This is a genomic window from Marinobacter sp. EVN1 (assembly GCF_000475375.1).
Lineage (GTDB): Bacteria > Pseudomonadota > Gammaproteobacteria > Pseudomonadales > Oleiphilaceae > Marinobacter > Marinobacter nauticus.
This window is the reverse complement of record NZ_AXCB01000016.1, coordinates 1-227,096: the sequence shown is the minus strand read 5'-3', so window position 1 is coordinate 227,096 and position 227,096 is coordinate 1. Positions and strand designations below refer to the sequence as shown.

The 227,096-nt window shown below is 57.2% G+C and carries 219 protein-coding genes and 1 tRNA gene (1 of these 220 running past the window's edge); 115 read left to right on the top strand and 105 right to left on the bottom strand.

Features of this window, described 5'->3' with window-relative positions:
- The 4 genes in view from Q674_RS0120710 to Q674_RS28845 are tightly spaced (at most 48 nt apart) and all read left to right on the top strand, a layout consistent with a single transcriptional unit that may run on beyond the window.
- Positions 1-127 carry the final stretch of a type I secretion system permease/ATPase gene (locus Q674_RS0120710; RefSeq protein ID WP_152526062.1) on the top strand. It extends 2,129 nt beyond the left edge of the window, so 127 of the gene's 2,256 nt are visible here — the last part of the coding sequence; its start codon lies off the left edge, out of view; its stop codon occupies positions 125-127.
- Positions 124-1,497, top strand: coding sequence for an HlyD family type I secretion periplasmic adaptor subunit (locus Q674_RS28855; RefSeq protein WP_031210039.1), 1,374 nt, complete (start codon positions 124-126; stop codon positions 1,495-1,497). Before Q674_RS0120710 ends, Q674_RS28855 begins: the two co-directional genes overlap by 4 nt.
- Positions 1,498-1,545: 48 nt before the next feature.
- A complete protein-coding gene (locus tag Q674_RS28850; protein ID WP_023008645.1) occupies positions 1,546-2,208 on the top strand; it encodes an ankyrin repeat domain-containing protein in 663 nt (220 codons plus the stop codon).
- Between the two features lie 13 nt (positions 2,209-2,221).
- Positions 2,222-9,889: a putative Ig domain-containing protein gene (locus Q674_RS28845; RefSeq protein ID WP_152526061.1), complete on the top strand. Its 7,668-nt coding sequence runs from the start codon at positions 2,222-2,224 to the stop codon at positions 9,887-9,889.
- Positions 9,890-10,479: 590 nt separating this feature from the next.
- Here Q674_RS28845 and Q674_RS28840 read toward each other — a convergent pair.
- The 6 genes from Q674_RS28840 to Q674_RS28815 all read right to left on the bottom strand — a co-directional run bounded on the left by Q674_RS28840 (position 10,480) and on the right by Q674_RS28815 (position 17,784).
- The gene (locus Q674_RS28840; RefSeq protein WP_023008641.1) at positions 10,480-12,651 is read right to left on the bottom strand and encodes a S8 family peptidase; all 2,172 of its coding nucleotides are present in this window, start codon (positions 12,649-12,651) and stop codon (positions 10,480-10,482) included.
- A complete protein-coding gene (locus tag Q674_RS28835) occupies positions 12,644-13,741 on the bottom strand; it encodes an AAA family ATPase (protein ID WP_023008640.1) in 1,098 nt (365 codons plus the stop codon). The genes Q674_RS28840 and Q674_RS28835 overlap by 8 nt, the downstream gene beginning before the upstream one ends.
- 221 nt (positions 13,742-13,962) lie before the next feature.
- Positions 13,963-14,038, bottom strand: a tRNA-Phe gene (locus Q674_RS28830).
- A gap of 110 nt (positions 14,039-14,148) precedes the next feature.
- A complete protein-coding gene (locus Q674_RS28825; RefSeq protein WP_023008639.1) occupies positions 14,149-14,430 on the bottom strand; it encodes an oxidative damage protection protein in 282 nt (93 codons plus the stop codon).
- 64 nt (positions 14,431-14,494) lie between these two features.
- Positions 14,495-15,559 carry an A/G-specific adenine glycosylase gene (mutY, locus tag Q674_RS28820; RefSeq protein WP_023008638.1) on the bottom strand — a complete coding sequence of 355 codons (1,065 nt, stop codon included), beginning with the start codon at positions 15,557-15,559 and terminating at the stop codon, positions 14,495-14,497.
- Complete coding sequence (locus tag Q674_RS28815; protein WP_023008637.1) at positions 15,559-17,784, bottom strand: AsmA family protein; 2,226 nt, start codon at positions 17,782-17,784, stop codon at positions 15,559-15,561. The genes mutY and Q674_RS28815 overlap by 1 nt, the downstream gene beginning before the upstream one ends.
- A 196-nt stretch (positions 17,785-17,980) precedes the next feature.
- Here Q674_RS28815 and Q674_RS28810 point away from each other — a divergent pair, with 196 nt between their 5' ends.
- From Q674_RS28810 to hisF, 5 genes are all read left to right on the top strand, one after another.
- Complete coding sequence (locus Q674_RS28810) at positions 17,981-18,442, top strand: SRPBCC family protein (RefSeq protein ID WP_011786616.1); 462 nt, start codon at positions 17,981-17,983, stop codon at positions 18,440-18,442.
- 102 nt (positions 18,443-18,544) lie between these two features.
- Positions 18,545-19,138 carry an imidazoleglycerol-phosphate dehydratase HisB gene (hisB, locus tag Q674_RS28805; RefSeq protein ID WP_011786615.1) on the top strand — a complete coding sequence of 198 codons (594 nt, stop codon included), beginning with the start codon at positions 18,545-18,547 and terminating at the stop codon, positions 19,136-19,138.
- Positions 19,139-19,165: 27 nt separating this feature from the next.
- A complete protein-coding gene (hisH, locus tag Q674_RS28800; protein ID WP_023008636.1) occupies positions 19,166-19,807 on the top strand; it encodes an imidazole glycerol phosphate synthase subunit HisH in 642 nt (213 codons plus the stop codon).
- Positions 19,801-20,538, top strand: coding sequence for a 1-(5-phosphoribosyl)-5-[(5-phosphoribosylamino)methylideneamino]imidazole-4-carboxamide isomerase (hisA, locus tag Q674_RS28795; RefSeq protein WP_023008635.1), 738 nt, complete (start codon positions 19,801-19,803; stop codon positions 20,536-20,538). Before hisH ends, hisA begins: the two co-directional genes overlap by 7 nt.
- 9 nt (positions 20,539-20,547) lie before the next feature.
- A complete protein-coding gene (gene hisF / locus Q674_RS28790) occupies positions 20,548-21,321 on the top strand; it encodes an imidazole glycerol phosphate synthase subunit HisF (RefSeq protein ID WP_023008634.1) in 774 nt (257 codons plus the stop codon).
- Here hisF and Q674_RS28785 read toward each other — a convergent pair.
- The 4 genes from Q674_RS28785 to gpmM form a co-directional block, all read right to left on the bottom strand.
- Positions 21,318-22,136 (bottom strand): divergent polysaccharide deacetylase family protein, encoded by an 819-nt coding sequence (locus tag Q674_RS28785; protein WP_014422528.1) that lies wholly within the window; start codon positions 22,134-22,136, stop codon positions 21,318-21,320. The genes hisF and Q674_RS28785 overlap by 4 nt on opposite strands.
- Complete coding sequence (locus Q674_RS28780) at positions 22,133-23,539, bottom strand: S41 family peptidase (protein ID WP_014422527.1); 1,407 nt, start codon at positions 23,537-23,539, stop codon at positions 22,133-22,135. Before Q674_RS28780 ends, Q674_RS28785 begins: the two co-directional genes overlap by 4 nt.
- Positions 23,540-23,623: 84 nt before the next feature.
- Positions 23,624-24,724, bottom strand: a complete 1,101-nt coding sequence (locus Q674_RS28775) for a murein hydrolase activator EnvC family protein (RefSeq protein WP_081698931.1) — start codon at positions 24,722-24,724, stop codon at positions 23,624-23,626.
- Between the two features lie 56 nt (positions 24,725-24,780).
- The gene (gene gpmM / locus Q674_RS28770; protein ID WP_023008632.1) at positions 24,781-26,328 is read right to left on the bottom strand and encodes a 2,3-bisphosphoglycerate-independent phosphoglycerate mutase; all 1,548 of its coding nucleotides are present in this window, start codon (positions 26,326-26,328) and stop codon (positions 24,781-24,783) included.
- 200 nt (positions 26,329-26,528) lie between these two features.
- Here gpmM and Q674_RS28765 point away from each other — a divergent pair, with 200 nt between their 5' ends.
- Together Q674_RS28765 and secB are read left to right on the top strand one after the other, a co-directional pair.
- The gene (locus Q674_RS28765; protein ID WP_023008631.1) at positions 26,529-26,945 is read left to right on the top strand and encodes a rhodanese-like domain-containing protein; all 417 of its coding nucleotides are present in this window, start codon (positions 26,529-26,531) and stop codon (positions 26,943-26,945) included.
- 132 nt (positions 26,946-27,077) lie between these two features.
- The gene (gene secB / locus Q674_RS28760; RefSeq protein ID WP_014422523.1) at positions 27,078-27,575 is read left to right on the top strand and encodes a protein-export chaperone SecB; all 498 of its coding nucleotides are present in this window, start codon (positions 27,078-27,080) and stop codon (positions 27,573-27,575) included.
- 66 nt (positions 27,576-27,641) lie between these two features.
- Here the strand turns inward: secB and trmL are convergent, their stop codons facing one another.
- The 5 genes from trmL to traF form a co-directional block, all read right to left on the bottom strand.
- Positions 27,642-28,106, bottom strand: a complete 465-nt coding sequence (gene trmL / locus Q674_RS28755; protein ID WP_022990802.1) for a tRNA (uridine(34)/cytosine(34)/5-carboxymethylaminomethyluridine(34)-2'-O)-methyltransferase TrmL — start codon at positions 28,104-28,106, stop codon at positions 27,642-27,644.
- Positions 28,106-29,284, bottom strand: coding sequence for an acetyl-CoA C-acetyltransferase (locus Q674_RS28750; protein WP_023008630.1), 1,179 nt, complete (start codon positions 29,282-29,284; stop codon positions 28,106-28,108). Before Q674_RS28750 ends, trmL begins: the two co-directional genes overlap by 1 nt.
- Positions 29,285-29,409: 125 nt before the next feature.
- Positions 29,410-30,150 (bottom strand): pteridine reductase, encoded by a 741-nt coding sequence (locus Q674_RS28745; RefSeq protein WP_023008629.1) that lies wholly within the window; start codon positions 30,148-30,150, stop codon positions 29,410-29,412.
- A 13-nt stretch (positions 30,151-30,163) separates the two neighbouring features.
- Positions 30,164-31,285 carry a CCA tRNA nucleotidyltransferase gene (locus tag Q674_RS28740; protein ID WP_023008628.1) on the bottom strand — a complete coding sequence of 374 codons (1,122 nt, stop codon included), beginning with the start codon at positions 31,283-31,285 and terminating at the stop codon, positions 30,164-30,166.
- Positions 31,286-31,426: 141 nt separating this feature from the next.
- The gene (gene traF, locus Q674_RS28735) at positions 31,427-32,680 is read right to left on the bottom strand and encodes a conjugal transfer protein TraF (RefSeq protein WP_023008627.1); all 1,254 of its coding nucleotides are present in this window, start codon (positions 32,678-32,680) and stop codon (positions 31,427-31,429) included.
- 251 nt (positions 32,681-32,931) lie between these two features.
- On the opposite strand from traF, the gene Q674_RS28730 reads away from it, so the two are divergent.
- Positions 32,932-33,468, top strand: a complete 537-nt coding sequence (locus tag Q674_RS28730) for an LPP20 family lipoprotein (protein ID WP_031210035.1) — start codon at positions 32,932-32,934, stop codon at positions 33,466-33,468.
- 55 nt (positions 33,469-33,523) lie between these two features.
- Entirely contained in the window at positions 33,524-34,735 is a 1,212-nt protein-coding gene (locus Q674_RS28725) for a flagellar assembly protein T N-terminal domain-containing protein (protein ID WP_031210034.1), read from the top strand.
- Between the two features lie 3 nt (positions 34,736-34,738).
- Here the strand turns inward: Q674_RS28725 and Q674_RS28720 are convergent, their stop codons facing one another.
- The 8 genes from Q674_RS28720 to yegQ all read right to left on the bottom strand — a co-directional run bounded on the left by Q674_RS28720 (position 34,739) and on the right by yegQ (position 42,733).
- Positions 34,739-35,197, bottom strand: a complete 459-nt coding sequence (locus tag Q674_RS28720) for a SufE family protein (RefSeq protein WP_023008624.1) — start codon at positions 35,195-35,197, stop codon at positions 34,739-34,741.
- Positions 35,194-35,736 (bottom strand): putative Fe-S cluster assembly protein SufT, encoded by a 543-nt coding sequence (gene sufT / locus Q674_RS28715; protein ID WP_022990808.1) that lies wholly within the window; start codon positions 35,734-35,736, stop codon positions 35,194-35,196. The genes Q674_RS28720 and sufT overlap by 4 nt, the downstream gene beginning before the upstream one ends.
- Before the next feature lie 25 nt (positions 35,737-35,761).
- Positions 35,762-36,118, bottom strand: coding sequence for a HesB/IscA family protein (locus Q674_RS28710; RefSeq protein ID WP_011786597.1), 357 nt, complete (start codon positions 36,116-36,118; stop codon positions 35,762-35,764).
- A 12-nt stretch (positions 36,119-36,130) separates the two neighbouring features.
- Positions 36,131-37,384, bottom strand: a complete 1,254-nt coding sequence (locus Q674_RS28705) for an aminotransferase class V-fold PLP-dependent enzyme (protein WP_011786596.1) — start codon at positions 37,382-37,384, stop codon at positions 36,131-36,133.
- A gap of 5 nt (positions 37,385-37,389) precedes the next feature.
- Positions 37,390-38,676, bottom strand: coding sequence for a Fe-S cluster assembly protein SufD (gene sufD, locus Q674_RS28700; RefSeq protein ID WP_011786595.1), 1,287 nt, complete (start codon positions 38,674-38,676; stop codon positions 37,390-37,392).
- A 15-nt stretch (positions 38,677-38,691) separates the two neighbouring features.
- Positions 38,692-39,453, bottom strand: coding sequence for a Fe-S cluster assembly ATPase SufC (sufC, locus tag Q674_RS28695; protein WP_011786594.1), 762 nt, complete (start codon positions 39,451-39,453; stop codon positions 38,692-38,694).
- A gap of 209 nt (positions 39,454-39,662) precedes the next feature.
- Positions 39,663-41,111, bottom strand: a complete 1,449-nt coding sequence (gene sufB / locus Q674_RS28690; protein ID WP_023008623.1) for a Fe-S cluster assembly protein SufB — start codon at positions 41,109-41,111, stop codon at positions 39,663-39,665.
- Between the two features lie 299 nt (positions 41,112-41,410).
- Positions 41,411-42,733 (bottom strand): tRNA 5-hydroxyuridine modification protein YegQ, encoded by a 1,323-nt coding sequence (yegQ, locus tag Q674_RS28685; protein WP_023008622.1) that lies wholly within the window; start codon positions 42,731-42,733, stop codon positions 41,411-41,413.
- A gap of 188 nt (positions 42,734-42,921) precedes the next feature.
- Between yegQ and Q674_RS28680 the strand changes: the two genes are divergently transcribed.
- Positions 42,922-43,278, top strand: a complete 357-nt coding sequence (locus tag Q674_RS28680) for a helix-turn-helix domain-containing protein (protein WP_023008621.1) — start codon at positions 42,922-42,924, stop codon at positions 43,276-43,278.
- Here Q674_RS28680 and fabB read toward each other — a convergent pair whose 3' ends face one another.
- Positions 43,279-44,490, bottom strand: a complete 1,212-nt coding sequence (gene fabB / locus Q674_RS28675; protein ID WP_014422508.1) for a beta-ketoacyl-ACP synthase I — start codon at positions 44,488-44,490, stop codon at positions 43,279-43,281.
- Between the two features lie 11 nt (positions 44,491-44,501).
- Complete coding sequence (fabA, locus tag Q674_RS28670) at positions 44,502-45,011, bottom strand: bifunctional 3-hydroxydecanoyl-ACP dehydratase/trans-2-decenoyl-ACP isomerase (protein WP_011786589.1); 510 nt, start codon at positions 45,009-45,011, stop codon at positions 44,502-44,504.
- Positions 45,012-45,212: 201 nt separating this feature from the next.
- Between fabA and Q674_RS28665 the strand changes: the two genes are divergently transcribed.
- Positions 45,213-45,728: an SRPBCC family protein gene (locus Q674_RS28665; protein WP_023008620.1), complete on the top strand. Its 516-nt coding sequence runs from the start codon at positions 45,213-45,215 to the stop codon at positions 45,726-45,728.
- A gap of 71 nt (positions 45,729-45,799) precedes the next feature.
- Here Q674_RS28665 and Q674_RS28660 read toward each other — a convergent pair whose 3' ends face one another.
- Positions 45,800-46,984, bottom strand: a complete 1,185-nt coding sequence (locus Q674_RS28660) for an NnrS family protein (RefSeq protein WP_031210031.1) — start codon at positions 46,982-46,984, stop codon at positions 45,800-45,802.
- Positions 46,985-47,107: 123 nt separating this feature from the next.
- Between Q674_RS28660 and Q674_RS28655 the strand changes: the two genes are divergently transcribed.
- Positions 47,108-47,479 (top strand): SirB2 family protein, encoded by a 372-nt coding sequence (locus Q674_RS28655; RefSeq protein WP_023008618.1) that lies wholly within the window; start codon positions 47,108-47,110, stop codon positions 47,477-47,479.
- Between the two features lies 1 nt (position 47,480).
- On the opposite strand, the gene Q674_RS28650 is transcribed toward Q674_RS28655, so the two are convergent.
- The 3 genes from Q674_RS28650 to Q674_RS28640 all read right to left on the bottom strand — a co-directional run bounded on the left by Q674_RS28650 (position 47,481) and on the right by Q674_RS28640 (position 50,285).
- Complete coding sequence (locus tag Q674_RS28650; protein ID WP_014422504.1) at positions 47,481-48,302, bottom strand: ion transporter; 822 nt, start codon at positions 48,300-48,302, stop codon at positions 47,481-47,483.
- Between the two features lie 77 nt (positions 48,303-48,379).
- A complete protein-coding gene (locus Q674_RS28645) occupies positions 48,380-48,841 on the bottom strand; it encodes an EVE domain-containing protein (protein WP_023008617.1) in 462 nt (153 codons plus the stop codon).
- A gap of 85 nt (positions 48,842-48,926) precedes the next feature.
- Positions 48,927-50,285, bottom strand: coding sequence for an MFS transporter (locus tag Q674_RS28640; RefSeq protein WP_023008616.1), 1,359 nt, complete (start codon positions 50,283-50,285; stop codon positions 48,927-48,929).
- A 272-nt stretch (positions 50,286-50,557) separates the two neighbouring features.
- On the opposite strand from Q674_RS28640, the gene Q674_RS28635 reads away from it, so the two are divergent.
- The 3 genes from Q674_RS28635 to Q674_RS28625 all read left to right on the top strand — a co-directional run bounded on the left by Q674_RS28635 (position 50,558) and on the right by Q674_RS28625 (position 53,000).
- Positions 50,558-51,019, top strand: coding sequence for a universal stress protein (locus tag Q674_RS28635; protein WP_023008615.1), 462 nt, complete (start codon positions 50,558-50,560; stop codon positions 51,017-51,019).
- A 46-nt stretch (positions 51,020-51,065) separates the two neighbouring features.
- A complete protein-coding gene (locus Q674_RS28630; RefSeq protein WP_023008614.1) occupies positions 51,066-52,571 on the top strand; it encodes an MFS transporter in 1,506 nt (501 codons plus the stop codon).
- 102 nt (positions 52,572-52,673) lie between these two features.
- Positions 52,674-53,000, top strand: coding sequence for an ankyrin repeat domain-containing protein (locus Q674_RS28625; RefSeq protein WP_023008613.1), 327 nt, complete (start codon positions 52,674-52,676; stop codon positions 52,998-53,000).
- Between the two features lie 82 nt (positions 53,001-53,082).
- Here Q674_RS28625 and Q674_RS28620 read toward each other — a convergent pair whose 3' ends face one another.
- Both Q674_RS28620 and Q674_RS28615 read right to left on the bottom strand, forming a co-directional pair.
- The gene (locus Q674_RS28620; protein WP_023008612.1) at positions 53,083-54,675 is read right to left on the bottom strand and encodes an antiporter; all 1,593 of its coding nucleotides are present in this window, start codon (positions 54,673-54,675) and stop codon (positions 53,083-53,085) included.
- Between the two features lie 256 nt (positions 54,676-54,931).
- The gene (locus tag Q674_RS28615; RefSeq protein ID WP_023008611.1) at positions 54,932-56,083 is read right to left on the bottom strand and encodes an NnrS family protein; all 1,152 of its coding nucleotides are present in this window, start codon (positions 56,081-56,083) and stop codon (positions 54,932-54,934) included.
- A 114-nt stretch (positions 56,084-56,197) separates the two neighbouring features.
- Here Q674_RS28615 and Q674_RS28610 point away from each other — a divergent pair, with 114 nt between their 5' ends.
- Positions 56,198-56,761 (top strand): YIP1 family protein, encoded by a 564-nt coding sequence (locus Q674_RS28610; RefSeq protein WP_023008610.1) that lies wholly within the window; start codon positions 56,198-56,200, stop codon positions 56,759-56,761.
- Here Q674_RS28610 and trhA read toward each other — a convergent pair.
- The gene (trhA, locus tag Q674_RS28605) at positions 56,758-57,417 is read right to left on the bottom strand and encodes a PAQR family membrane homeostasis protein TrhA (RefSeq protein ID WP_023008609.1); all 660 of its coding nucleotides are present in this window, start codon (positions 57,415-57,417) and stop codon (positions 56,758-56,760) included. The two genes, Q674_RS28610 and trhA, sit on opposite strands and share 4 nt — an antisense overlap.
- Positions 57,418-57,625: 208 nt before the next feature.
- Here trhA and wrbA point away from each other — a divergent pair, with 208 nt between their 5' ends.
- Positions 57,626-58,225, top strand: a complete 600-nt coding sequence (gene wrbA / locus Q674_RS28600) for an NAD(P)H:quinone oxidoreductase (protein ID WP_014422496.1) — start codon at positions 57,626-57,628, stop codon at positions 58,223-58,225.
- A 54-nt stretch (positions 58,226-58,279) separates the two neighbouring features.
- Here the strand turns inward: wrbA and Q674_RS28595 are convergent, their stop codons facing one another.
- The 9 genes from Q674_RS28595 to Q674_RS28555 all read right to left on the bottom strand — a co-directional run bounded on the left by Q674_RS28595 (position 58,280) and on the right by Q674_RS28555 (position 66,595).
- Positions 58,280-58,993 (bottom strand): Crp/Fnr family transcriptional regulator, encoded by a 714-nt coding sequence (locus tag Q674_RS28595; protein ID WP_023008608.1) that lies wholly within the window; start codon positions 58,991-58,993, stop codon positions 58,280-58,282.
- Between the two features lie 113 nt (positions 58,994-59,106).
- On the bottom strand, positions 59,107-60,621 hold the full coding sequence (locus Q674_RS28590; protein ID WP_023008607.1) for a cytochrome D1 domain-containing protein: 1,515 nt from the start codon (positions 60,619-60,621) through the stop codon (positions 59,107-59,109).
- Positions 60,622-60,659: 38 nt separating this feature from the next.
- Positions 60,660-61,520 carry a uroporphyrinogen-III C-methyltransferase gene (gene cobA, locus Q674_RS28585; RefSeq protein WP_022990816.1) on the bottom strand — a complete coding sequence of 287 codons (861 nt, stop codon included), beginning with the start codon at positions 61,518-61,520 and terminating at the stop codon, positions 60,660-60,662.
- A 10-nt stretch (positions 61,521-61,530) separates the two neighbouring features.
- Positions 61,531-62,730: a heme d1 biosynthesis radical SAM protein NirJ gene (nirJ, locus tag Q674_RS28580; protein ID WP_023008606.1), complete on the bottom strand. Its 1,200-nt coding sequence runs from the start codon at positions 62,728-62,730 to the stop codon at positions 61,531-61,533.
- A 133-nt stretch (positions 62,731-62,863) separates the two neighbouring features.
- Complete coding sequence (locus Q674_RS28575) at positions 62,864-63,385, bottom strand: Lrp/AsnC family transcriptional regulator (RefSeq protein ID WP_023008605.1); 522 nt, start codon at positions 63,383-63,385, stop codon at positions 62,864-62,866.
- Positions 63,360-63,860, bottom strand: a complete 501-nt coding sequence (locus tag Q674_RS28570; RefSeq protein ID WP_023008604.1) for an Lrp/AsnC family transcriptional regulator — start codon at positions 63,858-63,860, stop codon at positions 63,360-63,362. The genes Q674_RS28575 and Q674_RS28570 overlap by 26 nt, the downstream gene beginning before the upstream one ends.
- Entirely contained in the window at positions 63,844-64,380 is a 537-nt protein-coding gene (locus tag Q674_RS28565; RefSeq protein ID WP_023008603.1) for an Lrp/AsnC family transcriptional regulator, read from the bottom strand. The genes Q674_RS28570 and Q674_RS28565 overlap by 17 nt, the downstream gene beginning before the upstream one ends.
- A complete protein-coding gene (locus Q674_RS28560; RefSeq protein ID WP_014422488.1) occupies positions 64,377-64,841 on the bottom strand; it encodes an AsnC family transcriptional regulator in 465 nt (154 codons plus the stop codon). Before Q674_RS28560 ends, Q674_RS28565 begins: the two co-directional genes overlap by 4 nt.
- 29 nt (positions 64,842-64,870) lie before the next feature.
- Positions 64,871-66,595 carry a nitrite reductase gene (locus Q674_RS28555; protein WP_023008602.1) on the bottom strand — a complete coding sequence of 575 codons (1,725 nt, stop codon included), beginning with the start codon at positions 66,593-66,595 and terminating at the stop codon, positions 64,871-64,873.
- Positions 66,596-66,818: 223 nt separating this feature from the next.
- Here Q674_RS28555 and Q674_RS28550 point away from each other — a divergent pair, with 223 nt between their 5' ends.
- Genes Q674_RS28550 through Q674_RS28530 form a run of 5 tightly spaced genes read left to right on the top strand, consistent with a single transcriptional unit; the run spans position 66,819 to position 70,276 of the window.
- Positions 66,819-67,184 carry a c-type cytochrome gene (locus Q674_RS28550; protein WP_023008601.1) on the top strand — a complete coding sequence of 122 codons (366 nt, stop codon included), beginning with the start codon at positions 66,819-66,821 and terminating at the stop codon, positions 67,182-67,184.
- A 14-nt stretch (positions 67,185-67,198) separates the two neighbouring features.
- The gene (locus Q674_RS28545; RefSeq protein ID WP_023008600.1) at positions 67,199-68,401 is read left to right on the top strand and encodes a cytochrome D1 domain-containing protein; all 1,203 of its coding nucleotides are present in this window, start codon (positions 67,199-67,201) and stop codon (positions 68,399-68,401) included.
- A gap of 1 nt (position 68,402) precedes the next feature.
- On the top strand, positions 68,403-69,134 hold the full coding sequence (locus tag Q674_RS28540) for a hypothetical protein (RefSeq protein ID WP_023008599.1): 732 nt from the start codon (positions 68,403-68,405) through the stop codon (positions 69,132-69,134).
- Between the two features lie 13 nt (positions 69,135-69,147).
- The gene (locus tag Q674_RS28535) at positions 69,148-69,930 is read left to right on the top strand and encodes a CbbQ/NirQ/NorQ/GpvN family protein (protein WP_022990826.1); all 783 of its coding nucleotides are present in this window, start codon (positions 69,148-69,150) and stop codon (positions 69,928-69,930) included.
- Entirely contained in the window at positions 69,902-70,276 is a 375-nt protein-coding gene (locus Q674_RS28530; protein WP_023008598.1) for a hypothetical protein, read from the top strand. Before Q674_RS28535 ends, Q674_RS28530 begins: the two co-directional genes overlap by 29 nt.
- A gap of 168 nt (positions 70,277-70,444) precedes the next feature.
- Here Q674_RS28530 and Q674_RS28525 read toward each other — a convergent pair whose 3' ends face one another.
- The 6 genes from Q674_RS28525 to Q674_RS28500 form a co-directional block, all read right to left on the bottom strand.
- A complete protein-coding gene (locus Q674_RS28525) occupies positions 70,445-70,684 on the bottom strand; it encodes a cytochrome C oxidase subunit IV family protein (protein ID WP_011786561.1) in 240 nt (79 codons plus the stop codon).
- A gap of 12 nt (positions 70,685-70,696) precedes the next feature.
- Positions 70,697-71,272, bottom strand: a complete 576-nt coding sequence (locus Q674_RS28520) for a cytochrome c oxidase subunit 3 (protein WP_023008597.1) — start codon at positions 71,270-71,272, stop codon at positions 70,697-70,699.
- 11 nt (positions 71,273-71,283) lie between these two features.
- On the bottom strand, positions 71,284-73,107 hold the full coding sequence (locus tag Q674_RS28515) for a nitric oxide reductase activation protein NorD (RefSeq protein WP_023008596.1): 1,824 nt from the start codon (positions 73,105-73,107) through the stop codon (positions 71,284-71,286).
- Between the two features lie 16 nt (positions 73,108-73,123).
- Complete coding sequence (locus Q674_RS28510) at positions 73,124-74,074, bottom strand: 4Fe-4S binding protein (RefSeq protein WP_014422478.1); 951 nt, start codon at positions 74,072-74,074, stop codon at positions 73,124-73,126.
- 61 nt (positions 74,075-74,135) lie between these two features.
- Positions 74,136-75,551, bottom strand: a complete 1,416-nt coding sequence (locus Q674_RS28505; RefSeq protein ID WP_011786557.1) for a cbb3-type cytochrome c oxidase subunit I — start codon at positions 75,549-75,551, stop codon at positions 74,136-74,138.
- Between the two features lie 10 nt (positions 75,552-75,561).
- On the bottom strand, positions 75,562-76,011 hold the full coding sequence (locus Q674_RS28500) for a c-type cytochrome (RefSeq protein ID WP_023008595.1): 450 nt from the start codon (positions 76,009-76,011) through the stop codon (positions 75,562-75,564).
- A 190-nt stretch (positions 76,012-76,201) separates the two neighbouring features.
- Here Q674_RS28500 and Q674_RS28495 point away from each other — a divergent pair, with 190 nt between their 5' ends.
- A complete protein-coding gene (locus tag Q674_RS28495; protein ID WP_011786555.1) occupies positions 76,202-77,128 on the top strand; it encodes an AEC family transporter in 927 nt (308 codons plus the stop codon).
- On the opposite strand, the gene rrtA is transcribed toward Q674_RS28495, so the two are convergent.
- Positions 77,088-77,627 carry a rhombosortase gene (rrtA, locus tag Q674_RS0120705; protein ID WP_161629367.1) on the bottom strand — a complete coding sequence of 180 codons (540 nt, stop codon included), beginning with the start codon at positions 77,625-77,627 and terminating at the stop codon, positions 77,088-77,090. The two genes, Q674_RS28495 and rrtA, sit on opposite strands and share 41 nt — an antisense overlap.
- 154 nt (positions 77,628-77,781) lie before the next feature.
- Here rrtA and Q674_RS28490 point away from each other — a divergent pair, with 154 nt between their 5' ends.
- Both Q674_RS28490 and Q674_RS28485 read left to right on the top strand, forming a co-directional pair.
- Positions 77,782-79,929 (top strand): M12 family metallo-peptidase, encoded by a 2,148-nt coding sequence (locus Q674_RS28490; RefSeq protein ID WP_031210019.1) that lies wholly within the window; start codon positions 77,782-77,784, stop codon positions 79,927-79,929.
- A complete protein-coding gene (locus Q674_RS28485; RefSeq protein ID WP_011786552.1) occupies positions 79,914-80,375 on the top strand; it encodes a DUF6174 domain-containing protein in 462 nt (153 codons plus the stop codon). Before Q674_RS28490 ends, Q674_RS28485 begins: the two co-directional genes overlap by 16 nt.
- 5 nt (positions 80,376-80,380) lie before the next feature.
- Here the strand turns inward: Q674_RS28485 and Q674_RS28480 are convergent, their stop codons facing one another.
- The gene (locus Q674_RS28480) at positions 80,381-81,022 is read right to left on the bottom strand and encodes a cation transporter (RefSeq protein ID WP_011786551.1); all 642 of its coding nucleotides are present in this window, start codon (positions 81,020-81,022) and stop codon (positions 80,381-80,383) included.
- 64 nt (positions 81,023-81,086) lie between these two features.
- A complete protein-coding gene (gene cadR / locus Q674_RS28475) occupies positions 81,087-81,551 on the bottom strand; it encodes a Cd(II)/Pb(II)-responsive transcriptional regulator (RefSeq protein ID WP_011786550.1) in 465 nt (154 codons plus the stop codon).
- A gap of 104 nt (positions 81,552-81,655) precedes the next feature.
- Between cadR and Q674_RS28470 the strand changes: the two genes are divergently transcribed.
- Complete coding sequence (locus Q674_RS28470; RefSeq protein WP_023008591.1) at positions 81,656-83,275, top strand: BCCT family transporter; 1,620 nt, start codon at positions 81,656-81,658, stop codon at positions 83,273-83,275.
- A complete protein-coding gene (locus Q674_RS28465; protein WP_023008590.1) occupies positions 83,247-83,708 on the top strand; it encodes a universal stress protein in 462 nt (153 codons plus the stop codon). The genes Q674_RS28470 and Q674_RS28465 overlap by 29 nt, the downstream gene beginning before the upstream one ends.
- 18 nt (positions 83,709-83,726) lie before the next feature.
- Here Q674_RS28465 and Q674_RS28460 read toward each other — a convergent pair whose 3' ends face one another.
- Together Q674_RS28460 and Q674_RS40860 are read right to left on the bottom strand one after the other, a co-directional pair.
- Entirely contained in the window at positions 83,727-85,244 is a 1,518-nt protein-coding gene (locus Q674_RS28460; RefSeq protein WP_023008589.1) for an FAD-binding domain-containing protein, read from the bottom strand.
- Complete coding sequence (locus tag Q674_RS40860; RefSeq protein ID WP_011786546.1) at positions 85,244-85,384, bottom strand: DUF2256 domain-containing protein; 141 nt, start codon at positions 85,382-85,384, stop codon at positions 85,244-85,246. The genes Q674_RS28460 and Q674_RS40860 overlap by 1 nt, the downstream gene beginning before the upstream one ends.
- 68 nt (positions 85,385-85,452) lie before the next feature.
- Here Q674_RS40860 and Q674_RS28455 point away from each other — a divergent pair, with 68 nt between their 5' ends.
- Positions 85,453-87,141, top strand: a complete 1,689-nt coding sequence (locus tag Q674_RS28455; RefSeq protein ID WP_011786545.1) for an HAD family hydrolase — start codon at positions 85,453-85,455, stop codon at positions 87,139-87,141.
- A gap of 16 nt (positions 87,142-87,157) precedes the next feature.
- Here Q674_RS28455 and Q674_RS28450 read toward each other — a convergent pair whose 3' ends face one another.
- On the bottom strand, positions 87,158-88,414 hold the full coding sequence (locus Q674_RS28450; protein WP_011786544.1) for a hypothetical protein: 1,257 nt from the start codon (positions 88,412-88,414) through the stop codon (positions 87,158-87,160).
- Positions 88,415-88,503: 89 nt separating this feature from the next.
- Positions 88,504-90,036 (bottom strand): cryptochrome/photolyase family protein, encoded by a 1,533-nt coding sequence (locus Q674_RS28445; protein ID WP_023008588.1) that lies wholly within the window; start codon positions 90,034-90,036, stop codon positions 88,504-88,506.
- Between the two features lie 177 nt (positions 90,037-90,213).
- On the opposite strand from Q674_RS28445, the gene hemN reads away from it, so the two are divergent.
- Positions 90,214-91,623, top strand: a complete 1,410-nt coding sequence (gene hemN / locus Q674_RS28440) for an oxygen-independent coproporphyrinogen III oxidase (protein WP_014422464.1) — start codon at positions 90,214-90,216, stop codon at positions 91,621-91,623.
- A gap of 76 nt (positions 91,624-91,699) precedes the next feature.
- Here the strand turns inward: hemN and Q674_RS28435 are convergent, their stop codons facing one another.
- Entirely contained in the window at positions 91,700-93,718 is a 2,019-nt protein-coding gene (locus Q674_RS28435) for a methyl-accepting chemotaxis protein (RefSeq protein ID WP_023008587.1), read from the bottom strand.
- Positions 93,719-94,001: 283 nt separating this feature from the next.
- Here Q674_RS28435 and ubiU point away from each other — a divergent pair, with 283 nt between their 5' ends.
- The 5 genes from ubiU to Q674_RS28410 all read left to right on the top strand — a co-directional run bounded on the left by ubiU (position 94,002) and on the right by Q674_RS28410 (position 99,855).
- The gene (gene ubiU, locus Q674_RS28430) at positions 94,002-94,997 is read left to right on the top strand and encodes a ubiquinone anaerobic biosynthesis protein UbiU (RefSeq protein WP_023008586.1); all 996 of its coding nucleotides are present in this window, start codon (positions 94,002-94,004) and stop codon (positions 94,995-94,997) included.
- 13 nt (positions 94,998-95,010) lie between these two features.
- Complete coding sequence (locus tag Q674_RS28425; RefSeq protein ID WP_022990848.1) at positions 95,011-95,910, top strand: U32 family peptidase; 900 nt, start codon at positions 95,011-95,013, stop codon at positions 95,908-95,910.
- A gap of 90 nt (positions 95,911-96,000) precedes the next feature.
- Positions 96,001-97,332 carry a ferric reductase-like transmembrane domain-containing protein gene (locus Q674_RS28420; protein WP_031210014.1) on the top strand — a complete coding sequence of 444 codons (1,332 nt, stop codon included), beginning with the start codon at positions 96,001-96,003 and terminating at the stop codon, positions 97,330-97,332.
- Between the two features lie 82 nt (positions 97,333-97,414).
- Positions 97,415-97,777 (top strand): DUF488 domain-containing protein, encoded by a 363-nt coding sequence (locus tag Q674_RS28415; protein WP_011786534.1) that lies wholly within the window; start codon positions 97,415-97,417, stop codon positions 97,775-97,777.
- 89 nt (positions 97,778-97,866) lie between these two features.
- Complete coding sequence (locus Q674_RS28410) at positions 97,867-99,855, top strand: putative bifunctional diguanylate cyclase/phosphodiesterase (RefSeq protein WP_023008584.1); 1,989 nt, start codon at positions 97,867-97,869, stop codon at positions 99,853-99,855.
- On the opposite strand, the gene ubiT is transcribed toward Q674_RS28410, so the two are convergent.
- The 3 genes from ubiT to Q674_RS28395 all read right to left on the bottom strand — a co-directional run bounded on the left by ubiT (position 99,830) and on the right by Q674_RS28395 (position 103,010).
- The gene (ubiT, locus tag Q674_RS28405; RefSeq protein WP_023008583.1) at positions 99,830-100,375 is read right to left on the bottom strand and encodes a ubiquinone anaerobic biosynthesis accessory factor UbiT; all 546 of its coding nucleotides are present in this window, start codon (positions 100,373-100,375) and stop codon (positions 99,830-99,832) included. The two genes, Q674_RS28410 and ubiT, sit on opposite strands and share 26 nt — an antisense overlap.
- Positions 100,376-100,465: 90 nt before the next feature.
- Positions 100,466-101,125 (bottom strand): two-component system response regulator NarL, encoded by a 660-nt coding sequence (gene narL / locus Q674_RS28400; RefSeq protein ID WP_011786531.1) that lies wholly within the window; start codon positions 101,123-101,125, stop codon positions 100,466-100,468.
- A 28-nt stretch (positions 101,126-101,153) separates the two neighbouring features.
- Positions 101,154-103,010 (bottom strand): histidine kinase, encoded by a 1,857-nt coding sequence (locus Q674_RS28395; RefSeq protein WP_023008582.1) that lies wholly within the window; start codon positions 103,008-103,010, stop codon positions 101,154-101,156.
- A gap of 182 nt (positions 103,011-103,192) precedes the next feature.
- Between Q674_RS28395 and Q674_RS28390 the strand changes: the two genes are divergently transcribed.
- The 14 genes from Q674_RS28390 to Q674_RS28325 all read left to right on the top strand — a co-directional run bounded on the left by Q674_RS28390 (position 103,193) and on the right by Q674_RS28325 (position 121,537).
- Positions 103,193-104,452 carry an MFS transporter gene (locus tag Q674_RS28390; RefSeq protein ID WP_023008581.1) on the top strand — a complete coding sequence of 420 codons (1,260 nt, stop codon included), beginning with the start codon at positions 103,193-103,195 and terminating at the stop codon, positions 104,450-104,452.
- Between the two features lie 130 nt (positions 104,453-104,582).
- Positions 104,583-108,326 carry a nitrate reductase subunit alpha gene (locus Q674_RS28385; protein WP_031210009.1) on the top strand — a complete coding sequence of 1,248 codons (3,744 nt, stop codon included), beginning with the start codon at positions 104,583-104,585 and terminating at the stop codon, positions 108,324-108,326.
- The gene (gene narH, locus Q674_RS28380) at positions 108,323-109,900 is read left to right on the top strand and encodes a nitrate reductase subunit beta (protein ID WP_023008579.1); all 1,578 of its coding nucleotides are present in this window, start codon (positions 108,323-108,325) and stop codon (positions 109,898-109,900) included. The genes Q674_RS28385 and narH overlap by 4 nt, the downstream gene beginning before the upstream one ends.
- A gap of 10 nt (positions 109,901-109,910) precedes the next feature.
- A complete protein-coding gene (gene narJ / locus Q674_RS28375) occupies positions 109,911-110,651 on the top strand; it encodes a nitrate reductase molybdenum cofactor assembly chaperone (protein WP_023008578.1) in 741 nt (246 codons plus the stop codon).
- A 19-nt stretch (positions 110,652-110,670) separates the two neighbouring features.
- Positions 110,671-111,351 (top strand): respiratory nitrate reductase subunit gamma, encoded by a 681-nt coding sequence (gene narI, locus Q674_RS28370; protein WP_023008577.1) that lies wholly within the window; start codon positions 110,671-110,673, stop codon positions 111,349-111,351.
- Between the two features lie 65 nt (positions 111,352-111,416).
- A complete protein-coding gene (locus Q674_RS28365; RefSeq protein WP_011786524.1) occupies positions 111,417-112,223 on the top strand; it encodes a peptidylprolyl isomerase in 807 nt (268 codons plus the stop codon).
- 152 nt (positions 112,224-112,375) lie between these two features.
- Positions 112,376-113,125, top strand: coding sequence for a Crp/Fnr family transcriptional regulator (locus tag Q674_RS28360; RefSeq protein ID WP_014422450.1), 750 nt, complete (start codon positions 112,376-112,378; stop codon positions 113,123-113,125).
- 57 nt (positions 113,126-113,182) lie between these two features.
- Positions 113,183-113,584 carry a hypothetical protein gene (locus Q674_RS28355; RefSeq protein WP_011786522.1) on the top strand — a complete coding sequence of 134 codons (402 nt, stop codon included), beginning with the start codon at positions 113,183-113,185 and terminating at the stop codon, positions 113,582-113,584.
- A 141-nt stretch (positions 113,585-113,725) separates the two neighbouring features.
- On the top strand, positions 113,726-115,834 hold the full coding sequence (gene nosR, locus Q674_RS28350; protein WP_023008576.1) for a transcriptional regulator NosR: 2,109 nt from the start codon (positions 113,726-113,728) through the stop codon (positions 115,832-115,834).
- Positions 115,835-115,917: 83 nt separating this feature from the next.
- Positions 115,918-117,813, top strand: a complete 1,896-nt coding sequence (nosZ, locus tag Q674_RS28345; protein WP_022990859.1) for a TAT-dependent nitrous-oxide reductase — start codon at positions 115,918-115,920, stop codon at positions 117,811-117,813.
- Between the two features lie 71 nt (positions 117,814-117,884).
- A complete protein-coding gene (locus tag Q674_RS28340; RefSeq protein WP_023008575.1) occupies positions 117,885-119,153 on the top strand; it encodes a nitrous oxide reductase family maturation protein NosD in 1,269 nt (422 codons plus the stop codon).
- Positions 119,150-120,082 (top strand): ABC transporter ATP-binding protein, encoded by a 933-nt coding sequence (locus Q674_RS28335; protein WP_023008574.1) that lies wholly within the window; start codon positions 119,150-119,152, stop codon positions 120,080-120,082. The genes Q674_RS28340 and Q674_RS28335 overlap by 4 nt, the downstream gene beginning before the upstream one ends.
- Entirely contained in the window at positions 120,079-120,909 is an 831-nt protein-coding gene (locus tag Q674_RS28330; RefSeq protein WP_023008573.1) for an ABC transporter permease, read from the top strand. Before Q674_RS28335 ends, Q674_RS28330 begins: the two co-directional genes overlap by 4 nt.
- Positions 120,910-120,931: 22 nt before the next feature.
- Positions 120,932-121,537: a nitrous oxide reductase accessory protein NosL gene (locus Q674_RS28325; protein ID WP_023008572.1), complete on the top strand. Its 606-nt coding sequence runs from the start codon at positions 120,932-120,934 to the stop codon at positions 121,535-121,537.
- Positions 121,538-121,758: 221 nt separating this feature from the next.
- Here Q674_RS28325 and moaA read toward each other — a convergent pair whose 3' ends face one another.
- The gene (gene moaA, locus Q674_RS28320) at positions 121,759-122,751 is read right to left on the bottom strand and encodes a GTP 3',8-cyclase MoaA (protein WP_023008571.1); all 993 of its coding nucleotides are present in this window, start codon (positions 122,749-122,751) and stop codon (positions 121,759-121,761) included.
- A gap of 466 nt (positions 122,752-123,217) precedes the next feature.
- On the opposite strand from moaA, the gene Q674_RS28310 reads away from it, so the two are divergent.
- On the top strand, positions 123,218-123,610 hold the full coding sequence (locus Q674_RS28310) for a YbaN family protein (RefSeq protein WP_081698927.1): 393 nt from the start codon (positions 123,218-123,220) through the stop codon (positions 123,608-123,610).
- Between the two features lie 27 nt (positions 123,611-123,637).
- Positions 123,638-124,075, top strand: coding sequence for an RrF2 family transcriptional regulator (locus tag Q674_RS28305; RefSeq protein WP_011786513.1), 438 nt, complete (start codon positions 123,638-123,640; stop codon positions 124,073-124,075).
- A gap of 69 nt (positions 124,076-124,144) precedes the next feature.
- On the opposite strand, the gene Q674_RS28300 is transcribed toward Q674_RS28305, so the two are convergent.
- A complete protein-coding gene (locus tag Q674_RS28300) occupies positions 124,145-125,218 on the bottom strand; it encodes a fatty acid desaturase family protein (protein WP_023008568.1) in 1,074 nt (357 codons plus the stop codon).
- Positions 125,219-125,263: 45 nt separating this feature from the next.
- A complete protein-coding gene (locus Q674_RS28295; RefSeq protein ID WP_023008567.1) occupies positions 125,264-126,370 on the bottom strand; it encodes a ferredoxin reductase in 1,107 nt (368 codons plus the stop codon).
- Positions 126,371-126,565: 195 nt separating this feature from the next.
- Here Q674_RS28295 and Q674_RS28290 point away from each other — a divergent pair, with 195 nt between their 5' ends.
- Positions 126,566-127,189, top strand: coding sequence for a TetR family transcriptional regulator (locus tag Q674_RS28290; RefSeq protein ID WP_014422436.1), 624 nt, complete (start codon positions 126,566-126,568; stop codon positions 127,187-127,189).
- Between the two features lie 12 nt (positions 127,190-127,201).
- On the opposite strand, the gene Q674_RS28285 is transcribed toward Q674_RS28290, so the two are convergent.
- Positions 127,202-128,626, bottom strand: coding sequence for a WS/DGAT/MGAT family O-acyltransferase (locus Q674_RS28285; RefSeq protein WP_022990869.1), 1,425 nt, complete (start codon positions 128,624-128,626; stop codon positions 127,202-127,204).
- A 215-nt stretch (positions 128,627-128,841) separates the two neighbouring features.
- Between Q674_RS28285 and Q674_RS28280 the strand changes: the two genes are divergently transcribed.
- The 4 genes from Q674_RS28280 to Q674_RS28265 all read left to right on the top strand — a co-directional run bounded on the left by Q674_RS28280 (position 128,842) and on the right by Q674_RS28265 (position 132,309).
- Complete coding sequence (locus tag Q674_RS28280) at positions 128,842-129,735, top strand: bile acid:sodium symporter family protein (protein WP_023008566.1); 894 nt, start codon at positions 128,842-128,844, stop codon at positions 129,733-129,735.
- A 3-nt stretch (positions 129,736-129,738) separates the two neighbouring features.
- The gene (locus Q674_RS28275; protein ID WP_011786507.1) at positions 129,739-130,119 is read left to right on the top strand and encodes a CidA/LrgA family protein; all 381 of its coding nucleotides are present in this window, start codon (positions 129,739-129,741) and stop codon (positions 130,117-130,119) included.
- Positions 130,112-130,849 (top strand): LrgB family protein, encoded by a 738-nt coding sequence (locus Q674_RS28270; RefSeq protein ID WP_022990872.1) that lies wholly within the window; start codon positions 130,112-130,114, stop codon positions 130,847-130,849. Before Q674_RS28275 ends, Q674_RS28270 begins: the two co-directional genes overlap by 8 nt.
- Positions 130,850-130,950: 101 nt before the next feature.
- Entirely contained in the window at positions 130,951-132,309 is a 1,359-nt protein-coding gene (locus tag Q674_RS28265; RefSeq protein WP_031210004.1) for a TrpB-like pyridoxal phosphate-dependent enzyme, read from the top strand.
- A 52-nt stretch (positions 132,310-132,361) separates the two neighbouring features.
- On the opposite strand, the gene Q674_RS28260 is transcribed toward Q674_RS28265, so the two are convergent.
- A complete protein-coding gene (locus tag Q674_RS28260; protein WP_023008564.1) occupies positions 132,362-132,826 on the bottom strand; it encodes a hypothetical protein in 465 nt (154 codons plus the stop codon).
- Positions 132,827-132,975: 149 nt separating this feature from the next.
- Between Q674_RS28260 and Q674_RS28255 the strand changes: the two genes are divergently transcribed.
- Genes Q674_RS28255 through Q674_RS28245 form a run of 3 tightly spaced genes read left to right on the top strand, consistent with a single transcriptional unit; the run spans position 132,976 to position 135,394 of the window.
- Positions 132,976-133,362: a PepSY domain-containing protein gene (locus Q674_RS28255; protein ID WP_051993040.1), complete on the top strand. Its 387-nt coding sequence runs from the start codon at positions 132,976-132,978 to the stop codon at positions 133,360-133,362.
- Positions 133,362-134,033, top strand: coding sequence for a response regulator transcription factor (locus Q674_RS28250; RefSeq protein ID WP_023008562.1), 672 nt, complete (start codon positions 133,362-133,364; stop codon positions 134,031-134,033). Before Q674_RS28255 ends, Q674_RS28250 begins: the two co-directional genes overlap by 1 nt.
- Positions 134,033-135,394: a sensor histidine kinase gene (locus Q674_RS28245; protein ID WP_023008561.1), complete on the top strand. Its 1,362-nt coding sequence runs from the start codon at positions 134,033-134,035 to the stop codon at positions 135,392-135,394. Before Q674_RS28250 ends, Q674_RS28245 begins: the two co-directional genes overlap by 1 nt.
- On the opposite strand, the gene Q674_RS28240 is transcribed toward Q674_RS28245, so the two are convergent.
- The 4 genes from Q674_RS28240 to tmpT all read right to left on the bottom strand — a co-directional run bounded on the left by Q674_RS28240 (position 135,361) and on the right by tmpT (position 141,085).
- Positions 135,361-136,920: a SpoVR family protein gene (locus tag Q674_RS28240; RefSeq protein WP_011786500.1), complete on the bottom strand. Its 1,560-nt coding sequence runs from the start codon at positions 136,918-136,920 to the stop codon at positions 135,361-135,363. The genes Q674_RS28245 and Q674_RS28240 overlap by 34 nt on opposite strands.
- Positions 136,917-138,212 (bottom strand): YeaH/YhbH family protein, encoded by a 1,296-nt coding sequence (locus Q674_RS28235; protein ID WP_023008560.1) that lies wholly within the window; start codon positions 138,210-138,212, stop codon positions 136,917-136,919. Before Q674_RS28235 ends, Q674_RS28240 begins: the two co-directional genes overlap by 4 nt.
- Before the next feature lie 20 nt (positions 138,213-138,232).
- On the bottom strand, positions 138,233-140,155 hold the full coding sequence (locus Q674_RS28230; protein ID WP_011786498.1) for a PrkA family serine protein kinase: 1,923 nt from the start codon (positions 140,153-140,155) through the stop codon (positions 138,233-138,235).
- Positions 140,156-140,425: 270 nt separating this feature from the next.
- Complete coding sequence (tmpT, locus tag Q674_RS28225) at positions 140,426-141,085, bottom strand: thiopurine S-methyltransferase (RefSeq protein WP_011786497.1); 660 nt, start codon at positions 141,083-141,085, stop codon at positions 140,426-140,428.
- A gap of 74 nt (positions 141,086-141,159) precedes the next feature.
- Between tmpT and Q674_RS28220 the strand changes: the two genes are divergently transcribed.
- Both Q674_RS28220 and Q674_RS28215 read left to right on the top strand, forming a co-directional pair.
- Positions 141,160-142,095 (top strand): D-2-hydroxyacid dehydrogenase, encoded by a 936-nt coding sequence (locus Q674_RS28220; RefSeq protein ID WP_023008559.1) that lies wholly within the window; start codon positions 141,160-141,162, stop codon positions 142,093-142,095.
- Between the two features lie 125 nt (positions 142,096-142,220).
- The gene (locus Q674_RS28215; protein ID WP_014422423.1) at positions 142,221-143,576 is read left to right on the top strand and encodes a YihY/virulence factor BrkB family protein; all 1,356 of its coding nucleotides are present in this window, start codon (positions 142,221-142,223) and stop codon (positions 143,574-143,576) included.
- Here the strand turns inward: Q674_RS28215 and Q674_RS28210 are convergent.
- From Q674_RS28210 to Q674_RS28195, 4 genes are all read right to left on the bottom strand, one after another.
- Complete coding sequence (locus Q674_RS28210; RefSeq protein ID WP_023008558.1) at positions 143,559-144,608, bottom strand: HDOD domain-containing protein; 1,050 nt, start codon at positions 144,606-144,608, stop codon at positions 143,559-143,561. The two genes, Q674_RS28215 and Q674_RS28210, sit on opposite strands and share 18 nt — an antisense overlap.
- Positions 144,609-144,698: 90 nt before the next feature.
- Positions 144,699-145,928 (bottom strand): DUF445 domain-containing protein, encoded by a 1,230-nt coding sequence (locus tag Q674_RS28205; protein ID WP_023008557.1) that lies wholly within the window; start codon positions 145,926-145,928, stop codon positions 144,699-144,701.
- Positions 145,929-146,080: 152 nt separating this feature from the next.
- Positions 146,081-146,815: a 16S rRNA (uracil(1498)-N(3))-methyltransferase gene (locus Q674_RS28200; RefSeq protein ID WP_023008556.1), complete on the bottom strand. Its 735-nt coding sequence runs from the start codon at positions 146,813-146,815 to the stop codon at positions 146,081-146,083.
- An 11-nt stretch (positions 146,816-146,826) separates the two neighbouring features.
- Positions 146,827-148,176, bottom strand: a complete 1,350-nt coding sequence (locus tag Q674_RS28195) for an adenosylmethionine--8-amino-7-oxononanoate transaminase (protein WP_023008555.1) — start codon at positions 148,174-148,176, stop codon at positions 146,827-146,829.
- 199 nt (positions 148,177-148,375) lie between these two features.
- Here Q674_RS28195 and Q674_RS28190 point away from each other — a divergent pair, with 199 nt between their 5' ends.
- Positions 148,376-148,864, top strand: coding sequence for a DUF2505 domain-containing protein (locus tag Q674_RS28190; RefSeq protein ID WP_011786490.1), 489 nt, complete (start codon positions 148,376-148,378; stop codon positions 148,862-148,864).
- Between the two features lie 9 nt (positions 148,865-148,873).
- Here Q674_RS28190 and Q674_RS28185 read toward each other — a convergent pair whose 3' ends face one another.
- The 7 genes from Q674_RS28185 to Q674_RS28155 form a co-directional block, all read right to left on the bottom strand.
- Positions 148,874-149,620 carry an amino acid ABC transporter ATP-binding protein gene (locus Q674_RS28185; protein WP_011786489.1) on the bottom strand — a complete coding sequence of 249 codons (747 nt, stop codon included), beginning with the start codon at positions 149,618-149,620 and terminating at the stop codon, positions 148,874-148,876.
- Positions 149,621-149,633: 13 nt separating this feature from the next.
- Positions 149,634-150,347 carry an amino acid ABC transporter permease gene (locus Q674_RS28180; protein ID WP_011786488.1) on the bottom strand — a complete coding sequence of 238 codons (714 nt, stop codon included), beginning with the start codon at positions 150,345-150,347 and terminating at the stop codon, positions 149,634-149,636.
- Between the two features lie 29 nt (positions 150,348-150,376).
- The gene (locus tag Q674_RS28175; RefSeq protein ID WP_023008554.1) at positions 150,377-151,135 is read right to left on the bottom strand and encodes a transporter substrate-binding domain-containing protein; all 759 of its coding nucleotides are present in this window, start codon (positions 151,133-151,135) and stop codon (positions 150,377-150,379) included.
- Positions 151,136-151,339: 204 nt separating this feature from the next.
- Positions 151,340-152,209: a methylenetetrahydrofolate reductase [NAD(P)H] gene (gene metF / locus Q674_RS28170; RefSeq protein ID WP_011786486.1), complete on the bottom strand. Its 870-nt coding sequence runs from the start codon at positions 152,207-152,209 to the stop codon at positions 151,340-151,342.
- 12 nt (positions 152,210-152,221) lie between these two features.
- The gene (gene ahcY, locus Q674_RS28165; protein WP_011786485.1) at positions 152,222-153,616 is read right to left on the bottom strand and encodes an adenosylhomocysteinase; all 1,395 of its coding nucleotides are present in this window, start codon (positions 153,614-153,616) and stop codon (positions 152,222-152,224) included.
- A 73-nt stretch (positions 153,617-153,689) separates the two neighbouring features.
- Positions 153,690-154,880 (bottom strand): methionine adenosyltransferase, encoded by a 1,191-nt coding sequence (gene metK, locus Q674_RS28160; RefSeq protein WP_023008553.1) that lies wholly within the window; start codon positions 154,878-154,880, stop codon positions 153,690-153,692.
- Positions 154,881-155,023: 143 nt separating this feature from the next.
- Positions 155,024-156,025, bottom strand: a complete 1,002-nt coding sequence (locus tag Q674_RS28155; protein ID WP_023008552.1) for a metalloregulator ArsR/SmtB family transcription factor — start codon at positions 156,023-156,025, stop codon at positions 155,024-155,026.
- 236 nt (positions 156,026-156,261) lie between these two features.
- Between Q674_RS28155 and tkt the strand changes: the two genes are divergently transcribed.
- The 4 genes from tkt to fba all read left to right on the top strand — a co-directional run bounded on the left by tkt (position 156,262) and on the right by fba (position 161,673).
- Entirely contained in the window at positions 156,262-158,262 is a 2,001-nt protein-coding gene (gene tkt / locus Q674_RS28150; protein WP_023008551.1) for a transketolase, read from the top strand.
- Complete coding sequence (locus tag Q674_RS28145) at positions 158,262-159,290, top strand: type I glyceraldehyde-3-phosphate dehydrogenase (RefSeq protein WP_023008550.1); 1,029 nt, start codon at positions 158,262-158,264, stop codon at positions 159,288-159,290. Before tkt ends, Q674_RS28145 begins: the two co-directional genes overlap by 1 nt.
- A gap of 91 nt (positions 159,291-159,381) precedes the next feature.
- Positions 159,382-160,542 (top strand): phosphoglycerate kinase, encoded by a 1,161-nt coding sequence (locus Q674_RS28140; protein ID WP_023008549.1) that lies wholly within the window; start codon positions 159,382-159,384, stop codon positions 160,540-160,542.
- A 66-nt stretch (positions 160,543-160,608) separates the two neighbouring features.
- On the top strand, positions 160,609-161,673 hold the full coding sequence (gene fba, locus Q674_RS28135; RefSeq protein ID WP_023008548.1) for a class II fructose-bisphosphate aldolase: 1,065 nt from the start codon (positions 160,609-160,611) through the stop codon (positions 161,671-161,673).
- Between the two features lie 38 nt (positions 161,674-161,711).
- Here fba and Q674_RS28130 read toward each other — a convergent pair whose 3' ends face one another.
- The 7 genes from Q674_RS28130 to Q674_RS28100 form a co-directional block, all read right to left on the bottom strand.
- Positions 161,712-162,326, bottom strand: a complete 615-nt coding sequence (locus tag Q674_RS28130) for a DUF2894 domain-containing protein (RefSeq protein ID WP_023008547.1) — start codon at positions 162,324-162,326, stop codon at positions 161,712-161,714.
- A gap of 2 nt (positions 162,327-162,328) precedes the next feature.
- Complete coding sequence (locus Q674_RS28125) at positions 162,329-162,982, bottom strand: OmpA family protein (protein ID WP_011786471.1); 654 nt, start codon at positions 162,980-162,982, stop codon at positions 162,329-162,331.
- Positions 162,982-165,054: a DUF802 domain-containing protein gene (locus Q674_RS28120; RefSeq protein ID WP_023008546.1), complete on the bottom strand. Its 2,073-nt coding sequence runs from the start codon at positions 165,052-165,054 to the stop codon at positions 162,982-162,984. The genes Q674_RS28125 and Q674_RS28120 overlap by 1 nt, the downstream gene beginning before the upstream one ends.
- The gene (locus Q674_RS28115; protein WP_227501202.1) at positions 165,051-165,752 is read right to left on the bottom strand and encodes a DUF3348 family protein; all 702 of its coding nucleotides are present in this window, start codon (positions 165,750-165,752) and stop codon (positions 165,051-165,053) included. The genes Q674_RS28120 and Q674_RS28115 overlap by 4 nt, the downstream gene beginning before the upstream one ends.
- A gap of 90 nt (positions 165,753-165,842) precedes the next feature.
- On the bottom strand, positions 165,843-167,078 hold the full coding sequence (locus Q674_RS28110; protein ID WP_051993039.1) for an MFS transporter: 1,236 nt from the start codon (positions 167,076-167,078) through the stop codon (positions 165,843-165,845).
- Between the two features lie 57 nt (positions 167,079-167,135).
- On the bottom strand, positions 167,136-168,158 hold the full coding sequence (locus Q674_RS28105) for a hypothetical protein (protein WP_023008543.1): 1,023 nt from the start codon (positions 168,156-168,158) through the stop codon (positions 167,136-167,138).
- 68 nt (positions 168,159-168,226) lie between these two features.
- Positions 168,227-169,000, bottom strand: a complete 774-nt coding sequence (locus Q674_RS28100) for an SGNH/GDSL hydrolase family protein (RefSeq protein WP_011786466.1) — start codon at positions 168,998-169,000, stop codon at positions 168,227-168,229.
- A 255-nt stretch (positions 169,001-169,255) separates the two neighbouring features.
- Between Q674_RS28100 and Q674_RS28095 the strand changes: the two genes are divergently transcribed.
- Together Q674_RS28095 and Q674_RS28090 are read left to right on the top strand one after the other, a co-directional pair.
- A complete protein-coding gene (locus Q674_RS28095; RefSeq protein WP_023008541.1) occupies positions 169,256-170,215 on the top strand; it encodes a DnaJ C-terminal domain-containing protein in 960 nt (319 codons plus the stop codon).
- An 11-nt stretch (positions 170,216-170,226) separates the two neighbouring features.
- Positions 170,227-170,571: a chaperone modulator CbpM gene (locus Q674_RS28090; RefSeq protein ID WP_022992427.1), complete on the top strand. Its 345-nt coding sequence runs from the start codon at positions 170,227-170,229 to the stop codon at positions 170,569-170,571.
- Positions 170,572-170,604: 33 nt separating this feature from the next.
- On the opposite strand, the gene Q674_RS41090 is transcribed toward Q674_RS28090, so the two are convergent.
- Positions 170,605-170,781 carry a DUF6435 family protein gene (locus Q674_RS41090; RefSeq protein WP_011786463.1) on the bottom strand — a complete coding sequence of 59 codons (177 nt, stop codon included), beginning with the start codon at positions 170,779-170,781 and terminating at the stop codon, positions 170,605-170,607.
- A gap of 183 nt (positions 170,782-170,964) precedes the next feature.
- Here Q674_RS41090 and Q674_RS28085 point away from each other — a divergent pair, with 183 nt between their 5' ends.
- From Q674_RS28085 to Q674_RS28060, 6 genes are all read left to right on the top strand, one after another.
- Positions 170,965-172,905 carry a methyl-accepting chemotaxis protein gene (locus tag Q674_RS28085; RefSeq protein ID WP_023008540.1) on the top strand — a complete coding sequence of 647 codons (1,941 nt, stop codon included), beginning with the start codon at positions 170,965-170,967 and terminating at the stop codon, positions 172,903-172,905.
- Between the two features lie 171 nt (positions 172,906-173,076).
- Entirely contained in the window at positions 173,077-174,507 is a 1,431-nt protein-coding gene (locus tag Q674_RS28080; protein WP_023008539.1) for a DUF5666 domain-containing protein, read from the top strand.
- Positions 174,508-174,586: 79 nt separating this feature from the next.
- Positions 174,587-175,432, top strand: coding sequence for a DUF6502 family protein (locus Q674_RS28075; protein WP_023008538.1), 846 nt, complete (start codon positions 174,587-174,589; stop codon positions 175,430-175,432).
- Complete coding sequence (locus Q674_RS28070; protein ID WP_011786459.1) at positions 175,429-175,830, top strand: hypothetical protein; 402 nt, start codon at positions 175,429-175,431, stop codon at positions 175,828-175,830. The genes Q674_RS28075 and Q674_RS28070 overlap by 4 nt, the downstream gene beginning before the upstream one ends.
- A gap of 39 nt (positions 175,831-175,869) precedes the next feature.
- Complete coding sequence (locus Q674_RS28065) at positions 175,870-177,372, top strand: DUF5666 domain-containing protein (RefSeq protein ID WP_031209998.1); 1,503 nt, start codon at positions 175,870-175,872, stop codon at positions 177,370-177,372.
- Between the two features lie 3 nt (positions 177,373-177,375).
- The gene (locus Q674_RS28060; protein ID WP_031209997.1) at positions 177,376-177,969 is read left to right on the top strand and encodes an ACP phosphodiesterase; all 594 of its coding nucleotides are present in this window, start codon (positions 177,376-177,378) and stop codon (positions 177,967-177,969) included.
- On the opposite strand, the gene Q674_RS28055 is transcribed toward Q674_RS28060, so the two are convergent.
- Entirely contained in the window at positions 177,952-178,917 is a 966-nt protein-coding gene (locus Q674_RS28055; RefSeq protein ID WP_023008535.1) for an NAD(P)H-dependent flavin oxidoreductase, read from the bottom strand. The genes Q674_RS28060 and Q674_RS28055 overlap by 18 nt on opposite strands.
- Positions 178,918-179,040: 123 nt before the next feature.
- On the opposite strand from Q674_RS28055, the gene Q674_RS28050 reads away from it, so the two are divergent.
- The 3 genes from Q674_RS28050 to Q674_RS28040 all read left to right on the top strand — a co-directional run bounded on the left by Q674_RS28050 (position 179,041) and on the right by Q674_RS28040 (position 181,666).
- Entirely contained in the window at positions 179,041-179,769 is a 729-nt protein-coding gene (locus Q674_RS28050) for a DsbA family protein (protein ID WP_011786455.1), read from the top strand.
- A gap of 122 nt (positions 179,770-179,891) precedes the next feature.
- The gene (locus tag Q674_RS28045; RefSeq protein ID WP_023008534.1) at positions 179,892-180,911 is read left to right on the top strand and encodes a rhodanese-related sulfurtransferase; all 1,020 of its coding nucleotides are present in this window, start codon (positions 179,892-179,894) and stop codon (positions 180,909-180,911) included.
- Positions 180,912-180,934: 23 nt separating this feature from the next.
- The gene (locus tag Q674_RS28040; protein ID WP_022992418.1) at positions 180,935-181,666 is read left to right on the top strand and encodes a YdiY family protein; all 732 of its coding nucleotides are present in this window, start codon (positions 180,935-180,937) and stop codon (positions 181,664-181,666) included.
- 66 nt (positions 181,667-181,732) lie between these two features.
- Here Q674_RS28040 and Q674_RS28035 read toward each other — a convergent pair whose 3' ends face one another.
- The 5 genes from Q674_RS28035 to Q674_RS28015 form a co-directional block, all read right to left on the bottom strand.
- Positions 181,733-182,680: a YbgA family protein gene (locus tag Q674_RS28035; RefSeq protein ID WP_011786452.1), complete on the bottom strand. Its 948-nt coding sequence runs from the start codon at positions 182,678-182,680 to the stop codon at positions 181,733-181,735.
- A gap of 87 nt (positions 182,681-182,767) precedes the next feature.
- Complete coding sequence (locus tag Q674_RS28030) at positions 182,768-184,999, bottom strand: glycosyltransferase (protein ID WP_023008532.1); 2,232 nt, start codon at positions 184,997-184,999, stop codon at positions 182,768-182,770.
- Positions 184,996-186,054, bottom strand: coding sequence for a lysylphosphatidylglycerol synthase transmembrane domain-containing protein (locus Q674_RS28025; RefSeq protein ID WP_023008531.1), 1,059 nt, complete (start codon positions 186,052-186,054; stop codon positions 184,996-184,998). Before Q674_RS28025 ends, Q674_RS28030 begins: the two co-directional genes overlap by 4 nt.
- A gap of 64 nt (positions 186,055-186,118) precedes the next feature.
- Positions 186,119-187,135 carry a DUF6160 family protein gene (locus Q674_RS28020; protein ID WP_014422388.1) on the bottom strand — a complete coding sequence of 339 codons (1,017 nt, stop codon included), beginning with the start codon at positions 187,133-187,135 and terminating at the stop codon, positions 186,119-186,121.
- Positions 187,136-187,322: 187 nt separating this feature from the next.
- Positions 187,323-187,979, bottom strand: coding sequence for a GntR family transcriptional regulator (locus Q674_RS28015; protein WP_023008530.1), 657 nt, complete (start codon positions 187,977-187,979; stop codon positions 187,323-187,325).
- Between the two features lie 153 nt (positions 187,980-188,132).
- On the opposite strand from Q674_RS28015, the gene gloA reads away from it, so the two are divergent.
- Positions 188,133-188,681: a lactoylglutathione lyase gene (gene gloA / locus Q674_RS28010; protein WP_011786447.1), complete on the top strand. Its 549-nt coding sequence runs from the start codon at positions 188,133-188,135 to the stop codon at positions 188,679-188,681.
- A gap of 27 nt (positions 188,682-188,708) precedes the next feature.
- Here gloA and Q674_RS28005 read toward each other — a convergent pair whose 3' ends face one another.
- A complete protein-coding gene (locus tag Q674_RS28005) occupies positions 188,709-189,653 on the bottom strand; it encodes a DMT family transporter (protein WP_023008529.1) in 945 nt (314 codons plus the stop codon).
- A gap of 100 nt (positions 189,654-189,753) precedes the next feature.
- Positions 189,754-190,029: a ComEA family DNA-binding protein gene (locus Q674_RS28000; protein WP_023008528.1), complete on the bottom strand. Its 276-nt coding sequence runs from the start codon at positions 190,027-190,029 to the stop codon at positions 189,754-189,756.
- 703 nt (positions 190,030-190,732) lie between these two features.
- On the opposite strand from Q674_RS28000, the gene urtA reads away from it, so the two are divergent.
- The 20 genes from urtA (at position 190,733) to Q674_RS27910 (ending at position 209,221) form a co-directional block, all read left to right on the top strand.
- Positions 190,733-192,046: an urea ABC transporter substrate-binding protein gene (gene urtA / locus Q674_RS27995; RefSeq protein WP_023008526.1), complete on the top strand. Its 1,314-nt coding sequence runs from the start codon at positions 190,733-190,735 to the stop codon at positions 192,044-192,046.
- 78 nt (positions 192,047-192,124) lie between these two features.
- On the top strand, positions 192,125-193,729 hold the full coding sequence (urtB, locus tag Q674_RS27990; protein ID WP_023008525.1) for an urea ABC transporter permease subunit UrtB: 1,605 nt from the start codon (positions 192,125-192,127) through the stop codon (positions 193,727-193,729).
- A 3-nt stretch (positions 193,730-193,732) separates the two neighbouring features.
- On the top strand, positions 193,733-194,866 hold the full coding sequence (gene urtC / locus Q674_RS27985; RefSeq protein ID WP_023008524.1) for an urea ABC transporter permease subunit UrtC: 1,134 nt from the start codon (positions 193,733-193,735) through the stop codon (positions 194,864-194,866).
- Positions 194,863-195,687: an urea ABC transporter ATP-binding protein UrtD gene (gene urtD / locus Q674_RS27980; protein ID WP_023008523.1), complete on the top strand. Its 825-nt coding sequence runs from the start codon at positions 194,863-194,865 to the stop codon at positions 195,685-195,687. The genes urtC and urtD overlap by 4 nt, the downstream gene beginning before the upstream one ends.
- The gene (gene urtE, locus Q674_RS27975) at positions 195,687-196,385 is read left to right on the top strand and encodes an urea ABC transporter ATP-binding subunit UrtE (protein WP_011786439.1); all 699 of its coding nucleotides are present in this window, start codon (positions 195,687-195,689) and stop codon (positions 196,383-196,385) included. Before urtD ends, urtE begins: the two co-directional genes overlap by 1 nt.
- Entirely contained in the window at positions 196,382-197,278 is an 897-nt protein-coding gene (locus tag Q674_RS27970) for an urease accessory protein UreD (protein ID WP_023008522.1), read from the top strand. Before urtE ends, Q674_RS27970 begins: the two co-directional genes overlap by 4 nt.
- A gap of 25 nt (positions 197,279-197,303) precedes the next feature.
- On the top strand, positions 197,304-197,606 hold the full coding sequence (ureA, locus tag Q674_RS27965) for an urease subunit gamma (RefSeq protein WP_022992779.1): 303 nt from the start codon (positions 197,304-197,306) through the stop codon (positions 197,604-197,606).
- An 11-nt stretch (positions 197,607-197,617) separates the two neighbouring features.
- The gene (locus tag Q674_RS27960) at positions 197,618-197,935 is read left to right on the top strand and encodes an urease subunit beta (RefSeq protein WP_014422375.1); all 318 of its coding nucleotides are present in this window, start codon (positions 197,618-197,620) and stop codon (positions 197,933-197,935) included.
- Positions 197,932-199,635, top strand: coding sequence for an urease subunit alpha (ureC, locus tag Q674_RS27955; protein ID WP_014422374.1), 1,704 nt, complete (start codon positions 197,932-197,934; stop codon positions 199,633-199,635). Before Q674_RS27960 ends, ureC begins: the two co-directional genes overlap by 4 nt.
- Positions 199,636-199,697: 62 nt before the next feature.
- A complete protein-coding gene (gene ureE, locus Q674_RS27950) occupies positions 199,698-200,261 on the top strand; it encodes an urease accessory protein UreE (RefSeq protein ID WP_023008521.1) in 564 nt (187 codons plus the stop codon).
- A complete protein-coding gene (locus tag Q674_RS27945; RefSeq protein WP_036199151.1) occupies positions 200,233-200,961 on the top strand; it encodes an urease accessory UreF family protein in 729 nt (242 codons plus the stop codon). Before ureE ends, Q674_RS27945 begins: the two co-directional genes overlap by 29 nt.
- A 25-nt stretch (positions 200,962-200,986) precedes the next feature.
- On the top strand, positions 200,987-201,625 hold the full coding sequence (gene ureG, locus Q674_RS27940; protein ID WP_011786432.1) for an urease accessory protein UreG: 639 nt from the start codon (positions 200,987-200,989) through the stop codon (positions 201,623-201,625).
- A gap of 43 nt (positions 201,626-201,668) precedes the next feature.
- On the top strand, positions 201,669-202,244 hold the full coding sequence (locus Q674_RS27935; protein WP_023008519.1) for a HupE/UreJ family protein: 576 nt from the start codon (positions 201,669-201,671) through the stop codon (positions 202,242-202,244).
- 160 nt (positions 202,245-202,404) lie between these two features.
- On the top strand, positions 202,405-203,199 hold the full coding sequence (locus Q674_RS27930) for a nuclease-related domain-containing protein (protein ID WP_023008518.1): 795 nt from the start codon (positions 202,405-202,407) through the stop codon (positions 203,197-203,199).
- A 207-nt stretch (positions 203,200-203,406) separates the two neighbouring features.
- On the top strand, positions 203,407-203,895 hold the full coding sequence (locus tag Q674_RS27925; RefSeq protein WP_023008517.1) for a TIR domain-containing protein: 489 nt from the start codon (positions 203,407-203,409) through the stop codon (positions 203,893-203,895).
- The gene (locus Q674_RS27920; RefSeq protein ID WP_023008516.1) at positions 203,889-204,554 is read left to right on the top strand and encodes a hypothetical protein; all 666 of its coding nucleotides are present in this window, start codon (positions 203,889-203,891) and stop codon (positions 204,552-204,554) included. Before Q674_RS27925 ends, Q674_RS27920 begins: the two co-directional genes overlap by 7 nt.
- Positions 204,551-206,593, top strand: coding sequence for a TIR domain-containing protein (locus Q674_RS0120700; protein WP_031209992.1), 2,043 nt, complete (start codon positions 204,551-204,553; stop codon positions 206,591-206,593). The genes Q674_RS27920 and Q674_RS0120700 overlap by 4 nt, the downstream gene beginning before the upstream one ends.
- 26 nt (positions 206,594-206,619) lie before the next feature.
- The gene (locus Q674_RS27915) at positions 206,620-207,789 is read left to right on the top strand and encodes a nucleoside triphosphate pyrophosphohydrolase family protein (protein WP_023008514.1); all 1,170 of its coding nucleotides are present in this window, start codon (positions 206,620-206,622) and stop codon (positions 207,787-207,789) included.
- Positions 207,779-208,438: a uracil-DNA glycosylase gene (locus Q674_RS40855; RefSeq protein ID WP_081698926.1), complete on the top strand. Its 660-nt coding sequence runs from the start codon at positions 207,779-207,781 to the stop codon at positions 208,436-208,438. The genes Q674_RS27915 and Q674_RS40855 overlap by 11 nt, the downstream gene beginning before the upstream one ends.
- Positions 208,439-208,588: 150 nt before the next feature.
- Positions 208,589-209,221: a TIR domain-containing protein gene (locus tag Q674_RS27910; RefSeq protein WP_023008513.1), complete on the top strand. Its 633-nt coding sequence runs from the start codon at positions 208,589-208,591 to the stop codon at positions 209,219-209,221.
- A gap of 314 nt (positions 209,222-209,535) precedes the next feature.
- On the opposite strand, the gene Q674_RS27905 is transcribed toward Q674_RS27910, so the two are convergent.
- Positions 209,536-209,733 (bottom strand): hypothetical protein, encoded by a 198-nt coding sequence (locus Q674_RS27905; protein WP_023008512.1) that lies wholly within the window; start codon positions 209,731-209,733, stop codon positions 209,536-209,538.
- 179 nt (positions 209,734-209,912) lie between these two features.
- On the opposite strand from Q674_RS27905, the gene Q674_RS27900 reads away from it, so the two are divergent.
- Both Q674_RS27900 and Q674_RS27895 read left to right on the top strand, forming a co-directional pair.
- A complete protein-coding gene (locus tag Q674_RS27900) occupies positions 209,913-210,941 on the top strand; it encodes a sodium:calcium antiporter (RefSeq protein WP_023008511.1) in 1,029 nt (342 codons plus the stop codon).
- A 207-nt stretch (positions 210,942-211,148) separates the two neighbouring features.
- Positions 211,149-211,526 (top strand): thiol-disulfide oxidoreductase DCC family protein, encoded by a 378-nt coding sequence (locus Q674_RS27895; protein WP_022991751.1) that lies wholly within the window; start codon positions 211,149-211,151, stop codon positions 211,524-211,526.
- Positions 211,527-211,537: 11 nt separating this feature from the next.
- On the opposite strand, the gene Q674_RS27890 is transcribed toward Q674_RS27895, so the two are convergent.
- Positions 211,538-212,446, bottom strand: a complete 909-nt coding sequence (locus tag Q674_RS27890) for a bestrophin family protein (RefSeq protein ID WP_022991750.1) — start codon at positions 212,444-212,446, stop codon at positions 211,538-211,540.
- A 556-nt stretch (positions 212,447-213,002) separates the two neighbouring features.
- Here Q674_RS27890 and trxC point away from each other — a divergent pair.
- Complete coding sequence (trxC, locus tag Q674_RS27885; protein ID WP_031209988.1) at positions 213,003-213,443, top strand: thioredoxin TrxC; 441 nt, start codon at positions 213,003-213,005, stop codon at positions 213,441-213,443.
- A gap of 27 nt (positions 213,444-213,470) precedes the next feature.
- A complete protein-coding gene (locus Q674_RS27880; RefSeq protein ID WP_022991748.1) occupies positions 213,471-213,773 on the top strand; it encodes a hypothetical protein in 303 nt (100 codons plus the stop codon).
- Positions 213,774-214,007: 234 nt separating this feature from the next.
- Here the strand turns inward: Q674_RS27880 and Q674_RS27875 are convergent, their stop codons facing one another.
- The gene (locus Q674_RS27875; protein ID WP_023008510.1) at positions 214,008-214,568 is read right to left on the bottom strand and encodes a TIGR00730 family Rossman fold protein; all 561 of its coding nucleotides are present in this window, start codon (positions 214,566-214,568) and stop codon (positions 214,008-214,010) included.
- 336 nt (positions 214,569-214,904) lie between these two features.
- Between Q674_RS27875 and Q674_RS27870 the strand changes: the two genes are divergently transcribed.
- Positions 214,905-215,234 (top strand): hypothetical protein, encoded by a 330-nt coding sequence (locus Q674_RS27870; RefSeq protein ID WP_023008509.1) that lies wholly within the window; start codon positions 214,905-214,907, stop codon positions 215,232-215,234.
- A gap of 112 nt (positions 215,235-215,346) precedes the next feature.
- On the opposite strand, the gene Q674_RS27865 is transcribed toward Q674_RS27870, so the two are convergent.
- From Q674_RS27865 to Q674_RS27840, 6 genes are all read right to left on the bottom strand, one after another.
- Positions 215,347-216,528: an AAA family ATPase gene (locus tag Q674_RS27865; protein WP_023008508.1), complete on the bottom strand. Its 1,182-nt coding sequence runs from the start codon at positions 216,526-216,528 to the stop codon at positions 215,347-215,349.
- Positions 216,529-216,568: 40 nt separating this feature from the next.
- On the bottom strand, positions 216,569-217,126 hold the full coding sequence (locus Q674_RS27860) for a nucleoside 2-deoxyribosyltransferase (RefSeq protein WP_023008507.1): 558 nt from the start codon (positions 217,124-217,126) through the stop codon (positions 216,569-216,571).
- 64 nt (positions 217,127-217,190) lie between these two features.
- Positions 217,191-217,484, bottom strand: a complete 294-nt coding sequence (locus tag Q674_RS27855) for a helix-turn-helix domain-containing protein (protein ID WP_022992835.1) — start codon at positions 217,482-217,484, stop codon at positions 217,191-217,193.
- Positions 217,481-217,804, bottom strand: a complete 324-nt coding sequence (locus Q674_RS27850) for a type II toxin-antitoxin system RelE/ParE family toxin (protein WP_022992834.1) — start codon at positions 217,802-217,804, stop codon at positions 217,481-217,483. The genes Q674_RS27855 and Q674_RS27850 overlap by 4 nt, the downstream gene beginning before the upstream one ends.
- A gap of 69 nt (positions 217,805-217,873) precedes the next feature.
- Positions 217,874-218,308, bottom strand: a complete 435-nt coding sequence (locus tag Q674_RS27845; protein WP_023008506.1) for a DUF3010 family protein — start codon at positions 218,306-218,308, stop codon at positions 217,874-217,876.
- A 28-nt stretch (positions 218,309-218,336) separates the two neighbouring features.
- Positions 218,337-218,681 carry a PBPRA1643 family SWIM/SEC-C metal-binding motif protein gene (locus tag Q674_RS27840; protein ID WP_023008505.1) on the bottom strand — a complete coding sequence of 115 codons (345 nt, stop codon included), beginning with the start codon at positions 218,679-218,681 and terminating at the stop codon, positions 218,337-218,339.
- Positions 218,682-218,795: 114 nt separating this feature from the next.
- Here Q674_RS27840 and Q674_RS27835 point away from each other — a divergent pair, with 114 nt between their 5' ends.
- Together Q674_RS27835 and Q674_RS27830 are read left to right on the top strand one after the other, a co-directional pair.
- Positions 218,796-219,428 (top strand): DUF1294 domain-containing protein, encoded by a 633-nt coding sequence (locus Q674_RS27835; RefSeq protein ID WP_022992831.1) that lies wholly within the window; start codon positions 218,796-218,798, stop codon positions 219,426-219,428.
- On the top strand, positions 219,428-219,766 hold the full coding sequence (locus Q674_RS27830) for a thioredoxin family protein (RefSeq protein ID WP_022992830.1): 339 nt from the start codon (positions 219,428-219,430) through the stop codon (positions 219,764-219,766). Before Q674_RS27835 ends, Q674_RS27830 begins: the two co-directional genes overlap by 1 nt.
- 48 nt (positions 219,767-219,814) lie before the next feature.
- Here the strand turns inward: Q674_RS27830 and Q674_RS27825 are convergent, their stop codons facing one another.
- Positions 219,815-220,426: a DUF938 domain-containing protein gene (locus Q674_RS27825; protein WP_023008504.1), complete on the bottom strand. Its 612-nt coding sequence runs from the start codon at positions 220,424-220,426 to the stop codon at positions 219,815-219,817.
- Positions 220,427-220,522: 96 nt separating this feature from the next.
- Between Q674_RS27825 and Q674_RS27820 the strand changes: the two genes are divergently transcribed.
- On the top strand, positions 220,523-221,005 hold the full coding sequence (locus tag Q674_RS27820) for an FKBP-type peptidyl-prolyl cis-trans isomerase (protein WP_011786404.1): 483 nt from the start codon (positions 220,523-220,525) through the stop codon (positions 221,003-221,005).
- Positions 221,006-221,041: 36 nt separating this feature from the next.
- On the opposite strand, the gene Q674_RS27815 is transcribed toward Q674_RS27820, so the two are convergent.
- Positions 221,042-221,320 (bottom strand): YebG family protein, encoded by a 279-nt coding sequence (locus Q674_RS27815; protein WP_014422334.1) that lies wholly within the window; start codon positions 221,318-221,320, stop codon positions 221,042-221,044.
- A 181-nt stretch (positions 221,321-221,501) separates the two neighbouring features.
- On the opposite strand from Q674_RS27815, the gene Q674_RS27810 reads away from it, so the two are divergent.
- The 6 genes from Q674_RS27810 to Q674_RS41315 all read left to right on the top strand — a co-directional run bounded on the left by Q674_RS27810 (position 221,502) and on the right by Q674_RS41315 (position 226,980).
- Positions 221,502-222,377 (top strand): metal-dependent hydrolase, encoded by an 876-nt coding sequence (locus Q674_RS27810; protein WP_023008503.1) that lies wholly within the window; start codon positions 221,502-221,504, stop codon positions 222,375-222,377.
- Positions 222,378-222,439: 62 nt separating this feature from the next.
- Positions 222,440-224,197, top strand: coding sequence for a DEAD/DEAH box helicase (locus tag Q674_RS27805; RefSeq protein WP_023008502.1), 1,758 nt, complete (start codon positions 222,440-222,442; stop codon positions 224,195-224,197).
- A 106-nt stretch (positions 224,198-224,303) separates the two neighbouring features.
- Entirely contained in the window at positions 224,304-225,242 is a 939-nt protein-coding gene (locus tag Q674_RS27800) for a DUF4124 domain-containing protein (protein WP_023008501.1), read from the top strand.
- Between the two features lie 22 nt (positions 225,243-225,264).
- Positions 225,265-225,693 carry a hypothetical protein gene (locus Q674_RS27795; protein ID WP_023008500.1) on the top strand — a complete coding sequence of 143 codons (429 nt, stop codon included), beginning with the start codon at positions 225,265-225,267 and terminating at the stop codon, positions 225,691-225,693.
- A gap of 116 nt (positions 225,694-225,809) precedes the next feature.
- Positions 225,810-226,721: a bifunctional transcriptional activator/DNA repair enzyme AdaA gene (locus tag Q674_RS27790; RefSeq protein WP_023008499.1), complete on the top strand. Its 912-nt coding sequence runs from the start codon at positions 225,810-225,812 to the stop codon at positions 226,719-226,721.
- Between the two features lie 97 nt (positions 226,722-226,818).
- Positions 226,819-226,980 carry a hypothetical protein gene (locus tag Q674_RS41315; RefSeq protein WP_023008498.1) on the top strand — a complete coding sequence of 54 codons (162 nt, stop codon included), beginning with the start codon at positions 226,819-226,821 and terminating at the stop codon, positions 226,978-226,980.
- The last annotated feature ends 116 nt before the right edge of the window (positions 226,981-227,096 follow it).

Sequence of the window (227,096 nt, the reverse complement as noted above, 5' to 3'; positions counted from 1 at the left end):
CGCGTCCATTCCCATCAAGGGCGCGGCGCCTGAGCTGCCCGTTACAAAGCCGAGAGCGGCCAGCCGCGAACAGAAAATGGAGTTCGCTTTCGGGCCCGAAAAAGTCGGGTCGGTGAGGCTGACATGACACAGAAAAAAGACTCGCCAAGAAAACCTAAAGACGTGCTGTCTGAACGTGAGATCTATGAGTTCATGCCGGCGGCCATTGAAATTGAAAAAACGCCGGCCTCTCCCGTTGGTCGAATTATTCTGTACACCATTGTGCTTTTGTTCGTCATCGCTGTGCTCTGGGCAATCTTCGGAAAAATCGACATCGTGGCAGTTGCTCAGGGAAAGGTGGTGCCAAGCGAGCGCGTGAAGGTTATTCAGCCTCTGGAAACCGCAGCGATTGAATCAATCCACGTAGAAGAGGGGCAGAGCGTGAAGGCCGGCGAGCCACTGATCACGCTTAATACGAATATTACCGAGGCGGATGTGCGCCGTTTCAGCGAGCAATGGCGCAGTGTGACTCTTCAGCGTCAGCGGCTCATCGAGCTGGCGAAATGGTTCCAGCAGTCGGAGCCCTGGAGCCCGGCTCTGCAATCCAATGACCCGGATATCCAGCCTTATCTGGCGCAGCAGCGTGAGCTTTTGACCCAGGAAATTGCCGAGCTTGAAGCCAGTGTTCTCACCATCGATCAGGAGACAGAGCGCCTGGTAGCAGAGCAAGAGATGGTACAGGCAGAAGTCAGAAAAAGTCTGCGACTGCTGGATGTCCTGAACGAGCGCGTTGCCGTCTACGACCAGCTTCAAAAGCAAGGAACCGGCTCTCGGATGGAGTTCCTGGAAGTGAAACAGGAACAGATCGAAGTTGAGCAGAACGTGTCAGTGCAGCGTGCCAAAGCGAATCAGTTGAGGGCCAGTATCGCTGCAAACCGATCCCGGCGCGAAATGATGATCTCAGAGCGGTTCAAAAACACTTTGTCTGAGTTGCAGGTCCTGACGGTTCAGGAGGCAAGTTTGAGAGAAGAGCTGCTCAAGGCGCGACAGCGAAGCAGCCAATATGTGCTGAAAGCGCCGATTGACGGCACCGTCCAGGAGTTGGTGGTAACTACCATCGGAGGCGTTGTGACGCCCGCACAGGAGCTGATGAAAGTTGTGCCAGAAGGAAGCAGCGTAGAGGTCGAGGCCCGGTTTTTGAACAAGGATATCGGGTTTATTCACCCTGGCCAGTCCGCAGAGATCAAGGTGGATACTTTTAATTTTACCAAGTATGGGGTTATCGACGCTGAGCTTTCTGATCTTTCCAACGACGCCATTCAGGATGAGCAACTGGGGCTGGTTTATAAGGCTCGGCTGAAACCTGCCAAGTCGTCTCTCTCAATCAATGGAAAGTCTATTCAGCTGTCACCGGGCATGACGGTGACCGCAGAGGTAAAAACTGGGCAGCGCCGAGTAATTGAGTTTTTTCTTTCGCCGCTGCTGAGATATAGAGAGGAAAGCCTTGGGGAAAGGTGAAAGGTGATTCAAACGAAAGAGGTCATTGCCCTAAAGAGGAGAAATTGATTGAACTTCAAAGAATTAATATTTTTGGTTTTTGTTTGCCTTCCTCAGTTGTTATTTGCAGGTAGTCAGATTGAGCTGAACAAAGCTGCGTTCTCAGCAATCAAGAGTGGCGATGTGGAGGCTGTTCGTGAGCTTATAGATCAGGGGCTTGATCCGAATTTCAGGCTTGGCGGGTCAAATAATGTTTTGCTTCAAGCTGTGTTTTACGAACAGCCAACTATTCTTTCTGAGTTAATATCTGCCGGTGGGAATGTTGATCATAAACTTGATAGAGGTATGTATTTCGTAAATTTTGTCGTTAGTCGCGACAACTTCGAACTCTTGAAATTGGTTCTTAAAAAAAGAATGAACCTAAATAAATCGATGTACTTTGGGCAGTTTACAATTTTTACGAATATGCTTCGTGATGTTGATGAGAAGACGCTTGCGTACATTATTGAAAATTCTGAGGTTGATGTTAACTATATTCCAGAAAATGGTTACTCGGCATTATACCTGCTGTATGAAAGGGGAGAGTGCGGTCAAGAGTGCATAAAGTTGCTTTTGAAGAACTGCGCCAACCCGATGCTTGAAATAAAAAGTGGAGAAGTATCATTTAGAGATTATGTTAGTAAAAAAGAAGACTATGAAGTTTTAAATATTATTGACGATATTGCTTGTTAGAAGGAAGAAGAGCATGGATGCGAATGAATTAAAAAAAATGCAGCTTTATCAAATCAATATGCAGATTCAACTGACTCAATTATCAATGATAGTGAGCGCTGGCGGTCAGCTGTATCAGAATTCCGGATTTTCGGGTAGCCCGATTGGTGCGTCGACAAAAGCAATAGCTACTTCCAGTGCTGAATTGATCAAGAAAGGATATTCGGAAGGGTATGCTGACCAAACAGCTGGAGCCTTTTTCGATTTGGGCGGAACCATGGAATCTTTTCTCACAGAGGGGCCGACAGACGTAAACGTATTCAATGAGAATCTCGAGAAGTCGATCCCTCGGCTCTCAGGGCTGCAAGAGCGACAGTCAGAGTTAGCAGCCGAGATTACAGCATCAGGGAATGGAGCGTCTCCGGAGTGGCAAAAACACATTGATACGGGGAACGAGCTAGGTCGCGATCTTAGAGAGGCGATTGGTAAGTATCAGGAGATAATGAAAGAGCGAAATACCCTTCAGGAGTTGGTAAAAGAAGCGGAGGAGGCTGCTGCCGAAGCTGGGGGGAAAGAGGATTTCCCAAGAGAATATGAAGACTGGAATGAGCGTTTAGTAGAGCTTGATCTGTTGGAACTTGAAACTCTTGCCGAGTTTGAGAATGCGGCAGGTAAATACTCAAAGCATTATGGACTTGACGAGGCATCAGATCCTTCTGAAGGTCAGGAGTCGGAGGGTGCTCAAGGTGGTAAGGCCGGTGAAACAGCAAAAACAGGCAGCGAAGGGGCTGATCGCTTTGTACCGAGAGATCCTCTGGTTCTTGACCTTGATGGAGATGGTATAGAACTAACAGGGTTGAATGAGAGTGATGCGTACTTTGACCTGGATGGAGACGGGTTTGCTACTCGAACTTCATGGTTGAGTGGAGACGATGCATTTTTAGCTTTGGACAGGAACAATGATGGAATTATCAATGACATTAGTGAGCTGTTCGGTAGTCCCCAAAAAACTGGTTACGAAGAACTGTCTGAGCTGGACAGCAATGCGGATAGAAGGATCGATAGCAACGACTCAGAGTACTCTAGTCTCCAGGTATGGCAAGATCTCAACGGCGACGGTATTAGTCAGGCCAGCGAACTAGAGTCGCTCAGTGAGGCTGGGATATCTAGTATAAGTCTCAATTACGAAAACGTTTCTGAGCAAAGCAGTGGGGATGCACAGGTCGCGAGAAAGGGGAGCTTTAAATGGGCGGACGGATCCGAGGGTGTTGCGGCCGAAACATCTGGTATTGCCGCAGATGTTTTGTTTTCATCCAATCCCACATTCACGAGATTTGTGGGTGATGTAACACTTGACCCTCAAGTTCTCGCGGTTGCAAATATTAAAGGATATGGTCAGATTCCGGACCTTCATCAAGCCATGAGCCTTAATGATGACTTGAAAACTTTTACGTTGGACTTTTTAGCGTCCACAAACTCAAAAGATTTGGTGACACGGTTTGATGAATTTTTATTTAAATGGGCCGGTGTTGAAGAGGTAACTCTCGAAGAAATTGATCCAGACCATCAGCTTGAAATAAATCAGACTTCTGGGCTAGTTGACTTTGATCTAGCGGGTGAGTCTTTTTCACTGCAAGAGCTGGGGCTACTGAAGCAGTACTCAGGTTTAGAGCAATTGCGCATCGGTGATGGCCAGTGGCGTGAAAATGGCAGCATCGTAACTACTGGAGGGTATTACCGACAGGCGTACAATGAGCTGTCCCGAAATCTCCTCGCTAAGTTAGCAGTTGCAAACAACATGCTCTCCGATGTGGCGACCGGGCTCGAATATGATGCTACAACAGATAAATTCACAACGACTAAAAGAATTGATGTCGCATTGTTTGATGACCTGCTTGCTGGAGCAGCTTTATCGCAGGGCAATGAGGAAGCGCAGCTAAAGCAATGGCTTACGATTACTGCGATAGTGGAAATAGAACCATCCAGTTTAGGACATCTAGCTGAAGCGCTGAGTCAGCTTCAGAGGAGTTATAGCGAAGAGTCGCAACTAACCTCGCTTTTTCAGAATCCCATCATTGAGCTCTTGGATTTTCAGCATGGAACTTCGGCTTCGGACTTCTTCGGAGGTGATGGTTCTGAAGACATTTTTCTTGGTGGTAAAGGAAATGATCACCTCCATGGCGCCCGTGGTAGTGATTATCTCTTCGGCCAAGACGGGGATGATTTATTGATAGGTGGTGAAGGGCAGGACCAATTATTCGGGGGGGCTGGAAAAGATGATCTGGAGGGTAGTGGTGGTGACGACACTCTGATAGGGGGAGAAGGCAGAGATTGGCTCAAAGGTGGCAGCGGTGACGACGAGTTGAAGGGGGGCTCTGGGGCCGATTGGTTACAAGGCGGACAAGGAAGTGATTCCTATTATTACGAGCTTGGCGGTGGCCCAGATAGAATCAGCGAAACAGGTGAAAGAACTAGAAGTGGCTCTGAAACAGATCGCTTGATTCTGGGTAGCAACATTCGCCCAGAGGATGTTGCACTAGAACAAGAATGGTCTCGGTTGGTCTTGCGATTCACAGGGGCTGATGGCGACAAAATCGATATTGAAGAGTACTTTGAACTTGTTGATGGCAAGCCTCTGGTTGAACAAATTGAATTTTCTGACGGAACGATCTGGCGACTAGAAGACGTGATTAACCGGTTACCCGGTGGAACGGCTGGTAGAGATAGTCTCTATGGTGTAGACGAGAATGACAGCTGGTTGGCCGGTTATGCAGGGCAGGATAGGCTGCTCGGTCGCAGCGGTGATGACGTGCTGATTGGGGGCGCAGATAGTGATGAACTCGACGGAGGCCTGGGCGATGACACCTATGTGTTCAACCTCGGGGACGGCAGGGACACGATCAAAGCAAAGGCGACAGATGCGGGGCATGACCGTATCGCGTTCGGGCCTGATATCAAGCCTGAAGATATTGCTTTTTCACGACCCGATACTGCGAATAAGTTCCTGGTTGACAGAGATAAGCTGTTCATCCATTTCAAAAACAGTCCCCATGATCGAATTCAGATAAATGAGTTTTTCGACCTCGCCGATGGTAAACCTGCGGTCTCCGAGTTCGTCTTTCAGGATGGCACAGTATTGGGCCTTGCAGACGTTGTGGCGCAAACGTTCACGCCGTCCGATGGGGATGACAAGCTTTTCGGGCTCGATGGAGGTGACGATTTCAGAGGAGATGCAGGGAACGATCTGATGTACGGCGGCGAGGGCGCTGATGTTTATCGCTTCGGCAATTCTGATGGCGTGGATACGCTTTCCGATGATGACGACAGTTCGGTGATTAATACCCTTCGCTTTGAAAGTGGCATTGCCCCGCAAGATGTCACGGTTCACATCGATCAGCACGGGCGTCTACTTATTGCCTACGACAATGGCCAGTCACTCATTGAAACGGATGCAGTCATTACCGCGGGGGCATTCGAAACCCGGAACTCACTCTTCGATGTCCGTTTTGCCACGGGAGAAATCTGGACGCCTGAGGACCTTCTTGTCAAAGCAGAGCACCTGATCGGCGAGGCAGACATTAAGGAAAGCACGGCAGGGGACGACTTGTTTTCTATCGACCACGTCGATGATTTGATCAATGGGGATATGTCTGGCGAGGATACCATTGAGACCACGGTGGATTTTGTATTGCCAGAGGGGGTGGAAAACCTCTCCCGGACCGGTTTCCTCCGGAACGGTTTGCTTTTGGGTAACTCGGATGACAATCGCATCATCGGCGGACTGTTGAATGATACCTTGGACGGCGGCGGAGGCGCGGATGTGTTAGCTGGCGGAAGAGGTGATGATGTCTACCGCTGGAGCGCTGATCAGTCGGGATCCGAGATTATTGAACATGCGGGGGAGGGGATTGACAGGGTCGTCATTAATTTGAAGGGTATTTGGAATCTTGATGGCACTCTGAGTGAAATGAGGAGTGACTTCCACCAACATTGGTCGGGGGATCAAGTTTCTAATTTTGTTCTTCCGGATAATGTTGAAAACATCACCGTAGTAACTTCGAGCTTCAGCTATGACGCAGAGGTACATGGCAATGCCTTGGACAATGTCATCTTCTATGACGAGGCAGTGGTGGGCCAGGACGGCGATATGTGGCTCGAGTCCAACGCTGCCTGCGACGATCTTACCCTGATGGGCCACGGCGGTGACGATACTTTGATCAGTGACAACCGTCATGCTGGGCGAACCAACGTGGTACTCGACGGCGGTATCGGCAGCGACAGCATGATTGGGGGGGCAAGTAATGATATCTACCGAATTCGCGCTGGTGATGGGCACGATGTAATCGACGCTTGGGGCGGCAATAACCCAGACGATCGAGATATCCTAGAGTTTCAGAACCTCGATCTTTCAGATCTGACGGGGCAACTGGATTGGGATGTGCCGCTTGATCGACCATGGACGGCTCACGATGATCTCCTGATCAACATTGGTGGTGAAGATCAAAGTGTTCGAATTGATCGTGGGTTCATGCCGGATGTGGTGAGGTTCGCTTCTTCAACTTCCAGTTACGAATTCAGTGGCCAAGAGGTTAAGGACTGGTTGCTACAGTCTGGCAATCGTAAGCCTATGCAGGTTGGTGAAGTGCGGAATCGGTCAGTTGATGAAGATGAGTCCTTCTCTCTGAGTCTGCCAGACGATGTATTTCGTGACTTTGACCAAGGCGATTCTATTTCACTCAGTGTGCGACAGGCGGATGGTAGGCCCTTGCCATCGTGGCTGACGTTTGATCCGACAATGCGAGCTCTCTCTGGCCTGGCGAGCCAGCAAGAGGTGGGCGCATTGCAGTTAGAGCTGGTCGCCACAGACAACCATGGAGCAGAAGCGACAACGAGCTTCCAGATCTGGGTGAATGAGCAAAATGATGCCCCCACAGTGTCAACTGAATTGTCTCCCCAGACTGTTGCCGAGGACAGTCTGTTTGAGCTGACGTTACCTGCCAATCTATTCGAGGATGAGGAAGGTGACTCTCTGGCCATCGAAGCACGCCTTGCCAATGGCGATGCATTACCGGGATGGCTTTCTTTTGATGGCCAGACGTTCAGTGGCACGCCGGAAAATGGTGCGGTTGGTCAGTGGCACATTGAGATTGTTGCGACAGAGGGGGCTACAGATTCACACGAGCCGGTCGGCAATGATGTCATCGTTGAGGGGGATGCTGGCTCTTCAGAGAATTCGGTCTCTACATTGTTCAACCTAAGTGTAACGAATACTAATGACGCTCCTGAGGTAAGTGGTTCCATCAGCAATCTCGCCTTGGTGGAGGGGGGAACCATCGATTACCAACTGCCTAAAGGGCTGTTTGCTGACCCTGATCTAAACGATGCTCTCACCCTTAGTGCAACATTGGAGGATGGTTCACCGCTACCCGCCTGGCTGAACTTTGATTCGGTGAGCGGTCGATTCACTGGCACAGCCGCTGGTGTCGGCTCATTAATGGTGAACGTCTTTGCGACAGATACTGCGGGAGCTCAAACGAGTGTTTCGTTGACGGTCGATGTCGAGAGTGCGGTTTCATCAGAGTACGATCAGATTTTTGAGGCTTCGGTTTCGGGCGGCCAGCTAGTGGCTGGATCTGGAAATGATTTAGTGCACGGTTTGAGCGGCAATGACGTTCTTTTCGGTATGACTGGAGACGACCAACTGGAAGGCGGCGCTGGCTCTGACCAAATCTATGGCGGCAATGGCAGCGGTTCCGGCAGTGGCAACGACACACTGATCGGCGGTGATGGCAATGACATCCTGGTCGGCGAAGACGGTGACGATTCGTTGGCCGGTGGTGCTGGTAATGACAGCTACTACTACAAAGCAGGCCAGGGCGTTGATGTCATTGACAACACCGGAGGTGGCTCTGACGGCGTGTTCTTCCTGGATGGCCTTGATCGCGGTCGCCTGAGTTACCATCAGGATGGCAATGATCTTGTCATTCTGGTCGACGGGGATCTGCAGCAACAAGTGCGCGTCACAGATCACTTCCTGGGTGGCGAACATGCCATCACCTACATCCAACCAACCGATGGCGGCAATGCCATCATGGCAAGCCAGCTACCGGGCATGCTGTCAGCGATGCCAAGCGAAGGTGGTGGCACTGGCGGCGAAACCGACGGTGGTTCTGAAGGTGGAGATACTTCGGGCGGTGGTGATGGCAGCGGCTCCGGCACAGCCCCGGGCACCACCCCGACGCCGGAACTGGGTGGCGACGATGTTCTCACCGGAGCTTCTGCCAACGACATTCTGATCGGCGGTGTTGGCAACGACACCCTAAGAGGCGGTCAGGGCAATGACCAACTCGAAGGCGGCGTTGGCGATGACACCTATGTGTTTACCGGTGGTCAGGATGTCCTCAAGGAAACCAATGGTACAGACACACTGCGTTTCGGCGCGGGTATCACCTTTAACCAAGTTGCATCCGGGTTGATGAAATCCGGTGACGATCTGGTGTTGAAGGTCAACGGTGGCCCGGATCAGGTGACACTGACCGGCTTCTTCTTGGGCGGTGGTGCTGTGGTCGAGACCATTGAATTCGAGACCAGTGGCCAGATTACGTCTGATCAGATTTTCGGGGCCTTTGGTATGTCTGAACCCACACCTGCGTCGGATTCCTTGCAGGCGACTGAAGGCACATCCGGTGACGATTCCGATCTATCGGGCAGCGCCAGCGCCGATCTGGTTCAGGGCTTTGGTGGTGACGATGTGCTTTCCGGTGCAGCAGGCAACGATGTGCTGGAGGGTGGAAATGGTCATGACAGTCTCACCGGCGGGCTAGGCAATGACACGCTCAAGGGTGGCCGCGGAAACGATACTTATCTGTTCAGCTCTGGTGATGGTCAGGATGTGATCGACAATACTGGTGGCGGTAACGATACCCTGCGTTTTGAGGATATCTCCTTCAACCAGGTGGCCAGTGGCCTTACCAAGTCCGGCAACAATCTTGTGTTACAAGTGGGTGGAAGTTCAGATTCGGTCACTATCCAGAACTTCTTCTCAGGCGGCGACCAATCCATCGACCAGATTGAGTTCGGGCCAGGTGGTCAGATCACCTCAAGCCAGGTCTTCGGTGCCTTTGGGTTGAGCGATTCTGACCCGCAAGGGTCGCCGGATTACCAAGGGCTGCCGGATCAGCGCAGCTTCGGGAATCTGGTGACGGGTACTGCCTCTGCCGATAACATTCTGGCGTCCTCCGATGCAGATTTCATTAATGCAGGTGCCGGGAATGACACCATCACCGGTAACCTGGGCGATGACTATCTTCTGGGCGGTGAAGGTAACGATTCCTACCAGTTCGCAAGTGGAGACGGCCAGGATACCATCAATAACCTGTCGAATGGCGCTGGCGACGACCAGCTGCACTTTGCGCCAGGTATTGATGAGTCGCAGATTTGGTTCTCTCGCGATGGTGATGATCTGGTCACCAGCGTGCTTGGCAGCGATGATCAGGTTCGCGTACAGGACTGGTTCAGCAATGATGCCCAGAAACTGGATAGCATCCACACGGATGACGCATCCATCACTGCAAACCAGTTGGAGCAACTGGTGACGGCCATGGCATCGTTTGGTGACCCGGCAGCAGGTGAGGTTACGCTTACGCCGCAGGAAGAAAGCCAAGTGCAGTCGGCAATCGCCAGTTCTTGGCAGCCGAGCTAAGTGGGAGTGGCTGACCAATTATTGTGGTTGGCCCTCTTAGTTCTTTGATACTGAAAGCTCTGAGAATTCTCAGGGCTTTTTTGTCATGGATAAGGAAAAAGCGCGCCATCGTGATTGATTTTGTCGGATTTTTCTAGATTTAGGATAGTCAAAGGCTTGTGGGGCGGAAGTTATATTTCGCTCACGGCTTGCTTGAGTCGAGGGCAAGGAAGGAAAGGCGATAAAAATTTATCTGACAGACCCGGTTTTAGGGTAAAAATCCCTCCTGATAGTTCGGTAACCTTACCGAACTATCATTTTTCCGTCTGAAAGCTCAGTTTGATAGTTCTGAAAAGCTAACAACAGGGATTCCTTTTGCCCCAGGGATTTCGGCACCGCTTGTGTTTTATGTTCTGTTCGGTTGTTCGGTGTCTCGCAATGTTCGTTCGGTGTACCCCCCCCCTTAAGGGGGTACCGAACATGCGAACCGAACTGAACCACCCCAGTGCTTATCCCTGAAATTGTGGAGCCGGGGAAAGTTTGAAGATGGTCACGAACCGCGCTCAGCGACCCCCGTGGTGATGAGTTTATCGTAGAAAGGACCCTTGGCTTTATGTCCGAATTTGGATGTTCTGTTTGAGTGATAGAGGCTGAAGTGTTTGGTGAGTTTCAAGTATTTTGCTATACAAGTCAGCACTTCCTTCAGACCGTACAGATATCACGAGAACGTAGGGTAGTGGAACAACATGAGCTCCTGCACCTGGCGCTTGCCCACGTTCCCGCACGCCGTGCTGGATATCAAAGTACGGCGTATCAAGTTTCTCGCTGAGGCACGATTCGCTGTGATACAAGCAAGTTTCCCATTTATGAGCATCATCCCTCGCCTCTTGCTCAGTCCGATAAATATTCTTCATTGAGAAAAAAGCTTTCGTTTTAGACGAGTTTGGGTGAAAAGTAAGCGTCAAACCGTTGCGCGTGTAGTGGATTGGGTGTTCCGGATCAACTTGGCTAGCAAAGCAGAATGTTGCTCGTATCTGTGTTTTTGGGCCTAAGTTCTCTGTAGGTGGGCATGGAATAAAGGCCCTCAGGACGTCAGTTGGGTCAACTTCGCCTTGATAGATAATTGTCGCTTCATCATCATCGCTGTAGATAATTTGGTCTAAGTTTTCCCTTATTCTTCCCCAGCCGATTTCAGCTCGATCTAATTTTGGGTCCCTTTCTGCGTGATGGATTGCCAAAGCTTTTGTTGCCAGTGGAGTAAGTGGGTGGTCTAAAAGCGCCTTAATGCCTATACATGTTCGCAGCGCGAGAGGGGTTGCATAGCTTGTTCCTGCGACATTCACTATATTATTCTGAATCGGCGAAAAGGTGCTGAAAGGTTCTTTGCTGCTACCACCGAAACAAACACCGTCGGGCTTCACTTTTCCGGGGCTTCGACCGGGACCAACGCAGCTGTATGGAGCCCTGGCCCATCCGTTGCCAGATATGTCAGAAGAACCAATAGATAGAGCATTAACCAGATCGGAAGGTGGCTGTATTCTGTTTTGACCAGCTAACTCACCATCATTTCCTACGGCTACAGCAGCCAATGGGTATCCGGTAGAAAGGATCTCCTCGAGTGTGCTGGTCCAAACGTGAACTTCATCATCTTCAATCGGAATGCTCGGGCCGAGGCTCAAATTTATGAAGTCGTAGGAGTTCTCCTTAATAGCGACAGTAATTCGGTCTAGAACATCAAAAAGATCATCTTCTTCTCCGAGCGCTGGATCTAGGACGCGGTAGTGATCGATATTGCAATAAGGTTGCTGAAGCTCTTTGTCCTCCACTTTTCTGCCGAATAAAATCGTAGAGGTTACTTCTCCCCCGTGGGCTAGAAACTGAGGGTTTGTTGTAGATTCATCTGAATAAACGAATTCTTCAACCCACCTGTTGAGGTGCTGTGCTCCAATACCCCCATCGAAGACAGCGACGTTCAGTGTTGAATCCAGGGCGTCGGAATCTGGAAGCTCAAAGTGTGGGTTAGGGAACTCGATTCTCCTGATTTGTGGCTCCATTACTCGCACTTTGGGCATAGGTCGAATAGCCCGTAACATCGAAAATTCAGCGACGTTTCTAACCTGATCTTTTGGGACATTCGCCGAAAAAAAGGTGAGTTCACCCACCTTTCTGGCTTTCCTCACCTCCCCATTAAATAGCTTCAGGTAATTGAGAAAGCCCTCGCTGACATCTCCCATCCCATTCGGAGAGTGAAGAGCGATTTCATATTTGGTTTCATTCTCTTTAGCCTCACCTCGAATTTTCTCCTGTGCATCATAAATTACGAGGTCCTCGATCTTCATTACGTCTTCTTTGATGCCGTTTTCTAATTTCGCATCGTCGAGAGCGCTAACAATTTTCTCAAATTCTGCGGGCGTGCCAGCAATATAGTATGCAGCCGTAAGCAGCTTTTTATCTCTTTGCTTTTTCGTTGCGGGTTTTCTCGGTCTTATCGAGACAGGTTTGCTGCCGATGTCAGTTAACTCAAACTTTTTGAGAAGAGCCTTGGGGTAGTACGACTTTGCGAGATAGGAAGGGTGGACCGTTAGTTTTGCTACTAGATTACCGTTATACAGTGCGCGTTGATCCAGCTCCCTACTCTGAGACACTAATTGGTTTAACTGCTGTTTGAGTCTAGCCTTGGCTTCAGTAAAGCTATAAGGATGAGCCTTCTCTCCACCGCCGGATTTCCGTGGCATCTTCTTTGTTAAAGTCTCGCCGTAGCCGATTAAAATGTTCTTAGGCATTATTATCTCCCTCTTGCCACTTTTTGATCACTCGCCTGACTGTAGGTCTGGATATCCCTAGTTGACTGGAGATCTGAGTCTTATTCAAACCTTCTGAATGCAGTTTTAAGATTTCAGAGTCTCTGGCGTCTCGTTCGGAAATGTTCTGGCTCTTGAGGCCAAACGCTTGACGGATGCTTTCGTTATGATCAATTTCATAGAGAAGTGCTGCTTTCTTTGCTTTATGGAGCATTCTTTCAAGAGAAGAGTAGGATTTTTCTGTGTATACACTTGCGATCTCGTTGGACGTTTTTTGGTCAACTTTCCGGTCGGTAAGAAATCGCACCACATCTGTTTTATTCGGTGGCGAAAAGTGTAATACGTGGTCAAATCGTCTCCAAATTGCTGGGTCAAGCAGCTCTCCGTGATTCGTCGCTGCAACCAGGATTGACGTGTGTGGCCAGTCATCGATGGTCTGCAAAAGCACGGTGACCAATCTCTTTAGTTCTCCAACATCAGAATCATCACTACGTCTTTTTGCTATTGAGTCGAATTCGTCTAATAAAAGCACGCACTTTTTCGATCGTGCATAATCCAACACAGACTTTATGTTGTTGCCAGTTTTACCCAAGAGGCTATTTATTACGGTTGTGAGATCGAGAGTTATTAGGGGGAGCTCAAGTTCTGAGGCAAGCCATCTGGCTGTCATGGTTTTGCCTACTCCTGGAGGTCCCTCTAATAGAAGTGATCGAGCAGGCTGAAGCCCATGACTAACAAGCTTCTGTTCATTTTGACGCTCAAAGACGAACTCTTTGATTGTCTTTGCAATCAAATGATCCCAATGCGGCTTATTGGCGACAACTGTTTCCTCCTCCCTGACCAAGCTTTGTCGTGAGTCTTGGTCAACAGGGAGGTGGTTTGATGCGGGCTGCCATTCGGCAGGTTGTCGCCTGATAGGGGTGGTCTTGAGCGTGCGAATAATAGCCTTTGCTAGCTCGGGGTTGTTGTCTTTCGAAGCCTCCGCGACTCTTCGAGCCCTCATTTGAAAGCTTCGTATATCGTGTTTGAGGCCGTCTTTAACTAGATCTACCATCAATTCGGTAAGGTTCATAGCTTTTCCGGAAAGTCTTAGGTAATTTTCGGAAATTGTGGTCTATGAATGGAAAAAAGTCACGGATAGGTGGAAAAAAATTCCGTAAGGCTGTGGAAAGCTTGAGGATGGGTTTCAATCAGTGCTGAACCCTGAATCACAACGAAGGGGGGGATTTGCTTACAAATCTGGTTTCCAGAAACAACAAAGCCCGCCAAGGGCGGGCTAAGTTATTGAATTCATGGTGCCCGGAGGCGGAATCGAACCACCGACACGGGGATTTTCAATCCCCTGCTCTACCAACTGAGCTATCCGGGCGTGTTGAGCTGTGTGCTGCAACGGGGCGCTATTAAACCGGTTTAGGGTTTGGGAGTCAAGGCCGACCGGCAAAAATTTTCGGAAGTTTTTGCCGGTTGTTCAGGCCTTGATCAATCGTCCTGTTTTTCAGGCGGTACATAGCCTTCGGCCTGGTCGAACGGCTCGTTGTTGAAGAACCGGTCCATCTGCGCCTGCAGGTATTTCCGGTTGTTCACATCCATCAGGTTCAGGTGTTTTTCGTTGATCAGCATGGTCTGCTGGTTCTGCCATTCTTCCCAGGCCAGTTTGGATACGTTCTCGTAGATATCCTGGCCTTTGGGGCCGGGCATCGGGGGCATGGCCAGGCCTTCCAGTTCTTTCTGGTACTTGCGGCAGAATACAGTGCGGCTCATGTCGGCTCCTGTGCTGAGGTCAGTATGCCGGCATGATAACAGACCATCCGGCACCTTGGCTTGGTTACAGCAGGGTGGCTTGCTCGGGTTCCGTCAGCAGGGTTCGGATCGGGGCGGGCAGTCCCAGGCTGAGGGCTTCATCCCGGTGCAGCCAGCGCAAGCGGTCGGAATCGCCAACCTGGGTGTTGCCGGCCACGGGCAGGCGTACCGGTTGTATGTGCAGATGATAATGGCTGAAGGTGTGGCGAAAACCGCTGATGGGTTCCGGGCTGTGGCAGTTCAGCCCGAGCTCCCTGGCACAGGCGTCCTGCAGTTCATCCTTGCCGTAGGCCGGGTCAAGTTCGGGCAGGCTCCACAGGCCGCCCCAGATGCCACTGGGTGGCCGGCGTTCCAGTAAAATTCGGCCCTCTGCGTCTTCCAGGATCAGCATCCAGGTGGTTTTTTCCGGTTTTGCCTTCTTGGGCTTTGAACCGGGGTACAGGCGAATCTCGTCACGGGCGTAGGCCAGGCAGCCATCCTTCACGGGGCAGGCCTCACACCCGGGGTTGCTGCGGGTACACACCATGGCGCCCAGGTCCATGATCGCCTGAGTGTAGTCTTTGATACGGGCTTCTGGCGTGTGGCTCTCCGCGTGCACCCAGAGCTGGTTCAGCACGGCAGTCTGTCCCGGCCATCCGGGCACGGCGTGGTAGCGCGCCAGCACGCGTTTTACGTTGCCATCCAGGATGGTTGCGCGTTTTTCAAAGGCCTGGGCGACAATGGCGGCGGCGGTAGAGCGGCCAATTCCTGTGAGGCTTTCGAGTTGCTCCTGGTCGGCCGGGAATGCGCCGCCGAACTCATCCACTACCTGTTTCGCGGCCTTGTGCAGGTTGCGTGCCCGGGCGTAATAGCCAAGGCCGGACCAATGGCCGAGCACATCATCGACCGGCGCCGAGGCGAGGGCGTGCACATCGGGAAAACGGGCCATGAAGGCCTCAAAGTAGGGAATCACGGTAGTTACCTGGGTCTGTTGGAGCATGATCTCCGACACCCACACCCGGTAAGCGTTGCGGTTGTGATGCCACGGCAGGTCGTGCCTGCCGTGTTGGTTGTACCAGCGAAGCAGTTTGTCGGCGAAACGGTCCGGCATCAGTTGAACAGTCCCTTCAGGGCGTCCTTCACCTTCCCGCCGGCATCCTCGCCCAGCTTTTCTTTCAGTTTTTCCTGCACCTTCTCTTCCGCTTTTTCTTTGGCGCGATCCACTTCTTCGCGGGCTTTTGCCTTGGCAGCGTTGGCCGCAATGTCTTTCAGCGTATCCCGGAAGCGGGAGCCGTCAAACGAACACAAGCCGGCCGGGTCTTCGGCGAAGTTGCCCCGGCATTCCACCGGAATGACCACGTTTTCCACATACTCGGTCACGCGACAGGCTTCGTCCCGGTGAATTTCACCAACAATGCGCAGGCCGAGTTCGTAGTCCAGGTCGGTTTGCTCAAGATCTACGGTGCCGTTGCCCTCCAGGCGCATACCCGCAAGCGCCGCGACCAGATCGGTGTTGTTCAGGGTGTTGCCGTCGATTTTCAGTGTGCCCCGCATGTCGTTGAACGGGGTAGTCGTGCCCCAGTCGGTGGTCGTCAGGGATTCCTGGTTGGCGAGGGCGATACCCTGGCAGGCCATACGGGTCAGGTTCATCTGGCGGAACTCGCCTTCGGCCAGGTTAAAGCTGATCTCGCCGTTGGCGTTTTCACGCAGCGCAGAAATCCGGTTGCCAGTGGTATCGACAGCCACTTTCAGATTGGCACCACCAGAGAGCATGTCTACCTCGGCCAGATCGGTTAACAACGGCAGGGTCTGTACGTTGGTCACGTCCGAGCGGATTCGCCATTTCGGGTTGTCGGTACGGGCGTCGATGGTGGCGTTGGCGCCAAAGCTGCCGTAATAGAGCTTGCCGCTGAATTCGTCCACTTGCAGCAGTCCATCTTTGGCGGTAGTGCTGGCGGCGATGTCGTTGATGGTGAGGTTGCTGACAATCAGCTCGCCCAGGCCGAAATCAATGTCCAGCAGCAGGGTGCGCAGGGTGTCCAGTGGCAGCAGGTCGGTTTCAGGCTGGGATGCCCCAGCTGTTTGAGTGTTGCTGTCGGTCTGTGTTTCCCCGTTGCCTGCTCCTTGCGAATCGCCTTCGGCCGAGGGCGGCAGGTAACGATCAGCATTCAGCTTGTCACCCTCTAGGTCGAACACCAGCCCACCTGTGGCGAGGTTATAGCTGCCGCCACCGTTGAAGCGGGTATCATCCAGGGTAATGACAAGGTCAGACAGCGCGACAACGCCGGGCTCGCCACCGAGGTTGGTCGACAGCGCGATCGCTTTTAGTACTTCAGGATCCGTGGTTTCAATGGCGGGTTGTCCCAGATTGTTGAGAAGCTCCTTCAGGGAAAACTCGGAAATCTCAATGCGACCGTCCAGAGCCGGTTTGTCGCCAAAGCCTTTTACATTCAGGTTGGTATTGAGGCTGAGATTGGCCAGGCTGGCGGAGAAGTCGCTCAGGGACGCGGTTTCGTTTTCCAGGTTGGCGGCCAGGGAGCCGGCCAGTTCTGCGGTCACCGATTCGCCACCAAACGGCTCGCCCGACATACCAAATACCGCGTTCAGGCCAGATACCGCAAATTCGTTGAGCGCCTGGTTTGCCTGGATGCGGGCCTTGATGCTGCCGTCTACCGCAAACTGCGGCTGGCTGGTTTCAACGCGGAAGCGGATATCCAGGGGGAATTCGGAACCGAGGGTGATATCACTGGCGGTCACCGTGAAGTCTTCCAGCGTAACAGACTGCCCGGTGCTCAGATCGTTGTAGTGAACGCTGGCGTTACTGATTTCAACGTTCTCGACATTAAAGTTGAGAGCCTCACCGCTGGCGGATTGTGTCTCAGGCTCGGCAGTTTCCCGGGCGGGTTGTTGTTCGGCAGCATCGGTGCCAGCCTCTGCGGTGGCGGTTTGCTCCCGCATTATCCGGGTCCAGTTGCCTTCGCCCTGCTCGTTAACTTCCAGGTGGGCATCCAGGCCATTCAGCAGGAAGGTGTTTACCTGCGGAGACATGGCAATCAGAGACCAGAAATCAATCTGGGCAATCAGTTGCTCCAGTGCGACAAACCTCTCGCCGTCAAGGTTGGCCTCTACCTCATTCAGCTCCAGGCCCAGAGGAATGAAAGACCAGCCGATGTCGCCCTCCAGCATCAGGTCCAGATTGGTCTGCTTCTCAACAGCCGCTTCAATCTGGGGTTTGTAATCGTTGGGGTTGATCACCGCAACCGCAATGGCGACGGCGGCCACTGCCAGTAACAGCAGCGCAATAACGGCGTAGATCGCATAGCGGATAACTTTCATGGCTGGGTTCCTTTTCCTGTCGGCAGGCTGGTAGCCGGCGTTTTATTGCGTGAATAAAGCAAAGGATAACGCAGGGTTAGCAAATTAACAGTGCAGGAATATGACAATGCGGTAGTCTTGGTTCAAAATACACCCCCAACTTATCCGCCGGGGCAGTCAGCCCCGAGGCACAAATAAACATAAGAAGGAGTCGGCTGTGGCCATTACCGTATCGATTGAGCTGAACCGGGATCTGGAAATTCCGGCGAGCTATGATGAAGTTTTCGATCTGTTGGCAGACGTTCCCAAATCTGCCAGCCACTTCCCGAAAGTCGATAAGCTGGTGGATCTGGGCAACAATGCCTACCGCTGGGAAATGGAAAAAGTGGGCGTCGACAAACACGCTATTCAATCGGTTTACGCCTGCACCTACCACGCTGACAAAGAGGCCGGCAAGATCACCTGGTCGCCCATCAAAGGCGAGGGCAACGGGGTTGTCAGTGGTTCCTGGACCCTGAGTGCCAAGGGCGACAACGCCACCGCAGTGAAATTCCAGACCAGCGCAGAGCTGACTGTTCCCCTGCCTAGCCTGCTCAAGCTGGCCATCAGCCCGGTGATCAAGCACGAGTTCAACAGCCTCGTGGACACCTACATGGCCAACCTGAAAAAAGCGTTCTGAGCTATCAGGGTGATTGATCCGGTTGCGGGACTCCGGTTGAGTTAACAGGTATAATCCGCAAACAAAGTTTACGGTAGCAAGCCAGTTTTCAACGGAGTCTCCATGGCCGAACGCAAGGCTCGGGTAGAACGCAATACCCTCGAAACCCAGATTACCGTCGAGATCAATCTCGATGGCACCGGCAAAGCCAATTTCGACACCGGTGTGCCGTTCCTTGAACACATGATGGACCAGATTGCCCGCCACGGCTTGGTGGATCTGGACATTACCTGCAAGGGTGACCTGCACATCGACGATCACCACACCGTAGAAGACATCGGCATCACTTTGGGCCAGGCTTTCAAACAGGCCGTGGGCGACAAAAAAGGCATTCGCCGCTATGGCCACGCCTATGTGCCCCTGGATGAAGCCCTGTCACGCGTGGTCATCGACCTGTCCGGCCGCCCCGGTTTGCTCATGGACGTACCCTACACCCGAGCCAGTGTGGGCGGGTTTGATGTCGACCTGTTCGCTGAGTTCTTCCAGGGCTTCGTGAACCACTCCATGGTGACCCTGCACATCGACAACCTGAAGGGCAAGAACACCCATCACCAGATCGAAACCGTGTTCAAAGCCTTCGGCCGCGCACTGCGCATGGCGATTGAAATGGACGAGCGCATGGCGGGTATCACCCCGTCCACCAAAGGCGCCCTGTAACCGGTCACCGAAAGGAACAGACACACCATGAAGACCGTCGCCATCATCGACTACGGCATGGGCAACCTGCATTCCGCCCGCAAAGCCGTAGAGCACGTGGCCCCGGACTGCACCGTACTGGTTACAGACGATGCCGCCAAAATCCGTGAAGCTGACCGGGTGATTCTGCCCGGTGTAGGCGCCATCCGCGACTGCATGGCCGAAATGTACCGTTTGGGCGTGGTTGAGCTGGTTAAAGAAGTCTCCCGGGACCGGCCGTTCCTCGGCATCTGCGTTGGCATGCAGGCCCTGATGGCCCGCAGCGAAGAAAACGGCGGTGTGGAAGGTATCGGCCTGTTCCCGTCTGAAGTCCGCTACTTCGGCGACAACCTCACCGAAAACGGCGAACGCCTGAAAGTGCCCCACATGGGCTGGAACCAGGTGTACCAAACCCAGGACCACCCGCTCTGGCACAACATCCCGGACGGCGACCGCTTCTACTTTGTACACAGCTACTACGCCGAAGCCGAGGGCAACGCCGACATGGCCGGCCGCACTCATTATGGTGTTGACCTGGCGGCAGCGGTGGCGAGAGACAACATCTTTGCAGTGCAGTTCCACCCTGAGAAAAGTGCCCGGGCGGGGCTGCAGTTGCTGGAAAACTTTACGAACTGGACTGGAAAATGCTGATTATCCCCGCTATCGATCTGAAAGACGGCAAATGCGTAAGACTGCGCCAGGGCCGCATGGAAGACTCTACTGTATTCGGTGACGACCCCGTCGACATGGCCACCAAGTGGGTAGATGCTGGCGCTCGCCGCCTGCACCTGGTTGACCTTAACGGCGCTTTCGCCGGCGAGCCGGTAAACGGTGAGATCGTAAAGGCAATTGCCGTGAAGTACCCGAATCTGCCCATCCAGATCGGCGGCGGCATCCGCTCGGCGGAAACCATTGAGGCCTATCTGAAGGCTGGTGTGCAGTGGGTCATCATCGGCACCAAGGCGGTTAAAGAGCCTGAGTTCGTCACCGAAATGTGCAAGGAATTCCCCGGCCACATTATTGTGGGTCTGGACGCCAAAGACGGCCGCGTCGCCACCGACGGCTGGGCCGAAGTCTCTGAAGTCATGGCGGTAGATCTTGCCAAGCGCTTCGCCAACGACGGCGTATCCTCAATCGTATACACCGACATCGCCCGTGACGGCATGATGCAGGGCGTGAACGTCGAAGCCACCGCCAAGCTGGCAGAAGAAGGTGGCATCCCGGTGATTGCGTCTGGCGGCGTTACCAACATGGATGACCTCAAGCGCCTGGCCACAGTTGCCGACAAAGGTGTCATCGGTGCGATCACCGGCCGCGCCATCTACGAAGGCACTCTGGATGTGGCCGAAGCGCAAGCCTATTGCGACAGCCTGAAAAACTGAGGACTGACAATGGCATTGGCAAAACGCATTATCCCCTGTCTGGACGTCGACAAAGGCCGAGTGGTTAAAGGCGTGAATTTTGTCGATATCCGCGACGCCGGTGACCCGGTGGAAGTGGCCCGTCGCTACAATGAACAGGGCGCGGACGAGATCACTTTCCTGGACATCACGGCCAGCAGCGAAAGCCGCGATACCACCTACGAAACGGTAGAGCGCATGGCGGCGGAAGTGTTCATCCCGCTGACCGTGGGCGGTGGCGTGCGCACCGTCGATGATATCCGCAAACTGCTCAATGCCGGAGCCGACAAGGTCTCCATCAATACGGCCGCAGTCTTCAATCCCGAGTTTGTGCGCGAGGCAGCGGAGCGTTTTGGCCGGCAATGCATTGTCGTCGCCATTGATGCCAAGCGTGTGAGCGCAGAAGGCGAGGAGCCGCGATGGGAAATCTTTACCCACGGCGGTCGCAAGCCAACCGGGCTGGATGCCGTAGAGTGGGCGAAGAAAATGGTTGAGCTGGGGGCAGGGGAGTTGCTGCTGACCAGTATGGATCGTGATGGCACCAAGATCGGCTTTGATCTTGGCCTGACCCGTGCCATCAGCGATGCGGTAGTCGTACCGGTGATTGCTTCAGGTGGTGTCGGTGAGCTACAGCATCTGGCGGATGGCGTTACCCAGGGTGGCGCAGACGCGGTGCTGGCGGCATCCATCTTCCACTTCGGTCAGCACACCATTCCTGAAGCCAAAGCCTTTATGAAGGCTCAGGGCATCGAAGTCCGCGATTAATTGCTGCGTGCATAGGCAGGCCGAATGGCCTGCTTCTCACCTTCCGCAAACATCTCCCGATTACCGTTGCGCATGGCCCAGAGACCACTGACCGTGGCGATGGCAATGCCCTGTTCATCCAGCATCGGCAGGTGCTTCTCCAGATAATCCACGGTGACCTTGTGCGGGTGTCCGATACCGATGGCCGTGCCTTTTTCCCTGGCGGTCTGAATCAGCAGTTTGAACTGTTTGTCGACAAACTCTTCCGTCTGTTCGTGATCGAGAAACACGTCGCGCGTCAGGCTCGGGATGTTGTAGGCATCGGCCACACTGCCGGCGATGGAATTGGCAATGGTGCGGCTGTCGACGAAATACACCGGATAGCGGTCCAGCTCTTTCATGACCCAGTCCATGGGTTCCAGTTGCTGGGTAAGCAGGCTGCCCATGTGATTGTTCACACCGCTGACAAAGGGAATGGACTGCAGTGCCCGGCGGAGGGTGGTGGTGATGGTCGTCTCGTCCATATCCGGTGTCAGTCCGCCCGGGCCGAGACCGAAGTTGCGGGTGTTGGCCATCGGGGCGTGCAACATGATTTCCTTGGATTGGGCGTGGGCCAGCTTCGCCAAGGGAACTGTGTGGCGCCGGTAAGGCAGGAAGGCCAGTGTCAGGGGCTGGTCAAGCTTTGCCAGTCGCTCGCCCTCGTACCGATTGTGGCCCATGTCATCAATAATGATGGCAATGGTGGGCTGCTGGGGTTCACCCGGCCCTGACGCAAACGCAGCGACAGGGCTGATGGCCAGAAGCGCCAGCAGCGCGAGGGTAGAACGTAAAGTCACTGGGCGTTTTCCTGCGGCTTGCTGTCGTTCTTCCGGTTAAGGATGTGCAAGCCCTTCAGCAGGTTCAGGGCCGACCGCAGCTGATAGTCCCGGTCGGCCGCAGAAGCCTGTGCTTCCGCAGCCTGTTCTCTGGCCTTGCGGGCCTCCTCCTCATTCTCCCCTTCAAGATGACCGCTCAGGTCGGCTTCGGTGAAGAATGGTCTGCTGTCGAGTTCTTTCAATTCCGCCGGGCGCACCTCAATGTCCGGCTTGATGCCGGTGGCCTGGATGGAGCGACCATCCGGCGTGAAATAACGAGCGGTGGTCATTTTGATGGCGTGGGTCTCGTCCAGCGGGATGACCGTCTGAACACTGCCCTTGCCGAAGGACTGGGTGCCCATCACCACGGCACGTTCATGGTCCTGGAGCGCGCCGGCAAGGATTTCCGACGCGGAAGCAGAGCCACCGTTGATTAGCACGACAATAGGTGTGCCAGCCATGACGTCGCCGGGTTTGGCACTGAAGCGCAGGCGTGAACTCTGGATACGGCCTTCGGTGTAAACAATCAGGCCTTCGTCCAGCAGGGCATCCGCGGTCTCTACGGCAGCTTGCAACACACCGCCGGGGTTGTTGCGGAGGTCAATGATCAGGCCGTCCAGATCGTTGCCGTGTTCGTCTTCCAGATCGCTGAGGGCTTTCAGGAACTGCCGGCCAGTCTCGGCCTGGAATTGCGTGACACGGACATAGCCGTAGCCGTTATCGATCATCCGGGATTTAACGCTGGTGACTTTGATCACATCCCGGGTGACATCAATCTCGATAGGCGCACTTTCGCCCTCGCGCATGATGGTCAGAGTAAGCACCGTGCCGGGCTTGCCGCGCATCAGGTTGACGGCTTCTTCCAGCGACATTCCCTTCACCGGCTTTTCGTCCAGCTTGATGATCAGGTCGCCGGCTTGAACGCCCGCTTTCTGGGCCGGGGTGTCGTCGATCGGAGAGATGACTTTGACAAAGCCGTTCTCCATGCCCACTTCAATGCCAAGGCCGCCAAATTCCCCGGAGGTACTTTCTTCCAGTTCCTCGTAATCCTTGGGGGCCAGGTAGGTAGAGTGCGGGTCCAGGTCGGACAGCATGCCCTTGATGGCGCTCTCGAGCAGCTGGGTGTCGGAGACATCTTCCACGTAGGCGTCTTTGATGCGGCTGAACACTTCGGTGAACTTGCGCAGGTCTTCCAGCGGCAGTTGTTCTTCCGGGTCTGGAAGTTTCAGTTCAACCCGCTCGCCACTCTGAATGGAGTCCAGAATCTGCTGGGTCTGAGCGTCCTGATCCTGTGCCAGGGCCAGTCCGGGGGCTGTGAAACAACAGGTGGCAAGAATCATGGTGCGCAATGGCGAGGTCTTGAGTGTACTTCTGGCCCGTTTCATTCACATATCCTGTTTTGTTTCCAATAGTTGGACTGGTTCCTGACCCGGACAGTATGGCGCCCGCAACGCCGTTTGTCAGCCCTGTTATGGCTTGCCCAGCCAGCTCCTGGGATTCACGGGTTTGCCGTTGCTCCGTACCTCGAAATACACGGCCGGGTCCTCGGTGCCGCCGGTGCGTCCGGCCAGGGCAATGGTCTCGCCCGGGCGCACCCAGTCACCGGGGGTTGTGAACAGGCTGCTGCTGTGGCCGTAAAGGGTCATGTAGCCATCGCCGTGATCAATGATGGTGATCAGCCCGAACCCGCGCAGCCAGTTGGCAAATACCACCCGGCCATAGTGCACGGCCTTGATTTCGGCTTCTTCGGCGGTGTTCATCAGGATGCCGTTACGGCGCAGTTTGCCATCGGCGTACACGGCGCCGTAATTGCTGACTACCCGCCCTTTTGCGGGCCAGGGCAGTTTGTCGCGGCGGGATTTGAACGGACTGGATTCGTTCGGGGCCGGAATGCTGGCAATGGCCTGCTGCACCTCTTTCAGCAATTGCTCCAGGCGCTGGCGATCGGCTTCCAGGGATTGGCGCTCGCTACGGCGGTTCTGGATGTCGTCATTCAGGGCGGCCAGTGTTCTGGCCCGATCCTGCCGGCTCTGGGTCAGTTGCTGCTGGCGCTGTTCCAGATCGGCTTCGGTCTTGGCCAGTTCGGTGCGGGTGGCCTGAACGGCGGCGCGGGCGGCTTTCAGTTCCTGAAGGCTGCGCTGGAACGCTTCCAGGCGGGAGACGGTATTCTTGCTCAGGTATTCGTAGTAGGTCAGGGTGCGGGCAACTTCGCCGGGCTCAATCTCGTTCAACAGCACTTTCAGAGCCGGCGCGTCGCCTTCCATCCAGGCTGCCCGGATCTGTAGTTTCAGGTTTTCCCGTTGCTGTTCGAGGGTATTGGCCAGCTCGCTTTCCTGGGCGCGAAGCTCGGCCAGGCGCTCCTGCTGTTCCCGGACCTGCTGCCGAAGGGTACGGCGTTCCTTGGTCAGGGTGCTGATTTTGCGCTCGGTGGCCGTCAGTTGCTGTTCAAGGGTTGACCGGTCTTCTTCGGCATCGGCCAGCCAGCGGTCGATGTCGGCGATACGCTCCTTCAGCGCCTCGACCTGTTCGGGGGTCACATCCTGCTGGGCGCCCAAAGGTGCAGCCCCCAATGTGAGGGCCAGCACCATGACGGTCAGTTTACGCAACACCTTTACCGGCGGAGCGATCAGTCGAACTCGACCAGGCTGTGCCCGGTCATTTCCGAAGGCTTTTCGGTACCCATCAGGGCCAGCAGCGTCGGTGCGATATCGCACAGGCTGCCGTCATCCCGGAGGTTCACCTTGCGGTGGCCGGTGTAAACCAGAGGCACGGGGCCAATGGTGTGGGAGGTGTGTACCTGGCCGGAGTTGGGGTCGGTCATCTGCTCGCAGTTGCCGTGGTCGGCGGTAATCAAGGCTTCGCCACCCACTTCATCCAGGGCCTCAACCACACGCTGCACACACTGATCCAGGCACTCGGCGGCCTTGATGGCGGCGTCCAGCTTGCCTGTGTGGCCAACCATATCGCCGTTGGCGTAGTTGCAGACGATCAGGTCGTACTTGCCGCTCTTGATGGCTTCAACCAGTTTGTCGGTAACCTCCGGTGCGCTCATTTCCGGCTGCAGGTCGTAGGTGGCCACCTTGGGAGATGGCACCAGAATGCGATCTTCACCTTCAAAGGGAGTTTCCAGGCCGCCATTGAAGAAGAAGGTCACGTGGGCGTATTTCTCGGTCTCGGCAATGCGCAGCTGAGTTTTACCTTGCTTCGCCATGTACTCGCCCAGGCCGTTGGCCAGTTGCTCGGGCGGGTAGGCGCAGGAGGTTTTGATGTCAGCGGCATATTCGGTGAGCATCACGAAATCTGCCAGTTCCGGGTGCTTGCGGCGGTCGAAACCGTCGAAGTCTTGCTCTACGAAGGTGCGGGTCATTTCCCGGGCGCGGTCGGCACGGAAGTTCATGAACAACACGGCGTCGCCGTCATTGATGATGCCCTCGGGCTCGCCATCGGCCCGGATGTGGGTGGGCTTCACGAACTCGTCGTTCTCGCCACGCTCATAGGCCTGCTCCAGAGCCGCCACCGGGTCGTCGCTGATGAACTCGGCTTCGCCCAGGGTCATGGCGTTATAGGCCGCTTCCACGCGATCCCAGCGGTTGTCCCGGTCCATGGCAAAATACCGGCCAACGATGGTGGCTACCCGGCCAACGCCCAGGCTTTTCATTTTCGCGGCGGCTTTTTCCAGAGAAGGGCGGGCACTGCGTGGTGGCATGTCACGGCCATCCAGGAAGGCATGGATGTAAACTTCTTTGGCGCCACGGGCTGCAGCCAGCTCAGCTGCCGCCAGAATATGATCTTCATGGCTGTGGACGCCGCCCGGAGACAGCAGGCCCATCAGGTGTACGGCCTTGCCATTGGCAACAGCCTTGTCGATGGCGTTGCAAAGGGCCTCATTCTTCTGGAAATCGCCATCTTCGAGATCTTTGTCGATGCGCGTCAGGCTCTGATACACCACGCGGCCGGCGCCGAGATTCATATGGCCCACTTCGGAGTTGCCCATCTGGCCCTGGGGCAGGCCAACAAACATCCCTGAGGTGTTGATCAGGGTTTTCGGCTGGTTCTGCCAGATCCTGTCCCAGAACGGGGTGTTGGCATTGGAGATGGCATTGTCTTCCGCCGGGTCACGGTGGCCCCAGCCGTCGAGAATTATCAGTGCAGTGGGCTTGCGCGTCTCGGTCATCGTGTCGTCCGCTTGGTTGCAAAAAGAACAAAATTTGAGTGGGGCAGATTGTAACCGTTTTCATTTACTCAGACCACGCGCGTTCGCTGAAGCATTGCTCATGATCACGATGTGCTGGCGCTATCATGGCGGGGCGACTGCCTTCTGTGAGCCGGTGTGGGTGTGTATAATCCGGCCAAACCAATTGTCAGGGTAGTTTCATGGACCGCTTGTTTGAATTTGTTGTTAATCACTACATTCTGGTGTCGCTGTTTGTGGCGTTCCTGCTGGCCATCATCGTGCTGGAATCGCGCCGGGGTGGTGCCAAGATCTCGGCCCAGGGCGCGGTTACGCTGATCAACAAGGATGAAGCGGTGGTGTTGGACATCCGCGATCGCAAAGACTTCAACGAAGGCCGCATTACCGGCTCGGTGAATATTCCGCTTAACAGTCTTAAAAGCCGCGTTAACGAGTTGAGCAAGCACAAGGAAAAACAGATTATCGTTGTCGACAAGATGGGCCAGCACGCCGCCATGGCGGTCAAGCAGCTCAATGCCGAGGGCTTCAGTAATGTGGTGCGTCTGAATGGTGGTATTACCGACTGGAAGGCCAGCAACCTGCCACTTGTGAAAAAGTAACAGGGCTTGATCTGAGTGGCGATCTGACGCACTGTTTCACATTACCATTCGGAACCTGGCAGTAGACTGTTCCGGCAGACGACGACATAACAACGGGCCTGGCCCCATAATACGAGAACGAAAGGACTGATCATGGCTGAGAATCAGCAAGCCGCAGGCAACGACAACCAGAACCAACCACAGTTTGCCCTTCAGCGCATCTATGTGAAGGACCTGTCTTTTGAATCGCCCAACTCTCCGCTGGTTTTTCAGGAGCAGTGGAAGCCCCAGGTAAACCTGGATCTGAACACCTCCCATAACAAGATCAGCGACAACCAGTATGAAGTGGTTCTGTCCCTGACCGTAACGGCCAAGGTCGGTGAGAAGGTGGCGTACATCGTCGAAATCCAGCAGGGCGGCGTATTCATGATCTCCGGCATTGAAGGCCCGCAGCTTGGCCAGATGCTCGGCGCCTACTGCCCGACGATTCTGTTCCCCTATGCCCGCGAAGCGATTGACGGCATTGTGAACAAGGGCAGCTTCCCGGCCCTGATGCTGGCTCCGGTTAACTTCGACGCGATCTATGCCCAGGCGCTCAAGCGCAAGCAGGAAGAAGCGGCGGGTGAAGCCAAGGAAGAGCAGACTCACTAAGCGCTGCTGCTCAACGAAAAAAACCGGCTTCGGCCGGTTTTTTTGTGGGTGATTACCCGGGATAGGTCAGATCGAGCCCTCAAACCCAAGTTGCCGCCAGGCCTCATAAACCACCAGGGCGGCGGTATTGGAAAGGTTGAGGCTGCGACTTTCCGGACGCATGGGTACCCGAAGACGGTGTTCGGCGGGTAGCCCGTTGCGCACGTCTTCCGGCAGGCCCCGGGTTTCCGGCCCGAACATCAGGTAGTCACCGTCCCGGAACACTACCTCGTGGTAATGGCGACTTCCTTTGGTGGTGAGACCGAACAGCCGCGAAGGCTGCTCGGTGGCCAGAAAGCTGTCGTAATCCGGATGGATCTTTACCGTAGCGTATTCGCTGTAATCCAGCCCGGCACGCCGCATCTGCTTGTCCTCAAGGGAGAATCCCAGGGGTTCAATCAGGTGCAGCTGGCAGCCAGTGTTGGCGCAGAGCCGGATGATATTGCCGGTGTTCGGCGGTATCTCCGGCTCGTACAGGACCACGTGCAGCATCAGCGCTCAACGGCCAGGGCCACACCCATACCACCGCCAATACACAGCGTGGCCAGACCTTTCTTGGCATCGCGGCGGGTCATTTCGTGCAGCAGGCTGACCAGAATACGGCAACCGGAAGCGCCAATCGGGTGCCCCAGGGCAATGGCACCGCCGTTCACGTTTACCTTGGCGGTGTCCCAGCCCAGGTCCCGATTAACGGAAATTGCCTGGGCGGCGAAGGCCTCATTGGCTTCGATCAGGTCCAGGTCATCAACAGTCCAGCCCGCCCGCTCCAGGCAGCGCTGGCTGGCCGGAATCGGGCCGGTGCCCATGATGGTAGGGTCCACGCCGGCATTGGCGTGGGCTTTGATGGTTGCCAGCGGGGTCAGGCCCAGCTCTTTCGCCTTGTCTGCGCTGCACACCATCACCACGGCAGCGCCGTCGTTCAGGGAGGAAGCGTTGCCGGCAGTTACCGAGCCGTCTTTCTTGAAGGCCGGGCGCAGTTTGCCCAGGCTGTCGCCGGTGACGCCGTCGCGGGGGCACTCATCCTTGTCCACCACCAGTGGGTCGCCTTTGCGCTGGGGAATGGTGACAGGAACAATCTGGCTGTCAAAGTAGCCGGCCTTTTGCGCAGCGACGGCTTTCTGCTGGGATGCGGCGGCAAAGGCATCCTGCTCGTCCCGGGTGATGCCGTATTTCTCGACGATGTTCTCAGCGGTGATACCCATGTGATAATCGTTGAAGGCATCCCACAGGCCGTCGGTGATCATGGTGTCGATCATGCTCCAGTTGCCCATGCGTTGACCGTTGCGGCTGTTGGGCAGTACGTGGGGCGCCTGGCTCATGCTTTCCTGACCGCCGGCCAGGATCATCTCGGCATCGCCGCACTGGATGGCCTGAACCGCCATGTGCACGGCTTTCAGGCCGGAGCCACAGACCTTGTTGATGGTGATGGCTGGCACGGAAGCTGGCAGGCCAGCATTGATGGCAGACTGTCGGGCCGGGTTCTGGCCGCAGCCGGCGGTGAGTACCTGGCCGAGGATAACCTCATTGATCTGGTCGCCGGCGACACCGGTTTCTTCCATCACGGCCTTGATCACGGCCGTACCCAGCTGGTCTGCACGCAGGCTGGACAGACCACCACCGAAGCTGCCGATGGCGGTGCGTTTGGCGGCAACAATAACAACATCACGCATGAGAACTCTCCGTTAATCTGGGCACCTGGTTGGGTGGCGCCCGTTTATAAGAATGGCAGGCATTGTAGCGGTAAAGCGCTTGCCGGCCAAAACAACGAAGGTCGGGGTTGTTCTGGTGCGGGTGATCACATATTCAGGCTGCGGCCGCCATCCACCGACAGTATCTGGCCGGTGATAAACGGCGCGTCGCATACCAGGTAGGCAATGGCACCGGCAATGTCGGCGGGGTTGCCGGTGCGGGTCAGGGGCGTTTTATCGAGAATGGCCTGCTGGTGGGCTGCGTCCACGGCTGATTCGCCTTCCGGCCAGAGGATGGCGCCTGGCGACACGCCATTTACCCGAACATCCGGCGCCAGATCTTTGGCCCAGGAGCGGGTTAGGGCTGCCAGTCCCGCCTTGCTGGCGCAGTAAAGGGGGTGGTCCTTCAGTGGTTTCTCACTGTAGATGTCGATCATGTTGACCACACTGCCGGAGGCCGCTTTTAGCGCAGGCAAACATTGCTGAAGCAGGAAGAAGGGGGCTTTCAGGTTGGCGCCCAGTATCGTGTCCCAGTCCTGTTCGGAGGCATCTTCGGTGGGGTTGGGGTAAAACACGGAAGCGTTATTGACCAGCGCATTCAACTGCCCCCAATGCGCGCAGGCCTGTTCCGCCAGTTGCCGGAGCTGGTTCATGTCGGTGAGATCGGCGTGGTAACACACGGCGGATTCCGGGCGCTGTTGGTTCAGCTTGTCGGCCAGTGCGCGGGCCTGTTTTTGACGGCCACGGTAATGAATCACAACATTCCAGCCGCGAGCGTGCAGGGTTTCTGCTGTGTGGGCGCCCAGGCGATGGGCTGCGCCGGTGATCAGGGCGACGGGGTGGGGCATGGGGTATTTTTCCTTATTCCGGTAAGTGCAGTGCCTCAGTAATACGGGCTACGCGCTCTTTCCGGATTGCTTCGCCTAGAGCTTTGCCCTGAATGCCTTTTTGCAGGAACGGGTGAGGGGTTACGCTCTGGGCCCGATGAGCGGCCAGTTCCAGTTGCTGAATTAAATGGTCGGGTTCGCTCTGAAGGGTGCAGGCGAGGGTACCCAGCAAAACGCCGAAACGATCGGGCCGGCGCCAGAAATCGGCTGTGTCCAGAAGCTCCATTGCGAGTTCCGGTGTCAGCCGGGTTTCAGGCGAGGCTCCGTTCAACTGAGCCATGAACAGGCAGGCCAGGTGGGTCAGTTCCCGACAGTCGTTGGGGCTTTTCATGGCTTTAGCCCTGGCAACGGCGTCTGGCTCGGGCACGCCACTGAGCAGGGCCGCGTAATGCTGGGCGGTAGACCCCTGTTTGCGGTGGATGCACTGCAGGGCGCTGAGACCCTGGCGGAAAGCCTGTTCATCGGTCAATTCAGGGATCAGCACCTTCAGGGCGCCGAGCTCCCGGAGCACATCGAAGAACACGCCTGGAGCCTGTTCATGCAATGCCCTCTGAACTTCCTGCCACACCCGCTCCGGTACCAGGTCTCCGAGTTCGCCACTGGTGACCATCTGCCGCATCAGCGCCATGGTCTCCCGGCAGATGCTGAACCCGAGTGGCTGCAGGCGCGCGGCGAAGCGGGCGGTGCGAAGGATGCGCAGGGGATCTTCGGCGAAGGCTTCAGACACATGGCGAAGCTTTTTCTTTTCCAGGTCTGCATGGCCGTTGAACGGGTCCACCAGGTCGCCGCTCTCGGTTTCTGCCATGGCGTTGATGGTCAGGTCACGGCGGCGAAGATCGTCTTCCAGGGAGACATCCGGTGCACTGTAAACGCTGAAACCGTGGTACCCGCGCCCCTGCTTGCGCTCGGTCCGGGCCAGGGCGTATTCCTCGCCGGTGTCCGGATGCAGGAAAACCGGAAAATCCGCCCCTACCTGTTTGAAGCCTCGCTGGAGCATGTCTTCTGGGGTGGCACCAACCACTACCCAGTCCCGGTCTTTAACGCCCAGGCCGAGCAGCTTGTCGCGGACAGCGCCGCCCACCAGATAGGTTTGCATAATGCAGTTTGTTCCTGATTGCCAATTCATCGGTAACCGCGATTATCCGGCCACGACCGTCCAGAGGCAAACAGGCAGCGTGAAATAAGAAAGCCCGGGCTGCGCAGGGCAGACCGGGCTTTTGCGGCCGGGGGCGTCGGCTTAGAAGGAGGTGCCGAGTTCCAGGGCTGCGCCGACATCGGCGCTGCTGTACAGGGCGCCGATATCCACGCGAACACCAATGATGTTCAGGCCAAGACCCGCGGTGAACTGAGTGTCTTCCTCGATGCCGTCGTTGTCGTCGTTACTGGCCAGATTGTGGCGAACACCTGCGCGCAGCTGGGCGTAACGCCAGGCGTCGAATTCCGCGCCCAGGGCCAGCCACTGGGTATCGTCTTCATACCCGAAGGCTTCTTTCTTGGTCAGGTCCACTTCTGCCGTGATTACGTGGTAGTCGCTCTTGTGGGCGATACCCACAGTGACCATCGGGTTGAGTTCGAGGGTGTATTTTTCTTCGGTCGGATGATTCTGGGCCGAATCCAGTTCCATCGGGATCAGGTTTTTGACGACGACGCCGGCGTTCCACTGGTTTTCAGCACCGAAGGCATAGGCAGCACCGATATCCAGGTTGAAGCCGCTTTTGTCAGTTTCGTATTCGTCACTGTCGAAATCATCATCCTCGAAGTCTGAGATTTCTTCGGTGTACTGGAAGGTTTGTAGTTGCACGTATTTGGGGGAGACGCCAAGCTGCAATGCGTGGCCATTAGAAAGCATAAACGAGTGAGCGATGCTGATCCCGGCTTCTGCTACTGCAGACGCCAGGATTCTGCCTCGTGAATTCAGCTCTGCATCAAGATCTGTAGTGGCGGGCGGGCGAACGCCATTAGCGATGTCATTTAGAAGGTCAAGATCGTTTTCGTCCAGTTCACCGCGCACAGTCGCTGTCAGATTGGCGTTGGCGAAGAAGCCAAAGGACAAGGAATTTGAGGGGATAGCAAGGCCAAGTCCCAAGCCTGCATTGGCACGCATGGTGTCGCGGTCAAAGGCTTCCAGGTTGTCTACGAGTTGCCGTGCTTTGGCTTGGGCATCGGCTTGATTGGAAAACTTTAGGTCCTCAAACTGCTCGATCTGGTCCTGGATATCATCAACCTGATCAATCACCTCTTCCTCATCGGCCGCACGCGCATTCACAGACGGCAGCATCAGGCCGAAATCGTCTGCCCAGCCGTGCTGTTCAGCAGCCATCATGGCCGGGTTGGCACTCGGTGCAGCAGAGGGATGGGCAACGGCGACGCCGGTTCCGCCCATGGCGAAGGAGCGGGCAGACATAAAGGCTTGCGGGCTTGCCAGTGCAGACGTGGTGGCAACAGACAGGCCGATGGCCAGGGACAGTTTGCTGAGGCGGTTTGCTTTCATGGGCGGTCCTGAGTTGGTTTTATTGCATGAACAAATCATTAAGTGTCTGAAAGGTTAGACCAGTTTATTTCGTGACGCAGCGCACAACCGGTAACGGTTTGTTCTGTATGTGTAAACAAAGGCAGCTTTTTGCCGCCTGCATGGGCAAAGAGTTGCGCTGAATAATCGAAACCGTCCAAAGATCATTGGTTTGTCGAATGTGGCGTGATTCTTTCATGGTTCTGGTGAAAGTGTTTTCCGGAGACAAGATAATGACGTTGCGCTGGATCCTTGTTCCTGTTCTGGCATTTGCCGTGGCCGCCTGTGCGCCGGTAGGCAGCTACCGGAACGATCAGGCCAGGACCGAAACCTTTGAGCCCATTACGGTTCGGGTCAGTGGTTTTGGTACTTATGAGAATGTTCAGGCCGACCGGGTCAATACCCGCAAGCGGTTACTGGCTCGAAGGGCTTCACAGCTGGATGCCTACCGGAATCTGGCAGAGCGGGTCTACGGTACCGTGATCTACGGCAGTTCCACGGTGAATGACTTCGTTCTGCAGAACGACAGTTTCCGCACCTATGTGGACAGCTACATTCGCGGCGCCCGGATGGTGGCGGTGAATGAGCATAGCGATGGCGTGGTGGAAACGGTGATGGAGCTGCGCCTGGAGCCAAGGTTTCGGGAATGTGTGGCGAAGGTGGCGGACGATCAGGTGCAGGATGTCTGTGCCATTCCCATGCCCAGGCGGAATGATCGTGTAGGGGATGTTGAGGCCCGTCGCACAGATTCACTGTACTACCTGGATTAGGTCTGTTGATGAACGCCGTGATTGAACCGGTATCGTTCCGGTGGGTTGAATTGCCATGATGAGATCAATGCTTCTGTTCTGGGTGCTGAGCTTGTGTACCGGCCTTGCCCAAGGCGTGGTCCTTGAAGGCGTGGGGCATGCCAATATCCGGGAGAATAATCTCGATCAGGCCCGCACTGAGGCGCGTCAGGCCGCGATGCGCGACCTTGCGCTGCAATATCAGGCCAGGGTCAGCACCCGGGATACCATGGAGAACGGTCAGCTTGTGGGCTCTCATACCGAGCTGTCGGCCATGGCCCAGGTTCGCAATGCCACGATTGTGGATGAGTACCGAAGTGGCAATCTGCTGCGGGTGATTGTCCGGGCAGAGATGTCGGATGCCAAAGGCAAGGCTGGCAGCTGCAAGGCCGGGCAGGCATCCGGTTTGCGTAAACGGGTGGCGGTAACCGCGTTCCCGATCACCCGTCCGGAGCAGGGTGGCGGTGCGGCCCTGGATGACGCCGGCGAACAGTTGCCGCGGGAACTGGTGGCTCGCTTGCAACAACAGGGGCAATTGCAGGTGCTGGGGGCGACATCGTTACAGCTGTTCAGCAACCTGCCGGATGCGCCCACGTCTCAGAAAAACCCGGCCAGCAATCAGCTGACGAATGTGGTTCAGCTGGCCCGGGAACTGGGGGCTCAGTTTGTGGTGGCAGGTGTGATTCGGGATATTGGCCTGGCCGACCCCGGCGTCTGGGGCAGCTCAATTCTGGATCGCATGCAGCGAGGTATCGGAATGGCCGACACCTCGCGCCGGTTTGAGGCCGAAGTGATGGTGTTTGATGGCTTCAGCGGTTCCCCGGTCTTCCGGCAGCGGTTTGAAACCTCGGCACGGTGGCAGCCGGATGGCAGTGGTACCGGAGGTTTTGCCTCGGCGGGCTTTGAAGGTTCCGAGTGGGGGCAGGCGGTTGAAGGTGTCATTGCCGAGATGACCGCCGCCGTCAACAATGCTCTGGCCTGTCAGCCATTCATGGCCCGGATAACCCGTGTGGACGGCAACCGGGTGACCCTCGCCTCCGGCGCAACGGCGGGGCTGCGACCGGGGGATGAACTCGATCTGTACCGCAGCCAGCGGTACTTTGATTCATTGGACGGTACGCCCGAACTGTCAGATACCGGGGTGACGCTGACACTGGACAACGTGCATCCGGATTTCAGTAACGGACGAATCCCCACGGAAGGTGGCCTGATCAACGTTCAGCGCGATGACCTGGCCATTATCTGGTAAGTCTCAGGCGGCCTCGGCCGCCGCAATATCCCGGATCTTGCCGACCATGGCCCGCAGGCCGTTGCCCCGGGTCGGGGAAATATGGCGGAACAGATCCAGCTGCTCGAACAGCTCATCGATATCGGTGGCCAGCAGCTCTCGAGGCGTCTTGCCGTTCAGGGCCACCAGAATTATGGCGGCCAGGCCGCGCACAATCATGGCATCGGAATCGATCAGCAGGAACAGTTTGCCGCTGTCCTCATCGTAACGATGAATCAGCCATACCTGGCTCTGACAGCCGTGGACGTAGTTTTCTTCAACTCGCTCATCATCGGGAAAACCTGGCAGTTGCTTGCCCAGGTCGATGATGTAGGCGTAGCGTTCTTCCCAGTCGTCCAGAAACTCAAACGCATCCAGAACGTCTTCAAGGGTGGTGTCTTTGCCCAGGGGATTGTTCAGAAATTGTTCCTTGCTGGCGGTCATAGCATTCCCAGTTCAAGTTTGGCTTCGTCGGTGAGCATATCGTTGTTCCAGGGCGGATCAAAGGTCAGCTCAACGGTAACCTTGTCCACATTAGGTACATGCTCCACCTTGCGCTTCACATCGTCGGTGATTACCGGCCCCATGCCGCAGCCAGCCGCGGTCAGGGTCATTTTGATGTAAACGTGATTGCCGTCTTCTGTGCCGTTCTCAATCCGGCATTCGTAAATCAGACCCAGGTTGACTACGTCCACCGGGATTTCCGGGTCGTAGCAGTTACGCAGCGCTTCCCATACCTGGTTTTCGTTGATGGTGCCGTCTTCCGGGGTCTCGAAGCTGCTTTCCAGCGGCTGCTTGCCCAGGGCATCGGCGTCGTGGCCTTCAATGCGGGCAAGATTGCCGTTGACCGCCACGGTGAAACTACCGCCGAGGGATTGGGTAATGGTCACAAAGGTGTCTGACGGAATCATGATTTCCGTTCCGGCAGGTACCAGGCGGGCTTCCACTTCGCGTTTGGTCAGGACGACTTCGCGTTCTTGCATGTTTGATCAGTCCTATCTTTGTGCTTTACGCCACCGTGAAGCTTTCACCACAGCCGCACTCAGCGGTGGCGTTGGGGTTGCGGAAGCGGAACAGGGAGTTCACACCCTCGGTGACAAAGTCGATTTCGATGCCGTTCACCAGTGGCAGGTGTTCCTGCTTTACGAACACATCCACGCCGTCGATGGTAAAAATACGGTCATCGGATTCCGGTGTTTCTACCCACTGGGTTTCGTACTTGAAACCGGAACAGCCACTTTTTTTGATGGCCAGGCGAATGCCTTTGGCTTCCGGTTTCTTGTCCAGTTGTTTGCGAACGTGTTTGACCGCCGTCGGGGTCATGGTCACGTTCACATCGCTTGGGGTGAAGACTTCGGCTGTCATGTTTCCACCTCCTCAGGCAAACAGGCGCTGGATCTTTTGCAGGCCGGTAAACAGTTTCTCGACCTCTTCCAGCGTATTGTAGAACGCAAACGAAGCCCGGGCTGTACCGGGTACTCCGTAGAAATCCATCAATGGCATGGCGCAATGGTGGCCGGTGCGGATGGCGATGCCTTGCTGGTCCAGCAGGGTGCCGATGTCGCTTGGGTGCAGGCCGGCAATCTTGAACGACATCACCGGTACCTTCTTGGCGGCGGTACCGATGATCTCCATGCCTGGCACGGTTTCGACCAATTCATTGGCCCGGCGCAGCAAGGCATCCTCTGCTGCTTCCATGGCCTTTCGGTTCAGCGAGTTCAGATAATCGATGGCGGCGCCCAGGCCCACTGCTTCGGCAATAGCCGGGGTTCCGGCCTCGAATTTGTAGGGCAACACATTCCAGGTGGTTCGCTCGAACGATACCCGCTCAATCATTTCGCCACCGCCCTGATAAGGCGGCATTTCTTCCAGCAGTTCGGCTCGGCCATAAAGTACGCCAATGCCCGTGGGCCCGAACAGCTTGTGGGAAGAGAATGCATAGAAATCACAGCCCAGAGCCTGAACGTCCGGCTGGAAGTGGGGCACCGCCTGGGCGCCATCCACCAGGGTCAGTACCCCCTGTTTTTTCGCCTGTTCGATCAGGGGCGCTATTGGGTTGACGGTGCCCAGCGCGTTGGATACGTGGGTGATCGCCAGCACCCGGGTGCGCTCGTTCAGCAGGCTGTTGAACGAATCCAGGTCCAGCTCGCCTTGCGGTGTCACCTGGATGGGCACAACCCTGGCGCCGGTGCGCTCGGCCACCATCTGCCAGGGCACAATGTTGGCGTGGTGTTCCATGTGGCTGACCAGAATCTCATCGCCGGCTTTCAGGCGCGGGGCCAGGCCATTGGCCACCAGGTTGATGGCTTCCGTGGTGCCTCGGGTCCAGATGATTTCTCGGGTGCTGGAAGCGTTCAGAAATTGGCGCACGGTTTCCCGGGCGCCTTCAAACGCAGCCGTCGCACGATCACCCAGGGTATGGGCGCCACGGTGCACATTGGAGTGCATCTCGCGGTAATAGCGATCCATGGCATCCAGTACAGACTGTGGCTTTTGCGCCGACGCGCCGTTGTCCAGATACACCAGCGGCTTCCCGTTGATCTCCTGATTGAGAATCGGGAAGTCACGGCGAATGGCTTGCACATCAAACACCATTGACTGGGTGTTGTTTGCCATGGACAGATCAGTCATGCCCCTCAGGCCTCCTGAAAGGTTTGCTCAAAGAAATCACTTAACCGCGCCTGGGCGGTTTCACGCACGGCTTCCACTGGAATCTGTTGCACCAGTTCGTTAATGAACGCCATGGTGAGCAGAACATTGGCCTGCCGGCGGCCGATCCCGCGCGATACCAGGTAGAACACGGAAGTCTCGTCCAGCTGACCGATGGTGGCGCCGTGCGCACACTTCACATCGTCGGCGTAGATTTCCAGTTCCGGTTTGGTGTCAATCTCTGCTCCGTTGGACAGCAGCAGGTTCTTGTTGTTCATATCCGCATTGGATTTCTGGGCGTCCTGGTGGATATGAATCCGGCCGTTGAACACGGCATGGGACTGGTCGGCTGCAATATTGCGATAGGTCTCTTCGCTGTTGCAGTGGGCCGCGACATGGTCAATAGACGTGTGGTTGTCGTAGTGCTGTTTGCCCTGGGTAACCACCACGCCATTGAGCTTGGTTTCCGCACCTTCGCCTTCAAGCCGCACCTGCAGATCGTGCCGGCGCAGGGGGCCGCCAAAACCAACGCAATGGCTCTCGAAGCGCGAGCTGCGTTGTTGCAGTACCCCGGTAGCGCCAATGTGCTGAACATTCTCGCCTTCCATGTTCAGGCGGATGCTGGTGACGTTGGCGCCATCGGCCAGATTGAATTCGGTTACTGTGCTGACCAAGGCGGATGCTTCACCACTGGAGGTGTACTCCTCTACCAGGGTCAGCTGGCTGTTGGCGCCGGCTTCCACGTAGATACGTGGATAGGCGGAGCCGCTGGCGTCAGCGCTGGTTTCATGGATGATGAATAGCGGCTGATCCAGCACCGCGCCGGGTTTCAGGCGAATGAACAGGCCATCTTCGAAGCGCGCCCCGTTCAGGCGGGCAAACTGAGCCTGATCGTGATTCAGGGTGCTGCCGAGCTTTGCAGACAGGGCTTCAGCTTCGTCGTTAGCCAGATCGTTGAAGCTCAGGATCTCGATACCGTCGAGATCCGGATACTCGCTGGCTTCAGGAATCATCACGCCGTTGATGAAAACCACTTTGTAGCCGGGCACAGCAAGACTGTTGCCGGTCTTGCCTTCGGCCGGTAGGGAAATGGCCATATCGTCGGCCAGCTTCAGGTACTTGCTGGAGTACTTCCAGTTCTCGGTCTTGCGAGTAGGCAGCGGCATATCCACCAGCGCGCTGGCCCGCTCCTTGCGCAGCGCCAGCAACGGCTCCGGCAGGGATTCCCCGGCCGGGTGCAGGAAGGCACTGGAAAGCATGGGTACAGATTTCATTCCACGGCCTCCTGATCAGTTGCTGGTGTCGTCGTCTTTAATGCCCAGCCAGCCGTAACCTTTTTCTTCCAGTTCCAGGGCCAGTTCACGACCGCCCGACTTGATGATCTTGCCACCAGCCAGTACGTGCACATAATCCGGAACAATGTGGTTCAGCAGGCGCTGGTAGTGAGTGACCATCAGAATGGCGCGGTCTTCCGAGCGCAGAGCATTCACGCCATCGGAAACCACTTTCAGGGCGTCGATGTCCAGGCCGGAATCGGTTTCATCCAGAATGGCCAGTTTCGGCTGCAGCAGCAGGGCCTGCATGATCTCGTTACGTTTCTTCTCGCCACCGGAGAAGCCTTCGTTCACGCCGCGTTTCAGGAAGGCCGGGTCCAGGTCTACCTGTTTGGAGACTTCCTTGGCCAGCTTCATGAACTCAGCAGCGTTCATCTCATCCTGGCCCTTGTGCTTGCGCATGGCGTTGACGGCGGTGCGCAGGAACTGCAGGTTGCTCACGCCCGGGATTTCCACCGGGTACTGGAAGGCCAGGAAGATGCCTTCGCGGGCGCGTTCTTCGGTTTCCAGATCCAGGAGGTTGTCTCCGTTCAGGGTGACTTCGCCCTCGGTGACTTCAAATGCGTCGTTGCCTGCCAGAACCTGTGACAGGGTACTCTTACCGGAACCGTTCGGGCCCATGATGGCGTGAACTTCCCCGGCCTTGATCTCCAGGTTAATGCCCTTGAGGATTTCTTTGCCCTCAACGGAAGCGTGCAGGTTTTTGATACTCAGCATTTGCAGATGTCTCTCTATATCCTGAATTTCGATCTATAAATTCGTACCCTTCGATGCCCCCAATAACGTTCGGGACAGTGAGCGGGGGAGCTTTCCGGGATCGTCAAAATCAGGGATGATTTTGTCGAGCGTACAGGGATGTATTTACAGCGTATCCCGGAAAGCTCCCCCGCTCGCTGGCCTCCTCCGAGGCCAGCGGGGCATAGCGTTTAACCAACGGACCCTTCAAGGCTGACTTCCAGCAGCTTGCCAGCTTCAACCGCAAACTCCATCGGCAGCTCCTTGAACACCTCCTTACAGAAGCCGTTCACAATCATGGACACTGCCTGCTCCGGGTCGATACCGCGCTGGCGGCACAGGAACATTTGCTCGTCGCTGACCTTGGAAGTGGTCGCCTCGTGTTCCACGATCGCCGACTTGTTCTTGCTCTCGATATACGGGAAGGTGTGCGCGCCGCAGCGGTCGCCGATCAGCAGCGAATCACACTGGGTAAAGTTACGCGCGCCCTCTGCGCCCGGGCCGAATTTCACCAGGCCACGGTAGGCGTTGGAGCTCTTGCCGGCGGAAATGCCCTTGGAGATGATGGTGCTCCGGGTATTCTTGCCCAGATGGATCATCTTGGTGCCAGTGTCCGCCTGCTGGAAGTTGTGGGTCAGCGCAACAGAGTAGAATTCGCCAACACTGTTCTCACCGCGCAGCACACAACTCGGGTACTTCCAGGTGACGGCGGAGCCGGTTTCAACCTGGGTCCAGGAAATCTTGGAGTTCTTGCCGATGCAGGCGCCACGCTTGGTCACGAAGTTATAGATACCACCCTTGCCGTTTTCATCGCCCGGGTACCAGTTCTGTACGGTGGAGTATTTGATCTGGGCATCGTCCAGAGCCACAAGCTCAACCACGGCCGCGTGCAGCTGGTTCTCGTCGCGCATCGGTGCGGTACAGCCTTCCAGGTAGCTCACGTAGCTGCCTTCGTCGGCGATAATCAGGGTGCGTTCGAACTGGCCGGTGTTGGCGGCGTTGATGCGGAAGTAGGTGGACAGCTCCATAGGGCAACGCACACCCTTGGGCACGTACACAAAGGTGCCGTCAGAAAACACCGCCGAATTCAGGCCCGCAAAGAAGTTGTCGCCGTGGGGAACCACGGTGCCCAGGTATTTCTGGACCAGTTCGGGGTAATCACGAACGGCTTCGGAAATCGAACAGAAGATCACGCCGGCTTTGGCCAGAGGCTCTTTGAAGGTGGTCGCCACGGAGACGGAATCAAAGACTGCATCCACGGCAACGCCGGCCAGTTTTTCGCGCTCGTGCAGGGGAATGCCTAATTTTTCGTAGGTTTTCAGCAGCTCCGGATCCACTTCATCCAGGCTTTGTGGCATATCCTCTTTGCGCTTGGGCGCGGAATAGTAGGAAATCGAGTTGTAGTCGACTTTCGGGTAGCCGACATGAGCCCAGTCTGGCTCTTCCATTTCCAGCCAGCGACGATAGGCTTTGAGGCGCCACTCCAGCATCCATTCCGGCTCTTTCTTGATGGCGGAAAGGCGGGCAATGACGTCTTCGTTCAGGCCGGGTTCGAACGTGTCGGCTTCGATTTCTGTCACAAAACCGTGTTCGTATTCCCGTTTGATCAGCTCTTTCACCTCGTTGTCGGTGGTCGCCATGATCGTCGCTCCGTAATTCTCTCATCCAGGGCTTGCGCCCTTTGTGTCATCGGCAGCCCTTGGGCTGGCGGATGGGTGTATTCGGTTTGCTGATGTCGCAGTGGTCGCTCTCTCCGTGAGTACGCCCTGCAATCGGTTTTTGGATGACGGGAAGGGCTGCTGGCCGGTTTCCCGTTGCTTCTGGCGAGCGATTATACAATACCAGAGTAAAATAGTCAGGTATTAAATCGGTTGTGTAGGGATTATACCTTAATCGGCCTTTGGGGCACTAAGGGGGCGTACAGATTGCCCCCTCGAGTTTAACGGCCGGCGTTTTCGGGAAAAATCTTGGTCAGATAGGTGAAGTCCAGTTTTTCCGGCACGTTCGCGGGTTTAGGAATTTTGACGATGTGGCCGCTGCCTGGTGCGCACTCCATGGCCTCGCCGTGGCGGTTTTCCATGGTGTTGGCAGAGAATCGCAGGTTGCCGGCCGGGGTGATGAGCTCCAGCTGGTCGCCGGGGGCGAATTTATTTTTTACGTCGATGGTGAGCCACCGCTCATCCGCGTCGGCAATGGTGCCTACCACCTGCTGGGTGCCGAGATACGAGGAGCCCTGTTCGTAGGTCTGGTATTCCTGGGGCACGTGCCGGCGTAGGAAGCCTTCGGTGTAGCCGCGGTTCGATAGGGCTTCGAGTTCGTCCATCATGTGCATGTCGAAGGGTTTGCCGGCGAGAGCGTCGTCGATGGCTTTCCGGTATACCTGGGTGGTGCGGGCTACGTAGTAGGTGCTTTTGGTGCGACCTTCGATTTTCAGGGAGTGGACGCCCATCTTGACCAGTTCCGCCACGTGCTGGACGGCGCGCAGGTCTTTGGAGTTCATGATGTAGGTGCCGTGTTCGTCTTCGTAGGCCGGGATGAAGCCGCCGGGGCGATTGGGTTCTTCCAGCAGGATTTCTTTGGGCTCGCAGGTTTCCACCGCATCTGCAGAGGTGGCGATCAGATCGCCAGTCTGGTCATGGCTGTGCTGGACTTCTTTATAGTTCCAGCGGCAGGCGTTGGTGCAGGCGCCCTGGTTGGCGTCTCGATGGTTCATGTAGCCAGACAGCAAGCAGCGGCCGGAGTAGGCCATGCACAGGGCGCCGTGTACAAACACTTCCAGTTCCATCGCGGGGACTTTTTCGCGGATTTCGCGGATTTCCTCCAGGCCCAGTTCCCGGGACAGGATCACTCGGCTGATGCCCTGGCGGCGCCAGAATTCCACGGTGGCCCAGTTGACAGCGTTGGCCTGAACCGACAGGTGGATGGGCTGATCCGGCCATTTCTCCCTTACCAGCATGATGAGGCCGGGGTCAGACATGATCAGGGCGTCGGGTTTCTGTTCAATGACCGGCTCCAGGTCTCTCAGGTAGCTGCGCACTTTATTGTTATGGGGTGCAATGTTGGAGACCAGATAGAACTGTTTTCCCAGTTCGTGTGCTCGTTCAATGCCGGCGCCCAGGGCTGCAACGTCTTTGAAACTGTTGTTCCTTACTCTCAGCGAATATCTCGGCTGGCCGGCGTAGACGGCGTCTGCGCCATAGGCGAAGGCAGTTTCAAGGTGTTCGGGGGTGCCGGCGGGAGCAAGCAGTTCCGGGGTGGTCATGGTGTCTCCGGGTATCAACTGAAAAGCGGATGGATGCAGGTAGGGCATTCTGAAAGCGGGCATTGTGCCGCAAATAATCCACTGCGCCATTGATCTTGCTCAAAGGTCGTATTGATTGATTTCGGCTAACATGTGTACGCTGATGGAGTTGGCAGTTTGGGCCAGGACGATAGGCAGGAGGAACCAGCATGGCATCAGAGCCATTAAGGCCTGAAAATTCAAAGCGTTCGCTGAGTATGAGGGTCAGCAAGCTGATCCGGATTCAGTTGGAGCGAGGGAAAGTAGGTGTTGAGACGGTGGCCGGGCAGTTGAATATGAGCCGGTATACGTTGCACAAGAAGTTGCGCCAGGAGGGGCTGACGTTTGCGGCTCTGCTGGAGCAGGTTCGCCGGGAGCAGGCGATCACCTATATGAAAGATAAATCCAAGCCGCTGGTGGAAATTGCCGAGCAGCTCGGATTTTCGGAATTGAGCGCCTTCAGCCGGGCGTTCAAGCGCTGGATGGGAACGCCGCCGGCTGAATACCGCTCGCTTCGCTTGTCCTGATCAGACTTTCTTGAAGATCAGGGTGGCGTTGGTGCCGCCAAAGCCGAAGCTGTTGCTCATTACCAGGTTCAGATTCTGGTTGTCCATGCGTTCACGCACGATCGGGTAGCCTTCGGCGCCTTCGTCCAGGGTCTGGATGTTGGCGGACGGGGCAATAAAGCTCTCCCGCTGCATGATCAGGCTGTAAATGGCCTCATGTACGCCTGCGGCACCCAGTGCGTGGCCACACAGAGGTTTGGTGGAGCTCAGTGGCGGGATCTTGTCGCCAAAGGTTTCCTTGAGCGCTTTCAGTTCGGTTACATCACCTGCCGGCGTGCTGGTGCCGTGGGTGTTGATGTAGTTGATCTCGCCGTCGATGTTGGCCATGGCCTGCTTCATGCATCGAATGGCGCCTTCACCGCTGGGTGCAACCATGTCAGCGCCGTCGGAGGTGGCGCCAAAGCCGACCAGTTCCGCCAGAATGGTGGCACCGCGGGCTTCTGCGTGTTCCAGGGATTCCAGTATCAGCGTACCGCCGCCACCGGAAATCACGAAACCGTCACGGTCGGCGTCATAGGTGCGCGAGGCCTGTTCCGGCGTGTCGTTGTACTTGGTGGACAATGCGCCCATGGCGTCGAACATCAGGCTCAGGGTCCAGTGGATGTCTTCCCCGCCGCCGGCCAGCATTACGTCCTGGCGGCCGAGGGCGATCTGATCGGCGGCGTGCCCGATGCAGTGGGCGCTGGTGGCGCAGGCAGAAGTGATGCCGTAGTTGATGCCGGTAATGCCAAAGGCGGTGGTGATGGATGCGTTGATGGCGCTACCCATGGTGCGGGGTACCCGGTACGGGCCCACCCGGCGAAGGCCTTTGTCGCGGTGAGTGTCGATGGCATCCAGCAGTTCGACGGTGGAAGCACCACCAGTACCAAATACGGCGCCGGTGGTGTTTGCACGCAGCTGTTCGTCGGTCAGGCCAGCCTGCTCAATGGCCTCTTTGGCGGCCAGGTAGCAGTAGCCGGCGGCCGGGCTCATAAAGCGCCAGATCTTGCGGTCGATCAGTTCTGACAGGTTCAGGTCGATCTTGCCGGCGACGTGGCTGCGCAGGCCGTTGTCCCGGGCTTCTTCGCTGAAGGCAATGCCAGAACGGGATTCGCGAAGTGACTGGGCCACTTCTTTCTGGTTGGTTCCAAGGCTGGAGACGATCCCCATGCCGGTAACTACAACGCGACGCATTGTGCTAACTCCTAAAAGTCATCAGTCGATGTGAACAGGCCGACCCGAAGGTCTTTGGCGGTGTAGATTTCCCGCCCGTCCACTTCCATACGGGCATCTGCGATGGCCATGGTCAGTTTGCGGCGAATCAACCGCTTGATATCCAGATAGTAGGTGACCTTTTTGTTTTCCGGCAAAACCTGTCCGAAAAACTTCACCTCTCCGGCCCCCAGGGCACGCCCCTTGCCTTCACCGCCACTCCAGGCCAGGAAGAAGCCAACCAGCTGCCACATGGCATCCAGGCCGAGGCAGCCGGGCATTACCGGGTCGCCCTCAAAATGCACTTTGAAAAACCAGAGATCCGGGTTGATATCCAGTTCCGCCACCAGGCTGCCTTTGCCATATTCGCCGTCATCGGCTCCGATGTGGGTAATACGGTCGACCATCAGCATTTCGTCGATGGGCAGGCGCATGGCGCCCGGGAACAGCTGGCCGTGGCCGCAGCGGATCAGGTCTTCTTTGTCAAAGTGATCAGGATACATGTTGCCTGTGTCTCTGTTGCAAAATGATTTCTTCTACTTTAGCGCCTGTTCTGGGAACGGCTATTGACCTTTAGTGGATGATTGCCGCCCAGAAGTTCCCCGGACCCGCAGCCAGAGCCGGTTGATGGTCATCAAGGCTAATTTTTGTCCGGTTTGATACTTTCGTCGAATCTGTGAAGTTCGCCATATTTGGGAGGGCCTATGTCTGCGGATGAGGAATTCATCGATGGACAAATCCGGTTCGAGGCGGGTCGGGTATTGGTACACCTGGAACGGTTGCTGGAACATCCTCCGGAGGCTGTCTGGAATATGCTGACCGATTCGGTGCATTTGGCCAACTGGTTGGCTGCCGGGTCTCTGGAGGCTCGTGAAGGTGGCCGGGTTCAGCTGGATTTTGGCAACAGTGGCATGCCAATCGACTGTACCATTACCGCCTGCCGGCCTCACCGGCTGTTGTCCTACTCCTGGAGTTCCGGCGATGCCCCCGAGCGGCCGCTGACCTGGGAATTGCTGCGGGAAGGAGTCTGTACCCGGCTTTGCCTGACGCTGTCGTTACCGGACGATGAGGTGGTGCCCATTGCCTGCGCCGGCTGGGATGCCCATCTGGAAATGCTGATGGCGGCACTGGAAGGTATCAGCATTCACTTTCCGGCTGCCCGGTTCCGTGCGGCGCGCTCCCATTTTGAAAAGCTGCTAAAAGAGAAGCTGGCGGCTTAAAATCCTGTCGCTGAAAACAGAAAGGCCGGCTCGGTTACGCCCCGAGCCGGCCTTTTGTATCTGCAACCGGATCAGCCTTCGCGCCCGTCGGGCCGGGGGCTGGCCAGAATGCCAGTGTAACGTACGAGAAACAGGCCATAGGCCAGTATCCACAGCAGGGTGCTGGTGCCAATGCCGGGGTGCCAGGGTATCAGGTTCAAGGCAGTCAACACTCGAACAACCGCAGCCAGTTGTATGGCTACAAACGCGAGAACCATGCCCTTTGGCAGCACCAGAGGGCGGCCGGTGTGGCCCAGTGACACGCGAGCAATCACGCCCAGAATCAGGCAGCCGATGGCGCCGGTACCGGCGGCATGGCTCCAGGCATTGGTTGGCCATCCGGCCACCAAAGAGCCTGCCAGCAGGATCAGTGCAACCGGCACCCAGAGAATGGACAGGTGCAGAATCCAGAGCAAGGGATCTTTGCGCACCAGCCAGCCTTTCCAGTTATACAGGCGCACCAGCATCAACGATGCAGCAACCACAGCAATGACGGCGGTGACGGTTTGCCAGCCCGTCACCAGGGATGCCATCAGCAGGATCATGGAGAACAGTGCCGCCATATCCAGTGCCGGAATCATCTTGACTGCCTCGGCATTGCCGCCTCGTTGGCGAAGCCATCCGGCTGAGAACGCAGGGGTAATCCGGCCTCCGATGATGCTGATCAGCGCCATGGCCATGATCAGTGCTCCGTAGCTGAACGCCATATCCAGGCGGGTAACAAAGCCGATCTGCATCAGCCAGAGCAGTCCGAGGACAAGCAGAATCATCAGCTGCCGCTTCTGACGGGCCTTCCACACTCGCCAGCCGGCATCGATCATCACCAGGGGCAGGAACGCCAGATTTACGCCCTGTACCAGCCAGTCCGGCAGGTTGCCGCCAAAGGCCAGCAACAGGCGACCGGCCAGCCAGACGCCCCAGAGACCTGCAAGCAGTGCACCGTGGGTTCGGTTGGTCTGAGTCCAGACGCACACGGCGGTGAGCAGAAAGCCTGCGATGGCGGCAGACAAAAAGCCGAACAGCATTTCATGCTGGTGCCAGAACAGGGCGGGCAGGGCCAGTGGCAGTTGAACCACGCCGGTGACTTCCAAGACCCATACCGGGATGGCAACAATGGCCAGTACCGTCATGGACAGGAAAAAAATCCGGAAAGGATAGGAAAAGAGTTGGCTGAGGCTGGCAGACGCCCGTTCAGGGGAAGTCGGTATGGCCTGCATAGATGTCTCCCACATACATGTATTCTGAGTATATGTTAAACCTTCGCGCCTGTATTAACCATACCTGCTTGGGGGTAGTTTGCGTACAATGGCCGCAACCCGTTTGTTAACAAAGGAACTTCCATGACGTCGTACATGATCCTGAAGCACCTGCACATGACCACCGCCTACCTGACCATCACGCTGTTTGCCCTGCGGCTACTGCTTGATGCGGTCGGGCGACCAGGCTGGCGCCAGACGCCGCTACGGTTCATTCCCCACATCAATGACACCATCCTTCTGGTCGCGGCCATTGCGCTGGTGTTTGTGGCCGGTTATGCCTCTGCCATGCCCGGTTGGCTGATCACCAAGATCGTGTTGTTGTTCGGTTACATCATTGCCGGGGTGTTTGCGCTGAAAACCACTGTGGGCAAGCACGCACGCATTGTGGCGGCGGTACTTGCCCTGGTGCAGGTGACGGCTATTTTCCATCTGGCCATGGCCAAGCCATTCTGAATCAGCGTTTCTCGCTGACCTGCTTCGTCAGTTCCTGCAGCTGTTCCTGTACAGCCCGGAGCTGACGGGCAATCTCATCCCGCTCATCGTGGGCCTTCTGGGCCTGTTTGGCGTTCTGCTCCTCGCTCATTACCTCCAATATCGCCCCGATCATCATGTTCAGGAACACAAAGGCCGTCAGGAAGATAAAGGTCAGGTAGTACAACCAGCTCATGGGATAGTCTTCCATGGTGGCATACATCACGTCGGTCCAGTCCTCAAAGGTGGCAACCCGGAACAGCGTGAGCATGGCGATGGCGACATCACCCCAAAGCGTTTCGTCGACGCTGGCAAAGAACATGGAACCCATGGCAGCGTAGATGTAGAAGATGATGAACATCAGCAGGGCAATGTAGCCCATGCGTGGAATGGCTTTCAGTAACGAGTTGATCAGAAAGCGCAGCTCGGGCACCACTGATACCAGTCGAAGCACCCGGAATACCCGCAGTAAACGGCCCAGCAGCACCGCCTCGGAATTGTCCAGAGGGATCAGGCTGCCGATCACCACGATGGTGTCGAACAGGTTCCAGCCATCCATGAGAAAGCGCCGTTTGAGGGGGCAGGCGGCGAACCGGAACAGGATTTCCACCAGAAAGAACAGGGTAATGGCGTTGTCCATCACCGACAGGCTCTGTTCCACCAGAGGTGGCAGATCATAGGTTTTGGCGCCGATGGTCAGGGCAGACAGAATAATGATGGCGATAACAACAGTCTGAAACACCTTGCTCGATTCAATGCGCTTGAGCTGGGCAAAACTGCTGGCGGGATTCATGTCCATGGACATCTCGTCGGCTCCGGGAGAATTGAAACGCGGCAATTCTAAAGCTCCGGAGCCGGCGGTGGTAGGCCTGTGATCTGAGTTTAATCGACCAGGTGGAGGATTTGCTGCCACTCGGCATCGCTGACCGGCATGACCGAGAGTCGGCTGCCTCTGCGTACCAGAGCCAGTTCACTGAGCTCCGGCATGGCTTTGAGTGTGTCCAGGGAGATCAATGCCGGCAGTTTCCGTTCAAACTGCAGGTCGACCGCTTGCCAACGAGGCTTCTCCGCAGTGCTTTTCGGGTCGTAGTAGGGAGACTCCGGGTTGAACTGGCTCGGGTCCGGGTAGGCGCACTTCACCACGCGAACAATACCGGCAATGCCTATGCGCTTGCAGCTGGAGTGATAGATAAAGACCAGATCTCCCACCTGCATCTTTGCCAGGAAGTTGCGGGCCTGGTAATTGCGCACACCATCCCAGGGAATAACACCCTCAGGCTGACGGGCAAAATCATCAATGCCGCATTCAGAGGGTTCGGTTTTAACCAGCCATTTTGCCACCATCGCGACTCCACTCGATCATTGTCGGGCCAGTATACAAAAAAGCCCCGCAGGCGGGGCATAAAGCACGAAACGGTGGCCGGGGCATTTACCCGTGTTGGTCGGAGTTCCGCATGGCGGCATCTGCTACCGGATGACGGTTCATGGGATAGAACAACTGCGGGGAGGCCAGTTCCGGCAGATCGGTCTGCTCGGTCTGGGCCGCCCATTCCACCCGTTCCGCCTTGCGGATGGCGTAGTGCATCCAGGCCAGGGCTGCCGCCACAATGGCGAACATCAGCATGAAGCAGCTTTGCCAGATGCCGGTTATGTCGTTCAGCACGCCGAAGGTAAGCGGCAGAATGAAACCACCTATGCCCCCGATCATTCCTACCACGCCGCCGACGGCCCCCACATGCATCGGGTAATACACCGGAATGTGTTTGTAGACGGCCGCCTTACCGAGCGACATGAAAAAACCGAGGATAAAGGTGAGCACCATGAACATGGGCAGGCTCATGGCCAGCGTGAAATGGATATCCCCTTCGATGCCATGTACCACATAGCGGGTTGGTGGATAGCTCAGCAGGAAGGTACAGACTGCTGAGGCAATAAACGTCCAGTACATCACGCGTCTGGCGCCGTAGCGGTCCGACAGCCAGCCCCCGAGGACGCGGAACAGGGATGCCGGGATGGTATAGAGCGCGGCGATCATGCCGGCGGTTTTGATGTCCAGGCCATAAACGCCGATCAGGTAATGGGGTAGCCAGAGGGCCAGGGCAACAAAGGCGCCGAACACAAAAAAATAGTACAGGGCAAAGCGCCACACCCGAAGTTCCCGGAGCGGTGCCATCTGTTCGGCAAACGATTTCTGTTCGGCGCTGCGGCGTTGTTCGGCCAGCGGGTCGGTTTTTGCCAGTAACAGGAAGGCAATGCCCATGATGGCCAGCACCGTGGCGTATATCTGCGCGGTTTTCTCCCAGCCGAAGGCTACCAGCAAAAACGGGGCGCCGAAGTTGGTCACAGCAGAACCGACGTTGCCGGCGCCGAAAATCCCCAGTGCGGTGCCCTGTTTAGCCGGTTCAAACCAGGCCGCAGTATAGGCCACCCCGACAATGAAAGCGCCGCCGGCCAGGCCCACCCCGAGGGCCCCGACCAGCATCATGGCGTAGGTTGTAGCAAAGGTCAGCAGATACACGCAGGCCGACGTGGTCAGCATCAGGATGCCGAACACCCAGCGCCCGCCATAACGGTCGGTCCAGATGCCCAGGAATAAACGGCTGATGGAGCCGGTAAGAATCGGCGTGGCCATCAGCAAGCCCAGTTGGGTATCGGACAGCGCCAACTCTTCACTGATGCGAATGCCGATGATGGAAAAGATGGTCCAGACGGCAAAACACAGGGTGAAGGCGAAGGTCGAAAGGCCCAGCGCCCGATATTGCTGAGCTTTTGCGGGCGTGCTCGTCATGGTCTCTCCTGGCCAGATAACTCTCCTCTGAAACCATACCAAAAAGCCGGATTTCTGGGCCGACGCATTAGAGGTACCTCCTGCTGGGTGCAAAGGGGGTAGGTCAATGGTCACTATCCCGGGAAAGGTGATATTCCGGGGCTTTCTCTGGTGGGGTACGCGAGTTCAGGCTTGATCAAGATCAATTATGGCAGCTGGGTGCTATGGGGTAATGCTGACTGATATCAACTCGAATGCCTCCGTCTTGGGGGGTGTGATACCGGGAGAACCCCATGAACATCATGATTGCCTACGACGGTTCCCGAAACGCGAAACTGGCGCTGGCCCAGACCATCACCATGTTTCGGCGGCTGGAGCCAAAAATCACGCTGGTTGCGGTGGCAGAAAACCCCCGCGACATCACCTCTGGTAATGAAGACCTGTTTCAGGAAGAAGTGAGCGAGCTGAAACAGCATCTGAAAGATGCGCTGGAAGTGTGCGAAAGCGAGCAGGTGAGTGCTGAAAGCCTGATGCTTGAAGGCGACGCCCGCAAGAGCCTGTTGTTTGCGGCCGAGAAAAAGGTACGGCCAGACATGCTGGTCATCGCACGCCACAGTCATGAGCCCGATGGCGGCTTCATTGCCCGATCACTGACCTATTTCGTGGACGAACTGGATTACATGACCTTCGGCAGCGTCAGCTCCTTCCTGGCGCGCCGGATCCAATGCCCACTTCTGATTCTGCCCAGTCGTTGATGGCCGGGATTACCTGTTTCCATTGTCTTAGCCCCGGGAGGCTGAAATGAAAGTCGCTGACGTATTCCGCGTCCGCAATCCTGAAATCAGGGCACTACACCTGACCTGGATTGCCTTCTTTATTACATTCTATGTCTGGTTCAACATGGCGCCACTGGCGTCCAGCATGCTCAAAAGCGTGGACTGGTTGACCAAGGACGACCTGCGCCTGTTTGCCATCTGTAACGTGGCGCTGACGATTCCTGCCCGCATCATCGTGGGTATGGCGCTGGACCGCTTCGGACCGCGGCGGGTATTTTCGGTGCTGATGGTGGTGATGGCCATACCGGCACTGGTGTTTGCTTTCGGTAACACCATGTCTCAGTTGCTGGTCAGTCGCCTGGTGCTGAGCTCCATCGGTGCCAGCTTTGTGGTTGGTATCCATATGACGGCCATGTGGTTCAAGCCGAAGGACATAGGCTTTGCAGAGGGCTTTTATGCGGGCTGGGGCAACTTTGGTTCTGCTGCGGCGGCCATGTCACTGCCAACCATTGCCATTACCATGTACGGCGGTGAAGACGGCTGGCGTTGGGCCATCGCCCAGAGCGCCATCGTGATGGCGGCATACGGCGTCTACTACTGGTTCGCGATTACCGACGGCCCTGCTGGTACCGTGCATCGTAAACCCCGTAAGGCCGTGGCACTGGAAGTCAGCACCTGGGGTGATATGGCCAAGCTGATCCTGTGGACCATTCCTTTGGTCGGGGTATTGGCTATTCTGGTGTGGCGTATCCAGAACATGGGGTACCTGTCTGCCACCGGGGCCGCTATCTGCTACGCGGTAATCTTCGCCATTGTCTGCTATCAGATTGTTCAGATACTGCGGGTAAACGTACCCATCCTGAAGAAAGGCGTGCCTGAGGACGACAAATACCCGTTCAACAGTGTGGCTGCCCTGAACAGCACCTATTTCGCCAACTTCGGCGCGGAACTCGCCGTGGTCTCCATGCTGCCGATGTTTTTCGAAGAGACCTGGAGTCTGAGCGCAACGGCAGCGGGGCTGATTGCGGCTTCTTTCGCCTTCGTGAACTTGATGGCGCGTCCGATGGGCGGCCTGGTATCTGACCGCATGGGGAACCGCCGCTTCGTGATGCTCAGCTACATGTTCGGTATTGCGGTAGGCTTCGGACTGATGGGCCTGCTGGATTCCAACTGGCCGCTGATCGTGGCTGTGGCAATCACTGTGTTCACATCCTTCTTCGTACAGGGGGCAGAAGGCGCCACCTTTGGCATCATCCCATCTATCAAGCGCCGGTTAACCGGTCAGATATCCGGTATGGCAGGGGCTTATGGCAACGTCGGTGCGGTGGTCTACCTGACCATCTTCACCTTCGTTACCCCGACCCAGTTCTTCTTCATCATTGCCGCTGGAGCCTTTGTTAGCTGGATACTGTGCATTATGTGGCTGAAGGAACCCGAGAGCGGCTTCTCTGAGGAATACCACGTGTCTTCTGTCGATCTGCAGATCGAAGAAGAGGAGCGCCAACGGTTGGCGGGCCAGACTGCACGGTAAAAACGTTCCCGCCACACCGGGAGCTGTGACAACCCGCCGCGGAGCAATCCCGGCGGGTTTTTTGTATGCTCGGAGGAAAGTGGTCGCAACAGGAGAGAGGTCATGGGGTTCTGGGAACGCTGGTCCGGGCTGCTGGGGGCGGTAAGTGCCAACCGCCCGGAGGCTGTGCGACTGCTACTGGCTAGAGGCGCCGATCCCGACATCCAGGAATACGAGAACGGACAGACCGCGCTGATGATGGCGGTGCGCAACCGCAATCCGGAACTGGTTCGATTGCTGCTCTCTGCCGGGGCAGACCCGGAGCTGGTTAATAAATCGGGAAAGAGCGCCAGAGATCTGGCGCTGGCCGCAAGTGCCGGGGAGGGGGAGCCCATGCAGCAGGTAATCAATGCCCTGGGCTGTGAGCCCGCAGTTGTGCAGAAGCGCTGATCGTTGGCAGTTCCCTACCGCCATAAAAAAGCCGGCCCTTGTGGGGCCGGCGAGCAGAGGTCTAACGCTTGGATTCTTGCTGTTACGGATTCTTGATGTAGGCGTTCTTGCGCAGGTAGAACCACCAGTTAACCACCAGACACACCGCATAGAACACTGCGAACCCGTACATGGCCACTTCTGGAGTGCCGGCCTGGATCTCCTGGCCCATCACGCGAGGGGCGATGAAGGCGCCGTAAGCGGCGATTGCTGAGGTCCAGCCCAGTACCGGGCCCTTCTGCTGCTGGTTGAAGATAAAACCAATGCTGCGGAAGGTGGAGCCATTGCCAATACCGCTGGCGGCGAACATCACAATGAACAGGATCAGGAACAGGGCAAAATAGCTGTTCGGATCAGTTGAGTTGTAGGCCAGCATCATTACGTAGCCGGTGGCGACCGAAGCGACAACCATCACCACCGAGATGATCTGGGTAACGATGGAACCGCCCATCTTGTCGGAAATCCAGCCGCCGACCGGACGAATCAGGGCGCCAACGAACGGCCCCATCCAGGCCCAGGTCAGAGCGCTGGGCGCCTCCGGATTGACTACACGAGTCATGGTACCGTCGGCGCCTACTTCCATCATGTTGCCGAAGATGACGCTGATGGACAGCGGCAGGGCGGCAGAAAAGCCGATGAAAGAACCGAAAGTCAGAATGTAAAGCACGGTCATGGACCAGGTGTGCTTGTTGCTGAAAATGGCAAACTGGTTCTTGATGTTGGGCTTGATGTCACCGGGGATCAGTCTGAGCAGCACCACGGTCAGCACAATGGTGATGGGCAGGGCCAGCCACATATTCATGACTGACAGGGCCCAGACGCCGGCGATAGAGGTCAGCAGGCCAACGCCATAGAGACCAAGAATCTTACCGAAGGCAGATATCGGGCTGCCGGGATTTGGAGTCACCACCTTGAGGTTGTTCATGCCGAACCAGCCCGCGAAGGCCAGCGGAATCAGAAAGACCAGCCAGATGAAGCCGGCGTTCTGGATCCAGGTGTCGGTGCCGGCCTCAATACGGCCGATCAGGGTGCCGCTGGGGCTTTGCAGTTGCATGGGGTCACCGGCAAGAGCGCCGAACACGCCGACGGTCATTACCAGTGGAATCAGAATTTGCATGGTGGTCACGCCGAAGTTACCCAGGCCGGCGTTCATGCCCAGACCGTAACCCTGTTTGCTCTTCGGATAGAATGCACTGATGTTGCTCATGGAGCAGGCAAAGTTACCGCCGCCAATACCGGACAGCAGTGCCAGCGCCTGGAACACGATGAACGGTGTATCCGGGTTCATCAGGGCGACACCGGTGCCTAAGGCCGGGATCATCAGCAAGGCCGTGGTCAGAAAAACGGTATTGCGACCGCCGGCAATCTTGATCATGAATGAGGCCGGAATTCGCAGGGTGGCACCAGACAAACCGGCAATGGCAGTCAGCGTGAACAGCTGTTCAACGGTGAAAGAAAAACCCAGGTTTTTCATCTGGGTGGTGATCATTCCCCACATCAGCCAGATGGCGAATCCCATCAGCAGGCTGGGGATGGAAATCCACAGGTTGCGGGAGGCGACTTTCTTGCCCTCCCGCTCCCAGAACTCCTCACTTTCGACATCCCAGTGTTCAATGTCGGCGTTGGTTTTTGCCATGGTTAAGCTCCTCGTTTCTTTGACCCGGAGCCACCGGAATCAGTGGCTGTCACGGCGTTGGAGTCATTTTGCAAACGAGGCGGGTATTTCAATCCTGATAAATATCAAGGAAGGTTCTCGGTAAGATGGTCTCGCAATTCGGCTCTTTTTCTGAAAGGCTTGGTCGCTTTTAAAAACCTTTTAAAACATAAAGTTATGTTGGTGGTATGCCGTAGGTAGTAGTTGCCTTTCGAGTTGGCGCAGTGGAGGTAGCCAATCATTTCCGGGGGTTATTGCGGGCGGTATGGGGCTTTTGAGCACCGGGATAGAGGGCCAGTACCTGGCCGGCGACGCCTGCAAAGGTCAGGGTCCAGCAGCCGGCGGAGAACCACAGCAGAACGGGTTGTGAGTAAGGCGTGTCCCCCGCCAGGTAGCGGCTGATGGCGGCGGCTGCGACCAGTATCGCGATGGCGATAACCTGCCATGCTGGCGGAAATGTCCGGTGTGCCCGCTGCCAGGCCAGGCGAAGCATCACGCTCCCCGACAGCGTCCCCAGCGCTCCAACAACAATCAGGTGTAATGCGGGCAGAACCGGATGCCCGGTCAGCAGGCGTGCGCCTGCGAACGCCGCACCGATGGCCAGCCACAGATAGCCAAGGGCCAGCACCAGCAGGTCGGGCCGGTTGCTACAGTGCCAGAGCTTCCATCGGGCGATCCGGATAACCACCAGCGCACTGGCTGAGACAAGAAGAAGTCCGGCCAGCTGTTCGGTGGCACTGAACAGCATTAACGTCATGGCGATCGGCAGGACGACCAGCAGTGCTCCTTCTATGTGCGGTTGTACCCTCGCTTCCAGGGGAATGCCCCGCTTTTCCAGCGTGCCGGCCACGGCCGGCGCAATAATCCTTCCGCCCATAAAAGTCATCAGTAATAGCAGGCCCAGGATGGTGGTTTGCAGCAGGCGGCGGGTGTCTGGCAAAGGCAGGCCGGCTTGTGTCAGAAAGTAGACCAAAGCCATCAGGCAGAGCACGAGAATCAGCGGTCCGGCAATTTTGTTGCGCCATTTCTTGGCAGCCTGAAACCGTGGCACCACGTGCCATGCCAGTAGCAATGCAAAAGCCGGGCTGAGCAGCTGGGCGACCAGAGTGTCTGGTGCCAGCAGCCAGGCTAGCCGGCCCGCTAACCAGAGCCCAAAGAGCGGAACCAGTACGCGCCAGGGTTGAGGCCCAAGTGTGTAACCGGCGATCAGTGCCAGGGCGAAACCAAAAATCAGCTCATGGCCATGGCCGGCGCCAATCAGCCCGGGTGGCCAGCCGGAGCCGGATAGCACCGCATATATCGACAGCGGAACCACCGCGGCGGCCCAGAGCGATGCCGCCGGAAAGAACAACCAGAACGTATGGATGGGCTTCAGGGGCCTGGTGGTCATCGTCCGCTCTCCGGCAGGTGGGGGGAGACTTGCTCAAGGTCATCTGGCGACCTTGAAGCCGTTGTGGTGCTCCACTAAAAGTGAGATTAAGAAAGCATGATACAGGTGGATACCATGACAATGACACAACTCCTGCCCCTGCCGTTCTCCGCGAATGGTGTCTGGCGCGAACTCAAGGGAATGAACCTCTCCATCCCGTTTCTGGCCTGGGTGATTGTGGTGCCCATGTCTTTTCTGCCACCGGTGTTGTTGTATTACGCGGGAACTCACTACGGTGACAGTTTCATTAACGGGTTTGCGGATAAGGAATGGCGTTTTATAACCACCATTCTGTTTCTGGCAGAGCTGTTGACCTTCTTCGTAATGGGGTGGCTGATCAAGGCGGTACTTGATGGTCATCAGCTACAGATTGAGTACCCGGATGCTTACCTGCTGGCCGCCATTGCACCACTGCCGCTGTGGCTGTCATCCCTGGCGCTGCTGGTTCCGGTGCTGGCGGTGAGTGTAATCGCTGTGTTTGCCGGTATGTTTCTGTCCTGTGCGCTTATCTATCAGGGAGTTCGTTCCTTGTGCCAGCGCACAGATAACGATGTGGTGGCCATGTCGGCCACTTACACAGTGATGGCCGCCTCGCTGACGGCCTGGGGTGTCCTGATGGCGATGGTCTGGGCGTTCTAGACGCTGTGTGGCAATACGCCAAAATAAATGGCGCTGAAGTGACAGGCGCTGCCGCCAATCACGAACAGGTGCCAGATCGCGTGCATGTAAGGAATGCGGTCGGCCAGGTAAAACGCAACGCCGGCGGTATAGACAATGCCGCCGGCGATGGTCAGTTGCAGGGCCGTTTCACTGAGGTTGGCCACCAGGTCGGATGACGCGAAGGTGATCAGCCAGCCCATGGCAATGTAGATACCTACCCGTGCGAGCTTGAAGCGGTTTTTGAAGATCACCTTCAGTACCACGCCGGTCAGCGCCAGGGACCAGATGACGGCAAACAGGGTCCAGCCGGTGGTGCCGCGCATGTTGACCAGCAGAAAGGGTGTGTAGGTACCGGCAATCAGCAGGAAAATGGCGCAGTGATCCAGGGTCTTGAAGGCCGTTTTCAGGCGCGGATGGCGGGCGCCGTGGTAGAGCGCGGACGCCATGTACAACAGAATCAGTGAGGCACCGAATACGCTGAAACTGACAATCTTCCAGACATCCCCCAGTTGGCTGGCGCCTGCGATCAGGGCGACCGTCCCTACCACACTCAGCAGGGCTCCAATACCGTGGGTGGCGCTGTTAATCCACTCTTCTATCCTGTGATGAACGGAATCTGGCTGGCTGTGCGTCATGGTTTGGATAATTGCCTTATGGGGAAATTGCGATTCAACGAAAGTATAGGGTATTTCAGCGTACAAGTGTACGCAAATCGTGGCCCATGAACATTCTGTGACTTCGTTCAGAAAAACTGAAAGACCTGCCGGAAAACTTCCGTTTTTGTCTTGCCGACAGTGCAGTTAGGCTTTGAATCATTGAACGCACACACAGGAGATTGTTGCGATGGCGAAAATTCTTGTTCTTTATTACTCCATGTACGGTCACATCGAGACCATGGCCAATACCGTGGCCGAAGGCGCTCGCGGTGTGAATGGGGCCGATGTTGTTGTCAAGCGTGTTCCGGAGACCATGGCCGATGAAGCCTTTTTGAATGCCGGTGGCAAGGCCGATCAGGGCGCCCCGGTGGCGGACCCGAAAGAACTGGCAGACTACGACGCCATTATCTTCGGTACCCCGACACGCTTCGGCAACATGGCCGGCCAGATGCGTACGTTCCTGGACCAGACCGGTGGCCTCTGGGCTGAGGGCAAGCTCCATGGCAAGGTCGGCAGCGTCTTCACCTCCACCGGCACCGGCGGTGGTCAGGAACAGACTATTACCTCCTTCTGGACCACTCTTGCTCATCACGGCATGGTGCTGGTGCCGCTGGGTTACGGCATACCGGAATTCTTCGATATTTCAGAAGTGAACGGCGGCACGCCCTATGGCGCCTCGACCATTGCCGGCGGTGATGGCAGTCGGCAGCCCAGTGAGAAAGAACTGGCCATTGCCCGTTTCCAGGGCAAGCACGTGGCGGAACTGGCGATCAAGCTGCACGGTTAATCGAAGCAGGACCTTAACTCAGGTATTGGCGGCGGACGAAGTTCCGCCGCTTTTTTATGGGTTCTTGCTCTGGTTGGCAAAGGCGGTCTTGAGGCGGGAGAAGGTGGCGGGCACCACACCCAGCCAGGAAGCGAGCTGGTTGTCCGGCACCCGCTTGACCAGCTCCGGATATTCCTCCAGCAGCAGCTGGTAGCGTTCCCGGGCCGACATGGTGTGTTTTCGGTATTCCCGCATGCTCGTCAGTTCTGCGATTTCCTCTGTCAGTACCAGGGCAAACTTGTGCCATTGGCCATCGCCGTAGCTTTGGATGGCCGAACGGAACGCCGAAAAATCAGCTACCCACAGGGTGGCAGGCAGAACACTGGTCAGGCATAAGGTATTGCGAACCGTGCGGCTGCGACCAAAGACCGGCCAGATCAGGTCACCCTCTGAAAAGAAATGATGGACGGCGACCTTGCCGGCCGGAGATTCCCGGAATAACCGGAGGATACCGTACTGAACCAGATAGACATTGGCCCAGGGGCGGTCGTGCTTTTCCAGCGGGGTTTCCGGGTCTACCCGTTGTTGCTTAAACAGGCTGGCAAGATGATTGAGAAACCGGGCCTCCGGGTTATCCCGATTTTCGTTCAGGCAGATACCAAAGGCGTGGCTCAGGCCATTCAGTAGTGCCACTTCGGCAGGTGCGACATTGTAATGAATCAGATCATCACTGTCGCTACCCAGCAGGCATGGTGCGGAGGCCACGGGCGGCCTGAAACTGCTGTTCATATCTTGACCCCGGCTGCATTAGCTTAGGTCAATTATCCTACCATGAAAGCTACATTCTAAATGACTTAAACCATTAAGCCTGTGTTACTCAGTCGATAAGGCCAGACTGGATACTAGTGACTGGTGCCTTCCTCGTAATGAATTTTGTTCCAGACGTTGTACTTGCCGGACGGCTTGTTCATCGGAATGCGTTTTTCCTCTTCCAGGGTGTCTGCGTCATAGACAATGATGGCGCCATCATTATCCCAGATGCTCAGCAGCAGCTTCTCGCCATGGCGGTCGAATTCCACGTGCGCGGCCACTTTTCCCGGCTCCGGCTGAAGAGTTTTGACGATCTCCAGGGTCTGCTTGTCGATAATGTGCACCTTGTCAGCGTTGGGGCCGAAGAACACATCTGCCCAGGCGTAACGGGAATTTTCGTGACTGCGCATGAAAAAACCGGGACCTTCGGTTTTCAGAGTCTTGATCACTTCCCAGGTGTCCATGTCGATAATGGAGATGGCGCCGGCCCGGAAGTGGGGAGTGGCCATGACCCGGCGGCCCTCATACTCCCAGGTAATGCCAGATCCGAGGTGAGGCATGCCAGGCAGCGGTAGTTCGGCGGTGGTTTTACCGGTATCCAGGTCGATTACCACGCCGTGCGTGCCGTCGCGGGCGGCGCCGATCAGGTGCTGGTAGCCCGGGTCGAAGAAGAAGTCGTCCAGCAGGGTGTCGGTGGCCATTCGGCGCACCTTTGCCTCGCGGTTTTCGACGGTGATTTCCCAGGCTTCGGGAATGTCTTTCAGGGCAGCAATAAAGCTGCTTCTGGGTGGTGCGGCGTAGACGGCGCTTACCCGGGAGCTCTCTCCGGTATCGTTTTCAACGGGGATAAAATCCAGCATCTCCAGATTGGCGGCGTCGAACAGCACCATGGAGTGGGGCAGGTAGTTTGCTGCCAGCACATAGTTGCCGTCAGCGGAAACTGCGATGTTGCGCATGTTGATGCCGGCGCGAACTTCGGCCACCACTTTCAGGTTGTAGATATCGTATTTGGTAATCCAGCCATCCCGGGAGCCAAAGTACACATAACGGCCGTCAGGGCTGTATTTGGGGCCGCCGTGCAGGGCGAAGCGGCTGGGGAAGCGGTGGATGGGCTCCATTTTGTCGCCATCGAGCAGGGTGACATGGTGGTCGCCGATTTCCACGACCAGGAACAGGTTCATCAGGTCCGCCTCAAACACCGGCTCATCCGGCAGTGAGCCCTGGGGGTGGCTGACTTCCCGGCTGCTGCGGATTTCCGCCTCACCCCATTTCAGCTCATGGCTCGGGGGCTGATAGATGAAGTCGGTCAGGGCCGCGATCTGCTGGTCGTTGAGGATGGTTTTATAGCCTGCCATCTGAGTGGCCGGTCGTCCCTCCCGGATGACCTGCTCGGCCTCGGCTTTTTTCAGCCGGCCCAGGTTCTCCGGCAGCAGCGCAGGGCCCATACCACCGAGTCTGTCCGGGCCGTGGCAGGCCGCGCATTGCTGCAGGTAGAGGGTCTCTGTGTTCTGGCTGCTGGCCTGTTCGGCCAGGGCCGGGCCTGTGATCAGGGCGCCAGCGATCAGCAGGATGGTGTTCAGGTTTGCTCGGGCTTGGTTCAGGTTCACCAGCTACAGCTCCCGGTTGGTCAGATAACGTTTTGAGTTCAGGCGGGCCGTTGGCCGGCGGTGACGGCAGGCTCGGTCAGGGCGCTGTTCCATCCTGCCTGGGCCGGGCGGGCCAGCTTGTCCGCCAGTTGCACCACCTCGCCCACAATAATCAGGGTGGGTGGCTGGAAGTCTTCCCGATCAATGGTGTCTACCAGGTCTTTCAGGGTGGTGACTGTCATGTGTTGCAGTGGTGTGGTGCCGCGTTCCACCAGAGCCACCGGGCAGTTTTCTGAAAGGCCGTGGGCCGTCAGCTCGCGAACAATGGTCGGTGCATTGTGCAGGCCCATGTAGAACACCCGGGTCTGCCCCGGTGCGGCCAGTACCGGCCAGTTGAGTTCCAGAGTCTGGTCAGCCTTACGGTGACCGGTGACGAAGGTCACGCTCTGGGAATAATCCCGGTGGGTCAGCGGAATGCCGCAGTAAGAGGCGCAGCCCGCCGCAGAGGTAATGCCAGGCACCACCTGGAAATCGATGTCATTGTCCACCAGGAACTCGGCTTCTTCTCCGCCGCGGCCAAAAATATATGGATCGCCGCCTTTCAGGCGCACTACCCGCCGCTGTTTCATGGCCAGTTGCACCAGCAGTTCGTTGGTTTCTTCCTGGGGTACGTAGTGGCACCCGCTGGCCTTGCCCACATGAATGCGTTCAGCACGGGGGTTCACCAGTTCCATGATTTGCGGGGAAACCAGGCGATCATAAACAACGGCATCGGCCTGCTGAATCAGCATCAGCGCGCGCAGCGTGAGTAGCCCGGGGTCACCCGGCCCGGCACCGACAATAGCAACTTCTCCCGGCCGCAGAGGTTGTTCCGCAAGCTGGAACTCCACCAGGCATTTTTTTCGCGGGTTTGTGGTCATGGCGCGTTCCTTAAAGATTGTGAACCGGGATTTCGATCACCGGAGCGGCGACCCGTCGGGGGGTGTTATCAACTACCCCGATTTCCTCGTTGGTGAGATAGCAGCCCGGATCTTCCTCCCAGAAGTCGCCAGACACGTTGTAAGCCCGTACCCGGGTGTTGCCGTTGCAGATATTCAGGTATTTGCAGTCCGCGCAGCGCCCTTTTACCGGGCGCGGATGCTGGCGGAAGCCCTGCATCAGCGGATCGGTGGTTTCCGACCAGATCTTCGAAAACGGGGTTTCCCGCACGTTGCCCAGGTTGTGATCCCACCAGAAGGTATCCGGGTGCACCACGCCGAGATTGTCGATATTTGAGATATTGACGCCAGAGGAGTTGCCGCCCCAGTTGGTCAGCCGCTGGGTGAGGGCGTCGACCTGGTCCGGGTAATGCTCTTTGGCCCACTCAATCAGGAAGGGACCATCAGCATCGTTGTTGCCGGTGACGTACTCCCGCTCGATACCGCGCTTGAGTTCGTCGTGGCAGTGGTTGAACAGAAGGTTCATGGCATCGCGGGTCATGTCGTACCAGGCATCCCGCTTCTTGTTGCGGCCGCCCCGGCCGGAGTAGTTCAGGTGCGACAGGTAGAACTTGTCGATCTGGTGCTCGTCCAGCATCTCCAGCATGGCCGGCAACTCGGGATAGTTATCCTGGGTCAGGGTGAAGCGCAGGCCCACCTTGATGCCGGCTTGCTTGCACAGGGCTACGGCGTGCATGGACTCTTTGAAGGCGCCTTTTTTCTGGCGGAATTCGTCGTGGGTGGCTTCCAGACCGTCGATACTGATGCCCACGTAGTCGTAGCCCACCTCGGCGATTTTGCCGATGTTGTCTTCGGTAATCAGAGTGCCGTTTGTGGACAAGCCTACATAGAAACCCATGGCTTTGGCCCGGTGGGAAATATCAAAGATGTCCGGGCGCATCAGCGGTTCGCCGCCGGAGAGGATGAGTACCGGCACGCCGAAGGCTTTGAGGTCGTCCATTACCTTGTAGACTTCCTGGGTGGTGAGTTCGCCTTTGAAGTCGATGTCCGCTGAAATCGAATAGCAGTGTTTGCAGGTAAGGTTGCAACGGCGAATCAGGTTCCAGATCACCACCGGGCCGCTGGGTTTGGGGACCGGGCGCACCGGTGCCGGGTTCATCAGGCTCTTGATGTAGCGGGTCATGCGAAACATAGTTTTTCTCTCTCATCGGGAGTGGCTTTCTTGCCTCTCCGGGCGGGCCTTTACCGGCTCTCTGCCCTTCTAACTATCCCCCTGCGGGCGCTGGGTATCCATACCTTTGATGGAGTACTTCAGGAGGTACGTGCTACTGCTTATCTGTTTGTTTTTTCAGTCGTAATCCTGTTTTTTTCAGGATGGCGGAACTGTACAGGATGGTGTGTCCGGTGCAGGCGTCGCCGAGCACCTCGCGGATTTGGGCTGCCTTGTGCTCGACTTCCTCGCGGCTGATACCATGCACCATGGCAAAGAGGTTGAAGCTCCAGTAGGGCAGGTGTCTTGGTCGGCGGTAGCAGTGGCTGACAAAGGGCAGGCAGCCGACTTTCTCGCCGAGTTGGGCGATTGCATCATCCCGGACATCCCACACGGTCATGCCATTGAACCGGTACCCGAGTTTGTAGTGATCCGGTACCGCCGCGACTCTCCGGATGACCCCGGCTTCCTGCATTCGTTGAAAACGCGACAGCACCTCGTCTGCGGGCATGTCGAGCTGTTTTCCCAGTTCGGCCCAAGGATCGGAAACCAGCGGTAATCCGGATTGGGTGGCAACGATGAGTTCACGATCCCGGTTACTCAGCACCGGGTCAGACTTCAAAGTGAAGGTGGACATGGAACTCCTGCTCCTTGGGCATGTTGTAGACCGGGTAGCCCGTAAGTGACTCAATCCGCTTGATGGTTTCGTCAATGCCTTCCGGTGTTTCCGTGGCCAGAACAAACCACATGTTCAACTCATGCTCGCGGCGGTAGTTGTGGGCTACCTCGGGGAAGCTGTTCACCTGCTCGGTCACATTGGCGAAATTTTGTTCCGGAATGCGCATGGCCGCGAGCGTCAGGCCGCCGCCCATTTCGCCGGCATGAAACATGGGGCCAAAACGAGTCAGAGTCCCGTTGTCCAGCAATGCCTGGAGGTGCTTCAGCAGAGTTACTTCTGATACGCCCAATTCATCGGCCACGTCTTTGTAGGGGGTTCGCGTAAGTGGCAGGCCGTATTGCAGGCGGTTGATGATGGCACGCTCCAGGGGCGTGAATTCGGGTAGTACAGGCTTGTGGTCTGATGGCTTTGAACGCTCAGCAATTGCTGACATAACGGCCTCCGCGCTGCAGGTAGGCTTTGTTGCTGAACAGGATGGCGTGATCCACATTGCTCAACTCGTGTTGCTCAATCAGACCAGCGAGCTGATTCAGAACCCGTTCGCGACTGACGCCGTGAATCATGCAGAACAGGTTGTAGGGCCAGTCTGGCAGGCGTCTTGGGCGCTGGTAACAGAGGGTGACACAAGCGGCGGCTGCCATGGCATTGCCGAGCGTCGAAACCCGATCGTCCGGTACGTTCCAGACCACCATGGCGTTAGCCCGATAGCCCAGGGTGCGATGCTTGACCACCAGTCCCAGGCGTTTGATCAGGCCCTGCTGCTGCCACTGGCTGACAGCGTTCATAACCTGTTGTTCGGACAGCCCGGTGCGCTCGGCCAGGGTCTGATAGGGGCGAGGTGTCAGGGGGAGGCCGTTTTCCAGCTGCTCGCGTAACCTCAGCAGGCCCCAGGCACTCATTGATTCGGTATCAAACAGGTAGCTGTAGTTCGGGCCGGTGGCTGGCAGGTTCATGGTAATGCCTCCCAGTCGATGTCAAAGCCCAGGTCGATATGATAACCCTCGACCATTGGCAGTCTCAGCATTGGCAGCTTCAACTGGTGTTCCAGTTCGTCCAGCCGTTCCTCCAGGGTGTCTTCATCCGGAGCGGTCATCACGAACCAGAGGTTGTAGGTGTGCTCCCGGGCGTAGTTATGATTTACGCCCGGGGCACGGTTGATCCGGGCCGCCACCAGATCCATCTGTTCTTCTGGCGCGGCCACGGCAGCCAGCAGGCTGGCGCCTGCCTGGCTGTGTTCGAAAACCGGTCCGACCCGGCTGAGCACCTGCTGTTCCTGCAGGGCAGACAGTCTCTGGATAACCTCCTCCTCGGTCAGGCCCAGTGCCCGGGCCATTTCCTCGTAGGGGCGTTCGCAGACCGGCAGGTTACGCTGGTAACTGTCGATCATTTGTCTGTCTGCCGCATCCAGTCTCATCAGATTGCTCCTCCGGGCCGGGGCCGGGATCAGTACACGTCGTGCTGGGTGTTGTAAGTGTTGAACTTACCGGTCGGGGTAACCAGATAGTCACCCTTGATCACCTTCTTCAGCTTGCGTGTCTTGTCGTCAACCACAACGATGGCAGATTTCTTGTCCTGGGCATTCCAGACAGAGAACCACACTTCATCGCCCGCCTTGTTGTATTCCGGCTGAACCACACGCTTGGGACCCTCGCCCAGATCAGCCCAGTCGGCAATCGGCAGCACCTCATAGCCGGCATCAAAGTTGTTGATGTCGAAGACGGCGACGCTCTGGCTCACGGCTTCCGCCGGATTCAGGGCAGTGTCTACCCACAGGTTCTTGGACTTCGGATGGGTCTTCACGAACAGTGAGCCACCACCCTGGCCATCCACCGTGCGAACCACTTTCCAGGCTTTGTCCGGGTGACCTTCGGGGTCAGTACCGATCATCTGGATGGTCTGATCACCCAGGTGAGAAGTCGCCCAGACAGGGCCATGCTCGGGGTCAACGAAGTTGGCGCCACGTCCCGGGTGCGGAATCTTGCCAACATCAACGATCGCCTCCAGGTTACGATCCTGGGCATCCACAACCGCAATCTTGTTGGAGTTGTTGGCCGCCGTCAGGAAGTAACGCATGCTGGCATCCCAGCCGCCGTCGTGCAGGTACTCCGCGGCATCAATGGAGGTGATGTTCATGTTCTCCATGTCTTCGTAGTTCACCAGCATGATCTTGCCGGTTTCTTTCACGTTGACGATGAATTCCGGGTAGGCGTGGGAAGCAACAATGGCAGCCACCCGTGGCTCAGGATGGTATTCCTGGGTGCTCACGGTCATACCCCGGGTGCTCACGATCTTCTTGGGCTCCAGGGTATCGCCGTCCATGATCACGAACTGCGGCGGCCAGTAGGTGCCGGCAATGGCGAGCTTGTCTTCCCAGCCCTTGTACTTGGAGGTTTCGACAGAGCGCGCTTCCATGCCGACCTTGATCTTGGCTACGGTCTGCGGTTCTTCCATCCACAGATCGATCATATTGATCAGGGCGTCACGACCGATAACCAGCACGTAGCGGCCGGAAGCCGACATCCGTGAGATGTGCACCGCGTAGCCGGTGTCGATGATCTTCACGACTTCCTTGGAATCACCGTCAATCAGGGCAATCTGGCCTGCATCACGCAGGGTGACGCTGAACAGGTTTTCCAGGTCCAGATCGTTCATCTGTTTCTTGGGGCGATCCTCAGGTGGCACGATCACTTCCCAGGTTTCCTTCATGTCAGCCAGGCTGAATTCGGGAGGCTGTGGCGGTTCGTGCATGATGTACTTGGCCATCAGTTCCACGGTTTCTTCATCGAAGTCACCGGACGTCAGCCAGTTCGGCATGCCGGCCGGGGAGCCGTAACTGATAAACGCCTTGAGGTAGTCGATACCGCGCTCCTGGGTGATGTCCGGAGTCAGCGGTTTACCAGTGGCGCCTTTACGCAGTACGCCGTGACAGCCGGCGCAGCGCTGGAAGTAGATCTGCTTCGCTTTCTCGAATTCTGCATCGGTCAGATCCGGCGCACCGGGGGAGCGAACAATTTTGGCAGATTCCGCATCTACTGCACTGGGGGTGCCTTCATAGGCCATGGTGGACTTGTCAGGGTCTTTCGGGGCTGCCTGTGCGTTCATTACGCCCAACGACGTAATGGCCACTGCCAGTGCCAGCGGCTTGATCATCGGTTTGGTTACTCTCATCAGGTTCTCTCCTTGGGGTTCAAGAGTACTCCTAGGTTTCTCTTGTTATGGCTTATGAACCTTGATTAATGTCAGAAAGATGCTGGTTTTCAAGAGAGTACCTCGCAGGTGGTAGATGGCGTATGCCTAAAGATCACTGGATACCTGCCAAAAATTTAATCAATATCAAGGCCATGAAATTGTTGGGATTGCAGCATGACTGTGATCCTTCAGGAGAGCGCTGATGAAACGGTCCGCACTGGGCGTATGCTGGCAAGTGGGTGTATTGGCTACCGCACTGATGCTGTCGGCAGGCGCCGTTGCCGGGGCACCGGAAACCGAGGATGAGTTGGCCAATTTTGTCATTCAGGATTGTGGCTCCTGCCATGGTCTGAAACTGAAAGGTGGCCTTGGCCCGCCCTTACGGCCTGAGGATATCGAAGCCCTGCCAGAGACAGCCGTTGCCGCCATCATTCGGGAGGGCGTTCCCGGTACGGCCATGCCACCCTGGAAAGCTCTGCTGAGCGACCAGGAAATTGCCTGGATCAGCAGGCAGCTGAAATCCGGCGCCTTGATTGCTCCCGAAGTCGATTCTTCCCGAAGCCGATAACCGAAGGACCCACGATGAAACGTCTGTTTGCACCGATTGCACTGATCATCGCCGCCACCGTGACCACCGGCTGCCAATCCCTGTCGGCACCTCCGCCTGTTGAGCTTCGCGGCACAGGTGACCTGGGTTTGATCATCGAACGGGCCACAGGCTCGGTATTGGTGGTGGACCACTCCGAACACGAAATCCTGGGCCGGGTAGAAGGGCTGGGAGATTTGTCTCACGCTTCAGTGGTGTACTCGCGGGATGCCCGATACGGTTATGTCTTTGGTCGTGATGGCGGGCTCACCAAAGTCGACCTGCTCACCCGCACGGTAACTGACCGGGTGATCCAGTCCGGTAACAGCATCGGCGGGGCTATTTCGCAGGACGGCCGTTACGTGGCGGTATCCAATTACGAGCCCGGCGGCGTGAACATTTTCGACAGTGAGACCCTGGATATCGTGGCGGAAATCCCGGCGTTTTACACCAACGCCCAGGGCGAGAAGGATCAGTCCAAGACGGTGGGCCTGGTGGATGCCCCGGGCAACCAGTTTGTGTTCAGCTTGTTCGAGGCCGGTGAAATCTGGACCGTGGATATGCACAGTAATCCGCCCGGCATATCCCGCCATGAGGCCGGCAAAGAACCCTACGACGCCCTTATCACTCCCGATGGCCGCTTCTACATTGCCGGCCTGTTCGGGGAAGACGGCTTGTCGATGGTGGATCTGTGGGAGCCGGCACAGGGCGCACAGACCATTCTGCCGGATTACGGCAAGGGTGAGCAGCGCCTGCCTGTGTACAAGATGCCGCATCTGGAAGGCTGGGCCATCGCAGACGGTTATGCCTTTGTGCCGGCCGTCGGTCGCCACGAAGTACTGGTGGCGGAGATGGAAGATTGGAGCATGGTGCAGCGCATACCGGTGCAGGGTCAGCCGGTGTTTGTGATGGCCAGTCCGGACAACCGCCAGATCTGGGTCAGCTTTGCCCACCCGAAGAACGATGTGGTGCAGGTGATTGATTCCCGCACCCGGGAAATCATTCGCACCCTGGAGCCGGGCAAGTCCGTGTTGCACATGGAATTCACCCCGCGTGGCGAGGAAGTCTGGGTATCTTCCCGGGACAGTGATCGGGTGACCGTCTATAACACCCGTACTCTTGAAGAGGTGGCTACCCTGCCGGCGCGGAAGCCATCCGGCATCTTCTTTACCAACCGGGCGCATCAGCTGGGTCTTTGAGATGAAACCAGCGATCGGCACCTGGCTGTTTCTGATGCTGGCCAGTAACGCAGGCGCGGCTCTGGAATACGGTTCCGTGCGGGTTGAGGTGATGACGGAGGCGCGTTCAACCACGGTCGCCAGTTATCGGTTGCAGCGATATCTCGAGGCCCGGGACTGTGAGGCCGAGCTGCTGTTCAATCGGGCCGGCGACAGTGACCTGGTTTACCGTCCCGATGGTTCTGATAACCGGCGTGTGCTGGACGCCGTCAATGCCTTTGGCAACTACCCCGTTCCGGTCTGGGTAACCCGTAAAACGGCTGGGGTGCGGTTGCTGGAAGAACTGGATGGCCGGGATGTGTCTGTGGTCGCTGGAAGCGATCCGGTATCCGGTCGTCTGGCTTTGCGAGCTTTGGCCTCTGTGGGTGTAACCCCGAAACCGGGCCAGCGATACGAAGCGGGGGATTTCAACTCAGCCCTGGGTTTGTTGCTGCACAACAACACCCATGCGTCGGTCTCTGAACTTGGGCTGGTCACGCCGTTTCTGGAATCCCAGGGCCTTGCCATCACCTGGCAGGGCGAGCCGGTCCGTGGTGCTGGCTGGTATACCAACGCTAAAACAGACAGCGCGAATCCTGAATTGCAGCCGTGTCTGAAGGCATTGCTGCAGCTGAAGCGCAGCGACGATCGCCAGATATTCAATCTTTTTCCGGAATGGGTGCACGGCTTTGCCACGCCCGATTCCCAGCCATAAAAGGAAGCTGTTTATGACCTTCTACCAACCCGCCGGCAATGAAGTCGAACTGTTCACCGCCGCCGCCGAAAACGGTCTGCCGGTACTGATCAAAGGCCCCACCGGTTGTGGTAAAACCCGCTTCGTCCGTTACATGGCGGAGAAGCTTGGTCGACCGGTCTATACCGTTGCCTGCCACGATGACCTTACCGCCTCTGATCTGGTTGGCCGGCACCTGATCGGTCCGGACGGCACCTATTGGCAGGATGGCCCGCTGACCCGGGCGGTGCGGGAAGGCGGAATCTGCTACCTTGATGAGGTGGTGGAAGCACGAAAGGATACCACGGTGGTACTGCACCCGCTGGCGGACGACCGCCGGGAGTTACCCATCGAGCGCACCGGAGAGCTGCTGAAAGCCGCCCCCGGATTCATGCTGGTGGTGTCCTACAATCCGGGTTACCAGAGCCTGCTGAAGGGCATGAAGCCCAGTACCCGGCAGCGGTTCGTCTCCATGAGCTTCGATTACCCGACGCCGGATGTGGAGCAGACCATCGTGCAGGAGGAGTCCGGTTGCGATGCCGACCTGGCGAAGCAGCTGGTGGGGCTGGCAACCTCGTTGCGTAAGTTGAAAGACCACGACCTGGAAGAAGCAGCGTCGACTCGCCTGCTGATTCACACCGCATACCTGATCGCATCCGGTATGCCCCACATCGAGGCCTGCCGGGCCGGGATGATTGAGCCGCTGTCGGATGATGCGGTGACTGTGAATGCACTGATGGAGGTGGTGTATGCCGTATTCGGGCAGTCCGAAGACTGAACCGCCCGGGGCGATTGCTCCGGTTATCTGGTATTTGCTGAACCTGCTGGCGTTGCCGATTATCGGCTTCGTTGTCTTGCTGACGATTGCCATGAAGTCCGGTGATGCGCATGCGTTGCGGCGGGCCCATAGCAAGGCGGCGGTTTATATGTCGATTCTGGGGGCGGTGCTGATCAGTTCGGGGGTTGCTGTTTGCTGGTTTATTTACGGCAACACCGGTTTGTTCTGGACTTACGCAATCGTCTGGGCAGTGGTGCTGCACACGTCGTTCGTACTCTGGGGAATGATTTCCCTGGCTCAGGCAATCGGCAACAAGCCGCCTATGTTTCCGCGGCGATTGTTGTAACTTGAGGTTTGGTGCAAGGCAGGGTCGGGTAGGTCCTTCCAAAAAACGCTCCTTGCGGCACATCCATGTGGCGCTTTTGTTCCGCCATCCATGGCTCCACAAATTTTTGGAAGGACCTACCCGACCCCGCCGTTCGATCCTTCTCACGGGATTCCGCAGCGTGTGCTATTAGCCTGCCAGGTGAATTCCTGCCAGAACCGAGACAACGACAACCGCCCAGCCCTGAGCTGCCATACGCCAGCCCCAGGGGGCATGTTTCATTTCCATAAAGTGATCAACGAGTAAAACCGCTTTTACGATCACCAGCCCAAACACCAGCCAGACCAAAACCGACATGTCCGCACCGGCCTGCAAGGCCAAAACTGGCGTCATCGTACAGATCATCAGCGCGATATAGACCACTAGCATCAGAAAGTCTCCTCAGGCCAGGACATAGAGCATCGGGAACAGCACCAGCCACACCAGGTCGACCATGTGCCAGTAGGAGGCGCCGGACTCCATGCCGTTCATGTCGTCGCCGTTGTAGTCGCCTTTTTTCACCTTTATCGCCAGCACCACGAGGATGATCTGGCCCAGCACCACGTGCATGAAGTGGAAAAACGTGAGGAAGAAATAGAACATGAAGAAGGTGTCGGTGCCCAGGTTGTAGCCGTTGGCGTAAAGGTCCGCATATTCCCAGAGCTTGCCGAAGGTGTAGATGGACGACGCGGCGATGGCGGCCCAGAGCAGGGCGGTTGTGCCGGTTTTCCGGTTGCGCAGGCGATGAACGGACAGGGCGACCAGGTAGCTGGCGGTGATCAGGCCAACGGTGTTGATCAGTCCGGTCCAGGGGTGCAGGGCGTCCTTGCCGGCGGAGAAGGTGGCCGGGTCCATGCTTCGGGCCACGCCGTAGCCGATGAACAGGATGCCGAACACGGCCAGTTCCGCGAAGATGAAAAACCATACCGCGATATCACCGGGCAGATGCCGTCTGTGGGCGGCGTGAGCATCAGCCATTGCGTTCTCCGTTAACGGGTCAGGTTCATGTATAGCTTGGGTAGTTGACCGGGCAGTTGGGTCGGGTCTTTGATCACCACGAAGTTGCTGCTGCCGAACACGTAGGGCAGGTATTCGTTGGCTTCTTCGTCGATGGTCACGCAGAACGGTGTCAGCCCTGCCTTGTGGGCCTCCTGTACGGCCATGCGGGTGTCTTCCACGCCGTAGCGACCTTCGTACAGGTCCAGGTCGTTGGGTTTGCCGTCGGTCAGCAGAAGCAGGATTTTCTGGTGCTCTGGCCGGGTCTGTAGCAGTTTTATGGACTGACGGATGGCGGCGCCCATACGGGTGTAGTAGCCCGGTTCCAGGGCCTGGATACGGCCTCTTGTGGTGTCGTTGTAAGGCTCGTCGAAACTCTTGATGTGGTGGAAGCGAATGTGGTCCCGCCGTCTGGAGGAGAAGGCAAACAGGGCAAACGGATCACGGCTGGCGGTGAGAGCTTCGCTCAGCAGTTGCAGGCCATCCCGGGCAATGTCGATCACCCGCTGGTGGTTATTGATGTAGGTATCGGTCGACAGCGAAATATCCGTAAGCACCAGGCAGGCGAGGTCCCGCTGGTTCTGCTTGCACTGGCGGAACAGCTTCTGATCCACTTCGCCAATGCCGCGTTTGTGCTGCACCATGCGTTCCAGGCATGCGTCCAGGTCCAGCTCTTCCCCTTCCAGCTGCCGGCGTTCCCACTGGCGCAGAGGTTTCAGCGCACTGAACTGGCGGCGCAGGGTCCTGGCGGAGCGATTCAGGTGCTCTGGCAGCGGCGACGGCGTGGCGTCTTTGCTGAGCAGTGGCTGCAGGCAGCAGAATTTTGCCCGGTAATCCTGGCGGCGCCAGTCCCATTCCGGCAGATGAATGCCCGGGCCCAAATGCAGGTCGTCGTTTTCTTCCGAGGGCAGATCCAGGTCGAACTTGATGGCGGAAGAGGCTTCGCGACGGTCCTGGGAGACGGAAATCATGTCCATGTCGTCGGCCACGGTGTCGGCGTCTTCTTCTTCGCTGTCATCGCCGGCGCGGTCGATGGGAATGAATTCAGACCAGGAAAACAGGCTTTCCAGTCGAAACAGCATCAGCCCCTGATCCTTGTCGAACGCGTCCACGCGTTCGGCACGTCTGCGTTTCCGTTTTTTAGCCAGGCCACCGGATTTGGACATGGTGTTGTCGTCGCCAATGATCTGGCCTTTGAGTTTGCCCCGGCCCAGCACCGGGTAGAGCCAGAGTACTACCGGCCATGGGTCGGTCAGGGCTTCTGGCAGGTCGTCTACGCTGCCCGGGTGAATCAGGGCCTGACGAATGGCCGCCTCGCGCTTGGCTTCGTTGCCACGCAGGCTGTCTGGTTCTGGGCGCCACTGCAGCGTGTGTTTTACCAGCCGCTGGTACATGGGCTCCAGGCCCGGCCAGCGGCTCAGCAGTTCCTGCACCATGGCCTGATTGCCGTGCAGCCAGCTGTGATGGTGGATTTCGCCGAGTGAAGCCAGAGCCGCCAGCCACAGGTACAGCTCCCGGTTCACTTTGCGGGATGGGAACAGGGCCAGTCTGTCTGGCAGGCGCAGGCTTTCTTCATCGCGCCAGGCCAGTTCAAATTTGCGGTGGGTGCCGGCCAGCTTTTGCAGGAATCGCCGGCGAATCTGGAAATGCCGGGGCTCAGCAGTCACCAGACTCAGCGCAGGGTCTCCGCCCATGGCCCGGAACATGACACCGAGTGTGCGGGCTTCGTCTTTCAGATGCACGGCATACTCGGGGAATTCGCCCATGGCCTGGCGGGTTACGTAGTCGTGCCATTTCAGTCCGACCCACTCTTCCATCTCGTGTCCTCGTCGTTCAGGCCCGTGATTGTCGCGGGGTGGATTCCACCTGGCGCACAGGAATCAGTACGGTCTGTTTGCCAGGTTCGCCGGGCTCCCAGGTCAGCAGGGAGCCTTCGGGGTTGTCTTTCTGTACTTCCCGGCAGGCGCTCACGCACTGCAGGCACTGGGTACAGCTGAATTTCGCCCGCTTATGGCTGCGGGTGGGCAGTCGCATGGGGCAGGCCTCGTCGCAGGCCTTGGTGCAATCGCGGCAGGCGGCAGCGCGCTTGGTGTCGAAAGTCACTACCCGGCCCTTGCCGTTGGTCATCCAGGCAATGCTTTGTACCAGTCCCACTGCGCAGCCGTATTTGCAGAAGAGGTGCCGGGCAAACAGGAAATCAAAGGTGAACACCGCGGTGGCTACCGCCAGGAAAATGCCCGGGTACAGGCCAAGTTGGCCGGTCACCAGGTCGGTATACAGGGGCATGGGTGGCAGCAGGTATGAAAGTAGTGCCAGGGCCCAGGAAAAACCAATGAGCGCGCACGCCAGGGTCAGGCCGGCCCAGTGAATGGCTTTGCCCGTGCTGCCTTTTTTCAGGGCTTCCCAGAGGGTTGGGCGGCCGGTTATGCGGGTCATCACGTCGTTGATGGCTTCCACCACGGAGAAATGCGGGCACAGCCAGCCGCAATACAGGCGGCCCCACTTGAAGGCAATCCAGAGCACCAGTGGCACCAGCACGAGGATGGGCAATACAAACCAGAACAGAATCTGGCCAGCCACCTCGGCCGGGGTGCTCTGGGCGACCCAGTCCAGATTAAGGTTAAATGACAGGGGAAAACCCAACAGAATGAATCGGGTTTCGGTCAGGTCATAACGAAAAATATTGAGTACGGGCGCAAACAAAAACAGCAGGAAGAAAGCGCTGCGGGTAATCAGGCGCTTCTGCTGAAGGGTGTTTTTCGGGTTGACGGTTTGCGCATGCACAGAGGTTGTCCAGGATTTCGGGAATCTGCCGGGGCCCGAAGGCCCCGGCGATCAGGCTTTATCAGGCGTCTGCCGTGGCAGGCCCCCGGACTTCCTCAGCCGGGCTCGCTTCGCCCTTGATAAAGAAGCTACCGAAGTACACCACCAGGCCGGCCATGAAGAAGGCACCGGCGACAAATCGCATCCAGTAGAACAGGGCGATCTGATCCTGGCCTGCCATGAAGGACAGCGCTTCACCGCTTTCCGGAATACGCTGCAGCCAAACCTGCAGGACGCCGGCCGCGGTCAGGAACAGGGTGATGAACACCATGGAGATGGTCATCAGCCAGAAGCCCCACATTTCCACAATCTGGGCGGTATTGCTGTTGCCGTAGGGGCGACCGCGCATGATTGGCATGGCGTAGGAAATGATGGTCAGTACAATCATTACGTAGGCGCCATAGAAGGCCATGTGGCCGTGGGCTGCGGTAATCTGGCTACCATGGGTGTACCAGTTCACCGGAGCCAGGGTGTGCAGGAAGCCCCACACGCCGGCGCCCAGGAATGCCATGACAGTTGTACCCATGGCCCACAGCATCGCGGCCTTGTTCGGGTGGTTGCGGCGGCGACGGTTGATCATGTTGAAGGCGAAGACCACCATCATGAAGAACGGAAGCGGTTCCAGTGCAGAGAACACAGAACCCAGCCAGAGCCAGTATTCGGGCGGCCCGATCCAGAAGAAGTGGTGCCCGGTACCGATGATGCCGGTAATCAGCGCCATGGCGATGATCACGTACAGCCACTTCTCGATCACTTCGCGGTCTACACCGGTGAGCTTGATTAACACATAGGCCAGGATGGCACCCATGATCAGTTCCCACACGCCTTCTACCCACAGGTGGACCACAAACCACCAGAAGTACTTGTCGGTGGCCAGGTTACCGGGGTTGTAGAAGGAGAACAGCCACAATACGGCCAGGCCTACCAGGCCGGTGATCAGCACGATGTTGACCACGGTCTTGCGGCCTTTCAGCGCGGTCATGGCGATGTTATAGAGGAACGCCACCACGACCACGGCGATACCGATCTTGGTTATCGTGGGTTGCTCCAGGAACTCCCGGCCCATGGTGGGTAGCAACTTGTTCATGGTGACTTCTGCCAAGGTCGCGTAGTCCACAAACAGGTAGCCCAGGATGGTCAGCGTGCCGGCTGCCGCGAACACCCAGAACAGAATCCACGCCAGCAGGGGGCTGTGCAGTTCGGTCTGGGCTTCTTCCGGAACCATGTAGTAGGTGGCGCCCATGAAGCCGAAGAGCAGCCAGACAATCAGCAGGTTGGTATGCACCATCCGCGCAACGTTGAAAGGAATTTCCGGAAACAGGAAATCACCGACAACGTACTGGAGACCCAGAATCAGGCCGAACACAATCTGGCCGGCAAACAGAATCAGGGCAAAGATGAAGTAGGGCATGGCGACCCTTTGAGATTCGTATTTCATATCTGCTCCCTTACCCCTCGATGTTGGGTGGCCAACCGTTGTCGTCGATCTTGGATGTCCACTCCAGGAAAGCGGCCAGGTCTTCGATCTCGGAATCACTCAGATTGAAATCCGGCATCTGGCGCCGGCCCGGAATATTCGTGGGCATGGCGTTCATCCAGGCTTTCATGTATGCCTTGAAGACCTCAGTATCACCGCCGCCACGGCGGTCAAACACGTTGGCCAGTTCGGGAGCGAAGTAAGCGCCTTCGCCCATGATGGAATGACAACCGACACAGTTGTTCTCTTCCCACAGATATTTGCCGCGCACCACCTGTTCGGTGAGCTCGTCGCGGTTATCCCGCTCGGGCATAGCACGCAGCTGAGTGTCAAAAGTCAGGGCCAGGAACAGCAGGACGAAGAAGGCACTTCCCCCCAGATATATGTTCCTGGCCATGCTTTTGGTAAAGCGCTCGGCCATTGGTCTCTCTCCTTGGTTGTTACGAATACCTGACTGCCCCACTAGGATATAAAGATGCATCCCTAATGCTATTGATGATTATCAAAGATGATCCCGGGTTTCTCTATTGCGCTGGGGAGTTACCTCTTGATGGGTAGGTGGTAGACTGCCCCGCTGGTTGTATTTTCAAGGTTTTACGCCCGGAGAGATCATGTCTGCCGCCCTGGCCCTGCTGCTTAAACTTCTTCCGCTTTATGTCACCGTTGCACTGGGTTGGATAGCGGGTCGGTTCCTGGAAGCCAGTGGCCGACATATAGCCGGCATCATGCTCTACATCGTCACACCGTCAGTGGTGTTTTCCGGCGTAATGGCGGCGCCGCTGAGCCCTGAGGTGATTCTGCTCCCCTTCCTTGTTTTCGGAACGTCATCGGTACTGGGGCTGGTTCAGTTGAAACTGGCCAAAAAGGCGCTGTCCGATGGCAGTGCAAACATAATTCCCCTGTGCGTAGGCTCGGGTAACACTGGTTACTTCGGGGTGCCAGTCGCATTGCTTTTGTTCGGGGAAGAGGGGCTGGGGCTTTATATTGTCTGTATGCTGGGTACGACGCTTTTTGAGAATTCCGTTGGCTTCTATCTTGCCGCAAGGGGCCGGTACAGCATCAAGGATGCACTGTGGCGGGTACTTAAGCTGCCTTCGGTGTATGCCTTTCTGGCAGCGGTGGTCCTGAATCTGGCCGGGATAGGCATTCCGGATATTTTCGTGCCGCTGTTTGATAACCTGCGAGGTGCCTACAGCATTCTAGGTATGATGATTATCGGCATGGGCATTACAAGCTTCCGGGGGCTGGCCGGCAACCCTCGGTTCACGGCGCTGGCATTTTTCGGCAAGTTTGTGATCTGGCCATTGGTGGCTATTGTGTTCTGGTGGGTGGATTCAGCGCTTCTGGGAATCTACGAGCCGGCGGTGCATCAGGCCATTTTCCTGATTTCCATCACACCGATTGCCGCCAATACCGTGGTGATTGCGACTTTGCTGGAGGCCTCACCGAGGCAGGCAGCGGGTACTACGTTGCTCAGTACCTTGTTTGCCCTCGGTTTTATTCCAGTGATGATTGCTTTGGCGTTCGGCGCCGGATAAAGCCGGCTCCGGCAATCAGTAGTCCGGAAGCGAAACCCAGTGCATGGGCCTCCCAGATTACCGGCCCTCCAATCAGGGCCGTGGTCTCGGAACGGTCCAGTCCAACGCCTTCCAATACAAGTTTCACGGACAGTGCTGCAAGCAGTGTGATGGAAAACCAGCGATCCGTTTTCAGCCCTCTCATTGCCAGAATTGCGGCCAGGCCGTGGATACAGCCGGAGAATCCTCGATAGCTGGCCAGGTCTGGCCGGAGCGACAATAGCCCCAGGGAGATCGCTGCGGCCATCAGCAGTGTGATCCAGAGTAACCTGTCGGCAGGCAGGAAGCGTGGGAACAGAAGAGCGAGAATGAGCACGCCTGCCAGATTCAACAGGAGATGGTTCACGTTCAGGTGAACCAGGTGACCTGTAACCAAGCGCCACCACTGTCCGGATGTGATTGTGTCCGGTTGCCACTGCAACAATTGCGGTGGAAGAAAAAATGAAAATACAAGCACCATGAATAACAAGAGTGCCGACCTGTTAACCACTCGAACCCTCATGCGGGACATGTCTCTCATAAATGCAGATTGTTACTGGTTCGGGCTGGTCTCGCCCTGCCAAGCCTATTAGTTTGCGCGAATTCCAATTGCCTTAACAGAAAAGGATTCGCCCGTGAGACGTTTGCTGTACCTTTTCCCGATACTGGTTCATGTCTGGCTGTTGTTGTTTTCAATTCATGCCAGTGCTTCGGAGTCACTGGAGTTGTGGATAGATGGCCAGGATTACGAAGTTGAGCTGCAAGCCAACAATCGGCTGGTCTCAGCCCTGGGGGCGCACCAGGCACTCGCCTCGGGCCGCCACTTCCAGGGTAAGGTGGCGGTCGACCCGGACAGCTGGGTAAGGGTGTCTCGCCTGCAGAATGGCTGGGAAGGTATGGCCTACCTGTTTGGGCGTATGCATGTGATTGGTGGCCGGCAGGACAGTCAGCAGTTGGTCACTAAGAGCTTTGGGTTTGATGTCGCTCCCAACTGCGGTGTTGACCATGTACACAGCAGTGCCGTTATTGCTCCTGATCGTGTTCTTACGCCAATGATGGCGCAGGCGGTGTCTGCGAGCTACGACAGCCTCTGCGACAGCCGGGTAGAAGGAGCCTGCCTGCTGCTGGAGCTGGAGGTGGTGTTCGATCTCGAATTCCAGCAACGTTTCCCCGATGATTTCCAGGACCGGGCCGTCAGTATTCTGAATCTGGTGGAAGGGTTCTATTTCGAGCAGTTTGGTATTGGCCTGGACACCCTGAGTCTTACTTTCCTGAAGACGAATACCTTCACTACATCCACTTCAGCGAATGATCTGCTGGATGATGTGCAGACGCAGGTGGCCGGCGGTAATCTTCCGTTTCAGCAGAATCGGCGCGCCCTGTTGCATCTGGTGAGCGGAAGGGATTTTGATGGAAGCACGGCCGGGCTGGCCTGGGTGGGCACTCTGTGTGATGGCAACGGTTACGGTACCGGCGTCACCAATGCGTTTGACTCCAACGTCCTGACCGCCGTCGTCGTTGCCCATGAGCTCGGTCATAATTTCGGTGCCAATCATGATGAGCAGCAGAACAGCTGTTCGACCGGATTCATCATGAGCCCCTGGGCAAACCCGGATGCGACCCGGTTTTCGTCGTGTTCTGAAACCAACCTGATTAATACCATTAACCAGCAACCGGCGCTGGAACAGTGCTTCAATTTTCCGGCCGATACCATGCTCACGGCAGTAACAACAAATCCTGAGAGGGTACCGGGACAGAGCCAGTTCCAGGCCTTTTTTGATATTGGCTATCAGAGCGCTTCTGAAAATGCAGACCGGCTGGAAGTGACGGGCGAACTGTCGGGCAAAGACACCCGGCTGGAGATGGTCACCGTTGACAGTGTGCCTTGCGAGATCTCATCCCGGTCCTATAGCTGTTCCGATCTTATCCCCGATGCTCAGGGACACCAGCTCGCGATTCAGGCATATTCAGGCACCGAAGCCAATCTGACCCTGAATCAACGGGTCTCCCTGATCAGCTTGAGTGGTGAAGTACTGGATTTGCAGCCGGCCAACAATACGCTGGAAAGCCGTTTTGAGGTGGCGCCCACCGCGGTTGCGGCACCTGGTGACCTGGTGGTGACACCGGAGGCCCGGAGTGCGTTTCTGCAATGGCAACCAAGCGAGACCACAGAAGCTGGCTATGTTGTGCAACGCATGGCCCCTGGCGAGACCGCCTATTCCGACCTGTCTGTGACCTTGTCTGCGGGCACGAATCAGTACCGCGATGCGTCTTTGATCGCGACTGGTGAGTATGCCTATCGCGTGGTGGCCGTGCTGGAGGGCGTGCGTTCATTGCCCGGCAATTCAGCGAGCATAAGCTGGAACAACGCCCCTGTTGCTCCCGAGGGGCTGACCGCTGTGGCCGAGGCGGGCCGTGTGCTGCTGGCCTGGACCGAGAATGCTGGTCCTCAGACCGGATATCGGATTGAACGCCGCCGTACAGGAACTGAATATACCCCGTGGCAGTTGCTGGCAACGGTTCCTTACGGTACCGAGAGCTATGTCGATGAGACACCGGTGGCGGGTTATACCTACGAATACCGACTGGTTGCTATCAACGGTGGTCAGTTTGCCAGCAGTGAGACGGTTCCGGCAATCATGCCGGAGCTCGAGGAAACCTCGACCGACGAAGACCAGGGTGGCGATTCATCCGGTGGCGGTGGCGGCCTGGGCGCGGGGTGGTTGCTGGTTGCTCTGACGGCCGTGATCGTCAGAAGGAGGCGGTGGTGGAACGTCAGATAACCTGCACAGGCCTGGTGCTGGTGGTGTCATTGCTGGCGGCGGGTTGCGCCGGCGCCGGCAAAGACAATACCCCGGTGCTGGATTTTCAACAGGCTCAGGCCGTTTGGCAAGCCCATGGTATCGACAGTTACGAGGTTACGGTGTGGCAAACCTGTTTCTGCCCTCCCGACCTGCTCCAGCCCATGCGAGTTACTGTGCGCGAGGGAACGGTGATCGATGTTGAAGGTTTGGAACAGCCGATCAACCATCCGGATATTCTGGACCCCAGGCGCCTGACCATTGATGGTTTGTTGGGTGTTATTGATAAAGCCCGGCACAGTGCAGAAACCCTGGTCGCTGAGTACGATCAACGCTATGGGTTCCCGGTACGGCTGGAAGTGGACGGTAGCCCATTCATCGCAGACGATGAATTCTCCTACCGTCTATCGGATTTCCAGCCTTTCTGAGGGACTCAGGTCTCGCTGACCTGCAATTGTGCGTCACGCTTCGCGTCGTTGATATCGGCGCGGGCATGGCGAACCACGCTAACTCCGGCGGTGACGGCCAGCGTACCCATGATGGCTGCGACGATCAGATCTGGCCAGGCACTGCCGGTGCCGAACACGCCAAGTGCGGCGGCCATAACGGCCATATTGCCGATAGCGTCGTTGCGGCTGCAAAGCCAGACCGAGCGCATGTCTGAGTCACCGTCCCGGAACCGGAACAGCATCACGGCAACAAAGACATTGGCGGCAAGCGCCAGCAGCCCCACCATGCCCATGGTCAGTGGCTCGGGCGTGATGCCGCTTTGCAGTACCCAGACGGCCCGGCCCCAGACCACCAGTCCGAACACGGCCATGGTCAGACCTTTTACCATCGCCGCCCGCCCGCGCCAGAGCATCCCCATTCCCAGAACGCTCAGAGAAAGCAGATAGTTGGCGCTGTCGCCAAAGAAATCGATGGCATCGGCCATCAGGGAAACGGACCCGGATTGCAGGCTGGCGAAGCCTTCCACCAGAAACATCACCAGATTCACCCACAGCGCCAGCCAAAGCGCTTTTCGGAACCCCGGAGCGGGAGTTTTGGGTTCAGGTGCAGAACAGGAACACGCCATAGAGACCTCCAATGTTTAAGTGTCTCCATTAAAAACCCTGTAGTTGCTACAGGGTCAACACCTGCTAATCATGATGGCCTGATCCATGAGTGCCTGGTACATGGTTATCCGATGCGGTGGGTTCCGGGATGGTGGCCAATTCGTCGCTGAGCCCGCCCAGAATCCCACATTCCCGGATGGTCCGCGGGTCTGAACAGGCGTTCTGTAGGTTGACCAGCATCTGTTCCAGGCTTTTCAGTTCGTTGAGCCTGGCCCGCACATGTGACAGGTGTCGAGCCAGCAGAGCATTGACGTCTGAGCAATCGGCAGTGGGTTTTTCAGCCAGCCGGATGAGTTCACGAATCTCGTCCTGAGCCATGTCCAGATTGCGGCAGCGCCGGATAAACAGGAGGCGGTCGAGGTGTTCCTGACGATAATAGCGATATCCGTTTTCGCCGCGCTCTGGCTTGGCCATCAGCCCGATTTTTTCAAAATAACGGATAGTTTCTACCGGAACACCGGCCTGCCTGGACAACTCTCCAATTTTCATGATGTATTCCCTTGAATGCCTGACATCGGTCAAGTCTCAGCCCGAAGACGATACTGTCACTATGGTACAGTGGCGCGGTGGTTTCATGGAATGAGGAGGCGACTGTGCTGGAGCGCCTGCAACACCGACTGGGCTTGCAGACAATACCCGGAGTGTTCTTTAGCTCAGCTGCTATTGCCGCGCTGTTTGTGGCTTTGGCGATTCCTTTTGACCAGGCAGTGGCGAGCACTTTCGGGCAGTTGACCGGATGGGTGGCCCGTAACCTGGGCTGGTTCTATATCCTGGCGGTGTCTTCGCTTCTGATTTTTCTTCTTGGTCTGGCGCTCAGTCGCTACGGCAGCATTCGCCTTGGGGCGGATGACAGTCGGCCGGACTACTCGAATCTCACCTGGTTCACCATGCTGTTTGCTGCCGGTATTGGCACTATCCTCATGTTCTGGGGGGTGGCTGAGCCGGTGTCCCACTTTGCCAATCCGCCATTCGATGGTGTGCAGGGCGGCACCGAGCAGGCCGCTACCGACGCCATGACCATTGCCCTCTATCATTTCGGCCTTCACACCTGGACCATCTTTGCCATGCCGGGGCTGGCCATTGGTTATTTCTCCTATCGCCACAGCCTTCCCATGCGTATCAGCAGCCTGTTCTACCCGATTCTTGGTGAGCGCACCTTTGGTCCATGGGGCTGGGCGGTGGACGTTATCGCGGTGTTGGGCACGCTGTTCGGGGTGGCGACGTCGCTCGGGCTGGGCACGTTGCAGCTGAACAGTGGACTGAATTACCTGTTCGGTGTTCCTTCCGCGGGCTGGGTTCAGGTTCTGCTGATCACGGTTATTGCCAGCATTGCAGCGACCTCGGTAGCGCTAGGCCTGGACAAAGGGGTGCGGCGGCTGTCCCAGGTGAATATTCTGCTGGCGATTGTGTTGCTGCTGTTTGTATTTGCGCTGGGCCCTACCGTGTTTATTGCCGAAGGTATGGTTCAGAGCGTGGGTGATTACTTTGATGCCTTGCCCTGGCTGGCGTTCTGGACAGAAACCTTTCGCGAGTCGGACTGGCAACGCAACTGGACGTTGTTCTACTGGGCCTGGACGATTTCCTGGGCGCCCTATGTGGGTATTTTCATTGCCCGGATTTCCCGTGGGCGAACCATTCGTGAGTTCGTAGCCGGCGTACTGTTTGCGCCAACCGCGTTTACGCTGGTGTGGTTCGGCATCTTTGGTCTCTCTGCCATCAACGTTGAGATGAATGGCCTGGTGGCACTGGCGGATCAGGTGCAGAGGGATCCGTCGGTGGCCATCTTTGCATTTCTTGATGTTTTTCCACTGGCGGAGGCGGCTTCTGCTTTGAGTGTGGTCATTATTGTCATTTTCTTTACCACGTCATCGGACTCCGCCTCCCTGGTGATTGATATGCTGACACGCAGGGACGACCAGCCTTCGCTGATTCGCCAACGGATTTTCTGGGCGGCGGCCCAGGGGGTAATTGCGGCCACTCTGTTGCTTGCCGGCGGGCTGGATGCTCTGCAGAACGTGATCACTTCACTTGGTTTACCGTTCTGTATATTGCTGGTGTTTATGGCGGTGTCCCTCTATCGCGCTCTGCACGCCGATTATCGCGGCTACAGTGTGGATGAGCTGGTGCGAGGCCGCGCTTTCCCGGAAGTGGAAGCCGATTCTGAACCCAAACAGGAGAAAGGTTATGTACCGGAAGCTGCTGATCGCGATTGATCCGAAAGACGACGGGGAGGGCAAGCGTGCACTGGAAGCGGCCCTGAATCTTCTGGAGGAGGGTGGCGAGTTGCACCTGGCCAGTGTCTTCAACCCGGGTGGCAGCGGTTTCTTTCCTCACGTCACCGAAGAAGCACCGGAAGACAAAGAAGAGCAGGTGCGGCACCACCTGGATCTGCTGGCCCGGAAATACCTGCCCCTGAACCGGGAGGCGATCCTGCACGTGGTGGCCGGTTCGGCCGGTGAGAAACTGGTGGCACTGGCCGGTCAGCTGTGTGCAGATCTGATGATTCTGGTCTCCCGTGGCGGTGGCAGCCACTGGCCGTTGCGCAAGGCAACGGTGGAGTATGTGTCGGTCAATGCCCCTTGTGCGGTGCTGGTGCTTCCCAGTATGGAGAAAAACGAGAGCGACGGACCTGTAGAGAGCGAGTAAGGTCCTTGTTCATTGGGATCAAAAAAGAGGGAGCTGTGATGCCGGTTCAGAGTCCTGGCTGCCAGTCCTGGGCCGGTTCTGTGTCGGCCCCTTTCGACTGCCATGACGGTTGAGAACCCGGTCCGTCTCTGTCTGGCTCACTTGCTGCTTCCTGAACTCTCCGACAGCCTTGCGAGCCACCCGTGCTGCCTGCTCATGATCACAGACTGGTGAAATATAGGTATTGCCGCCAAAGCGCTGCTTCTGGGCCGGCGTCATCAGCCATGGGGTGTGGATCATTTCCGCCGGGACGCCGGCCAGCTCCGGTATCCAGCGGCGGATGAACTCACCTTCCGGATCCAGTTTCTGGCTCTGCAACACCGGGTTGTAAATGCGCAGGGCGTTGATGCCGGTGAGCCCCGATTGCATCTGGGCCTGGGGATAGTGAATGCCGGGCTCGAAATCGGTAAACAGGCGAGCCAGGTGCAGTGCCGGGTCCCGCCAGTGCAGCCAAAGCTGATAACTGGCCACCGCCATCAGCATGGCCCGCATGCGGAAGTTAATCCAACCGGTGTGCTCCAGGCTGCGCATGCAGGCATCCACCAGCGGCCAGCCGGTCTGGCCCTCCTGCCAGCGATGCAGTCGCTCGCTGTTGTTTGGTCCGGTTTTCAGGTGCTCCAGTTCCCGATGCATGGCACGGAATTCCAGTTCCGGTTCATCCTCCAGCTTCTGGATAAAGTGGCAATGCCAGTGCAGCCTTGAGCGAAAGCTGGTGAGGCTTTTCTTCTTGCGAGGCAGAGTGTTGCGGTGGTCTCCGGTCTCTTTTGACTGCTGATAGACATCGCGCAGGCTGATGGTGCCCCAGGCCAGGTGAGGGCTGAGCCGTGAGCAGGCGCGAGGTGCGGTAAGCGGTGAGGACATGTTGTACTGATAACCCACGCACCGCCGTTCCAGAAACGAATCCAGCAGGGCAATGGCCCGTTCGCTGCCGCCGGCCTGACGATCCGGGCATGGGCCACCGTTAAGCTGGGCGGGTGCGGGTAAGCTCTGCGGCCAGCCGGAGGTACCCGGCGAACGAATCCCTTCGGGTGCAGGCAGGCGTGTGCTTTTGATGATCCGGTTCCAGTGCTGGTCCCAGTCGTCCCGGTTGACCAGTCGCCGAACGACACCAAAGCCCTGCCATTCGCGGAACTCAATCTGCTGGCTCTGGCACCAGGCAATCACCGCTTTATCCCGTTGAAAGGTCCAGTCCCCGCCGGTTTCCTGATGGCAGAACACCTGTGTGATGCCGTACTGCTGTTTCAGGTCATCCAGGGTTCTGATGACCTCCCCGTGAGCAATCAGCAGATCACTGCCCAGGCGTTTTAACTGCTTGCGCAAGGATTCGAGAGACTCTGCAACGAACTGCCACTGCCGGCGGGAGGTGTCCGGTTGCTGCCAGTATTCCGGCTCCACCACGTACAAGGGCACCACCGGCTGCCCCGATTGCACAGCGGCGTAAAGTGGGCCGTGATCCTCCACCCGTAAATCCCGTTTGAACCAGACCACGACTGCCATCAGTGCGGCCCCCGATTGCGCCGGCAACGCTCACTGCAGTATTTCACCTGGTCCCAGTCCTTTGCCCACTTCTTGCGCCAGGTGAAAGGGCGGTGGCAGGCCGGGCAGATTTTCTCAGGTAAGTGCGGTTTTTTGTGCATGGGCGGTTTATGGGTTTAACTGAAAGAGGTGTGTGGATATACGTGACTGAGCTTCCAGAGGTTTTGCCATGTCCCGATTCGACGACAACATCCTGCCACCCTCGGTCCTGATCTTCGACTGGCACGGTACCCTGGTGGACACCCATGATGCCATGTTCAGCGCCATGGAGGAGATGTTACCGCAACTGGAAGAGCTGGGCCTCGTGGAGCAGTTGCTGCCTGAAGACCAGTGCCGCACCGAAGACGATGCCCGGTTGGTGCGTTACATTCGCATCTATCGCCGATTGCACCCGCGGATTCTGGCTGAGCGCCGGGTCTCCCGAACGGATATTTTCAACGCCATCTTTGGTGAGAACAAGGCTGCCAAGCTGATCGCCCATAAAGCCTACAACCAGGCCTACCGGAAGTACTTCGGCCAGGTGAAACCGTTTCAGCCGGGCGCTTATGAGTATCTGTCGGCCCTGAAAGCCCTGGGCATCAAGCTGGCGGTGTGCACCAACCGCAACCGGGAGTTCCTGGACAGGGAGTTGCAGATTGTCGACGAAGGCCGCTGGCTGCATTTGTTCGATGCCACCGTGTGTGCTGATGACGTCACTGAATACAAGCCGGATCCGGAGGTGATTCTCAAAGCGCTGGAAAAGCTGTCGATCCAGGCGGATGACCACGCCTGGTATATCGGGGACAGCTATGTGGACATGCTTACCGCACACCATGCCGGTGTGGCTGGAGTGTTCTACAACGGTGCCTGCTGGGAGCCCGACCGGGTCAGCGGCTGGTTCACCAAGCGAGACGCCCCGACCGCTGTTCTCGACAGCTTTGAAGATCTGATGGATTTACTTGCCCTGCTGGAACGTGAGCATTCCGAAGCGTTTACCTCCAGCCCGGCAGAGGTGCGCCCGAAACCTTTCCCGGCGCCAGAGCGGCCGGAGCCCCGCATCGAGCCTGACTGGCACCCGGCGGTGGTGAAACTGATTCGCCCGGCGGTGATCCTGTTCGACTGGCACGCCACTCTGGTGGACACGCTCGATGCCATGTACCACGCGGTGGATGACATGCTGCCGGATTTCCACAAGCTGGGATTGATGGATCGGATGGTGGCGCCGGAAGACAGCAAAACCCCGGAAGATGCCCGCCTGGTGGCATACGTGCGAGAGTTCGCCAAACTGCACCCCAAGGTAAAGGCTGATCGCAAAATCTCCCGCACCGATATTTTTGAAGTGCTATTCGGTGAGGATCAGGACGCCAAGCAGATTGCCCACAAAGCCTTTAATCATCACTACCGGAATCACTACGGCACCGTGAAAGCCTTCGAGCCCAGGGTGCGGGAAATGCTGGAAGGGCTACGCAAGCTGGGTATCCAGGTGGGCGTGATCACCAACCGCGACCGGGAGTTTTTCGAGCACGAACTGGCGGCGGTGGAAGATACCGGCTGGACACACCTGTTTGACGTTAACGTGTGTGGTGATGATACCCCGCTGCGCAAACCCCACCCGGATCAATTGCTGCTGGCAGTGCAGAAGCTGGATTACCCACCGGACCCCAGTGTGTGGTACGTGGGCGACTCTACCACTGACATCATTGCGGCTAAACGGGCCGGTATGACCGCGGTGTTCTTCAACGGCGCCCAATGGGATTTGCCGTGGCTGAACCGGATTTTTCCCGGTACTCACAAACACCCGGACAAACCGGATGTAGTGGTTAACGATTTCTCCGAGTTCTGGGCTCTGGTGCTGGCCTGCGAAGTCGGGCCGCCCTGACTCTGGAAGATGTTGGTTATTCTGCCGAGCTGGGGGCGGGAGGATTGTGAAGAGCGTGTTCGATGTCGAGTCCGAGTACCAGCACGCCTTCGAGTCCGTTGTTGGGTTTATTAAGCGGCACCGGAAAGCTGACCATCACCTGGAAACGGGCGGTGGAGGCATCGTAGCGAATCGGCGAAATCCACATGTCGCGCTTTCTCTCAACGCCTCGGTCGGTTTCAAGAGCGATTTCCTGAACCTTGGGCTCGTCGCCCTGCCAGTAGTCTGAGGACAAACGGCTCATGGCGACCAGCGCTCCGGCTTTGTCGGTCAGCAGTACCTCGGTAACAAGTGGTGCGTGGCTGGCCTGCCAGGCTGTCATTGCCCGGGAAGCCGGCAGCTCAAGTATTTCGCCAGCCAGCGGTGTCGGATGGTGGGGTGCCAGCGCTTGCCAGAGCGTGTCCTTGGTCAGGATATCGGTCAGGTTGTCGTAGGTTGGCCCCTGGTAGATGGCATTGGTCAGATTGATGTTGCCGGAGAGATCAGCCATCAGTGCTTGCGCCAGCCCCTGAACCTCAGACGCTTCCTGTTCGGACAATTGCATACTGGGCATTGCACAGCCAGCGAGGTGTGCGTTAAATCCGGACAGGAAGCGAGGGTGGTCCGCAGAAAAGCGAGAGCTCACATACAGGTGCAAAGGCGCATACCGAACAAAATCAGAATTCAGTGACCAATCTACCCCGGATTTCTGGTCCTGCAGGTAGTTCATGGCACGCTGATCCATCAGAGCGAGATCAATCCGCTTTCGTACCAGAAGCGCTGGAAGCTGCTCAGCCCCTGTAACCGTGATAAACGGTTTCAGATCATTGTCTTCCAGCCAGATGGCTTCATTGCTGCCACCGACCACGCCAATTCTTGCAGTGCCGGGGTCCGGTTTGGCTTCGGCGGTAAAGAACCAGTGCCATTTTTCCAGGGCGACCGGGTGCGAGCGAACGGCGGATTGGTCCAGTTCCTCGGATGACCCGACGGCATAGTAGCCGTCCACCAGGTTGCGTTCCAGCGAGTAACGGGCCCGGCTTTGCGGCATCAGACTGATCCTGGCCTGAAATCCGGACTTGTTCAGGGCGCAGCGGATGGTTTCCGTGGTTTCACCGGTAACCACCGGAATCTGGGGTTCCGCATACTGGTAAGGCGGTGCCAGAAAGGTATACAGGCTGAAGCCATGGTGGTCTGCCCTCACGCTCAATGAGGCCATAACAAGGCTCAATCCGATAATCAGGCTGCGGGCATCCATGTGCGCACTCAAGCGTCGAGATTGCTGACAATGGTATGAGCATAGCAGTCATAATCCCGCTTTTCCGTACCTCATTTGGCGTAGTCGGATCACAGTGTTTCGATATTGGCCAGAACCCAGTCTGCCCTTGCCCGCAAGGCTTCCCGCCGCTCTGGCTTCTGCTTGTCCCAGTTCCGGTACATCATGGTCATTCGTGGATTGTTGGCAAAATCCTCGCGGTGCCGGTCAATGAAGTGCCAGTACAGGCTGTTGAACGGGCAGGCGCGGTCTCCGGTAGCGTCCTGCACCCGGTAGTGGCAGTTCTGGCAGTGGTCAGACATGCGCTGGATGTATTTGCCGCTGGCGGCGTAAGGCTTGGAGCCCAGGTAGCCACCATCGGCGTGCATTACCATGCCCAGAGTGTTGGGCAGCTCCACCCAGTCGAAGGCGTCGATATACACCGCCAGGTACCAGTCACAGATGGCTTCCGGTTTCACCCCGGCCAGGAGGGCAAAGTTGCCGGTGACCATCAGTCGCTGGATGTGGTGGGCATAGGCGTTGCGGGCCGTGGCGTCGATGGCTTTGTGCATGCAGCGCATCTTTGTATCGCCGGTCCAGTAGAACCAGGGCAGCTCACGGCTGTTGCCCAAACGGTTTTCCCGGGCGTAACCGGGCATCAGTAGCCAATAGATGCCGCGCACGAATTCCCGCCAGCCGATGATCTGGCGGACAAAGCCTTCCACAGCATTCAGCGGCGCCCGGCCGGCGTGCCAGGCCCGTACCGCTTCTTCACACACCTCCATGGGATCCAGCAAGCCGGTGTTGAGATAGGGGGACAGGATGGAATGGAATAGCCAGTCTTCGTTGTCTGACATGGCATCCTGGTAGTCGCCGAAGCAGGGCAGGGCGAAGTCGATAAAGTGGGCAAGCGCTCCCTGCGCCTGTTCGGCGGTAACGGCGTAGTGGAAATTTTCCGTGGTGCCGAAATGCTCTGAAAAGTATTCGTTTACCAGCTCGATCACTTCGGTGGTGATGGCATCCGGTTCCTCGCGGAACGGGGCCGGGGCGGGAGGCTTGCCGGCCCATTTCTTTCGGTTGTCGGTGTCGAAGTTCCACTGGCCACCTTTGGGCTGGCCTTCGGAGGTCATCAGCAAACCGGTTTTTTTGCGCATCTCTCGATAGAAGAATTCCATGCGCAGCTGCTTTCGGCCTTCGGCCCAGCGGGCGAACTCGTCAATATTGCAGACGAAGCGGGTATCTGGCCGGATTTCCACTGGGATGCCCAGTGTTTTGTGCCAGCGGCTGATCTGTTCGTGTAAACGCCACTCACCACATTCTGTCGTAATGACTCGCTCCGGTTGGCATTCCCGCACCAGCTCCGCTATTACCTGTTCAATAGACTGTGCCGGATTGTCCGGGTGATAGCGCTGATAGTGAACCCGCCAGCCATCCTCCGCCAGTGCATCGGCAAAGTGCCGCATGGCACTGAAAATGAACACCAGCTTCTTCTTGTGATGGTTGGTGTAGCTGGCTTCACTGTGGACCTCGGCCATCACGACCAGGTCGTTGTCCTTGTCTGCGCCCTCAAGGGCAGAGAGACGGTGGCTGAGCTGATCACCCAGGATCAGGATGAGATTGGCCATGACGGGCTCCGGCTGAGTTTATCCTTTAGAGGTAGGCAGAATACGCCATGGGCGCAAGGGTGGTTCATTGGGTATGCTGGTACACTCAGCTGATTCGCATCAAATCGTGCCGGCCGCCGGTCAGGCATAATGCGCGCTTTCCGGCATGCCGATCCTATTCGACGTTAGAGTTTTACTATGGCTTCTGATACCGCTGCAGCAAACAATCTGCCCGCTTTCATCTGGGATGAGGCGCTCATCCGCCGTTATGATCTGAGCGGACCTCGCTACACATCCTATCCAACAGCGGTGGAGTTCACCCCGAACTATTCCATTGAAGACATGGTCAAGGCGGCTGGCCGCAGCAAGGCCGCTGGCGGGCCCATCTCGCTGTATACTCACCTGCCGTTCTGTGCGCACCTTTGCTACTACTGCGCCTGCAACAAGGTGATCACCAAGAAGCGCGACAAGGCCATGCCCTATGTGGAGCGGGTACTGAAAGAAGCGGCCATCCAGTCGAAACTGTTCGGTGCCGACCGCCCGGTCAAGCAACTGCACTGGGGTGGTGGTACACCTACCTTCCTGCCCAGAGATGTGATGCAACACCTGATGGCCGGTTACGGTGAGTTGTTTAACCTGCAGTCCGGCGACGATCGGGACTACAGTGTCGAAATCGATCCCCGGGAAGTGGACGAAGATACTCTGTCCACCCTCTGGGAGCTGGGTTTCAACCGTATCAGCCTGGGCGTACAGGATGTGAATCCGGAAGTGCAGAAGGCGGTGAACCGTATCCAGCCCCGGGACATGACTGAGTCGGTATTGAACGAAGCGCGCCGCATCGGCTTCCGCTCCATCAACCTGGATCTGATCTACGGCCTGCCGTACCAGACTCCGGAAAGCTTTGCCGAAACCCTGGAATCGGTGATCGAGATGTCGCCGGACCGGCTTTCGGTGTTCAGTTACGCGCATCTGCCGGACCGTTTCTATCCGCAAACACGGATTCAGGCCGATACACTGCCCAGTCCGCAGCAGAAACTGACGATTCTGCACAACACCATCAACCGTTTGCTGGAAGCTGGTTACGAATACATCGGCATGGACCACTTCGCCAAGCCGGACGACAGCCTGGCGGTAGCCCAGCGCGAAGGCCGCCTGCATCGGAACTTCCAGGGGTACACCACTCACTCGGATTGTGACCTGGTGTCCCTGGGTGTATCAGCCATTGGCCAGACCGACGATGCCTACTTCCAGAACAACCACGACCTGCCGTCCTGGGAGGCGTCCATCGATGCTGGCCAATTGGCGATTATTCGTGGCGTGGGCCTGACCCGCGACGACCGCATCCGACGCTGGGTGATCGGCCAGCTGATCTGCCAGTTCCGACTGGACCGCAAGCAGTTTGCCGAACAGTGGAATGAAGATTTTGACCGCTATTTCGCGGATGAAATGAACCGCCTGAAGCCGATGATTCAGGACGAGTTGATTGCGGATTGCGGTTCTTTGCTGCAGGTTCAGCCAGCCGGTCGCCTACTGATCCGGGCCATTTGCCAGATCTTCGATCTGTACCGCAAGGAAGGGGCGAGCCAGCGGTTCTCCAGAATTATCTGACTGGAGAACAATGAGCACAAACGCAAGAGGGCTGCCACATGGCGGCCCTCTTGCGTTGTCGTGGAGGGTTTTCTGATCAGGCCACTTTGAACTCATTGGCCAGATCCTGTAACTGGCGGGCCAGCCGCGCCTGTTCCTGGGTGACCTCGGTGATTTCCTTGGAGCCGGTCAGGGTCAGGAGGGCAGCTTCGCTTACAGATTCCATATTACCCGCCAGTTCGCGCGTGACCGCAACCTGCTGTTCCGACGCAGTGGCAATCTGGGTCGCCATATCGGAAATGCTGTTCACGTCCATCAGAATGTCAGCAAAGGTCTGTTCCATCTCCGAGGCTTGCGCGCTGGTCTGGTCGGCCAGTTTGTGGCTGGTGATAATTGAACGGCTGGCGTTGTCGGTGATGGTCTTGAAGCCGTTGATGATATCTTCGATCTGGGTAGTGGATTCATGGGTTTGCTGCGCCAGTGTGCGAACCTCATCCGCCACTACCGCAAAGCCTCGTCCGTGCTCGCCCGCCCGGGCGGCTTCGATCGCTGCATTCAACGCCAGCAGATTGGTCTGGTCGGCAACTTTCCGGATAACATCAACCACATCGCTGATGGTCGTGCTGCGTTGTTCCAGTTCTTCGATAACCTGGTTGACGTCCTGTACTGACTTCGCCAGTTCCCGGATCTGGGAGACACTGGTGTGCAGCACCTTCTCGCCGGTCTGGCTTTTCTCCATAGCCCGACTGGAGGCGTCCGCCACCTGCTGGGTGTTGTGAGAAATCTCCTCTGAGGTTGCCGACATTTCTTCGGTGGCAGCGGCCACCTGCTCAATCTGTTGTTGCTGGTTCTTGATCTGTGAGGAATTCTGGCCCGCGGTTGAGCTGGTTTCCTCGGTGGCTGTGGCCAGCTGTACGCTTGCCTTGTCGATTTGCAGCAAGGCCTCGCTAAAACGGCCAAACAGTTCATTGATTGCCTCGGCTATGGTGCCAGTCTCGTCCTTGCTGGAGACCGGAATCGCCTGCGACAGGTCCTTGTTGTCCATGGCGTTTCGAACACCTTCCAGCAGCTGATTCACCTGCTGATGAATGGCGCGAATAATCATGGTCATTAACAGAGCCACCAGAACGATTGACGTCGCGGCAATGGCCGATGCCCAGATCAGATTGCTTCTGGCGGCATTCACGCCAGCGGTGCCCAGTGCTTCAACCTGTGACAGCATATCAGTGCGGATGCCGTTAATGGCCTGTATGCGGTTGGTAGAGGCTGAAAACCAGTCACTGGCTTCCAGGCCGTACATACCGGAAGGGCTGCTCAGAAGCATATCTCGCTGATCCAGCATTTTTCGGTGCTCGGCGGTTTCGGGAAATGACTCAATCCGACCACGGATATCCGAATTTGCACTCAGCATGGTGATTGCGGTCTGGAAATACGCTTGCTGACGCCCTGACAGGGCCGCTAATTGCCCAACTGCAGGCAGGTCGAAGTTGCCGCTGCGCACCAGTGACGCCCCTGCAGCCCGTTCACGGCCTGCCATTTCGGCAGCTTCGGCAAGGGCAAGGTAGGCATTGATCTGCCGGGCCAGCTCGGGCTCAGATGCCCGGCGCACCAGCAACGGAATACGGTTAAGGATTTCCATGATCAGGCTGGTGTAGCGGGCGCCGGATTCGGCACCAGCCAACACCCGGTTATCAATATCCCTGCGCAGACTGATTAGATTGCCAATGTCCCGCTGGAATTTGTCGACGCTTGCCTGAATGCTGCCGTCAAAACGGGCTTCTTCAGCCAGTGCCTTGATTCCGTTCTGGTAGGCGCTCAGGTTCCTGTCAGTATTTTGTCTCTGGGATTGAAGGTTGCGGGCTGCCTCGCGCTCGCCGTCAGAATCCGGGGCGCTGGAAATAAACACGGCCGAACGGCCCCGTTCTTTCTGCAATTCCTCAACCAGCGGATCCCCAAGCTCAGCCAACTGAACCAAGGTATTGAGCTGTTGCATGTTGTCCAGGTCATCCATATTACGGGAGATGCTCTGGACCGCGAAAAATACAATGACCAGCAGCGCAGGCAGCACCAAAGTAATCAGCTTGCCTCGCATGGAGAGGTTGTTGATAAAAGTCATGGGAGGGCCTCATCATTGAGAATGGCGTCCATTGTGGATAAGTGTAGCAGTTCAGACCATTGACGCCTTGGGGTACCTGAGGGGGTAGATTTCCACATGTAAGTGCTTGTAATAAAAAGTTAAAGCAATGAGTTTTATGCAGTTTTGGTTCAGGTAGGGGTTAATGCGTAGAGTATTACCAAAGGGGTATTTGACAGGTTTCTGTCAATCCGCTGACAAAGGTCAAGGTGGGCTAAGTCGCTGACCGGTAAGGTGCACGGCAACGTGCTCAGCGGAGAAAACCATGGAACTTGTATGCCCGGCTGGTAGCCTTCCCGCCCTTAAAACCGCCGTGGACAATGGAGCCGATGCGGTCTATTTCGGCTTCCGGGACAGTACCAACGCCCGCCAGTTTGCTGGCCTGAATTTTAACGACAAACGTGCAGCCGAGGGCATTGAGTACGCTCATTCAAAAGGCAGTCGTGTGTTCTGTGCCATCAATACCTATCCGCAACCGGATGGCTGGGAACACTGGAAAGTCGCGGTGGATCGTGCCGCCGGCCTTGGAGTGGATGCCATTATCCTGGCCGATATGGGACTGCTGGATTACGCTGCAAACAGGCACCCGGATATCCCCCGGCATTTGTCGGTTCAGGGTTCTGCCACCAGCCATGAGGCCCTGTCGTTCTACAAGGACAACTTCGATATCCGCCGGGCAGTGCTGCCGCGCGTGCTGTCTCTGGATCAGGTTCGGGATGTGGCCAAGCATAGCCCAGTGGAGCTGGAAGTTTTTGCCTTCGGCAGTCTGTGCATTATGGCGGAGGGTCGCTGCTACCTGTCTTCTTACCTCACGGATGAATCCCCCAACACCCGGGGTGCCTGTTCACCGGCCAAGGCGGTGCGTTGGCAGGAAACTTCTCAGGGGCTGGAATCCCGCCTGAATGAAGTGCTCATTGATCGCTATGGCCCCGGTGAATCTGCCGGTTACCCGACCCTGTGCAAGGGCCGGTTTGAAGTGGAGGGCAGCGTGTACCATGCCATCGAAGAGCCGGTAAGCCTGAATACCATGGATCTTCTGCCGGAATTGAAGGGGCTGGGTATCAGCGCAGTAAAAATCGAGGGCCGCCAGCGCAGCCCGGCCTACATTGCAGATGTTGCCCGAACCTGGCGCCAGGCCCTGGACCGGGTTCAGGCCACCCCTGACAGCTTTGCTGTAGACAGTGCCTGGAACCGCACTCTCGCCGGTCTTTCCGAGGGTGGCCTGACCACCATCGGGGCCTACCATCGCAAGTGGAAATAAGGTTTTGCCCGCTATGATGAAACTCTCTCTTGGCCCGATTCTGTGGTTCTGGACCAAGCAGTCCGTATTCGATTTCTACGCTAACGCTGCGGAGTGGCCAGTAGATACCATCTATCTTGGCGAAGTGGTGTGCTCCCGCCGCCGGGAACTGAAGCCCGATGACTGGCTCGACCTGGCCCGGGATCTGAAGGCTTGTGGCAAGAACGTGGTGCTTTCCACATTAACGCTGATCGAATCCGAAGCGGATCTGCGGCGACTTCGTCGGTTTTGCGAACAGGATGAGTTTTTGGTGGAGGCCAACGACCAGAGTGCCCTGCAGGTGGCGATCCGCAACAAGATTCCGTTTGTTACCGGCCCGTCCATGAACATCTACAACACGGCCACCCTGAAGATCCTCGCCAGGCAGGGTCTGCAGGGCTGGAACCTGCCGGTGGAACTAGGCAAGGAAACCCTGGAGCAGCTGATCAGTGAGCTGAAGGGCGAAGGTCTGGATCTGCCCGCCGAGGTATTTTCCTGGGGCTTCCTGCCATTGGCCTGGTCGTCCCGCTGTTTCACTGCCCGTCATTACAACCTGCCTAAAGACAACTGCGAATTCCGTTGTCTGGAGCATCCTGATGGCATGGAGCTACGTTCCCGGGAAAGCCAGGAGCTGTTCCGGATTAATGGCATTTCCACGCTCTCCGGCTCGCGCTACGACCTGATGAGGGAACTACCGGAGATGGAGCGTATGGGTGTCAGTACCGTGAGGCTGAGCCCGGAGCATCAAGGTATGGACCAAGTGGTCAAACGCTTTGATCAGGTACGCCGGGGGGAAGTGCCGGTCGCCGACCCGCTGCAGCTAGTAGAAGCGCCACCCTGCAACGGGTACTGGTATGGCAAGCCGGGAATGGATCTGATCGTAAAGTCTGTGTAAAGCCCGTTGAGCGTTGATTGAGGTCAATAGGTAGCCGATGTACCAGGAGTAGCTTGCTAGGGTACTCAAACTGCATTGGGGTTTATTGTTATGGCTCGCGTCCCGCTATTTTTCTGGGGCCTGACTGCTTTGGTCAGCGTCCTGTGGTTTGTTTCCGACAGCCTGTGGGTTTCCCCCTTCGCTTACTTTCCGTTCCGCTCTGTGTTTGTGCAGTTTTCCGGCATTCTGGCCGTAGTGATGATGGCAGTTGCGTTGGTGCTGGCACTGCGTCTCCGGTCTCTGGAGCGTTGGGTTGGTGGCCTGGACAAGGTGTACCGGCTGCACAAATGGCTGGGCATTGGTTCACTGGTGCTGGCTACGTTGCATTGGTGGTGGGCCAAGGGCACCAAGTGGATGGTGGGCTGGGGCTGGCTGGAGAAGCCGGCCGGCAAAGGGGCCGGACAGCAACTCGCCGGCCTGGAAGCCTGGTTCAGGGGGCAGCGGGGGCTGGCAGAAACCCTGGGAGAATGGGCTTTCTACGCCGCGGCCGTATTGATTGTGCTGGCATTGGTAAAAGCCTTTCCTTATCACCTGTTTCGTAAAACACACAAACTGCTGGCGGTGGTCTTTCTGCCCCTGGCCTGGCACAGCTTTATCCTGATGAAGTTTGATTATTGGGCAGCGCCGATTGGCTGGCTGACCCAGTTCGCTGTTGTCGCCGGCAGTATCGCAGCGGTTTTACTGCTGCTTAGCTGGCCGGGCAAGGTCCGGAAGGTGCCGGGGGAGGTGGTTTCGGTAACCCGATATCCGGAGCTGAGAGTTTTCGAGTTTCTGGTAAGGGTCGAGCAGGGCTGGTCCGTCCATAACCCCGGGCAGTTCGCCTTTATTACGTCGGATGCTGCGGAGGGCCCTCACCCTTATACCATTGCTTCAGACTGGAACCCGGAAACCCGATGTCTGAAATTCGTGGTCAAGGAACTGGGGGACCATACCCGCCGGGCCAGCCACCGGATCTGCGAGGGCATGCCGGTTACACTGGAGGGGCCCTATGGCGGTTTTGATTTTGAAGATGATTGCCGCACTCAGATCTGGGTAGGCGCGGGCATCGGCATTACTCCGTTTATTGCCCGGATGGGGCGCCTGGCTAGCAAACCGGATAATCGTACTATCTACCTGTTCCACCCCACTGCCGATGTCAGCGAGGAGGCTCTGACAAAGCTGCGGGCGGATGCCGAAGCCGCGGGCGTTAACCTGGTTATTCGATGCAGTCGTACCGAAGGCCGACTGACACCGGAGGAAATTCGCGATGCGGTGCCGGATTGGCAAGGCGCCAGCCTGTGGTTCTGCGGCCCGGTGGGCATGGCCCGGACCCTGTTCAACGAATTCCGCAGATGGGGCCTGCCTGCCCGGCGGATGCATCGGGAGTTTTTTGAGATGCGGTAAATGCGTTATGTCATGGCGGGTTTTGAATTCATAAGGGTGAAGGCTAGGCTCAAGGACACCATTAGCCGGTTGGGAGGTTTCTATGGACATCCGCCTGAAACGAGCCTACGACCACGCTGCCCGCTCAGATGGCCCGCGTATTCTGGTGGATCGCATCTGGCCCAGGGGCGTTGCCAAAGAAGACGCAGACATTGCCCATTGGCTGAAAGGGCTTGCGCCATCTTCAGAATTGCGGAAGTGGTTCGGCCATGACCCGGACAGATGGCCCGGGTTTCGAGACCGCTACTTCAAAGAGCTCAAGTCTGATGGGGCCGCAGAGGACCTGGATTTGTTCCGGCAGATCCTCAAGGAGCACAAACGCGTCACGCTGGTATTTGCGGCCAAAGATACCGACCATAATAATGCGGTGGCGTTGCGGGATTTTGCGTTGAGCGACCAGCTCTGAGACAGCCCCGCTCTCTGATTTAAAACAACTACATTTATTGGCAGTTGAACTATGCTCAAGACGGTGGTTGCCGTTTTGGGAGTCCTTCTGTGACCAATAATGTGCCGAATGCCTTCGAAATCTTCCCCTGGAACCGGAATTTCGAGACCGGCATTAATGATATTGATCAACAGCACAAGGTGCTGGTCAATATCCTGAATCGACTGGCGTGGCACTTTGCATCGGACACCTCCGAGTTAACGCCCGATCAGATTCTTGATGAGTTGCTTTCCTACGCCGCGTTTCATTTTGAATACGAGGAAGCGATCTGGAACAAAACCCTCAGTGAAGCAGCGATGGCGAAAAGCCACTGCGAGTCACACCAGATGTTTTTTGCGCAGGTTGAGGAGCTGCGCAACAGCCGCGAACCTCAGGAAGAGGTGTTAACCAGACTGTTTGACTTCCTCACACGCTGGTTAGCCTTCCATATCCTCGAATCAGATCGCCGAATGGCTCTGACGGTTGAGTTGGTTCAGCAAGGCCTGGAAGTCAGTGAGGCAAAAAACCGGGTCGATGCAGAGCTGAGCGGTTCCGCCTCGGTGCTGGTCAACGCGCTGTTGGAAATTTACGGAAAGCTTTCATCAAGCACGATTCAGTTAATGCGGGAGAAAATGGCCCGCTTGAGGGCCGAAGACGAGCTGTCCCGAATACAGCATGAAAGGTTGAATCAGGCCCTGGAAGAACAAGCCCGAGAATATCAGCACCATCTGGAAACGCTCGCTTATACCGATGCCTTGACCGGCCTCTGGAACCGAAACGGCATCGTCCGCCGGATTCGTGAATACCTTGCCGATGACGTGAGAGCTGAGAACTCGGCAGCCCTGGTGTCTATTGATCTTGATAATTTCAAGGATCTCAACGACTGTCTCGGAGAAGATGCGGCAGACCGATTGCTCGGCTTGCTGTCCCGGCGGTGGCTGGATGCGATCCCGGCGGATGCCTGCCTGGCGCGAACAGGTGGTGATGAGTTTGCATTGTTGCTGCCGGATGCCAGCCAAGCCGAGTCGCGGCTGGAAGCCCTGCGTTTGACGGCCAGTCAGCCATTTGAACTTGACGGTGTTGAGGTTTCCGCGGGGTTTACGGCTGGTGTTGTCCTGTTTCCGGATGGCGCCGTTGAGGACGCAGACAGCTTGCTGAGGCAGGCGGATAATACCCTGTATCGGGCAAAACACGAGATGCGCAGTGGCTGGCTGTATCTTGATGCCGGCGAGCGGAGCCAGTATCGAGCCCGTCAGTTGTTACTGGAGGACATCCGCAGGGGGCTCAACCAGGATGAGTTCCGGCTTTATTTTCAACCCAAGGTTAATCTCCGGACTGGAGAGGTTTTGGGCGTTGAAGCGCTGATCCGGTGGCAACATCCGCGGGAAGGGCTGCTCCCTCCGAGTTACTTCCTGCCCGCCATTGAGCATCACACGCTGAATATTCAGGTTGGTGAATGGGTGTTGAGAAACTCTCTGCTGCAAATACAGCGCTGGGAGCAAGAGGGCGTCAGGGTCAATGTCAGCGTTAACATCGCTGCCAACCATCTTCAGTCTGATCACTTTGCCGGGCACCTGCAAAAAATCCTGTCTGGCTTTCCGGGGGTTGACCCTGTCAGGCTAGATCTGGAAATCCTGGAAACCGCTGCACTTGGGGATTTGGATAAAGCCGTACAAACCATTGCGGATTGCCGTGAGCTTGGGGTGACCTTCTCCCTGGATGACTTTGGTACTGGTTACTCATCGTTGTCTTATCTCAAGCGCCTTCCTGTCGATACTCTGAAAATTGATCGGGAGTTTGTATCCGGCATTGAGGATAACGGTGAAAACCTGTCGATTCTTCAGGGGGTGATCGGTCTGTCGCGGGTTTTCGGAAAGCAGGTGGTTGCGGAGGGCGTGGAAAGTGTCAGGCAAGGTGAGATTCTGTTGAGCCTCGGGTGCGAATGCGCTCAGGGATTTGCCATGTCTCCGCCCATTGAAGCGCCCCTGATCCCTGCCTGGATTAACAGTTGGAGAACGTTCCCGGAATGGGCGCTTACCAGGGTTTCAGAAAATCCCTGAGCCGCAGATGCCAGTCCAGGCTGTCGAGCAGGTTTTTCAGGGCCAGCCCCAGTTCAGTATCCCCCTCAATAACCAGCCGGCGCTGGAAGAACAACTGATCGGGGTCTTGCTTTCGCTCCGCCAATGTACGGAATGCACCAACGGACCCCCGAATAGTGGCTTCACCAGGTCCGTTCAGCACCCGCAGGCGCCCGGCCCAGTAACCGAGGGTAATGCCTGGCTGGCCGCCATTGATTTCGAGGCGGATTCGACGTCCCTCGAAATCGTCGAATTCACCTTCTGCAATGGCGTCCGAGAAAAGCCGGTTGAGGGGTGCTTCCGCTGCCAGTTGTTTCAGGGGGAGGGGAATTCGCTGATCAATGCCGTTCAGGAGTGGCACCGGTGAAGGGGCATACTCCTGGATGACGGCTATGGTCTGGCCCGCAAGGGCATTGTGCTGGAGTTGGTTGCTCAGGCGTTGCAGCTGCGCGAACCCGGGTGGTGTGGGCAATTTGCCGAAACTGGGCAGGGTAGGCAGCATGGCAGGCTCTCCTGGAATCATGAAACAGATAGGGAGAGCCTACCTCAAACCGCAATAAACGGATTTGATATAACTCAGGGGAATGAACAGTCAGCCCTTGTGCAGACCTTCCTCGACTGCCCAGACGGCCACTTCCACCCGCGAGCGCAGGTTCAGCTTTTTCAGCAGGTGCTTGACGTGGACCTTGACAGTGCCGTCACTGATGTCGAGTTTACGCCCGATCATCTTGTTGGACAGGCCTTCGGCAATCAGCCGGAGAATGTCTTTCTCCCTCGGCGTCAGGCTGTCGAAGTCGGGGCGGCTGGTCTGCTGCGGTTTGTTGGAACGCAGGGCTTCGGCCAGCAGGGTCGTGAGGCGATCACTGATCACCATTTTGCCTACGGCCGCCTGATGCAGCTGGGCAATCATGTCCTCCGGCTCCATGTCCTTGAGCAGGTAACCGTCAGCCCCCGCGCGCAGTGCCGCAACTACATCGTCTTCCTGATCGGAGACGGTGAACATCACAATGCGGGAACTGACATTCTGTTCCCTGAGCTTTCGCAGGGCTTCGATACCGTCCATTTCCGGCATGTTCAGGTCCATCAGGATCAGGTCCGGCTCCAGCTCGGTGGCCAGACGGATGCCATCGGCGGCATTGCTGGCTTCGCCAATCACTTCCATGTCGTCTTCCATGCCGATCAGCTGCTTGATGCCCTGGCGCAGCAGCGGGTGGTCGTCGATCAACAGAATGCTTGCGGGTGTCTCAGACATTGTTTCTCTCTTTTGTCCTGCGCTCGGCTCAGGCCGGCGTAGTTTCCGTTGGAATCAGGTTGCGGCTCTTGGGTACGAATGTTAGCGCGACTTCCACGCCGCCTTCATCCCTGTTTCGCACATTAACCTTGCCGCCGAGTGTGCGGGCACGGTCCTGCATAATAATCAGGCCATAGTGGTTCACGGGCTGGTCGCCACCCGGTAATCCCTTGCCATTGTCCTGTATGCTGGCCCGCACTTGTGGTGAATCGAACACTACTTTGACCGCTATGTCAGTGGCATCGGCGTGTTTGACGGCATTGGCCAGCCCTTCACGAATGATCTGCAGGGTGTGGATTTCCTCATTAGGCGACAGCGTCTGGGGCGGCAGGTTGTATTCAAACGCTACCGGTTTACCGAGGCGCTCTGAGAATTCGTCGATGGTTTTGCGCAGCGCAGTCGCCAGATCCGGCGTATCCAGTTTCAGCCGGAAGGTGGCCAGCAGTTCCCTCAGCTGGCGGTAGGCGCTGTTCAGGCCGGTACTCAGTTCATCCAGGATGTCGTCGTGGATGGGCTTCTGCTCGCCATCAATGTTCAGCCGGCGCAGACGGGTCACCTGCATTTTCAGATACGAGAGCGATTGTGCCAGGGAATCGTGTAGCTCCCGGGCAATCACCGTGCGCTCTTCCGCCAGCGTCAGCTGTTGTTCTTCGGTGATCTGTTTTTCCAGGAAAATGGCAGTTGCCAGCTGGTCGGTCAGGGTTTCCAGCAGGCGGCGAGAGGTCTCCGGTAATCCTTTCTCAGCCGGATACCAGACCTCCAGGGTGCCCAGCAACTGCCCGGGAGTGCGGATGGGCAGCAACAGCCGCCGGCCGTCATTGTTTTCCAGCGGCATCTCATCATAGACCTCCGGGGTTACCAGACAGGCATTGCAATGGTGATCCCGGCAATAGAAGGGGCGTTTGGGTGTGGCGGTGGTAATGGCCTCTACCGGTTCTGCCGATTCCTTGTCATGCAGGAACAGGCGTATGGGGCCGATGCCCAGCAGCTGCTCCAGATCCTGCAGCATCGGGATGGCGCCACTGCACAGATCATGATTGGCGAACAGCCCCCGGCTGGCGGAATGCATTACCTGCAGAGCCGCATGGCTGATTTCAAGTTCCTCGGTTTTCTGCCTGGCCCGGCTTTCAAGCTCGTAGTAGGTCAGCGCCAGTTCACTGGTCATCTGGTCAAAGGCCTGGCCCAGTTGTGCCAGCTCATCGGAGCCTTTGAGATCGGCTTTGTGGCTGAAATCCTGTTCGCCCACGGCGGTGGCAATGCCCACCAGTTTCCGCAGCGGTCGGAGAATGCGGTTTTTGAGGTCCAGAAACAGGGCGAGAACAATCAATACCGAGAACACCATGCTGATGATCTGGATAAGGTGCAGCAGGTCGATTCTGGCCTCGGTGCGTTGTTCCAGCATGGAGACCAAGCGATCCACTTCTACCGTGTAGCTCTCCACTGTCGTGATCATTTCGGCGGATAGAGGGGCGCCAGTCTGGTGGCTCTCCAGTGACGGCCTGAGCTGATTGGCCCAGCCGTATTCCACGGTTTTATATTGTTCGACGAGGGGGTGGTCATCGGTGCGGGGAATGGAACGGATGATGGCGGGATCCCTGAGCCTGTCCTCGTACTCCTCAATGCGTTGATCAAGGGTGTCAGTGTTTTCTACGGGATCTTCAGAGGCCGATCTTGCCGCCAGTTGGAATGCTCCCATACGCAGTGAACCGGCAAGGTTGATAGCAGTGGCATTGCCCTCAATGCTGTTGGACACAGCCAGAGTGGTGGCCATGCTGACAATGGCCGTCAGCACGATGGCGCCGATAACAACAGCCAGTCGATTTACTAGCGGGCTTCTGGAGGTCATGGATAGCTTCAAGGCTCAAGGGATGTGGATAGTGACAGGCAGCAAAATTATCGTGGAAAACGCGCCGTCGTGATACCTCCTTGAGGATAGTCAATTACCCCAATGGTTTATAACCCATCATAGCCTTTGACCCGTGTTCAGGCAAAAGTCGAGACTAAAGAATGGGATTCAGGGAGCGTGTAATGCAATTGGAACGGGATGAAGAGAGGTTAGCATCTCTGGCAGTAGTGTTGCCGTTGGCGCTGACCGGCTTTGTGGTGGCTGCCGGTTGCTGGACACTGTTTGCGGTTGCCGGCGTGCATCTCCGAGCCGACCTGGGTCTGAGCAGTTTGCAGTTTGGGGTTCTTCTGGCCATGCCCATGGCGGTCAGCGCCATACTTGCGATTCCGGCCGGGCTTGCGGCGCAGCGATATGGTGCCCGTGAAGTCATGCTGTTGTGTCTGTGCGGTCTTGCTGTGTGCATGGGGATACTGCTGCTGACAAACACCTACATTGGCTACCTTATTGCCGCCGCCGGGCTGGGGCTGGCGGGCGGCTTCTACGGCGCCGGCCTGCAGTTCGTGGTCAGTCATTGCCAGCCCAGGCGGCTGGGTCTCGTACTCGGGGTTTTTGGCTCCGGGGTAACCGGAGCAGGTTTCAACTATTATCTGGTGCCGCTGTTCCATGAGGCGTTCTCCTGGCAGGGTGTACCTCTGGCCTACCTCATTACCCTGCTTCTGGTGATCGCGCTATTGATTATGCTGACCGACGCCACGGGTGAGGAAGACGAAAGCCGTGAACGATCAGCCAGGGAAATTCTCGGAGTGATCCGGCAGGGTCGGAATCTACCCCTGTGTTTGTATTTCGGTGTGGTTGCCGGCAGTTTCTTTGCGTTGGCGTTGTGGCTTCCGGATTTTCTCTCAGGCCAGTATGGTCTTACGCTGGATTCCGGGGCCCGCCTGGCGCAATGGTTTGTCATTCCCGGTGCGGTGGCTCAGGTGGCCGGTGGTGGTTTGTCCGATCATTTCGGTTCCGCCCGGGTTGCGACGCGGGCACTGGCGGGTTGTCTGATGGCACTCGTGGTGCTGTCCTATCCCCCCATGACTTTGTTCATTACCGGCGTGGAAGAGGAACTGGTTGTGGAGTTCGCTCTGCCTGTTGTCCTTGAAAGCACGTTGGTCGTGATTCTGGGGGTGGCCATGGGTACCGCCATGGGATCCCTTCAGCGTATGGTGATTCTGGCCAACCGACAGGAAGCGTCCCTGTTTGCCGGTGTATTGCTGGTCAGCGCCTGTGCCGTTGCGTTTGTCCTGCCAGTTGCGTTTGGTGGCTTGAACCTTTGGCTGGGCGTGCGTACGGCGGTATTCATGATTCTCTTCCTCTTGCTGAGTGTCAGCCTGCTGCTTTTCTCCCGACATGCCCGCAGAGAGGAGCGAAAGATGCTTCTCCAACCCGGGTTATAGGTCGCCTACCCACAGGGTGGTACACCCGGGTTATGTGGTAGTAACCACGCAGATTTCAGGGGTTTGATCCCACACAATGGTCTCCATTCGGAACAACGATCCGGCAAACGGGTTGATGGAGAGAGAGACCATGAGTCATTTGATCGACAAGTTGAACTACTTCAGGAAGAACCGCGAATCGTTCTCCAACGGTCACGGTGAAACCCACGAAGTGAACCGCGACTGGGAGAACAGCTACCGCCAGCGCTGGCAGCATGACAAGATCGTGCGCTCCACCCATGGCGTGAACTGCACCGGCTCCTGCAGCTGGAAAATCTACGTCAAGAACGGGCTGGTCACCTGGGAAACCCAGCAAACCGATTATCCCCGCACCCGCCCGGATCTGCCCAACCACGAGCCCCGTGGTTGCCCTCGTGGAGCCAGCTACTCCTGGTATATGTACAGTGCCAACCGGCTGAAATACCCGCTGATGCGCAAGAGCCTGATGAAGCTCTGGCGTGCTGCCCGTATCCAGTTCAATGACCCGGTGGAAGCCTGGGCCTCTATTGTTGAAGATCCCGCCAAGACCGCCGAGTACAAGCCTCGCCGTGGTATGGGCGGTTTTGTCCGTTCCAGCTGGGACGAAGTCAACGAGCTGATTGCCGCCTCTAACGTCTACACCGCCAAGAAGTTCGGCCCGGACCGTATCATCGGTTTCTCTCCGATTCCTGCCATGTCCATGGTCTCATACGCCGCGGGCAGCCGTTACCTGTCCATGATCGGTGGCGTCTGCATGAGCTTCTACGACTGGTATTGCGACCTGCCGCCCGCCTCCCCGCAAACCTGGGGTGAGCAGACCGACGTGCCGGAATCTGCCGACTGGTACAACTCCGGCTACATCATTGCCTGGGGCTCCAACGTCCCCCAGACCCGTACCCCGGACGCCCACTTCTTCACTGAAGTGCGCTACAAGGGCACCAAGACCGTTGCCATTACCCCGGACTATGCGGAAGTTTCCAAGCTGTCTGACGAGTGGCTGAACCCGAAGCAGGGTACCGATGCCGCTCTGGGCATGGCCATGGGCCATGTGATCCTCAAAGAGTTCCATGTCGACAAGCCCAGCGAGTACTTCACTGACTACGTTCGCCGCTACACCGACATGCCCTACCTGGTCATGCTGGAACAGAAAGACGACGGCAGCTACGTACCGGGCCGCTTCCTGCGTGCCAGTGACCTGGTGGATGGACTGGGTGAAGAGAACAACCCCGAATGGAAAACCATCGCGATTGACGAAGCCTCCGGTGAGCTCACCGCACCCAATGGTTCCATTGGTTATCGCTGGGGTGAGAAGGGCAAGTGGAACCTGAAGCAGACCGCCAAAGGCGCCGATGTAAACCTTCAGCTGTCCATGGTTGAAAAGCACGACGAAGTCGTCGATGTCGCCTTCCCGTATTTCGGCGGTATCGAACACGACCATTACAACCACGTGGAATTCAAGGACATCCTCAAGCACAAGCTGGGTACCCGCAAGGTTCAACTGGCCGATGGTTCCGAAGGTCGCGTGGTGACTGTGTACGATCTGATGGTTGCCAACTACGGCATCAGCCGCGGCCTGGGTGACGACGATGGCGCTACGTCCTATGACGAAGTGAAGCCGTACACGCCTGCCTGGCAGGAGCAGATCACCGGCGTACCGGCCGAGAAAGTGATCCGCATCGCCCGTGAGTTCGCGGACAACGCTGACAAGACCAAGGGCCGCTCCATGGTCATCGTCGGTGCAGGTATGAACCACTGGTACCACATGGACATGAACTACCGCGGCCTGATCAACATGCTGATCATGTGTGGCTGTATCGGCCAGAGCGGCGGTGGCTGGGCCCACTATGTGGGTCAGGAGAAGTTGCGCCCGCAGACCGGCTGGCAGCCGCTGGCCTTTGGTCTCGACTGGCAGCGCCCGCCACGCCACATGAACTCCACCTCCTTCTTCTATGCTCACTCCGGTCAGTGGCGCTACGAGAAACTGGGCGTGGATGAAATCCTGTCGCCGCTGGCAGACAAGTCCAAATTCGGTGGCAGTCTGATCGACTACAACGTACGCGCCGAGCGCATGGGCTGGCTGCCGTCTGCGCCGCAGCTGAACCGAAACCCGCTGACCATTGCCGCGGAAGCCGAGAAGGCCGGTATGGAGGTGGCGGACTACGTTGCCAAATCCATGAAGGATGGATCTCTGGCCTTCGCCAGTGAAGATCCGGAAGCGCCGGAAAACTGCCCGCGTAACCTGTTCATCTGGCGCTCCAACCTGTTGGGCTCCTCAGGTAAAGGTCACGAGTACATGCTCAAGTACCTGCTGGGCACCAAGAACGGATTGCAGGGCAAGGATCTGGGTGTCGAGGGTGGCGCCAAACCGGAAGAAGTGAAATGGCGCGACCAGGCGCCGGAAGGCAAGCTCGACCTGCTGGTGACTCTGGACTTCCGTATGTCCACCACCTGTCTGTATTCAGACATCGTTCTGCCGACCGCAACCTGGTATGAGAAGAACGACCTGAATACCTCCGACATGCACCCGTTCATCCACCCGCTGACCGCTGCCACCGATCCGGCATGGGAAGCGCGCAGTGACTGGGAAATCTACAAGGGCATTGCCAAGTCCTTCTCCAAGGCAGCCGAGGGGCATCTGGGTGTCGAGAAAGACGTGGTTACCCTGCCTCTGCTGCACGACGCTCCGGCGGAGCTGGGCCAGCCGTTCGATGTGAAAGACTGGAAAAAAGGGGAGTGCGACCTGATTCCGGGCAAGACCGCGCCCAACTTCATCACGGTGGAGCGGGATTACCCGAACACCTACGCCCGCTTTACTTCCCTTGGTCCGCTGATGGACAAGCTGGGTAACGGTGGCAAGGGCATCAACTGGAACACCGAGAAGGAAGTCAACTTCCTGAAGGACCTGAACTACACCCACCTTGAGGGTGCCAACGCAGGTCGCCCGAAGATCGAGAGTGCCATTGATGCCGCTGAGGTCATCCTGACCCTGGCGCCGGAAACCAACGGCCAGGTGGCGGTCAAGGCCTGGGCGGCGCTGTCCGAGTTCACCGGGCTGGATCACACTCATCTGGCTACCAACAAGGAAGAGGAAAAAATCCGCTTCCGGGACATCGTGGCGCAGCCGCGCAAGATCATTTCCAGCCCCACCTGGTCTGGCCTGGAAGACGAACACGTGTCCTACAACGCCGGCTATACCAACGTGCACGAGCTGATTCCCTGGCGCACCCTGACCGGTCGTCAGCAGTTCTATCAGGACCATGAGTGGATGCGCGCCTTCGGCGAGAGCCTGCTGGTGTACCGCCCGCCCATCAACACCAAAGCCGTAGGCAGCATGATCAACCAGCGCAGTAACGGCAACCCCGAGAAAGCGCTGAACTGGATCACCCCGCACCAGAAGTGGGGCATCCACAGCACCTACAGTGACAACCTGTTGATGCTGACCCTGTCCCGTGGCGGCCCGATTGTCTGGCTGAGTGAAGACGACGCCAAAGAGATCGGCGTGGAAGACAACGACTGGATCGAACTGTTTAACGCCAACGGCGCCATTGCCGCCCGTGCGGTTGTGAGTCAGCGAGTGATGCCCGGCATGGTGATGATGTACCACGCCCAGGAGCGGATTGTGAACATACCCGGCTCCGAAATCACCGGGACCCGTGGCGGTATTCACAACTCGGTTACCCGGGTGTGTCCGAAGCCGACTCACATGATTGGTGGCTATGCCCAGTATTCCTACGGCTTCAACTACTACGGCACCGTAGGTTCCAACCGGGACGAGTTCGTGGTGGTCCGCAAGATGAAGAACGTGGACTGGCTCGACGGTGAAGGCAATGACTATGCTCAGGAGGCTGTAAAATGAAAATCCGTTCCCAAGTCGGCATGGTGCTGAACCTGGACAAGTGCATTGGTTGCCACACCTGTTCCGTCACCTGCAAAAACGTATGGACAAGCCGTGAAGGCATGGAATACGCCTGGTTCAACAACGTCGAAACCAAGCCTGGTATCGGCTACCCGAAAGAGTGGGAGAACCAGGACAAGTGGAAGGGCGGCTGGATGCGCGACAGCTCCGGCAAGATCCGCCCCCGCATTGGTGGCAAGTTCCGGGTGCTGGCGAACATTTTCGCCAACCCCGACCTGCCGGAAATCGACGACTACTACGAGCCGTTCGACTTCGATTATCAGCACCTGCATACCGCCGGTGACACCAAACACCAGCCGGTTGCACGGCCACGCTCGCTGATCTCCGGCGAGCGCATGAAGAAAATCGAATGGGGCCCGAACTGGGAGGAAATCCTCGGGACGGAGTTTGCCAAGCGCCGCAAGGACAAGAACTTTGACCAGGTGCAGGCCGACATCTATGGCCAGTTCGAAAACACCTTCATGATGTACCTGCCGCGTCTGTGCGAGCACTGCCTGAACCCGGCCTGTGTTGCCAGCTGCCCGAGCGGTGCCATCTACAAGCGGGAAGAAGACGGCATTGTGCTGATCGACCAGGACAAGTGCCGCGGCTGGCGGATGTGTGTCTCTGGCTGCCCGTACAAGAAGATCTACTTCAACTGGAAAACCGGCAAGTCCGAGAAGTGCATCTTCTGCTATCCGCGTATCGAAGCCGGCATGCCCACCGTGTGCTCCGAGACCTGCGTTGGCCGGATCCGCTACCTGGGTGTGCTGTTGTATGACGCAGACCGCATCGAAGAAGTAGCCAGCGCCCCGGGCGAGCACGAGCTGTACGAGAAGCAGTTGGAAATCTTCCTGGACCCGTTCGACCCGAAAGTGATCGAGCAGGCGAAGAAAGACGGCATCCCGATGAATGTGATCGAAGCTGCCCAGCAGAGCCCGGTGTACAAGATGGCGGTGGACTGGAAGCTGGCCCTGCCGCTGCACCCGGAATACCGCACCCTGCCCATGGTCTGGTATGTGCCGCCCCTGAGCCCGATCCAGTCTGCGGCGGAAGCCGGCAAGGTTGAGTTCGACGGCGTACTGCCGAAGATCGAGAGCCTGCGGATCCCGGTCAAGTACCTGGCGAACCTGCTGACCGCCGGTGATGAGAAGCCCATCGTACTGGCCCTGAAGCGGATCATGGCCATGCGTTTATACAAGCGCGCCGAAACCGTGGAAGGCAAGGAAGACCTGCGAGCCCTGGAAGCGTGTGGTCTGACCAAGGCCCAGGCCGATGAGATGTACCGCTACCTGGCCATCGCCAACTACGAAGATCGTTTTGTGATTCCCACCAGTCATCGTGAGCTGGCCAAGGAAGCCTTCCCGGATGCGACCGCTTACGGCGAGCGCGGCGGTTGTGGCTTCAGCTTCGGCGATGGCTGCAACGGTGGTGACAGCGATTTCAGCCTGTTCGGCGGCAAAAAGCAGACCACCAGCATGGTCAGCAAGCTCGCGACCGTGAAGCAGGTTGACCCGAAGCAGCTGCAGGACTGAGGAGGCCGCGATGCAACTTTTGAAAGTACTGGCGCGGGTACTGGAGTACCCCACCGAAGAACTGCAGCAATCCAAAGACGCCCTGGTCGCCGCTGTCCTGGAGGACAGCCGGCTGCCGCGGCAAAACAAGGAACAACTGCTGACCTGTATTGATCGCCTCTGCGATGGTGACCTGATGGATCTTCAGGAAGCCTACGTGGGCACGTTCGATCGCGGTCGGGCCACCTCCCTGCTGCTGTTTGAACATGTGCACGGCGAATCCCGCGATCGCGGCCAGGCCATGGTGGACCTGATGGAGCAATACCGGGCCAACGGCCTGGAAATTGATGCCAGGGAACTGCCGGATTACCTGCCGCTGTTTCTGGAATACCTTTCCACCCGGCCGTGGGAGGAAATTCGCAACTGGCTGGAAGATATTCACCACATTCTGGGGTTGCTTGGAGAGCGCCTGTACCAGCGTGAAAGCCTCTACCACGTTGCGATGGATTCCCTGCTGGTGTTGTCCGGCCGCAAGGCCGACCGCCAGGAACTGGCGCAGCTCGTTGCCTCGGAAGAGCGCGACGACACCCCCGAAGCACTGGACAAGGTCTGGGAAGAGGAAATGGTGAAATTTGTGGATGACCAGGGCAGCTCCTGTGGCACCGGTGGCGTGGTTGGACAGCGCCGCCGCGAACTGGAACAGACCCAGACCATTCACCTGAGTGATCAGCTGATGACGGACGCAACGCCCCGTCCGGCAGGGCGCGCCTGAGGCGCAGGAGGAAAAGACAATGTCCTATATCAACACACTCTTGTTCGGAATCTATCCCTACATCGCCCTGCTGGTACTGTTTGTCGGTACCTGGGCGCGTTATGACCATGGCCAGTTCACCTGGAAAGCCCATTCCAGCCAGATGCTGCGCAAGAAAAACATGGTGATAGCCAGCGTGCTGTTCCACGTCGGCGTACTGGTGATCTTCTTCGGCCACCTGGTGGGTCTGCTTACTCCGCACTGGGCCTACGAGTGGATCATCACTCCGGGGCAGAAACAGGTGATGGCGATCCTGGTGGGCGGTATCGCCGGCGTCATGGCCATCATAGGTGGCGGCATGCTCGCCTGGCGTCGTATGACCGACCCGCGGGTTCAGGCCAGCAGCACCTTCGCTGACAACATGATCATCATCATTCTGGTGGTTCAGTTGGTACTCGGGATGCTCACCATCCTGCCTACCATGGGCCACCTCGACGGCAGCACTATGCTCAAATTCTCCGCCTGGGCCCAGGGCGTGTTCACCCTGGAAGGATCTGGCATCGCCGCCTACATTGCCGACGTGCACTGGATCTACAAGACCCACATCTTCCTGGGCCTGACCATCTTCGTACTCTTCCCGTTCACCCGACTGGTGCACATGCTTAGCGTGCCAGTGGAGTATTTCGGGCGGAAGTACCAGGTGGTTCGCAAGCGCGCCTGAACGGATACAGCCACCCTCTCTTTCCGGGAGGGTGGCTGGCAAACTGATTGACGGAGAGTCGCACCATGCAACTGATCCCAACCGGCGAAGCCGGCAAACCCAGAAACCAGTTCCCGCCGGTCTATGTGGGTGAGACTCTCATCCACGAAGACGACATCGCCCGGGAAATGCAGCACCACCCCTCGGAAGAGCTGGCAGAAGCCTGGCACGAAGCTGCCAGAAGTCTTGCCATCCGTGAACTGTTACTGCAACAGGCCAGCCGCCTGAACCTTGACAGCATCGTAGACGAAGAAGACCGGATAGCCCGGGTGCTGGAACTCGAGCTCAAAGTGCCAGACCCGAGCGAACAGGACTGCGAACGCTTCTACGCCGCCAATCCCGGCCGCTTCTGCAGCCCTACCATCATGGCTGTTAGCCACATATTGCTGGCTGCCGCACCGGATGATATTGAAGAGCGCATGCGTCAGGAAGAAGCTGGCCGACAGCTGCTGTCTGCCCTCCTGGACGGCCGCTCGCAGTTCAACGAATTGGCTAAACAATATTCCGCCTGCGAATCCCGGCACCAGGGCGGCAGCCTCGGCCAGATCAGCAAAGGCCAGACCGTCGAAGAATTCGAACGCCCGGTCCTGAGCCTGAACGAAGGCCTCCATCCCGAGCTGATCGAAAGCCGCTATGGCTGGCACATCGTTCGAGTAGACCAGCGAATCAACGGCGAACTGCTGCCTTATGAACATGTAAAACCCCAGATTCGCCAGTACCTGAGCGAAAGCGTGACCCGCCGGGCATTCCGGCAATATCTCCAGGTGTTGGCTGCGGAAACCGGTGTGGAGGGCGTCGATCTGGAGCTGCCGGATTCACCCTTGATGCAGTGACTGCTTGGTTAGCAAAGCGAATAATTGAGCTAAGTCAATTACCCAGGAATAACCGCAAGGATACCCCCATCGGGGGAGCGATTTTTCATCAGTATCCTTCTAGTATTTAAAATAATATTTTGAATGCATGAATATGCAGAGAGGGTACAACCATGGCCATGACACAAACTGCGGAACAGCGATATACCAAGCCGGTGCTTGTCGCCATCAACAAACCACTTGATGAAGAAGACAGCCTGGAAGCGCTTCGCAGCCATGCCCTGTTCTGCAATCTGCGCCCGAAAGACCTCGATAGTCTGATCCAGCAATCACGCCGGCTCAGACTCGGTCACCACCAGCTGCTGTACCGTCAGGATATGCCGGCTCATCACTTCTTCTTTGTGATTTCTGGTCGCCTGCGTCTGTATCGCCTCGATTCCTCCGGCGTAGACCGAACCCTGGACAGTATTGCACCCGGAGACTGTTTTGCTGAAGTCATGATCTACGCCAATCCGCCCAGGTATGCCTGCTACGCGGAGGCCCTGAAGTCCAGCGAAGTGCTCATGATCCCGGTTAAAGCTTATCGGGAATTGCTGGATCGGAATCCCGAGTATGCCCAGGCGGCCCTGAGCCACTACGCCATGCGTGCGGTGTCCAGATTCCACGATCTTGAGATCATGACCGTCCAGAATGCCCGGGACCGTTTGATTCGTTACCTCATTGACTTGCTGCCGAACGGCGCGGAAGAAGGTGGCGAAGTCGAGTTGCCGTTGCCCAAATGCCTGGTGGCTTCACGTCTGGCCATGCAGCCCGAGACTTTCTCCAGAATACTGGCAGATCTCAAGTCAAATGGTTTGATCAGAGTGAATCGCAGCAAGCTCTTTATTTCCGACCCTCAGCGGCTGATCGCTATCAGCCAATAGCCTCTCCGGGCCTCCGGGCCCGGCTTTTTTGACCGCCTTGAACACCAGGGGATAGTGATGATCAGCAGTTACCAGGATCTTGTTCAGGCCAGCCGGAAAGAACCGGAGCCCCAGCGCTTTCTGTTCGTTTTTTGCAAAGCCGAATTACCAGACGACGCCAGTGCGGCAGAACGGGCTGCTTTTGAGCGCGGCGAGGGTGGCGCACTGACGCCGGTCATCTGTGTCGACAAAACCCCCGATGAGGTTCCTTATTTCGATGTGTTGGCGGAGGAATCCCGCGCGACAGGCCAGGACTGGGACATGGTCTTTGTCGCGGCCATGTCGGGCCGTGGCGGCCATGCTCCTTCCAGTGATGAAGCTCAGCAACCCCTGACGATGATGGTGGAAAGCATCCGCATGGGGCATCTGGGTAACTACCTTCCCCTCAATAAAGCCGGCCACGCCATTAGCCTTGACTGAACTCAAGGCGCCTCTGGTGGGCCGAGGACTATCCTCAAAGAGGTATTTGATTTTCCTCAAAATTGAACGACCCTTGATGTAATCCATGGGGTATTGGGAGTTGTAGTGAGAAACGTCCTCCGTTGTGTCCTATCCATCTTGATGATACTTGCGGCTCCGCTGAGCTGGGCCCAGCCGTTATCGGAATACAGCCCTCCGGCCGGACGCCAGCTCATCGAAAAAGCCTTTCCGGAAGCGACAGAACTCCAGCCGATGGAGGGCAACCGTGCCATCCAGCAGGTGTATTCCGGTGAGGAGCTTATAGGCTACGCCTACCAGTCCCTGGACTTTGTCCAGACCCCCGCCTATTCCGGCAAACCCCTGAATGCCATGGTGGTACTCGATACCGCCGGAGAAATTCGTGCCGCTAAAGTCATACATCACGATGAACCCATCCTGCTGGTGGGTATCCCCGAAAGCAAGATGCATGAGTTCACTGACCAGTACACCGGTCTGAAAGCTGACCAGCGGGTGACCGTTGGTGGCACGTCTACCGAACGCAAGGTGGCGGTGGATGGCTTGTCCGGCGCTACGGTCACCGTGATGGTTATTAACGAAGTCATCATGCGCACTGCCCACCGGGTGGGGGTCGAGATTGGGTTGATTGAAGGTGGCAAAAGCAACCGTCCGCCCATGGCCAATGTGAACTCGGAACAGTTTCAGGAGAAGTCCTGGCAGGAGTTGACCGGTGACGGTTCCATTCGCCGCCTGGTGTTGACCAAAGGGCAGGTCGACGACTCTTTTGTGGGGACCCCTGCCGAGGGCATCGAAACTGCAGACGCGGGCGAACGCGATGACATCCTGATCGAGCTCTACGCTGCTTATCTGGATGCGCCGACCATTGGCCGCAACCTTCTGGGTGAAAACCAATACCAGTGGCTGATGTCGGAGCTCCAGGAGGGGGAACATGCCATCGCGGTGATGGCCAACGGTGAATACTCCTTTAAAGGTTCTGGCTACGTACGGGGCGGCATTTTTGACCGGGTGCAGATCCGCCAGTTTGGCGACACCTTCAACTTCCGGGATCTCGATTTCCATCGGCTCAGCGACGTTTACGGTGAGGGGATGCCCGAGTTTTCGGAAATGGCGATCTTTATCGTGCGCCAGCAGTACAACTTCGATCCTGGCACGCCCTGGACGCTGGAGCTGACTGTCAAGCGCCAGACCGGCCCGCTGGACAGTGAATTCCAGGTGTTCCCTCTGGAGTACCAGTTGCCAGACCAGTACTACACCCGCCCGGAACCGGTTCTGACCGACGAAGAGTGGCTTGAAAACCAGCCGCTGTGGATTCAGGTGTGGTACCAGAAGCAGTTCCAGATCACCGTGTTGGGGCTGGGTATCGCCGTGCTGCTGTTCATCCTGTTCTTCCAGGACTGGCTGGTACAGAAGCCGAAGATGATGCGCTGGATTCGCCACGGCTTCCTGGTTTACACCCTGTTCTTCATTGGCTGGTATGCCCTGGGTCAGCTTTCCATCGTCAATGTGCTGACGTTTGTGAACAGCCTGATCAGCGGCTTCAAATGGGAAACCTTCCTGATCGATCCGATCATGTTCGTGCTCTGGGCCGTGGTGGCTGGCATCGTCCTGCTATGGGGTCGGGCGGTCTACTGTGGCTGGCTATGCCCGTTCGGCGCCCTGCAGGAGTTGATCAATGAAATCGCCCGCAAGCTCAAGGTACCGCAGTACACCGTGCCTTTTGCCTGGCACGAGCGCCTGTGGGCCATCAAGTACATCATCCTGCTGGTGCTGTTTGGTATTTCTCTGGAGTCCATGGCCACTGCCGAGCGCATGGCTGAAGTGGAGCCGTTCAAGACCGCTATTACCCTGCATTTTGACCGCACCTGGCCGTTTGTGACCTACGCCGTGCTGTTGCTGGTGGTCAATATCTTCACCCGCAAGGTGTACTGCCGCTACCTGTGCCCGCTGGGTGCCGCCCTGGCGTTGCCCACCAAACTGCGGGTGTTTGACTGGCTCAAACGTCGCAAGGAATGCGGTAACCCCTGCCGTCTCTGCGACAAGGAATGCGAAGTCCAGGCGATCCATCCGGATGGACACATCAATTACATGGAGTGCCACTACTGCCTGGATTGTCAGATGACCTATTTCGACGACCACAAGTGCCCGCCGCTGATTGTGAAGCGCCGTGGCAAGCGCCGTGGTCACAACGCACCCGGCCACCCAGAGGAAATTCCGGTGGTGCAGGTGAACTGAGTAGTCCCGAGGAGCCAGCCATAAGGCCCCGGTAACGTCATGAGAAGCAATAACCGCCATAACCAATAACGGAGTTGGATGCTATGAAAAAAAGAGATGATCTGACCAAGGACACGCCGGAGGTTTCCGAAGGTGGTCTGAGCCGTCGTCGCTTTATGGGTGCGGCTGCGCTGGCCGGTGTCGCTGGTGCAACCGGTCTGGGCACCTCGGTCATGTCCCGTGAGACCTGGGCTGCAGCTGCTGAAGAAGCCCGCAACAAGGCTCACGTCGCCCCGGGCGAGCTGGATGAGTACTACGGTTTCTGGAGTGGTGGCCACCAGGGCGAAGTGCGCGTGCTTGGCGTGCCCTCCATGCGTGAACTGATGCGTATTCCGGTATTTAACGTGGATTCCGCAACGGGTTGGGGTATTACCAATGAAAGTAAGGAAATCCTGGGCGGTGATCAGCAGTACCTGAACGGCGACTGCCACCACCCGCACATTTCCATGACTGACGGTCGTTACGATGGTAAGTACCTGTTTATCAACGACAAGGCCAACACCCGGGTTGCCCGTATCCGTCTGGATATCATGAAGACGGACAAGATTACCCACATCCCGAACGTTCAGGCCATCCATGGTCTGCGCCTGCAGAAAGTACCCAAGACCAACTACGTGTTCTGTAACGCCGAGTTCGTCATCCCGCAGCCCAACGACGGTACGGATTTCAGCCTGGACAACAGCTACACCATGTTCACCGCCATCGACGCAGAAACCATGGATGTGGCCTGGCAGGTCATCGTTGACGGTAACCTGGATAACACCGATGCCGACTACACCGGCAAGTACGCTGCTTCTACCTGTTACAACTCAGAGCGTGCCGTTGATCTTGCGGGCACCATGCGTAACGACCGCGACTGGGTGGTTGTGTTCAATGTGGAGCGCATTGCTGCAGCGGTAAAAGCCGGCAACTTCAAGACCATTGGCGATTCCAAGGTGCCGGTTGTCGACGGCCGAGGCGAATCCGAATTCACCCGCTATATTCCTGTGCCGAAGAACCCGCACGGTCTGAACACCTCTCCCGATGGCAAGTACTTCATTGCCAACGGCAAGCTGTCACCAACGGTATCCGTGATTGCCATTGATAAACTGGACGATCTGTTCGAAGACAAGATCGAACTGCGCGACACCATCGTGGCCGAGCCGGAGCTGGGTCTCGGACCCCTGCACACTACCTTCGACGGCCGTGGCAATGCCTACACCACGCTGTTTATCGACAGCCAGGTGTGCAAGTGGAATATTGCCGATGCCATCAAGCACTACAACGGTGACAAGGTAAATTACATCCGTCAGAAGCTGGACGTGCAGTATCAGCCGGGCCACAACCACGCATCGCTGACTGAATCCCGCGATGCTGATGGCAAATGGCTGGTTGTTCTGTCCAAGTTCTCGAAAGACCGTTTCCTGCCGGTTGGCCCGCTCCATCCTGAGAACGATCAGCTGATCGATATTTCCGGTGAGGAAATGAAACTGGTCCACGATGGCCCGACCTATGCCGAGCCGCATGACTGTATCCTGGTACGTCGTGATCAGATCAAGACCAAGAAGATCTACGAGCGCAACGACCCCTACTTCGCCAGCTGTCGTGCCCAGGCGGAGAAGGACGGTGTGACTCTGGAATCCGACAACAAGGTCATCCGTGATGGCAACAAGGTACGTGTTTACATGACCTCCGTTGCGCCTCAGTACGGTATGACCGAGTTCAAGGTGAAGGAGGGTGATGAAGTCACTGTGTATATCACCAACCTCGATATGGTTGAGGACGTGACCCACGGCTTCTGTATGGTGAACCATGGTGTGAGTATGGAGATCAGCCCGCAGCAGACCGCTTCCGTGACCTTTACGGCAGGTAAGCCAGGGGTTTACTGGTACTACTGTAACTGGTTCTGTCATGCTCTCCACATGGAGATGGGCGGGCGGATGCTCGTCGAAAAGGCCTGATAGAGAGTTGCCTGACTTGGGGTCCCGGTTTCGGGGCCCCTGGTTGCTTATCACTATCCCGAGATCTATTGATGTATCAACTATTGCGTTATGGAGTGGCCCTGTCAGTCGCTCTGTTTGCGCTCTCCGCCAACGCGGACCTGCAGCAAGAGCTGGATAACCTGGCCCCGGGCTCGTCGTTTCAACTTCCTCCGGAAACTCTGTCTCCACTGGCTATCAGGGTGCCCGGGGTATCTGTGTCCTGCGCTCCGGAAACGGTGATTGACGGTGGCGGGCATGGCAATGCGGTTGAGATTCTGGCAGAGGCGATCACCTTTTCCGGTTGCCAGGTTCGCAATTGGGGCAAAGACCTGAACGAACTGGATGCGGGAATTTTCGTGGCCCGTGAAGCGCAGGGTTCAGTGGTGGAAAACAACCGTCTTCAGGGCCCGGCATTCGGCGTGTGGCTGGATGCAACACCGGATGTGACCGTGCGGGAGAATCACATTCGCGGTGATACCAGCTTGCGGTCCCAGGATCGGGGCAATGGCATTCACCTGTTCAACACCACGGGTGCGCTGATTGAAGGTAACGATATCAGCCAGACCCGGGATGCCATTTATATCGAGACCGCGAACCGAAATACCATTCGCGGCAATGTGATGAGTGACCTCCGGTACGGCATTCATTACATGTATTCGATGCATAACCTGTTGGAAAACAACGTCACGCGGGGTACGCGTACCGGGTATGCGTTGATGCAGAGCAAGTACCTGAAGGTATTCAATAATCGTTCCGAGAATGACGAGAACTACGGCATTCTGATGAACTTCATCACCAACTCCGAGTTGCGCAATAACGTGGTCACCGGAGTGTCCCAGGGTCAGAGTGCCGGAGTGGTCATTTCCGGTGCCGAGGGTAAAGCGGTGTTTATCTACAACTCGCTGTACAACACCTTCGAAGGCAATTATTTCGGCCACAGCAATATCGGTATTCATCTCACTGCGGGTTCCGAGGAAAACCAGGTGTTCAACAACGCCTTTGTGGAAAACCAGCGCCAGGTGAAGTACGTGGCCACTCGCACCCAGTTCTGGGCCGAGGATGGCAAAGGCAACTACTGGAGTGACTACCTGGGCTGGGATCGAAATCAGGACGGCCTCGGCGATGTGCCTTATGAACCGAACGACAACGTGGATCGGCTGCTGTGGAAGTATCCGGAGGCCAAGGTACTTATGTTCAGCCCGGCGGTGGATACCCTGCGTTGGGTCCAGGATGCCTTCCCGGTAGTGAAGTCTGCCGGGGTGAGTGACCCCCATCCTTTGATGCGAATTCCCGACCACCTGCAATCGGAGATCCGATGAACTGTTTTCGACTGGAGAACGTCAGTCACCGTTACGACAAGGCCACGGTGCTGCACGGGGTAGATCTTCGGCTGGAGCCGGGGGAAATTCTGGGCCTGTTCGGCCACAACGGCGCGGGTAAAACCACCTCGATCAAGCTTATCCTGGGCCTGATGCAGCCCACCGAGGGCAAGGTTTCCGTGCTGGAAGGCGCGGCTGGCGATCCCCAGGTAACCCAGCACATCGGCTACCTGCCGGAGAACGTGATGTTCTACCCGCAGTTGACCGGCCGTGAAATCCTCAGCCACTTTGCCCGCCTCAAAGGCGCGCCGCTTAAGCAGGTGCCCGAACTTTTGGAGCAAGTTGGCCTGGGAGACGCCATGGACGCCCGCACCAAAACCTATTCCAAAGGCATGCGCCAGCGTCTGGGCCTGGCTCAGGCCCTGCTCGGCAAGCCCAGGCTGTTGATGCTGGATGAACCCACCGTCGGCCTGGACCCGGTTGCCACGGCGGACCTATACCGCCTGTTGCGCCAGCTTAGGGATGAGGGAGCGGGCATTGTGCTCTGTTCCCATGTACTGCCAGGTGTTGAGCCGTACATTGATCGGGCCGCGATTCTGACCGAAGGCGCCCTGAAAGCATCTGGAGACCTGCCATCGCTGCGGCGACAGGCGAACATGCCGGTCACCCTGACCCTGCAGCCTGCCACTAGCCTGTCGGCGTTGGAAAAAGCCATTGACCAGGCCAAGCAGCGTGCCGGCTTGATGATGAAAAGTGAAAACGGACGATTGCAGGTAGACGTGAGACCCCAGGAAAAAATGGAACTGATCAAGACCCTGATGGCCTCCGGCGAAGTGGCAGACCTGGGCATCCATCAGCCCAGCCTCGAAGACATCTACGTGCACTTTATCGGCTCGGGTGGCCTGGCTCACCGGGGAGGAAGCCAATGAACGCCATCTGGACCATCGCCCGTAAGGAACTGAGCGACAGCTTCCGCAATCGCTGGCTGGTTGCCATCTCCCTGGTGTTCGCCACCCTGGCACTGGGCATCGCCTGGTTCGGTGCCGCCGCCTCCGGGCAGGTGGGCTACGCCTCCACACCTGCGACCATTGCCAGCCTGGCCAGCCTGGGGATCTTCCTGATCCCGCTGATTGCACTGTTGTTGGCCTACGACGCCATCGTGGGGGAAGAGGAGGGCGGCACCCTGTTACTGCTGATGACCTACCCCCTCAGTAAAAGCCAGTTACTGTTGGGCAAATTCCTCGGCCACGGCCTGACCCTGGCGCTGGCCACCATCATCGGCTTCGGTGTGGCTGGTATTGCCATTGCCGTGTTGGTGGAAGATGTCGCCATTGCCGCCCTGGCTGTGGCCATGGGGCGTTTCGTGGGTTCCACCGTTTTGCTGGGCTGGGGCTTTATCGCACTGGCCTACCTGGTGAGCGTACGGGTGAGCGAGAAACCGGTCGCTGCAGGGCTGGCCCTGGCCATCTGGTTCTTCTTCGTACTGATCTTCGACCTCATGCTGCTGGGCACGCTTGTGGCCAGCGAAGGCAAACTCAATCCCGAACTGCTGCCCTGGCTGCTGATGCTCAACCCCACTGACATCTACCGCCTGCTCAACATCGTCGCCTTCGGCGACAGCGGTCAACTCAGCGGCGTACTCAGCCTGGGTACAGACCTGCCCATCGGCGCGGCGGGCCTCTGGCTGGGCCTGATCCTGTGGTGTGCCATACCCCTGACCGGCGCACTGTTACTGTTCAAAAACCGACGAATCTGATCCCGACCGGAGACAAACAAACATGGCAAACCCAGCAACCAAATGGCTCATCGCCGCTTTCACCGCCACTCTCCTGGCCGGCTGCTCTGGCAGTGAACCCGAAATCGTCGAAAAACCTGACCCCGTACACTTTGAATCCGGCGACGAGTGCCACGTCTGCGGCATGGTCATCACCAACTTCCCGGGCCCAAAAGGCCAGGCCTTCACCGAGCGAGAGCAGAACATCCGGAAATTCTGCTCCACCAAAGACATGTTCGCCTGGTTCCTGCAGCCGGAAAACGAAAACCGGGACCACACCCTCTACGTCCACAACATGGCCGAAACCCACTGGGACAGCCCGGATGACACCCACCTGATCGACGCCCGCGAGGCCTTCTACGTGGTCGGCTCAAATCTTAACGGCGCCATGGGCCCAACCCTGGCCTCGTTCGCCAGCGAAGCCGACGCTACAGACTTCGCGGCAGAGCACGGCGGCAACGTACTGGCGTTTGTCGACGTCACGCTGGAGCATCTGAATAATGGTATGACGATGCACGATATGAGCGGGATGGATGATATGGCTGGGATGCACGATGCAGATGAAGCTGGAATGGCTGATGATCACATTAGCCACAGTACAGAGCATTAAAGTGGCAGTCCCACAAAAATAAGGTCGAAAGGTCTTAACCTGGGTTTACTGGTCTTGGGAGACTATGTCTCCAAAGTTCGAGAGAGTGGGTGCGGGTAAGCTTTCCAAAAATTTGCGGAGCCAGGGATGGCGGAGCAGAAGCGACACAGGGAAGTGCCGTAAGGAGCGTTTTTTGGAAAGCTTACCCGCACCCGCTCCAACTCCCAAGCTGGCAGCCTGGGTCAGCCGCCAGTCATATTCATAAACCGAAGAATCTGCACATCCCCATTGCTGGAAAAATGATGCCGCTCCGGCTTCAGATCCATGGCCTTGATGATCGCCTCCTGCAGCTTGTCATCCGTCACCGGATGCCCCCGCAACACCCGGCGAAGATCCACTGAATGCTCATTGCCCAGGCACAGCAGCAGCCGCCCTTCCACCGTCACCCGAACCCGATTGCAGGTCGAACAGAAATTGTGGGAATGCGGCGAAATGAACCCGACGCGAACCTCGCTGTCCGGCATCCGGAAATAACGCGCTGGGCCGCCGGAATCCTCAGTTGCCGGAATAAGCTCATGGTGCCTGCGGATAATGTCGCGCACCTCCTCACTGGTGCACAGCGCCAAACCACGGTCATGCTCTGAAATCTCCCCGAGCGGCATCTCCTCGATAAAGCTGATGTCCACCTGCTTTTGACGGGCAAACTCAATCAGCTCCGGAATCTCCTCGTCGTTGCGGCCTTTCATCACCACCGTATTCAACTTGATACCACGGAAACCTGCGTCCCGGGCAGCATCAATGCCATCCAGAACCTGGCTGAGATTACCGGTGCGGGTAATGGCGCGGAATTTGTCAGCGTCCAGAGAATCCAGACTGATATTGAGACGCTGCAAACCGGCCTTGCGCAATGATTCCGCCATGGTGGGCAACTGACTGCCGTTGGTGGTCATGGCGAAGTCACGGAGGCCATAAGTGCCGACTTCGCGTACCAGCTCCAGGATATCGCGGCGCACCAGAGGCTCTCCGCCTGTCAGCCGGATCTTCTCCGTGCCCAGAGCAACAAAGTTCCGTGCCAGCCGGGCGATCTCTTCAAGCGTCAATACCTGTTGGCGCGGGAGAAAGGTCATGTCTTCCGCCATGCAATACACGCAGCGGAAGTCACAGCGGTCGGTCACCGACAGGCGAACATAGTTTACTGTGCGGCCAAAGCGGTCTGTCAGTCGGGTCTGGGGCATTGAAGCCAGGTCCTGTTGCAATATCACCATGAGTTTAGGGCAAGTATGGCAAAGCGCGGGGCGGATTCCGATACCCCTCGGGGAGTATCTCCCGCGACCTTGCAAAGCCATCGGTCTTCCTCTATAACATTTAAATAAAATATATGTTAAAAAGTGGAGCGACACCAATCGCAATGGTGTTGTCAGTCTAATACCCATCAAAAGCCTGGGAGACCGCTATGTGGTTCTACGAGAAATGGCTCGCTCGCGCTAATGCGGGTGTTCTGGTCAGTGTGCTCGGATTACTGTTAACCGTTGCTTTGGCATATCCTCTAGCGGCCAGATTGCCAATCGCGGTTCAGATACTCGCCCACATGGGAACGTTAATCTTCGCAGTCGGGGTGAAAATCGCGTATGTCGCCCGCTTGGCGTTCCTCAGTAAACTGGGAAGACCTGTGCACTGAATCACGGTAGAATAGATGCAGTTATGAACCGTCAAGAGGCCCACGCCATGGGCGCACAGCCAGGTAAAACCGGTTTCCGGATTCTTGCGTATATGAGTGTGGGGTTGGCGGCAGTGGGTGTGGTTTTGCCGCTTTTGCCAACAACCCCTTTTGTTATTCTCGCGGCCTTTTTCGCCAGCAAGAGCTCCCCGGCCTTTGCCCGGTGGTTGGAAGAGCACCCGACGTTCGGCCCGGCGATTGAAGAATGGCGCGCCCGGCGTGCCATTCCACGCAAAGCCAAGTTGCTGGCCTTTGCCATGATGGGGCTGAGTTGGAGCATGCTGGTCTGGCTTGGATCGCCGGTTCTGGTACTGGCTGTCTCGGGGCTGTTTTTACTGGGTGTTGCCGGCTATATGCTGAGCCGGCCATCCTACTGATGTTTTTCTGTCATTTTGGAGTCATGAATGCACATCACCCGTTATACCGATTACTCACTCAGAGTGCTGATCTATCTGGCTGCAGAGGGTGATCGTCTGGCGACCATTCAGGAAATTGCCGACAGCTACGACATCTCCAAGAATCATCTGATGAAAGTGGTTCACCAACTGAACAAGAAAGGCTACATCGAGACTATCCGTGGCAAGAAGGGCGGGATGAGGCTGCATATGGCGCCGCAGGATATCAATATCGGAATCCTGGTGCGCGAAACCGAGCAGGACCTCAGCATCGTGGAATGTTTTTCCTCCAAAAATGCCTGCAAGATCACTCCGGTATGCGGACTTAAATCCATGTTTGGTGAAGCCCTGAAAGCCTTCCTTGAGGTGCTTGATCGATACACGCTCGCCGACGTGATTCAGGACCACCACCGACCACAGCTGTTGCGACTGCTCCAGATTGCTTGATTCCTGAACTGACGCACTGCTGTATTTGCAGTGCGTCAGACCTCCCAGGCTTCAATCGAGTATCCAGAGTTATACGTTTACGGGGCTCGCGGACCTCCGTTCCGGCAGTGAATATCGCAGGACTCTCTGCAGCACAGTTTTATACTGGCTCATAAATGAGCCAGTGTTGTAGTGAATGCCGTGTTTGCGACAGATTTCCTGCACCCGCTCGGAAACCTCAGGATACCGGTGTGCTGGCAGATCTGGAAACACGTGATGCTCGATCTGGTAGCTCAGGTGTCCACTCAGAATGTGCAGCCAGCGGCCACCTGTGAAGTTGGAAGAGCCGGTAAGCTGGCGCAGATACCAATGGCCCTTGCTCTCACCTTCGCATTCCCGTTCCGTAAAGGTTTCTGCATCCTGAGTGAAGTGACCGCAGAAAATCACCGTTGAGGCCCAGAGGTTCCGGATCAGGTTAGCCCCGACGTTGCCGGCCAGCACGATCGGGGCCACTGGCAGAGTCAGCAATGGAAAGAAGACATAATCCTTGAATGCCTGGCGGCCGCCTTTACGAAAAAAGTCTTTCAGGAACGGCAGTTTCTCGCGCCAGGAAATCTCCCGGCGACGTAGCTTCTCGGTTTCCAGTTCATGCAAACCTACACCCCACTGAAAGAACACGCTCAGCAAGATGTAGTTGATGAACTGCAACGTGTGCCAGGGTTTCCAGGGCTCTTCGTCGCTCAGGCGAAGCACCGCATAACCGTAGTCCCGGTCTTTGCCGATGATGTTGGTGTAGGTGTGGTGCTCGTAATTGTGAGTCCGGCGCCAGGACTCACTGGTGCACACCGTATCCCACTCGTAGGTCTGCGAGTTGAGGGTGGGATCGTTCATCCAGTCGTACTGGCCATGCATCACGTTATGGCCAATTTCCATATTCTCCAGAATCTTGGCCACGCCGAGGGTGGCCGTTGCCGCCACAAACACCGGCGGAATAAAGCCGAAGGGCATCATCACCCGGCCGCCGACTTCAAGGGCGCGGTGCAGGCGAACGATCTTGCGAATGTAGCGGGCATCCCGCTCGCCAAGATCGGCCAATACTTCATCGCGTACGGTATCCAGATCTTTCTGAAGTTCGTTGAGCTGTTGTTCGTCAAGTTTGATCATAAGGTCTCCTTGCGGCTGTATGAGGCCGCGCTCGAATTCTGTGTGTCAGGCTTCCAGAGTCACCGGGCCACGGGGTACGGAAATGCAGAGTTGAACGCTTTCCTCTCCGGGACCGGAAGCTTTACCCGTCAGCCGGTTAATCACGGTGCCGCTGGTTTTTCGGCAACTGCATTGGTGGCAAATGCCCATGCGGCAGCCGTATTGAGGTTTGAGGCCCGCGGCTTCTGCGATCTCCAGCAGTGTGGCATCGCCGGAAGAGTCCACATTGAGGTCCGCGCGGGCAAAACTCACTTCGCCGCCGAGTGTTTCATCACCCAGAGGGGAGGAGATCGGATGGGCGAAAAACGTACAGTGAATCTGTTCTTCGCCGAGACCGCGCTGGTAAAGCAGGTCATTGGCGAGATCCATCAGCCCGCCCGGTCCGCACAGATAGACCTCGCGGGCCTTCAGACCGGGCACGGAATCCAGGTCGGCGTCGTTGAGGTAGCGCGGCTCGTCGGTTTCGTGGGTGCATATAATACGGACCGAGAGTGCCGAGTATCTTGCCGCCAGTGCTTCCAGTTTTTCACTGGCGATCACGTCCTCCTGAGTGCGAACAAAGTAGAGCAGTGTGACCGGTGCCCGGAAGGGCTCTGCCGCCATGGTCTCCAGCAGGCTTAGAATCGGCGTAATGCCGCTGCCCCCGGCAATAAACAGCACCGGTTTGGGCATGGCTGGCATCAGAAAGTCGCCAAAGGCTTCGGTCAGGCCCAGTACCGCACCTTCTTCAAACTGATCATGCAGCCAGTTGGTCACCAGCCCTCCTGGCAGGCGTTTGATGGTCAGTGTGACCACGCCGTCGTTCTGCCAGAGCAGGGGGGAGCTGGACAGACTGAAGGTGCGCTGGCGTCGCACACCATCAATATCTACACAGATGTTCACGTGCTGGCCGGCACGAAAGCCACTCCATCGGCTGGCAGGCCGGAGCACAAAGGTCTTGGTGTCGTGAGTCTCGACCAGAATACGCTCTACCCGTGCAGGTGTGTACGCTTGTATCCACATGGGATTGATGGCCTCCGCCAGTGGATCAAAATAACTGGCAGGGTTGCTTCGATTCAGTAACTGTCGGCCAAGCCAGTGCATGGCGCGGGTCTGGTTCATTTTTGCCAACATAGGTTTTCTCCAAGGTTTGTACCTGATCGTTGGTAACGATGTGTACACTTGTTCACTTATGTGTACGACTGTACACAGTGAGGGTTGCCGTAACAATCAGGGGGGCGCTTCGTTGGCTCGAAATGACAAGTTTTGCGGACTTTTCTGCCGTCAGATGTGTACACTTGTTACCGCAACTATCGTGATAGGAAGACTATGGCAGACAGACCGAAACGCAGGCCCGGCGAAACCCGAGAGAAGCTGATGAACGCAGCGCTGACTCTGGTGGGCAAGGGGCGACACTTTGCCAGCCTGGGTATTCGGGAAGTGACCCGGCAGGCCGGCGTGGTGCCAACGTCGTTCTACCGTCACTTTCGCAGCATGGACGACCTGGGTTTGCAGCTGGTGGACGAGCTCGGGCTGGTCCTCAGGCGGATGATGAGGGAGGCCAGGGCCAACGTGTTGCAGGCCGACAAGCTGATTGAGGAATCGGTGGGTATCTTTGTGGCCCATGCCCAGGCCAACCGCAGTTTTTTTCTGTTTATGGCGCAGGGGCTGGCAGGCGAGAGCCGGGCCGTTCAGGAAGGGATTCGCAGCGAGATGCGGTTTTTTGCCAGCGAATTGGCCAATGACTTACGCCGGCTCCGGCTCATGGAACACCTGAGCGATGCCGATCTGGATATGACCTGTGATCTGGTGGTGCGCACCGTCGCCTTCAGTCTGACCGATCTGCTCAGCATTTCCGAAGACGACGATTATCAGATCGGCCAGGTGCGAAAACGCACCACCCGATTCCTGCAGATGATTTTTGTCGGGGCTGGTCACTGGCAAAGCGACTGACCCCGTCCTGGGTTACTTGCGGGTTCGGGCGCGCTTCTTCTTCGGCGGCAGTATCAGCGATTCCAGCTCATCCAGAGCCTCACCGGTATAAACCGCCAGTTTCTGCATGCTCGGCAGCGTATCCCGGCAGCCGGTAAAACCGAAATTCAGCGATCCGGCATAGCTCAGGCAGGTGATGTTCAGGGCGCCGCCGTGAGCGATCAGCGATACCGGATACATGGCCTCAAGCCGGGCACCTTCATAATACAGCGTGTCTTCCGGGCCGGGCACGTTGGAAATGGTCACGTTGAAGACGGGGCGCATCCTCCCCCCGAGACCTGACATCAACTGCAGAATGTAGGGTGACATCAGCAGCATGGTGTACTGGGTCAGGGCACTTTTGGGAAGTTTCTGCAGGTGCTCCTTGGCCCGTCGGGTCGAGGTTTTGATCTGTTGCAGGCGGTTCAACGGGTCAGCTTCGTCGGTGGCCAGCGAGGCAATCATGAAACTGATCTGGGTGCCCGTACCCTCGTCGTCTGCCGGCCGGATATTCACCGGTATACCTGCCGTCAGCGGGTTGTCGGGCAGATTGTTCTGCTCGGCCAGAAAGCGACGCAATGCTGTGCCACACAGGTAAAGCACGATGTCGTTCAAGGAGCCGCCGGAAGCATGGGCCAGGTTTTTCAGTCGGTCCAGTTGATAATGCTGGGTGGCGAAACGTCGCTGCGCGGTAACCCGGTGATTGAGCACCGAAACCGGGCCTGTGAAGGGCGCGGTCAGTCCGTCTTCCGGATGTCGAACCGAATGCACCAGGCGATTGCCGGCCTGCCATAGCCTGGGGGCCATGTCTGCCTGGAGTTTCAGGGCGTCCATGGCCTGGGAAACCGCAGCGGGCACGCTGGCCTCTTTGTCGGTTTTTGCGCCACGGCGTTGGTGTGGGCGTACCGTCCAGGGCGGTGGCATATTGCAGCGTTCGGGATCGGTGGTGAGCACCCTTTGCATTAGCCGCACGCCACTGATGCCGTCAATCATCGAGTGGTGCATTTTGGTGTAAAGGGCGAAACGGTTGTTCTCCAGGCCTTCAATAACGTGGCATTCCCAAAGAGGGCGGGAAAAATCCAGGGGGTTAGAGTGCAGTCGGGATACCAGAATACCCAGTTCGCGTTCCCCGCCGGGGCGGGGCAGGGCTGAGTGCCGGACGTGATAATCCAGATCGATATCCTTATCGACTTTCCAGGCCGGGGCGATCACACGCCCGAGGAAACCAGACCATGCCAGTTTGTATCCCCAGGGTGGTGCCACATCGCCGGCTTCTTTCATTCGAGTGACCATGTCACGCAGGAAGGTTTCTGGTGCGCCTTCCGGCAGTGAGAAAATCTGAAGCGTACCCACATGCATCGGGGTGTCTTCAGATTCAACCGCCAGCCAGGAGGCGTCCAGGGTTCCGAGACGTTTCATTCCTTGTCATTCTCCGCCAGTCATTTGTGTTTTGGTTGTTTCCTGCAAGTATACTGATATCGGTAGGTTCACACGATCAAAACCGGGATTGGGCTCCCATCTTTTTGCAGGGTTTCACGGTTACATAATGTCGCGAAGCCGGGCTCCCGGTCAGAAGGTTCGTGTGCTAATTTCTAAGGCCATAGGAACTAACAACAAGAATATTCGGAGGCTTTGTGGAATCCAGCCCGCTGATCTCGGCAGGTTTGCCGATCGCATTGTTCATTATCATGATCGGTATCGGTATGACGCTTACCCTGAGGGATTTTCGCCAGGTGGCGGTGTATCCGAAGGGCATGATTGTGGGCACCTTCGCCCAGATTCTCCTGATGCCGATGGTGGCGTTCGGGCTGGCTTATCTGTTCGGTGTGGCGCCGGCCATTGCCGTTGGTCTGGTGATCATCGCGGCTTGCCCCGGAGGTACCACGTCCAACCTGTTTGTGCTTCTGGCCCGGGGTAATATTGCGCTTTCCATCGTGCTGACGGTCTCCGCCAGCCTGATCACCATTCTTACCCTGCCACTGTTTACCAACATGGCGCTGCAGCATTTCATGGGCACGGAAGAGAACATCTCGCTGCCGGTGGGCAAGACCATTGCCATGCTGGTGGTTATTGTTCTGCTGCCGGTGGCCATTGGCATGCTGGTGCGAACCCGCAAGCCGGAGCTTGCGCGCAAGGCTGAGAGCCTGGTCAGCATCTTTGGTGGCATCGTGCTGGCAGTGCTGATTGTGGCGCTGCTCTATGGCGTTCGGGACCAGATGTGGGATCTGCTGAAGCAGGCAGGCCCCTCCACTATCGCTCTCAATGTCGCTGGTATCGCCCTGGGCCTGCTGGCGGGCAGGGTGGCCGGACTGACCCAGCGGGAATCCCTGGCGGTGGCGGTGGAACTCGGTGTGAAGAACGGCACCATTGGTTTGATGGTCACCCTCACGTTGCTGGAGTCCAGCACCATGTCGATTCCCGCTGCCGTTTACGGTGTGCTTATGTTCCCCATTGGATTCCTGCTGGCAATGTATGGCCGGAAGGTGATTCCCAAAAGCAATGTGGCACATGCAGACGGGGAATCCTGATTCATGAAGTTTCTGAACGGTGTGACGTTACTGCTGGTTTATCAACTGACAGGCGAGATTCTGGTACGACTTCTCGGGCTGCCGATTCCCGGGCCGGTGCTTGGCATGGTCATGCTGTTCGTTACCTTGATGATCCGAGGTAGTGCCCCGGATTCCCTGAGCGAGGCCTCCAGCGCGTTACTGAGCCATCTGTCACTGCTCTTCGTGCCTGCGGGCGTGGGGATGATGACGCATTTCGGGCGTATAGCGGATGAGTGGCTGCCGATCACCCTGGCTCTGTTTCTGAGCACGGTGATCACCATGGTTGCCACGGCGTTGATTATGCAACTGACGACGCGCTGGTTTGTCCGTTCCGTTTCAGAACAAGGTGGGCAGCATGAATGAACCGGGTTTGCGCGACATCTGGGTCTACCTGTCGGCGTCGCCACTGCTAGGGCTGACCATTACTCTGGTGGCCTACGGGCTGGCCTACCGGCTCTATCTGAAAACACATTCCAACCCGTTGGCCAATCCCGTCGTTACTTCGGTGGCGATGCTGATTCTCCTGTTGTTGGCAACGGGCACCTCATACAGCGATTACTTTGAGGGCGGTCAGTTCGTGCATTTTCTGCTGGGGCCGGCAACGGTGGCACTGGCGGTTCCTCTGTATCAGCAGTTTCGACGGCTCCGTCAACTCTGGTTGCCGGTCGCGATATCGTTGATCAGTGGGGTGGTTATTGCTGCTGGCAGTTCGGTGGGCCTGGCAAGGTTGTTGGGGGGTTCCCTGGAAATCCAGATGTCGCTGGCGCCTAAATCGGCAACGGCACCGGTGGCCATGGGTATTTCCGAGAAGATTGGTGGTTTGCCGTCGCTCACGGCGGTGCTGGTGGTGTTGACCGGAATTACCGGTGCGGTGCTGGGCACCAAACTGTTTGAATGGTTGCGCGTGAAAGATGACACCGCAAAAGGGATTGCCATGGGCGTGGCGGCCCATGGTATTGGTACCGCCCGGGCATTCCAGGTCAGTTCCCAGATGGGCGCGTTTTCAGGCCTGGCCATGGCGCTTTCGGCATTCGCCACGGCGCTGCTCGTGCCCTGGCTGGTGGACATGCTGGAAAACTGGTTGCCCATGTAAACGCGCAGTTCTTTCCGGGGTGCCGCTTTACACTCTTTTTATGTCTGTCTGGAATGGCTATGCTCAGCCAATCATTGGCACAACATCAGGGTCTTAACACCATGCAAACCAAGTTCTTGCTCGACGAAGAACAGATGCCCAGGTATTGGTACAACCTGCAGGCGGATTTCCCCGAACCCCTGCCGGCCGTCCTCCACCCGGGAACAAAGCAGCCGGTCGGTCCAACGGATCTGGAGCCATTGTTTCCTGCGTCGCTGATTGAACAGGAAATGACTACGGAACGGGAAGTGGAGATTCCGGAGCCCGTTCGCGATGTTTATCGGATGTGGCGGCCGGCGCCCATGTTTCGGGCGCATCGGCTGGAAAAAGCCCTGGGCACCCCGGCCAAGATCTTCTACAAGTACGAGGGTGGTAGTCCTGCGGGCAGTCACAAGCCCAATTCCGCGATTCCGCAGGCCTTTTTCAACCGGGAGGCCGGTATTCGGCGTCTGACGACAGAAACTGGTGCTGGTCAGTGGGGGACCTCGCTGTCGTTTGCAGGCTCCCTGTTCGACATTGATGTGACCGTGTTCCAGGTTCGCGTGTCCTACAACCAGAAGCCCTATCGCCGTGCGGTGATGGAGACCTACGGGGCTAACTGCGTGGCTTCGCCATCAGAAATGACGGAGTTTGGTCGTCGGGTGCTGGGGGAAAACCCCGACCACACCGGCAGTCTTGGTATTGCGATTTCCGAGGCGGTGGAGCTGGCCGTTCAGGATCCGCACACCAAGTATGCTCTGGGTTCCGTGCTGAACCATGTCCTGTTGCATCAGACCGTAATCGGCCTGGAGTCCATGAAACAGATGGAGATGGCCGATTGCTGGCCAGACGTGATCGTTGGGTGCACCGGTGGCGGCTCTAATTTCGCGGGTATTGCTTTCCCGTTCATGGGCCATGCGTTGAGAGGAGGGGAGAAGTCCCGGATTGTCGCGGTTGAACCCTCAGCGTGTCCGACGTTGACCCGAGGTAAATACGCCTATGACTACGGCGATACGGCACAAATGACACCACTCACCAAGATGCATACCCTGGGATCAGGTTTTACACCGCCGGGATTCCATGCTGGCGGCCTGCGCTATCACGGCATGGCTCCGATGGTGTCGCACGCCAAGGAGCTGGGACTGTTCGATGCTGTTTCCTACACTCAGCGCGAGTGCTTTGAGGCGGGTGTCCTGTTTGCACGCAACGAAGGGATCGTACCGGCTCCTGAAGCCAATCATGCCGTGAAGGGTGCGATTGACGAGGCGTTGCGGTGCAAGCGCGAGGGCAAGGAGGAAGTGATCCTGTTCAACCTTTGTGGTCACGGGCATTTCGATATGGCGGCCTATACCTCGTATTTTGCCGGTGAACTGAGCGACCATGAGTACGGCGAGCAGGAGCTGGCTATGGCGTTGTCGGGGCTGCCCTCGGTCAGCGTCTGATTGAACTTGCCCCCGGTCAGGCACTGTGCCTGACCGGGTGGCGGCCTCCTGCTCACTTGTCCCTTTCGATCTTCAATGGCTCCAGGCTTCCGATCCGGAACTTCAATTCCAGTTCCGCACCGTTTTCATCATCGCCTTCCACTTCAATGTCGCCATTGCGATTGACCTTTAGTTCCTCAATAGTGGCCATTCCCTGCTGCTGAGCGGCTTTCAGATAAGAGCGCACATCGTCCGCGCTCACACCGTAGAGTTCGGCTTTGGCTTTGCGGCGCTGCTCCCGGTCGATCTCGCCGTTGCCGTTCAGGTCCAGTTCCACGAACCAGTCCTGGCCCATCCAGCCTTCGAGCTCGATTTCATTATCATGGTCGTCGTCAAATTCGATGCTCTGGAAATGGCTGATACCGTAGTTGTTGCCAACCTGAAGCATGCGGTCCGCATCGTCAAAGCTGCCTTTGGCGAAGGCTGCGGGGGCTGCGACAAGGCCGCTGATCAGCGCGATGGTCAGAGTCTTTTTCATGGCGTTCTCCTTGCTTGTCTGTGTTTGAAAAACTGCCGGTTCTGCCCGGTTGGCTACCAGCTTGAGCCCAGATTAACGGGGCAGGGCTTTCAGCATCGTGATAGGCTCATTCATGATTCGTTCATCTGGCTTTTGTCACCATAAACACCATGACCAGACCTCGTTTACATTCATCGCTGTTACCCGCAGACCGGTTTTCACGCAGGGTGTTCCGGGTATTGATGCTGACTCTGTTTGCGGTGAGCCCGCTGCCGTTTGCCCAGGTGGCCTGTGCCGATGATGATGACGACTGGCGGCGCCTGCACCACGAGGTTGAGGCCGGCCGTATCAAACCCCTGAGCGAAATCCTGGACAGCCTTGCCCGCGACTGGCGTGGAGACGTGATCGATGTGGATATCGAGAAAGACGATGGTGAGATCCTCTACGAGATCGAGTTGTTGGGCCCGGAAGGCCAGGTGGTGGAGTTTGAGATCAATGCACGGACCGGAGAGGTTCTGGAAATAGAGGGCAGGAATATCCAGGGCATGAAACGCTGATGAAGATTCTTCTGGTGGAGGACGATGCCGCGCTGGCACAAGGGCTGGCCGGTAGCTTGAGGGATGCCGGGCTGCTGGTGGAAGTTGCTGGGGAAGGCCGCACGGCCGACTTTCTGGTGAGCACCGAACGTTACGATGCGGTGGTGCTGGACCTGGGCTTGCCGGATGGCAATGGCACCCAGTGGCTGGCCGGTTGGCGGGAGCGGGGTATTGATCTCCCGGTGCTGATTCTGACCGCCCGGGAGCGCTGGTCCGATAAAGCTGCGGGGTTCTCTGCCGGTGCCGATGACTATGTCACCAAGCCCTTTGAAACGGCAGAAATCCTGTTCCGCCTACGGGCCCTGGTGCGCCGGTCCCACGGCCACGCCCACCCGGTGATTACCGTGGGTGACATTGCTCTGGATACCCACGCCGGGCAGGTCACCCGCTCTGGTATGCCGGTTTCACTCACGGCCCAGGAGTTCAGGCTGCTATCGCATCTGGTTCACGCCGCGCCCAGAATCGTGTCCCGCACAGAGTTGTCCGAACATGTCTATGACGGCGACCAGGAGCCGGATTCCAATGTTATCGATGTCCAGGTCAGCCGGTTGCGGCGCAAACTCGGCGCCCAGGCTATCGAGACCATCCGTGGCCAGGGCTATCGCATGAACGGCCACGGAGAACCATCCTGATGCTGACACGTCTGCGCCGCTGGCCGGTGGCGCTGCGGATGCTGGTGTCTGCTCTGGTATTGGTCCTGGTGGTGTTGCCGCTGGCCGGTACCGTATTGGCCTGGAACTTTCGCCAGACCCTGAGCCAGTCCTTTGATGAGCGCCTGTTATCGTTCCTGAATGTGGTCATTGCCGGCATTGAGTCTGACCCTCAGACCGGTGAATTGACCCCTGGCCCGCAACTGGGCGATCCGCGCTTCGAGCGGGTGTATTCCGGCTGGTACTGGCAGGTCAACGACAACAGCGGGCGGGTGATCACCTCCCGGTCATTGTGGGACCAGCGACTGCCACAGATCAGTGGCCGGGGGCCGGACTGGGCCCAGGCCCCGGGGCCGCGCGGCCAGACACTTCGGATAGTGGAGCGGGATGTCCAGTTACCGGCTTTCGAAGGCTGGTTATCGGTGTCTGTCGCGGCCGACCAGGCGGAGCTGGATGCCCAGGTTGCGCGCTTCAACCGGTTGCTGGTGGTTTCGCTGACCACGCTCGGTACGCTGTTACTGGTGATGATCGGGTTGCAGATCCGCTGGGGCCTTGCACCGCTTCGGCGTCTGGAGCGGGATCTCCGGGCCATGGAGTCCGGCCAGACCCGTTCACTGACCAGTGATCTGCCCGAAGAACTTGCGCGGCTCTCCGAGGCCATGAATCAGGTGCTTGAGCGGGATCAGATACTGATTGAGCGGGGGCGCTCGGCTGCGGGCAACCTGGCCCATGCCCTGAAAACGCCGGTATCTGTGCTTACCACCCTGAGTGATCGTTTGCCGTCGGTGCAGAGAACCGCTTTCCGTACCGAACTGAGCCGCATCGATGACGCCGTGCGCCATCATCTGGCCAGGGCTTCAGCGGCCGGACCGGCCGCCCTGGGGCGTGTGGATCTTGGTGAAACCCTGGAGCCGGTGCTGTCGGCACTCAATACTCTCGCGCAACGCCGTGGCGTTACCCTCGAAAGCGACCTGGGCGATACGGGCGCGGTTCGGCTTGAACAACAGGATTTACAGGAAATTGCGGGCAATCTGCTGGAAAATGCCATCAACTGGGCGGAAAGTCAGGTAACGTTTCGGGTTGAAGGCTTGCCGGATGGTCTGGCGCTGATGGTGGAGGATGACGGCCCTGGCCTGTCTGACGCCGATATCGAGCAGGCTCTGACACGGGGCACCCGGCTGGATGAAACCCGGTCCGGTTCCGGTCTGGGCCTGGCGATCGTCAAAGAGCTGGCTGAACTGTATGGCGGCACGCTGACCCTGGCCCGATCTCCCCTCGGAGGGTTACAGGCCAGTGTGCGCTTTCCATCTCACTCATCGTCCAAGGCCCGCGGCGGGCAGTGATGCTCCTCCACCAGCGTGCCTTCATCCACGCTTTCCAGGTGTACATCAAAGCCCCAGAGCCGATGTACGTGCCTCAGCACTTCATCAGTTTCGTTGCCCAGCGGCACCCGGTCTACCGGGATGTGTCGCAGGGTTAACGAACGATCACCGCGAATATCCACACTCCATACCTGAATGTTCGGCTCCCGGTAACTGAGGTTGTATTGGCGCGCCAGCTTTTCCCGCAGCGCACGATAACCGGGCTCATCGTGAATGGCGGTGACGGTGTAGTGGTCTTCCCGATCGTCGCTTTCGATGGCGAACAGCTTCAGGTCACGCATCACCTTCGGTGAGAGAAACTGCTGGATAAAGCTCTCGTCCTTGAAGTTGTGCATGGCGAAATGCAGGGTTTCCAGCCAGTCTGTACCGGCGATGTCCGGGAACCATTCCCGGTCCTCATCGGTAGGGTTTTCACAGATACGTCTAAGGTCGGTGAAGATGGAGAAACCCAGGGTGTAGGGGTTCAGGCCGGAATACCATGGGCTGTTGAACGGGGGCTGGTATACCACGGCGGAGTGGCTTTGCAGGAACTCCAGCATGAAGCCATCGTTCACCAGCCCCTTGTCGTACAACCGGTGCAACAACGTGTAGTGCCAGAACGTGGCCCAGCCCTCGTTCATCACCTGGGTCTGGCGCTGTGGATAGAAATACTGGGCCAGCTTGCGCACGATGCGTACCAGTTCCCGCTGCCAGGTTTCCAGCAACGGCGCGTTTTTCTCGATGAAGTACAACAGGTTTTCCTGAGGCTCCTCCGGGTATCGGGGCCTGCGGCGAACCGGGTCCCCGTCGTCCTCTGCTTTGGGGATGGTTCGCCACAGATCGTTGATGCGGCGTTGCTCGTATTCCTCCCGCTCCTTTTGCCGGCGGGCCTCCTCGGCGGCCGAAATCGGGGCAGGGCGCTTGTAGCGGTCTACACCGTAGTTCATCAGTGCGTGGCAGGAGTCGAGAATCTCTTCCACGGCATCCACGCCGTGTCGCTCCTCGCACTCCGACACATAATGCCGGGCAAACACCAGGTAATCGATGATGGCGCTGGCGTCTGTCCAGGTACGGAACAGATAATTGCCCTTGAAGAACGAGTTGTGGCCATAGCTGGCGTGGGCAATCACCAGGGCCTGCATGGGCAGGGTGTTCTCTTCCATCAGGTAGGCGATACAGGGATTGGAATTGATCACAATCTCATAGGCCAGCCCCATCTGGCCCCGCTGATAGCCCTTGGAGGTTTGCAGAAACTGCTTGCCGAAGGACCAGTGATGATAGCCCACCGGCATGCCGACGGAGCTGTAGGCATCCATCATCTGCTCGGCGGTAATCACTTCAACCTGGTTCGGGTAAGTGTCCAGTCCGAACTCGGCGGCGCATTTGGCAATTTCCTCGTCGTATTTCTGGATCAGTTCGAAGGTCCATTCCGAACTGGTGGAAATGGGCTTACCTGCCTTGGGTTGTTCGCTCTCCGGTGCGTTCGGGCGATCAATCAGGCTGCTCATGCCGCTTTCCTCTCGAACAACTGTCGGAAGACCGGGTAAATGTCGCCAGGATCGGCAATCTGCTGCATGGCGAAGCTCTGGGGAAACTGCTCCATGATTTTCTCGTATTCGTACCAGAGCATCTGGTGATCCTGGGGCGTGATTTCGATGTAGGAGTAGTACTGAACCAGTGGCAGGATTCGCTCAGACAGCAATTTGCCGCAGATGGGTGAGTCGTCGTTCCAGTTGTCGCCGTCGGACGCCTGGGCGGCATAAATGTTCCATTCCGCTGGCGAGTATCGGGCTTCGACAATCCGGTGCATCAGTTTAAGGGCGCTGGAGACAATGGTGCCCCCGGTTTCCCGGCTGTAGAAGAACTCTTCTTCGTCCACTTCCTTGGCGCTGGTGTGGTGGCGGATAAACACCACTTCGATTTTCTTGTAGTTTTTCTTCAGGAACAGATACAGCAGGATAAAGAAGCGTTTGGCGATGTCCTTGTGCATCTGGGTCATGGAACCGGATACATCCATCAGGCAGAACATCACCGCACTGGTGGCGGGTTTGGGCTGCTTCAGGTGTTGCCTGTAGCGCAGGTCGATCTCGTCAATGAAAGGAATGCGTTTGACGTTGGCTTTCAGCCGCGCGATTTCCTCTTCCAGCACCTTGATCTGGTCTTCATGGCTGAAGGCCGGATCGAGATCATTCGGCGCGCTTTTCAGCGCCTCGAGCTGTTTTTCCAGGTCCCGGATCTTTTTCTTGCGCGCACCGCCCAGGCCCAGACGCCGGGCGTGGGCGCCCCGAAGGGAACGCACTACATCCAGCTTGGCGGGCACACCCTGGGTGGTAAAGCCCGAGCGAACATAGCTGAAGGCTTCGGTGTCCTTGAGTTTTTTCCGGGCCAGATTGGGCAGCTCCAGATCGTCGAACAGGAAGTCGAGGAATTCTTCCTGGGTAATCTGGAAGGCGAACTCATCCATGCCTTCTCCGTCTGGGCTGGCCTGGCCTTGCCCCTGGCCCTGGCCACCGCCGCTCTCGGGTTTGGGGATGGTGTCCCCGGCCACCCATTCCTGATTGCCGGGGTGCACCACCTCTCGCCGGCCACCGTGGCCATGGTGGAAGATGGGTTCGTCAATATCCCGGGCGGGAATGCTTACTTTCTCGCCCCGTTCGATATCGGTGATGGAGCGCTTTTGCACGGCATCCGACACCGCCTTCTTGATGTGGTGGCGGTAACGGCGCAGGAACCGTTCCCGGTTCACTGCGCTCTTGTTCTTGCCGTTCAGGCGCCGGTCAACAATGTGGGTCATACCCATGGTACTGCTCCCGCTGGCCGTTAATGGGATTTCCGGACGCGCAGGTACCACTCGGCAAGCAAGCGAACCTGTTTCTCCGTGTATCCACGGTCAACCATGCGTTCCACAAACTGTTTGTGCTTCTTCTGGTCTTCCTGGCTGGCCTTCGGATTGAAGGAAATCACCGGCAACAGGTCTTCGGTGTTCGAGAACATCTTCTTCTCGATCACGCTGCGCAACTTCTCATAGCTGAGCCAGGACGGGTTCTTGCCACCGTTGTTGGCCCGGGCCCGCAGCACAAAGTTGACCACTTCGTTGCGGAAGTCCTTGGGGTTGGAAATGCCCGCTGGTTTCTCGATTTTCTCCAGCTCGTCGTTGATGGAGGAACGGTCCAGAATCTCGCCGGTTTCCGGGTCCCGGAACTCCTGATCCTGAATCCAGAAGTCGGCATAGGTGACATAGCGGTCGAACAGGTTCTGGCCGTACTCGCTGTAGCTTTCCAGATACGCCGTCTGGATTTCCTTGCCGATGAACTGGACGTAGTGGGGCGCCAGGTATTCCTTGATGAAGCGCAGGTATTTTTCCTGCAACTCCGGCTGGAACTGTTCCTGTTCGATCTGCTTTTCCAGCACATAGAGCAGGTGAACAGGGTTGGCGGCAATCTCGGTGGTGTCGAAATTGAATACTTTTGACAGGATCTTGAAGGCAAAGCGGGTAGACAGACCGTCCATGCCTTCCATCACCCCGGCAGCATCCCGGTACTCCTGGATGGACTTGGCCTTGGGGTCGGTGTCCTTGATGCTCTGGCCGTCGTATACCTTCATTTTGGAGAAGATGCTGGAGTTTTCCGGCTCCTTGATCCGCGACAACACCGAGAACTGGGCCAGCATATCAAGAGTGTCAGGTGCGCAGGGCGCTCCGGAGAGTGAGCTGTGCTTCAGTAGCTTGCGATAGATTTCAATCTCTTCAGTGACCCGCACACAGTAGGGCACCTTGACGATGTACACCCGGTCCAGGAAGGCTTCGTTGTGCTTGTTGTTGCGGAACGTCTGCCACTCGGATTCATTGGAGTGGGCCAGGATCACGCCGTCGAAGGGCACCGAGCCCATGCCCTCGGTGGTGTTGTAGTTGCCTTCCTGGGTGGCTGTCAGCAGCGGGTGCAGCACCTTGATCGGTGCCTTGAACATTTCCACAAACTCCATCAGCCCCTGGTTGGCTTTGCACAGGCCGCCGCTGAAGCTGTAGGCATCCGGATCATCCTGGGAATAGTCCTCCAGCATGCGGATGTTGACCTTGCCCACCAGGGCCGAGATGTCCTGGTTGTTGTCGTCGCCCGGCTCGGTCTTGGATACACCGATCTGGTCCAGCACGGAGGGGTAACGTTTAACCACCCGGAACTGGCTGATGTCGCCGCCAAACTCATGCAGGCGTTTGACTGCCCAGGGTGACATGATGTTTTTCAGGTAGCGGCCGGGAATGCCGTATTCCTCTTCCAGAATCGGGCCATCCTCGGCCGGGTCGAACAGGCCTAGCGGGCTTTCGTTTACCGGAGAGCCTTTGATGGCGTAGAAGGGGACCTTCTGCATCAAGGCCTTGAGTTTCTCGGCCAGGGAAGACTTACCGCCGCCAACGGGGCCGAGCAGGTAGAGAATCTGCTTCTTCTCCTCCAGACCCTGGGCTGCGTGGCGGAAGAACGAAACGATGTTTTCGACGGCATCTTCCATGCCGTAAAACTCGTCGAATTCCGGGTAACGCTTGATGACTTTGTTCGAGAAGATGCGTGACAGGCGGGGGTCACGGGAGGTATCGATCAGTTCTGGTTCGCCGATGGCAATCAACATCCGCTCCGCGGCGGTGGCGTATGCCGTTGGGTCCTTTTTGCAGATCTCCAGGTATTCCTCAAGGGAGTATTCCTCCTCCTGAGTCTGTTCATACCGATCTTTGAAGTGCTGCAGAATGCTCATAGATGGCCCCTCGCTTACTCTTGCCTGTTATAAATTCACGCAATGTCCCCGTTGCTGTTTCGCCGCCTGTCCCGGCGGTGTGTCTGGTTAAGGAATGAATGGGATGGTGTTAAGCAGGTATACGTTATCCGGAGGTTTCCGGCCTGCTTAATCTGAGCTTAGTTCAGAGTTCGGAGGTTGGACAGTGAGCAGTCAAATTAGGTTCATTAAATTATGTTACGGGCGGTAAGCCAGACGGGACACAAAGGACTTACCGCCCATGATCAAAGGTTATTTCTTGACGAGGGTAAAAACACTCTCTGTGGCGCCGTTTCTCAGGCCCCGGCGTTTGGCAAACGGGTTGTCACGGGCCATGTCCCGTTTCAGCACCTGGTTGATCTCATAATCCTCACCGTAGAGCCTGAACACTTCGTCGTCGGTAACGTTGAACGGCGGGCCCTGCATTTCCGAGCTGTCGTAATCCAGCGTGATCAGCAGGATTCTGGTGTCGTCCGGAATAATAGCGGTGAGATGATTGACATAGCTCTTGCGCATTTCCGGGGGCAGGGCGATCAGGGCAGCCCGGTCGTACACCAGGCGAATGTGTTTGAGGTCGTCCGGCACCAGCTGGAAATAATCCCCACACCAGATCTGCAGGTCGTCATGGCGGAAGGTGGTAAAGGGTTCACCCGGGTGAACGCTGGCTTTCTCCTGCGCTTCCTCGAAAAAATCCTTGCAGGCAACCTCGCTTAACTCCACGCCGATAATCGGATGTCCGCGATCGTGCAGCCACCACATGTCATGGGCCTTGCCGCACAGGGGAACGAACACGGCGTCGGTGCCGTTGCCTGCCAGTTCGGGCCAGTGGTCATGCAGGTACTGATTAACCGTGCCTTCGTGGAAGCCGATTTGGTCTTTTGCCCAGCGTTCGTGCCAGAATTCGTGTTCCATGGGTAGCCTCCCGGAGATTGATCGTTTTCCTCAGTCTACCTTAATCTGTGGGGTCGATGAGTCAGGAGAAAAGTATGAAAGCCGTTTTTCTGGATGCCGCAACACTGGGCGAGGATGTGGATCTGAGTCCCATTGAAAACATTGCCGGTGGACTGACCTGCCACCCGCGCACCAACCCGGAGCAGGTGATTCAAAGAATCCAGGGCTTTGATACGGTGCTGGTGAACAAGGTGGTGCTGAACGGCGAACATTTTGAAGCCTGCCCGGAACTGAAGACCATCGCGGTGGTGGCAACCGGTCTCAATAACATCGATCTGGAGGCGGCCAAGGCCCACGACATCAAGGTAATGAACGTTACCAATTATGGCCGTTCCACCGTGGCCCAGCACACCATGGCTCTCATCCTGGCACTGGCCACCCGGCTGCTGGATTACAACCGGGGTGCCCGCAATGGCCAGTGGGCCAAAAGCGATATGTTCTGCCTGATGGACTACCCGATTATGGAGCTGGAAGGCAAAACTCTGGGCATTGTCGGCTACGGCGATCTTGGCCAGGGTGTGGCGGAACGGGCAAAGGCGTTTGGCATGAACATCGTCCTCGGCTGCCGGCCCGGCCAAGAGCCTGGCGAGGTGGATGGCTACCCGCGAATTCCGCTGGATGACCTGTTGGTGCAGGCTGATGTGCTATCACTCCACTGCCTGCTGACAGAAGAAACCCGCAACATGATTGGCGCCCGGGAACTGGGTTTAATGAAGTCGTCGGCACTGCTGATCAACACCAGTAGGGGCGGCTTGGTTGATGAATCGGCTTTGGCTGACGCCTTGAGGAATGGCGATATTGCCGGTGCGGGCTTTGACGTGTTAACCGAAGAACCTCCCCGCAATGGTAATCCGCTGCTGGCAGACAATGTTCCAAACCTGATTTTAACCCCGCACTCGGCCTGGGCGAGCCAGGAGGCGCGGCAGCGAATTGTGGAGATTACGGCGCGTAATCTGGCGTCGGTTACCTGAAGTCGGGTGAAGGAAGCCCACCATCAGGAGGATTTGTCCGGGTGTACAACAAATACCCGGTTTCCGGGTTGTTTACTGACAGCTGCCTGATAAGCTTGAAGAAACACTGACAAGCAGGATGTTACGTGGCTTCCACCCAGATGAAAGAGCGGCTGCAGGCTGCTGAAGACTGGATACTGTCCAATTCCAACCCACCGCAGACCTGGCCCTGGACCTGGCTGTATAAATCCGGGCGCTCGGCTTATGCCCTGATCCGCGATGTGATCAGTGGTCAGTTGACACTGCACGCCATGAGCCTGGTTTACACCACGTTGCTCAGCATTGTGCCGCTGCTCGCCCTGAGCTTTTCCGTGCTGAAAGCGCTGGGTGTGCACCAGCGCATGGAGCCATTCCTGTACCAGTTCTTCCAGCCGATGGGCCCACAGGGTGTGGAGGTGGCTGAGCGAATCCTGGGTTTTGTCGATAATATGAAAGTCGGTGTGCTGGGCTCGGTGGGTCTGGCCCTGTTGGTGTACACCGTCATTTCCCTGGTTCAGAAAATCGAGCGCTCGTTCAACATGATCTGGCGGGTGCCGGAAATGCGCTCCATGGCGCAGCGTTTCAGTAACTATCTGAGCGTCATCATGGTAGGCCCCTTGTTGATGGTTTCGGCTATCGGGGTAACCGCCACCATCTTCTCTTCAGAAATCGCGCAGAATCTTATGGCCATCGAACCGTTTGGTTCGTTGATTGTCCTTGCCAGTCGGTTTACACCGTTTTTCCTGGTGGTGGGCGCGTTCACCTTTGTTTACATCTTTATCCCTAATACCCGGGTGAAGCTGCGCTACGCGTTTATCGCCGGGCTGGTGGCCGGCGTGTCCTGGCAGGCTGGCGGCATGCTGTTTGCCTCGTTCGTGGCCGGCTCGGCCAAGTATGCGGCCATCTACTCCGGTTTTGCGGTCGGTATCATTCTGCTGATCTGGACGTATCTGAACTGGATGATCCTGCTGCTTGGCGCCAGTCTGGCTTTCTATCTGCAAAACCCGGGGGCCGTAGCCAAGCGCCGGAATGTCCAGCTGGCGCCGGAATTGCAGGAGCGGGTAGGGCTTGCCCTGATGTGGATGGTGGCCAAGCCGTTCAGCCGCGGTGAACCGGCGCCTCAGCAGGAGTCTCTGGAGCAGCAGTTGCGGATTCCCGGCGAAGTCACCCGCAAGATCAGCGACAAGCTGATACGCGCCGGGTTGCTGAATCTGGCGGGGCGCGATGGCGATCAGCTGGTTCCAGGGCGAACACTGGATCTGATTACGGTCGGTAGCGTGCTGCGGGCCGTGCGCAAGGACGAAGACCGGGTGGTGGATCGCCTGCCTGCCGGGGCCATGCCGAGGGAACTGATCGATCTTGCGCCCACCAGTGACGATGTCAGCTTTGCCAGCCTGCTGAATGCCGGTACACCGCCCGGTGCGGATATTGTCAAAGCACCGGAGTCAGGTCCGAACCTGTGAGCTTTTGCCTTCCTGGAGCATTCTGAGCAATACCGTACGTACCCTGCCCAGTTGCTCCGGGGACAGGTGCACAATACGAATCAGATTCTCTTCTGACAGGTTCCTCTGGCGGGCATGGCGCAGCACTTCCCGGGTGCCCAGAAGCAGGCCGTCGGTCAGTGCGGAGTGGGCCTGCCGCGGCGCCGGCCGTTCCGCCGACAGCAGCCAGGCATGGTATTTGGGTGGCAGATTCCAGACATTGGCCAGTAACTGGCAGGTGGCCCACTGATAACGGGCCAGAGCCTGTCTCAGTATGGCCGGTTCCGGTTCATTGCCGGAGCCTTTGGTGCGGCAGATACGCCCCAGTTCCCGGCGAATGGTGATGTAGGCCAAGGCTGGCAACAGGCCGACCATGAAGTGGGCGCTGGTGTCATCCCTGTGAATCTTCGCAATCATTTCCGCCGCCCGTGCGCAGGTCAGGCCCCAGCGCCAGGACCGTTGTGCGAACAGCGCTTCCCGACTGTTCCTGGCCGCCATCATGGGGCGCATCACCGCCGCCGCAATCACGTTCCGGATGCCGTCCACACCCAGCACGAACACCGCCTGGTCAACGGATTCTATGACGTGTTCATTCGGGCGGAAGTAGGGGCTGTTGGCCACCTGGAGCAACTGGTCGGTCAGTGACGGGTCACTCAGAATGATGCGGGTTAGCTCTTTGCGTTCGGTGGCTTCATTGGACAGTGCTCGCATCAGCATGGGTAAACTGCCAGGCTTCCTGGGCAGTTCTTCCATTTCGTTCATTTGCAGGCGCCGCTCGAGCTCGGCCAGTTCCTTTTCGCCACTATCTGTGCCGGCACGAAGGCGCGCGGGTTCCACATCAAGCAGCCAGGTGAACAGGTGGTCTTCCAGTTGGCCAACAATGTCGCCTTCATCGTTGCTATTGCCGGGCTGGCTGGTGCTGGAAGGATTAAAAAGCCGGGTTTCGGAGGCAGCCTGTGGGACGGATTGAGTGCTGTTGAACAGACCTGATATCCAGGAAAAAAAGCCCGGCATCCCTTGCCTCCGCATAGCGTGTATAAAGAATGGACTGGTTATCTGGCCAGTATAGTAGCGTAATGCAACCCTGCCCAGCCCTGACAACGATCAGAAAAAGGACTCGCCAAAGACAAAGACCAGTTGGCACACACCGGCCACCAGACCCAGGAAGGCGCCCACCAGGATCAGTTTGATCTCGTCTTCCTGGAAGCACGGGCGCAGCAGATCCTGGAATTCTTCCGAAGACAGGGCATTCATCCGCTCCACCATAATGGACTCCACTGCCCGGGCCCGGTCTCGCTCGAACACGGGGTTGTTGAAGGAACTCTGGGATATCGCGATGGCTTTTTCACCCACCTGATTTTTCAGGGTGGCAAAACCCGTGGGGCCGAATGCCATCTGGGTCAGGGCCTTGCCCATGCCTGCGGTTTCATCCACCAGCGGTTTGATGTGCTTTTTCACCATGTTGCGGGCGCGGTCACCTTTGGGTCCTTCGAGGATGGCATTGATGATGTTGCCCACGGTCAGTATCTCGTGGGTCACGATATGACAGAAGGATTCTGCCACTTCTGGCTGGCGCTTGAGGAACAGGCCCTGGATTCGCAGAGGGCCGACCTTGTGTTCATGCAGGGGCCGGAAGATTACATTCAGCGCAATCCAGTTGGTGGCCCAGCCCACAAGGAGCCCGAACAGAGGCAACACCCAGATGGCCGGGTACAGGTACCAGACTCCCATCTGGATAATGCCGAACAGGAAGCCGAAGTAGAGGCCGGAATTGATGATGAAGCGGAACTCCACGTCACCGCACTCCAGAAATATCCGGTTGAGCAGCTTTTTATCCCGGGCCAGGCGCTCGATGACCATGCCTTTGATGTCGAGCAGGTCTTCAATGTTGTCGGAGATGTCTTCAACCAGGTTGTCGACCAGTTGCGGGGTGGATTTGCGTACCCGGTCATAGACCATTTTGCGGGCCGAGGCGGGCAGGTTTTCCCAGAAGGTGGGGTATTCCCGCAGCATGAGTTCGTCGACATATTCCTCAATGCGGGGGTCGACAGTGTAGATGATGTGGGCGGCCAGGACTTTGGGGTCGATCTGTTCGAAGATTTCCTGAACGGTACCGATTTTGGCGATGGTGGCATCCACACTTTTGGCGGCCATTTTGCGGGCTTTGGAGGGGATAATGCCCTGCCAGCCCAGAAGCGGCGGCTTGCCGATGAACTCCAGCGGATAGAAGGTCATTTTGATGGCGAGCCAGTTGGTGCTCCAGCCGATGAGGGCGGCGATCACGGGAATGCTGAGGTATTGCCAAAATTCCGGATTGGTAAGTAGGTTTATCATCCTGGGCTCTTAATTGTTTTCTTGGGTGCAGGCGCCCATACAAGGTGGCACTCCCGCCCACTTTTTGTCAGACAAGATAATGTTGTTCACTGACAGCTCTGTCAATGACTGGGATGCCAGGACGTGACGCCATGAATAGTCACCCGGCTGTCTCAGGCGCCGATATCCCCCCAGAGCCACTGACACAGGGCGATGGCGGCAACGGGTGCAGTTTCGGTGCGCAGTACCCGGGGGCCCAGGGCAACGGGCAGAAAACCGTTGTCCTCGGCCAGGGCAATTTCTTCAGCGGTCAGGCCGCCTTCGGGGCCGATCATCAGGGCGATGCTGGAGGGCTTTTCGAGGGTGTTCAGGGACCGTTCGGTGCGATGGTGTAGCACCAGGCGCAAGTCACAGGCCCGGGCGTGTTCCAGCCACTGTTGCACGGTCATAACCGGCTGTATTTCCGGAACCCTGGCACGGCCGCACTGTTCGGCGGCGCTGATGGCAACCTGTTGCCAGTGGCGAAGACGCTTGTCTTCCCGGTCGCCTTTGAGTTTGACGTCGCAGCGTTCGGTAGTCAGTGGCACGATTTCGCTCACGCCCATTTCCACCGCTTTTTGTACGGCGTAGTCCATGCGGTCGCCCTTGGACAGGGTCTGTGCCAGTACTACTCTGAGGGGCGATTCTGTTTCGTTTTCAGCGGCTTCCGTGACTGCCACCAGCACGTGTTTCTTTCCGGCTTCGGTAATGGTGGCGTGATAGTCATGACCGTCCCCGTTGAAGAGCAGAAGTGCCTGGCCTGCCTGCATGCGCAGGACCCGGCCTACGTGGTTGGCGGCGTTGTCGTCCAGCTGGCACTGGCTGCCGACAGCCAGGGGGCTGTCGGTGAAGATACGCGGGATTCTCATGGCGGCGGTTCTCAGTCCTTGACCGCGATTTCGATGCCTTCGGTGGCCACCTGAGCCAGATGGCGAATCTGTTCTTCGGTGATCACGTAGGGCGGCATGAAGTACAGCACGTTACCCAGGGGGCGCAGCAAGGCCTGGCGGGTGAGTGAATGTTTATACACTCTGATGCCACGGCGTTCCTGCCAGGGGAACGGGGTTTTGCTGGCTTTGTCTTTGACCATTTCAATGGCCATGGTCATGCCGTGCTGGCGGATATCGCCCACGTTCGGGTGGTCGGCCAGATGGGCAACGGACTCGGCCATACAGCGGGACAGCTGACGGTTGTTTTCGATGACGTTCTCATCCCGGAAGATGTCGAGCGTGGCCAGGGCGACGGCGCAGCCGATGGGGTTGCCGGTGTAGCTGTGGCTGTGCAGGAAGGCGCGCATGGTTTCGTAGTCGTCGTAGAAAGCGTTGTAGACGTTGTCGGTGGTGAGCACCACAGACAGCGGCAGATAGCCGGCAGTCAGTCCTTTGGACAGGCACATGAAATCGGGGGTGATGCCGGATTGTTCGCAGGCGAACAGCGTACCGGTGCGGCCAAAGCCGACGGCAATTTCGTCCGCGATCAGGTGCACCCCGTAACGGTCGCAAGCTTCCCGCAGTTTGGTGTGGTAAATCGGGTGGTGCATGCGCATGCCACCGGCGCACTGGATCAACGGCTCCACCACCACAGCGCAGATTTCGTCGTGTTTCTCGGCCAGCAGTTTGTCCATGGCCTCGAACTGGCGCAGGGCGTACTCTTCATCGGTTTCGCCCGGCTCTTTGTTGTAGGCGTCCGGTGAGGGGGCGGTCAGCACTTCCATCAGCAGCGGCTGGTAGGTGTCCTTGTACAGGGCAACGTCGCCCAGGGCCAGCGCGCCCAGGGTTTCGCCATGGTAGCTGTTGCTGAGGTTAACGAAGTTCTTTTTGCCCGGTTTGCCGTGGTTTTTCCAGTAGTGGTAACTCATCTTCAGAGCGGCTTCGATGGCCGAGGAACCATTGTCGGCATAGAAACACTTGTTCAGGCCTTCCGGTGTTACCTCGATCAGCCGTTCTGACAGATTAACCACTGGCTCATGGCTGAAACCGGCCAGAATCACATGTTCGAGCTGGCCGATCTGTTCCTGAATGGCGGAGTTGATGCGCGGATTGGCGTGGCCGAACAGGTTAACCCACCAGGAGCTGACGGCGTCGATGTAGCGGTTGCCCTCAAAGTCCTCCAGCCAGACACCTTCGCCCCGTTTGATGGGGATCAGGGGCAGGGTTTCGTGGTCTTTCATCTGGGTGCACGGGTGCCACACGGATTTAAGATCCCGTGCGACCAGATCGGCATTGCGCATTGTAGTCTCCTGTCAGCTCCCGGGCCGTTTGTTCGGTTTGTTAAAATCCTCACATGATACTTGCCCGGGCCATCGCTTAACAGCGCCAGAATGTGAACCAATCGGTCTGGCTTGCTTGCCCGGTTTGCTTGCCCGCCCGGCCAATGTTGCCACGCCGGGTGGCCGCAACAATAGGGGTAAGACAGGTTCGGAGGTAATCATGGAACTCAATCTGGAGCACCCCTACGAGCGGGGGCTTGATCAGGTGATCGAGCGTTTCTTCGATGAGGCGCACATACGTAACAAAAACGAGCAGTTGGGCGCCCGCAATCTCAGGGTGACCGAGCTGAAAAAGGACGAAATGTCGGCCAAACTGGTGATCGAGCGGGAAATGACCGCCTCGGCACCGGTGCCGGGTGTGCTTTCCGGTTTCCACCGGGAATGGAACCGGGTGCGGCAGGAAGAGCACTGGTTCCGCAAAGACGATGACGAGTGGCACTGCGAGTTTCGGGTGCGTATTGACGGCGTGCCGGCGAAGATCAAGGGCGCGATGCGGCTGTTGGGCAACGGCGACCGGTGTATCAACTACGTGAGCCTGTCGGTGCTGTGCGAGGTGCCGTTTCTGGGCCGGAAGATTGCGAAGTTTCTGGCGGATGACTCCCACGCCAAGATTGAACGTGAGTATGACGTCATCCGCCAGTTGCTTTAAACGCGAGGGTCAGTGAGCCAGTACCCGGGACAGGAATGCCTGGGTGCGCTCATTCTGAGGGTTATCGAACACCTCGTCGGGTTTGCCTTCCTCGACAATCTGGCCTTCGTGAATGTAAATCACCCGGTCGGCCACCTCGCGGGCGAAGCCCATTTCATGGGTGACGACCATCATGGTCATACCTTCTCTGGCCAGCTCCCTCATGACATCCAGCACTTCCCCGATCATTTCCGGGTCCAGCGCTGACGTGGGTTCGTCGAACAGCATCAGCCTGGGTTCCATGGCCAGAGCTCGGGCGATGGCCACCCGCTGTTGCTGGCCGCCGGATAGCTGGCTTGGGTATTTATCGGCCTGGTTGCCGATGCCTACACGTTCCAGAAGGCGTTCGGCGGTGGCGTTGGCAACCACTTCGGCCGTTCTTTTCACCTTCATGGGCGCCAGCATGATGTTCTTTTTCACGGTCAGGTGCGGGAACAGGTTGAACTGCTGGAACACCATGCCCACTTCCTTGCGGATTTCCGCCAGGCTGTTCTGATTTCCGCCTTTCGGGGCCAGAGGGTGGTTATCCACCTCAAGCGACCCGGATTCGTATTCTTCCAGGCCATTCACGCAGCGAATCAGGGTGGATTTGCCGGAGCCACTGGCGCCGATGATCACCACCACTTCGCCCTGTTCCACGGTCAGGTCGATATCCTTGAGGACATGCAGTTTGCCGAAGTATTTGTTCATGCCCTTCATTTTTACAATCTGTGTCATTGCTCGGGCTCCTTCAGGCAGACGCTACACCACGGCGCTCAAGCAGCCGCAGGATCAGTGACAGGGACAGCGTAATGGCCAGGTACATGATGGCCACCACAAAATACACCTCGAATGCGGTGAAGGTATTGGCAATGTACACCTGGCCCTGGCGTACCAGTTCGCCCACGCCGATGACCGAGAACAGTGAGGTGTCCTTGATGCTGACGATGGCCTGGTTGCCCAAAGGCGGAATCATGCGTCGGAAGGCCTGGGGCCAGACAATGTTCCAGAAAGTCTGGGAGCGTGACAGGCCCAGAGACAGACCGGCTTCGGTCTGGCCTTTGTCGATGGATTGCACGCCGCCACGGACCACTTCGGAGATATAGGCACCGGAGTTAAGGGCGATCGCGGCAATACCGGCTGTCAGCGGGTCGATCGGGCCGCCAACCAGGTCGGGCAGGCCGTAGAAGATAAACAGCACCTGTACCAGGATGGGGGTGCCGCGGAAAATCTCGATGTAGGCAGTGGCGGGCCAGCGCAAGAACCAATTCTTGTTGATGCTGAGCAGGCCGAACACGATGCCCAGAACAAAACCGATGGCCAGGCCACCGAAGGAAATCATCAGGGTGTAGGGAATACCCTTGGCCAGGTAGGGAATGGAATTGATGGCCGCCTGCCAGTCAAACTGAAACTGGAATTCCACAGTGTGTTTCTCCGTTGGGTTGGGAGGAATCGGCCAGGGCATTGTGTGCCCCGGCCGGTTCGAGTGGCGGGTTATTTGTCTTCAGGCATGGGGCCGAACCATTTTTCATAAATGGTCTTGTAGGTGCCGTCTTCCTTGATTTCTGCCAGGGCCTCGTTAACCGGGCCGACCCATTTACTGCCGTTTTTCAGGGCAATACCGTACTGCTGGCCTTCATACAGGGGGCCGACGGTCTTGACCTTGCCTTTGCCACGGGTGCTGGCGAAGTAGCCAACGTTTGGGGCATCGTAGAAAACCGCATCAACGGCACCGGACATCAGCGCCATGTACATGTCCGAGCTGCCGGGGTAAGGCGTTACACCGTCGTTGTCGTCCAGGCTTTTCATCAGGAAGTCATAGCTGGTACTGCCAATCTTGGTGCCGACTTTCATGCCTTCCAGGTCCGACATTTCATCAACGTCGCCGTTGTTCTGGCTCACCAGGATACGCAGACCGGAATCGTAGTAAGGATCGGAGAAATCGACGATTTCCTCGCGCTCATCGGTAATGGTGATGCCGGCGATGGCAATATCCACGTTGCCGGTTTGCAGGGCCGGGATAATGCCGTTGAAGTCCATGGTGTTGAGGTCGTAATCAAAGCCTGCACGTTCGGCGACTTCGGCAATGATCTCCATATCGAAACCGATCATTTCTCCGGTTTCCTGGTCCATCATTTCAAACGGGACGAAGCTTGGGTCGGTGACCACGCGCAGGGTCTCTGCGCTGACTGAGGTTGCGGCTACAGACAGTGCCAGACCAGCACCCAGTGTTTTCAGCCATTTCGTGCTCATGCTTTCTCCTTTCTGTTTTTTATGCCCCGTCTGCCCGGTAAGGCAGTCTGTGAAAGCACTCTTTGTGGCCGTGCATCACAGGGAGCGTTGATGGGGATGCATCAGATACAGTTTAGACTATGGAGACAGGATTTGCAGGAAATCAGGCGGTTATGAAGGGAAAGAGGGGCCGGAGCCCCTCTCTGCAGCGGCCGGGAAGGCGTGTCAGAACGCGATTTTCTCCCGGTCGCTGATGCCCAGATTCTTCCAGATGGAAAGGCTGGGTTCAGCCTGGTTCAGAGTATAGAAGTGCAACCCTGGAGCCCCGGCCTTGAGCAGTTTTTGGCACATTTCAGTGACCACTTCCTCACCGAACTTGCGGATGCTGTCCGTGTCGTCACCGTAGGCTTCCAGCTGCTTGCGGATCCAGCGCGGGATCTCCGCGCCGCACATGTCCGAGAACCGCACCAGGCTGGAGAAGTTGACGATGGGCATGATGCCCGGTACCACCGGAATGGTGACGCCCATCTGCTCCAGACGGTCGATGAAGTAGAAGTAGCTGTCAGCATTAAAGAAGTACTGGGTGATGGCGCTGTTGGCACCGGCCTGTACTTTCCGTGCGAAGTTCTTCAGGTCTTCTTCGGCGTTGCGGGCCTGAGGGTGAAACTCCGGGTAAGCAGCCACTTCCAGATTGAAGTGATCGCCGCTGTGCTGCCGGATAAATTCCACCAGTTCGTTGGCGTAGCGCAGTTCACCGGAAGCGCCCATACCCGATGGCATATCGCCGCGCAGGGCAACGATCCGGTTGATGCCGTTCTCTTTATACACATCCAGCAGCTCGCCGATTTCTTCCCGGGTACCGCCCACGCAGGAGAGGTGCGGTGCCGTGGAGATGCCCTGCTGGTGCAGGTTCAGCACAGTCTCGATGGTGCGGTCCCGGGTGGAACCGCCCGCCCCGAAGGTGACCGAGAAGAAATCCGGGTTCACCTCGGCCAGCTGGTTACGCACCGCTTGCAGCTTCTCCTTGCCCTGATCGGTCTTGGGCGGGAAAAACTCGAAACTGAAGCGGCGTTTGAATTGCTTCTGGGATTCCATGTTTGTGTCCGATTAGTACCTGTAGCTTTCCGGCTTGTACGGGCCTTCGACCGGTACACCGATGTATTTCGCCTGGTCTGGAGTCATCTTGGTGATCACGCCACCAAAGCCTTCCACCATGGCGCGGGCCACTTCCTCGTCCAGCTGCTTGGGCAGAACCTGTACGTAAACGCCCTTGGCCTTGGAATCTTCCGGCAGGTCGGCAAACTTGCGCTCGAACAGATACATCTGCGCCAGCACCTGGTTGGCAAAGGAGCCGTCCATGATACGGGAGGGGTGACCGGTGGCGTTGCCCAGGTTCACCAGGCGGCCTTCCGACAGCAGGATCAGGTGGTCGTTGCTGGCCTTGTCGCGGTAGATCACGTGCACCTGCGGCTTGACCTCGTCCCACTCCCAGTTCTTGCGCATGTAGGCGGTATCGATTTCGTTATCGAAGTGCCCGATGTTGCATACCACGGCGCCGCTCTTCAGCGCTTTCAGCATGTTGGCATCGCACACGTTGACGTTACCGGTGGTGGTTACCAGCAGGTCGGTGTTGGCCAGCAGATCCTTGTTGATGCCCTGCTCGGTGCCTGTGTTCACGCCGTCAATATATGGGGACACAACTTCAAAACCGTCCATGCAGGCCTGCATGGCACAGATCGGATCTGCTTCGGTGACTTTGACGATCATGCCTTCCTGACGCAGGGACAGGGCGGAACCCTTACCTACGTCGCCGTAGCCGATGACCAGCGCTTTCTTGCCAGACAGCAGGTGGTCGGTGGCACGCTTGATGGCATCATTCAGGCTGTGACGACAACCGTACTTGTTGTCGTTCTTGGATTTGGTCACCGAGTCGTTGACGTTAATCGCCGGGATCTTCAGGGTGCCGTCACGCAGCATTTCCTGCAGGCGGTGCACGCCCGTAGTGGTTTCCTCGGTTACGCCGTGGCACTTGGCGATCACCTGCGGGTATTCCTTGTGCAGCAGCTCGGTCAGGTCGCCGCCGTCGTCCAGGATCATGTTCGGCTCCCAGCCGTCTACGTCCGCACCGACGGTCTTGTGCAGGCACCACTCGTATTCTTCGTCAGTCTCACCTTTCCATGCAAACACCGGGATCCCTTGCGCTGCGATGGCGGCAGCGGCCTGATCCTGGGTGGAAAAGATGTTGCAGGATGACCAGCGCACGTTGGCGCCCAGCTCCACCAGCGTTTCGATCAGCACGGCGGTCTGGATGGTCATGTGGATGCAGCCCATGATGTTGGCGCCTTTCAGCGGCTGCTCCGCTTTGTACTTCTCGCGCAGTTTCATCAGGGCGGGCATTTCGCCTTCGGCGATCTTGATTTCCTTGCGGCCCCAGTCGGCGAGGGTGATGTCGCGGACTTTGTAGTCCTGGAAGTCGTTCAGTTTTTCGGCCGGAGTGCTCATGGTGTTCTCCTGTCAGTTTCGTTTGGGCGTATTCGTTGGAGTGGAATACGCCCATTTATCCAGAATGGTCTGTTCAGATGCCTGCAGCGTCTTTCAGGGCTGCCGCACGGTCAGTTTTCTCCCACGGGAACGCGGTGAAGGTCTTGCCACCGACGGTCATCTCGTACGGATCACGGCCGAAGTGGCCGTAAGCTGCGGTGGCCCGGTACATCGGGTGCAGCAGGTCGAGCATGTTGGTGATCGCGTACGGGCGCAGGTCGAAGTGCGCGCGTACCAGATCGATGATCTTGTCGTCGCTGATCTTGCCGGTGCCAAAGGTGTTCAGGGAAATGGAGGTCGGCTGGGCTACACCGATGGCGTAGGACACCTGAATCTCGCACTTCTCGGCCAGGCCGGCGGCGACGATGTTCTTGGCGACGTAACGGCCGGCGTAGGCAGCAGAACGGTCAACCTTCGAGGGGTCTTTGCCGGAGAAGGCGCCACCACCGTGACGGGCCATGCCGCCGTAGGTGTCTACGATGATTTTGCGACCAGTCAGGCCACAGTCGCCCACCGGGCCACCGATTACGAACTTGCCGGTCGGGTTGATGTGGAACTGGGTGTCTTTGTGCAGCAATTCAGCCGGCAGGGTGTGCTTGACGATCAGCTCCATCACCGCTTCTTTCAGGTCGGCCTGGGTGACGTCGGGGTCGTGCTGGGTAGACAGAACCACAGCATCGATACCCACAACCTTGCCGTTCTCGTAGCGGCAGGTGACCTGGCTCTTGGCGTCCGGACGCAGCCACGGCAGCAGGCCACTCTTGCGGGCTTCGGCCTGGCGCTGAACCAGACGGTGGGAGAAGGTGATCGGCGCCGGCATCAGCACGTCGGTTTCGTTGCTGGCGTAGCCGAACATCAGGCCCTGGTCGCCTGCGCCCTGGTCTTCCGGCTTCTGGCGGTCAACGCCCTGGGCGATGTCGACGGACTGTTTGCCGATGATGTTGATCACACCACAGGTGTCGCCGTCGTAGCCTACTTCAGAGGAGGTGTAGCCGATGTCTTTGATCACACCGCGTACCAGGTCTTCCAGATCGACCCAGGCGCTGGTGGTGATTTCACCGCCGACGATGGCCACGCCGGTTTTGACCATGGTTTCGCAGGCCACGCGCGCGTGCGGATCGTCGGTCAGGATGGCATCCAGTACCGCATCGGAAATCTGGTCGGCCAGTTTGTCCGGATGGCCTTCGGAGACCGATTCGGAGGTGAAGATGTTGTAGTCAGACATAGGTGTGCTCCTCTTGAGCGATTGCAAATTCGTACCGGCTCCGTCCTGTTTGACCTACCGGCTGCCTTGGTTGTTGTTAGGGCATACGTAAAACTACCTACACCCATATCAAAAGTTTTTGATATTCCTGTGACGGCGATTGGTTACGCCGCTTCTGTACTCTTCCAGAATTCTCTTACCTGTACCTGGAACCCGTTGCGCAGGCCTATAAACAGCTGTTCGCCGGCGGTCAGCCCGGCGTCGGCCGCCCAGGAAGTCAGCTCTTCCGGCTCGAAGCCCAGCCACAGGTCGCCGCAGTTTTCTTTGGCCCAGTCCTGGTCGTGACTGCACAGATCACTGACGACCAGACAACCGCCACTGTTCATCAGGGCTGCGGCGTCCAGAAAAATGTCCGCCGGGCTGGGCACATGGTGCAGCACCATGTTGGCTACGATCAGGTCAAAGGCGTCGCCCCGCGCCAGCAGGGTGTCGGTCACACCTTCGATCAGGTCGACGTTGTTCAGGTGTTCCTCTATGCAGGTGCGCGTCGCCTTGGCCAGCATGTCTTTGCTGTTGTCCAGGCCAACCACATGCTGGAACAGCTCCGACAGTACCGGCAGGAACCCGCCTTCACCCGGTCCGATTTCCAGAACGCTCAGCCATGACTGCCTCGCTGCACGCTTGCGAATCAGTTCCGCGGTAGGCTCGGCATACAGGTCAAAGGCAGCAATCAGCTCCTGCTGTTCCCGGAATTGTTCGGAGTGCCGGGAGAAAAAGGCCTGGGACTGCCCCGCCCGCTGCTCTCGTATGGCTTCAATCTTTTCATTAAGGTGCCGGGGCAGGGCAACCCTGTCGACGGTTTCGAAAATTTGGCGGATCGCCTGGTCGGCCAGTTTGTCACTGTCCAGATTCAGCGGGCGACGATAGAAAATGGCATTGCCTTCCCGCTGGGGCTCCAGCAAGCCGGCCTTGTGCATCACTTTCAGGTGATGGCTCATGCCGGACTGGCGCATGTCGAACATCTGGCTCAGCTCCAGCACACCGAAGGTGTCCCGCCGCAGCACCCGCAGGATTTCCAGGCGCAGGGGGTCGCCGCTCGCCTTGAAGATCGGGGCCAGTACGTCCACAGAGGACAATTCGTTCGCATGTGCATTGAGTGAGGTCATGGTTGGCAAGTGTAGGGGCGTTCGGTTGGTCGATCAATAGCCATATCAAAATTTTTTGATATAGATTTATGAGTTCTGTGAAATCAGTCGGTTTGGTGATTTTGTGCCGGCTTCATCGGAAAACCACTACATATGGATTTGCCCCGGCATACCCTAATCGGCGAAAATACGCGCCTTCTTTTTGAGCAGTATTTGCAGCTTGAAGTCTTTTCCTGAAAAACACTGGAGAATTGTCAATGCCGTCCCGTAAAGATCTCGCCAACGCCATTCGCGCGCTGAGCATGGATGCGGTTCAGAAAGCCAAATCCGGCCACCCGGGTGCGCCCATGGGTATGGCGGATATCGCCGAGGTGCTGTGGAACGATTACCTCAGCCACAACCCGGCCAACCCGCATTGGGCCAACCGTGACCGCTTCGTGCTGTCTAACGGCCATGGCTCCATGCTGCAGTATTCCCTGCTGCACCTGAGCGGGTACGACGTCAGCATTGATGACCTGAAGAACTTCCGTCAGCTGCACTCCAAAACACCGGGCCATCCGGAATACGGTTATACCCCGGGCATCGAGACCACCACCGGCCCGCTGGGGCAGGGCATCGCCAATGCTGTTGGCTTCGCGCTCGCAGAGAAGGCACTGGCTGCTCAGTTCAACCGTCCGGGCCACGACATTGTTGACCACTACACCTATGCGTTCCTGGGCGACGGCTGCCTGATGGAAGGTATCTCCCACGAAGTCGCCTCTCTGGCCGGCACCCTGGGCCTGGGTAAACTGGTGTTCTTCTATGATGACAACGGCATCTCCATTGATGGTGAAGTAGAAGGCTGGTTCACCGACGACACGCCCAAGCGTTTCGAGTCCTACGGCTGGCAGGTTATCCCCAATGTTGATGGTCACGATTCCGATGCCATCCGTGCGGCCATTGAAGCTGCCCGTGCTAACACCGCACAGCCCACCATTATTTGCTGCAAGACCATTATCGGCTTCGGTTCCCCCAACAAGCAGGGCAAGGAAGAGTGTCACGGTGCCCCGCTGGGTGACGATGAAATCGCTCTGACCCGCGAAGCCCTGGGCTGGCAGCACGGCCCGTTCGAGGTGCCGTCCGAGATCTACGCCGCGTGGGATGCCAAAGAAAAAGGCCAGGCTGCACAGAGTGCCTGGGAAGAGAAATTTGCGGCCTACGAGAAGGCCGAGCCGGAACTGGCCGCCGAGTTCAAACGCCGCATGGCGGGTGATCTGCCGGCAGACTTCGCCGAAAAAGCCCAGGCCTATATCCAGGAATGCCAGGACAAGGGCGAGACCGTTGCCTCCCGTAAGGCGTCCCAGAATTCCCTGAACGCCTACGGCCCGCTGCTGCCGGAGCTGATGGGTGGCTCTGCCGACCTGGCCGGTTCCAACCTGACTATCTGGTCGGGCTGTAAAGGCGTGACCAAGGAAGACGCCTCCGGTAACTACATATATTACGGTGTGCGCGAATTCGGCATGGCGGCCATCATGAACGGTATCGCTCTGCACGGCGGCTTCGTGCCCTACGGCGCTACCTTCCTGATCTTCATGGAATACTGCCGTAATGCCGTGCGCATGGCCGCACTGATGAAGCAGCGCTCGATCTTTGTCTTTACCCACGATTCCATCGGTCTGGGTGAAGATGGCCCGACCCACCAGCCTATCGAACAGCTGGCCAGCCTGCGCACCACCCCGAACATGAGCACCTGGCGCCCGGCCGACACCGTGGAGTCTGCGGTGGCCTGGAAAGCGGCCCTGGAGCGTAAGGATGGCCCGACTGCCATGGTTTTCTCCCGCCAGGGACTGCCGCACCAGCAGCGTGATGCCGAGCAGCTGGCGAATGTGGCGAAAGGTGCTTACATCCTGTCTGACAGCGAAGGCACGCCGGAGCTGATTCTCATCGCCACCGGCGGCGAAGTGGGCCTGGCCCAGGAGGCTGCAGCCAAGCTGCGTGAGCAGGGTAAAGCGGTGCGTGTTGTATCCATGCCGTCCACTGACGTATTCGATGCCCAGAGCGCCGAGTACAAACAGCAGGTGCTGCCGCTGGAAGTCACCAACCGCATCGCCATTGAAGCGAGCATTGCGGACTACTGGTACAAGTACGTGGGCCTGGACGGTCGCATCGTTGGCATGACCACCTTTGGTGAATCTGCGCCGGCCGGTGAGTTGTTCAAGGAGTTCGGCTTTACTGTCGACAACATCCTGGAAGTGGCTGACGAACTGCTGGACGCCTGATGACCAACGCAACGCCGTTTCGAATTGCCATCAACGGGTACGGCCGCATCGGCCAGTGCGTGTTGCGGGCCCTTTATGAAAACGGCTATCGCGACCATCTGCAGGTGGTCGCGATCAACGAGTTGTCGGATATCGACACCATTGCCCACCTCACCAAATACGACTCCACCCACGGGCGGTTTCACGGTGAGGTGGCCGTGGATGGCGATAACCTGGTTGTGAACGGCGACCGCATCCGCGTATTGCGTCATCCTGAACCCGAGGAACTGCCCTGGCGACTGCTGGATGTGGATCTGGTGCTGGAATGCTCCGGTGCCTATTCTGACCGGGCCACGGCGGAAAAGCATATTGAAGCCGGTGCCCGGCGCCTGCTGTTTTCCCAGCCGGGCGATCCGGATGTCGATCGCACGGTGGTCTTCGGCATTAACGAGGGGGACCTGAACGGTCAGGACGTGATCGTAGCTGCCGGCTCCTGCACCACCAACTGCCTGGTGCCGGTCATCAAGGTCCTGGACGATGCCTTTGGCGTAGAGCAGGGCAGCACCACCACGATTCACGCCGCCATGAACGACCAGCCGGTCATCGATGCCTACCATCATCAGGACCTGCGCCGCACACGAAGTGCCCTGCACAATATTGTGCCCGTGGACACTGGCCTAGCCCGCGGTATCGAGCGCTTGTTGCCTCATATGGAAGGCCGTTTCAGCTCGGTTGCCATGCGCGTGCCAACGCTGAATGTCTCTGCTATAGACATGGTGGTTAACGTGCGTGAGCCGACCGACATAGCCACAGTGAATCAGTTGCTGTGCAGTGCATCCGCTGGCTCATTGAAGGGTATCCTCGGCTATACCGATGAACTGCTGGCCAGTTCTGACTTCAACCATGATTCCCATTCCGGCGTGGTCGATGGCGGGCAGACCCGAGTCACCGGCGGCACCATGGTGAAAGTGTTGTGCTGGTTTGACAACGAGTGGGGCTTTGCCAATCGCATGCTGGATGTCAGCAGAACCTGGTTGAGCAAAACCTGAAGAATAATGTGGGGCTGATCCCGAAGGGAGTCAGGCTCCAGCCTTAGGCTTAAAATTTGCACCTTTGAACCCATAACTACGGAACCTGATTATGGCCATCAAGAAAATGACTGACCTGAACCTCGCCGGCAAGCGGGTTCTGATTCGTGAAGACCTGAACGTCCCGGTCAAAGACGGCAAAGTATCCAGCGACGCCCGCATCCGCGCCTCGCTGCCCACCATCAAGGCCGCCAAAGACGCCGGTGCCAAAGTCATGCTGATGTCCCACCTGGGCCGCCCGGAAGAAGGCGTGTACGACGAAGCCTCCTCCATGAAGCCCGTAGCCGAGCACCTGAGCACCCTGCTGGGCCAGGAAGTCCGCCTGATCAAGGATTACCTTGACGGCGTTGAAGTGGCCGACGGCGAAGTCGTACTGTTCGAAAACGTTCGCTTCAATAAGGGCGAAAAGAAAGACAACGAAGACCTCGCCAAGCAATACGCCGCCCTGTGCGATGTCTACGTGATGGACGCCTTCGGCACCGCCCACCGCGCCCAGGCCTCCACCCACGGTGTGGCGAAGTTCGCTCCCGAAGCCTGCGCCGGCCCGCTGCTGGCAGCCGAACTCGACGCCCTCGGCAAGGCCCTCGACAACCCGACCAAGCCAGTGGTGGCCATCGTTGGCGGCTCCAAAGTCTCCACCAAACTGGACGTCCTCAACGCACTGGAAAAAGTGTGTGACCAGATCATCGTCGGCGGCGGCATCGCCAACACCTTCCTGGCCGCAGCCGGCCACCCGGTAGGCAAGTCCCTGTGCGAACACGACCTGGTCGACACCGCCAAAGACATCGCCAGCCGGGTGGAAATCCCGCTGCCGGTTGACGTGGTGGTCGCCAGCGAATTCGCTGAAACCGCCACGGCGACGACCAAAAACATCTCCGACGTCAGCGACGACGACATGATCCTCGACGTCGGCCCGGAAACCGCCGGCCAGTTCGCTGAACTGCTGAAAAACGCCAAAACCATCCTGTGGAACGGCCCGGTTGGCGTGTTCGAATTCGACCAGTTCGGCAACGGCACCAAGGCACTCGCCCAGGCCATCGCCGAAAGCGACGCCTTCTCCCTGGCCGGCGGCGGCGACACCGTCGCAGCCGTTGACAAATACGGCGTAGCTGACAAGATCTCCTACATCTCCACCGGCGGTGGCGCGTTCCTCGAATTCGTGGAAGGCAAAACCCTGCCGGCAGTAGCCGTGCTGGAAGAGCGTGGTAATTAAGACGCCACTCCAAAATCCAAAACGAACAGAATTCAAACCTCAAAACGTCAACGAAGGAGACAACCCATGGCCCTGATTTCGCTGCGGCAACTTCTGGACCACGCCGCCGAGCATGGTTACGGTGTGCCAGCCTTTAACGTAAACAACCTCGAACAAATGCGCGCCATCATGGAAGCGGCCGACAAAACCGACTCCCCGGTCATTGTCCAGGCCTCCGCCGGTGCCCGGAAATACGCCGGTGCGCCTTTCCTGCGCCACCTCATCCTGGCCGCCATCGAAGAATGGCCACACATCCCGGTGGTCATGCACCAGGACCACGGCACCAGCCCGGCCGTGTGCCAGCGCTCCATCCAGCTCGGCTTCAGCTCCGTGATGATGGACGGCTCCCTGGGTGAAGACGGAAAAACCCCGACCAGCTACGAATACAACGTCGACGTGACCCGTCGCACCGTTGAAATGGCCCACGCCTGTGGTGTCTCCGTAGAAGGTGAACTGGGCTGCCTGGGCTCCCTCGAAACCGGCCAGGCCGGTGAAGAAGACGGCATTGGCGCCGAAGGCACCCTGGACCACAGCCAGATGCTGACCGATCCGGAAGAAGCCGCTGACTTCGTGCAGAAAACCCAGGTTGACGCTCTGGCTATCGCCATCGGCACCAGCCACGGCGCCTACAAGTTCACTCGTCCGCCTACAGGTGACATCCTGGCCATCGACCAGATCAAAGCCATCCACGCCCGCATCCCGGACACCCACCTGGTCATGCACGGCTCCAGCTCCGTACCTCAGGAGTGGCTGAAAGTGATCAACGAATTCGGTGGCGAGATCCCGGAAACCTACGGTGTACCGGTGGAAGAAATCGTCGAAGGTATCAAGCACGGCGTGCGCAAGGTCAACATCGACACCGACCTGCGCCTGGCCTCTACCGGTGCTGTTCGTCGCTTCATGGCCCAGAACCCGGCGGAATTTGACCCGCGCAAATTCCTCAAGGCCACCATGGTTGCCATGACCGATATCTGTGTCGCCCGCTACGAAGCCTTCGGCTGTGCCGGCCAGGCCAGCAAGATCAAGCCGCTGAACCTCGAGCAAATGTTCGAGCGGTATGAGGCTGGTGAGCTGGACCCCAAGGTCAAGTAAGCCTTCTGCTCAAAGCCCCCGTAGCCGGGGGCTTTTTTCTATCCCTTTCTCGCCAGCCGCTCCAACGTCAACAACGTATCGGTGTAGCGAGCAAATCGTGCCAGATACTCCGGTGACAACGTCTGCATCTCAGCAATAGCCCGGCTTACCAACCGATGCGCGTTCATCGGCCCCGCTTCTTTCGGTGTGCTTTCAATGGCGTGTCGAATTCGCTCGGCAATAACGTGATGGCCCTGGTTCGCCTGGGCTCTGATCATGGCTTTCAGGGGGCGCGGGTTATTGGGTGCTGAGGCTGGATGTGCCTTTGGTGGGTCTTGTGGCGACTGCCCGAACACCCGTTGTTCCAGAACCGACTGCGGCGCTTCAACCGATGCCTCTGGGGTTTCATTCAGCTGGTCCAGCAACCCGGAAAGAGGCGAATTGCCGCCGACATCGGGTGTGGGCTCATCGCGCTGCCCGGCACTGTCCAGCCTTGCCTGATAGTCCGATATCGCCTGTTCCAGCTTCCGCCAGTGCGTCGTTCCCTTATGCAGCCCCTTTGAGCGCAGTCTTCGCTCGAAAGACTCCAGATAGCGGAACCGAACCGGGTCATTCTGATCGGCGCCGTTTTGCCTCAAGCTTTCCAGCAAGGAGGGGCCGGGGGCTTCGCTCATGGTCAATCACCTTCCCCGGTTTCAGTATCCTCAGCCGACGAAGGCGCCCGTGGCACGGTACTGATTTCCACCCGCCGGTTCTGGGCCCGGGATTCGGCATCGACGTTGGGTACTGCCGGGTGGTGAGGGCCAAAGGCGGCAGCGAATACCCGGTCATTGGGCAAACCCAGCTCTGTGAGGGTTCGGGTAACCGTCAGGGCCCGCTGAGCCGACAGGCCCCAGTTGTCCTGATAACGATTGCCCGGATGCATCGGCAAGTCGTCGGTGAATCCGCTCACCATCAGCAGTTCATCGTGCTGTTCCAGGTAGGCCTGTAACGGGCGAATCAGTGATTCCAGTACTTCTTCACCTTCGGCCTGCAACTGGTCTGAATTCAGCTCGAACAATACGTTCCCGCTGATGCCGATACGGCCATCGCGGAACGTCACCAGACCTTTGGTGAGAGGGTCTTCGAGAGCTTGCTCCAGGGCCATCCGGCGCTGCTCTTCGGCTTCCCGCTTCTCGATTTCCTCGGCCAGGGACTGGCTGAGCTCCAGCTGAATGCCGATCACCCACACAAGAATCAGCGCCAGAATACCCACCAAAGCAGCCATCAGGTCCGAGAAAATGGCCCAGACCGGCGCCGATTGCTGTTCGCCGCCTTCCAGCTGTTCCATCACCCGGCCTCGCTGGATTCTGCCCGGCGCAGTGCCGCAGCGGCATCAATCACATCTTTCTGGGCACTGACGCTGAGATCAATCACCTCGCGGGCCTGGGCGACGTAATAGGCCAGTTGCTCATCGTGTCGAGTGCCGGCCTTGTCCAGCGCTGCCTGGATATCCGCCAGGCCGGCGATGACCTGCTGGTTGGACTGGCTGAACAGCTCAATGGCCTGCATGAACGCATCGCTCAGGGCGCCGACTTCCTGGCTGCTGCCGGTAATGTCGTCGCCCAGTTTGCCCAGTTGCTGGCTCTGCTCCTGGATCAGGGTGTTGAAGCGTTCGCTGATGCCGGTCAGGGTTTCGCCGGCGCCGCTGATCAGGGTATCCACCGCCTCCCGCTGACTGTCAGCGGTGCTGCGCTGGTTCTCCAGCAGGGTGTCCAGTTCCTGAACCAGTCGCTGGCGTTCCTCCAGCAGCTCGTTTTCCCGCTCGCTGTTGCGGGCGATTTCCGACTGCAGCTGTCGGATCACCTCGGCGGCGGCCTTCGGTGTTTCCGAGGCGGTCTCAATCAGGCGGGTCATGGGCGCTTCCAGTGCAGTGCCCAGCTCACTCAGGTGGCGTGCTGCTGTGGCTTCCAGTTGTTCCATTCGCTCGTTTGCAGCCCGGACTCGTTCGCTTTCCTGTTCCCGGAGTTGATCGAGCTGAGCGCCAACGGTGCTGAGCAGTTCCGCCAGCCCGGCCTGTTGCTGCTCAATCAACCCGGTGCTGCTGGTCTGGAAATGGCTTTGGTATTGAGTCAGCGCCTCATTGAATGCTGCCAGCATGTCGTCACTTTGAGCCTGCTGTCGGGCCAGACCGGCCTGCCAGTGTTGCGACACCTCAGCTCCGGCATTGTTCAGGCGTTCACAGCTCTGTACCAGTTGTTGCTGCTGTTCCTTGAGCCAGGTTTGGTGCTGATCGTTGATGGCGCCAAGCCAGGTGTGGAGTTGTTCCTGCAACTGGCTTTGAGTTTGTTCGTTCTGCTTTGAGAGGGTCGCCAACGTCTCCTGGTTCTGGGCCTGCTGTGCAATCAGATTCTGCTGCCAGCGTTCGCCGGCTTCTGCAGTGGTTTTCTGGAAAGCGGCGGTCAGTTCCGCTAACTGCTGGCGGGCATCATTAGCCCAGCTTTGTTGAAGGCTGTGAGCATCTTTCTGAAGCTGCTCCATGGCATGGATAACAATGGGCTCAATCCGTTGCGAAGCCTGTTTTGCGCTGTCATCCAGCGCCGATTTCAGGGATTGGGCCACAGAATCGGCCAGTGTCTGGTAGTGGCTGCCGACCGTGCTGTGGAATTCCTGCTGGTTTCGGGTCAGGGACTGTTCCAGTTGCTGGCCGAGCTGCTCCATTCGTGCCGTCATGCGTTCCATGGCCGAGGCCATTTCGGGCAAGGCTTTGGCCTGGCTCTCCAGAGCCTGAAACGCCTGATGGCGTTGATGGTCTGTAGAAAGATGATGCAGCTTGTCTCGCAGCGCACTATCCAGGGCGCGGGAAGCCTGCAACCGATCCCGACGGCTCAGGGTGGAGGCCAGCCCCAGCATAGCGGAGGCGGCCACACCGGCAATGGAGGTGCCAAAGGCGAGACTCAAACCGGCAATCGGTGCGGCCAGGGCGCTGCGAATAGCGCTCAGTTCGGTGCTGTTATCCAGGGCTGAGGCAGCGCCGCCCAGGGTCACAATCATGCCGGCAAAGGTGCCCAGCAGGCCCAGCATCACCAGCAGGCCGGTCAGGTAGGGTGTCAGTTGCGGGCCGGGTAATGCGGCGGCATGGCCCTCAATTCGCCGTTGCACCGGGAACTGCATCGGGGCGGGCAGTGTGCCAAGCCAGTGGTTAACCTGCTCCTGGCTTTCAGGTAGCTGATGAACCTGTGCGCTCAGTTCGCGGGTTTGTCGGCGGAAATTCACCAGTTCGCCAAAGCCGAGGCAGTAAACGGCGCCAATCAGGCCGGTAAACGCCAGCGCCAGCAGGTCGGAACCGACAAATCCGGCACCAATCCAGGCTACCACGGCCAGGCCGATGGCAAACGCCAGGGTAAAGAACAGTTTACTCATGGGGTGTTGTTAACCTCTTTGTGGCAAGCCTCCAGCAAACCCAGAACCGGTTCCAGCCGAACATCCAGTTCAGCGAGTAACAAAGACTGCGCTTCCTCGCAGTAACGGTGGAACCAGTCGGCCGTTGTGGCCGGGGTAGGGCTTTGCTCCGGGGTGGTCGATCGGTGCTCGAATCGTTGTTCAAGTACCTTGGGAATATGGGAAAAACACTGTGCGGTATACCCGGCCATCGTTTGATCAAACACGGCGTCCAATTCGGCCAGGTGAGCCAGCTTCGGGCCCTGATCTTTCATCGATTTTCGAACCTTGTCCCGTAACTGACGGCTGTTGGCCGCCACTTTGCGTTGGAGTGCGAGCCAGGCATTGAGAGCGGCTTCAAGCTCGGGTTCACCATCAAACTCCAGATCTGAGCCAAACCCGCGAATACGCTGAACCAGTGCCCTGCGTATCGTCGCCAGCTCCTCGGTTAACCGGTCTACCACGGCGCCCTGAGGCGTGCCTGGCTGTTTCGCCCGATAACCAATGGCCGCATCCAGGGTCATGGTGTCGCCCAGGCCGAACAGCCGGCTCAGTCGCTCTGCAAAGCAGGGCAACTGGCTGCCATCCAGCGTTGTCGCTGAATCATCCAGTTGGCGCAATAGCCTGGCTCTGGGACCAGTATTTGCCAGAGGTTGCGAGGGCATTGGCTGGGGTTTCACTCCGGTTTCCGCACAGGTAGCGTTCAAAGCACGCTATTCTACTGGCTTAGCGGAGTGAATGATAATGACTGTAGCGTGAGAAATGAGCGCCTATCTGGCCTCAGGCACCGGCTCAGGCCGGCGCCAGGCAACCAGGAAAATTATCAGCCCGGCTACGGCGGTTGCAGCTCCTACGTAGCCAGTGGACTGCCAGCCGAAGCCGGCGGTAATGGCCATCCCGCCCAGCCATGGGCCCAGGGCATTGGCAAGATTGAATGCGGCGTGATGGGAGGCAGCCGCCAGAGTCTGGGCGCCGGTTGCCACATCCATCAGGTGGGTTTGCAGCGCCGGGCCCAGGGCCACCATTAAAGCGGTCAGGAAACAGACCACGAGCAAGACGGGCAATGAGCCTGTGGCAGAAGGAAAGACGCTCAGAATCATGGCGCTGAATACCAGGATCACGCCAACGGCCCGGAATTGCAGCCGGTCAAACAACCAGCCACCAAACAGGTTGCCCACAAAACCGCCCAATCCGAATACCACCAGGGCCACGGGAATCCAGGCAGCATCCACTCGAGTGACTTCCAGCAGTGTCGGGGCAAGGTAACTGAACACAGCGAACATGCCTGCGAAACCGATAGCGCCAATGGCCAGTGCAAACCAGATTTGTGGTTTGTTAAAGGCGCGGATTTCGCTTAACGGGCTGTGCCTTTGTTCCTGATGATTTTTGGGCAGGAACAGGGTTACCAGCACCGCGGTGAGTAAAGACACCAGGCCAACAAAACCAAAGGCATAGCGCCAGTCCATGGATTGCCCCATTACCGTGGCCAGGGGATTGCCGATCAGCAGTGCAAGAGTCAGCCCCATCATGATCTGGCTCACCGCCTTGGCCCGCTTGTGTACCGGCACCAGTGAGGCTGCCACGAGGGCCGCAACACCGAAGTAGGCGCCATGGGGCAGTCCGGCGATAAACCGGAAAAGCAGCAGGGATTCGTAATTGCTGGCCAGGGCACTGGCCAGGTTGCCCAGCGCGTAGAAGGACATCAGTAGTATGAGCAACTGCCGCCGGAAAAGTTGCGCACCGAGAATGGCCAGAATGGGTGCACCGACCACCACGCCCAGCGCATAAGTGGAGATAAGATGACCTACCTGTGGTTCAGAAACGCCGAGATCCTGAGCAACATTGGGCATCAATCCCATAATGGCGAATTCACCGGTACCGATACCAAAGCCGCCCATCGCTAACGCAAAAACGATTAGCCAGGTCGGAAGGCCCGAATCGGGATTGTGGGTGGCGGCGCTCAATCTGATCTCCTTGATTACATCAGGGAAGAGAAAGCCCGCCATTGTCAGGATTGGGTGCGCTAGCAGCTATAAGCGATTATGAGGATGGACGTTAGCTTACTAATTCAAGCCGTAGCGGCGTTCGCGCTCAAACCGGAAAAAGCCCTCGTCCTCTTCCCGTTCGATGGTCGGAGCAGAAAACCCGAAATGTTCCTGTCGAAGATCCGTTAATGCGGCCTCCAGTTGGTCGCCGTTCAGGCGGTTCTCCAGGGCACGTCTTTCGGCCATGTAAGCTCTGCCTTTCTGCCATTTTTCCTCCCGGCGCTGGTCTTCCTCGGCCAACTGTCGAACGGTTTCTTCGGAGTAGCCTATCTGGCGGCGCAGAGCGTTGATGGTTTGCTGGCGTTTGTCTGCAGGCAGGCTGGCGAGTTGTTGTTGAACGCTATCCATGGAGAACAGGGCATGGCCGGTCGCACCGGAACCCGCCAGTTGCCGGGCCAGATCGGCACCATAGAGTTCGTCTGCGGTGGTCTGTAGCTGGTGAGCCAGTTCGGTCAGTGGCATCTGGTTGGCTTGGTCCAGCCGCGCCAGAGTCTGCTGGAACTGGTGCGATTTGGCTTCCACCGGGTTCTGCTCCTCGGCCCAGATCTGGCTTGCCAGGGGGCCGAAAATCGCTTCGCGTTGCTGCCAGAGTTCGGCGTAGCGTTCCATGTCCGGCAACCCCTGTAAACGAAGCTCGTGATTGTCGAGCCACCGGTTATACAGGTCCAGCTTGGCCATTAACGCGAAAATGCTGTCGGCCAGTTCCGGAAAGGCCGTGGTGACGGCGGACTGGAAAAGCTCGTCACCGGCATCCGGATAACGCGTCAACAGGTTTCGGCGTTCGTTATACAGACGTGCCTGGGTGGCCGGCTCGGTGATGGTGTCGCCGTACAATTCCAGGTACTTAACGGCCAGTTCAACAACGCGTTGGTCGCCGCTTTGGGTTGGCTCGGTGGTGGGCGTCGCTGTCGCACGCGAGGGGGTGGAACCATTGGGTGCTTGCATAGCCGCCGGCTTTGATGACTCGGGCCAGTAATGAAAACCGCCCGCAATCACTAAGGCCAGGGCACCGAGCGCCAATACGGAATTGAGTGGTTTCATTGCAGCGGTCCTGCTATTGGTTTTGCCGTATGCGGTCCCGGCCGCCGTTCGGCCGGGACACCTGGGGCTCAGAGGAGCGGTTGCAGTTTCGGCCAGATCAGATCAGCGATCTTTTTCGAACCGCTATCCGCCGGGTGGATACCATCAAAGATGATGTCGCGGTCGTTGATTACCCAGCGCGGATCCACAAATGTGCAGTCCAGTACCGAGTTCTCGCAGGCCTTGGCCAGTGTGGCATTGCCGTAGTCCACCGCCTCTTTCATGTCATCCAGCCGGAACAGGCCGTTTTTGGTGTAGTAGTAGCCGGTAAGAATGCCCTTCTGAACGCCGGCTTCCGCCATCTCGTTCAGGAAATCCACGCCTTCCACATAGATATCATCGATGAAATCCCGGCATTGCTGGCTCAGGCGCCCGAAGCGCCACCAGGGTGTCTTGCAGTTGTTGGAGTTGAAGGCAATCGCCGGAATCAGAATATCGTTCCCGCCGGCATCACCGACAATGGTTTTGATATCCGGGTTGTCTGTGACGGCTTCCCGGAACTGATTGGGAATAGACGGGGCAATCAGCTCACCGGACAGCTCTGCACCGGAGACCGTATAGCGCCGGAAGGTTTCGCCGGCTTTTGCTTCCAGCTGATTCTGGATTTCACCGGAGAGGGCAAAGATGGAATCGCCAACGAAAACGACCTGGTCGTTATCGGCGTCGGTCACCTTGTCGTTACTGAGCAGATAGCCGAGTTCACTGCAGCCGGTAAACAGCAGTGCTGCGCCAAGTGCCATGGCTGGTTTGAGGGTTTTGCCCAGGAGATCGGGCAGGAACGAACGGTGTTCATTAATTGTCATTGTTTGAACTCCTTGTGTAAGGGATAGACGGTCCGTCTATGGGTACTGCCCTTTCAATATCGTCCATGGGCGCTGGTTTGCAGAATGGGAGAAGAGGCTTCGGAGTTGTCAGATCCGGCCATCAGTCGGTCATTGTGAACCGCCTCTCAGTGCTTGACCTGTCTCAAGTGGCGATCAGCACTGGCTTGTATTTTTTCCATCAGCGTCAAATATAGGTAATCAGAGAAACCTATTTGCTCAGATGCGAGGAGCACCATGGATTTCAAAGACTATTACGCCGTCCTTGGTGTGAGTGAGTCTGCCACGCCCGAGGAAATCAAGAAGGCCTACCGTAAGCTGGCGCGGAAATATCACCCGGATGTCAGCAAAGAAGCCGATGCGAGCGACCGTTTTAAAGATGTGGGCGAAGCGTATGAAGTACTGAAGGACCCCGAGAAACGGGCCGAGTACGACCAGTTGCGCAAGTACGGCACCCGAGACGATGGTTCATTCCAGCCGCCACCGGGCTGGCAGAGTGCCTCCGGCTTTGGCGGCGGAGGATACACAGAGGCCGACGCTCGTCAGTTCAGTGATTTTTTTGAGGAAATCTTCGGCGGCGGCCGGCGTGGGGGCTTCGGTGGTGGCGGTTTTCGCCAGAGCATGAGAATGCGGGGTGAGGATGTGCATGCCCGGCTGGCCCTGTTTCTTGAAGAGGCCTTTAACGGTTGCGAGAAACAGGTGTCGTTTACGGTTCATGAACCCGATGACCAGGGCCGCCTGATACCACGCCAGAAAACCCTGAAAGTAAAGATCCCCGCGGGTATGCGGGAAGGGCAGCACATCCGGCTCAAAGGCCAGGGCGCGCCCGGCGTTGGTGGTGGTGAGTCTGGCGATCTGTTTATCGAAGTGGAACTGGCGCCACATCCACACTTCAGCATTGAGGGCCGGGATGTGTTCGTGACTGTACCAATCTCCCCGTGGGAGGCCGCCCTGGGTGCGACGGTCACAGTACCAACGGTGAGCGGAAAGGTGAATGTGAAGGTACCGAAGGGGGCCACCAGCGGGCGCAAACTCCGGCTCAAGGGCAAAGGCTTCCCGGGTAAACATCCGGGCGACCAGATTGTGGTACTGCAAGTGGCCATGCCGGAACAGCACACGGCGGAAGCTGAAGCACTCTACGAGAAGCTGGCTGAGCTGGAGAAAGGCTTTAATCCGCGCAGCAAGCTGCACGTGTGAGGGAGGCGAACATGACGAGCAAAGACCGGATTCTGACGGTGGAAGTCACCGACACCGATGGCAGCACCTTCTCGCTTCGGGAAATCTGCGAACGTGGGGACTGCCATGCAGAGTTTGTGATCAAACTGGTGGATTATGGAGTCATCTCGCCGCTGGACGAGGTGCCGGAAATGCGCCAGTGGCAATTTGACGTGGCCGCTCTGAGTCGTCTGCGGAAAGCGCTGCGCCTGCAGCGGGATCTCAAACTCAACCTGCCCGGGCTGGCGATGTCGCTGGAGCTGCTGGACGAAGTCCAGGACATGCGGCGGGAGGTGGACCGTCTGAACCAGCGCATTCGCCAACTGATGGGCGAGTAGCCGTATTATTGTCCCGGGGGCTGAACGCCTGTATCAGCGCCCGGACTTTTCCAGTGCCTGTATTTCGGCGTAGATCTTCTCGGCCTCCTCCATCAGCGTGCCGTGACTACGCAAATCGCCATTGCGCTGTGCATGCAGCGCCTTGGCGAGCTTTTCCTCATAGGCTTTCTGCAGTTTTTTCTTCGGGTCGCCCTTCAGAAATCCCAGCATGGCTGGCTTCTCCTCTTGTTCAGTGTTCCAGCATATACGCTGTCGGGCCGGCGAAGTTCACTCCAGAGCCTGGATTGCTGCCCACATAGGCCCGCCTTTTGCTATACATAAAGACAGAAACTCGGCAGGGAGCCGGCTGTCGGTGTGCAGGATGCTTTGCGCGCGAACACTAGCGGAGTCCCTATGTCCATACGCTTTTTCAAACACCTCGTGACCAGTCGTCTGTTACGGCCGGTGTTCATTGTGCTTCTGGTCGCTGGCCTGATTCAGGTCGTTGTCAGCCAATGGTTGATATCGAACCAGGTTGAGCGGCTGGTCGAAACCGCAGGCACCGCGCTGGTGGCCAGCAGCAATAATGTCAGCGCCTCGTTTGGTGAAACCCGGGAAGATGTCCGGGGCCGGCTTGAGCGTATGCGACAGAAAACCACCGACGAACTTTCCGCGGAACTCACCCGCCAGCAGACCGACCAGCAGGAGCGTGTGGCCGGTAATGTTCGTACAGCCGTTATGGCGGAAGCCCAGGGGCTCGCTGAGGTGCTGGCTGCCGTCGCTGCCCCTCTGATCTGGGATCGTGACATCCCACGCCTGACCGACCTGGTGGAACTGGCCGATGCCAGGGAGTCTGTTCTGTTTGCGATTTATTACGATCAATACGGTGAGCGTCTGACCCGCTATGTGGATCGCACGGACGATCGTGTTCGCACTCTTATGGAGCAGGGGGAAGGTCGTGGTGCTGCAAATCGGGTCCTGGATGCTGCCAGCCGGGATCCCGATGTGGTGATCATCAGCGCGGATATTGCGCCACAGGGTTCGGCCATCGGCGAGCTGAAACTTGGGTTGTCGCTTGAGGGCATCAATCGTGACCTGACTCAGCTCGAGTCGGAATTCGGAGCAACCATTGCGGGCAGTATTGATGCACTCAGGGAGACACTTGGCACCGAAACGGAGCAGGTAAACCAGCGGTTACAACAGCAGCTCGCAGCCATGGACACAGAAACCCGCACGAGCATGGAAAACACCGTGCAGGCATTGAATGACGAAGCCGAGAGCCTGTCCACCAAGCTATCGCTTCTGGCGGTGGTGTCGGTCGTAACCCTGGTTGTGCTTGTGGCTCTGGTACTGGGTGGCGGCGTACTGCCCAGGGTTTACCGCCTTAGCCAGGCGATCTGGGGGATTGCCGATGGCGAAGCCGATCTCACCCGGAGAGTCTCCCTTAAAGGCAATGACGAACTGACCGAAATGGGGCACGGAGTGAACCGGTTTATTGCTCGGATCCAGGAACTGGTCTCCGACGTCAAAGTGTCGGCAGAGTCCGCCGCCGGCCAGGCGCAGGCCCAGCGGGATATCAGTCGCCGCGCCGTGGCCGCGGTGAATCGCCAGGAGCAGGGTGTCGCACAGGTTTCCGGCACCATGGAGATGATGTCGCGCAGCATTTCTGAGGTTGCCGGTGATGTGCAGGATATTGCCGGCGAAGTCCGGAATGTCAGCGCCGAAAGTGCAGCCACGGCGGAGATTTCCCGTGAAGTGCGTGATCGTCTCGACAGCGTCGTGCGGAACGTTGAGCAAGCGGTCGCGGCGGTCAATCAGTTGGATGCCCAGAGTAAAGAGATTGGCTCGGTACTGTCCGTGATCGGAGCTATCGCGGAGCAGACCAACCTGCTGGCACTGAACGCCGCCATCGAAGCGGCGCGGGCTGGCGAGTCCGGTCGAGGGTTTGCGGTGGTGGCTGATGAAGTACGCACTCTGGCCAGCCGAACCCAGGAGTCGACCACCGAGATTCAGGCCATTATCGAAAGGTTGCAGCAAGGCAGTCGTCAGGCCGTCAGCACCATTAACGATGTGTCCGGTCAGGTCGCGGAATCCTCAACGGAGTTCCACCGGGCCGACGAGCACTTCGACCGCATTAACCAACTGCTGGCCAGCCTTCAGCAGCGGGCCCTTGAGATCTCCGGGGTGGCGGAAGATCAGAGTGGGCACGCCAGCGAAGTCAGCGTCAGCGTGCGTGAAATTGCCGATTCCTCACGGGAAACCGTTGATTCCATAACGCATTCGGACGAGGCCAGCGGTGAGATTGCAAGCACCCTGTCGGCCCTGCAAACAAAGGCATCCCAGTTCCGGGTCTAGCAGACCCGGACACGTTTCCAGAAACGATTCACGAAATTGTCATCATTCCTGACTGGACAAATCCAAAATTTGGGATTATTTTCCCATTTAATCATTTGGGAAAAATATCCCAATTATTGTGGCGCTGAAAAAAACGCGCCGGATTCTGTCAAATCAGTCGGGAGAAGGAAGATGAAGCGCAACGGACTTTCAAAAGCGATCAAGTTGGTTCTGGTTGGTACCTTGGCCGGCGGTCTGGCCGCCTGTGGTGGCGGTGGCTCCGGCTCCTCCGGTTCGGTGGGGGCGAGTGGCAATGCCGAGGGCACCAGCGTTGGTGCGGTGACCGGTTTTGGTAGCGTGTATGTCAACGGAACCCGGTTTGCGACCGATGGCAGCGTTAGCAGTGACGACGGCATCGAGCGTGAGGGCCAGCTTGAAAAAGGCATGGTGCTGAAAATCAAAGGTGACTGGGACGAGCGGGGCCAGGGCCAGGCCGACGCTGTGTTCTATGACGACACCCTGAGGGGGCCGCTGGTTGCGGCAACCTGGGATGCCACCGCCAGCACCGGACAGCTGGAGTTGCTGGGGCAGTTGGTTGTGCTTAACAACCAGACGGTATTCCGCGGAGCCACACCGGTTGAGCTTGCGGCCGCGCCTGCCAATTATCGGGTTCGGGTAAGCGGCTGGCGGCTGGATGACGGCAGCTTCCGGGCCAGCTTCGTGGGTGCTCGTTTGCTGGGCTCCGATTTTGACGATGTGAATGAGGCTGAACTTGAAGGCGTGGTCCAGAACCTGGATGCGCAGTTGCAGACCTTCACCATCAACGGTTTCACAGTGGATTACACCAGCGCGGTCGCGGATGACGATTTCAGTCTGGACCAACTGGAGAACGGGCTCGCGGTTGAGGTGGAAGGGCAGCTCAACGCAGACGGCGATGTCCTGCTCGCCGAGGAAATTGATGACGAAGATGACCTGTTCGACGATAACGACGACGTTGAAATTTCCGGTGATATCTATGATTTCGATGCGTCTGCCCGCACCTTCCGGATTAATGGCGTTCTGGTGCAGCTAAACGCTGAGACCGAGTTTGACGACATCAGCGAGGGCAGCCTCCAGGATGGCGTGTTCGTGAAAGTCGAGGGTGATTTCCGCAACAACACCCTGCTGGCGGAAGAAGTGGAAGGCCGGGAAGGCGATGCGGAACTGGATGGCATCATCCAGCAGATTGATCTCGACAACGAGTTGCTGGTGGTCAGTGGCGTTCGCGTTCAACTTACCGCAAATACCCTGATCGACGACGATGACAGCGATAACGACCTGCGTAATCGGGTTGATGACATCAACGCCTTCAGCGTTGGGGACTATGTCGAGGTGGAAGGTCGTCAGCGTACTGATCACCTTGAAGCCTTCACCATTGAGCGGGAAGACAGCGACGAAGATGATAACTTTGAGCTGGAGGCCAGAATCGATGCCATTTCTGATACGTCGCTGACCGTGATGAATCTTGAAATCCTGCTGAATGGCTTCAGCGTTGCGGGCCTTCAGGTTGGTGATGAAGCCGAGGTTGAGTACGACCAGACCATCGGCGGAGAGTATGTGTTGACCGCAAACCCCGAAAACTGAGGTTGAAGGACACAGGTTGCGGGGGATACCGCAACCTGTGTCTGGTTTTTCGGGGCAAGATGGGAATACAATCCCAAACATGACTGATGCCAAATCCAATCCCCTGCACCAAGCGCTGTTCCGCATTTTGCGCCCGATGGCCAGACTGCTGTTGCGCAATGGCGTACCGTTCGGCGAATTCTCTGAGCTGGTGAAAAGGGCGTATGTGGAGGCTGCGTTGGAGGATTTCTCTGACGGGCGCCGCAAACCAACCGATTCCAGAGCGGCAGTGATGACAGGCCTGACCCGCAAAGAAGTGCGAAAACAACGAGAGATATTGGCGGGGCAAAGCCCGGTCAGCGAACGAACCTCTCATGCCAATCGCGCTTCGCGTGTGGTGTCCGGATGGGTGCACGATGAGACCTATCAGGCTGCGAATGGACAGCCCGCGGTGCTGGCATTCGAGGGCGCCGGGAGCTTCAGTGAGCTGGTTCGAAAATACAGTGGCGATATGACTCCCAGAGCGGTACTGGATGAGCTCCAGCGGGTGGGGGTAGTCGCGGTTGAGCCGGATAATGGGTTCCTGATCCTGAAACAGCGGGCGTATGTGCCGGCCGGAGACAGCGAAGAAATGCTCCAGATCTTCGGAGAGGACGTATCTGATCTTGTAGCCACTATTGATCACAATCTGGTGAGTCGGGATGTCGGGCGTGAGCCGCTGTTCCAGCGCACCCTGACCTATAATGAAATACCACCAGAGGTGATTACTGCGTGGCGTGAACAAGCCGCAAGGCAGTCCCAGGCCCTGCTGGAAGATCTGGACAGCTGGTTAGGGCCTCACGACCGGGGAGTATCCGGCCAGGAGGGCGGCGAATCGGTACGGACCGGCGTCAGCATTTTCTATTTTGAAGAGCCGGTTCAGACGAACAAGAGCGGAGACGAATGATGATGGCTCTTAATGTCCCGACCGGACAGCCCCCGCGCTGGCAAACCACCGAACTGGTCAGCATGCTGCTTTCACCGGGCGCCCGTCAGGTGGTGAGATACTGGCTGAGTTCCGAGCATTTCCTGGATGAGCAGAACCACCCGAGGGTGGTGCTTGCAACGCCCCATGAACCACATTCCTTTGTTGACCTGGTGCAAATTGCCAACCCCAGCCTGGTGCCTTCGGTCGTGCTTGCGGAACTGCTTCGAAAGGGCATTGTGGAAACCCTGGAGAGCGGTCACGTTCTTTTAAAGAGAAGCGCTTATGCTCCCTGGGGTGCTACCGGTTCACTGAGCCTGGGCAATTACGATGATTTTGTTGATATCGACAAGCTACGACGACGCCACAACGACAGCTGACAATCAGTGGCGGGCCCGGATGGCCTGCAGGAGAGAATAATGTTCAGAGCAGTAACGCTTCACAGAATGCTGAAACTGGCCGCCGCACCGATCGCACTCGGCGTGTTGAGTGCCTGCGGCGGTGGTGGCGGTGGTGTCGACGTTGCCGACGGCGGCATCCGAGGCACTGGCTCCAGCGTTGGGCCGGTTTCCGGTTTCGGCAGTGTCTTCGTCAATGGCGTGAAGTTTGAGACGGATGGTCGCGTCAGCAGTGATGACGGCATTGAACGTGAAGACCAGTTACAGGAAGGCATGATCCTGAGGATCGAAGGCGAGTGGCGAGTTGATGGCCGGGGGAATGCGGAGTCGGTCGAGTACGACGATACCTTCCGTGGTCGTGTGGCCAATCTGACCCAGACCCTGGATGCCGACGGTATGGTCGAATCGGTGCAGTTCACCATTTATGAGCAGACTGTGGTTGCCGACCAGCAGACGGTGTTCAAGGACATTGCGCTTGAAACCCTGGCAGACGGCGCTTTCGTGCGCATCAGTGGCTGGCGTGAGCCGGACCCCAACGGTCGGTACCGGGCAAGCCACATTGGTTTGATGACGCAGGATGAAACCAACGTAGAGATTGAAGGCCGCATTGACGAGGGTTCATTGCAGCTGAATCTGAATCAGTTCAGCATTAACGGGCAGTCGGTCTCTTACACTGACAGCGCGTTCGCCGGGTCGCTGACGGAAGCCGATCTGGCCGATCTTCTGCTGGTGGAGGCCGAAGGTACGATCTCCAATGGCGTATTGATTGCCCGGGAAATCGACGAAGGCGAAACCCGTCGCTACCGTCGAGGCTCCGGCGATGACATTGAGTTTTCAGGCCCTGTGAGCACCGACTACAACGCATCGACCCGATCCTTCCACATCAACGGCCTGATCGTCTTTGTCGACGATAACACCGAGTTTGATGATGGCTTGTCGGCCTCGGATCTGACTGCCGGCATGCTGATACAGGTTGAGGGGGATTTCCAGGACAATGGCTCCGTACTGGCTGAAGAAATTGAAGCTCGGGAGGGCAACGCATCAGTAGACGGTGTCCTCGACGTCAACACGCTCAACTTCAACGACCAGACCTTCCGGGTTGGTGGTGTGTTGGTGCAGCTCACTCCACGGACGATCATCACCGACGATGACAGCGATCTGCGCCTGAAACTGGCGGACCTGAACGGCAGTTATCAGATAGAAGTGGAAGGTATTGAGCGGCAGTCCGGCTCTGGCGTTGCGCTTGAAGCGATAAAGGTTGAGCGCAATGAGGAAGACAATGGGCCAGCGGCGGATCGCGAGTATGAAAGCCAGGGTCAGCTCACGCAAGTCCAGGGGACCGTGTTTACGATCCTGGGAATTGATGTGCAAACCACGATAAATACCCAGTTCGAAGGCACCAGCCGCGACGAGTTGATTGATGCCTTCGATGCCGGGCAGCGGCCGGTACTTGAAGTAGAGTATAGCGAGCCAACACCGGGCAACTTCGTGGCCGATGAAATCGAACTGGAAAGCGAAGACTGAGCCATGAACCACCTCGCCCACACCTTCCTCGCCCCGGACTCACCGGAGGCGAGAGTGGGCAGTATTCTCGGGGATTTCACCCGGGGGCTGGACTGGGATCATGTGCCGTCGCCGGTGCTCGAGGGCGTGCGGCACCACCTGGCGGTTGATGTATTCACCGATCAGCATCCGCAGGTGCTGGCCAGTAAAAGCCTGTTCTCAAGGGAGCGCCGGCGCTTTGCCGGCGTGGCTCTGGATATCCTCTACGACCACTTTCTGCTCCGGCACTGGGAACAGTTCAGTGACTGGGACAAAAATACCTTTATCCGGACCGTATACCAGGAACTGCAAAGCCACCAGGCGCTAATGCCCGACAACATGGCGGTGGTGACCCGTCGCATGGTCGAGCATGACTGGTTTGGCGCCTATCAGGATATGGACAACATCGGCTATGCCCTCGATCGCGTGGCCAGCCGAATCCGCTTTGCCAACCGGTTTACCGGCATCATCGACGAAATCCGGGCCAATGAATCGGAACTGGAGGAACATTTTCTGGCCTTCTTTCCGGAACTTCAGGCCTTTGCCAATCGCTATCCGGAATCATCCCATCAGGCGTGAACGGGCCTGCTGATATTCCTCTTCCAATCGCTGAACCAACGCCTCAACCGACACCACATCGTTAATCTGACTCACACCCTGACCGGCGGACCAGACCGTCTTCCAGGCCTTGGCCTCATCGTCCATGGGCTTGAGCTTCTCGCCGTAATTCACATCGCCGGCCTGGTTCAGCTTCTGCATATCAAAGCCAGCGGCCTCCAGGCTCTGGCGCATAAAGCTGGCCGGTACACCGGACACCGCCGGGGTATGGATGATATCCGCTGATACGGCTTCGATGATCATGTTCCGATAGGCATCCTCTGCCTCGGATTCCTCGGTATTGATAAACCGTGTGCCCATATAGGCCAGATCTGCCCCCAGCGCCTGGGCTGCCAACAGATCCTCTCCGTGGGACAAACCGCCGGCCAGCAAAATGGTGCCATCGAACACCTCACGGATTTCATGCACCAGTACAAACGGGTTGGTGGTACCGGCATGGCCACCGGCGCCGGCGCTGACCGCAATGATGCCATCCACCCCGGCTTCTGCCGCCTTGCGGGCGTGTTTCTGATTGGTGACATCGTGGAATACCAGCCCGCCGTAACTGTGCACGGCTTCCACCACCTGGCTGGCCGCGCCCAGGGAGGTAATGACAATTGGCACCTGATGCTTTACGCACAGTTCAAGATCCGCTTGCCAGCGCGGGTTGGTGCGGTGCACCACCAGATTCACGGCATAGGGCGCGGTTGTCGCGCTTGGTTGCTGCGCTTGCCATTGCGCCAGCTCGTCATTCATCTGCACCAGCCATTGCTCGAAACCCTCACTGCTGCGCTGGTTCAGGGCTGGAAAACTGCCCACGATGCCGGCTTTGCAACAGGCAAGGGCCAGGCGGGGTGAGGAAATCAGAAACATGGGGGCGGCAATTAACGGAAGACGAAGCTGATTTTGGAGCTGTGCGGGAATTGGCATGTTGAGTCCTTGATTTTTATTGGAACTTTCTCAAGCTATGGGGGATCTTAGCCTGTTCCCGCAGAGCCGCGAAACCGGTTTTCTGAGATAGTGTGTTATTAACCTCCAGACAAGGAGCCCGTCATGGGTGAAGCAAAACGACGTAAACAGACCGGCGCCCCCTCGCCACGCAACACGCAGGGCCGCAAATCACTGATCATCGTCCTGTCACTGGTGATTGGGGTGGCCGTCATCGCCGGCCTGTATTTCGTCACCAAACCACCGGCACCCAGCTCCGAGGCACTTCCCGTGGCGGCCCCCAACGCCGACGAATTCCCGGCCATTGTCGACCAGTACGGCGTCTCCGTTGGCAACGAAGACGCGCCGGTTGTCGTCCGCGAGTTCGCCGACTACCAGTGCCCGGCCTGCGCCCGCTTCGCCGAAGCCAGCCAGCGCCTCAAGAAAGAATATGTGGAGTCCGGTAAAGTCCGTTTCGTCTATTTCGACCTGCCTCTGCGCCAGCATCAGAACGCCATGCCCGCCGCCCTGGCCGCCCGTTGTGCGGGTGATCAGGACCAGTACTGGGCCATGCACGACAAACTCTACGGTTCCCAGTTGGACTGGAGTGGTTCCAACGATCCGACGGCCACCTTCACCCGCTACGCCAATGACCTCGGCCTGGAAGAACGCCGCTTCCGTCGTTGCATGGAAACCGAATTGCACCGGGAAGCTGTCGAACAGAGCCTGCAAGTGGCTGTCCAGCTCCGGGTCGCCAGCACACCCACGGTCATGGTCGACAACATCCAGTTGACCCGGCCCGGCTGGGGCCAGTTGTCGGCGGTTGTAGAACGGGAGTTGGCCAAAGCGGAGTAATGCGGCCATCCGCAACTTGCATCGGGGGCCTGGTTGATTAAACTTTGCCCCCTCGCGCCCACCGGCCGTGACAAATATCAAATCATGCTCCGGATTTACGATCCGGCCCGCAGGAGAAAACCATGAGCAACGAAATCGTCGTCTGCGCACTCTACAAGTTCGCAGTCCTCAATGATTACAAAGATCTACGCCAGCCCTTGCTGAACCTGATGCTGGAAAAAGGCGTGCACGGCACCCTGCTGCTGGCCCGCGAAGGCATCAACGGAACCATCGCCGGCAGCCGAGAAGGCATCGACGCTGTGAAAGCGTGGATTGGCAAAGACGACCGCTTCAACGGCATCGACTACAAAGAATCCTTCGTCGATATCCAGCCGTTCAAACGCACCAAGGTCAAACTCAAGAAAGAAATCGTCACCATGGGCGTCGATGGCATCGATCCCAAGCGGATTGTCGGCACCTACGTGGAGCCGCAACAATGGAACGACCTGATCTCTGATCCGGACGTTGTCCTGGTCGACACCCGTAACCAGTACGAAGTCGAGATCGGCACTTTCAAAAACGCCGTCAATCCGGCCATTGACACCTTCCGCGAGTTTCCTGAGTATGTGAAGCAGAACCTCGACCCGCAGAAGCACAAGAAAGTCGCCATGTTCTGCACCGGCGGTATCCGCTGCGAGAAGTCTACGGCTTATCTGAAAGAGCAGGGCTTCGAAGAGGTGTATCACCTCAAGGGCGGCATCCTGAAGTACCTGGAAGAGGTTCCTCAGGAGCAGAGTCTGTGGCAGGGTGAGTGTTTCGTATTTGACGACCGGGTAACGGTGAATCACAACCTGGAACGTGGCGAATACGACCAGTGCCACGCCTGTCGCCGGCCGATTACCGAGGCCGACAAGCAGCGCCCGGAATACGAACAGGGTGTCAGTTGCCACCAGTGCATCGACAGCCTGACCGAAGAACAGAAAGCCCGTTTCAAGGAGCGTGAGCGCCAGATGCGCCTGGCCCGTGAGCGGGGAGAAGAACACGTCGGCGGCGAGGCCGCACGCATTATTGCTGAGCGAAAGGCCCGCAAGAAGGCCGAACGGGAAGCACAGGCGCGCAGGAGTCTGGAGGGGGAAAAGCAGCGTAAGTCTGCTGTGAATTAACAGCCCCTGAGTAAGGAGACAGTATGTTGATCAGAAAACCCCTGGCGGTTGCCTGCCTGGTGGTGGCCCCCGTGGCCTGGGCCCAGGAAAGCGGCAACGTCGAAGGTGAGGCTGAGCTTGGCATTTTGCTGACCTCTGGCAACACCGAAGAAACCAAGGTGAATGGTCGGCTGGCTCTCAAACATGAGACAACGATGTGGCGGAATACCGGCGAGTTCAGTTCCCGGTACACCGAAGCTGACGACGAAACCACCGCAGAGGAATATCAGGCTGCGCTGGAATCCGACTACAAGTTCGATGAGCAACAATACTGGTTTGTCAGAGGTTCCTGGGAAGACGATCGTTTCTCCGGTTACGACTTCGAGTCTACCTTGAGCACTGGTTACGGAAACCGAGTCTGGCAGGTGGGAGAGCGATCGTTCCTCGACCTTTCTGGAGGCCTGGGTTATCGGTATAACAAGCTTGAAGAGGTGAATGACGATGGCGACGACGCCGAGAAGGAAGCGATCGCAAGATTAGCCGCCCATTTCGACTACGCCTTATCCGACACCGCCCTGTTCCGGCAGAAGCTCAGTACCGAAATTGGACTGGATGAGAACAACACCATCAGCCAGTCCGAAACGTCCCTGCAGACCAGTATCGTGGGGTCGCTGTCGATGAAAGCGGCGTTCCGGGTAAAGCATGTATCCGATGCGCCCGCCGGTACCGACAAGACTGATACAGAAACCTCGTTGTCGTTGCTGTACGGGTTCTGACACACCCGGTAGCCACAAACAAAAACGGGGCAGGGGAATAATCCTCTGCCCCGTTTGTTTTTGGGGTTACACGTTGTTTCTCAGGCCCAGTTCGTCCGGGTAGGGCGTCAGGTATTTCTGGGAGTGCAGGTAGTCTACCGGTTCCTTACGTTGGGCCAGGCGCAGCAGCGTCATGGGCACCACCAGAGGTATCTCACCGCGCCGGTAGGCTTCGATCTGCTCCAGCAGCACGGTTTTTTCCTCGGCCGACATGCCTTCTTTCAGAAAACCCAGCAGATGCTGCATGGCATTCACATGCGAACCACGGCTTACCCGTTGGGTCATGGCTTCCATGAACTGATGGATGTAGCGGTCGGCAATCTGTTCCAGAGGTTCGGATTTGAGGTCGCCCAGCATCGGGCCCAGTTGTCGGTAGATCTTTTCTGAATGGGCCAGCAGCGTGAACTTGTGGCGGGTGTGGAAATCAATCAGCGCCTGCTTGGTCAGGTTTTCGCCTGCCACGTTCTGCATCCAGTCGTCGTAGGCAAATACCCGTTCAATGAAGTTTTCCCGCAGCATGTCATCGTGCAGACGGCCTTCCTCTTCCACCGGCATCAGCGGGTAGGCTTTCATCAGCGCCTCGGCGAACATACCGCGGCCATCCCTGTGCATGAAACTGCCTTCGGCGTTGTGAATCTTGATGCGTTCCATACCGCAACTGGGCGATTTCGCCATCAGGATGTAGCCGCGCAGGTTGGCCAGAGAGGGTAGTACTTCGGCAATGAAGTTCTGCATGCCTTCGGTGTGGTCTTTGCTGCCCTTGCTTTCCACCAGATGAAGACCGTCTTCATGCTCCCGCAGATGAATGGCGGGGCGGGGAACGCCAAGGCCGGCTTCAAGTTCCGGACAGATAGAGCGGAACTCGAAGTGCTTTGCCAGCACCTGGGTGCAGTAGCGGGAGTGTTTGTGGCCGCCGTCGTGCCGAACTTCCTTGCCCAACAGGCAAGTGCTGATGCCAACCGGTATACCGCTCACAGGCTTCTCCAATACACAAAAGTGACGTTACTGATACCGCTTACGTTCATTCAGTGTAAACCGATCAGAGCAATGCACCCAAGGTACTCATGAAGACGTTTTGTTACGTTTCTCCCGGGCAGCCAGGCTGGTCGCGTAAATGCCCCGGACATCCCGGGCAAATTGCTCGATGGAATAATCCTCGGCAAAGGCCCGGGCTTTGTCCGACAGCTCGGTGCGCAGTTTGTCGTCCTCAAGCAGCCTTTGGGCTTTCTCAATCCAGCGGGCCTGGTTCTCCGGAGTCTTGTAGCCGTTCAGGCCGTCCCGAACCACATCTTCAATGCCGCTGGAGCGAACCGCCACCACCGGCAGCCCGGCAGACATGGCTTCCAGAATTACCATGCCCTGGGTCTCGGATTTGGAGGCGAACAGGAAGGCATCGCCAAGGTTGTACCAGAGCGCCATCTCCTCCGGCTGAACCGCGCCCACCAGGGTAAAGTGAGAGCCCAGCTCCAGGCTGTCAATTTTCTTCTGTAGCCGGTCCCTCTGGTGGCCATCGCCAATCATCAGAAACCGGAACGGCACGTCGCTTTCCTGCCGCAGCCGGTCGATGGCTTCGATCATGAAGTCGATGTTCTTTTCGTTGGAAAGCCGGGCCACGCTGATAAAGACCTTCTCGTTGCTCAGCCCCAGTTTTTTCCGGAGTGCCTCCACGTCTGCGGGCTTCACAGCCTGGAAACGCTCGTACTCAATACCGGTGGGTTGTACGAAGGTGGGCGTGGTCACCCCGATCATCCGCAGGTATTCCTCGGTGGAGTAAGTCGGTACGATCACGCCATCGCAGCGGTTGGCGAAGCGCTTTATCAGAGCGTGGGAAATCAGGTTCCGGAACAGCATCCCGGGCAGGGGGACAAAGTGAGCGTAGTGCTCCAGACGGGTGTGATAGGTATAGATGGCCGGAATACGCAGCTGACGGGCCATAAACAGCCCCAGGCTACCCAGCCAGAACGGATGATGCAGGTGAATCACATCCGGCCGGAAGCCCCGTACCTGCTTGCGGATACGGGCCAGGAAAATATTGGCCAGACGGAATTCCCGTTTCTCGCCCATGGCCAGCAGTGAGGGTACCCGCACTACCGCATCTTCCTGGCTGGGCTGGTCGCGATACCGGGGCGCGACAATCTGGGTGCTATCTCCCAGATGTTCCAGGCCACGGCGCAGCCGTTCAATGGAAATCGGAACCCCGCCAATGAAAGGCAGATAGTTGTTGGTGAACATGGTGACCCGCAACGGCTTTTCGAGCCACGGGGTAGGGTCCAGGTCGTAATCCGGGTAGTAATCCTTGCCGATGAAGATGACCTGATAAAGCTTGATGGTCAGCGCCAAAAACACCGAGACGATCAGGATGAAGTTCAGATAGCCGGTGTAGAACAGGGAATACACGAAAAACCACAAGCTCTCCAGCCTCTTCCAGACCGGATGCTGGCCCACTTCCAGACGCTCCATCTGGTAGCTGACGTCGCCGTCTGGAGAGACCCGCACGTCCACGTAGTGGTAAAAGCTATCCTCCGTATTCAGCACCAGCCCGCCGGCACCCCCGGTGGTGATGTAGGGCGTGCCATCCACCACCTGCTCGTCAAAAAGCGACAGGTTGGCCGAAAACACCAGGTCGATGCCTTGCTCCCGAATCAGCTGCAGCAGCTCCTCCCGGAAGGCGGGAGGCTGCAGGTAGTCGTCTTCATCGTCGAACAGCGCTGGGGTTTCCGGTTGCAGCAGCGGGTGGCCAATAAACAGGATGTGGGCGTTGCTGGTGTCGTGGGCCAGAAGGTCCCGGAGCCAGCGCATCTGCCAGCGCCAGGGCGTTTTTCCGGTGCTGTCGAGGAAGATCAGCCGGGTATTACCGGCCCGCACACTGTAGAAATGGGGCCCGAAATGATCATAAAACCGGAAACTGCCAAAATTCTCGTATTCGTGCGGGCCGAAGGTGAGCAGATAGGGAATGTCCAGGTGGCTCAGGGTGCCATACAGTGCCCGGTATTTATCCTCGCCACCGCCGCTCACGGCATTGCCGGACGACACCAGAAAGTCCACACCGGCCTGATTCAGGGTCGGGATAAACCGGCGCTCGAAGATGCCCACGGAATTGTTGATGTTGCCCACCACCGCAAAACGGATACCGGAGCCTGGCGGAGTGCGTTGGTGGATGCGTTCAACCTGCTCGCTGTGCAGGGCCTCAAAGTCCTGTTTGAAGAAATTCAGGTACACCTTGTAGCCCACCAGCGCCACCACAATGGCCAGGCACAGATAGAACAGCAGTTTAAGCGGGTTACGACGGATCATTCCGGCCTCCGGTGGCTTTTGATCAGTTCCCTCTGCATCACCAGCAAACCGATGAGCATGCCCAGGTAGATAGTGAGAAAACGCCAGGCAATAGTGACCAGCACCAGGTGATTGCCCGACAGGATATCCCGGAAGAAACTGCCGAACACGCCTTCCGATATGCCAGAGGCCCCGGGAGTGGGGGAGAAATACATGATGAAGGTGGTTACCACCAGCAAGCCCAGAGTGGTCAGGTAATCCACCTCATAGCCCAGGCCGTGAATCAGCAGGGCGGGAAAACTGAACAGGCTGAGCAGGAACACGGCGGTGAACACTACCGACAGCAGTACGTCCCGTGGCGCGCCACGGAGGTATTCGCTGAAACACAGGGCAAACCGCAGCATTTCCCGCCGTAATTTGAACTGCCAGCGGTCGTGCCGGCGGTGGTTGATCAGATGTGCCTTGCGCAGGCCTGCGACAAGAGCGCTCAACGGCAGGATCATCCAGCGTGTCCGGAACAGCAGCACGGCAAAGAAGCCCAGATAGAGCGACACAAACACCGCCAGTGCGGTGCCGATACCGGACGACCAGATGCCGCCGTCCAGGGCCTCCAGGCTCAATAGAAAGACCGGTGTCAGTGAGAAAATGAACGCCACCGCGAGTACCGTGCGGATAGTGGTGGCCGCCGTGGCGCGGGCCACGGGCACCCCATGGCGGGTGAGATACCAGATCTGGGCAAACCCGCCCCCGGTGGCCATGGGCGTTACGTTGGAGAAAAACAGATTAATGAACACCAGCCGGAAGATCTTGCGCAATGGCAGCCGGTGCCCCAGCGCCTTGAGGGTGTAGTGCAGGCGCAGACCATCGGCCATGAAGTAGATCAGCAGCAGGGCCGCGACCGGCAACAGCAGAGTGGGAGAAAGCAGGCGATCGTCGAACTGGAAACTGCGGCCGGCGAAGCGGTCGTAGACCGCATACAGGCCGGCGCCGGTCATGACCAGGAACAACAGGGCGAAGGCCGTAAGCCGTCGCCAGGAAGTCCGTTTCTGGTAGTTGCTGTCAGTGCTGTTGGTCATGCTCTGCCCGTCTGTTGGTGGCGGGCAGTGTACCCTGTGCAGGGCAGTGCTTGTCCAGTTTGGCTTAGTGACCGTAAACCATCAGATTGGTGTTGGTGATGGCAAAGTCTGTGAACTGAACCGAGCCGATGCTGGTGTCACCCATGCGGAATACCGGCATGTCGATATCAGCCCGGAATTCCACATCGTGTACAGAAAGGCCTTCTTTGCCAGAAGCGGCACTGGTGCCCCGGGACAGGTTAGCCTTGGCATGGGCCATACCAAAGTGCCCCAGGGTATCCGCGCCACGGCGGTTATGAATCTGTAGCCCTTCAATGCCGACGGCGGCGAAGTTGAACAGCAGGATCACGTCGGCTGCGTCCCAGTTCAGGCTACCGTTGCTGATTTCGAAATGGGTATCGAGCTGCAGTTCGGAGCCGGACACCACGTTGCCATTGGCCAGGGTGCGCGTGGCGCCACCGTTATTGCGGATAACCAGATCGGTGGGGCCGATGTAGCCCTGCAGCAGGATGTTTGAGAACAGACTGGCGCTGCCTTCACTGCCGGTGGTGGTGATGCTGTCGATAGCCAGTTCGAAATCCACCGCCTGCAGATAGTCGGTCAGGCTGGTGGGGTCGCCGTAATCGCTGGCCCCCAGATGGATCACCAGGTCGCCGTTGTCGAACTGTTTGCCGAAACTGCCGCCAACCGAGTATTTCGCCAGCGCGTCCGCGACATCGGGATTACTGGTATCGAGCAGACCGGCGTTGGCGCGGCGTGCTATCTCGGAGAAACCGTGCTCCAGAACTTCGCCACTGCCCGCGATATCAATCGTCAGCTTCATGTTGTCCAGCACGGTATCGTTCTGGCCGGACAATCTCAGGCCGTTGATCCCCAGGGAGCCTTCATCGGTCCAGATCAGGTGATCAATATTGAGCTTGGTTTCCAGTTCAATGGTTACACCGGCCTGGCCAGTCACACCCGCCAGGGTTGTGTCATCCAGCGGCTGGAATTCGGCCATGGCAGGCACGGCTAATGAGGCACCGGCCATCAGACTCAGGCAGGCGAGGGATTTTCTGGCCTCAGGAATGAGAAAAGACATGTTGGCCCCGGTTCGTTCGACGATTTGTTGTTATTGATTGCTTCAGAACACCTGACGTGTGCTGATCAGCCGCAGGGACAACACAACCAGAGCTGCGGTCGTTAAAAGTTACACATTGTTACTTTAAGCCTGAAGGCGGGGGTGATCTGTGAGGCTGGTCACAACCTGAACAGTCGTGACCGGTGTTTCAATCCAGTGCCTGGCGGATGAGGTTTTTCTGATGTTCGGCGAAGCCCCGGATCAGCTCAGTGGCTTTGGTCGCATCTCTCGCCAACACCGCCTGCGGCAACTCCGAGAAAAACGTACTGGTGGTCGCGAGGCCCTTGCGGTAACGGTCTGCCCCCAGGTAATAGGTTCGGCTTACGGCAGGTTTGAAGTTGGACAGCGCTTCGGTCAGGTAGGGATTGGCGACAACCTGGCAGCAAGCTTCCATCACATTAAAGCTGGCTTCCACCACCCGGGTGATATCGGGTTGGGGCTCTTTTATCCGTTCGACCACCTGCGATACCGCCACCAGTAAACGGTCTTTGTCTGCCTCCTGCCAGCGCTCGCACAGGCGTGAGGCCAGCATCATCAGCAAATGCATATAGACGTCATAGAGCTCCGACGCGTACTCGGCATTCAGCTGGGTGGCAGAGGCTCCCTTCCGTGGTGTGATTTCCACCAGGTGCCATCGCTCCAGGGTATAGAGTGCCTCTTTCACGGATGCCCGGCTCACTTTCAGTTCTGAGGCCAGTGTGGCTTCCTGAATACGCTCTCCGGGACGGACCTGCCCGGTCATGATGCGTTCGGCCAGGAAATTGGCAATCTGCTCTGCCAGAGTATTGGGCACCTGAAAGTCCATAGGGGGCTCTGTCTGCTCGCTGTCGGGTTGTTAGACAAACGTGGAACGGCGGGAGTGTAGCACAGCCGGAGTAATGCCGGTCACTACCTTGAAATCTGCCTGTGGCGCACGCAGGTATAGGGTTTGAATCCTCCAAACGTAAGGGAAACCAACATGCCCAAGCATTTTGAGCAGGCCCCGGGCCTGTACGATGATCCCGTTCCCGAAACCGAAGGCTATGTCTTTAACCAGACCATGATGCGCATCAAGGAGCCTGAGCGTTCCATGGACTTCTACACCCGGGTACTGGGCATGCGCCTGGTTCGCAAGCTGGATTTCCCGGAAATGAAGTTCACGCTCTACTTCCTGGGTTACCTGGACGACAAGCAGGCCCAGTTTGTGCCAAACGATGATGGCCACCGGACTACCTACACCTTTGGCCGGGAAGCGATGCTGGAGCTTACCCATAACTGGGGCACCGAAGACGATGCCGACTTTGCCTACCACAACGGCAATGATGAGCCCCAGGGCTTCGGCCACATCGGCATTGCCGTGCCCGATGTCTACGCTGCCTGTGAGCGCTTCGAAAAGCTGGGCGTGGAATTCGTGAAAAAGCCCGACGACGGCAAAATGAAAGGCCTGGCGTTCATCAAAGACCCGGATGGCTACTGGATTGAGATCCTGCAGCCAGACATGCTGGAGAAACAGCGCAAGGACAGCTGATCACTACGCTGTTCCTGACCCCGGCGTTCAGCTTTCCTGACTGGCGCCGGGCGCCTTGCCATAGCGCGAGGCGACAATCACCGCCACCGTCAGAATGAACGCGCCCGCAACGCCAATCTGCCCCAGTTCCTCTCCCAGAATCAGCCAGGCCAGCAAGGCAATAAACAAAGGTTCGAGCACGACGACAATGCTGGATACCGTTGCCGGAGTGGTTTTCATCCCGGTAAAAAACAGCAGATAGCCAATGCAGGTGGGCACCACGCCAATGTACAGCACCATCAGCCAGTGCTTTAGCCCCATCGTCTCCAGCCCCGCAAAGCCGCCACTCAGGGCCACCACCGGCAACAGCAGCAGTGCGGCGGTACCAAAGCAGATAAAGGCGGTGGTAAACACCGGTGTGCCCGTTGAGTTGTAGCGGCTGGTCAGGGTGAAGCCGGTGTATACCGCCGCCGCCAGCAGCGCCATCAGAATGCCGGCCAACCGCAGGGTGCCGGCTGTGTCCATGTCACTGACCACCAGCATACCCGTGCCCAGAATCGCAGCAATGGCGGCCAGTACGGTCAGCAGCCCAGGTTTCTCGCCCAGTAGTGGGGCAGCCAGAATCGCCACCAGAACCGGTGGCAGGCACAGGGAAATCAGGGTGGCAATGCCGGCCCCGGTCAGATCTACCGCCAACAGGTAGCTGCCCTGGTAAAACGCCTGGAACAGCCCCAGGGCGGTAAGGGTGAGCATGGCCTTGCCGCTGAGCGAACGCAAAGTGCTGCCGGGCACCGTCTGGCCGGGATTGCGGGCCACCAGCTGCCGCTGTTCGCGCCACATCAGTAGCCAGAAGAATGGCAGCGCAACCACCAGGCGCAAAAAACCGAGGGTGATGGCCCCCAGTTCCGTACCGTTGAACAGAAACTTGGCGACAATCCCTGTAGTGGCCCAGAGCAAAGAGGCCAGGGCAATAAGAAGTGCTCCGTGGATCATGACAAACTGCCGGTTGGAGAAACAAACAGGCAAGGGTATCAGCGGTAAGTGCGTGGCGCTATAAGGGAAAGGAGAGGGGCAGCGAGGCTGCCCCGGGGGGTTATTTCACGGCGAGGCGGTCGGCGTTCTTTTCAACCGTACGCGCACCAATACCCTTCACATCGGCCAGTGCTTCAATGCTGGCAAAGGGGCCGTTAGCTTCGCGGTAGTCAATAATGGCCTGGGCTTTGCTCTCACCGACACCGCTCAGAGACGCCAGAGTGGCTACATCTGCGGTGTTGATGTTCACGGCGGGCTGCTCGCTGGCGAAGGCGGCAGAGCCAGTGATCAGGCTGAAAAACAGAACAAGGGTGGCCAGAAATGAGGTTGGTTTCATCGGTGATCTCCTGATTGTAATAACGTTGTTATGAACAGTCAGGCACGACAACCCATTGAGAGTGTTGGTGATTCGAAACGGTGCAGAATAAAAGGGGGACGTGGGTGCGAGGGCAGTTTAGTGCACGGAAAGGGACTACTGTCCGTGTAGTCCCCGAATTCCGTGGCTGACCCCTGCCTGATCCATCAGGCTGCGCATCATCCTGAGCACTTCATCCTTGCAGTCATCCCTGTAGCCCTGATCCATCGGGCAACTCCGAATCCGTGGAGTTCTCATCCGTGAGCCAACGTCCGTGCTGGCTTGTCATCCCTGACAGTGACCATTCTACGGAGGATGAAATTTCGCAAAATCGGACATCCGCCAGACGGTTTGTGCGAGATATCCCACAGAGCTGTGAGTTTTGCGGTGAACCCGAATTCATTGTTTTCAGGGCGTTTTTGCGGGCAATTTATTGCCTGAAAATCAGGGCGCTACCAGATGGTGCAGTGGGTTTTTTGTGGCTAGCACCAATCGAGGGCGGTGGGTTGGCCGAGGCACCGGATTGAGGCCTGAAACGGCGCACCAATTCATTGCAGATCCGGTTTGGACATGTTTTTTGTTATCTAACATACTGTTTTGTTTGTGCTTTTTTGGTTGTTGGAACGGCGGATGCAATTGGCTGTTTGCGTTTGACGACCCAAAACCAACGAAAAGGACGCACAACATGAGCATCAAAAAACACGTGAAACTGGGCCTCTCTGCATTGGCGCTGTCTGTCTCCCTCGGTTCTATCAATACCGCGGTTGCCGCCGAAGACCCCATCAAAGTCGGTATTCTCCATTCCCTGTCCGGCACCATGGCCATCAGTGAAACCGCACTGAAAGACACCATGCTGATGCTGATCGAAAAGCAGAACGAAGCCGGTGGCGTACTTGGCCGCCAGCTGGAGCCGGTGGTGGTTGATCCGGCTTCCAACTGGCCGCTGTTCGCGGAGAAAGCCCGTGAGCTGCTGGAGAAAGAAAAGGTCGACGTGATCTTCGGTAACTGGACCTCGGTGTCCCGTAAATCCGTTCTGCCGGTGGTAGAAGAACTGAACGGCCTGCTGTTCTACCCGGTTCAGTACGAAGGCGAGGAATCGTCTGAAAACGTGTTCTACACCGGTGCGGCCCCCAACCAGCAGGCGATTCCCGCGGTGGATTACCTGATGAACGACCTGGGTGTTGAGCGCTGGGTTCTGGCGGGCACGGATTACGTTTATCCGCGCACCACCAACAAGATTCTGGAAACCTATCTGAAAGACAAAGGCGTGGCCGCCGGCGACATCATGATCAACTACACGCCTTTCGGCCACTCTGACTGGCAGACCATCGTCTCTGACATCAAGAAGTTCGGCAGCGCCGGCAAGAAGACCGCCGTGGTTTCCACCATCAACGGCGACGCCAACGTGCCCTTCTACCGTGAACTGGGCAACCAGGGCATTTCCGCCACCGACATTCCCGTGGTTGCGTTCTCCGTGGGTGAACAGGAACTCTCCGGCATCGACACCGCTCCGCTGGTTGGCCACCTGGCTGCCTGGAACTACTTCATGAGCGTGGATAACGATGCCAACTACGACTTCATCGACGCCTGGGTTGCCTACAAGGGCGACGATGCCGCCGTGACCAACGACCCGATGGAAGCCCACTACATCGGTTTCAACATGTACGTTGAAGCGGTGAAGAAAGCCGGCACCACCGACGTGGATGAAGTGAAAGACGCCATCATCGGTGTGAGCGTACCGAACCTTACCGGCGGATACGCCACCATGATGCCGAACCATCACATCACCAAGCCGGTGCTGATTGGCGAGATCCAGGACAACGGCCAGTTCTCCGTGGTCTGGGAAACCCCGTCTACCGTGGCTGGCGATGCCTGGTCTGACTTCCTGCCAGGTTCCAAGGACCTGATCAGTGACTGGCGAGCGCCTCTGCGCTGCGGCAACTTCAACGTGGTCACCGGCAAGTGCGGTGGTGGCTCGGCTGACGTGGCCTCCAACTAAGCTCCAACCGGGCACAGCCGGGCAGGCCAGAGCCTGCCCGGCACCGCTCCCGAATTCCCAAGCCAACAGGAATGAATCATGAGCATTCACCGATTGCTCGCCAGGATGGTATTGGCTGTCTGTCTGGCCCTAGGGGCCACGCTGGCGAATGCCCAGGCGCAGACGAATGCGCCCGAAGCGCTGCTGAAACGGCTCGTAGAAGCCGGGCAAGCTGAAAAAACCGACTTACTCAAAGCCCTCTCCGAAACCGGTGATGAACGCGCCCGGGGTTGGCTGGAAGCCGTTCGCGACGGCAAACTCGCGATGATTGAAGACACCGGTGCCCTGGTAATTGTGGTTAACAACCGGGGCCGCAACTGGCAGATCGCCGACGCCCTGACCGGCGAAGACCTGGGTGAAATGTCGCGCCGGGATCTGCAAAGCCTGCGGGTGAACAACGCGCTGCGGGCCGACATCGAGGGCATCCTCTCGGTGATCGACCTGACTGTGGCCGACCCAGGCCAACGCCTCGATGCCGCGCGCAATCTGCTGGGCGAAGTGAATGAAGCGCTGGCCACCCAGCTCCAGGCCCGTTTGCAGGTGGAAGACAACGGCCAGGTGCGTGACATGCTCACCAATGCCTTGGCCATTTACCAGGTGGAGCAGGGCGATGTTGAGGCGGTAGCCACTTTGTCTGGCAGCCTGAACCCGACCGTGCGTGCCGCCCTGAATAATGCTGTGAACAGTGATGACCCCGCGCTGGCGGCGGCGGCCGAAAAAGCCCTGGCCAGCATTGAACAGAAGCTGAAACTCAACCGCGCTGCCGAGACCCTGTATTTTGGCCTGTCTCTCGGCTCGGTACTGGTGCTGGCCGCCATTGGCCTGGCCATCACGTTTGGTGTGATGGGCGTGATCAACATGGCCCATGGCGAGCTGATCATGCTCGGGGCCTACACCACCTGGGGCATGCAGCAGCTGTTCCCGGGCCAGCCCGGCCTGGCCCTGATCCTGTCCATCCCGGCCGGTTTCCTGGTGGCGGCGCTGGCGGGCATCGCCATTGAGCGCAGCGTGATCCAGTACCTGAAGGGCCGCCCGCTGGAAACCCTGCTGGCCACCTTCGGCATCAGCCTGATTCTTCAGCAACTGGTGCGTACCGTGATTTCCCCCCTCAACCGCACCGTGGTTACGCCCGAGTGGATGAGCGGCTCAATCATGGTGAATGAGGCGTTGTCGCTCACCCTGAACCGCCTGTACGTGATTGGCTTTGCCCTGGTGGTATTCGCCGGGCTGATGTTGATCATGCGCAAGACCCGCCTGGGTCTGGAAGTCCGTGCTGTTACCCAGAACCGGGCCATGGCCCGCTCCATGGGCATCAAAGCCACCAAAGTGGACATCATGACCTTCGCCCTGGGCTCCGGCGTGGCCGGGCTGGCGGGCGTGGCCCTGTCGCAGATCACCAACGTCGGCCCCAACCTGGGCCAGAACTACATCATCGATTCGTTCATGGTGGTGGTGTTCGGTGGTGTGGGCAATCTCTGGGGCACCCTCATTGCCGGGCTTTCCCTGGGCACCATCAACCAGCTGCTGGAACCCTGGGCGGGGGCGGTCCTCGCCAAAATCATGGTGCTGGTGCTGATCATCCTGTTCATTCAAAAACGCCCCCGGGGACTCTTTCCCCAGAAGGGCCGTGCAGCGGAGGGCTGAGTTATGGCGACATCACAAACCTGGCTGCTCCGGCCCTTTCAGGAGCGTTCCACCCAGCTTTTCCTCGGCGTGCTGTTCGCCGCGCTGGTGGTGGTTACCTTCCTGCACCTGTTTATGCCGGAAGACAGTGCCCTGCACGTAAGCGCTTACACCGTTACCCTGCTGGGCAAATACCTCTGTTACGCCCTGCTGGCGGTAGCGGTAGACCTGGTGTGGGGTTACCTGGGCATTCTCAGCCTGGGCCACGGCGCCTTCTTTGCCCTTGGCGGCTACGCCATGGGCATGTACCTGATGCGCCAGATTGGTGATCGCGGCGTGTATGGCGATCCTGTATTGCCAGACTTCATGGTGTTCCTGAACTGGCAGGAGCTGCCCTGGTACTGGCAAGGCTTCGACATGGCCTGGTTCGCCTTCATCATGGTGCTGCTGGCCCCGGGCCTGCTGGCGCTGGTGTTCGGCTTCCTGGCTTTCCGCTCCCGGGTAACCGGCGTGTACCTGTCCATCATCACCCAGGCTCTGACCTTTGCGTTGATGCTGGCGTTCTTCCGCAACGAGATGGGCTTCGGTGGCAACAACGGCCTGACCGACTTCAAAGACATCCTCGGCTTCGACCTGCGCAGCGATGCCACCCGGCTTGGCCTGTTCCTGGCAACCGGCATCGCGCTGGCAGTGGGCTATGTCGTGTGCCGTGCCATTGTGACCAGCAAGCTGGGCCGGGTCAGCGTGGCCTGCCGCGATGCCGAAGCCCGTACCCGGTTCCTTGGCTACCGGGTAGAGCGGGTGCAGCTGTTCGTGTTCGTGGTATCCGCCATGCTGGCGGGTGTGGCCGGCGCGTTGTACGTGCCCCAGGTGGGCATTATCAACCCCAGCGAATTCTCGCCGCTGTTCTCCATCGAAATCGTGGTGTGGGTTGCCCTCGGTGGCCGCGCCACCCTGTATGGCGCGGTTATCGGCGCCTTGCTGGTGAACTACGCCAAGACCGTGTTCACCGGCATCATGCCGGACGCCTGGCTGTTCGCCCTGGGCGCGCTGTTCGTGCTGGTGACGGTGTTCCTGCCCAAGGGCATTGCCGGGCTGTTGCAGAAACGCCGCCAGAAAGACGATGACCAACCCGGCGCTCAGGAGGCCACCGCATGAGCATCTTTGAACAACTTGCCAACCGGGACCAGGTGTTTGAGTTTCTCACCCCCGTGGCCTCGCCGGTTGACGTGCGCCACGGCCCGATCCTGTATATGGAAGACGTGAGCGTGAGCTTCGATGGCTTCAAGGCCATCAACAACCTCAACCTCACCATCGACGACGGCGAACTGCGCTGCATCATCGGCCCCAACGGGGCGGGTAAAACCACCATGATGGACATCATCACCGGTAAAACCCGGCCTGATACCGGCTCGGTGTGGTTCGGCAGCCGCCACAACCTGCTGCGCATGAACGAGCCGGACATTGCCACCCTGGGCATTGGCCGCAAGTTCCAGAAGCCCACCGTGTTCGAGGCTTTGAGTGTGTTCGAAAACCTCGAACTGGCCATGGCCGCCGACAAACGCATCCTGCCCACCCTGACTGCCATCATGACCGCGGAATACCGGGACCGGATTGACGAAATCCTGGAAATGATCGGCTTGCAGGCGCTGCGCGACAAGCCCGCCGGCATCCTTTCCCATGGCCAGAAACAGTGGCTGGAGATCGGCATGCTGCTGATGCAGAAACCCCGGCTGCTGCTGGTGGACGAGCCCGTGGCCGGCATGACCGAACAGGAAATGGAGCGAACCGCTGAACTGCTCACCAGTCTCGCGGGCAAACAGTCCGTGGTGGTGGTGGAACACGACATGGGCTTCGTGCGCTCCATCGCCCGCAAAGTCACCGTACTGCACCAGGGCGGCGTGCTGGCCGAAGGCACCATGGACCAGGTCTCCAACGACCCGGACGTGATCAAGGTGTATCTGGGGGAGGAGGCCTGATGCTCAAGATTGAAAAGCTCAACCAGTTCTACGGCGAAAGCCACACCCTCTGGGACCTGGAGCTGGACGTGCCCCAGGGCCAGTGTACCTGCGTGATGGGCCGCAACGGCGTGGGCAAGACCACGCTGATGAAATGCATCATGGGCGAGGAAACCGTGAAAAGCGGCTCCATCGAGTTTGCCCGGGATGTGGAACTCACCAAAAAGAAAATCGAAGACCGCTCCCGCCTGGGCATCGGCTACGTGCCCCAGGGCCGGCAGATCTTCCCGCTGCTGACCGTGGAGGAAAACCTGCGCACCGGTCTGGCGGTGCGGGCCGATGGCAGTAAGCAAATCCCCGAACGCATTTACGAGCTGTTCCCGGTGCTGAAAGAAATGAAACATCGCCGGGGCGGCGACCTCTCCGGCGGCCAGCAACAACAGCTGGCCATTGGCCGCGCGCTGGTGATTGAGCCGAGACTGCTGATCCTCGACGAGCCGGGGGAGGGCATCCAGCCCAACATCGTGGCCCAGATTGGCGAGGTGATTCGACGGTTGATTGAAGAAGACGGCCTGACCGTGCTGCTGGTGGAACAGAAACTGCCGTTCGCCCGCAAATACGCCGACCGCTTTGCCATCCTCGACCGGGGCCGGCGCGTGGCCGAAGGCGATATTGCCGGGCTGACCGATGAACTCATCAAACAGCACCTGACCGTATGACCGCCTACCAAGCCATCGACCGCCACGCCTCCGGCCACCGTTTCGACACCGAACGGCGCTGGGCGGCGGCCCTGGAACTGGGCTTTGAAGCCCGCGCCGAGAGCGAACCGACGCCGGTAACCCGGCTGGTGCGCCGGCGCCACCATGGTCCACTGCGGGTGCAGCGCCCCTTCTACCCGGAGGGCAAAACTGGCTGCTGCCATGTGTACCTGCTGCACCCCCCGGGTGGCCTGGTGAGCGGCGACGAACTGCGCATCGAAGCCTCTGTGGCCGAAGGTGGTCACGCGCTTCTGACCACCCCGGCCGCAGCGAAACTGTACAAGGCCGACAGCCATGGCGTGGCCTGGGGCCAGCACACCCGGTTGCAGGTAGCCAAAGACGCGATTCTGGAATACCTGCCCCAGGAAACCATCGCCTTCGACGGCTCCCGTGGTTTGCAAACCACCACCATTGAACTGGCAGCCGGCGCTCGCACCCTGGGCTGGGAAGTGCTCGCGCTGGGCCGCCCGGCCAGCGACCTGCCGTTTGCCACCGGCGAACTGGAACAGCGTTTCCATTTAAGCCTGGACGGCCAGCCGCTGTGGCTGGAGCGCCAGTTGCTGGACCCGAAACACCGCCGGTTCAACGGCCCCTGGGGCCAGGGCGGCGCCACTGTACAGGCCACCCTCTGGGCGGTCGGCCTGGGCGACGAAGCCGCCGCTATCGAGGTGCTGAGAGCACAGTTACCAGACCATAACCGCTGGGCCGTGACCCGGCGCCGGGGCGTGCTGCTCCTGCGCTACCTGGGCACCGAACGCAACGAAGCCTGGGCCCTGTGCGAACAGGCCTGGCACCTGCTGCGCCCCATGCTTGCCAGTGTAGCGGCCCACACACCCAGAATCTGGCTTACCTGACGCATAAGAGACAACGGAGTCATCCATGGAACTCACCCCCAGAGACAAAGACAAGCTGCTGCTGTTCACCGCCGCCCTGCTGGCCGAACGCCGCAAAGCCAAAGGCCTGAAACTGAACTACCCCGAAGCGGTGGCCCTGATCAGCGCCGAAATCATGGAAGGCGCCCGCGAAGGCCGCACCGTGGCCGAACTGATGAGCGCCGGCACCGAAATCCTCACCCGCGAAGACGTGATGGACGGCGTGGCTGACATGGTCCACGAAGTCCAGGTGGAAGCCACCTTCCCGGACGGAACGAAACTCGTGACGGTCCACAATCCCATCGTCTAAGGAGCAGACACATGATCCCCGGTGAATACCAACTCAAAGACGGCGACATCGAACTCTGCGCCGGCCGCGAACGCATCCAGCTGGACGTCGGCAACACCGGCGACCGCCCGGTGCAGATCGGCTCCCACTACCACTTCGCCGAAGCCAACCCCGCCCTGGACTTCGACCGCGCCAAGGCCCGCGGCTATCGCCTGGACGTGGCCGCCGGCACCGCCATTCGGTTCGAGCCCGGCCAGACCCGCTCTGTAACGCTGATTCCGTTTGCCGGAACGCGCGAAATCTATGGCTTCCGGGCGGAAGTGATGGGGCCGTTGGAGGACACAAAATGAAAATCAGCAGACAAGCCTACGCCGACATGTACGGCCCCACCGTGGGTGACCGAGTCCGCCTGGGAGACACCGAACTGTGGATTGAAGTGGAAGAAGACCACACCCACTACGGCGACGAAGTGAAATTCGGCGGCGGCAAAGTCATCCGCGACGGCATGGGCCAGAGCCAGCGCTGCGACGACGCCGTGATGGACACCGTGATCACCAACGCCCTCATCCTCGACTGGTGGGGCATCGTGAAGGCCGACGTGGGCATCCAGAAAGGCCGCATCGCCGCCATCGGCAAAGCCGGCAACCCGGACACCCAGCCAGACGTCACCATCGTCATCGGCCCCGGCACGGAAATCATCGCCGGGGAAGGTAAAATCCTCACCGCCGGCGGCATCGACCCCCACATTCACTTTATCTGCCCCCAGCAGGTAGAAGAAGCCCTGATGAGCGGTGTGACCACCATGCTCGGCGGCGGCACCGGCCCGGCCACTGGCACCAACGCCACCACCTGTACTCCGGGCCCCTGGCACATCGGCAAGATGCTGCAGGCCGTGGACAGCCTGCCCATGAACATCGGCTTTCTGGGCAAAGGCAACGCCAGCCTGCCGGAAGCGCTGGAGCTGCAGGTAAAAGCCGGCGTGATCGGCCTCAAACTGCACGAGGACTGGGGCACCACCCCGGCCAGCATAGACAACTGCCTGACCGTGGCCGACCAGTACGACATCCAGGTGGCCATTCACACCGACACCCTGAACGAATCCGGCTTTGTGGAAGACACCCTGGCCGCCTTCAAAGGCCGCTGCATTCACACCTTCCACACCGAAGGCGCCGGCGGTGGCCACGCTCCGGACATCATTACCGCCTGCTCCAAAGACTATGTACTGCCGTCGTCCACCAACCCGACCCGGCCCTACACCGTAAACACCATCGACGAACACCTGGACATGCTGATGGTGTGCCACCACCTGGACCCGAACATCCCGGAAGACGTGGCCTTCGCCGATTCCCGCATCCGCCGGGAAACCATCGCGGCGGAAGACATCCTGCACGACATGGGCGTGATCTCCATGATCTCCTCCGACTCCCAGGCCATGGGCCGGGTGGGCGAGGTAATCTGCCGAACCTGGCAAACCGCCCACAAGATGAAAGTGCAGCGCGGCCTGCTGCCGGAAGACCAGGAACGCGGCGCCGACAACTTCCGCGCCAAACGCTACATCGCCAAGTACACCATCAACTCCGCCATCACCCACGGCATTGCCCATGATGTGGGCTCGGTGGAAGTGGGCAAACTGGCGGATCTGGTGCTGTGGAGCCCGGCGTTTTTCGGCGTAAAGCCTGCCTGCATCCTCAAGGGCGGGATGATTGCCGCCGCCCCCATGGGCGACCCCAATGCCTCTATCCCCACACCGCAGCCGGTGCATTACCGCCCCATGTTCGGCGCCTTCGGCAAGGCGGCCAGTGCCACCCGCCTGACCTTCGTCAGCCAGGCCGCGCTGGACGCCAATATTGGTGAAGAACTGGGCCTGGACAGCCCGCTCTCCGCCTGCAAAGGCGTGCGGGACGTGCGCAAGCAGCACATGAAACTGAACGACGCCTGCCCGCACCTGACCGTAGACCCGCAAACCTACGAAGTGCACGCCGACGGCGAACTGCTCACCTGCGAGCCGGCCACCGAACTGCCCCTGGCCCAGCGCTATCACCTTTTTTAGTCAATACAGCTCAAGGCTGCTTAATCAACACAGCTCAAGGCTGTTCTGAGAGGAACGAACGGATGTTGGAACTGACTAAACGCATCACCCACGTAGACGCCAGCGAAATCCACGACAACCTGGTGCTGCCCTACGAACTGCGCATTCGCGGCCGCCTCCGGGCCACCACCGAAACCAACCTGGACGTGGGCCTGTTTCTGGACCGTGGCCCGGTGCTGAGAGACGGCGACCTGCTGGAAGCGAAATCCGGCGAGATCATCCGCATTCGCGCCGCGGAAGAGCCGGTGGTCACCGCCCGCGTAGAAACCGGCCTGCCGCTGGCCCGCTTGTGTTACCACCTGGGCAACCGCCACGTCACCCTCGCGATTGGTGAAGACGAGCAGGGCGCCTTCGTGCGCTTCCCGCCCGACCACGTACTGGAAGAACTGGCCGAACGCCTGGGCGCCACCGTGGTGCACCACACCGCCACCTTCGACCCGGAACCCGGAGCCTACAACCAGGCCGGCCAGGGCCATTCGCACGGTCATAGCCATGGCCATTCCCACGGGCACTCGCACGGTGAAAGCCATGACCACACTCACGCTGCTGGACATACCCATGCTCACGGCCACAAACACACCCACTGAGCCGGCAGCCATGGCAGGTGAGGGCGAACCCGGCGGCGACCTGGCCCTGCTGGGGCTGATGCAGCTGGTCAGCCCGGCGTTGCCCATCGGTGCCTTTGCCTGGTCTCAGGGCCTGGAAAGCGCCTTTGAGCTGGGCTGGGTGAACAACGAAGCGGAACTGGCCCAGTGGATTGAAGGCGTGCTGGAAGACGGCCTCAGCCGGTGCGAGTTGCCATTACTGGCCCGGCTGCAAACCGCCTGGGCGAACGACGACGGCGCCACCATCGCGCACTGGAACCAGTGGCTGCACGCCACCCGGGAAACCGCCGAACTGAGCGACGAAGACACCCGCCTGGGCGGCGCCCTGAAAACCCTGTTGGGCAATCTCAACCTGTTGCCGCAGCAAACCCTGATTCCGGCCGAGCCCGGCTACATCACCCTGTTTGCCTGGGCCGCCCAGGTACGCCGGGTGCCGGTGCGGCAAACCCTGCTCGGCTTTGCCTGGGCCTGGCTGGAAAACCAGCTGGCGGTGGCCTGCAAAGCCTTGCCCCTGGGCCACACCGCCGCCCAACGGATTATCGAACAACTGCGCCCGGCGCTGGTGACCGCCAGCGACCAGGCGCTGGCACGGCAAGACCACGAACTCGGGCCCATCCTGCCGGGCCTCGCGCTCGGCAGTGCCCTGCATGAAACCCAGTATTCACGGCTTTTCAGAAGCTGAATAAAAACATCAAGGAGATACAGCCATGACACATTGTCTGAGAGTAGGCGTAGGCGGCCCGGTCGGGTCTGGTAAAACCGCATTGCTGCGCCAGCTATGCACCGCCCTGCGGGACCACTACGACATCGCCGTGGTTACCAACGACATCTACACCCGGGAAGACGCAGACTTCCTGCTGCGCCACGAAGCCCTGGCCGCAGACCGCATCCTGGGCGTGGAAACCGGCGGCTGCCCGCATACCGCCATTCGCGAGGATGCCTCCATGAACCTGGCCGCCATCGACGACCTGCAAAGCCGCCACCCGGGCCTGGAGCTGGTGTTGGTGGAATCCGGCGGCGACAACCTTTCCGCCACCTTCAGCCCGGAACTGAGCGACCTCACCCTGTACGTGATCGACGTGTCCGCCGGCGACAAGATCCCCCGCAAAGGCGGCCCCGGCATCACCAAATCCGACCTGCTGATCATCAACAAGATCGATATTGCCGAACAGGTACACGCCTCCCTGGACGTAATGGAACGGGACAGCAAAAAAATGCGCGGCGAACGCCCCTTCGTGTTCACCAACCTGTACGACGGGGTAGGGCTGGACACCATCATCAGCTTCATTCTGGAGCGCGGCATGCTGCCGGAAAGGCGTCCCGAAAAACTGGCCGAAATGGCCTGAGCAAACGAACCAATACGATTACAGAACCACCAGGAGCAACACCATGAAACTGACTTCAAAACTTCTCGCCACCGCCGCGCTGCTGACCGCCTCCGCCACCGCCATGGCTCACCCCAGCCACACCGAAGGCGGCTTCACCAGCGGCCTGCTGCACCCCATGCTGGGCCTGGACCACCTGCTGGCCATGGCCGCCATCGGCTTCTGGAGCGTGCGCCAGAGCAAACTCATGAAAAACGCCACCCCCGCCTTCGTGATCGGTGGCATGGTATTCGGCGCCGCCCTGGCCTGGGGCGGCCTGAGCCTGCCTGGTGTGGAAACCGGCATCACCTTCTCGGTACTGGTGGCGGGCATCCTCATCGCCACCCTGGCCAAACTGCCCACCGCCGTGGGTGGCACTCTGGTTGGTGCCTTCATGCTCTTCCACGGATTCGCCCATGGTGCGGAAATGCCGGAAGGTACTACGCTGGCGGCCTACCTGGCAGGATTCTCCATTGCCACGCTGGCCATCACGCTGGTTGGGCGTGGGCTGGGTAGTTTGATGATGAAGGCGGATAGCCGGTTTAGTCGGGGGATTGGGGGAGTGCTGGCTGTGGTGGGAGCGTACCTGGCGGCTGCCTAATTCCGTAGTCTTTTGAGAAACGAAAAAGCCGCCCGGGAAACCGCGCGGCTTTTTCAGTATATGGTTTACAAAATTTGACCTTGACGGTATGGGAAGTTTACTGAAGAGTAGGTTAGTGTGTAGTTATAAGAAACGGATTGGCAGCTGTTAAGGAAAACCGATGGACTTCGGCCAGCTATTCAACACCCTCCTGAACTCTCTACCGAATCAAGTCTGGTATTTCGTACCGCTGTTCATCCTGTTACCCATTCTGAGAACACCCTGGTTCAAAGGCAAAGCCGGCGAAGCCATGGTAAATCTCGCCGCAAAGCTGTTTCTCGATAAAACCCGCTACCACCTAATAAAAAACGTCACCTTGCCCACGGAAGACGGCACCACTCAGATCGATCACATCATTGTGTCCCGGTATGGCGTGTTTGTGGTGGAAACCAAGAACATGAAGGGGTGGATTTTCGGTAACGCCAAACAGCGGTATTGGACGCAGAAGATCTTCAAGCACTCGCAGAAATTCCAGAACCCGCTGCATCAAAACTACAAACACGTTAAGACACTGCAAAGCCTGTTGGGCCTGAGTGATGAGCAGGTGTTTTCGGTAGTGGTCTTTGTGGGGGATTCCACATTCAAAACGCCCATGCCGGAGAACGTGACCCACGGTGGTGGGTATGTCCGCTTTATCAAAGCCCAAACCGAGCAGCGACTGTCGGATGCTGAGGTTCAGAAGGTGATTGAAGCCATTGAATCCGGGCGGCTGGCAGCTACGTTCAGAAATCACCGGCAGCACGTGGCGCATGTGAAGGAGATCGTGGCCAAGAAAGAAAGTGTGCCACGGTGCCCGAAGTGCCAGGGTGAGATGGTAAAGCGCACGGTGAAGCGCGGAGAGAATATTGGGAAGGAGTTTTTTGGGTGTAAGATTTTCCCAAAATGTCGGGGCTTTGTTGAGGCGCAGTTATTGTAATAGCGAAGCGATCTATCTAATCGCAATTCGGCCAATGTTGGCTGACAAAGAAGCGAAGGAATCCCGTGTTTTCAATATTTTGCAGAAAAATAGATCTGTCCCGGCTTTCCTACTGTTCACGCTGCATGCAACTATCGTCTGAGCCATTTTTTTGCCGTTGCTGCCAGTTCATTACGATCTTGCCCAAGTTTGCATAAGGAGGAAAAGATGGCCGAAAAAATAAAGAACGTCTTTGTAAGTCATCATCACAAGGACGATTCCAGTGTTGATGGGTTGACCGGAATGTTGCGTGGAAAAAATTATAGATTGAGGAATAGCTCTATTCGAGTAAAGCCAGAAAACGAAGAACGAATTGATAAAAAGAAGGTAAGTGATCGGACGATCCAGAGGCTTTTGCGAATGAAAATGCGCTGGGCAAGCCAAGTTATAGTAGTGATTGGTAAAGAAACGCATCAGCGCTCTTGGGTAAATTGGGAAATTGAGGCCGCTCATAAACTCGGAAAGCCCATCATTGGTGTGTATGAAAGAGGGCTTAGAGATCAAGTAGAGATACCGGAAAACTTAGAAAAGCATGCGACTTCCATAGTGGGCTGGACCTCTGATTCCGTAATACAGGCATTAGAGGGAAAAGTGCGGTTCCAAAAACCCGATGGAAGCCCCCGTCCTAAGAATAGTGGGGGTAGTATCCAATGCTGATCGAACCCAATACCCATCTTTTTTTGTATGTTGTAGCAAGAGATTTCGGTTTTGCTCCAAATCCTTTCCATGGGATATGCACTCTCGCAACTTGCAAGCCTGGAATCCGAAAGTCTGCAAAGGTTGGTGATTGGATTCTCGGAGTTGGAGGTAAGGAACTAGGGGGCGCGCACAAGAAGTGTATTTTTCTGATGAAAGTAACAGAAAAAATCGGGTTTGAGGACTACTGGCGTGACGAACGATTTGGTCTCAAAAAGCCGATTAGAAACGGCAGTAACGTAATGATGCTCGGTGATAATATATACCATCGAGACGAAACAGGCGATTGGATTCAGGAGGATTCCCACCATAGCAATTCGGACGGATCACCTAATACTCACAATCTACAGAGGGATACGGGCAATACAGACCAAGTGTTAATTTCTGAGTATTTCCTATATTTCGGTTCGGGTGCAGTGTCGGTTGATCTAGATTCAGTGAGCTATAAAAATGGTTTGGGTTTCAAGAAGTTAAAATTGGAAGGTCGGTTACGCGGTACTGATCTGATAGAGTCGCTCGTGAATCGCTATCGTTGTGATTTGAACACGATCATTTCGGACCCTTGCCAGTTTTCAGTGTCGCATCAGCGAGTCGATCAACGTTCTGGGAAAATTTCATGAGTGACGCCGAGAATCAAAGCAAAGAATATTTACCGCCATTAACTGTATCTTTTGTTTGGTGTCCGTCAGATCAAGAACGAGTTAATCCAATCCTAAATGCCTTGCGATCAGTTCTGACTCGGGATGTTCACAGACCTTTTTCCAGAGGTCTGAACATCCCATTTTTCCTATTTAGTTCATTGGGTGTCTATGAAACTCCAATTGACAAGCCGAGACATTCAGCGGATCGGAACTTAATTTTTGTTTTTACAAGTGTCAATACCTTGGGGCATAAAATTTGGAAAGACTATGTTGAGTCATTGCCAAACGACAAGCGGAATGCTTTGATTCCTGTGGCATTAGATAAGTATGGTCTTGGTCATGCTGGTTCTCTTCATGGGATTAACTGTATTCGTAGTTATGAATGGCCTGAAGAATATCTTGATTTATATTCAATTATATATTTGTCCCATGAGATTAATAGGTTTGGATTAGTTAAAACCGACGAAGAATATGAGCGGGCAGGCTCGCACAGCTCAATTACTATTTTTTTAAGTCATGCAAAGGCTGGAGACACAGGCCGAGTCTATTCTGAGAAGATAAAAAAATTTATTGATAACACAAACATGAATAGATTCTTCGACGCAAATGAAATTGCGCCGGGCTACATGTTTGAAGAAGAAATCAAAGATAACGTGAATAGGTCCACTTTGGTCGCTATAGAAAGTGACCTATACTCTTCCCGATACTGGTGCCAACGTGAAATTCTTATAGCAAAAGAACTTGATCGCCCGGTTATTGTTGTTAATTGTCTAGAGGATTTCGAAGATCGAATTTTTCCTGCTGCTTCGAACGTGCCGTGCGTTCATATTACGCCGTCGCCTGAAATTTCCGACAAAGATGTGTTGAGAATACTCTCCTCTGCGATCATAGAGTCAGTGAGATTTGGGTACTCGAGTAAAAGCTTGGAAGCGTATAAGGATGCAGGTTGGTTAGATGCTGATTGCGCACTATCTGCTAGGCCTCCAGAACTTCGACAAGTGCTTAAACTCCAGAAGCGGGGCGTATCGAAAATATGTTACCCAGAACCTCCCATTTATTCCGAAGAAGGAGATTGGCACCAGTATCTAGGAGTGACTGCTTACACGCCTCTTTGGACCGAGGATGAGGAGGATTGCCTTGCAGGGCAAGCGATAGGCCTTTCGATATCTGAGTTCAAAAATGAAGGCTACGCCTACGAGCACATTCCTGAAGAAGCTTTAGTTCGACTTTCTCAAGACTTAGCTCGTCATCTAATGGCGCGTTCCGCAATTTTGCACTACGGTGGGGACCTGCGCCCAGGTGGCTTTACAGAATTTATACTTGACGAAGCTCGAATCCTTAATAGCAGGGTTGGCTCGTCAAGAGTGCGCTTGGTGAATCATCTCGCATGGCCACTGCATATTGAAGGCCCTAAGGTTGTATCTTGGAGAGCTAGTTATCACGATGTGATGCAAACCGTAGAACACGATATACCCCCTCCAATCAATGAAACATTAGACGATAAGGTTTTTATCCCGCCAACTTCAGCGCGAAACTTATATGTGTGGGCCAGATGCCTCACCAAAATGAGACGAGAATCTATCGGGTCTTCGACCGTGAGAGTATGTGTAGGCGGTCGAAGATCTGGCTACAAAGGTCAGATGCCAGGCGTACTAGAGGAAATAATGTTTTCGATAGAGATGAAAAAGCCTATTTTCCTATTGGGCGGTTTCGGCGGTATTGCGTCAGATGTTTGTAGTGTGATTCGTGGTGAATCCATCCCCGATTCATTGACTGAAAATTGGCAGATAGCCCACAACGATGGGTATATTGATGTTCAGGCAATTTCAAAGAACGACGGGGTCGACACAAATTTCTCAGCCATTGTGGGCCAACTAGAAAGACTTTCTGTTAGCGAACTAGCGGGTCCTTGCGGGTTAGATGAATCCGAATATTTGAGGCTGATGATGTCCCCATTTATCGACGAATGCGTGCGCCTCATAATTCTGGGTCTCCGAAGGATCCAAGACGCCTCATAAGTACAGCTCTAAAGGAGATAGATAGAATGGTTGAGGCTAGGTCCGACTTGTTCTGCAAAAGCTCTGGTTCTGTTTCTTTAGAAGAGTACCAAGCGTTGATTAAGGAAACCGATCGCTTCCATGACGATTCCTTTACTCCAATCATTTTTGGCCTTTTTGGTGAAGTCGGAAGCATAATGTCGGCTTCGAAGAAATATCAGCGTGAAACAAAAGCTTACATAGGTTACAAAGAGGCGGTAGAGGAGGAGTTTGGGGATGCCCTCTGGTATTACACCGCGCTTTGTCGGCGCCTGTCAGAAAGTATATCTGAACTGTTTTATGCCGCAGTCGACGATCAGTCATCTGGGGTAATTGCAGCTTGTGATCATGAGAACGCGCCCTTATCTCAGCTCATGACGGCAAAGTATTTGGAGAATCTGGACTGTTCCCTCCTCAGCCTTGGTGCTGTAACAGCCGAAATGCTAAAGATCGACGACTTTAAAAAAATTAAGAAAGAAACACTCGTTGATTTCGCCCGCGTTTATCTTCAGGCCCTTCAATCTACTGACCTTTCATTCGCAAGAATAATAAAAGGGAACGTACGGAAGGCATTTGGTCGCTTTTCAAATCCTCGGATTGACGATTTGCCGGATTTTGATCTGGAGTTCCCTGAAGAGGAGCAGCTTCCCAGAAAATTCGAAATTGAGATAACAGAGAGAAAAAACGGCCGATCCTACATGCGTTGGAACGGTGTTTTTATCGGATCCTCTCTCGCTGATAATATCAAAGATCCTGATGGTTATAGATTTCACGATGTTTTTCATTTTGCGCATGCAGCGATTCTACATTGGTCGCCTACGTTTAGAGCCTTAATTAAACAGAAGCGAAAAAGTAATCCATTGTTCGATGAAACTCAAGACAGTGGGCGAGCAATTGTTGTTGAAGAAGGGCTTACAGCTTGGATTTTTTCTTACGCAAAAGATGTCGATTATTTTAATGGGCATGACAGTATATCCTTCGATGTACTGAAAACCATCGAAAAATTTATTCGAGGATATGAAGTTGAAAAATGTCCTCTAAAGCTTTGGGAAAATGCAATTCTCCAGGCTTACGATGTTTTTAGAAAAATTAAAGAGAATAACGGTGGCATTGTTATCGGTGACAGAGATTCGCGGACTTTAACTTTCAGGTCAATCGGAGGAAAAAATGACGATTAGCAGCTTTGTCGAGGATTTGAGTTCGCTAAGGTTAGAAAACGTTTTCAACCCCTACTCAGAGCGCTGCGAGATATACGATTACGCTGAATCCCCTAGAAATCGACGAAATTTGTTAAAAAATCTGCTTGTCGCAGCCAGCGAAGTTGATGTCGACTCAATGTGGATTGGAAGGGATTTGGGCTACCGAGGGGGGCGTCGTACAGGTTTGGCCTTAACAGATGATGTTCACCTATCAGACCACGCTAGGAGATGGGATGTCGATTGTAGAAAATTCACTAAAGGCACTGCGGTCCCGGAACGAACAGCCGCTGTAATTTGGAGCGCAGTGCGTCAGATATCTTTGCCAATATTTTTTTGGAATGTTTTTCCTTTTCACCCTTTCGAATCCGGAAAGCCTTTTAGCAATCGTGCTCATAATTCTTATGAGCGGAAAATTGGTGAAGAGATATTGGATGAGGTGATATCAATCGTCAAACCTAGAAGGCTCATTGCAATAGGTAATGACGCTGAGAAATCAGCACGCCGTTTGAGCGATACGCTTACGCATGTAAAAGTTCGACACCCAAGTTACGGTGGGCAGAATATTTTCCTCGATCAAATTAGATCGCTTTACGGTATAGATGAAGGCGCTGGTCAATTATATGGCTGAAACCAAAAAAATACTGTATTTTCATCTATCGCTAGAGCCAATATTCACTAAATATAACGTTTATAGGGGTAAATAAATTATTTTCAGGATAGACTTATCGATTAAGGTTATCAGTTTTGTCTCTTCATTGAAGTTAATCAGGATTTCGTCATGCATAAAGTGTTTATAAGCTATCACCATGCGAACGAAGGTGGAATTAAAGAGGAACTTCTAAGAATAAATGAGGAGCATAATATTTTTATTGATTGCTCGGTAAGTACCGGTGATATAGATGAGGATTTGGAATCCCAAGCAATACGGCAGACTATAAGGCGAAAATATCTCAGCGGCTCAACAGTGATTTTGCTTATCGTTGGCAGGGAGACTAAGTATCGGAAACATGTAGATTGGGAGCTCTATTCGAGCATGTACAAGGGTAAAAATTTTGGGAGGTCAGGTGTGGTAGTTTTGCACGCTCCTTACTGCCAATCAGATTACTTTACTGCTCCATCCGAGGAAATAAAGAAAACTATTTACCCCCATATCTCGACCTGGAAATCGATTGATAGCAGAGAGGAGTACGAAAAACGTTATCCTCACCTGCCACCACGGATTATAGATAATCTGTTAAAAAAGGGTAGTAAAATCTCAGTGTCGAATTGGAATAGCGTGATAGAGAACCCTGAAAGGCTTCGATTTCTGATTGACTATGCACACAGTGCGCGTTTGAATTGCGCATACGATATGAGTCGTCGGATGAGAATGAAAGACTATTATCCATCGACTTCCTCGATGAATTATTAATAGGAGATGCCTTTCTGTTCCGCGTTAAATGTCGACCATAGAACCGGCCTAGATTTTTGCCCGTGTCACGACTTAAAACTAATGCCAATTAATGCCAACGTGACTGTTACTAATTATCGACAGTTCACGTCATATCTATAGTGCCACTCAACGCATCCCATCTATCTTTTAGTGCAGCAGGCCCGGGCTGCAGAACCAGCGGTGTCTTAATCCTGTAAAGGTGGTTGTTTTGCAAAACCGGGTCAGATCTATTTTTACGGTTATTTGGGCACGCTGCCCCGCTTTCCACAGTCATTAACTTTTCCCGTTCAGATTCATCGCCCGGTTTTGGCAAAAAACCTTCCAAACTCGATCATCTGGGTGGCCGTAATGTGCGGCAGATAGATCCGGACATCATCAGCTGTGATGTCCACGATTTGGGCGCTGTGGGAGGCTGCGGTTGCCTCGGCGATTTGTGATTTCTGCTGTTGCGAGAGAGCCAGATTCGCGACCGTGACAGTGCAAATGGGCATGGGAAACCCCTGCCATGGGTTGTACGTTTGCACTGGATGTCGTCACCATGGGAGTGAAGCGGGCTTGTTTCACAATAGCGACTCTTATCTGCCCGGCCACGCGCACGGTCCGCTGTCGCGCGTTTCGCGTTGCTTGCGCGGTAGCCTTCAGAGGCAACAGGAGGATCACATTGTCGATCATGGATCTGGACAGCTGGACGCTGTCACAGAGCATCGTGGTTTTCAGCGTCTGTGCGCTGGTCATTGCGATTGCGGGCACACGCATCACTCGGGTGGTCGACCAGCTCGCCGACCGGACCGGGCTGGGTGAGGCAACCGCTGGAGCCGTGCTTCTGGGGGCAGCGACGTCCCTCAGTGGTTCGGTACTCTCGGTAACAGCAGCTTACCGGGGGCACCCGGAGTTGGCTGTCAGTAATGCTCTCGGGGGCATCGCGGTACAGACCTTTTTCCTGGCAATTGCCGATATGGTCTATCGTCGTGCAAACCTGGAACACGCGGCGGCCTCGGCCCCAAACATGATGCAGAACGGACTGCTGATCGCGCTCCTGGCATTGCTCCTTCTGGCGCCGACCTTGCCGGATGTGACCGTCTGGAATATCCACCCAATTACCCCGATACTGCTGGGCTTCTATTTTTATGGCACCCGGCTCATACAGAGTGCCGGCGACAACCCCATGTGGTACCCCTCCGTTACCAGCGATACCCGGCAGGACGAGCCGGAGAGCGAGAGCAGCTTGCCATCATTGAGCCGTCTCTGGACCGAATTCCTGGTGCTTATGGCCACGCTTGGCGTGGCTGGCCTGCTGTTGGAGCCCGCCGCCACCACCATCAGCGTGGAAGCCGGGCTGAGCCAGACAGTCGTTGGTGTTCTTCTGACTGCAATCAGTACGTCTATTCCCGAGCTGGTCACGTCGGTTGCCGCGGTAAGGCGGGGTGCGCTCACACTCGCGGTGGCCGGTATCATCGGCGGGAATGCCTTCGATACGCTGTTCATGGCCGCCTCGGACATCGCTTACCGGCAAGGCTCGCTCTACCATGCAATGACCCTCGATTCGGAACGTTGGGTCGCACTTACCCTGTTAATGTCGGCCATCCTGATCATGGGGCTGATACGTCGGGAACGCTACGGCGTCGGACGAATCGGTGCGGAGAGCCTGGCAATCATGGTGCTCTACGGGCTTGGTGTGGTGCTGATGTTTGCTGGCTGATTAGCGGCGTCATCCATGAGCAATAAGCTATCTGAGACTCACGAACAAAAAGCCTGCGAGCCAGACAATGATCGAAACGCGCCTGGCATTTCAGGGCGATGGTAAATCCTCTCGCGGGTTATGCCTGAGGCCCGAAGGGTTAACGGGAGCAACGCAGTGCTTTATCGTGTAGTCAGATGAATGCGATGCAAACAGGAGGGGATAGCGATGACGGCACCAGGCGATCAGCTTCGTGTGTTCTACGATGGCGCCTGCCCAAGCTGTGTCAAGGATCGCAGGCTTTATGAACGACTCGCGGGCAGGACCGGCGAATCGGTGGAGTGGGTGGATATCACCGGCCGTGACGAGGAGTTGGAGGAACGTGGTATAGACCCGCAAGCCGCGCTTCAGGAGCTCCATGTGGAAGATGGCCAGGGCAACATCCACCGGGAACTGGATGCCTATATTCTGTTGATGTCGCGGGTCTGGCTGCTGAAACCGCTTGCCTGGCTGATTGGTTTGCCGGTAATTCGGCCAGCGCTGGCAAAGCGGTATCACAAATGGGTGAGCGAGCGGCTGGAGAGAACCGGGCGCATGCCGTTGTAACTGCCTGGCCCTTACTGCAACTGATATTTGACCGGCTGCAGCGGTTCGGGTGCCGGGTCGCCCAGGGCTTCGGCAACACTGATTTCATGAATGCGGCAGATGGCATCCAGCGGCAGGTCGTTGGTGTGTCTGCCAAAGGGAAACTCAAGCTGTTCAGACAGGCGGTCCAGCCCAAAAAACGTGTAGGCCACGATGGCGGTGAACACCGGCGTAAACCAGCCTGCGACGCCTACCAGCCCGAACGGTAGCAGGTAGCAGAACACATACGCGGTGCGGTGAGCCAGCAGGGTGTAGGCAAAGGGCAACGGGGTGAGGGCAATGCGTTCCGAGGCCGCCTGAATGCCCGCGAGGCCATGAAGGTGCTGGTCTAAGGCCGCGGTTGCTACAGAATCCAGATCGCCCGCCTTATGGGCTTCGGCGAGTACGTCTCCGGCCCGGTGCAGCATGAAGGCGGCGGGGTTGCGTGTGCTCAGGGCCTGGTCAATGAGTTCGGGCGCCAGTGACCCGGGCAGATCAGACCGTACATCTTCTCCCCGCAACTGGCCGCGCAGCAGGTGAGCGTGAGCAAGGCATCGGGTCAGAAGCTCCCGGCGTCGCTCCGGGCTCAGGTAAATGGTGCCAGTCCGCGCCAGGCTGCGAAATTCGTACACCATATGCCCCCAGTGTTTTCTGGCTTCCCACCAGCGGTCGTAGGTGGCGGTGTTGCGCACGCTTAAAAAGATGGACAGGGCGATGCCCATGATCGTGAACGGCAGAAGTGTGTAGTCGACCATGCCGTCGAGGTAGTGGTGGCGCGAAACCCAGGTAACGGCGGCTGCAAACATTCCCGTAAGCAGAATGTGCGGCAGAATGTGGGGGACAACAGACCCTTTCCAGGCCAGCAACAGCCGGAGTGGGCCGGGGCGCTCGCGAACAATCACGGTTAACACTCCTGGGATGGATGATGGCCTTGCCTGAGGGTTGGCCGCTGTGATTCCTATGCCTTTTTACGGAGAACCCACTCGTTACACAAGGGGGTAAGCTTTTTTAAGCGAGGGGGCAGCACTCTGGCCGTTGCCTGGCATTACCCTGTGGTTTCAGGGGCAACCAGATCAGGCGGCGGATTTGTGGCAGCAGTCACTTTCGCAGGGTGATAGCAGGTAAGTGCTCGAAACTTCGAGAAACTGTTCGATAATCTGTGTCATCAAGATTCCCTCTGATGGTTTATTTGAATTGCAACCTAATAGGTTGGGGCGCATTCCCATAAAAAAACTTCGGAAAACCGAAACACATTGAGACCGCTTGGCGCCGGGGCTGTAAATTCCGACTGTTTTATCGACAGTCCCATGGCGCTTGAGCCTCTGACACCGACTTACTTTGATAGTAGCGGAAAGCGGTTGATGCGTGTTCGTGAGATGCGCGATTTTTAGTGCCGCTTGATTTCTCTTCTCTTGCCCTGATTATTTCTACCATCAGCCAATCAGAGGCCTGTTCATCATGACTGACGTTCGACACCTGGTATGTCCCCATTGCCACAAAGTGAATCGCGTACCGGCCGACAAGTTGTCCTCCGGCGGCAATTGTGGTGCCTGCAAACAACCGCTTTGGCCGGATCAGGTTCTGGAGCTAACGGAGCAGAACTTTGCTACCCATACCGGGCGCAGCGATCTGCCCGTGTTAGTGGATTTCTGGGCCAGTTGGTGTGGCCCGTGCAAAATGATGGCTCCGCAGTTCGAGCAGGCCGCGAGGGCCTGGCGCGGGAAAGTGCGCTTTGCCAAGCTGAATACGGAGCAAGCCCCCGGGCTGGCCGGTCAGTTTGCGATTCGCAGCATACCGACCCTGATTCTGTTCCAGAACGGCCGGGAGATGGCGCGCCAGAGTGGCGCCATGAATCAGGCCCAGATCAGCCAGTGGCTGCAATCGCAGGGTATTCGCTAGGAAAAACCGGAACAAAGGTGCCGTAGTATGAAGTTTCTGATCATCGGTGTTTTCGCCGCCATCGTGGCTTTCCTGATCTGGCGGAGTAAACAAAATACCGCACCTGAAGAGCAGGCCTGCGCCATTGACATCGGCAACCTGCTGAAAGCCAATCCGGATGCCCGACCGCAGGCCATTGCTGATGTGTTCCAAAAGTACGGCATTGATCAACCTCGGTGTAAGGCTGTGGGCGCGATGGTGATGCCGCAGTTGCGAAAGCAGGGTTTGAAGCCGGAGGATGCCAGGATTGTGATGAGGCAGGTGAGGGCGGCCTACCCTCTTGTGCCCTAGGTTGAATCAATTGAATTGATGATCGGAGAACGCTATAGCTGCTGGATGGTAACGAGATTGCCCGTTTTAGCATCAACTTTCCCGAGCCCTTTTGCTGCGGGGCTTCCGGGCGCTTAACCCGAGGTTTCCAACACAGTTATCCACAGGTATTGTGAGTAAAGTTCGTGATAAAGCCGGTCAGGAATCAGGCCGACGGTCGTCCCGGTCTTCCGGGGTTTTGTTCGGCCCGCCGGTTCAGCTCCACTTCAGTTTGGGTGTTTGGTAGGACTGGATGGCCGAGAGCAGCTGCGCTTCGTTATCCGTGTGGATAATCATCTCGGCATGGTGCGGTTTCAGGAAGCCGGAATCGGTCATGGTCGAGATCATCTCGAACAATTTATCGTAGAAACCGTGGACGTTGTAAAAGGCGCAGGGTTTTGCGTGATAGCCGAGTTGAGCCCAGGTCCAGGCTTCGAAGATTTCTTCCAGGGTACCGACGCCGCCGGGCAGAGCCACAAAGGCATCGGCCATTCGGGCCATGGCGGCTTTTCGTTCGTGCATATCGGCAACAATTTTCAGCTCGGTGAGGCCTTGATGGGCCAGCTCCCGGTCTTTCAGGTACTCGGGAATCACTCCGTACACTTGAGCGCCCTTTTCCAGAAAGGCGTCTGCGACCACGCCCATCAGGCCGACGTTGCCACCGCCGTACACCAGATCCACTCCGTTCGTTGCCAGGTAGTGCCCCAGAGCACGGGTTGCCTGGGCGAATTCCGGGTTTTCACCGATGCTTGAACCACAAAATACGGCAATTTTCATGGGTCTTACGAGGCTCCATTGATTCGGTTTAGAGGGTTAAGTGAGTTCTTCACTCTGTTGTGGTTGGTCCGGGCGCCTTTAGGTGCCGGGGCACAATAGAATGCCGCCTCCGGTCTGCCCAGTCTAGCCGTTGACCCTACATCCGAACCCGGAAGCCAGTTGTTAAGGCTTTGTAACCTGTTGAAGTATAAATAAAATGTAAGAGGTGGCTTCTCGAGTGTTTCTGATATTCTCGAATGGTTCAAAACTGACAGGTGCCTGGTGGGGCGCTGAGAACAGGCTCTCCTGCCCGCGATACAGGACAAGTCAGACCACCTGAACCATGGGATTTACATCATGAATATGAAACCACTGCTCGTTTTTCTGTCTCTGAGTGCCACCTCGTTGGGTGCCGTTGCGGGTGACACCGCCGACGCCGCGCTGGGTGGTGGTATTGGCGGCGCACTCGGGGCCGCCATCGGCAACGAGGTGGGTGGCAGAGACGGTGCGATTCTTGGCGGTGCTGTCGGTGCGGCAGCGGGAACGGCCGTGACCACCCGGGACCAACGGGACCACGATCGCGATTATGATTATGATCGCCGCCGGTATGACGATGATCGCGGGTCTTACCGGAAGTCTCGCGGCCATTTCTGCCCACCGGGGCAGGCGAAAAAGGGTAACTGCTGAGACGCTTGTGTGTTTCCGGGCGCACGGGGGCGTGCTGTGGAGATCACCGCTGGAGGAATTGATGCGTAACCTGCAGGAGGTGATGTCCGGAGCCTAGTGACTCTCTGAATAGTCAATCCATCCAGTTCCAGGGGGGCGCGTCCAGAAGCCCCTGGCCAAGAATGCGGGTTTCACCCAGCTCTTTGTCCAGTGCGATGGAGTGGCAATCATCGTCCGCTTCCAGAGCGGCTACAAGTCGAGGGGCATGGGAAACAACCCAGACCTGGGTTTCCCGCGAGACGCGAATGATCAGTCGGCCGAGGGCTGGAAGCAAGTCGGGATGCAGGCTTGTTTCTGGTTCGTTCAGCACCAGTAGTGATGGTGGGCGGGGTGTAAGCAGCGCGGCAACCAACAGCAGGTAGCGAAGGGTGCCATCAGAAAGCTCGGCCTGATTCAGGGGGCGGAGCAGGCCGGCCTGCTCAAATTCCAGGACGAAACGGTTACCTGCGTCCGTGCTGAACCCGAGCCTCGCTCCGGGAAAGGCATCTTCAATAGCGCTGTGCAGGCCCTCCCGGTCGCCGATTTCGTGAATGGTACGCAGGGCTGCAACCAGGTTATGGCCATTGTGGTCCAGCACCGGGGTGCGGGTCCCGATTTGCGGGGTGCGGATGCTGGAGTGTTGATCGGTGCGGAACTGATCGTAAAAGCGCCATTGCCTGATGGCCTGTCGGACGGCATGGACTTCAGGCACAGCCACAGGATCACTGATCTCGCTCAGAATGCTCTCATAGGTGTTTAGCCGGGTGTCGTAGACCTCCCATTTCCGCCCTGAACGTACTTTGACAACCGGCCCGACGCGATCAATCAGACAACTGCTTGGGCGGCAGACATCACCCACCCAGATACATTCGCGTTTTATTTCAGGGTCGAGCTGAAACATGCTGGGTTCCTGATAACCTGCAAACCCCGTAGAGGCCGGAATCCCAAGAGAAATCGCGTAGCCGAATTCTTCGCCTGCAAACCCCAGCCGTAGGCGGGATGGGGTGTTCCCGGCGGTCCCCTGAACGGGCGCTGAGCCGTCCCGCATCTCCTTTGAGAACTGGCCAGGCCCTGCCCAGAAGGTGTAGTCCAGGCCGCCCTCTTCCGCCAGGGAGGAGATCAGGTTGCCTTTTGCCGTTTCCGCCAGCAGGCGCAACGATTTATAGAGGTTTGATTTGCCACAGCCGTTCGGACCGGTAACAACGTTCAGGCCCGCCAGCGGTGCGACCACGTCTCTGAGGCTGCGATAGTTGGAAACGGCAAAGGCTTTGATCATGATCCGGATTAAACCTGTGTCCTGATGGCGCGAGTGAGTATTACCTGGAGTGGGAGTAGTCTATCAGCGCCTGAACACAACGGCGGAACAGTTCAGCCGAGAAAAACCGGTGTTCGCCGGGCTGCTCTGCCACCAGTAGCTGGCCACCGGACTCTTTGATGCCCCCCTCGATCATCAGGTTATCGCTCATCTCGAAGTCTTCAATGCTGTGGCCCAGTTCATCCCGATCGGCTGCGCCCGCGCGTTCACGGTAGTGCCTGCGGTCCATTGTGAATCCGAATGCAGCTTTGCCCTGGCCGATAATGTAGCCGACTTCGAACACCGTGCCCGGGTCCGCACTGATGCCTCGGAAGGGGGTGAGGTTGGCAATGACGGCGTCGCAACTGTCCATCAGTTCGCGGTTGGCCTGGTAGATCCGGTGGCCGCGCGCCGGTTTCGCTTCCTCGTCGGAAAACGTCAGGGCGGTGTCCAGTGGGTCTATGCCTTCATAGCCGGCTTCGCGCAGCAGGCGCTTTTTCTCGGCGACGATAGTGTTGTGTTCTTCGTGTGGGAAAAACACCTCCGGGCCGGCCAGGTAGATGCGTTTGGGTTTTGTCATGGCGAAGTCGTTTCCTGCTTCAGTCCTGGCAATTGCCCAAATCCAAACCGTATTGGACTGGCGATCAATGCTGAGAGGCTGGGTCGTATTCAATTGCTTCCAGTTTTACCCGAAAGCCACAGGCTGCTGCGTATTTGTTGAGCGTTCCCCAGCTTGGGTTGCTACGGCCTCTCTCAAGCCTCGAGATGTTGCTTTTGTTGGTTCCGAGCTTTTTCGCAACGTCTTCCTGAGTAAGGCCTGCTTTAGTCCTCATTGCGATCAACTGGTCGATCAGGCTGAATTCTTCCTGGAGGGCATCGTACTCCTGGTGAACTTCCGGATTTTCGAGTGCCTTTTGTCTGAACTGTTTGAAATTCATGATTTTTTGACCTCCTTTAAACGCTCTTTCGCGAGCTCTAGGTCTTTCTTCGGTATCTTTTGATCCTTTTTTACAAACACGTGCAGGATGATGATCCGTTTGCCCTGCATGTAGCAGAAGATTCCTCTACCTATTCCTTCTTTGGCTTTTGCTCGGATTTCAAACAGCTCACCACCTAAAGACTTTGTGTGCGGCTCTCCAAGGTTGGCCCCGTGCTTCTCCATCAATTCCATCAGCCGAATCATTCTGGCCTGAATCTTTGGCGGCATCTTAGCCAACTCTTCGCCTACTGAGTCGTAGAATTCAATCTCCCAATCCATGGGTGCTCCTTTGCCTTTTTGTTATCATATACGATAACTCTGAGCTTGAACACTATCTTGATAGCCGCCTCAACGAGCCTGAAGCTGTGCCACATAGGCGGTAATAAAAGCATTTTCCTGGAAGACTTTCAGGCCTGTGTCGGCAAAGGTGATGGGCACGGGGTTGGACGCCAGGGTGGATTTGATCAGGGCCGGAGGCACCAGGGTCACGTTCAGCTCAGAGTCGGCAATCAACTGGATGGCGGCTTCCATTTTGAAGCTGATGGCGCCACCGGCAAACTTGCCTTTTTGCATCCGCTCTTTTATCGCGACCGTGGCCACTCCGTATTCGGCCATCAACTCCGCAAAGGTGGCCTGAAACGTTTTCAGGTCGTCCCGGCTGTGGTTTTTCGGTAGCGACAGTTTGCGTACTTTGCAGTCGGGCAGGTTGAATTGGCCCCGGTCCATATTCAGCATACACACCACCGCATCGCTGCCGGTCAGTTCTACTCCGCATACAATCATAATAATGCCCCCTATGCCCCGGTTACTCTCAGCCGCAGCATTTCTTGAATTTGAGTCCGCTACCGCAAGTGCAGGCGTCGTTGCGGGAGGGAGATTTTGCTGTGGTGACTGTTCCCGTTTTATTCAGGATAGCCGTGAGCTCGTTGACGGATTCAACGGCGCCTTCGCGGGTATCAACGGAGATGGTTGCGTGAAGCTTCGCCGCGGCCACCTGGGCCTCAACTTCTTTCCTGCGTGCTTCACTGGTAACCACCAGCGTTAGTGGGTACTTCTTGCTGCCGCTCTTTTGGCTGGCGTTTGTCTGAAAGCCGCCGTAAGCCGTGTGGTGCTGGCGGGCATCTTGCCGACCTTTATAGAAAAATTTATCTGACATGCTGATATCCTGAAGGAGAGAATACCCAGGCGACGGCCGGGCGCAATCTTTTAGCACGCTTGCGGAAACAGTGATATAGGGAAAATCGGAAAAGACTAATCAAGGAAGCACCACGTGAATCAAAAAGGCTTACTCACCTCATGGAACGACGCCAAGGGTTTCGGTTTTATCACGCCAGAGAAAGGTGGCGAGCGTCTGTTTGCCCACATCAGCGCCTATCAGGGCCGGGGCAGGCCCTCGGCCAGCCGCAAGGTGGTCTACGCACAGACAAAAGATGAGAAGGGGCGGCTGAGGGCGTCCAGTTTCCAGTACGCTGGCGTGGCGAGACACAGCGTAGCGGTCGCCACGGGCGTTTGGTTTGCTCTGTTGATTGCCGCTGCAGTCGCAGGGGCGGTTTCTGTGTTGTACGTTCAGGGTTATGTGCCAGTGCTGTTGCCGGCGGCCTATGGCGTAATGAGTGTAGTGACCTTCTTGATGTATGCCGTCGACAAGGGGGCAGCTGAGAGCGGCAAGAGGCGTGTCCCTGAGGGGCGGTTGCATCTGTTTGAACTCCTGTGCGGTTGGCCGGGGGCACTGGTGGGCCAGCAATTCTTTCGTCATAAAACCCGAAAGACCTCGTACCAGGTGTCTTTCTGGTTCAATGTCGTCCTCAATCTCGCAGTGCTTTGCTGGTTGTTACTGTGGCCGGGCGCCGAGTTCGTCAGGCAGGCCCTGGAGATCAGGCCGGTTATGCTTCTAAGGTTTTGATGATGCAAAACGTCTGCTCGGACGACGAGCTCTCAACATTGCTGCAGTCCAACCCTGCGGTGCTGCTGCTATATGGCGGGGCAAGTTGTGGCGTCTGCCAGGCTATCAAGCCCCAACTGGAGCGCCTTTCCAGTGAACAATTCCCGAAGCTGGTTACTGCCTACATTGATTGCCAGGCATCAGCCGGTGCGCTGTGTGCGGCTCAGGGTATTTTCTCGCTGCCGGTGGTGCAGTTATGGTTTGAGGGGCAGCGATTTGCGGAATTCGCCAGGGTGTTTTCAATCGGCGAGGTGCGGGTAGCTCTGGAACGGCCATATGGGCTTTTGATCGAGTGCTGAGCCCTCTCTGTACTCGTGGCAGGACCCAAATCTCGCTGTGCGGATTGGCTACGGCTCGCAGATGCCCCTAACAAACACCAGCAGTTCATTATTGGCGGGCATTGCAAAATCGTCCCGGAGTTGCAGGCCAACGGCCTCGGCCAGCTCAGACAGGGCTTCAATATCTCGGATGCCCATGTGGGGTGCTTGGGATTTCAGCGACTGATCAAACGCCTTGTTGCTCTCGCTGGTGTACCCGCCCTTATGCTTGAACGGTCCGTACAGGCAGAACGCACCGTCTTTTTGAAGGCAGGCGCCGACACCTTGAAACATCTTTTCAACTTCCTCCCAGGCCATGATGTGAGCTGTGTTTGCTGAGAATGCCCATCGACAGGCGGACACAGGCCATGGCATTTGGTTTACGTCCAGCTCAAGGATTGGGAGGACGTTGGGCAAGGCGGCCTGTTGCAGTCGGGCAACGGCCAGGTGCGCCGCTCTGGGGTGGTCGGTGGGCTGCCATTTCAGGTGTGGCAGAGCCGCAGCGAAGTGCTCGGCGTGCTGGCCGGTGCCGGTTCCTATTTCCAGGACGGTACCTGGTGCCGTAAATACGTCACGCAGTTTTTCCAGAATGGGGGCTTTGTTGTTTTCGCAGGCTTGGGAATAGGGCAGGTGGCTATTCATGAATGCGTCTCTCCTTTCCCTTGAACGGTATCATAAAACGGTGTTTTGGCCATGAGGCAGCTATAATGGGCGCCTTTCATCATTGCAGAGAACGCTATGCCAATCGAAAAGAATCAAGTGGTCCTGTTTCACTACATCGTGAGAGACGAACAGGGCAATGAAGTTGAAAACTCCCGAGGCGGAGAGCCAAATGCCTACCTGCACGGCCATGGTGGCATTATTCGGGGGCTGGAAGACGCTCTGGAAGGCCGCGAAGCAGGCGATACGTTCAGCGTGACGGTGTCACCGGACAAGGCCTATGGCACCCGCAAGCCGGATGCGATCCAGCGAGTACCCATCAAACATCTGATAGGCGCCAAGCGCTGGAAGCCGGGCATGATCGCTCAGGTACAGACCGAACACGGGCCTCGCCATGTGCTCGTTGCCAAGGTTGGCCACAAGTTTGCGGATGTGGATACCAACCACCCGATGGCTGGCAAGACCCTCACGTTTGATATCGAGATCATTGAGGTGCGCGCGGCGGAGGCCGACGAGATCGCCCATGGCCACGTTCACGGCCCGGGCGGTCATCATCATTAATTAGAAGCAGCTGATCACCGCCAGTCGGGCCGGGGGTTACTCGGCCTCGACGGTTTCGTTCAGCAGTTCCGGCTTTTTCAGTGCCTTGGTGAACAAGTCTTTTTCTTCCGCAATGGCCAGGGCGCACTGTTCTGCCAGCTCTTCAGACAGGCCGCCGACCTTACGTTGCAGGAAGGTGGTAATCTCTTCGGACAGTTCAAGAACCTTGTCCCGGGCATCGGCTTCTGCTTTGGACGAAAACAACATTTTGTCCGGGTTTTTCAGTGCCATGTCCAGTCCGTCCCTCTCGGAATAGTAGAGTGCTTTTACGCCCATGGTATGCCATCGCCTCCGGGGTAATGATGGTTGGTAAGACCGTTAATGAAATCACAGCTTATCACGAATAGTGTATATTTATACAGTATTTTGCTGCGTCATCCTGTCCTCTTTTGCTGTTCCAGCGCCGGACCTGGCCCCCGTATGATGGATTGTCAGACATCAGCTCCGGAGTCCTGAAATGAACGCCAGAACAACCATAGCCGGTACTCAACCCACGCCGCCTCCCAAGACCAAGGCGCCCCTTCCCGAAGTCCGTCAGCCGGATTTTGATCTGGCGGAAGATGTGCCCAAGTACTGGTGGGATAGCGATCCGGCCAAAACGCTGTTGCTGGCGGCCTTGTCGGCGAGTTTTCCGCCCGGTGAGCGGTTTTTTATCGACTCCGTGCGCCATTATCAGAAAGAGATTACAGACCCGGAACTGAAGGCGGCAGTGCGAGCGTTCATCGGCCAGGAGGCGCACCACTCAAAAGAGCACGAGGCCCTGAACGGATACATGCAGGCGCGCGGCATCAACCTCAAACGCCTTGAGCGCGAGGTGATGTGGCTGATGAATGTGCTGCGCAAGCGGCTGAGCCCGGAGCGCCAATTGGCCCATACGGTGGCGGTGGAGCATTTCACGGCACTGATGGCAGAGGAATTCCTCCTGAAATATGACGCTCTGGAAGAGATGGACCCGCGTATGGCCCCCATCTGGGCCTGGCACGCGATTGAGGAATCCGAGCATAAAGCCGTGGCGTTCGACGTGTATAACACCATCGGAGGCAGCGAGTTTGTCCGGTTGACCGAGATGATGGTGGTGAGCGTGCTGTTTCCAGTCTCCAGCGGTATTCATCTGATTCAACTGATGAAAGAGGACGGCCAGTTGTTCAATCTGAAATCCTGGGCGAACGGTCTCAATTACATGTGGGGCAAGCCAGGTGTATTCCGCAAACTCCTGCCCTCTTACTTCAAGTACTACAGCCCCGGCTTTCATCCATGGAATCACGATGCCCGTGATCTGGTGGAGAAAGCCAAACGGAAGTGGCTCGCTCCGGTGATGAAAAAGGCCGCGTGACGCCTAACACATTTGCTACCATGTCGGACTTTTCACTGGGTTGAGGATCTAAGTCCGGCAACATGAATGCGCCTTTCACGCTGCGGCCTTACCAACAGGAAGCGGTCGACGCCACGCTGAACCACTTCCGTAAATCGGATGAATCTGCGGTCATTGTGCTGCCGACCGGTGCCGGTAAGAGCCTGGTGATTGCCGAGCTGGCTCGCCTTGCGCGCCGAAAGATCCTGGTGCTGACTCATGTGAAGGAACTGGTGGAGCAGAATCACGCCAAGTATCAGAGTTATGGTTTGTCGGGGGGAATCTTTGCGGCCGGGCTAAAGCGCAAGGAGAACCACCATCAGGTGACCTTTGCCAGCGTGCAGTCGGTGGCGGCGAATCTGGACCAGTTCCGGGATGAATACTCGCTGGTTATTATCGATGAGTGCCACCGGGTGAGTGGCGAGGAAACCAGCCAGTACCAGCGGATCATTGAGCTTTTACGGCAGCAGAATGACTCCCTGAAGGTGCTTGGGCTCACCGCCACTCCCTACCGCCTGGCCATGGGATGGATCTATCGTTACCACTACCGGGGTTTTGTTCGTGGTTCTGATGACGAACAGGACAAGCCTTTCCGGCACTGCATCTACGAATTGCCCCTGAGCTACATGATCAACCGTGGTTACCTCACCCGGCCTGAATTGGTTAACGCCGCCGTGGCCCAATACGATTTCTCCACGCTGACGCAGGACCGTTTTGGCGAATACGCCGAGAAAGACGTCAACCAATTGTTGAGCAAACATCAGCGGGTGACACGTGCCATCATCGAACAGGTGATGGAGATGGCGGCCGAGCGCCAGGGGGTGATGATTTTCGCGGCGACAGTGCAGCACGCGCAGGAAATTGCCGGGTACTTGCCCGAGCAGGAAACCGCCCTGGTGACCGGCGCGACTGATCTGCGAGATCGCGACCAGCTGATCCAGCGCTTCAAACAACGGCAGTTGAAGTACCTGGTGAATGTGTCTGTGCTGACGACCGGGTTTGATGCCCCCCATGTGGACCTGATCGCCATCTTGCGGCCTACTCAGTCTGTAAGCCTGTATCAGCAGATTGTCGGCCGAGGCTTGCGGTTGGATGAGGGGAAACGGGATTGCCTGGTGATTGATTACGCTGGCAATCATGTCAATCTGCATCATCCGGAAGTTGGGGAGCCGAAGCCCAACCCAGACAGTGAACCGGTGCAGGTGTTCTGCCCGGGCTGCGGTTTTGCCAACATCTTCTGGGGCAAAACCGACAGCGACGGGCGTGTCGTTGAGCATTATGGCCGCCGGTGCCAGGGCCTGCTGGAGCCTGCTGACGATGACCGAGGGCGGCCACAGCAATGTGACTACCGGTTCCGCTTCAAGGAGTGCCCACATTGTGGCGCTGAGAACGACATCGCTGCCCGCAACTGCGGGCACTGCCACCAGGCCATTATCGACCCGGATGATCAACTGCGGGATGCCCTGAAGCTTAAGGATGCCATGGTCATCCGTTGCGCCGGGGTTTCGCTTGCCGTAGAAGGCCAAAAACTTCGGATCACTTACCACGGAGAAGACGGGGAGGAACTCCGGGAGTCGTTTGATTTCAGCAAGCCCGCCCAGCGAGCCGTGTTCAACAAGCTGTTTGGACGACGATTTGCCAATGGTCAGGCTCCGAAAGTCTTTGCCCGGGCAAATGAGGTGCTGGAGATGCAGGTACTGTTACCCGCGCCGGATTTCGTGATTGCTCGCAAGCAGAAGCACTACTGGCAGGTGCAGGAGCGGGTTTTTGATTATCAGGGGCAGTATCGTAAGGCGTATTGACTGGCTAAACGATGCTCGGGTGGCGCATTGGATGCCATCTGGTCTATCGCCCTGTATGATTCGGACATAATCTCTCGTCAGCTTTCAAGCGGTGTTTACTCGGATCATGTCGGTAACCCTTCGAACCACAGTGCTCGTGCTGCTCCTGCTTGTAGCGGGGTTAGGGCATGCCAAGATCTACAAATGGGTAGATGAGCACGGCAAGGTGCACTTCAGCGACCGCCAGGACCATAGCGTTAAGCAGGAAGTGGTTAACGTGAAGCCCAGGGCCTCGAAGTGGTCGCGTTTTGATATCCGCATTGAAACGGTCGATCTGGAGCTGACTGCCGAGGAAAACCAGCAGATTGTCGATGGCGTGAACCATGTTTACGAGTTTTTCGACCGCGTGCTGTCTTTCGATATGTACCGGACGGTGCCGGTTAATATTCTGATTTTCAAGGATATGGTCAGTTACCGGAACTACCTGATTCAACGGGACAGGGGCTGGGCGGTTGCATCCTACGGTTTGTACATGCCATCTGAGCATCAGATCGTGGTTTATATTCAGGAGGACAGGGAACGCACCTTCAGAACCATCAAGCATGAGGTCAGTCATGCGGTTGTCGATACCATCGTCCCCTATGCTCCCGCCTGGTTGAACGAGGGGCTTGCCGAGCAGATGGAGATGCTGGAACGGGATGATTCCGGCTTGTATTTCGAGAGCCACCCGGAAAACCGATGGATTGTCGCTAAAGCCCGTGAGCAGGGGCGGTTAACCGGCATCGACCAATTCCTGAAACTGCCCAGCAATAAGTGGCGACACTCCGATATGTCTGGTAGCGGCAGCGTGCGTGCCCAGGCTGGCCAGTTTGTCTATTTCCTGCTTGCCAAGCCCACGCGCCGCAGTTTTCTGGTGCGGCTGATGCATAACTTCAACCGAGGTGACCGCACACTCTCGTATTACCTGGTAGACGACAACTACATCGGCGGGGTCAACATGCTGGGCCTGGACTGGCGACGCTGGCTGCATGCCCAGGGTGAGGGCTCGGTGCGGTTTGCGTTCTGACACTTTAGGCGGGGGCGTTGTTGTGAAGGTTTTCAAATCATTGGTGATTGCCGGAGTACTTGCGCTGTCGGGTTGCACCAACGTGATCGGGGACGTGCCCCGTTCCATTCATCTATCCTCGTCTGCCGGGCAGGAAGCAGGGGAGCTGTTGTCGGTTGCCCGCGATTTCTTCACCGGCTCGGGGTATCAGTGTCATGCCGATCAGCCTGCGGACAGCCTGCGTTGCAGCCGACCACTCCGGGACCTGTACATTCATCAAACCACGGCAGTGGTCCGCATTTATTCAGACGATGACGCCACCCCTGAGGTGACACTGGTGGCAACGCGCTGGGATGAGGGGCTGATTCCCAGCGAGTTTATCTCGGACGAATTCCACAACCCGGATGTCGAGGCGTTTTGTGAGTACGTGAAGGCGCAGGCTTTGGGAGTGTGTCAAACCGTCTCGAGCTAGGGCCTGCCATTGTCAGGGGGGCAGAACCGAAAACCAATGGCGGCAACAATCGGATGGAAACCATTGTCGAAGTCGGTTTTACTCATCGCTACGACCATGATTAAAAGGGTGATGAGATGTCCCGCTCCCCGGAACAGGATAGCGATTGGACGACAGGCGTCGGCGACTCTGCGGCAGGGGAGAGTGCACGGGTAGCCAGGCTGGTCAGGGTGGCACAGCACATCGAGATGCACGCCGATGAAGCACTCACGCTCTCGAGCCTGGCGAAGGTGGCCGCTCTGTCACCGTCCCGTTTACAGAAACAGTTCAAGGCGGCGTTTGGTGTCTCTCCAAAAGCCTATCAGGATGCCGTCCGTATGCGGCGCTTCAAGCAATCCCTGAAAGACGGGAGTAAAGTGACGGACGCGATATTCGCCTCCGGGTTTGGTTCGGTAAGTCGTGTCTACGGTGAAGCGAACCGTAGCATCGGTATGCCGCCCAGGACCTATCGGGCCGGTGGTGCGGGTGAAGTCATCGTCTATGCCGGCCGAACCACCGCACTGGGGCTGATGATGATGGCGGCCACGGATAGGGGTGTTTGCTTTGTGGAATTCGGTGACGATGAAGCGTCGCTGGTGGGCCGATTGAGGTCGGAATTTCCTAAGGCTGAGCTGACCGCCTCACCAGCCCGGAACGCCCCGGAACTTGATGCCTGGATGGAAGCCCTGGATCAGCATATCAGTGCGGGAGCCCCACGGCCGGATTTGCCGTTGGATATGCGAGGCACCGCGTTTCAGGTAAAAGTCTGGCAGTTTCTGTTGAGTATCCGCGAGGGCGATGTCCTGAGCTACAGCGAGGTGGCCGCGAAGATCGACAAGCCCAGGGCGGTGCGGGCCGTGGCGTCAGCTTGTGGCAAGAACCGGATTGGTGTGTTGATTCCCTGCCATCGTGTATTGCGGGGCGATGGCGGGCTTGGCGGTTATCGCTGGGGATTGGAGCGAAAGCGGGCGTTGTTGGAGGCAGAGCGGAGAAGTGTGACGAGGGAATAAACGATCCCAAAATGCTCCGACAGCAATTTTTTCCTGTTTCAGTTATACTGGAGCGCTTATATTGGCGAATAAGCCAATAGCGAACCGGGGAAATATCATGAGCAAGAAAGTCGTAAAAGCTGTTTTAACGTCTGCTGAGATTGAAGAGCAGACAGCTGCCTTTTTAAAGTCCGGTGGGCGTGTTGAATATGTGGTTAAAGGTAAAAGCGCACAATTAACTGCTGCCGGCCCTAAACAGATTAATCTGAAGAGTAATTAAGAGTTTTCGATAGCGGGATGGGCTGGGGAACATAAATCTGGCCGGATCTGAGCAATAAAAAAGGCAGCCGAGGCTGCCTTTTTTACGTATTGGCCGTTAGCCCGGATTTCTCATGA

Coding starts and splice junctions, on each gene's coding strand:
- Q674_RS27945 (WP_036199151.1), top strand. CDS start 200,233: ATGCTCACGGCCACAAACACACCCACTGAGCCGGCAGCCATGGCAGGT.
- hisB (WP_011786615.1), top strand. CDS start 18,545: ATGGCCGAACGCAAGGCTCGGGTAGAACGCAATACCCTCGAAACCCAG.
- Q674_RS28130 (WP_023008547.1), bottom strand. CDS start 162,326: ATGAGCGAAGCCCCCGGCCCCTCCTTGCTGGAAAGCTTGAGGCAAAAC.
- urtD (WP_023008523.1), top strand. CDS start 194,863: ATGAGCATCTTTGAACAACTTGCCAACCGGGACCAGGTGTTTGAGTTT.
- hisA (WP_023008635.1), top strand. CDS start 19,801: ATGCTGATTATCCCCGCTATCGATCTGAAAGACGGCAAATGCGTAAGA.
- Q674_RS28140 (WP_023008549.1), top strand. CDS start 159,382: ATGGCCATCAAGAAAATGACTGACCTGAACCTCGCCGGCAAGCGGGTT.
- moaA (WP_023008571.1), bottom strand. CDS start 122,751: ATGCCCCAGACCCGACTGACAGACCGCTTTGGCCGCACAGTAAACTAT.
- Q674_RS28310 (WP_081698927.1), top strand. CDS start 123,218: ATGAACCGTCAAGAGGCCCACGCCATGGGCGCACAGCCAGGTAAAACC.
- Q674_RS28125 (WP_011786471.1), bottom strand. CDS start 162,982: ATGGAACAGCTGGAAGGCGGCGAACAGCAATCGGCGCCGGTCTGGGCC.
- Q674_RS28015 (WP_023008530.1), bottom strand. CDS start 187,979: ATGGACTTTCAGGTGCCCAATACTCTGGCAGAGCAGATTGCCAATTTC.
- Q674_RS28765 (WP_023008631.1), top strand. CDS start 26,529: ATGGACCGCTTGTTTGAATTTGTTGTTAATCACTACATTCTGGTGTCG.
- Q674_RS28530 (WP_023008598.1), top strand. CDS start 69,902: ATGCCGTATTCGGGCAGTCCGAAGACTGAACCGCCCGGGGCGATTGCT.
- Q674_RS28745 (WP_023008629.1), bottom strand. CDS start 30,150: ATGCCCCACCCCGTCGCCCTGATCACCGGCGCAGCCCATCGCCTGGGC.
- sufD (WP_011786595.1), bottom strand. CDS start 38,676: ATGAAATCTGTACCCATGCTTTCCAGTGCCTTCCTGCACCCGGCCGGG.
- hemN (WP_014422464.1), top strand. CDS start 90,214: ATGGCTTCTGATACCGCTGCAGCAAACAATCTGCCCGCTTTCATCTGG.
- Q674_RS28575 (WP_023008605.1), bottom strand. CDS start 63,385: ATGTCCACCTTCACTTTGAAGTCTGACCCGGTGCTGAGTAACCGGGAT.
- trmL (WP_022990802.1), bottom strand. CDS start 28,106: ATGCTGCACGTGGTCCTGTACGAGCCGGAGATACCGCCGAACACCGGC.
- Q674_RS41090 (WP_011786463.1), bottom strand. CDS start 170,781: ATGCTGGGATTTCTGAAGGGCGACCCGAAGAAAAAACTGCAGAAAGCC.
- ureC (WP_014422374.1), top strand. CDS start 197,932: ATGAAAATCAGCAGACAAGCCTACGCCGACATGTACGGCCCCACCGTG.
- Q674_RS28095 (WP_023008541.1), top strand. CDS start 169,256: ATGGATTTCAAAGACTATTACGCCGTCCTTGGTGTGAGTGAGTCTGCC.
- Q674_RS28040 (WP_022992418.1), top strand. CDS start 180,935: ATGTTGATCAGAAAACCCCTGGCGGTTGCCTGCCTGGTGGTGGCCCCC.
- Q674_RS27805 (WP_023008502.1), top strand. CDS start 222,440: ATGAATGCGCCTTTCACGCTGCGGCCTTACCAACAGGAAGCGGTCGAC.
- Q674_RS27870 (WP_023008509.1), top strand. CDS start 214,905: ATGAATATGAAACCACTGCTCGTTTTTCTGTCTCTGAGTGCCACCTCG.
- Q674_RS28725 (WP_031210034.1), top strand. CDS start 33,524: ATGATGAGATCAATGCTTCTGTTCTGGGTGCTGAGCTTGTGTACCGGC.
- Q674_RS28360 (WP_014422450.1), top strand. CDS start 112,376: ATGGCCATGACACAAACTGCGGAACAGCGATATACCAAGCCGGTGCTT.
- Q674_RS27790 (WP_023008499.1), top strand. CDS start 225,810: ATGTCCCGCTCCCCGGAACAGGATAGCGATTGGACGACAGGCGTCGGC.
- Q674_RS28565 (WP_023008603.1), bottom strand. CDS start 64,380: ATGAACCTGCCAGCCACCGGCCCGAACTACAGCTACCTGTTTGATACC.
- Q674_RS27855 (WP_022992835.1), bottom strand. CDS start 217,484: ATGAATTTCAAACAGTTCAGACAAAAGGCACTCGAAAATCCGGAAGTT.
- Q674_RS28105 (WP_023008543.1), bottom strand. CDS start 168,158: ATGAAACCACTCAATTCCGTATTGGCGCTCGGTGCCCTGGCCTTAGTG.
- Q674_RS28665 (WP_023008620.1), top strand. CDS start 45,213: ATGTCTGCGGATGAGGAATTCATCGATGGACAAATCCGGTTCGAGGCG.
- Q674_RS28710 (WP_011786597.1), bottom strand. CDS start 36,118: ATGACAGCCGAAGTCTTCACCCCAAGCGATGTGAACGTGACCATGACC.
- Q674_RS28455 (WP_011786545.1), top strand. CDS start 85,453: ATGTCCCGATTCGACGACAACATCCTGCCACCCTCGGTCCTGATCTTC.
- Q674_RS28815 (WP_023008637.1), bottom strand. CDS start 17,784: ATGAAAGTTATCCGCTATGCGATCTACGCCGTTATTGCGCTGCTGTTA.
- Q674_RS27905 (WP_023008512.1), bottom strand. CDS start 209,733: ATGCCCATTTGCACTGTCACGGTCGCGAATCTGGCTCTCTCGCAACAG.
- Q674_RS28515 (WP_023008596.1), bottom strand. CDS start 73,107: ATGGAAGAGTGGGTCGGACTGAAATGGCACGACTACGTAACCCGCCAG.
- Q674_RS28495 (WP_011786555.1), top strand. CDS start 76,202: ATGTCTGCCGCCCTGGCCCTGCTGCTTAAACTTCTTCCGCTTTATGTC.
- Q674_RS27910 (WP_023008513.1), top strand. CDS start 208,589: ATGCATAAAGTGTTTATAAGCTATCACCATGCGAACGAAGGTGGAATT.
- Q674_RS28740 (WP_023008628.1), bottom strand. CDS start 31,285: ATGCAAACCTATCTGGTGGGCGGCGCTGTCCGCGACAAGCTGCTCGGC.
- Q674_RS28180 (WP_011786488.1), bottom strand. CDS start 150,347: ATGCCCTGGCCGATTCCTCCCAACCCAACGGAGAAACACACTGTGGAA.
- Q674_RS28525 (WP_011786561.1), bottom strand. CDS start 70,684: ATGCTAGTGGTCTATATCGCGCTGATGATCTGTACGATGACGCCAGTT.
- Q674_RS28285 (WP_022990869.1), bottom strand. CDS start 128,626: ATGAAACGTCTCGGAACCCTGGACGCCTCCTGGCTGGCGGTTGAATCT.
- Q674_RS27970 (WP_023008522.1), top strand. CDS start 196,382: ATGACCGCCTACCAAGCCATCGACCGCCACGCCTCCGGCCACCGTTTC.
- Q674_RS28025 (WP_023008531.1), bottom strand. CDS start 186,054: ATGACCAACAGCACTGACAGCAACTACCAGAAACGGACTTCCTGGCGA.
- Q674_RS27960 (WP_014422375.1), top strand. CDS start 197,618: ATGATCCCCGGTGAATACCAACTCAAAGACGGCGACATCGAACTCTGC.
- Q674_RS28330 (WP_023008573.1), top strand. CDS start 120,079: ATGAACGCCATCTGGACCATCGCCCGTAAGGAACTGAGCGACAGCTTC.
- Q674_RS28120 (WP_023008546.1), bottom strand. CDS start 165,054: ATGAGTAAACTGTTCTTTACCCTGGCGTTTGCCATCGGCCTGGCCGTG.
- Q674_RS28560 (WP_014422488.1), bottom strand. CDS start 64,841: ATGAGACTGGATGCGGCAGACAGACAAATGATCGACAGTTACCAGCGT.
- cobA (WP_022990816.1), bottom strand. CDS start 61,520: ATGACCACAAACCCGCGAAAAAAATGCCTGGTGGAGTTCCAGCTTGCG.
- narH (WP_023008579.1), top strand. CDS start 108,323: ATGAAAATCCGTTCCCAAGTCGGCATGGTGCTGAACCTGGACAAGTGC.
- hisH (WP_023008636.1), top strand. CDS start 19,166: ATGAAGACCGTCGCCATCATCGACTACGGCATGGGCAACCTGCATTCC.
- Q674_RS28570 (WP_023008604.1), bottom strand. CDS start 63,860: ATGTCAGCAATTGCTGAGCGTTCAAAGCCATCAGACCACAAGCCTGTA.
- Q674_RS28205 (WP_023008557.1), bottom strand. CDS start 145,928: ATGATAAACCTACTTACCAATCCGGAATTTTGGCAATACCTCAGCATT.
- Q674_RS28595 (WP_023008608.1), bottom strand. CDS start 58,993: ATGAACAGCAGTTTCAGGCCGCCCGTGGCCTCCGCACCATGCCTGCTG.
- ureE (WP_023008521.1), top strand. CDS start 199,698: ATGTTGGAACTGACTAAACGCATCACCCACGTAGACGCCAGCGAAATC.
- nosZ (WP_022990859.1), top strand. CDS start 115,918: ATGAAAAAAAGAGATGATCTGACCAAGGACACGCCGGAGGTTTCCGAA.
- Q674_RS28620 (WP_023008612.1), bottom strand. CDS start 54,675: ATGGCAAAAACCAACGCCGACATTGAACACTGGGATGTCGAAAGTGAG.
- Q674_RS28720 (WP_023008624.1), bottom strand. CDS start 35,197: ATGACCGCCAGCAAGGAACAATTTCTGAACAATCCCCTGGGCAAAGAC.
- Q674_RS27820 (WP_011786404.1), top strand. CDS start 220,523: ATGCCAATCGAAAAGAATCAAGTGGTCCTGTTTCACTACATCGTGAGA.
- Q674_RS28000 (WP_023008528.1), bottom strand. CDS start 190,029: ATGAAACCAACCTCATTTCTGGCCACCCTTGTTCTGTTTTTCAGCCTG.
- Q674_RS27830 (WP_022992830.1), top strand. CDS start 219,428: ATGATGCAAAACGTCTGCTCGGACGACGAGCTCTCAACATTGCTGCAG.
- Q674_RS28070 (WP_011786459.1), top strand. CDS start 175,429: ATGATGATGGCTCTTAATGTCCCGACCGGACAGCCCCCGCGCTGGCAA.
- ureA (WP_022992779.1), top strand. CDS start 197,304: ATGGAACTCACCCCCAGAGACAAAGACAAGCTGCTGCTGTTCACCGCC.
- Q674_RS28390 (WP_023008581.1), top strand. CDS start 103,193: ATGCAATTGGAACGGGATGAAGAGAGGTTAGCATCTCTGGCAGTAGTG.
- Q674_RS28200 (WP_023008556.1), bottom strand. CDS start 146,815: ATGAGAATCCCGCGTATCTTCACCGACAGCCCCCTGGCTGTCGGCAGC.
- Q674_RS28195 (WP_023008555.1), bottom strand. CDS start 148,176: ATGCGCAATGCCGATCTGGTCGCACGGGATCTTAAATCCGTGTGGCAC.
- Q674_RS28145 (WP_023008550.1), top strand. CDS start 158,262: ATGACCAACGCAACGCCGTTTCGAATTGCCATCAACGGGTACGGCCGC.
- Q674_RS28085 (WP_023008540.1), top strand. CDS start 170,965: ATGTCCATACGCTTTTTCAAACACCTCGTGACCAGTCGTCTGTTACGG.
- fabA (WP_011786589.1), bottom strand. CDS start 45,011: ATGTATCCTGATCACTTTGACAAAGAAGACCTGATCCGCTGCGGCCAC.
- Q674_RS28250 (WP_023008562.1), top strand. CDS start 133,362: ATGAAGATTCTTCTGGTGGAGGACGATGCCGCGCTGGCACAAGGGCTG.
- Q674_RS28235 (WP_023008560.1), bottom strand. CDS start 138,212: ATGGGTATGACCCACATTGTTGACCGGCGCCTGAACGGCAAGAACAAG.
- gloA (WP_011786447.1), top strand. CDS start 188,133: ATGCCCAAGCATTTTGAGCAGGCCCCGGGCCTGTACGATGATCCCGTT.
- mutY (WP_023008638.1), bottom strand. CDS start 15,559: ATGCCGGACCGTTTCGCCGACAAACTGCTTCGCTGGTACAACCAACAC.
- sufT (WP_022990808.1), bottom strand. CDS start 35,736: ATGCAAGAACGCGAAGTCGTCCTGACCAAACGCGAAGTGGAAGCCCGC.
- ubiU (WP_023008586.1), top strand. CDS start 94,002: ATGGAACTTGTATGCCCGGCTGGTAGCCTTCCCGCCCTTAAAACCGCC.
- Q674_RS28090 (WP_022992427.1), top strand. CDS start 170,227: ATGACGAGCAAAGACCGGATTCTGACGGTGGAAGTCACCGACACCGAT.
- Q674_RS28645 (WP_023008617.1), bottom strand. CDS start 48,841: ATGGTGGCAAAATGGCTGGTTAAAACCGAACCCTCTGAATGCGGCATT.
- nosR (WP_023008576.1), top strand. CDS start 113,726: ATGATACTTGCGGCTCCGCTGAGCTGGGCCCAGCCGTTATCGGAATAC.
- Q674_RS28325 (WP_023008572.1), top strand. CDS start 120,932: ATGGCAAACCCAGCAACCAAATGGCTCATCGCCGCTTTCACCGCCACT.
- Q674_RS28680 (WP_023008621.1), top strand. CDS start 42,922: ATGGCATCAGAGCCATTAAGGCCTGAAAATTCAAAGCGTTCGCTGAGT.
- traF (WP_023008627.1), bottom strand. CDS start 32,680: ATGAAAGCAAACCGCCTCAGCAAACTGTCCCTGGCCATCGGCCTGTCT.
- Q674_RS27825 (WP_023008504.1), bottom strand. CDS start 220,426: ATGAATAGCCACCTGCCCTATTCCCAAGCCTGCGAAAACAACAAAGCC.
- Q674_RS28005 (WP_023008529.1), bottom strand. CDS start 189,653: ATGATCCACGGAGCACTTCTTATTGCCCTGGCCTCTTTGCTCTGGGCC.
- Q674_RS28465 (WP_023008590.1), top strand. CDS start 83,247: ATGTACCGGAAGCTGCTGATCGCGATTGATCCGAAAGACGACGGGGAG.
- rrtA (WP_161629367.1), bottom strand. CDS start 77,627: ATGGTGCTTGTATTTTCATTTTTTCTTCCACCGCAATTGTTGCAGTGG.
- Q674_RS28545 (WP_023008600.1), top strand. CDS start 67,199: ATGAAACGTCTGTTTGCACCGATTGCACTGATCATCGCCGCCACCGTG.
- Q674_RS28210 (WP_023008558.1), bottom strand. CDS start 144,608: ATGCCGGGCTTTTTTTCCTGGATATCAGGTCTGTTCAACAGCACTCAA.
- yegQ (WP_023008622.1), bottom strand. CDS start 42,733: ATGACCACCCCGGAACTGCTTGCTCCCGCCGGCACCCCCGAACACCTT.
- Q674_RS28505 (WP_011786557.1), bottom strand. CDS start 75,551: ATGAAATACGAATCTCAAAGGGTCGCCATGCCCTACTTCATCTTTGCC.
- Q674_RS28075 (WP_023008538.1), top strand. CDS start 174,587: ATGACTGATGCCAAATCCAATCCCCTGCACCAAGCGCTGTTCCGCATT.
- Q674_RS28610 (WP_023008610.1), top strand. CDS start 56,198: ATGACAATGACACAACTCCTGCCCCTGCCGTTCTCCGCGAATGGTGTC.
- Q674_RS28305 (WP_011786513.1), top strand. CDS start 123,638: ATGCACATCACCCGTTATACCGATTACTCACTCAGAGTGCTGATCTAT.
- Q674_RS27860 (WP_023008507.1), bottom strand. CDS start 217,126: ATGACAAAACCCAAACGCATCTACCTGGCCGGCCCGGAGGTGTTTTTC.
- gpmM (WP_023008632.1), bottom strand. CDS start 26,328: ATGACCGAGACGCGCAAGCCCACTGCACTGATAATTCTCGACGGCTGG.
- secB (WP_014422523.1), top strand. CDS start 27,078: ATGGCTGAGAATCAGCAAGCCGCAGGCAACGACAACCAGAACCAACCA.
- Q674_RS28265 (WP_031210004.1), top strand. CDS start 130,951: ATGCAAACCAAGTTCTTGCTCGACGAAGAACAGATGCCCAGGTATTGG.
- urtE (WP_011786439.1), top strand. CDS start 195,687: ATGCTCAAGATTGAAAAGCTCAACCAGTTCTACGGCGAAAGCCACACC.
- Q674_RS27900 (WP_023008511.1), top strand. CDS start 209,913: ATGGATCTGGACAGCTGGACGCTGTCACAGAGCATCGTGGTTTTCAGC.
- Q674_RS28240 (WP_011786500.1), bottom strand. CDS start 136,920: ATGAGCAGCCTGATTGATCGCCCGAACGCACCGGAGAGCGAACAACCC.
- urtC (WP_023008524.1), top strand. CDS start 193,733: ATGGCGACATCACAAACCTGGCTGCTCCGGCCCTTTCAGGAGCGTTCC.
- urtA (WP_023008526.1), top strand. CDS start 190,733: ATGAGCATCAAAAAACACGTGAAACTGGGCCTCTCTGCATTGGCGCTG.
- Q674_RS40860 (WP_011786546.1), bottom strand. CDS start 85,384: ATGCACAAAAAACCGCACTTACCTGAGAAAATCTGCCCGGCCTGCCAC.
- Q674_RS28300 (WP_023008568.1), bottom strand. CDS start 125,218: ATGATCAAACTTGACGAACAACAGCTCAACGAACTTCAGAAAGATCTG.
- Q674_RS28030 (WP_023008532.1), bottom strand. CDS start 184,999: ATGATCCGTCGTAACCCGCTTAAACTGCTGTTCTATCTGTGCCTGGCC.
- Q674_RS27895 (WP_022991751.1), top strand. CDS start 211,149: ATGACGGCACCAGGCGATCAGCTTCGTGTGTTCTACGATGGCGCCTGC.
- nirJ (WP_023008606.1), bottom strand. CDS start 62,730: ATGTTTCGCATGACCCGCTACATCAAGAGCCTGATGAACCCGGCACCG.
- Q674_RS28255 (WP_051993040.1), top strand. CDS start 132,976: ATGACCAGACCTCGTTTACATTCATCGCTGTTACCCGCAGACCGGTTT.
- Q674_RS28835 (WP_023008640.1), bottom strand. CDS start 13,741: ATGAACCTTACCGAATTGATGGTAGATCTAGTTAAAGACGGCCTCAAA.
- Q674_RS28435 (WP_023008587.1), bottom strand. CDS start 93,718: ATGACTTTTATCAACAACCTCTCCATGCGAGGCAAGCTGATTACTTTG.
- Q674_RS28535 (WP_022990826.1), top strand. CDS start 69,148: ATGACCTTCTACCAACCCGCCGGCAATGAAGTCGAACTGTTCACCGCC.
- Q674_RS28355 (WP_011786522.1), top strand. CDS start 113,183: ATGATCAGCAGTTACCAGGATCTTGTTCAGGCCAGCCGGAAAGAACCG.
- Q674_RS28230 (WP_011786498.1), bottom strand. CDS start 140,155: ATGAGCATTCTGCAGCACTTCAAAGATCGGTATGAACAGACTCAGGAG.
- Q674_RS27925 (WP_023008517.1), top strand. CDS start 203,407: ATGGCCGAAAAAATAAAGAACGTCTTTGTAAGTCATCATCACAAGGAC.
- Q674_RS28295 (WP_023008567.1), bottom strand. CDS start 126,370: ATGTTGGCAAAAATGAACCAGACCCGCGCCATGCACTGGCTTGGCCGA.
- Q674_RS28420 (WP_031210014.1), top strand. CDS start 96,001: ATGGCTCGCGTCCCGCTATTTTTCTGGGGCCTGACTGCTTTGGTCAGC.
- Q674_RS27850 (WP_022992834.1), bottom strand. CDS start 217,804: ATGGATTGGGAGATTGAATTCTACGACTCAGTAGGCGAAGAGTTGGCT.
- Q674_RS28065 (WP_031209998.1), top strand. CDS start 175,870: ATGTTCAGAGCAGTAACGCTTCACAGAATGCTGAAACTGGCCGCCGCA.
- Q674_RS28050 (WP_011786455.1), top strand. CDS start 179,041: ATGGGTGAAGCAAAACGACGTAAACAGACCGGCGCCCCCTCGCCACGC.
- narL (WP_011786531.1), bottom strand. CDS start 101,125: ATGTCTGAGACACCCGCAAGCATTCTGTTGATCGACGACCACCCGCTG.
- tkt (WP_023008551.1), top strand. CDS start 156,262: ATGCCGTCCCGTAAAGATCTCGCCAACGCCATTCGCGCGCTGAGCATG.
- Q674_RS28245 (WP_023008561.1), top strand. CDS start 134,033: ATGCTGACACGTCTGCGCCGCTGGCCGGTGGCGCTGCGGATGCTGGTG.
- Q674_RS28270 (WP_022990872.1), top strand. CDS start 130,112: ATGAATGAACCGGGTTTGCGCGACATCTGGGTCTACCTGTCGGCGTCG.
- hisF (WP_023008634.1), top strand. CDS start 20,548: ATGGCATTGGCAAAACGCATTATCCCCTGTCTGGACGTCGACAAAGGC.
- Q674_RS27845 (WP_023008506.1), bottom strand. CDS start 218,308: ATGATTGTATGCGGAGTAGAACTGACCGGCAGCGATGCGGTGGTGTGT.
- Q674_RS28730 (WP_031210035.1), top strand. CDS start 32,932: ATGACGTTGCGCTGGATCCTTGTTCCTGTTCTGGCATTTGCCGTGGCC.
- Q674_RS28705 (WP_011786596.1), bottom strand. CDS start 37,384: ATGACTGATCTGTCCATGGCAAACAACACCCAGTCAATGGTGTTTGAT.
- trxC (WP_031209988.1), top strand. CDS start 213,003: ATGACTGACGTTCGACACCTGGTATGTCCCCATTGCCACAAAGTGAAT.
- Q674_RS28175 (WP_023008554.1), bottom strand. CDS start 151,135: ATGAGCACGAAATGGCTGAAAACACTGGGTGCTGGTCTGGCACTGTCT.
- Q674_RS28845 (WP_152526061.1), top strand. CDS start 2,222: ATGGATGCGAATGAATTAAAAAAAATGCAGCTTTATCAAATCAATATG.
- Q674_RS28540 (WP_023008599.1), top strand. CDS start 68,403: ATGAAACCAGCGATCGGCACCTGGCTGTTTCTGATGCTGGCCAGTAAC.
- Q674_RS28260 (WP_023008564.1), bottom strand. CDS start 132,826: ATGAAAAAGACTCTGACCATCGCGCTGATCAGCGGCCTTGTCGCAGCC.
- ubiT (WP_023008583.1), bottom strand. CDS start 100,375: ATGCTGCCTACCCTGCCCAGTTTCGGCAAATTGCCCACACCACCCGGG.
- narI (WP_023008577.1), top strand. CDS start 110,671: ATGTCCTATATCAACACACTCTTGTTCGGAATCTATCCCTACATCGCC.
- narJ (WP_023008578.1), top strand. CDS start 109,911: ATGCAACTTTTGAAAGTACTGGCGCGGGTACTGGAGTACCCCACCGAA.
- Q674_RS28520 (WP_023008597.1), bottom strand. CDS start 71,272: ATGGCTGATGCTCACGCCGCCCACAGACGGCATCTGCCCGGTGATATC.
- Q674_RS28020 (WP_014422388.1), bottom strand. CDS start 187,135: ATGTCTTTTCTCATTCCTGAGGCCAGAAAATCCCTCGCCTGCCTGAGT.
- Q674_RS28190 (WP_011786490.1), top strand. CDS start 148,376: ATGGAACTCAATCTGGAGCACCCCTACGAGCGGGGGCTTGATCAGGTG.
- Q674_RS28045 (WP_023008534.1), top strand. CDS start 179,892: ATGAGCAACGAAATCGTCGTCTGCGCACTCTACAAGTTCGCAGTCCTC.
- Q674_RS28825 (WP_023008639.1), bottom strand. CDS start 14,430: ATGAGCCGCACTGTATTCTGCCGCAAGTACCAGAAAGAACTGGAAGGC.
- Q674_RS28625 (WP_023008613.1), top strand. CDS start 52,674: ATGGGGTTCTGGGAACGCTGGTCCGGGCTGCTGGGGGCGGTAAGTGCC.
- Q674_RS28275 (WP_011786507.1), top strand. CDS start 129,739: ATGAAGTTTCTGAACGGTGTGACGTTACTGCTGGTTTATCAACTGACA.
- Q674_RS27920 (WP_023008516.1), top strand. CDS start 203,889: ATGCTGATCGAACCCAATACCCATCTTTTTTTGTATGTTGTAGCAAGA.
- Q674_RS28340 (WP_023008575.1), top strand. CDS start 117,885: ATGTATCAACTATTGCGTTATGGAGTGGCCCTGTCAGTCGCTCTGTTT.
- Q674_RS28550 (WP_023008601.1), top strand. CDS start 66,819: ATGAAACGGTCCGCACTGGGCGTATGCTGGCAAGTGGGTGTATTGGCT.
- Q674_RS27880 (WP_022991748.1), top strand. CDS start 213,471: ATGAAGTTTCTGATCATCGGTGTTTTCGCCGCCATCGTGGCTTTCCTG.
- Q674_RS28480 (WP_011786551.1), bottom strand. CDS start 81,022: ATGGCGTGTTCCTGTTCTGCACCTGAACCCAAAACTCCCGCTCCGGGG.
- Q674_RS27930 (WP_023008518.1), top strand. CDS start 202,405: ATGGACTTCGGCCAGCTATTCAACACCCTCCTGAACTCTCTACCGAAT.
- metK (WP_023008553.1), bottom strand. CDS start 154,880: ATGTCTGACTACAACATCTTCACCTCCGAATCGGTCTCCGAAGGCCAT.
- Q674_RS28290 (WP_014422436.1), top strand. CDS start 126,566: ATGGCAGACAGACCGAAACGCAGGCCCGGCGAAACCCGAGAGAAGCTG.
- Q674_RS28415 (WP_011786534.1), top strand. CDS start 97,415: ATGGACATCCGCCTGAAACGAGCCTACGACCACGCTGCCCGCTCAGAT.
- Q674_RS28110 (WP_051993039.1), bottom strand. CDS start 167,078: ATGGCGGGCTTTCTCTTCCCTGATGTAATCAAGGAGATCAGATTGAGC.
- Q674_RS28500 (WP_023008595.1), bottom strand. CDS start 76,011: ATGGCCGAGCGCTTTACCAAAAGCATGGCCAGGAACATATATCTGGGG.
- ureG (WP_011786432.1), top strand. CDS start 200,987: ATGACACATTGTCTGAGAGTAGGCGTAGGCGGCCCGGTCGGGTCTGGT.
- fba (WP_023008548.1), top strand. CDS start 160,609: ATGGCCCTGATTTCGCTGCGGCAACTTCTGGACCACGCCGCCGAGCAT.
- Q674_RS28555 (WP_023008602.1), bottom strand. CDS start 66,595: ATGAGAGTAACCAAACCGATGATCAAGCCGCTGGCACTGGCAGTGGCC.
- Q674_RS28185 (WP_011786489.1), bottom strand. CDS start 149,620: ATGACACAGATTGTAAAAATGAAGGGCATGAACAAATACTTCGGCAAA.
- Q674_RS27865 (WP_023008508.1), bottom strand. CDS start 216,528: ATGATCAAAGCCTTTGCCGTTTCCAACTATCGCAGCCTCAGAGACGTG.
- Q674_RS28615 (WP_023008611.1), bottom strand. CDS start 56,083: ATGACCACCAGGCCCCTGAAGCCCATCCATACGTTCTGGTTGTTCTTT.
- Q674_RS28425 (WP_022990848.1), top strand. CDS start 95,011: ATGATGAAACTCTCTCTTGGCCCGATTCTGTGGTTCTGGACCAAGCAG.
- Q674_RS28655 (WP_023008618.1), top strand. CDS start 47,108: ATGACGTCGTACATGATCCTGAAGCACCTGCACATGACCACCGCCTAC.
- Q674_RS28660 (WP_031210031.1), bottom strand. CDS start 46,984: ATGCAGGCCATACCGACTTCCCCTGAACGGGCGTCTGCCAGCCTCAGC.
- Q674_RS28750 (WP_023008630.1), bottom strand. CDS start 29,284: ATGCGTGATGTTGTTATTGTTGCCGCCAAACGCACCGCCATCGGCAGC.
- Q674_RS28630 (WP_023008614.1), top strand. CDS start 51,066: ATGAAAGTCGCTGACGTATTCCGCGTCCGCAATCCTGAAATCAGGGCA.
- Q674_RS41315 (WP_023008498.1), top strand. CDS start 226,819: ATGAGCAAGAAAGTCGTAAAAGCTGTTTTAACGTCTGCTGAGATTGAA.
- fabB (WP_014422508.1), bottom strand. CDS start 44,490: ATGCGTCGCGTTGTAGTTACCGGCATGGGGATCGTCTCCAGCCTTGGA.
- Q674_RS28155 (WP_023008552.1), bottom strand. CDS start 156,025: ATGACCTCACTCAATGCACATGCGAACGAATTGTCCTCTGTGGACGTA.
- wrbA (WP_014422496.1), top strand. CDS start 57,626: ATGGCGAAAATTCTTGTTCTTTATTACTCCATGTACGGTCACATCGAG.
- Q674_RS28635 (WP_023008615.1), top strand. CDS start 50,558: ATGAACATCATGATTGCCTACGACGGTTCCCGAAACGCGAAACTGGCG.
- Q674_RS28385 (WP_031210009.1), top strand. CDS start 104,583: ATGAGTCATTTGATCGACAAGTTGAACTACTTCAGGAAGAACCGCGAA.
- Q674_RS27915 (WP_023008514.1), top strand. CDS start 206,620: ATGGTTGAGGCTAGGTCCGACTTGTTCTGCAAAAGCTCTGGTTCTGTT.
- Q674_RS28060 (WP_031209997.1), top strand. CDS start 177,376: ATGAACCACCTCGCCCACACCTTCCTCGCCCCGGACTCACCGGAGGCG.
- sufB (WP_023008623.1), bottom strand. CDS start 41,111: ATGGCGACCACCGACAACGAGGTGAAAGAGCTGATCAAACGGGAATAC.
- tmpT (WP_011786497.1), bottom strand. CDS start 141,085: ATGGAACACGAATTCTGGCACGAACGCTGGGCAAAAGACCAAATCGGC.
- Q674_RS40855 (WP_081698926.1), top strand. CDS start 207,779: ATGACGATTAGCAGCTTTGTCGAGGATTTGAGTTCGCTAAGGTTAGAA.
- Q674_RS28840 (WP_023008641.1), bottom strand. CDS start 12,651: ATGCCTAAGAACATTTTAATCGGCTACGGCGAGACTTTAACAAAGAAG.
- cadR (WP_011786550.1), bottom strand. CDS start 81,551: ATGAAAATTGGAGAGTTGTCCAGGCAGGCCGGTGTTCCGGTAGAAACT.
- Q674_RS28650 (WP_014422504.1), bottom strand. CDS start 48,302: ATGTCCATGGACATGAATCCCGCCAGCAGTTTTGCCCAGCTCAAGCGC.
- Q674_RS28450 (WP_011786544.1), bottom strand. CDS start 88,414: ATGGATGCCCGCAGCCTGATTATCGGATTGAGCCTTGTTATGGCCTCA.
- ahcY (WP_011786485.1), bottom strand. CDS start 153,616: ATGAGCACTCCGGCCGAAAAACTGAACGACTTCCAGGACTACAAAGTC.
- Q674_RS27815 (WP_014422334.1), bottom strand. CDS start 221,320: ATGGGCGTAAAAGCACTCTACTATTCCGAGAGGGACGGACTGGACATG.
- Q674_RS27840 (WP_023008505.1), bottom strand. CDS start 218,681: ATGTCAGATAAATTTTTCTATAAAGGTCGGCAAGATGCCCGCCAGCAC.
- Q674_RS28100 (WP_011786466.1), bottom strand. CDS start 169,000: ATGACAATTAATGAACACCGTTCGTTCCTGCCCGATCTCCTGGGCAAA.
- Q674_RS27875 (WP_023008510.1), bottom strand. CDS start 214,568: ATGAAAATTGCCGTATTTTGTGGTTCAAGCATCGGTGAAAACCCGGAA.
- metF (WP_011786486.1), bottom strand. CDS start 152,209: ATGGAATCCCAGAAGCAATTCAAACGCCGCTTCAGTTTCGAGTTTTTC.
- Q674_RS28780 (WP_014422527.1), bottom strand. CDS start 23,539: ATGAAACGGGCCAGAAGTACACTCAAGACCTCGCCATTGCGCACCATG.
- Q674_RS28395 (WP_023008582.1), bottom strand. CDS start 103,010: ATGACCTCCAGAAGCCCGCTAGTAAATCGACTGGCTGTTGTTATCGGC.
- Q674_RS27810 (WP_023008503.1), top strand. CDS start 221,502: ATGAACGCCAGAACAACCATAGCCGGTACTCAACCCACGCCGCCTCCC.
- Q674_RS28460 (WP_023008589.1), bottom strand. CDS start 85,244: ATGGCAGTCGTGGTCTGGTTCAAACGGGATTTACGGGTGGAGGATCAC.
- Q674_RS27935 (WP_023008519.1), top strand. CDS start 201,669: ATGAAACTGACTTCAAAACTTCTCGCCACCGCCGCGCTGCTGACCGCC.
- Q674_RS28855 (WP_031210039.1), top strand. CDS start 124: ATGACACAGAAAAAAGACTCGCCAAGAAAACCTAAAGACGTGCTGTCT.
- urtB (WP_023008525.1), top strand. CDS start 192,125: ATGAGCATTCACCGATTGCTCGCCAGGATGGTATTGGCTGTCTGTCTG.
- Q674_RS28445 (WP_023008588.1), bottom strand. CDS start 90,036: ATGGCCAATCTCATCCTGATCCTGGGTGATCAGCTCAGCCACCGTCTC.
- Q674_RS27800 (WP_023008501.1), top strand. CDS start 224,304: ATGTCGGTAACCCTTCGAACCACAGTGCTCGTGCTGCTCCTGCTTGTA.
- Q674_RS0120700 (WP_031209992.1), top strand. CDS start 204,551: ATGAGTGACGCCGAGAATCAAAGCAAAGAATATTTACCGCCATTAACT.
- Q674_RS28640 (WP_023008616.1), bottom strand. CDS start 50,285: ATGACGAGCACGCCCGCAAAAGCTCAGCAATATCGGGCGCTGGGCCTT.
- sufC (WP_011786594.1), bottom strand. CDS start 39,453: ATGCTGAGTATCAAAAACCTGCACGCTTCCGTTGAGGGCAAAGAAATC.
- Q674_RS28055 (WP_023008535.1), bottom strand. CDS start 178,917: ATGCCAATTCCCGCACAGCTCCAAAATCAGCTTCGTCTTCCGTTAATT.
- Q674_RS28220 (WP_023008559.1), top strand. CDS start 141,160: ATGAAAGCCGTTTTTCTGGATGCCGCAACACTGGGCGAGGATGTGGAT.
- Q674_RS28335 (WP_023008574.1), top strand. CDS start 119,150: ATGAACTGTTTTCGACTGGAGAACGTCAGTCACCGTTACGACAAGGCC.
- Q674_RS28365 (WP_011786524.1), top strand. CDS start 111,417: ATGCAACTGATCCCAACCGGCGAAGCCGGCAAACCCAGAAACCAGTTC.
- Q674_RS28080 (WP_023008539.1), top strand. CDS start 173,077: ATGAAGCGCAACGGACTTTCAAAAGCGATCAAGTTGGTTCTGGTTGGT.
- trhA (WP_023008609.1), bottom strand. CDS start 57,417: ATGACGCACAGCCAGCCAGATTCCGTTCATCACAGGATAGAAGAGTGG.